Raw genomic sequence first — 227,032 nt, forward strand, 5'->3', positions numbered from 1 at the left:
ATCGCGCTGTACCGGCAGCGGCTGCAGGAATCGCCGGACGACAGTGAGGCGCAGCTGGGCCTGAGCCGTGCCTACAGCGCACGTCTGTGTCTCTACAGCGGCGACGCCGAGGATGCGGCGCAGGCGCTGGCGCTGGCCGAAGCGGTGATCGCGCGCGAACCGGATGTCTCGGCCGCGCATGCCGCGCTCGCATATGCGCACGACTGCCGTGGCGACATTGCCGCGGCGCTGGCCGGCTACACGCAGGCCGTGGCACTCGATCCCGCTGCCGACGGCAGTCGCGCATCGGCGGCGTATCTGCAGGCACGGCAAGGCCGCATCGCCGAAGCGCTGGCCGCGAATCTGGACGTGCGCGCGCCGGAGAAAGTGCGCTTCCTCGAACTGCAGATCGCCTCCAACCTCGATCTGCTCGGCTACACCGCCGCGGCCGAGGCGCGGTATCGGCGCAGCTTCCAGCTGTATCCGGACAACGTGTTCTCCAACCTCGCCTGGCCCACGTTCCTCTACGAACACGGCCGCATCGACGAGGCGCAGGCGGCGTTGACCCAGGCGATGTCGCGCGGCACCGAGCACGCCGGCCTGCCTCTGCTGGCCGCGGAACTCGCGGTTCTGCGCGGCGATGCTGATGCTGCCCGCGACGCCGTGCAGCAGGCGCGCGCGCTCAAGCCCCATGCCAGCCTGCCGCAGACGATGGCGTGGATCGTCGGCAGCGAGGCGTCGCCCGACGCCGCCGCGCTGCACGCCCGCGCCGATGCATTGCGCAGCGGCCTGACCGGCGGCGGCGATCCCTTCGAGGGTGTCGAAGCCGCCTTGCTGCAGGCTCTGGCCGGCGACCGGGCCGCTGCATTCGACGCACTCGATGCCGCGGTGGCCGCCGGCTTCCGCAATGCCGGCTATCTGCGCGTGTCGCCGCTGTTCGACGAGCTGCGCGCCGCGCCGGCGTTCGACGCCGCACTGCGCCGCATCGACACCGCGCTCGCCGCCGAACGCGCGGCGGTGCAGGCGTCCGGCCGGTTGCCGGACGATGCGGTCACGGCATCGCGCTGAGCACGTAGTCGGCGAACAGCTTCTGCGATTCGGCGTGCATGCCGCGCTGGTTGTAGCGGGTGCGGGTGATCACCACGACCAGCTGCGACTCCGGCACCGCGAACACATAGTTGCCGCCGTTGCCGGACATCGCCCAGGCGTGCACCTGCCGGTCGCCCGCTTTGAACGGGAAGCGCCACATCTGGTAGCCGTAGTCGGCATCGAACGGCGTCTGCGCGTGCACCTTGGCCATCGCCCGCACCCAGTCGGCCGACACGATCTGCCGGCCGTGCCAGCGGCCGCCATCCGTGATCAGCTGTCCGAGCTTCGCCAGATCACGGCTGCGGTATTCGGTGCCGCCACCGCCCATGCCGGTCCCGTCCGAGGACTGATGCCAGCGCGAATCCTCGATCCCCAACGGGCGCTCGAGCACGTCGGCGGCGAACCGGTCCAGCGACATCCCGCTGGCGCGCTCGACGATCGCGCCGAGCAGGAACGCATTCGCCGTGCAGTAGGCGAACGCGCGGCCGTGCGGGCTGTCGGCCGGGCGCGTGGTCCACGCGGGATAGCCACGCTGCGGCAGATCGAGCGCGAACTGGATCCAGTCCGCGCTGACGTACATCCGCTCCTCGTGGCCGGACGAGAACTCGTTGTTGTCGTCGCATTCCCACTGCGCGCTCATCGTCAGCAGGTCCTCGACGGTGGTCGCGGTCTTGAACGCACCGGGATGGGCCGGCGTGCGGTCGGGGAAGAAGCCGAGCACCGGGGCATCGACCCCGTCGATCAGCCCGCGGTCGATCGCGGCGCCGACCAGCAGCCCGGTCACGCTCTTGGTCAGCGAACGGGTGTTGTGCAGCGTCTGCCGGTCGGCGCCGTTGAAGTAGGTCTCGTGGACCAGCGCGCCGCGATGGACGATCAGCACGCTGGTGGTGTCGGGCGCTTCGCCGCCGGCGATGGCCGCGTCCAGTGCGGCCAGACGGTCGGTGTTCCAGCCGCGTGCGCCGGCATCGGCGAGCGGCCAGTCGGTGTCGGGCGAAGGTGAGGACGCCTGGACGTTCGCGGCGGACAGGACGAGCAGGGCAGGCAGTACGAAGCGGGTGAGCGGTTGCATGGACGGACTCCGGTCGAGGGAGCCGCACTGCACCCGGATCCCGGATGAAGTGCCTGACAGGCGAATGAAGAATTCTGAAGTGCAGGCGGATCAGGTACTTGCAGCCGTCGATCGCAGCGGCGCGTCGCCAATCGCAGCATGCCTCGCTATCGTGGGCGGCCCTGCAGCGTATGGAGTCGGCAATGCGGATCCTGGTCACCGGTGGCGGCGGCTTCCTCGGTCAGGCCCTGTGCCGCGGCCTCGTCGAACGCGGCTTTGATGTCACCAGCTTCAATCGCGGGCACTACCCGGAGCTCGATGCGATCGGCGTGCGCCAGGTCCGCGGCGATCTTGCCGACGGGGATGCGGTGCGGAACGCGGCCCAAGGCATGGACGCGATCTTCCACAACGCCGCCAAGGCCGGCGCCTGGGGCAGCTACGAGAGCTACCACCTGGCGAATGTCGTCGGCACGCAGAACGTGCTCGACGCCTGCCGCGCGCACGGCATCGGCCGGCTGGTGTACACCTCCACGCCCAGCGTGACCCACCGGGCGACGCACCCGGTCCAAGGCGGCACCGCCGACACCGTGCCCTATGGCGAGGACTTCAAGGCGCCGTACGCGACGACCAAGAAGATCGCCGAGCAGGCCGTGCTCGCCGCCAACGGCCCGGACCTCGCGACGGTCGCGCTGCGGCCGCGGCTGATCTGGGGACCCGGCGACCAGCAACTGCTGCCGCGGCTGGCCGAGCGCGCACGGGCCGGCCGGCTGCGCTTCGTCGGCGACGGCGAGAACCGCATCGACACCACGTATATCGACAACGCGGCGCAGGCGCACTTCGACGCCTTCGAGCATCTGGCGCCGGGCGCCGCCTGCGCGGGTCGCGCCTACTTCATCAGCAACGGCGAGCCGACGACCGTTCGCGAGATCGTCAACGCGCTGCTGGCCGCAGCCGGTGCACCGCAGGTCACGAAGACGATTCCGTTTGGCGCCGCCTACGTGATCGGTGCGATCTGCGAATCGGTCTGGCCTGTGCTGCGTCTCGACGGCGAGCCACCGATGACCCGGTTTCTCGCCGAGCAGTTGAGCACCACGCACTGGTACGACATGGCGCCGGCGACGCGCGATTTCGGCTATGTGCCGCGGGTTTCGCTTCACGACGGACTCACCCGCCTGAGAAATTCTTGGACAGGCACCTGACCGTCACCTGATCGCGACCTGAGCGGGCATAGGGTAGCCCCCGAACCGCTCACGGGAATCAGGAGACCACCCATGCTTCGTTATGCAGTCATTTTTCTTGTCGTCGCCATCATTGCCGGTGTTCTTGGCTTCAGTGGTGTCGCCGGCGCCGCCACCAACATCGCCTGGATCCTCTTTGTCGTGTTCCTGATCCTGGCCGTGATCTCGATGCTGCGTGGCCGCGGACCGTAACGTCCCAGTCCGATACGTGATTCGAAACGCCCGCCTTCCGGCGGGCGTTTTCTTTTGGGGAAACCAGTTCCCCTGTGGTCCGTGAGAGGACGGCTCGCAGTTCGCACGACGACGGCGGCGCTGCGGGATCGGCCGCTACAATGCGGCCATGGCCGGATTCCCTCCTTCTCCTTTCGCGGCACTCAAGCCGATCGCCGGACGCGCGCTGGAAACCGCGCTCAACCAGGCGCTCGCGCTCGATGCCGACACGCGCACTGCGCTCGCCGGACTCGACGGGCAGCGCATCGCGCTGACCCTCGCATCGCCTCCGATCGCGCTGGAACTTCGCGTCGACGGCGAGCGCCTGCGCGTCGGCCCGGTCGACGACGCCGTCGAGCCCGATCTCGCGGTGCGCACGACGATCGCCGGGGTGCTGTCGCAACTGCCGTTCCTGCGCCGCGACGATGCGCCGCCGATCGGCAAGGTGCGGGTGTCGGGTGATGCCGAACTCGCGCGGCGCCTGCAGAAGCTCGCGGGGCGTTTCGATCCCGACTGGCAGAAGCCGTTCGTCGGGGTCTTCGGCGAGATCATCGGCGTGCAGATCGCCAATGCGTTCGCCAGCGCGCTGCAGCAGGCGCAGGGGCTGGGGCGCACGCTGACCGAGAGCGCAGTGGAATACGTGACCGAGGAATCGCGCGACGTGCTCGGACGCGACGAACTCGAGGCCTTCAACGACGACGTCGACGTGTTGCGCGACGATGTCGAGCGCCTTTCTGCGCGCATCTCGCGCCTCGCGCGCGGGCCGGCTGCATGAAAGGTCTGCTGCGCGCCTCGCGTATCGGCCGCGTGCTGCTGCGCTATCGCCTCGACGATCTGTTCGACGGCACGCCGGCCGAGCGCTGGCTCAAGCTCGCGCGCCCGTTCGTGCCGCGCGCCTCGGCCGACATCGCCGCGCAGTCACGCGGTGCACGACTGCGGCTGGCGCTGCAGGAGCTCGGACCGATCTTCGTCAAATTCGGACAGATCCTCTCGACCCGCCGCGATCTCGTGCCGCCCGACATCGTCGACGATCTCGCCCTGCTGCAGGACCGCGTGCTGCCCTTCGATGGCGCGCAGGCACAGGCGATCATCGAGCGCGAACTCGGCATGCCGATCGCGCAGGCCTTTGAAGCCTTCGACACCACGCCGCTGGCATCGGCCTCGATCGCCCAGGTGCACGCCGCGACCTTGCCGGCCGACGAGCGCAACCCGCGCCGCGAGGTCGTGGTCAAGGTGCTGCGCCCCACCATCGAGAAGCAGATCGCCGCCGACGTCGCGCTGCTGAAGAATCTCGCCGCGCTGGTCGACCGCACCCATCCCAACGCCGACAAGATCCGCCCGCGCGAAGTCGTGGCCGAGATCGAGAACACGCTGGCCGCCGAACTCGACCTGCAACGCGAAGGTGCGAACGCCTCGGTGCTGCGTCGGTTCTGGACCGGCTCGCAGGATCTCTACGTGCCCGCGCCCGTCTGGGAGCGCACAACCCAGCGCGTACTCACCCTCGAGCGCGTGCACGGCATTCCCAGCGACGACATCGCCGCCCTCGACGCGGCCGGCATCGACCGCAAGGCGCTCGCGGCCAAGGGCGTGCGCGTGTTCTACACGCAGGTGTTCCGCGACAATTTCTTCCACGCCGACGCGCACGCCGGCAACATCTGGGTCGATCCGGACCGCAAGACCAATCCGCGTTTCATCGCGCTGGACTTCGGCATCATGGGCCAGCTCTCGCGCGAGGATCAGTACTACCTCGCCGAGAACTTCATGGCGATCTTCCGCCAGGATTACCGGCGCATCGCCGAGCTGCACATCCAGGCCGGCTGGATGCCGGGACACATCCGCATCGACGAACTCGAAGCCGCGGTGCGTTCGGTGTGCGAGCCGTATTTCACCCGGCCGCTGTCGGAGATCTCGCTCGGCGAAGTGCTCGGCAAACTGTTCCGCACCGCGCAGCGCTACCAGCTCACGCTGCAGCCGCAGTTGATCCTGCTGCAGAAAACGCTGCTGAGCATCGAAGGCATCGGTCGCCTGCTCGACCCGAAGCTCGACATCTGGGCGGTCGCGCGTCCCGTGCTCGAGCGCATCCTCGTCGAGCGCTACAGCCCGCAGCGGCTGGGCCGCGAATTCCGCGACCGCCTGCCGGAACTGATCACCCAGGCGCCGGACATGCCGCGCCTGCTGCACGGCTGGCTCAAGCAGCAGGTCGAAGGCCGCCACGAACTGCGCATGCGCTCCGACGACCTCGCCGCGCTGACCGCGACGATGCAGGGCATGCAGAAACGCATGGTCGCCGCGATCCTCGGTGTCGGCCTGCTGATCGTCGCCGCGGTGCTGTACGCGCTGGAAGCGGGCGGTCCGAGCTTCGTCGGGCTGCCGGTGGCGACCTGGGTCGCGGGCGTCGGCGGGCTGTGGGCGCTGCTGGCGGCCTGGCCGCGGCGCGCGCCGGTGTATCTGCGGGACTGAGCCGGCGCGTCACGGCGCTTCAGCCCCCCCGCACGCGGGGGCGTGCTCAAGCACTGCCCCGCGCCCGACACTCTGCAGCCCGCCCACCCAACCACTCCCGCTCCCGCGGGTTGCGCGCCAGCGAGGCCGCGCGTTCGAACGCAGCGGCTGCATCCGCATGCCGCCCGAGCTTCGCCAGCAGATCGCCGCGCACACCCGGCAACAGGTGGTAGTCGGCCAGCGTGTCGTCGCCGGCCAGCGCATCGACCAGCGGCAATGCGGCGGCCGGGCCGGCGGCCATGCCGATCGCGACCGCGCGGTTGAGCGCGACGACCGGCGAACCCGTCAGCATGAGCAACTGGCCGTACAGCGCGGCGATACGCGGCCAGTCGGTGTCGGCTGCGGTCGGCGCCAGCGCGTGGCAGGCGGCGATCGCAGCCTGCAATTCGTAGCCGCCGGGCGTCCCATGACCGCGCGCGGCCTGTGCCTGCGCAAGTGACGCGAGGCCGACCTCGATCAGTCCGCGATCCCAGCGCGCGCGGTCCTGGTCGGGCAGCAGCACGGGCTGTCCGTCCGCGCCGGTGCGCGCATCGAGCCGCGAGGCCTGCAGCGCCATCAGTGCGACGAGCGCATGCACGTCGGGCTCGTGCGGCATCAGCATCGCCAGCACGCGCGCCAGTCGCAACGCTTCGGCGCACAGGTCCGGTCGCGCCCAGTCGTCGCCGCTGCTGGCGGCATGGCCTTCGTTGAACACCAGATACAGCACGTGCAGTACCGCCGACAGCCGTCCCGGCAGGTCCGCGCGCTGTGGCATGTCGAACGGTGTGCCGGCTTTTGCGATGGTCTTCTTGGCCCGGACGATGCGCTGGGCGATCGTCGTTTCAGGCACCAGAAACGCACGCGCGATCTCGTCGGTGGTCAGGCCACCGATCAGGCGCAGCGTCAGCGCGACCTGCGATTCGACGGTCAGCGCTGGATGGCAGGCCACGAACATCAGCCGCAGCACGTCGTCACCGATCACGTCGTCGAGCGCGTCCTGCGCGCGCGCATCGGCGTCGCGCTGCGCCTCCTCGGTCTCGCGCGCCAGTTCCGCGTGGTGCACATCGAATCGCTGTCCGCGCCGCAGCCGGTCGATGCCGCGGTGACGCGCGGTGGTCATCAGCCACGCGCCCGGATTGTCCGGCAGGCCGTCGCGCGGCCAGCGTTCGAGCGCGGCGACCAGCGCGTCCTGCGCCAGTTCCTCGGCGAGATCGAGATCGCGCACCACGCGCATCAGCCCGCCGATGATTTTCGGCACCTCGTCGCGCCAGAGCGCTTCGATCGTGCGATGCAGGGTGGCCGTGTCCATGGGCGGCGATGACAGCACCCCGGACGCCGCCGGGCAAGCCGCGCTGCGGCGCGGGCGTGCAAGGTGTTGCGGCGACGCGCATCGCGCCGCGCTCACGTCGCGGAGAAGGCGGCCATGTCCATGTGCATCACTTCCCAGAGTTGCCCGTCGGGATCCTCGAACGCGTGCTGGTACATGAAGCCGTGATCGACCGGCGCGGTCGGCACCGTGCCGCCGGCGGCGCGCGCCTTCGCGACGATCGCATCGACCGACGCGCGGTCGGGCTGCGACAGCGCGATGATCGCGCCGACGTGTGCCGGCGCACCCAGCGGCTTGGCGGTGAAGGTCTGGAAGAACGGGCGGACCAGCAGCATGACGAAGCTGTCCTCGCCGATGATCATCGCAGTGGCGTTCTCGTTGGTGAACCGGGGATCGAAGGCGAAGCCGAGCGCGGTGAAGAATCGCACGCTGCGGTCGAGATCCTCGACCGGCAGGTTCACGTAGATCTGGGGACGGTGCATGGCGGTGTGCCTGTGTAGTGGATGGTGGAAACGACTCAGCAACCCTGTTTCGAACGCATCACCATCCAGCCTGTGCCGAAGCGGTCGACGACCATGCCGAAGCGGTGTGCGAAGAAGGTCTCGGCCATCGGCGCACGGACTTCACCGCCTTGCGACAGCGCGGCGAAGATGCGCTCGGCCTCCGCGTCGCTGTCGACGCCCAGATTGACGAACGCATGGGGCGCCGTCGGCAACGGCGTGCCCGGCGGCACGTCGGAGGCCATCAGGAACTGATCGCCGATCGCGAGATGGCCATACATGATCCGATCGGGCGCGGTGGCCTCGCGGTCGGGGCAGGGCGGCGCGTCGCCGTAGGGCATCAGCATCGGCTCACCGCCCAGAAGCGCGGCGTAGGTCTTGAAGGCTTCGGCGCAGGTGCCGTCGAAATACAGGTAGGGATCGATGCGCATCGGATGTCCTCGAAAGGCCGCCGGCCGGCGGTGTCATTGGAACGACGCACCAGTGCTCCGGAAATCGACATCGTCGTGATCCCGGAATGCAGACCTGCCCACACGACGCGTTCCGGACCCGCCCGTTAAGCTGCCCGTCCAGTTCCGCACCGAGGAGACGCCGATGCGCCGCCCCCTGATCTTGCTGTTGCCGCTCGCCCTGGCCGCCTGTGGCGGGTCCACGCCGTCCGAAGACGGCGCCGCACCGTCAGCGCAGGCCGCCACCGAGGCGATTCCAGACGCCGCGCCCGCCGATCATGCGCAGACGCTCGAGGCGTACCACTGGCGTCTGGTCGATGCGACCGGACACCGTGGCACGCGCATCGACGCGCTGCTCGATGGCGACGGCGCGCCGCTCCAGCTGGACTTCGCCGACAGCGGCTTGAGCGTGTCGAACGTCTGCAACCGCATGGGTGCGAACGTGTCGCTCGATGACGACCGCCTGACCGTCGACCAGGTGATCTCCACGATGATGGCCTGCACCGACGCACAGCTGACCGCGCGCGAGCGCGAGATCGGCCAGCGTCTGCCCGGCACGCATCGCATCGCGTTGACCGCCGGCGAGCCACCGCGACTCACGTTGCAGCTCGACGATGGCGGCGTGCTTGCATTCGAGGGTGTGCCCACGCCAGCCACGCGCTATGGCGGTGACGGCGAGACGGTGTTCCTGGAAATCGCGCCCGAGCGCGTGGCCTGCAACCACCCGTTGATCCCCGACCACCGCTGCCTGCAGATGCGCGAAGTGCAGTACGACGACGAGGGGGTACGTTCGCCGGGCGACGCCGCGTGGGCGCCGCTGTACCAGGACATCGAGGGCTTCACCTTCGAGGACGGCGTGCGCAATGTCGTGCGCGTGCAGCGCTTCGACGTGGCGGATCCGCCGGCCGATGCGCCGTCGCAGGCCTACGTGCTGGACATGGTGGTGGAGTCGGAGACTGTGGCGCGCTGAATCGGCGCGTTTGCGCACAGCGAGCGACGGGTCTCCTGCTCGATGCCGGGTTCAAGCGACCTGTTGCCCTCACCCCAACCCCTCTCCCGGTGGGAGAGGGGCTCTCGGGCTCAGGTGGGCGGCTGGCTGGGAGCGACCAGGCAACGCGCGCGGTTGATCAGACCGCCGCGGCCTTCGGATGCAGCGCGTAGCTGCCCCAGGTCGTGGCTTCGGCCAGCACATGGCCTTGCACCGCGCGCAGCACGTCGTTGGCGGTGAAGCGTTCGGGCACGTCGAGTTTGGCGACATCGAGGGCGAACAGGCGGAAGAAATACCGGTGCGTGCGCAGGTCGTTCGGCGGCGGGTAGGGGCCGTCGTAGCCGACCCAGTCGCCGGCCAGCTCCGCATCGCCGGCGAACCAGCCGGTGTAATCGTTGAGGCCCTGGCGCGCGCCGGCGGGGCCGGGCGGATTGCGCTTGCCGCCCTTGGTCACGCCGTCGCTGGCACTGCCTTCGGCAATCGTGCGCAGATCGGCCGGCAGGTCGACCACCGCCCAATGCACGAAGCTGCCGCGCGGGTGGTCGACCGGAATCTCGACGCCGGCCTTGCCCGCCAGTGACGGATCGGTCGGGGCGTCGGGATCGAGGCACAGCAGCGCGAACGATTGCGTGCCTGCGGGCACGTCGTCCCAGGCGAGATGCGGATTACGGTTGCCGCCGAAGCCGTCGGGCGCGCCGACGGCGAACGTCGCCGCGATCGGCTGGCCCTGTTCGAAACTGTCGCTCTGTAGTCGCATGATGTCTCCGCGGGTTGAGGATCAGTCCTGACGGTAGCCCAGACGCACCGCGACCGGCGTCAGCGTGGCGAACGGGCCGGCCAATGCCTCGCGATACGCGAGCCAGCGACCGGCCGGAATGCGGTCGGGGCCCAGCAGTTCGCGCGGCGGGGTCGGGAACGCGGGCACGCCGAGCGCCTCGGCGAACCGGGCGGCCAGGCGTTCGAGATCCTCGCCAGGCGCGTCGGTGCGCACCACGGTGTGCGGGAACAGGTCCTGCTCGATGATGTCGGCGATCTGCGACAGGTGCGCGGCCAGCCACTGCGCGGCCGAGTCGGCATCGCTGATACGCAACGCCATCGGCGCGCCGAATGCGAACCACTCCAGCAGCATGTCGCGCGGATCGCGCAGCGCGAACAGCAGGCGTGCGTGCGGCAGCTGCGGACGCAGCGCCAGCAGCCAGGCGTTGTCCCAGAACGGAATCCAGTCGATGACCGCGCCGTTGGCACCGATGCCGCGGGCGGGCAGTTGCGAGATCCAGCCGGTGGCGATCTGTTCGGCGGTGAACGCGCCTTGCGCCAGGCGTGCGGGCACGTTGGTGTCCTGGAACGGATCCTGGACCGCGGTCGAGAAGCGGTCGGCGCGGAACTCGGGCAGGGCGCGTTGCAGCACGTTGGCGATGCGGTCCACCTGGGCGCCCGGCGCGCCGTAGAGGAACACCGCCGGTGCACGTGCGCCTTCGACGACAGTGCCCATCTCCGGCCAGCGCGCCGGCGTCGCAATCGGCGCGGGCGGTGCACCGACCTGCGCCGTCTGTTCGACACTGGACGCGAGCCACGTGGCGATCGCGTCGTGCGGACGATCCGCCGCGTCCTGCGCCATACCGATCCAGCGGCGGAGAATCGGACGTGCCTGCGGCGTGGCGGCTGCCAGCAGGCCTTCGACGTAGCTGACGGCTGCAGCGGGATCGCGTGCCAGCAGTCGGTTGAACAGCAGCTCGTTGGCGATGCCGTGGCCGGGCTCGAGCGCCGTGATCCTGCGCGCGGTCGCTTCCGACGCCTCGTGTGCTCCGGTGCCCGCCTCCAGCGCGAGCTGTGCCTGCAGCGCCGGCAGATGATCGGGACGCGCCGTGTTCCAGCGCGCCACGATCGCATGCGCGGCCTCGCTGCCGAACGTTTCCATGGCCAGTCGCGCGACCCACAGATGATCCCACTCGGCACTCTGCTCGAGCGCAGCATCGAGCGTGGCCTGCGTCTCCTCGGTGTTGCCGGTCGCCTCCCACAACAGCAGCACGCCGTTGGTGGCGCGACGCGAATCGGGATGTGCCGCGAAGGCACCCTGCAGCAGCGGCTTCGCGCGATCGAAGCGCTTGGCCTGCAGTTCGAGCTCGCCTGCGAACGCCTGCAGCGCAGGCGTGGCGTGCGCGGGATCGGCCAGCAGCACGGCGAGTGCGTCGGCCGCTTCGGCCGGGCGCCCCTGCTGCAGCACGATCTGCGCAAGCAGGCCGTGCAACTGCACCTGGCCGGTCTTCTCGATCAGGCGGCGGAACGACTGCTCGGCGAACGCGAAGTGTCCTTTGGCGAGATACGCGAAGCCCAGCGCGCTGATCACCTGCAGATCGTCCGGCGCGCCCTTCGATGCCGCGGACAGCAGTTTCAGTGCACGGTCGTGGTCGCCGCGGCGCGAGGCCAGTACGCCTTCGAGCATCAGCGTCCACGGATGCTCCGGTGCGACGCGTGCGGCCAGCTTGCTCTGGCGCTCGGCGTCGTCGAAATCATTGCGGCCGATCGCCATCTGCGCCTGCACGACATAGGCGCCGAACTGGTTGGGATCGAGCGCGACCGTCTGCGCCAGCGCGGCCTGGGCGCCGGACAGGTCCTGCGTGTCGAGCAGCATGCCGGCGCGCAGGAAATGCAGCTCCGCATCGTCGGGCATCTGCGCGATCGCGGCGTCGATCGTGGACAGCGCGGTCTCGCGTTCGCCGATCGCGCGGAACGCGAGTGCGGCGGCGCTCAGCGTCCCGATGTCCTGGTGCCCCTCGCTCATGGCCTGGCGGGCGAGCGTGGCGGCTTCGGCGTTCGCGCCGCGGTGCAGGGCTTGGTAGATCTGTTGCGACATGCTGGATATCCGGGCGCGAAGCCGACCAAAGGCAAGGCCGGCCATTGTAGCGGGCGGGGTCGGGCGGGTTCGAAGCGTGGATCACGGCAGCCCGAAGTGACGCCGCGTGCGGGCGCCCGTTGATGCGCACGACACTCGCAAGCCGTCGCCCCAGCGGGTGTCGGGACCCACCGTGATCTCCGATCAGGGCCGGCGACGCTGCGGCCACCCGCAATCAGACTGGGTGACCCGTCATCCGGCGATCGAGCAGGGCTCGCAGCCTGCGCCGGGACGATGGCCGTGCCGCTGTACGCCTCACGAAGACGCGCCGAGTCGAAGCGTCAGAGGCCGAACGCCCGGCATGAAATCGTGTGGTCATGACCCCAGGCGCGTGGTCCGCCCACGCCGTGCGAGCGACGCCCTCAACCCCCCGACACGTGCGTGCCCGCATGGATCGCCGTGGCCAGTTTCGTGCGCTCCGACGCGGTCCGGGCCGCATCGGCGTGGGTGTCCAGTCGCGCGGCCACCCAGCGCTCGGCGAAGCCGTCGAGATGACGGTCGATCAGAAACCCGCAGTGCCCGCCCCAGCGGCTGATCTCGAGACGTGCATTCGCCGGCAGCGCCAGTGCGTGGAAGGCGTCGAGGGGAATCACCGGATCATCCGCCGACATCAGGATGTCGACCGGCACCTGCAGGGACGACAGCCGGTCGCCGGCCACCGAGTAGCCGTCGAAATAGTCGTCGAGCGTGCCGAAGTCGGTATGCGTGCGCACCAGCCAGTCGGTGAGGTCGCGCAGGCCGAGACTCAGCGTGGCGTCGTCGACATCGAGGTGATCCGGAAACAGGTCACGCTTGCGTCGCAGCGAGGCCCGCCAGGTGCGTTCGAAGTGGCGCAGGTACAGCTGGTAGTGACCACGCTCCATCTGCAGCATCGTGCGCGCCGGGTCGATCACCGGACAGACCGCGGCGATGCCGGCCAGCTGCAGGCCGGCCGCGGGTGCCCGCAGTGCGAGCCGCAGCGCGAAATTGCCGCCCAGCGAGTAGCCGGCTGCGAGCATCGGCCGGGGGTCGAAGCGCGCGGCGATGTCGACCGCCGCATGCACCACCTCATCGATGCGGTTGGAATGGAAGATCGCTTCGTTGAGGTGGTGGCTGTCGCCGTGGTCGCGGAAATTCAGCCGGAACACCGCATAGCCGAGTGCCAGCATCTGCGCGGCGGTCTGGCGCATGTAGCTCGATTCGCTGCTGCCTTCCCACCCATGCAGCAGCAGGACGAGTCCGCGGGGCTCGCGTCCCGGCACCCTGCTGTGCAGCCCGTGCAGCCGCACGCCTTCGCCGCCGTCGACAAGATGCTCGGTGGTCACCGCGCCGGTAGCAGCCAGTGCCTGCGCACCGCGGCGTCGCCGCCACTGGCTGCTGCCCAGCGCCGTTTGCAGGTGCGGATTGCGCAACCACAGCGGCGGCGCATAGTCGCTGCCATTCACGCGGATGCCGTCGACGGCGGGACCATCTCCATCCGGTTCCAGTGACGGGCGCACGGGATTCAATCGCGTGCGTCCAGGGCCGCGACGATGCGCGCGCGCGAGACCTCGGCCAGACGTCGGCGGCCTTCCCCACTGCCGGGCAGGATCGGCTCGAGGAACATCACCTCGGCATCGCGCGCGGGTTCGCCCAGCAGACGCACGAAATTGGCGACGAACGATTCGCGCGGACCGAAGGCAACGATGGTCTGCGCCGAACCGTGCCGTCCGTAACGCAGCGCGACCGGCTGGACCGGGACATCGGCGTCCACGGCCGCCAGAAAGATGCGCGCATGGAACGGACCGACGACCTCGCCGTCGCGCGCACGGCCTTCCGGGAACACCGCGGCCGGCCGCCCGTCGCGCAGTCGCGCCACCATTTCGCCAAGCACGCCGCCCAGCGATTCCGTGCTGCCGCGCTGGTGGAAGATCGTCTCGCCGCGCGCGGCCAGCCAGCCGACCACCGGCCAGTCCGCGATCTCGCGCTTGGCGACGAAGCCCACCATGCGCTGGCTGTGCAGCGCGACGATGTCGACCCAGCTCACGTGGTTGGCGACGAACAACACAGCGCCCGGCAGTGGCGTGCCCGTACGTGATAGCCGGAATCCGAAGATCCACATCAGCAGGCCCTGCCACCAGCGGATCATGCGGTGGTCGACACGCTCGCCGCTGCGCAGGCGACGTCGCCCGATTGGCGGCAGCATCGAGAGCAGCAGGATCGGCAGATGGATGCCCAGGTGCCACAGCAGCAGCGGCACACGCACGCAGTAACGCAACACGCGCGCCGGCGTGTCGCCGGCGACGGCGCGAATGGAAGAAGCACTCATCGGTGCACGATACCCAAACATGGAACGACGCGCTGTGCGCACGGGCTCACGGCTTCGGGACGACCGCGAGCGTCAGTCGTGAAATGCAGACCAGTTTGCCTTTCGCATCCTCGATGCGGATCTCCCACACCTGGGTGCTGCGGCCGACATGCAGCGGGCGCGCGGTGCCGGTCACGATGCCGGCGCGCACACCGCGAAGATGGTTGGCGTTGATCTCGATGCCGACGACGCCGCAGCCCTCGGGCGCGGACAGGCCGCCGGCGCTGCTGCCGAGCGTTTCGGCCAGCAACGCGGATGCGCCGCCATGCAGCAGACCGAACGGCTGGTGGGTGCGCCCATCGACGGGCATCGTGGCGCGCAGGAAGTCGGGGCCGATTTCGGTGAAGACGATGCCCAGCGCTGCAATCGCCGTATCGGCGGACATCGCGTTGAGCTGGTCGAGCGTGGTGTCGCTGCGGAACATGCGCAGAAGGCTCCGGGGGAAACCCGGCAGCTTAGGCCGTTGCGCGACACCGCGCAGCGCGACCGGCGGAATGGCGCGTCGCGATGGCGCGCGTACCGGTCGCGGGGTGCCGGGTGCGGTCGACGACGCGGATCAGACGATGTGGAAACGCGCCGGCATGACGCTGTCGCGGACTTCGAGCCGGAACGGGCTGTCGCCGTGGCGACGCGCGGTGCGGACCTGTGCATGGAAGCGTGCGGGCTGGGTGATGCAGGCCGGGACCGGGACGGCGTCGGCGGGAGAGTGCGCGTGGATGCGGAACATGGCGGAACTCCTGAGGATCGAAGAACGCTTCAGGCGCCGGGCGATCGGTCGATCGCAGGTCAGGCGATACGGAAGCGCGAGGGGCTGGGGTTGGCGACGTAGCTGCGCGGGGCGCCATAGCTGCTGCTGGTGCCGTAGCCGGTGCCGGGCTGGCGGGCGGGGCGGGAGGCGGCAGCGGGGACGAGATGTGCGGCGGCTTCGACGATGGCGTGCATACGGGTCATGGCGGATCTCCTGGGGGTGTGCGGGCGGGGTGGATCAGGCGACGCGGAAGCGGGCGGGGACCGACGCCGCGGCGTAGCTGCGGGGTGTGCCGTAGCCACTGCTGCGGCCATAACCGACACCGAACGGGCGGGGCTGGCGCTCGAGCGGCGGGGCGAGGTGGGCGGCGGCGTGGACGATGGCGTGCATGTGGGACATGGCGGCGTTCCTTGAGAGAGGGGTTGCGGGCTGGATTAGACGATGCGGAAGCGGGCGGGAGCGGGCGCGCTGCTGTAGCTGCGCGGGGCGCCGTAGCTGCTGCTGCGGCCGTAGCCGAGCCCGAACGGACGGACGAGTGCGGCGTTGGCGGTGCGGGCGGCGGGCGTGGTCTGGGTCTGCATGGTGGTGTCCTCGGGGTCGTTGTGCTTCGGTGTGTTGGTAGACTACAACACCACTGTTCGATAACACCACGTGCAAAAAGTCATGTCCCGCGAATTCATCGGATTCGTTAATCTCGGGTTCACCTTCAGCGCGACCGTCTTCGGTTGCAAGACGGGTGGGGACCGCAGAACGTGACCGTGCAGACGCGGTACGACGCAGGCGCGCGCTGGCCTCGACCGGCCGCGCGGTTGGTCATCAGGACCCGGAGACGGGACATCGAAGCCGCGTCGGATCGACACGCCTGGTCGCCAGCACGGGCAGCGCGCGGCGGATCCTCGCGTGGCTGGAGGATCTCCAGCCAGCACGCTCAGAGGATCGGGACGAGCCCCGCGCCGAACGCGGTGAAGATCCGCGTCAGCAGGCTGCGGAAGCCCAGGCTGACTTCCGGGAAGTCGCCGACCGCGACATAGCACTCGCGGAATCCAGGTGCGTCCGGGGGCAACGGCGCCGGGCAGTCGGGCCCGGGCTGGAACTCGAAACTGGTGGCGTAGCGCGTCGGCCAAAGATCGAAGATCGGAAGACGCTCCGACACCTTGGCCATCGAGTAGTCGACCCCCGAAAATACCGGCGGCGGATCACGCCGCGCGATCGTCCAGGCATTCTCCGGCGACATGTCGCGGCGGATGCTCTGCGCGAGACGTTGCGCGAAGCGTGCATCGTCGATGACCACGGCGCTTTCGGTATTGAGGTTGTCGCCGCGCGGATCGAAGTTGTGCGTGCCGACCACGCCGATGCGCGTGTCGATGACCAGCGACTTCGCATGCAGACCCATGCGCAGCCCGGTGCGGTCGAGCGGGACGCGCCGGTTCACGCCGATACCCGCATAGCGCAGCGCCGAGTATTCGCGCGTCAGCGGGGGCGTGTTCGCGGGACGCGTGGCGAGCACTTCCTCGCGTGTCGTCGCCGCGCCTTCAGTGCCGCTTTCGTCGAGGTTGACGCTGCCGTCGGCATTCCACGAAATGCCGACCGCGCCGGTGACCTCCAGATCGATCGGCGCGTCCTCCGGAAACGGCTTGAACTCATAGATGTGAAAGCCGAAGTCGCGCAGGTGACGGCGCTTGTACTTGTACGACAGCGCGTAGGTGATGAACGAATCGGTGGCGGCCAGACTGTTGGTCGAGACCACGACCTGCGGCGCGTCCGGCCGTGCGTGCAGATCGGAGAACATCTGTTCGGCCGGCTTCGACAGCACGAGATACGGTGTCTGCAGCAGCACCTCGTCCCGCGCCGATTCGATGAGTTCGCGCAGCCGCGGCGTCGCGGCGATTGCGGCCTGCGCCGCCTCACGGTTGCGGCGGTGCTTGGACGGGAGGTCGCCGATGAACTCCACCGGCCCGACCGGCAGCGCGGCCGCCACCAGGCGCTGGCGCACGAGCATGGCATCGCCGGCATCTTCCAGGATCGCCGCCACCCGCCGCGGACGTTCGTAATCCTGGAACGACACCGGCGGTACTCCACTGCGCAGCAGATGCCGACCGACGTCGGCCAGCTGCTCGACCGGCGTGCTCAGCGGCGCATGCCAGAAGGCGACGAAGTTCTCCTCCATCGCTTCGACCGCCGGCCCGGCGATCAGCACGTCGCGGTCGCGGAAGTTGAAACTGTCGCTCCAGTCGAAATAGTCGTCCTGGTAATTGCGCCCGCCGGTGATGCCGACCACGCCGTCGATCAGCAGCGCCTTGCTGTGCATGCGCTGGTTGAGCCGGCGCCAGCAGCAGGCCGCGGCCAGCGCGTACTGCGGATAACTGATGCGCGCGCGCCCCAGCACCGGGTTGTAGATGCGCATTTCGAAGTTGGTGTGCGCCCCGGCCAGTGCGGTCACCGTCTCGACCGTACGCATTGCCGCGAGCTGGTCGACCAGAAGACGGACCTGCACGCCGCGCCGCGCGGCCGACAGCAGTTCTTCGAGCACCAGATGGCCTGCGTCGTCCTCGTCGAAGATGTAGGTCTGCAGATCGATCGTGCGCTGCGCGCCGCGGATCAGGTCCAGCCGCGCGAGCAGTGCGTCCTGGCCGTATTCGAGCAGCAGCGCATAGTGCCGGGGCGCGGCCGGTGTGCTGCGCGCCATCGCCTGTGTGCCCAGATCACGCAGCGGCGACGGTGCCGCACAGGCGTCCGCACGTTCGCAGGCCACATCGGTCGAGCGGGCTTCCACCGCGATGTGCGCGGCGGCGTCGCGCTTGGCCGGCGACAGCGTGGTGCAGGCCGAGGTCGCCAGCGTCAACGCAAGCAGCAGGGCGCGGGTCACCGCGTGCATCAACGCGATTCCAGTGCGCGGATCCGCAGCGTGAAACGCACCTGGTCGGCGAGCGCGTAGCTCCAGCGATCCATCGCGTACTGGCTGCGTCGCACGTCGCCTTCGCCGATCACCTCGCAGTCCAGACCGGGCCGCGCGCAGTCGGCCGCCGTGACCCGGAAGGTTTCGCGGCGCTGCACGCCCCGGATGCTGAGGATGCCGGTCATTTCGCCGCCATCCCGGGCCAGCGTGGCGGGGTAGGGGTCGGACACGAAGCGGACTTCGGGATAGCGCGCGGCGTCGAACACGCCTGGCCCACGGGTGATGCGCGTGTAGGCGCGACTGTCGACGATCTCGACACTGTCCGCATCAAGGACCAGCCGCACCTGGTGCCGGCCATCCGCCAGCACGGCGATGTCACCGCGCCAGTCGTCGAAGCGGCCTTCGAGCTGCTGGCCCCAGCGGGTCCTGAGACTGAACCCGATTTCCGAGCGTCTGGTATCGAGCGCCAGGGTGTCGCCGGGCGCATCCGCGGTGGCGAACGCGGGCGTGACGCAGGCTGACGACAGGCACAGACCTGCCAGCGTACGCAGCAGCAAGCCGGCAGCGTGGGACATGGGCGGAGCGGCGTTGGACGGAGCAGGCGCCAGCGCGCCTACGGCCACCAGAACGCCGACAGCTCGGCGACGGCGGGTTCGACCGCGGCGCCGGTAGGCAAGGTCAGCACCGCGATGCCGGCCGGCGGCATGCCGCGGTACTCGCCGGTCTGGCCGCTGTGCAGCAACGCGGCGAGGCGTTCCAGTCCGGGGTTGTGCCCGACCAGGAGCAGGCGGCCGGTGTCGCGATGCTCGTCGAGCAGCGTCGCCAGCGTGCCGGGCGTGGCCTCGTAGATCGCCTGGTCCAGACGCTGGTCGACGTAGCCGATCGCGCCGAGCACGGCCTCGAGCGTTTCGCGGGTGCGCCGCGCGGGCGAACACAGCACGCAATCGGGCACCAGATTCTTGTCGTGCAGCCAGCGACCCGCTGCCTCCGCTTCGGCCAGACCTTCGGCCGACAGGGGACGGTCGATATCGGCCTGCCCGGGCAGGGCGGGGTCGGCGTGGGCGTGGCGGAGCAGGATCAGTTCGCGCATGTGCGGTCGGCAGCCTCGTTTGGTGACTTCATGACGGGCGACGCGTTCGGATGCGGTGAACGCGCCAGCGGGCCGGCTACTTCCGGACCCATTTGAGCAGGGCTGCCCAGTCGTCCTGGTGATCGCGCACCTGCGCCGAATGGTAATCGAACAGGCTCTTGCCCAGCCCGACCAGCATCACGTAGGCCTGGCTGTCGCGCAGCTGCGCGATGACCGGATACGGCCACTGCGCGAGCAGCGCGAGCGCCTGCTGCGACGCATTGGTGTGCGGGCGCAGACGGTTGGCGACCAGACCCACGCGGGTCTGGCCGCGACGCACGCGCGGATGTTTGGCCAGCGTGTTGAGAAAGCCCACGGTCGCATCGATGTCGAGGGCCGACGGCAACACCGGCACGACGATCGCGTCGGCGATTTCCAGATACGCATCGAGATCGTCGGCCATCGCGCCGGCGGGCGCGTCGACCACCAGCCGTGTCGCGCCATCGGGAATCGAGGCCAGCACTTTCTTGTGGCGCGCGCTGCCGTCGACCGGCAACACGGCGGCCTCGAGCCCGGCGCGGCGCTCGGCCCAGCGCGTGGACGACTGCTGCGGATCGGCATCGACCAGCACCGTCGACTCGCCTGCAAGCGCGGCGTGCGCGGCGAGGTGGGTGGCGATCGTGGTCTTGCCCACGCCACCCTTGGAGCTGGCCACCAGTACCGTCTTCATCGAAGTCTCCGGGTCGGATCGCGCATCGAGCGTACACCGCCCGTGCGAAGCCTGCGACCGCATGCGCCCGCCGGGCGTTTAACATCGGCGTCCCACACCGCGAGCGCATCGCGCCCATGAGTGAACTGCAGGACCTGGCCGCGCTGATCCGGGCCAACACGCCGTTGATCGTCGTCGAGACGCCAGACGAGCCGCGCGCGGTCGAACTGTTCCGGCAGTCGCTGGTGCAGGTCTGGCGCGCGCTGTACCGCTGGACGATCACCGAGGGCCTGCGCCGCGTCGATCTCGACGGCGAGTCGGAGACCGACACCGCCGCCGATGCCAGCAACACATTGGCCGCCATCCGCGACGCCGACCAGCGTGGCATCTACCTGCTGCTCGATTTCCATCCCTACCTCGGCTACGCCGGCACCCAGCGCCAGCTGCGCGATCTCGTGCAGCGCCGCCACTGCCTGCCGCACGTGATCGTGCTGGTGGGCCACAAGGTGGAACTGCCGGCGGATCTCGAAACGATGGCCGTGCGCTTCCGCCCGCGCCTGCCCGATGGCGACGCGCTGCTGAAACTGGTGCGCGAGGAAGCCACGGCCTACCAGCAGGAACACGGCGGCCGGCGCGTCGAGGCCGACGCCGATGCGGTGCGCCAGATCGTGCGCAACCTGCAGGGCCTGTCGCTCGGCGATGCGCGTCGGATCACCCGGCAGCTGATCCACGCGGACGGCGCGCTGGCGCACGACGACCTGCCGGCGCTGGCGAAACTCAAGTTCGAACTGCTCAACAAGAGCGGGCACCTGCATTACGAATACGACACGGCCGGCTTCGCCGACGTCGCCGGTGCGCGCCGGCTCAAGCGCTGGGTCGAACAGCGACGCCGCGTGTTCGTCGAGGGCGACGCGCCGCCGGGCCTCGATCCGCCCAAGGGCGTGCTGCTGCTCGGCGTGCAGGGTTGCGGCAAGTCGCTGTTGGCGAAAGCCATCGCCGGCGGCTTCGGCGTGCCGCTGGTGCGGCTGGATTTCGGCACGCTCTACGACAAGTACCACGGCGAGACCGAGCGCAACCTGCGCGAGGCGATCGCCTCGACCGAACAGCTCGCGCCCTGCGTGCTGTGGATCGACGAGATCGAGAAGGGCCTGGCCTCGAGTGGCGACAGCGATGGCGGCGTGTCGCGACGCGTGCTCGGGTTCCTGCTGACGTGGATGGCCGAGCGCAAGTCGAAGGTGTTCCTGGTCGCGACCGCCAACCAGGTCCACGACCTGCCGCCGGAACTGCTGCGCAAGGGCCGTTTCGACGAGACGTTCTTCGTCGATCTGCCCGGCGCCGACGTGCGCGCCGAGGTGTTCGCCGTGCATCTCGCGCGGCGGGGCTTCGACGTCGCGGCGTTCGATCTGCCGTTGCTGGCCATCGAGGCCGACGGCTTCTCCGGCGCCGAGATCGAACAGGCCATCGTCGCCGCGCTCTACGCCGCGCATGCCGCCGGCGCGCCGCTGTCGCAGCCGATGGTCGTCGAATCGCTGCGCGACACGCGCCCGCTGTCGGTGATGATGCGCGAACAGGTCGACGCGCTGCGCAGCTGGGCGCGCGAGCGGACGGTGCCGGCGGATTGAGTCGTGGCGAGAATGGGCGCAGGCCGTCGATTCACTATTGCGACTCGCGCCCTTCGACCGACCGTATGCGCGACGCCGCGCTCAATTCGTCTCGCTGATCTCCAGCCGGTACGTCCCCGACTGGCCGAGATGGCCGACGTAGACCTCGTACTCGCCGGGGCGGAACGTGTCGACGACCGCGGCATCGAGCGCGCCGGCACCGTCGTCGTCGCACAGCACCTTGCCTGGTCCAGCGACGACGAGGCTCGAATCGGTGGTGCTGCTGACGGCGAGGCGCAACGTCACCGTCGAGGTGATCGTCAGGCGATGGTCGGGTGTCGAATCGATCATGCCGGTGCAGTGCGCGCCGTAGCGGCTGGCCTCGACACCGCCGCCGGTCTCGCCGGTGCCGATCTGCGGATCGGGCGTGAAGCCGGCGCCGAGCGTGAAGTTCGCGTACTGCCCGTCTCCGGTCGAGGCGACGCCGCTGCCCTCGGTCAGGGTCAGCGTGTAGCGGCCGGGCTGCTCGATGTGGCCGACGTAAACGGCGTAGTCGCCCGGCGTGAGCCGCGCGTCGACCCGTGCATCCAGCTCGCCGGCGCTGTCGTCATCGCAGAACACACCGGCCGGACCGACGACGACCAGGGTGGAATCGGTGGTGCTCTCGACCGACAGGCGCAGATCGAGCGGCGAGGTCACGCGGATCGTGTGGTCGGGCGTGCTGTCGATGACGCCGCTGCACTGCGGCCCGAATCGCGAGGCCTGTGTCGCTCCGCCGGTCTCGCCGCTGCCGGTCTGCGGATCGGGCGTGAATCCCGCGCCGATGGTGAAGGTGTTGTAGGCCTGCGCCGCGACCGGGCCGCTGGCGCAGATGGTCAGCGCCGCGGCCAGCAGGCCGCAGGCAAGGTGCATGTTCCGCATCGAATCTCTCCGTCCCCTGGCGGCGGCGCGATGCCGACGCTGGCGGGAGTGTGCGCCTGAGCGCGGGGCGCGAACAGAGGTGACGACGCCGGTGCGTGGCCTGCTAATGTCGGCTCGACGCCGATCAGCGATACGACAGGGAGGTCGACATGCACCGCACCGTGTTCACCGTGGCGCTCGCCACGCTGATGGCGACAGCGCAGGCGCAGACGCGTGAAGCGCCGCTGCCGCATTGCATCGACAGTCGCGCCATTGCGGAGGCGCACCAGGTCGATGCGCGCACGCTGGCCCTGCGCGACGAAGACGGTGGACGCCGTCGGGTGACCTTGGCCGAGGCGTGTCCGGACCTGCTGGGCGATGTGGATGTGGTACTCATCGGACGGGGTGGCTGGCTCTGCGGGACTGAAGGCGATGCGATCCGGACGGCGGAGAGTGTCTGCCCGGTTGCCCGCGTCGAGAACGTCGATGCGCGTGCCTACGCCGAACTCGTACGCGAGTCGCGCCAGAACCTGATGTTGCTTGCCCCGGTCGTTGTCCGGGGGCAGCGCGCACGCGGTTTCCGCGGCACGCCGGACTACTGCGTGGCCAGCCGCTGGCTCCGGAGCTGGCACGAAGATTCGGATGGGTTGGTGGTCGAGGTCTCGCCAAGGCGTTCGGCGGGTAACCGCTATTACCGTGTCGAGATCGATGGCGGATGCAGCCAGAAAGTCAATTCGGACACGATCGCGCTCGTGTCGGGACTCGGCACCGGCATCGTCTGCGGGCACCCGGGTGACCACGTCGTGTTTTCGAAGTCCGTGTCCGCGCGCGGCACCGGCAGTGGTTCAGTCGGCCTGCCGGCCCTGGGCCAGACCGCGCTCGCGTCGGCGTCCCGCTGCCGGGTCTCCAGCGTGTATCCGCTGGAACGTTGAGGGCACCTGTCGAGATGTCGCCGTCGCGGCGTAGCTCGCGATGGTCGCGCGATGGTCGACGGTACACCCGCATCGTCAGAGCGCGCGGCGCAGCGGCCTGTCAGCGCGGCGGTTGCCAGCCTGCCGGAGGCTTCAGCGCAATGCCGGCCTCCTGCAACGCGCGCGCGATGAGGTCGGCTTCGCTGCGGATCGACGGGTCGGCGAGCAGGCGCACGAACTGCCCGGCGCCGTCACGGGGCAGGGCGTCGTTGGCACGGCCCCACTCGAGCATCTGCCAGTCGAACGCGCGGCGGCGCGCCTGCACCTCGGCACGCTCGGCCTGCGTGGTCGCGAGACGTTCGAGCAGGGCCAGGCCGAGCATCGTGCCGAGCTGGGTGTCCGAACCGTTCGCCATGATCCCGGCGACGTGGCGGCAGTCGCGCGCGCGGGTGGCATTGGCGCCCATCGTGTCCGCATTGCAGCCCTGCATCAGCGGGTCCAGACCCGGGAACGCGACGGCGGCCCACAGGCCCATTGCAATGATCGCGGCATGTTCGGTCGGCACGAACTCGCCGGCTTCGGCGAATGCGGCGCGTTCTGCGGGCGTCGGTGGCGTACGCAGCAACGCGGCCTGCATCCAGCGCACCTGTTCGAGCATGCCCAGTTCGAAGCGCGTGGCGACGCGCGCATCGGCGAGCAGCGCATCAATGCCACCGCCCCGCACCAGTAGTGGCGCGAGATTCTGCGGGTCGGCGCCGAGCCAGCGTTGTGCTGCGCGCAGTCGGGTCGCTTCATCCGCGCCATAGGCCAGCAGTGCATTGGCGAGCACATCGGTGCCCGCGCGCGCTGCGGCGTCACGACGCCACGCGGTGGCCTGCGCGTCAGGCGCGACCGGCTGCGAGGGGGCACCGGTATCGGGCTGCTCCGGATTCGCATCGGCCAGTCCGCGCAGCACCGCGGCGAATGCCAGTTCGCGTGGCTGCCCGGTGGCGGCGAGCGCCGCGGCGCTGCGTTGCGACCAGCTGCGCCAGGCGGCCTGATCGGAGCCGGACGCCGGCTGCGCAACCGGCGCATCGTCGAAACGCGAATACGGCGTCTGCGCGCTTGCGACAGGAAGCAGCAGGGCGAAGGCACATGCGGCCACGAGGGCGAGACGGATCATGCGAAGGCCTGGCAGAGACGAGAGGACCAGCATACCGACGCCCGACGTGTGTCCCCGTCGGTTCCAGGGAAATCCGGACGCGCCGGCGCAGCGATGGGGGCGATCCGCATCCGGAGCGGCTGCCCCGCCACGCGTGCCGCCGCGTCACGGCCGTCAGTGCATCGCGCGCAAGGATGGCGTGTCCATCAGGCGTACCGCAGTCCGGCGGCACTGGATCCGGCGCATGTGCAGGTTTGGACACCGGTGGGCGCGGTACGACCACGCCTATCTCGTCGGCATCAACGGCACGCTCGGAATCCATCCGCATCCGCCGCGCCCATCGACGCAGTGGATGTACAGATCACGCGTGCGCGCCTCAGTAGCCCGCGGCCTGCCCGTCCTTGCGCGATTCGCTGGCGCCGACCCAGCCGCCTTCCGGATTGACCATGATCGCCTGGTAGCCGCCGTAGGGGCCGTGGGCGAAGCGCACCGAGTGGCCCTTCTGCATCAGCGCGCGCACGGTCTCGTAGGGAAACCCGCTTTCCAGATCCAGTTCGCCGCCGTCGGACATCGCGATCACTTGGCCGGCCGGGTCGGTCGAGCCGTCGTGCTGGATGCGCGGGGCGTCACCGGCTTCCTGCAGGTTCATGCCGAAGTCGAGCATGTTGAGCAGGATCTGCACGTGGCCCTGCGGCTGCATCGCGCCGCCCATCACGCCGAACGCCAGCCAGGGCTTGCCGTCCTTCGTCGCGAACGCGGGAATGATGGTGTGGAACGGGCGCTTGCCGGGTTCGAACGTGTTGGGATGGCCGGGCTTGAGCACGAACTGCTCGCCGCGGTCCTGCAGGATGAAGCCGAGGCCGGGCGGTGCCATGCCGCTGCCCATGCCGCGGTAGTTGGACTGGATCAGCGAGACCATCATGCCGTCGGCGTCCGCGGTGGTCAGGTAGATCGTGTCGCCTTCGTCGAGCTGCGCCGGCGTGCCCGGCTGCACTTCGCGCAGCGCGGTGTCCATCGAGATCAGCGCGCCGCGCTCGCGGGCGTAGTCCTTGGAGATCAGCCGCTCGACCGGCGCCGGGTGGAATTCGGGATCGGCATACCAGCGCGCGCGGTCGGCGAACGCGAGCTTCTTGGCCTCGGTGAACAGATGCACGTGCTCGGGACTGCCGAAGCCGTAGGACGCGAGATCGTAGGGTTCGAGCAGGTTGAGGATCTGCAGCGCGGCGATGCCCTGTCCGCTCGGCGGCAGTTCCCACAGCTCGACGCCGCGGTAGCTGGTCGACACGGGATCGACCCAGTTGCCGGTATGCGCGGCCATGTCTTCATACGACAGGAAGCCGTCGTTGGCGGCGAAGTAGTCGCCGATCACCCGCGCGATGTCGCCCTTGTAGAACGCGTCGCGGCCGCCGTCGGCGAGCGCCTGCAGCGTGTTCGCGAGGTTGGGGTTGCGCCAGGTCTCGCCCTTGCGCGGCGCGCGGGTGCCGTCGACGGTGAACTGTTCGCTGAAGCCGGGCCACTTGGCCAGCCGTGGTACCGAGCGGTCCCAGTAGTACGCGATCACTTCGTGCACGGGGTGGCCCTCGCGTGCATAGCGGATCGTCGGCGCGAGGTTCTGCGCCATCGTGCGCTTGCCGAACCGGCCGTGCAGCGCGAACCAGCCGTCGACGGTGCCGGGCACGGTGACCGGCAGCGGTCCGTGCGGCGGAATGTCGGTCAGGCCGCGGCGTTCGAACTCGGCCAGGGTGAGCGAGCGCGGCGAGCGGCCGGAGCCGTCATAGCCGTGCAGCGTCTGCGTCTTCGGGTCCCAGACGATCGCGAACAGGTCGCCGCCGATGCCGTTGCCGGTCGGCTCCATCAGGCCCAGCGCGGCGTTCGCGGCGATCGCCGCATCGACCGCACTGCCGCCCGCCTTCATCGTGTCGAGCGCGATCTGGGTCGCCAGCGGGTGCGAGGTCGCGGCCATCGCATGCGGCGCGTAGACCTCGCTGCGGGTCGCGAACGGCTGGCCGGTGATGCGGTCGGCGGCGAGCGCGGGCAGCGCCGGCACGGCGACCAGCAGCAGGACGGACAGCAGGCGGAGGCGACCGACAGGAGCGGATCGAGGCATCGGGATTTCCGGGACGGGACAGGCGGACACGATACCGTCTGGCCGGCTGGGCGGGACGCGTTGTCGCCCGGGGAAGATGCGGTTGTACGGGAGATGGCGCGGGTCAGAGGGTCTGCGGGGGCGCGATCGACGTTGTCGAGGCGCGCGACCCCTCGCTCACGGGCGCGCGCCTCGCGCGCCTAAAGACATCCCGCGCAGCGACGCGTCAACGCGTCGCCGGTTTCTTCGCCGCGCGTCTGGCCGGCTTCGCGGCCGGCTCGAGCTGCCGGACCTTGCGGGTGACGGCGCCTTCCTCGCCATGCAGCGTCAGCAGCGATTCCATCAGCTGCTCGTCGGCGCTCGAACACACGCCGAGCAGCAGCACCTCGTCGCACCCTTCGGCGGCGATGTAGGCATGGCCCATGTTCGAGTCGATGTACACGCCCTCGCCGGTCTCGAGCACGATCGGATCGTAGAACTCGGTGTGCACTTCCATGCGGCCTTCGAGGACATGGATGTATTCCTCGCCGGAGTGGTGCACCAGCGCGCCGAACTCGGCGATGGTCTTGGCGCGCACGCGGGTCAGCACCGGAATCATGCGTTTGCGGCGCAGTTCCGGGCACAGGTAGTAGTAGTCGTAGTTCGGCGTGGTGATGCGGATCGCGTCGTCGACGCGGCCGATGCTGCGGCGCGCGGTGACCGGCGGCTCGGGCGCCTCGTCCTGCTCGGCGAACAGCTCCGACATGCGCAATTGCAGGCGCTGGCTGAGCTGCAGCAGCTTGTCGTAGGTCAGCGTCAGCCGGTCGTGCTCGACCTTCGACAGCGTCGACAGCGGGATGCCCGAATGTTCGCTCATCTGCTTGAGCGTCCAGCCTTTGCGCGCGCGCAGCGAGCGCAGCAGGCGGCCGATGGTGGGGTGTTGCGCTGTCATCCGGGTCGGGTCCGTTCGTGTGCTCTTCGGGATCATCATCGCCCCAGCGGGCGACGTGTGGAAAGGCGCGGCGGCATTCGCGGCCGGCCTCTCGTCCGCTTTATGGGGACTTCCGGCACGGTTGACAATTCTCCGATTGGGATCACTATCGCCAATCAGGACAAAACCGGGGCAGTGTGATGCGCGTGATTCCAACCTTCCTGTTCGCCGGGCTGCTTGCGGCTGGCATGGCGTTCGCGGCGACGCAGGACGCGGCGATCACGCCAGCCCCCGTGGCCGCGCCGCTGACACCTGCCGCCCCGGTCGACGCCACCGTGGCCGACGCGCAGCCACCTGTCGCCCCCGGCGGCGCACCCGTGCTGAGTGCCGCGGATGCCGAAGCGTGGATGGACGGCTTCCTGCCCTACGCGCTGGCCGCCGGCGACATCGCCGGCGCCGTCGTCGTGGTGGTCAAGGACGGCGAGGTGCTGCTGGAAAAGGGCTACGGCTACGCCGACGTCGCCGCACGCACGCCGGTCGACCCGGCCACCACGCTGTTCCGCCCGGGCTCGGTGTCCAAGCTCTTCACCTGGACGGCGGTGATGCAGCTGGTCGAGCAGGGCAGGCTCGACCTCGACGCCGACGTCAACCAGTACCTCGACTTCGAAATCCCGGCGCGCGACGGCACGCCGGTCACGCTGCGCCAGGCGATGACCCACACCACCGGCTTCGAAGAACAGGTCCGCGCGCTGATCACCGCCGACCCCGACGAGATCACGCCGCTGGGCGCCGCGCTGAAGCACTGGGTGCCCGAACGCATCCATGTGCCGGGCGCCACGCCGGCCTACTCGAATTACGCGACCGCGCTGGCCGGCTACATCGTCGAGCGCGTGTCGGGCGAATCGTTCGACGACTACATCGAACGCCACATCTTCCAGCCGCTCGGCATGACCCGTTCGAGCTTCCGCCAGCCGCTGCCCGCGCCGCTGCTGGCGGCCATGTCGATGGGCTATTCGAAGGCCTCCGACGGCGAAGCCAAGCCCTACGAATTCATCAGTCTCGCGCCTGCCGGCAGCCTGGCGGCCACCGGCGCCGACATGGGGCGCTTCATGATCGCGCACCTGCAGGACGGCGCATTCGGTGACGCGCGCATCCTCGGCGCGGACACCGCGCGCCAGATGCATTCCACCGGCCAGGCCTCGATCGGCCCGCTCAACCGCATGATGCTCGGCTTCTACGAAACCTCGGTCAACGGCCATCGCGCGATCTCGCACGGCGGCGACACGCAGTGGTTCCACAGCGATCTGCAGCTGTTCCTCGACGACGGCATCGGCCTGTTCGTATCGATGAACAGTTCGGGGCGCGACGGCGCGACCGGTCACATCCGCTACGCGCTGTCGCGCGGCTTCGCCGACCGCTACCTGCCGGGCACGCCCGCGCAGACGCCCGGCGTGCCAGAGGCCGACGCCAAGGCGCACGCCGAGCAGATCGCCGGCACCTACACCAGCAGCCGCCGGCCGGACCGCAATTTCCTGTCGCTGGCCAACGTGCTGGGACCGGTCAAGGTCGTCGCCAACGAGGACGGCACGATCACCGTGGCGATGGCGACGAGCGCCGCCGGCGCACCGAAGCAGTGGCGCGAAGTGGCGCCGTACGTCTGGCAGGACCGCGACAGCACGGACCGCCTCGCGGCCGATATCGTCGACGGCCGGGTCGTGCGGTTCACGATGGAGCCGTACGCGCCGATCATGGTGTTCGAGCGCATCTCCGCGTGGCGCGCGCTGGCGATGCCGCTGCTGGTCGCGAGCCTCGTCGTGCTGCTGCTGACCGTCGTGGCCTGGCCGGTGTCGGCGCTGGTGCGGCGCTACTACGGCACGCCCTACCGGCTGGCCGGCACCGATGCACGCGCGCATCGCCTGGTGCGGATCGCCGCGCTGCTGGTGCTGCTGGCGATGGGCGCAGCCCTCGCGCTCGTCGTCGGCATGCTGAGCAATCTCGCGATGACCAGCCCGGATACGGATGGCCTGATCATCGCCGTGCGCCTGTTCGCCACCGTGGTGCTGCCGCTCGGCGCGGCGGTCGCGGTCTGGAATGCGTGGCAGGTGCTGCGCGGCAGACGCCGGGTACTGGCCAAGCTGTGGGCCCTGCTGCTGGCGCTGGCCTGCCTGTTCCTGCTGTGGATCGGCATCGCCCAGCACGTCATCGGCTTCGGCGCGAACTACTGACGACCCGACGCGCCGGCGGCATCAGCCGCCGGTGCTTCCGCCCCTGTCCCGACGAGGAACGCGCGTGACTGCCCAGCCGGTCGAACTCGAGCTGCACAACGAACCCTTGCCCCTGTCGGCGCCGTTCCGGATTGCCGGACACGTGTTCTCGGCGATGCCGGCCACCGTGGTGACCCTGCGCGCCGGCGCGCATGTCGGACGCGGCGAAGGCGCCGGCGTCTACTACACGGGCGATCATCCCGACACCATGCTGGCCGCGCTGGAGGCGATGCGGCCCCGCATCGAGGCGGGGCTCGATCGCGAGACGCTGCGCACGCTGCTGCCCGCCGGCGGCGCACGCAACGCGCTCGACGCCGCGTTGTGGGAACTCGAATCGCAGCAGACCGGCACGCCGGTGTGGCGACTTGCTGGCCTCGACGGCGTGCGCCCGCTGCTGACCACCTTCACCGTCGGCGCCGACGATCCCGCGGTCATGGCGGATCACGCCGCGGCGTATACACAGGCGCGCGCGCTGAAGTTGAAACTGACCGGCGACGCGGACCTCGACGCGGCGCGCGTGCGCGCAGTGCGTGCGCGCTGTCCGGCGGCGTGGATCGGCGTCGATGCCAACCAGGGCTACGACGGCGCATCGCTGCCGGCGTTGCTGCCGGCGCTGCTGGAAGCGCGCGTGGCGCTGCTGGAACAGCCCTGCGTCCGCGACCGCGAGCATGAGCTCGACGGCATCGCGCGCGCACTGCCGTTCGCCGCCGACGAAAGCATTCTCGATCTCGCCGAACTCGAGGCGCGCCACCACCACTTCGACGTCATCAACATCAAGCTCGACAAGTGCGGCGGCCTGACCGAGGGGCTGCTGATGGCGCGCCGCGCGCGCGAACTCGGCAAGCAGGTCATGGTCGGCAACATGTGCGGCACCAGCCTGGCGGCCGCGCCGGCGTTCGTGCTGGGCCAGTTCTGCGACGTCGTGGATCTGGACGGGCCGATCTTCCTCAAACAGGATCGCGCGCCGTCCGTGCGCTACACCGACGGCCACATCTGGTGCGGCGACGAGGTCTGGGGGCCGTCGGCCGTATGACGCCCCTGGGCGCCACATCACTGGTTCCCGCCGACAACACCTTCGCGCTGCTCGCGGTGTTCTTCGGGATCACCGCGATCGGCGCGCTGCTCGAAAAGACCCGGCTCGGCCGTCGCGTGTCCGGGGTGATGCTGGTCATCGCGATCGCGATCGCGCTGGCCCATTTCCGGATCATCCCGGCCGCCGCGCCGGTCTACGGTGCCATCTGGACCTACCTGGTGCCGCTGGCGATCGCGCTGTTCCTGCTGCGGGCCGATCTGGTCAGCATCGTGGTCGAAGGCGGACGCACGCTGGTCGCGTTCCTGTTCGGGGCGGTCGGCGTGGCGGCCGGCGCCTGGCTGGGCGCGCAGCTGCTCGACCTGGGGCCATTCGAAGCGCAGTACGCGGCCGTGTTCAGCGCGACCTATGTCGGCGGCTCGCTGAACTTCGCCGCGGTCGCCGAAGCCATCGGCTTTCGCGACCCGAGTGCACTGGCCGCGGGCGTGGCCATCGACAACGTCGTCGGGCTCGGCTATCTGCTGATGGTGGGGGCGGCCGCGTCGTGGTCGGTCTTCAGCCGGCACTTCGCCTGGCGCGCGCATCGCCTGACCGACGTGGGCGACCAGGCCGATGCGGTGGAGCGCGTTCCCACCGTCATCGACCTGTCGCTGGCACTGGGCCTGGCCGCGCTGGCCTGCGCGGCGGGGACCGCGATTGCCAACGCGCTGGGACAAGCGGCCTACGCCATCCTCTACATCACCCTGCTGATGGTCGCGATCGCCACGCTGGGCCGGCGCTGGCTGGGCTCGATCGCAGGGCCGGAGCTGGCCGCGACCTTGTTCATGTACCTGTTCTTCGCGCTGCTCGGCGCCGGCGCCGACATCGGCGCGATGCTGGGCGCGGCGCCGGCCCTGTTCGCGTACGTGCTGATCATCTTCGCGGTCCACGTGGTCTTTATCCTTGTGGGCGCGCGGCTGTGCCGGCTCAACCATGCCGAGATCGTCATCGCGTCTTCGGCCTGCATCGGCGGTCCGCCGATCGCGATCGCATTCGCAGTGCTGTTCGGCTGGCGGCGGCTGGCGGTGCCGGCCGTGGCCACGGGCGTGCTGGGATATGTGCTCGGCAACTTCGTGGGCATCGGCCTGTTCGAAGCGCTGGTGCGATGAGCGGCCGTCGATGTGGCACGGTCCGCGGATGCGCGGGCGACAGGTTCGCGGACAGCCGGAAATGTCCGCATCGGATTCCTGGAGACCGACGATGTATCGACTGACCCCTCTCCTGCTGGCGTCCGCGTGTACGCTCGCCCTCGCCGGCTGCAGCACGACGCCGGCGTCCGAGACGCTGACAGACCATTACGACCTGCTGATCCGCAACGGCGTGGTCTACGACGGCACGGGCGGCGCGCCGCAGCGCGTCGACGTGGCCGTGCGTGGCGACCGCATCGCGGCGCTGCTGCCGCCGGGCAGCGCTGCGGCCGCCGACACGACGCTCGATGCGCAGGGCCGCGCGGTCTCCCCGGGCTTCATCAACACCCTGAGCTGGGCGACCGAATCGCTGATCGTCGACGGCCGCGGCATGAGCGATACCAGACAGGGCATCACGCTGGAGATCTTCGGCGAAGGCTGGTCGATGGGACCGGTCAATGCGCGCATGAAGGCCGACGCGCTCAAGCAGCAGGGCGACCTCCGCTACGACATGCCATGGACCTCGTTCGGCGGCTACCTCGAGTTCCTCGAGCAGCGCGGCGTCACGCCGAACGTGGCTTCGTTCGTCGGCGCGACCACGGTGCGCATCCACGAACTCGGCGAGGACGATGTCACGCCCTCGCCCGAGCAGCTCGCCGGCATGCAGGACGTGGTGCGCGAGGCGATGCGCGAAGGCGCGCTCGGCGTCGGCAGTTCCCTGATCTATCCGCCGGCGACGTTCGCCGACACCGCCGAGCTCGTCGCCCTGGCGCAGGCCGCCGCGGAATCCGGTGGTGGCTACGTCTCGCACATGCGCAGTGAGGCCGACCGCTTCCTCGAGGCGCTCGACGAGACCATCGCCATCGCGCGCGCCACCGGGCAACGCGCCGGGGTCTACCACCTCAAGGCCGCAGGCGAGAAGAACTGGCCGAAGATGGCGCAGGCCATCGCCCGCATCGAAGCCGCGCGCGCCGAAGGCCTGCAGGTCAGCGCCGACATGTATGCCTACACCGCCGGCGGCACCGGCCTGACCGCCAGCCTGCCGCCGTGGGTGCAGGCGGGCGGCCACGACGCGATGGTCGCGCGCCTGCGCGACCCCGCGATCCGCGCACGCGTGCTGGCCGACATGCGCAACCCGGACGTCGACTGGGAAAACCTGCGGCTGCTGGCCGGCTCCGACGACCGCCTGGTGTTGCTGGACTTCCACAATCCGGCGCTCAAGCCGTTGAGCGGCCGCAGCCTCGCCGACGTCGCGCGCGAGCGCGGCACCTCGCCGGAAGACACCGCGATCGACCTGATCATCGAGGACGATTCGCGGATCGGCACGGCGTACTTCCTGATGAGCGAGGAGAACGTCGAGCTCGGCCTGAAGCAGCCGTGGGTCAGCCTGGGATCGGACGCGGAATCGTCGGCGCCCGAAGGCGTGTTCCTCGAATCCAGCACCCATCCCCGCGCCTACGGCAACGTCGCACGCTTCCTGGGGCACTACGTGCGCGACCGCGGCCTGATGCCGCTGGAAGAAGGCATCCACCGCCTGACCGGACTGCCGGCGGCGAACTGGAAGCTGGAGCAGCGCGGCTGTCTGCAGCCCGGCTGCTATGCCGACATCGTGGTGTTCGACCCGGCGACGATAATCGACCACGCCACCTACGATGCACCGCAGCGCTACGCGACCGGCGTCGGCGAGGTGTTCGTCAATGGCGTGCAGGTGCTGCGCGATGGCGAACACACGGGCGCCACGCCAGGACGCGTCGTGCGGGGCCCGGGCTGGCGTGACCGGTCATCCGTCGGCCGGTGACCGGTCACCCCCGGTGATTCGCGGCCTTCTCCAACCGTATTGACAATTCTCTGATTGGGATCATGATCCCTGATCAGGATAATCGTCTGGGGAGACAACCGATGCACGCGTTCCGATCCGCACGTCCGTGGTTCCGCTCACCGTTGTCTCTCGCCATCGCCAGCACGCTGGCCTGCGCCGCCGCGCCCGTGCTGGCCCAGGAGCGCGCCACGACGGCCGCCGAAGAGGCGGTCACGCTCGACTCGGTGGTGGTCACCGCCAACAAGCGCGTCGAGAACGTCCGCGATGTCGGCGCCTCGATCAGCGTGATCGGCGAACGCCAGCTGGAGAACATGTCCGCGAGTTCGCTGACCGACTACGCAGCGCTGATTCCCGGCATGCAGGTGCAGAGCAGCGGTACGCCCGGCCTCACCTCGGTCTCGCTGCGCGGCATCTCGGCGCTGTCGTCGGGCGCGACCGTGGCGACCTACATCGACGAGGTGCCGGTCGGTTCGAGCGGCATCTACCAGAGCGCCGGTTCGCTGATGCTGGACCTGCTGCCCTACGACATCAGCCGCGTGGAAGTGCTGCGCGGGCCGCAGGGCACCCTCTACGGTGCCGGCGCGATCGGCGGCCTGCTCAAGTACGTGACCCGCGCGCCGGACCTGGTCAACGAGGAGTTCCGCGCCGGCGTGGGCCTGCGCTCGGTGGCCGACGGCGGGCAGGACTGGAACGGCCGCATCGGCGTCGGCGTGCCGCTGCAGGAGGATCGCCTCGGCCTGCGCATGAGCTTCGCGCGCAACGGTCTGCCGGGCTACACCGACAACGCCGTCGACGGCCGCCGCGACATCAACGACAGCGAGCAGCTGGGTGGTCGCGCGGCGCTGTCCTGGGACGGCGACGCGGTCGACGTCGACCTCGCCGTCCTGCACCAGCGCATCAAGGCCAGCGACCGCGCCGTGGTCGCCCTCGCGCCCGGCAGCTATGCGCCGCTCGGAGGGGAATTCGAAGGCAGGAACTGGCAGCGACAGCCGTTCACCAAGGAACTGACGCTGACCTCGCTCAGCGTGTCCTGGGACCTGGGCTGGGCCGATCTCGTCTCCGCGACCGGCTGGTCGAAGACCAAGACCCTCGACCAGATCGACACCACGGTGCAGTTCGGTGAAGTCGCCGACCTGCTGCTGGGATTCCCCGAGCCCGGCAGCTCGAACGTGCGCTACACCTTCGATCTCGACAAGATCACCCAGGAGTTCCGTTTCAGTTCCGAGACCGGCGGTCGCTTCGAGTGGATGGCGGGCGTGTTCTACACCAAGGAAGACGCGCTGCAGAGCCAGCTCGCGTGGCTGGGCCAGCGCGACGGATCGCCGCTGCCGGCGCCGTTCGATGCGATGTTCGGCACCCTGGCGCTGATCGACCTGCCCAGCACCTACGAGGAAGTCGCGCTGTTCGCCAACGCCTCGTGGCGCTTCGGCGACCGTTTCAAGATCGACGCCGGGCTGCGCCAGGCGCGCAACGACCAGTGGTTCAGCCAGAACGTCAGCGCGGGCATCCTGGCGCCGATCGGCGACGCGCCGGGTGCATCCCGCGAAGACGTGTTCACCTGGAGCCTGAGCCCGCAGTTCAAGCTCGCCGAAGACACCATGCTGTACGCACGCGTCGCCACCGGCTACCAGCCCGGCGGCCCGAACGTCGCCCTGCCGGGCATTCCGCCGGCCGTGGATTCCTCGATGCTCGCCAGCTACGAGCTGGGGCTGAAATCGCAGACCGCCGATCGCCGCGTGCAGCTCGACGTGTCCGCGTTCCGGATCGAGTGGGACGACATCCAGGTGGCGTCGTCGTTCAACGGCATCGGCGGCCTGGTCAACGGCGGCGAGGCGAGCAGCGAAGGCCTGGAGCTGGCCTCGCAGTTCCGCGCCACCGATGCGCTGTCGCTCGGCATCAATGCGGCCTACACCAAGGCGCGGGTGAAGAACGACTTCGAAGCCACGATCATTCCGCAGGGCGATTTCGACGTCGTCCTCAATACCGGCCTGGCCGGCGACCGCATGCCCTATGTGCCCACATTGTCGTGGGCGGCGACCGCCGAGTACGCGTTCATGACCGCGCAGGGTCTGTCCGGTCAGGTGGGCGGGGTGCTGCGCTTCACCGGCGAGCGTCTGAACGACACCACGGAACGCCAGCGCGTCACCGCGCCGGGCGATGCGTCCACCGTGTTGCAGGAGACCGTGACCGCGCCGCTGCGGCTCGACAGCTATCGCGCCCTCGACCTCTACGCCGGCGTCGGCCGGGAACGCTGGGAACTGCGCGCCTACGTCAGCAACGTCACCGGCGAGGGCGGCTTCTCGTCGATGACGCCGGCGGCCGGTGCGCTCAGCGGCACGGTCGCGTATCTGGCGGCGGTGCCGATCCAGCCGCGGACGTTCGGCGTCGAACTCGACGTCCGGTTCTGAGCTGACCGGACCCGGCCCCATGTCCACTGCCGCCGTCGTGCCGCACGCCCCCGAGGCGTTGCCGCAGCCGTATCTGCTGTTTCTCGGTGACATCGTGGAACCCGGCTATGCGAAGACCGCGTTCGGCCTGCGCGACTGGGCGCCCGAGCGTTGCATCGGCGAGTTCGCCTGTGCGGGCGCGACGGTCAGCACCGGTCTGCCGCGGCTGACGCCAGCGCAGGCCCGCGGTCTGGGGGCACGCGCGATGGTCATCGGCGTTGCCAATCCCGGCGGGCGGATTCCGCCGGCCTGGGTGCCGTCGTTGCTCGATGCATTGCAGGCCGGGCTGGACCTCATCGGCGGCATGCATGCCCGGCTGGCCGGCATCGACGTGCTGCGCAACGCCGCGGTCGCGCATGGACGGCGTCTGATCGACGTGCGCGAACCGCCTTCGGAACTGCCGGTCGCCAGCGGCCGCAAACGCACCGGCAAGCGCCTGCTCACCGTGGGCACCGACTGCGCGCTGGGCAAGAAGTACACCGCCCTGTCGCTGACGCGCGCCTTTCGCGAACGCGGCCTCGACGCCACGTTCCGCGCCAGCGGCCAGACCGGCATCCTGATCGCCGGCGCGGGTGTGCCGATGGACGCGGTGGTCGCGGATTTCGCGGCCGGCGCGGCGGAATTCCTGTCGCCGGATGCCGACCCGGCGCACTGGGATGTCGTCGAAGGCCAGGGCTCGCTGTCGCATCCGGCCTATGCGGGCGTGTCGCTGTCGCTGTTGCACGGCAGCCAGCCGGACGTCATCGTCGTCTGCCACGCAGTCGGACGCGAACGCATGCTCGGACATGCCCACTATCTGGTGCCGTCGATCGAGGAGACCATCGATCTCGCGCTGCGGCTGGGCGCCCGCACCAACGCCGCGATCCGCTGCGCGGGCGTGAGTCTCAACACCGCCGCCCTCGACGACGCGGCCGCGCACGAAGCGATCGCATCCACCGCCGCCCGCCTGGGCCTGCCGGTGGCCGATCCGGTCCGCGGCGGCGCGGCCTTCGATCGCCTGGTCGACGCCTGCCTCGCATGACGTCGAACGCCAGCTGGTTCCAGCGTTACCTGCTGCCGGGCTTCGTGTTCCAGGCGGCGGTGATCGCCGGCGGTTATGCCACCGGGCGCGAACTGGTCGAGTTCTTCCTGCCGGCCGGCCCCTGGGGTGGGCTGCTCGGCATGACGGTCAGCATGCTGGTGTGGAGCGCGGTGCTGATGGTCAGTTTCGAGCTGGCCCGCGTCGCCCGCGCCTGGGACTACCGCGCGTTCTTCAAGGTGCTGCTGGGCCGCGGCTGGTTCGCGTTCGAGATCGGCTACGTGCTGCTGATGCTGGTGATCCTGGCGGTCATGGGCGCCGCCGCCGGCGAGATCGCCTTCAGCCTGTTCGGCCTGCCGAAGCTGGCCGGCTCGCTGGCGATGATCGCCGCCACCGGCGCGCTGCTGTTCTGCGGCAGCGCTGCGATCGAGAAATTCCTGGTCGCCTCGGTCGGCTATCTGTATCTGGTCTACGTGGTGTTCGTGATCTGGGCGGTGGTGGCGTTCGGTGACCGCATCGAAACGAACTTCGCGTCGGTACCGGTCGACGCGGGCTGGTTCAAGGCCGGCGTGACCTACGCCGGCTACAACGTCGCCACCATTCCCGCGGTGCTGTTCTGCGTGCGCCACTTCGGCCGTCGCCGCGAAGCGCTCGCCGCCGGCGCGCTGGCCGGACCGCTGGGCATGCTGCCGGGCGTGGTGTTCTACATCGCGATGATGGGCTACTACCACGAGATCGGCGCCGAGGCGTTGCCGTCGGCGTTCCTGCTGGCGAAATTGCAGGCGCCGTGGTTCGAATGGGTGTTCCAGCTCGCGGTAATGCTGACCCTGGTGGACACCGGCGTCGCGCTGTTGCACGCGCTCAACGAGCGCGTCGCCAACACATGGGCGGAGCGGCAGCGGCCGATGCCGCGCGCGCTGCGTCCGGCGCTCGCAGTCGGGGTCATGCTGATCGCGGTGTATGCCGCCACGGCCATCGGCCTGGTCGACTTGATCGCCAAGGGCTACGGCACGTTGACCTGGTATTTCCTGGCGATTTACGTATTGCCGCTGATGACCTGGGGCGTGTGGCTGCTGTGGCGCCGCAGGTCCATCGACGCCGCGCCCCTGCCTTGAACGACACGTCCGCGAGGACGGGAGACGCTGTCATGCCGCACCATCTGCCGGTCATCACTGCGGCGCTTCTGTCGTTGCTCGCGATCACTGCCGTCGCGGCGCCACCTGCCGGTTTCGATGCGCGGGTCGAGGCCGCGATGCAATCCCGCGACGTGCCGGGCATGGCGATCGCGATCGTCGAGGACGGCGAAATCGTGCACGCCAAAGGCTATGGCGTGCGCCGGCTCGGCGCGCCCGAACGCGTGGACGCCGACACGATCTTCCCGACCGGTTCGACCGGCAAGGCGGTGACGGCCGCGGCGCTCGCGATTCTCGTCGACGACGGCACGCTCGGCTGGGACGACCGCGTCATCGACCATCTGCCCGATTTCCGCATGTACGACCCCTGGGTCACGCGCGAGATGACCGTGCGCGATCTGCTGCTGCATCGCAGTGGCCTGGGGCTCGGCGCGGGCGATCTGCTGTTCATTCCACGCACCTCGCGCAGCCGCGCCGACATCGTGCGGGCGCTGCGGCACATCCGGCCCGCCACGAGTTTCCGCAGCGGCTACGCCTACGACAATGTCCTCTACATCGTCGCCGGCGAAGTGGTGGCCGCGGTCAGCGGACAGGAGTGGGAAACCTTCGTGCGCGAGCGCATCTTCGCGCCGCTGCAGATGCGCACCGCGACCAGTCACGAGGACGATCGCTTCGCGAACGCGAACCGCGCGCAACCGCACGCGCGCCTGGATTCGCGCCTGCGCGGCCTCGGTCCACAGCAACTGCTGCCGGAACGCGAAGGGCTGGGCCAGGTCGGCGCCGCGGCAGGCGGATTGTCCTGGAGCGCGCAGGATTTCGCGCGTTGGCTGCAGGTGCAGCTCGCGCTCGGTGCGTTGCCGGATGATCGAGGCCGCCTCTACAGCGAGGCAGTGGCGCACGCGATGTGGGACCCACAGGTGCCGGTACCGATCCACCCGTACCCGGCGCCGATCACCGACATCACGCCGCAGTTCTCCGGCTACGCGCTGGGCTGGAACGTGCAGGACTACCGCGGCGTCAAGGTGGTGCAGCACGGCGGCGCGGTGTTCGGCGTGCTGGCCTTCACCGTGCTGGTGCCCGAACGCAATCTGGGCATCTCGCTGCAGATCAACGCTGAGGATGTCGAGGTCCTGCGGGGGCTGGGCTACGAACTGCTCGACCATTACCTCGGCTTCGAACCCCGCGACTGGGTCGCGGCGTTCGACACCTGGAACCAGGCGCGCCTCGCCGACGGCCTGGCCGCGCTGGAGGCGACCGGCGCGCAGGTCCGCAAGGCGTCGCGGCCCTCGTTGCCGCACGCGGGCTATGCCGGGACCTACGCTGACGCCTGGTACGGCCCGATCGCCATCACCGAAGCGGGCCGCACGCTGCGGATCGACTTCCGCCAGACCCCCGGCATGCAGGGCACGCTGACCCACTGGCAATACGACACCTTCCGGATCGACTGGGACGACGCGGCGATCGAACCGGCCTACGCCGCGTTCGCGCTGGACGCGGCAGGCAAGGTCGCACAGATCCGCATGCAGGCGGTCTCGCCGACCGCGGATTTCAGCTACGACTACCACGACCTGCTGTTCGAGCCGCAGGCGGTGAAGTAACGCTGCGCATTGGGTGCTGGCTTCTCCTACCCACGCACGCGGCCCGGGCCGACCGTCGCCTGGGGCGGCATCACGCTCGACGTACTCGCTGCGTCACCGGATGATGGCCCATGATCGAAGCCTGACGCACCACGTCGCGTTTGTGTGGGGGAACGGCAAGCGCACTGGCCGGAGACGAGAGGGCATCGCACGAACGCCCCTGTCGAGCCGTGACTTGCGAACCACTGTTTCCAGGAAGGAAATGCCCGATGTACATCCGCAACTTGTTCGTGATGTCCGCTCTGCTGGTTTCGTTGAATGCGTGCGCCGATCCGCACCCCGGCGGCACACGATCGCTTTCTGAAACCAGCGACGGGCAATCGCCTGAGCCAAGGGCGACCATGGGCATGGACCTTGAATGCGGCGGCGCGAGTTTTGTTCTTCTCGGCAGCGGCGAGAACGCTCGCGTCGAGACGTCGGGCGCGAGCTCCACGACGTTGCCGGCGCCGCGCGGGATGCAGGGATTCGTCCCGGTGGGCATTGGATGCGCGACATCCGCGAGCGGTCAGCATTATCTGGTCGTGCAGTACGGCGAGACGCCATTCGGATGCAAGGTGTGCGAATGGTTCTTCATCTACGACGCACAAGGCGTCCCGATGAACGACGCCGTGCCCCCGACGCGTGGATACGGCGAAACGCTTGAAGCCAACAACGACGGGTACGACCGTCTTCTATCTGACCTCGGTCTGCGCCACCCGCAGATCGAGTACCCCGAATCCAATCCCAGATGATTTCAGGCTATGCCGGGTCCGACCAGGAAGGTCGCCGGACCCGACCTTGCGCTGCGGGAACGGTCGGTGCACCGATTCGCCAAGGAAGGAGTTGCACGGATGACTGCCCCGATCTACGAAGATCTGATTCAGCCTAAAGGCGCCGCGTACCGGGTATCCCAGCTCAAGGGATGGAGTCACTACCTCGAACCGATCAACGATGATCCGGCACGACTGTCCGGCAATTCCCGGATATGGGGCGACGCAACCCCGGACGTGCAATCGCGGGTAATCGACTCACTTGTCGAAGCGGCGCGCGAGGCGGGGCTCGATGCACGGAACACCGCGCACGTGCTCGCCATTGCGCGAATCGAATCCGGCTTCAATCCCGACGCCGCCGCTGGCACCACATCTGCGTCCGGGCTGGGTCAGTTCGTCGACAAGACCGGCCTGTCCTACGGACTCAACGAAAGCAACCGCTTCGACGTCGATGCGCAGGCCAGCGCGTTGGTTGCGCATTTCATCGACAACCGGGCCCTGGCGGAACGTCGCGGACAAGACGAGGCCTACATCTACAAGTACCACCACGATGGGCCGACTCTGGATTACGGCGGTCTCGCGCTGTCCCGCGAGAAGGTGCTGCCCCTGCTCGAAAGCTATACCCGGTTCGTGGAGGAACGGTTCGGCTTTGAGCGTGCGAACGGATCCAGCCCGGGGTCGAAAGAGGGTGTTTCGCGCGTCGGACCGGAATCGCCAGCGTCCGCTGCGCTGCTGCGCGAGGGCCAGCGCGGCCCCGGCGTCGCCGACCTGCAGGTCACCTTGGCAGCACTCGGTTTCAGAGACGCGCGTGATGCGCCGCTGCAGGCAGATGGAAATTTCGGCCCGCGGACCGCGGAAGCCGTGCGGGCATTCCAGCAGTCGCACGGTCTGCAGGCGGATGGCATCGTAGGATCTCAGACGCGCGAAGCGCTCGATCGGGCGCAGCAGTCTCAGGATCAAGCGTTGCGCAGTCCCGGCGCCGTACCGACATCTCCAGTTGAGAGTTTGCTGTCGGCAGCGCGCAGCGGTGACACAGCGGCATTGCAAACGGCGCTCGACGGTTTCACCGCCACCCGCTTCGGACAGATGTTTCAGCAGGCGAGGGACCAGGCTTCGCAGGAACTGGAACGCAACGCGCAATTGGACGTCCAATCGCAGTGTGGTCCCGAGCGCTGACGTCCAAGCCGCGCACTGAATGCGAGGTCCATCCAGGCTGGGGTTCGCCCCAGCTGTTTGCCCGTGCTGGATGTGCCTACCGTCTATGCATCGGTGTTGCGGAGATGGGCCATGAGCCTCAACGTGCAGTCGGCAGGCATTTCGCAGTCGAATTTCCAGGCGTTTTCGCCGCCTGAAGCGTTGCGCGCGCAGCCGCAGGGCGCGCCGCCTATTCCGACCGGCAGCTATCAGCTCGAACCGGGCTATCACCCGCAACTCGGCGCGCTGTTCGCCGCGGGCGGCAATGCCGCGAATGCGGCCTCGTTCGACAGCCAGGTGCGCGGACAGGATGCCAAGGCGATCGATCTGGACCTGATGCAGATCTCGTCCGCGGTTTACGACCCGGCGGTACAGCAGGTCGGCGACTGGAGCCGGGTCAGCGATGCGGACCTGATGGCTGCGGGTATCGACCCGGCGTTGCTGGAGAATCCGGAAAGCGGATTCCGTGCCGGCATCTACACCGATGGCGACAGCAACCACGTGCTGGCCTTTGCCGGGTCGAACGATGTGAAGGACTGGACCGCGGCCAACTTCCGCCAGGGCCTGGGTTGGGAGTCCGAGCAGTACGACGAAGCGGCGCAGCTGGCGCAGCTGGCGTCGGCCGCGTACGGCGACGATCTGGCGATCACCGGGCATTCGCTCGGCGGTGGCCTGGCCGCGACCGCGGCGATGGCCGTCGACGGCGCTGCAGTGACGTTCAATGCCTCCGGTGTGCACGACCGCACCATCGAAGGTCTGGGCCTGGATCCCGCAACCGCCAAGGCCGACGCCGCCGACGGCCAGATCCGCCGCTACAACGTCGACGGCGAAGCCCTGACCACGGCCCAGCAGGACATCTGGGGGGTCAACACCATTCCCGATGCGCCCGGTCACGAGATCGTGCTCGACGATCCCTCACCGCTGACCGGTTTCGACCGCTTCAATCCGGTTTCGATCGTCTCCCACAGCATCGCCAAGCACATGCAGGACGTCGTGATCGAGGCGCTGTCGCAGCAGCAGCCGTGGACGAACTGACCTGATCCATGTCGAAGGGATCGCCGCGGCGGCTGTGTGAGAATGCAGGCATGCGCGCCGCAGTCCTGAGCCTGTTGCTGATGTTGTCCGGCGCCGCCTGCAGTGGAGACGCGATGGACGCTCGAGCCGCTTTCACCGATGCCCGCGCGGCTGCGTTGGCCGATGCCGTTGCGACCGACGATGCCGTTGCCGTGCGCACCCAGGTGCAGGCCGGCGCCGATCCCAACGCACGCGGCGACAAGGGTGTGAATCTGTTGCAGATCGCGATGCTGGCGCAGGCCAAGGACGCGCTGAAGGCGTTGCTCGATGCAGGCGCCGATCCCAATGCGCCCGGCCTCGGCGGCGCGACGGCCGTGCACGGTGCCGCGATTGCCGACGATCCGGAATACCTGAAGATCGTCCTCGATCGCCGTGGCGATCCCGATGCCCGACATGGCGAAACGAATGCGACGCCGTTGGCCGGCGCGACCGGCCCGCGGACTGATGCGCAGTTCCGCATGCTGCTGGCGGCCGGGGCGAATCCGGGCGCCGCCGACCGCACCGGCAACACGCCGCTGCACAAGGCCGCGATGATCAACGCCGGCGACCACGTGCTGGCCCTGCTCGATGCGGGCGCCGATCCGCTGGCGAAGAACAGCCAGGGCGCCACGTTCCAGCAGTTCTTCTTCAAGACCCCCGACGCCCGCCTCACCGACACCGCGCGCGAGAAGCGCGAAGAGGTAGTGGCTTGGCTGCAGGCGCATCAGGTGCGGCTCGAGGCGGGCAGCGACTGAGCGTGTCAGCGGTCCACGATCTGACCGCGGCTTCTGAGCGGCGTCTCCTGACTGCACTTACAGATGACCCCGCGGCGCTTGGGTCGGATCAATCGACAGTGCTGCCGTCTGCATGACCTTGCATCTCGGTTTGCCCTGACTGGCGTCGTGTCTCTGCCGGGGTCGAGTCTTCGTCGCGGCGTTGCGCCGGGGTGCCGGGATGACGTTGGAAATGCCCAGTCACTCCTGCGGATTTCGACAGACGCATGTCTGCTCAAGCAGACGTCCATGGGTGCGCGCGGACATTACGAAAGTCCTTGGATGACCGCCCCCCCGTCCGCTGAAAGCCCCGCCTACCAGACATGCGTTTGTCGAGAGCTGCGGGAATGACGACGCATGGTTTCAGTCGCCAGCTGAGGCACGACGCTCATCAGATCCCTTTGCGAGGGTGCCTGTTCCGTGCCCGATCCGGGGTCGCCGCGCATCGCGCATCGCGCGTCCGGTGCGGGAAGGCCGGCGTCGTCACGTCTGAACTGGATGGCCGGGCATCTGGTGCGCCCTATCCACGATGCCCATCTGCCTCCTACGCAGCGCATCACCAGATTGAGGACGCCGCCGAATGGAGACGGCGCAACCGCTTCGGGCGGCCTCGCAAGCCGACAGCACGCCACCCCGCGGCCTAGTGCCCGCCCTAGATGGCAGCCGCCCCCTCCCGCGCTAGCGTGGAGTCCTCGAAGAGCTTGGGTGGAACACGGTCATGTCCCTGACCATTGGCGATGGCATCGGCGGCGTACAGGACACCTGGCGTCCGCAACAGACGCCGTTCCAGTCATACAGCCCGCCGCTGCCCCCGCCGCAGAGCGGTGGCTACCGTCCGGACATCAGCTATCACCCGCAGCTCCAGGCACCGGGCACCGGGCCTGTGCAGAGCCAGGGGCAGGGCGGGACCAGTCCATATGCGATTCCCGCAGGGAGTACGCTCGACGCGGTCGCCAGCGGCACACAGGCGCAACCGTTCGACGTCACGCTGTCGCAGCTGGCGACTGCCGTCTATGGCACCCGCGGCACGCCACCTCCGGGCTGGGACGCGGTCAGCGGCCAGCAGCTGATGGACCAGGGCGTCGCCGATCCGCAGGCCTGGCGCCTGCAGTACCTCGGCGCCAACGACGCGGTGCCGGCCAACGATCAGGAATTCCGTGCCGAGATCTATACCGACGGCGCCGGCAACTACGTGCTGTCGTATCGCGGTACTGCCGAGGGTGGTCCGGACTGGGACAACAATTTCCGCCAGGGCCTCGGTTACGAGACCAACGACGGCGACAAGTTCAGCCTAACTGCCGTCAACACCGCGCGCGAGTTCGCGAACGTGTTCGGTGACAACGGCGCGAACTCCTCGAACCTCGCAATCACCGGCCATTCGCAGGGCGGTGGCTTGGCCAGCGTCGGCGCGCTGGCCAGTGGCATCCCGGCGGTCACGTTCGACGCGTCGGGCATCCATCCCAATACGCTCGACCGCATGGGCATCGATCCACAGGCCGCGCGCGACAGCGCCGAAGGTGGCCAGATCCGCGCCTATTCTTTGTCCAGTGATGCGCTGACCAACGTGCAGGACAGCTGGGTGACCGGCGTCGTCGCGCCGGATGCGCTGGGCACGCAGATCGTGGTCGACCCGGCGGCGGCTGATGCGAACAGCTTGTTCTCCAACTACGGACCGACTGAAGGCTTCTCGCAGTCGCAGAGTGATGCGATCAACGCCGGTGTGGAGATCGCCCGGCATCCGCTGACCGGCGCGGTGATGCCACTGGCGGGTCTGATCGGCAACGTCGCCTACGCCGGCATCAGCCACAGCCCCAATGCGCTGACCGCCGGCATGATCGAAGCGCAGCCGTGGCAGGCCGGCTATCAGAATCCGTCGTCGCTCGGCCGCGATCTGCAGAACCTGCTGCCCGATGCGACCAAGGACGACTACGCGCGCAACGTGCATGACTTCGCCACCGACATCGACGCCGTGGTCGCCAACGAATTCGCCAACGGCCAGTTCGTGCAGGGCGGCGTCAGCCTGGCCGGTGACTTCGCCGAAGGCGCGTTCAATTCCGCCGGCGATACCATCGACGGCTATGCCGACCAGCTGGCCGGGGTGGTCGATCGCAACATCGGTGGCTGGGGCGGCGATCTGCTTTCAGGCGCGATCGACGGCGCGGGCGATGTCGCCGAATTCACCAGCGACGTGGCGGGCCAGGTGACCGAGACGCTCGCCGACGGCGCGGGTTGGGTGGCCCAAGGCGCGACGAACTTCGTCGGTGGCCTCTTCGGTCGCTGAGGCTCACGGCCTGCGCATCTGCCGTGCGTATGATCGGGCGCTGACATGATCCGCCTCCGCGCCCTGTCTTCGACCGTCCTTCTCCTCTGCGCTGCAGGGTGTGCACAGCCGTCCATGAGCAACGACGCATTCGATATGCCGACAACGGCGCAACTGGCCGATGCCGTCCGCCGCGGCGATGTTGCCGAAATCCGCCGCCAGCTCGAGCACGTGGCCCCCGACACGCCGGGCAGTGATGGTGAAACGCTGTTGATGGAAGCGATCCGTCAGCGCCGCGCGCCCAGCGTGGAGGCGCTGCTCGAAGGCGGCGCCGATCCCGACCGCGTCAACGCGCGTGGCGATACGCCGGTGCATGCGGCCGCGTTCTCCGGTGATCCGGCGATCCTGCGCGCGGTGATCGCCAAGGGCGGCGATGTCGACGCGGCCAACCCGCATACCGGTGACACGCCGCTGATGCAGGCGCTGCTGTCGCCGACCGCCGGCCAGGCCGAGGTGCTGCTCGATGCCGGCGCCGATCCGAATCTCGCCGACCGCAATGGCGACACGCCGCTGCATGTCGCCGGCCGTACCAACGGCGGCGCGGCGATCCTCGCGCTGCTGCGCAAGGGCGCCCGGCCGCAGACGGAGAACTCGCGCGGCGTGACCTTCCAGCATGAATACTTCGGGTTCCCCGCGCACCTGCTCAACGACCGCGCTCGCGCCGAGCGGCGCGAAATCGTCGCCTGGCTCAAGGCCAACGGCGTACCGCTCGAAGCGAACGTCGCCGCGACGTACTGAGCCGCTGCTGCCCTGAACGGCCGCGGGCTACCTAGGGTCCGCACCAGCTGTCCGGCGCCGTCCGGGCCACCTATCGTCGGCGCTATCGTTTCCGTAGGTGCGCGCCATGAGCCTGTCCCCGGTATCCGGCAACAGCAATCCGGTCGATCCGTTCCGCGATTTCGCGCTCGACCCCGCGCTGCAGATCTCTGCCGCGCTGGCGCCGCGCGCACCCGCGAACGTCGATATCAGCGCCGGTTTCCCGCGGGGCGATGGCAGCTTCGCCGATTCGGTCCGCGGTACGACGCCGCAGCCCGAGCAGGATCTGCAGTTCGCCCTGATGGCGAACGACAGCTACACGCTCACCGGCCCCGACGGCGTGACCGGCACTGCGGCCGAGGCCGACCTGCAGGCCGCGGGCTGGAACCGACTCGAGCCCAGCGCCGACGGCACGCATCTGGTCGATGCGCAGGGCAACCAGATTCCGATCTCGCCGGACGCCTTGCATGACGCGCAGACCGGCTTCGACGCGGCGATCTACCAGAACGCCGATGGGCAGTACGTCGTCGCCTATCGCGGTACCGACAACTGGGGCTTGGGCGCGGGTGGCGATTCGCGCGCGAACGGCGGCCAGGGGCTCGGCATGCAGACCGCGCAGTACTCGCAGGCGATGGAGCTGGCGAACATCGCGGTCGATACCTTCGGCGAGGGCAATGTCGCGATCACCGGGCACTCGCTGGGCGGCGGGCTGGCCTCGGCTGCAATGCTGGCGACCGACGTGCCGGGTGTGACCTTCAATTCGTCCGGCCTGAGCAACAACACGCTGGCCGGCCTGGGCTTCAATCCGAATGCCGCGCGCGGGGAGATTGCCGACAGCGGCCAGATCCGCCGCTACGTGGTCGATGGCGATCCCCTCACCCTCGCGCAGCAGGATCTGCCGATCGCGGTCCTGCCGATTTCGCCGCCCAACGCGGTCGGCACCGAGCTGCGCGTTGCGCCGCCCGAGGGCATGGGCCGCTTCGACATGCTGGGGCTGCACGGCGGTGGCGGTGACAATCCGTCCTACGTCGAAGCCCTGCGCCAGAATGAAGCACAGGCGCCGGTTGACCGCTCGGGCACCAATCTGGGTCTGGCGCTGGGCACGATCGAGAACATCGGCGAGCACAATCTCAACCAGCTCGGTTCGCTGGCCAATGGCATCGGCGGGCTGTATTCCGATGGCCGCTCGACCGTGACTGAAGCCGTCAGCGGCATCACCGACGCGGTGCAGAACGACTACGGCAACGGCCGCTATGTCGGTGGCACCTTCAGCATCGCCGGTGACGTGGTCGACGGTGTGGTCGGCCTCGGTGGCGATGCGATCTCCAATACGCTGGGCACCGCGGGCGATGTGGTCGAAAACGTCGCCAACCTCGGCGGCAGCGTGCTGCGAGACCTCGGCGACCGCACCGGTTTCGATGCGCCGTTCGACGCGGTGGCGAGCGGCGTGGAGTGGACTGGTCGCGCGGTCGACACCGTGGCCGATACCGTCGGCGACGGTGCGCAGTGGGGTCTGGACAAGGTCGGTGACGGCGCCGAATGGGTCATCGATCGCGCGGGTGACGGTGCCCAGTGGGTGGGCGACCGCGTGGTCGACGGCGTGACCTGGACCGGTAACCGTATTGCCGATGGCGCACGCGCGGTCGGCGATGCCGCCAGCTGGACCGGTGATCGTCTGTCCGATGGCGCGCGCTGGGCCGGCGAAAACCTCAACCCGGTCAACTGGTTCCGTTGAGCGCCGCGATTCGGGGCTGCAGTTGCGCCCGGGATCCCCGCGCCCTGTCACGACGACCGATTGCCGGTCGGGCTAGGCTGATGGCTTGTACCGCTTCGGAGGCCTCGACATGATGGGTGTCGCTTCGATCGCGCCATTTCCGCAGTGGCGGATCATCGCCTGCATCGTGTTGGCACTCGCTGCCAGCGGCGCCTGCGCCAGACAAGGAACCAGCATGACCCAGGACCACGCCTCCGATCCCGCCGCCTCCGCACTGTCGCGCGCTGCGAGCGCGGGTGATGCCGCAGAGATCCGCCGCCTGATCGCCGATGGTGCCAATCCCAACGCCAAGGACGCCCAGGGCTCGCCGTTGCTGCAGGCCGCGATCCTGCGGGGCGACCGCCGCGCGTTCGAGGCCCTGCTTGATGCCGGCGCGGACACGACCACCGGCGCGGCCAACGGCAACACCGCCGTGCACGTGGCCGCGATGCAGGACGATGCCGGCTATCTGAAGACGCTGCTGGCCGGCGGCGCGTCCGCCGACACGCCCAACACGAAGAACGGCGAGACGCCGCTGTTCAACGCGCTCGAAGCGCGCAACGACGACACCATCCGCCTGCTGCTGGAAGCCGGCGCGCGTGCCGATGCGACCGACGCCTTCGGCGCGACGCTGCTGCACAAGGCCGCGCGCATCAACGCGACCGGCTGGGTTGTGCGCTTCCTCGAAGCCGGCGCCGATCCGACCGCCCGCGACCGCGTCGGCGTGACCTTCCAGCCCTCATTCTTCCGTGCCCGCGACGCGGTGCTGTCGGCCGATGCGAAGCGCGACCGCGAGACCGTGCGCGAATGGCTGGTCGCGCGGCAGATTCCGATCGAAGACAAGCACTGATCGAAGAACCGCACTGAGTAGACGGGCGCGTTCGGCGACCAGGTTCGTCTGAACAAGCCCGCGATCGCGACGTCTCGCGGACTTCAACCGTCATCCCGGCGCAGGCCGGGATCCAGTGTCTTTTGCGACCGCAGGGTGCAGCTGGACCTCAACTGCGGACCCCCATCAATAGCCGAGGTGAAACTCGAGAGGCGCTGGACGCGCAGCGTTTTCGCGCCGTCGAGACGCACTTGCAGCGCACGCCCGGATGACGATGGATCGCACGATCCGTGCCGTCAGGCGCCCACCGGATTCACCACGTTCGAGTCACGGCCAGGCAGGCGGCGACGCCTGCCACGCCGCAAATACTTCTGCCAGCGTCGAGCGCTCTGCGGCCGTCCAGTCGGGCAGCAGCGCCGGATAGCGCGCCGGATCCCCCCACAGCGCCGGTTCGGTGCGTACCGCGGCGGCGTACCAGCGCACCGCTTCATCGCGCCGGTCGTTCGACCATAGCCCGAGCGCCAGCGTCGGCGGCGCCCACGAGGGGCGCAACAGACGGCCGTCGAGCGCCTGACGCCACTGGTCGAGCGCTTCCCGATGATGACCGCCGCGGTACAGATCCCAGCCGTAATTCCAGTGGATCGTGCTGCGCTGGGGCGAACGTACCGACAGCGGGCCGAGCGCCTGTTCGTACAGGGCGCGTCCGGTCTCTTCGCGCCCGCTCCGCATCAGCGCATGTGCAAGCTGCGCACGTGCCTGGTCGGCGTTGCGGGCGTTGCGGTCGATCAGCTGCATCAAGCGGGCGTGTGTCTCGTCGTCGTTGCCGGCAATCGCGACGACCGGCGAAGCGGTCCGCGAGTCGTTGTCGAAATAGAACTCGGCCGGCGCCGGCAAGGTCTGTGCGCCGACGGTCGACGCGAACAGCAGGCCCAGGCCAGCGAGGCCGGAACGCAGGTATCCCATGACATCTCCCCCATCGTTTAACGCTGTGCCGGGCCCATACACCACGACATCCCCGCGCCAATTGTAGCCACCCTGCGTGCTGGATCGCCGGACCGGCTTCACGGATGGTGAGGTCTGCGTCGCATGCGGCTTGCGGGCTCGCGGATCAGGGTGCGCGAAGCAGTGCGTGGCGGGTCGGAATTCCGACGACACGACGCGGGCGCAGAGGGGCCGCGCACCGCCGATCGCGTCAGCGCCGCCAGACCAGACAGCGGTTGTGCGACGGCATCGCGATGTCGTCCTGCAGATGCAGGCCGATGCGCGATGCCAGTGCATCGACCGCTTCGAGATCGCGGATGCCCGAGCGTGGATCCCGGGCCTTGAGCCAGCCGTCGAACGCGTGATTGCTGTCGCTGGTGTACGCGCCGCCGACATTGAAGGGGCCGTAGACGATCAGCGTCGCGTCATCGGAGAGTGCGCGGTCCAGACCGGCGAAGCAGGCCTCGACCTCTGGCCAACCCATGATGTGCAGCGTGTTCGCGGTGAACGCGGCATCGAAACGGCCATCCGCAGTCGCGGCCACGGGCCATGCGCTTTGCGTGACATCCAGTGCCACGGGCGCAGGCGTGTTCGGCAGGGCCGCCTCGTCGAGCCACGCTGCGATCCCCGGCAGATGCGCCGGGCGTTCCGAGGTCTGCCAGCGCAGCCACGGCATCGCGGCGGCGAAATGGACGGCGTGCTGGCCGGTGCCGCTGCCGATTTCCAGCACGCTGCGACGGGTCTCGAGCGCGCCGAGCAGGACCTCGAGGATCGGCCCGCGGTTGCGGTCGCAGGAAGGCGCAGAGGGTTTGTCGCGTGGAGGCTGCGGGTGCGTCATGGGCGCCACGATACGGCAGCGTGGGATTCGTGCACGTCAGTCGGGACCCGCGCCGTTGTCCCAGCGAGGGCCACGGCGCAAGCGGATCGGACCGGAGAGGGGCGTCGCCGGGTCGAGGACCCTGTCTGCCTGTGTGATCCGGATCCGTTGCGCCGCCGCAAGCGCGCACGCCACGCGCCGCACGTCGGGCATCGCGGTGCGCCACGTGGTCTCGTCATACAGGCGGCGCGCAACCTCCGAGGGGCAGATCGACGCGTCGGGCGCGCGTGCATCCAGCAACGCGCGGATGTCCGCTGCGATCCGGTCATCCATCGCTGCCATCGGCTCAGGCGGGCTGGAGCAGCCGCAGACCGAACCGGTCGCTGTCGTCGTTCCAGCCATGCGTGACGCGCAGGCCCGCCTGTGCGACCAGCCCGGCGAACGACGTGTCGGTGTATTTCTGGCTGATCTCGACATGCATGGCTTCGCCGTCCTCGAATTCGAAGACGCGATCGCCGATCCGCACGGTCTGCGCCCGCTCGCTGACGAGCGCGGTTTCGATGCGCATGCGGTCGCGCGCGTAGAGCGCCCGATGACGGAACGCCTCGGTATCGAAGTCACTGCCGATCTCGCGGTTGAGCCGCGTCAGCAGATTCAGGGTGAATGCTGCAGTCACGCCGGCGCGGTCGTTATAGGCGGCTTCCAGAATCGCCGGATCCTTGTCCAGGTCGATGCCGATCAGTGCGCACCCGCCATCGCCCATCGTGCCGCGCATCGAGCGCAGCAGGCGGACGGCTTCGTCGTCGTAGAAGTTGCCGAGCGTCGATCCCGGGAAGAACACCAACGTCCGGTGCGCGCGGCGCTCGGCGTGCGGCAGCGGCACCGGGCGGGTGAAATCCGCGCACACGGGCAGCATCTGCACGTCGGGGAAGGATTGGCCGAGGCGGGTCACGCTGTCCATCAGCGCGGTGCGCGAAATTTCGATCGGCGTGTAGGCGACCGGCGCCGCGAGGCCTTCGAGCAGCAGTTCGGTCTTGCGACCACTGCCGCTGCCGAATTCGACCACGTGCACACCATCGCCGATCGCCTGTGCGATCGACGGCATCTGCGCTTCCAGCAATGCCAGCTCGACCTGTGTGAGGTAGTACTCGGGCTGGCGCGTGATCGCCTCGAACAGGCGCGAGCCTTCCGCATCGTAGAAATACTTCGACGGCAGCGTCTTCGGCGTACGCGACAGGCCGGCGACCGCATCCGCGGTGATGTCGTCCGGCTGCGGACGCAGGTCGGTCAGGGCGGCCTGCGCACGGGCTCGGGCGATGGCGGCATTCATGGAGAGTCCTTGGCCAGGCGCAGACCGGCGAACTGCCACCGCGCATCGGAGGGGAAGAAGTTGCGGTAGCTGGCACGCACATGGTCGGCGGAGGTCGCGCAGCTGCCGCCGCGAAGCACCCACTGCGCATCCATGAACTTGCCGTTGTATTCGCCCAGCGTGCCGGGCCATGGCCGATAGCCGGGATACGCGGTGTAGGCGCTGGACGTCCATTCCCAGACGTCGCCGAACATCTGCTGCAGACCCGTCGATGCAGGTGCAGGCGCGCCTGGATGCAGGCGGCCGCTGTCGACGAAGTTGCCTTCCACCGGCAGCGACGCCGCAGCCTGCTCCCACTCGAACTCGGTCGGCAGGCGCGCGCCGGCCCACCGCGCGAATGCATCGGCCTCGTAATAGCTCAGATGGCAGACCGGCGCATCGGGATCGAGCGTGCGCCAGCCGCCGAGCGTGAACTCGGCATCGCAGCCCGCGTTCCAGTACAGCGGTCGCGTCCAGACGCGCGCCCGCACGGCATCCCAGCCTGCGCTGAGCCAGACACCTGCCGTGCGATAGCCGCCGTCCTCGATGAAGGCCAGGAATTCGGCATTGCTGACCAGCCGGCTCGCCAGCGCATGGGCCGGCACCAGGACGCGATGCCGTGGCGATTCGTTGTCGTACGCGAAGCCGTCGTCTCCGGGCCACACGGCATGGCCGGCTTCGACGATCGACTCCTGCCGCGCGATCCAGTTCAGTGCCGCCGCGCCGCCGGCCGTCTGCGGCAGGTCTTCGCGGTAGGCAGGCGTGAGCGGATTGCTGAAGAACGCATGCTTGATGTCGGTCAGCAGCAGTTCCTGGTGCTGCTGCTCGTGATGCAGGCCGAGTTCGACGATGTCGAGCAGACGCGTCTCGAGCGCACCGCGCTGCAAACGGTCGCGCATGCGCGACTCGACCGCCTCACGATAGTGCGACACCTGCGCGAGCGTCGGTCTGGACAGCACGCCGCGCTGCGGCCGCGCATGCATGGGTCCCGCGCTCTGGTAATAGCTGTTGAACAGGAAATCCCAAGCGGGATCGAACGGTGTGTAGCCGCCACCATCCGCGAGCACGAACCGTTCGAAGAACCACGTGGTATGCGCGAGATGCCATTTCGTCGGACTCGCGTCCTCCATGCTCTGCACCATGGCGTCCTCGGCGCCGATCGGTGCAGCGAGTGCAGCGCTCCGACCGCGCACCGCATCGAAACGCTGCGCGAGCCTGCGGCATCGCGCGTCGACATCGCCGGCTCCGGAGGAGGGCGGAACAGGTTCATGGAGCGCCATCCGCGAAGTTTTGGGGGCGCGGCGTGACGGTGCCGTCATCACCCTGCGTCGGACATCGCAATCGGAATCACCTCGGCCGCAGGTTTTTGAACGGCAGCCGGCGACATGTGGGTCATAACGGAATTTCTACGGCACGGACCACACCAGCCATACGTCCACACGTCGACACTGCAGATCAACATCCACGAAGGAGTCATCCGATGCGACGTATCGCTCTCCCGCTGGCGGCAGCAATGGCGTTTGCGTTCACCGCCTGCAGCAACGAACCGCCGCCGCCGGATGTGCCGCCCACCGAGCCGGCGCCGATGACCGATCCGGCGACACCTCCGATGGATCCGGCACCGGATCCGATGAACCCGCCGCCCTCCGATCCGATGATGCCGCCACCCACGGACCCGAGCATGCCGCCGCCGACGGATCCGATGACACAGCCGCCGACCGATCCGATGACGACCCCGCCGGCGACACCGCCGGTCGAAGGTGAAGGTATGACCTCCAGCGACACCTGATCCACGATCCGATTCCAAGCACGTTCCATTGATGAAACCGGTCGACGTCGCCGACGTCCGCGCCTGACGGCGCACGCTCTCTCCAGCCGGTTCCACTTGCCGTCCGCCTCCCCGGGGCGGGCGGCTTTTTCTTGTCCACCAGATGCAGCGCCCACCGGGCGTGCACGCGCGGGTCTACGCCCTTGATGGCCAGGGCACACCGCGATAGGACGCGCGGTGTGCGAGTGCCAGTAATGCGTGATCCTCATGCGTATCGCCATGCGCATGGACCTCGCGATAGGCGGCGAGGTCGTAGTGCTGGCGCACGCGGTGCGCCTTCTCGCCTGCGACGCATTGCGGTCCGGCGTACCGCCCGGTCACGCGATCGCCGTCACATTCCAGTGACGAGCAGAGCAGCTCGACCCCCTGCGCTTCGCACCAGGGCGCGAGATAGACATCGAAACCGCCGGAGACCACCACCACCGTGTCGCCGCATCCGCGATGGGACTCGATGCGTGCCTGCATCTCCGGTCGTACCAGTGTGGGCAGCACCGTGACTGCGAAGCGGCGGCCTGCGTCCTCGATGGCGGCACGCGGCAGACCCCTAAACGCGTAGCGCACGAGCAGGGTGCGCAGCACGGACACAGGCAGCAGCTTGAGCTTGTACGCCAGCACCGGCAGCACGAACAGCAGCTTGCCCAGGTGCAGGCGATGCGGCGGGGTTGCGAAGCGCAGGAAATCCGGCAGCGTCTCGCGCGTGGTGATGGTGCCATCGAAATCGAACAGCGCCAGCACCGGACGTGTCTCCGATGCATCGTGCGCACTCATGCGATCGACATCGCCGCCTGTGCCAGCAGCGCGACGACGCAGCCGATGGCGCCGAACCACGCGAGGCTGCGCAGCCAGGCGAGATCCGCGACATAGGCGATGCCATGCAGCACGCGCAGAGCGACGAATGCGATCGCCAGCATCGCGATGCGGTCGGGGGTCACGCCGGCGAGCTGCGCGAGCACCACGCCTGCGGCGAACGGTGCGAACGCCTCCATCGCATTGAGATGCGCGTTGTAGGCCCGCTTCAGTCGCGGATGGTCCTGGCGCGCGATCCAGCCACGCGGATCGCGGTTGTCGTAGCGCGGCACCGATGCCTTCGCGAGTGCGACCCAGACATAGGGCAGCAGCGCGGCGATCAGGACGCACCAGTAGGCGGTGGACACGGTCATCGGGTCGTTCCTTGAATTCCGGTCGATGGCTTATCGCATGCAGACGCGGGTGGTGTCCTGCCTGAGCGCGCGAGGTGAGACGGATCGAGCCCTCCCCATGGATGGGGGAGGGCTTTCGATCTTTTGCAGCGTGGACGACGCTGCTCTCAAAAAAAGCGGCGACATCACTGTCGCCGCCTTCGTGTCACATGTGGACCGGCGACGCCTTACGGCGCGCCGCCCGCTTCGCTGCGCATCTGGTCGCGCGCGGCCTTGAACGGGTTGCCCTCGTACCAGTTCGGCCACTGGCCGTCGTCGGCGAGCGTGCGGCCCACGCCGTACAGCGCTTCGAGATCCTGCACCACGCCTTCGAGGTTCCAGTCGGCGTTGTACTCGTCGCTCGGCTGGTGATAGCGCGTGGCGTAGTCGTCGGTCGCGGCCTTGCCCGCGGCAGCGCCGCCTTCGACCAGATCGTTGCCGCCCTTCGCATACAGCGCCGGCACGCCGGCCTTGGCGAAGTTGAAATGATCGGAGCGGAAGTAGAAGCCGCCGGCGGTGTTGCCTTCTTCCACCAGGGTGCGGTTCTGCTGGTCGGCGTAGGTCTTGAGGATGTCCTCGAGTTCCGAGTTGCCCTTGCCGGTGACCACGAAGTCACGCGACGGACCGGCGACGCTCATGGCATCGAGATTGATCACGCCGACCGTCTGCGCCAGACCCATGCTCGGCTGCGCCACGTAGTACTTGCTGCCCAGCAGGCCCGACTCTTCGAGCGTGACGGCCAGGAACACCAGCGAACGCTTCGGCTTGGGCTCGGCGGTGGCGAACTTCTCGGCGATCTCGATGATGCCGGCCACGCCGGTCGCATTGTCGATGGCGCCGTTGTAGATCGTGTCGCCCTCACCTTCGTGCTTGCCCAGGTGATCCCAGTGCGCGAGATAGAGGATCGCCTCGTCCGGCGCCTCGGTGCCCGGCAGGATGCCGATCACGTTGCGCGAGCTCTTCTCGGCGATCGTGCTCTTGAGATCGAAACCGACCGTCGCGTTGAGCGGCACCGGCTTGAAGCCGCGGGTGTTGGCGGCCTTGATCTGTTCGTCGAGATCGAGACCCGCGTCGGCGAACAGCTGCTTCGCGACGTCGCCGGTGATCCAGCCCTGCGCCGGCAGGCGCGGTTCCGGATCGTCCTCGGCGCGCAGGTCGAACTGCGCGCCCGACCAGGAATTCTTCACCACGTCCCAGCCGTACGAGGCGCCCGGCGTGTCGTGGATGATCAGCGCGGCCACCGCGCCCTTGCGCGCGGCTTCCTCGAACTTGTACGTCCAGCGACCGTAGTAGGTCATCTTCTCGCCGTCGAACAACGTCGCGTCGTTGGCGTGGAAGCCCGGGTCGTTGACCAGCATGACGACGGTCTTGCCCTTGAGGTCGAGGCCGGCGTAGTCGTTCCAGTTCTGCTCCGGCGCATCGACACCGTAGCCGACGAACACCAGTTCGCTGTCGGCGACATTGATGTCGGTCTGGCCAGTGCGCGTACCGATCACCATCTCGTCGCCGAACTTCAGCTCACGCTCGCCCGCGGTGTTGCGCAGGCGCAGCACGGTCGACGGATCGGCGGTGGTCTCGACCATCGGCACCGTCTGGTACCAGTCGTTGTTGTCGCCGCCCGGCTGCAGGCCGATGCGCTCGAACTGGGCCTTGATGTACTCGACCGTCCTGTCTTCACCGGCGGTGCCGGGCGCGCGGCCCTCGAACTCGTCGGATGCCAGCACGCGCACCATCTCGCCGAAATCGCCAGCGGTGATGTCGGGCGAGAACGTGTGCTCGGCCTGGGCATCGGGCGGCGTGGCCGCATCCGGCGTGGCGGCCTTGTCGCCACACGCGGCGAGGACCAGCGCGGCCGGCAACGCCAGCAGCAGAAGAGGTTTGCGCATCCTGGAATCTCCGGAAAATCGTGGAGGCCGCACTATACGTGCGTTCATGGGGTGATGCTTTTGGGTGGCTACTGCGTGCTTGCTCCGGCGCGACGGCGATGCAGATCGGACGTCAATCTTCCAGAGGGCGAGGTGCTTGGCTTTCTGCGTTGCAGCGCATTTCAAACTGCCCGCTCTTGCTCTGCTTTCGAGCCTCTCTCCCTCTGGGAGAGGGGTTGGGGTGAGGGTGCTTTTCGGGCTCCACGTGTGTAGAACTCAACCCTCACCCGAAGCGCTGTGCGCTTCGACCTCTCCCGGAGGGAGAGGTGCTTGATGCCTGCGTGTGCCGCGACCTCAATCGAGATCGCGATGTGCAATCAGATACGCGGCCACAGATCGCTCGCGCCCTTACTCCTGCGGCGCCCGCGCACTGTCGTAGGGCACCGCGGTCGCGCCGCTGATCGCGCCGGTCCTGGCGCTGGTGTGCACGTACAGGGTGACTTCGCGCTTGAATTCCAGCGGGCCGTCGACGATCGCATCGGGACCGATGATCACACGCGGGTTGCGACGGCTGATCGTCACCGGGAACCAGCTCGACGACGGCTTGTCGATCACCAGCTTGCCGCGTACGCGCGAACCGGCGCCGATGGTGACGTCGCCGTTGACGGTCTTCACGTCGCCGGTGACCTCGGTGCCGACCATGCCGATCGCGCCATTGACCGTGGTGACGTTGCCGTCGACGCGGCCGCCGCGGTCGACGAACACACCGCCACTGACGCTTTCGATGTTGCCGCCGAGTTGCGCGTCGGTGCCGACGCGGATGCCGCCATTGACCGTGGTCAGCGATTTCGCCTGCGCGCGGGCACCGACCTGGATGCCGCCATTGACGGTTTCCATGTCCTCGACCTGGATGCCGTCGCCGGCGCGGATACCACCGTTGACGGTCTCCACGTTGCGCGTCCTGGCGCCGTCGCCGATGCGGATGCCGCCGTTGACCGTGCTCAGGTCGCGGTAGGTCTGGCCGGCTTCTGCCTCGACGCCGCCGTTGACCTTGGAAATGTCCTCTTGCGCGAATGCGGCGCCGGTGGCCAGCGCAAGGGCGGCGGCGAGCAGCAGGGGGGCGGTGCGCAAGCGCGCAGGGGCAGGGGACATGACCGTGACCTCGTGAATGGAAGGGCGGGCCGGAACCCGTCGACAGGTAGCTTGCCCCCGCTTCGCTACAATCGCATCTGTCTTTGGTCACTGGGTCGATCGTCGTGCCGCACGCCGCCAGCTCTCCCCGTCCGCGCCCCGTCGTCCTGCTGATCCTCGATGGCTGGGGGCACCGCGACGACCCGCGCGACAACGCCCTGGCGCTCGCGGATCTGCCCAACTGGCGCCGTCTGCTGGCCGAGCACCCGACCACGCTGATCCACACCGAGGGCCGCCACGTCGGCCTGCCGGACGGGCAGATGGGCAATTCCGAAGTCGGCCACATGAACATCGGCGCCGGCCGCATCGTCTACCAGGATCTGACTCGCATCGACGCGGCGATCGAGGACGGCAGCTTCTTCGACAATGCCGAACTCCTCGCCGCCTGCGACGCGGTGCGTGCCAACGGCGGCACGCTGCACGTCATGGGTCTGCTGTCGCCCGGCGGCGTGCACAGCCATGAGGCGCATCTGGCCGCGATGCTGGACCTCGCCGCGAAACGCGGCGTCGCCCGCGTGGCCGTGCATGCGTTCACCGACGGCCGCGACATGCCGCCGCGTTCGGCCGAACCCAGCCTGCGCGCACTGCAGGATCACTGCGCCGCGCTCGGCAACGCGCACGTGGCCAGCGTGTCCGGTCGCTACTACGCGATGGACCGCGACAATCGCTGGGAGCGCGTGCGCCTGGCCTGGGACGCGATCGTCGATGCGACATCGCCGCACCACGCGCCCGATGCGGTCGCCGCATTGCACGCCGCCTATGCGCGCGAGGAGAACGACGAGTTCGTACTGCCGACCGTCATCGACGGCGCCACGCCGATGGCCGATGGCGATGCCGTCGTCTTCATGAACTTCCGCGCCGATCGCGCGCGTCAGCTGACGGCCGCGTTTGTCGATCCCGCGTTTGCCGGCTTCGAGGCACGGCGTCCGCAGCTCGCGCGCTTCGTCTGCCTCACCGAATACGACGCGCGCCTGCCGGCGCCGCTCGCGTTCGCGCCTGACACGCTGCCGAACACGCTGGGCGAGGTGCTCGGTGCGAACGGGCTGACCCAGCTGCGCATCGCCGAGACCGAGAAGTACGCGCACGTGACGTTCTTCATGAGCGGCGGCCGCGAGGATCCCTATCCGGGCGAGGACCGCATCCTCGTGCCGAGCCCCAAGGTCGCGACCTACGATCTGCAGCCGGAAATGAGCGCGCCCGAAGTCTGCGCCAAACTCGTGCAGGCCGTGCGCGACCAGCGTTTCGACGTGGTGATCTGCAACTTCGCCAATCCGGACATGGTCGGCCACACCGGCGTGCTGGCCGCGGCGATCAAGGCCGTTGAAACGGTAGACAAGGCGGTCGGCGAGATCGTCGCGGTCGTGCGCGAACTGGGCGGCGAACTGCTGGTCACCGCCGACCACGGCAACGTCGAAATGATGCGCGACCCGGAAACCGGCGAGCCGCACACCTCGCACACGGTCGGTCCGGTGGATCTGGTCTACGTCGGCAGCCGCGACGTGCCGTTGCGTGGTGGCGGTGCCCTGCGCGATCTCGCGCCGACCATCCTCGATCTGATCGGCGTCGAAGCGCCGGCCGAGATGACCGGTCGCAGCCTGCTGCAGGCCGCCGGCTGAACATGGCCCGCGGCCGCGCGCTGCTGCTGGTCGCGCTGCTGGTTGCAGCGCTGCCCGTGCTCGACGCCGCGGCGCAGAACAGCCGCGAGACCGAGCGCCGGCTCGAGCGCGTGCGCAAGGAACTGCGTGATGTCGCCGCCGAGCGTCGCCGTCTCGAAGGCCAGCGCGGCGAAGCGGCACGCGAGCTGCGCGCGGCCGACGAACAGGTGTCGACCTCCGCGCGCGCGCTGCGCGACACGCGCATCAAACTCGCCGAAGAACAGATCGCGCTGGAGAAGCTGCAGGTGCGCCGGGTCGAACTCGAATCGACGGTGGAAGCGCGCCGCGCCGAACTCGCCGCGCTGGTGCGCGCCGCCTACACCGTCGGCGACGAGGCCGCGCTCAAACTGATGCTCGCGCAGGATCGCGTCGCCGACGCCGGCCGACTGCTGACCTATCACCGCTATCTGCAGCAGCAGCGCAGCACGCGCATTTCCGAACTGCGTGCGGAAGCGGCAGAACTCGACGGGATCGAAGCGGCCATCCACGACCGCCGCGCCGCGCTCGAAGCCGCGCAGGTCGAGCAACGTGCGCAGCTGGCCAAGGTCGAAAGCGATCGCAGCCAGCGCGCTGAAGCGGTCAAGGGCATCGAGTCGCGTTTCAGCGATCGCAGTGCACGCGAAAAAGCACTCGGCCGCGATGCCCGCTCGCTCGAACGCGTGCTCACCCAGTTGCGCGAGGCTGCGCGCCGTGCCGAAGCAGAGCGCCGCGCTGCAGCCGCCGCCGCGCGCGAACGCGAAGCGCGCGAGGCCCGGGAAGCGACCGCCGCGGGACGACCGCGTCCCCCGTCGCGTCCCCCGACCCAGGTCGCCCGCACGACTGCGCCGCAGGTCGGCGGCCTCGGCTGGCCGGTCAGCGGCAGCCTGCTCACCGCCTACGGCGGCAAACTGCCCGACGGCCGCAGCAGCACCGGCATCCTGATCGGCGCGCCGGCGGGCACCGCGGTCAAAGCCGTCGCTGATGGCACCGTGGTCTTCGCCGAATGGATGACCGGCTACGGCATGCTGCTGATCGTCGACCACGGCAACGGCTACATGAGCCTCTACGCGCACAACGACGGCCTGCTCAAGAGCGTCGGCAACACGGTGCGCCGCGGCGACACCGTCTCCAGCGTGGGGAGCTCCGGCGGCCAGGGCCGCAGCGGCCTGTACTTCGAGCTGCGCCAGAACGGCGCGCCGGTGAATCCGACGACGTGGTTGCAGCGGCGGTGATTCTGGGTTGAGTGCCGGAAGCTGAAAGTGGCCTGTGTCAGAAGCGCCCTCACCCCAACCCCTCTCCCAAGGGGAGAGGGGCTAACGGCCCGGCGCTCGCACTGAACGAGTCACTCTTCCTTTGGGGTGAGGCGGCAACGCTTGCGAGCCATCGGCTCGCGTGCCGACGAATGCCCTCGCGCCATTGCGAGGGCCGGGGCGCGGAGTGGGGGTTGGGGTGAGGGTAGACGCTCGCTGAGACCTGTTTCGGAGCCAGGCGACAGACCCCGCCGCGGCAATCCCCCACGGCTCGATCCCGCCTCCCCCGAGCGAACCCACACCCACGCACCTCGACACTGCAGCCGGACCCTTGGAGTCCTGCGCATGCAGTGCAACTCCGCCAAGCTTCAATTCGCGCGCCACCTCCGCCGCGAATCCACCGACGCCGAACGCCTGCTGTGGTTCCACCTGCGCGACCGGCGTCTCGGGGCGAAGTTCAGACGGCAGCAACCCGTCGGGCCTTTCATCGTCGACTTTCTCAGTGTCGAGGCCAGGCTGATCGTCGAACTCGATGGCGCGCAGCACGGCGACGATATCGATGCGGATCGCACACGATTTTTGGAACGCCGCGGCTATCGCGTGCTGCGCTTCTGGAATCACGATGCCCTGGTGCGCACGGAATACGTGCTTGAAGTCATCCTCGCGCTTGTCGCCCTCACCCCAACCACTCTCCCAAGGGGAGATGGGCTCAAGCTGCGTTGAGCGGCTTTCGATCGGATAACCAGATCGGACAGCACGCTTGTGCAGACGCAAGCCCCTCTCCCTCCGGGAGAGGGGTTGGGGTGAGGGCCGCCGACCGCAGTCCACTTCGACCGTGCGACTTCACGCCTACACCGACAAACGAGCGCGCGGCCAGAGACGCCCGCCACTCACCGCACCCACAGAACTGAACATCCCCGCCCGCCTTTAACGCATTCACGCACCCTGCCCGCATAATCGAGCGTCGCGCGACCGCGCGTGTCGCCCGCCTTTCCCCGGAGTCCTGCATGCGCGTGAGTTCACTGACGCTGGCCCTGTCCCTGCTGATGTCGCCAGTCGCGTTCGCGCAGAGCCCGCCGCCCGAGGACGCGTCGGAACCCGCGCCGCCCGCGACCGCGCCGACCGACGCGCCATCGGCTGCGGACGACGCCGAAATCCCGGTCGCCGCCAGCGACGATCCCGGCGCGATGGAGCAGGCGTCCAATCGTGTGCCGCTGCAGGAGATCCGCCGCTACGTCGGCGTCTTCAACGCCGTGCGCGAGGCCTACGTCGAGCCCGTCGAAGACAGCAAGCTGATGTCCTCGGCAATCCGCGGCCTGCTGCTCGATCTCGACCCGCACAGCGTGTACATGCAGAAAGAAACCGCCGCAGCCTTCGACGAAGGCACCGAGGGCGCCTACGACGGCATCGGCGTCGAAGTGATGTATCTGGGTGACGGCAGCATGCGCGTCATCGCGCCGATCGACGGCACGCCCGCCGAGAAGGCCGGCATCCGCGCGGGTGACGTGATCATCAGCGTCGATGGCCGCACGCTGACGCCATCCGACAACGACGGCGCCGGTCCCCTGCGCGGTGCGCCCGGGACCTCGGTGATGCTCGGCGTGCTGCGCGATGGCGAGAGCGCACCGCTGGAACTGCGCGTCGACCGCGAAACGATCCGCGTCGTCAGCGTCCGCGGCCGCATGCTCGAGCCCGGCTACGGCTACATCCGCCTGAGCCAGTTCCAGGTCGACACCGCGGCCGACTTCAGCCGCATCGTCGGCGAGCTCAAGCAGCAGTCCGGCGGCACGCTGCGTGGTCTGGTGATCGACCTGCGCAGCAACCCGGGTGGTCTGTTGACCTCCGCGGTGCAGATCGCCGACGACCTGCTCGACAGCGGCAAGATCGTCAGCACGCGTGGCCGCATTCCGATCAGCGATGCGGAATTCAGCGCCACGCCGGGCGACCTGCTCGACGGTGCGCCGGTCATCGTGCTCGTCGACGTCGGTTCGGCCAGCGCGTCGGAAGTACTGGCCGGCGCGCTGCGCGACAACAACCGCGCCCGCGTCATCGGCAGCCGCACCTTCGGCAAGGGCTCGGTGCAGACCGTGCTGCCGCTCGACAACGGCGACTCGGTCAAGCTCACCACCGCCCGCTACTACACCCCGAGCGGTCGCTCGATCCAGGCCCGCGGCATCGACCCCGACACCACCCTGCGCCCCGACGGCGCGGAAACCGCCGACCCCAATGCCCCGCGCGCCGCCACGGTCTACACCGAAGCCAACCTGCCGGGCCATCTGCAGGGCGACGAGGAAGACGGCTCCACCGGCGGCGAAGCCCTGCCCGGCGACGGCCCGATCAACGCCGCACTGGCCGAACTGAAGAAGCCGTGGTCGCCAACCGCCCAGGTATCTGGGGACGCCACCCCGCCTGTCGCGGCGCCCGCGCAGGCTACCGACGCTGCGCCTGCGACAACCCCGGCGCCCGTCCCCCAGCCTGCGCCAATGACGGAGCAGGCACCGGCCACGGAACCGACGACCGGACCCGCGCCGCAGGCAGCGCCTGCCACGCAGCCCGACATATCGACCGATCCTGAAATGCCTGCGATGGATCCCACCACGGCGCCTGAAGCAGCCGAGCCGTCGCCAACGTCCTGATCGCAGTTGGAAGCGCCGTCGCCCCGGCGCAGGCCGGGGCCCAGCGACTCTGCCCCGCATGTCGTCCACGCAGAAACAGGCAGCGGACGCGGGCACGCGTCCACCGTCGCCCAGCGCACGCTGGGGCGCATGTTGACATTGATCGAGCGCTTGCCCAGCAATCAGGAACTGACCGCACAGCCAGCCCATGAGCAACGCCATGGAGAGCCACACGTCGTAGCGCCCAGCCCAGCAGCGGCCACCGGCTACCGGAGTAAACGCGCTACCCGGCCGGCGCTCACCGACTGATGCATCGACCCCGCGCCGCGTCAATCAGCGCGCAGGCATCCATGGCGACATGCGACGTCAACCAGACAGAACACACAGGAAATCAGGCTGCGACACGTTCCGGACCGCGGGAAACCCACCGCGTCGAACATCGCAAAAATGGTGCGCCTGGAGGGATTCGAACCCCCGACCAATGGCTTCGGAAGCCACTACTCTATCCGGCTGAGCTACAGGCGCATCGTCCACACCGCGCCGGGACATCGGGCAGGGCGGTCGCGCATTGTATCGAAACCGCGCACCTGCAGACAGCCCACGAATTCGCGGGTGGGCCGGCATCGCGTCGACGTCCGATCGTGCCCCGGTGGAGTATCTGCGCATCCGACGCACACCGGGAATCGTCCTGTGCAGCCGCGCAGGGACAGGCCGCTAGGGGCGGCCCACCAGCGCCTTAGTCTCCACCGAACAGATCCCGGCTGTAGACCCTGTCCTCGACATCGCGGATCTCGTCCGTGATCCGGTTCGCGAGAATCAGATCGGCCTGCTGCTTGAACGCGGTGAGGTCGTTGACCACGCGAGAGCGAAAGAAATCCGGTGCGTCGAGGACGGGCTCGTACACGATCACCTCGATGCCCTTGGCCTTGATCCGTTTCATCACGCCCTGGATGGCGGAGGCGCGGAAGTTGTCGCTGCCTGCTTTCATCACGAGTCGATAGATACCGACGACCTTCGGATTGCGACGCACGATGTCGGCCGCGATGAAATCCTTGCGCGTGGTGTTCGCCGACACGATGGCCTGGATCAGGTTCTGCGGCACCGCGTCGTAGTTCGCGAGCAGCTGGCGTGTGTCCTTCGGCAGGCAATAACCGCCGTAGCCGAAAGACGGATTGTTGTAGTGGCCGCCGATGCGTGGATCGAGGCAGACGCCTTCGATGATCTGGCGTGTGTCGAGTCCATGCGTGCATGCGTAGCTGTCGAGTTCATTGAAATACGCGACGCGCATCGCGAGATAGGTGTTCGCGAACAGCTTGATGGCTTCAGCTTCCGTCGACTTCGTGAAGAGGATGGGCACATCTGATCTGAGTGCGCCTTCCCGCAGGAGTTCAGCGAAGACGGACGCGCGCTCCGACCGCTCGCCGACCACGATGCGGCTCGGATAGAGATTGTCGTGGAGTGCCCGGCCTTCGCGCAGGAATTCGGGCGAGAAGATGATGCGATCCGTGCCGAACATCGCGCGCACACGTTCGGTGTAGCCGACGGGGACGGTCGACTTGATGATCATCGTGGCGTCCGGCTCGATCGCCAGCACGTTGGCGATGACCGCTTCGACGGATCGGGTGTTGAAGGTATTGGTCGCCGAGTCGTAGTTGGTCGGTGTCGCGATGACCACATACGCTGCCCCGACAAACGCCTCTGCGGGGACCAGCGTCGCCTTGAAGTCGAGTTCGGGGCGCGCGAGGTACGTCCTGATCTCGTCGTCGTCGAGCGGTGACTCCCGCCGGTTCAGCGCCTCCACTCGACCCGCATCGATGTCCAGTGCGACCACGGTGTGATGCTGTGCCAGCAACAGGGCATTGGAGAGACCCACGTAGCCGGTACCGGCGATGGCGATGCGCATGCGCGTGTCCGGGGGGAGACTCGCGGCGATGCTAGGTGGGGAATGTGTCGGCTTCGCGACCACAGGGTCTTCGTCCCCGGCGTGGCTGGGTGCCTGCGACGCGCTGGTATCCTCCCATCGCCATGCACGACTACGAACGCTTCACCGAACCCGCCGTCCCACGCTGGCGCGAGCGCCTGCGGCAGTACTGGGCGCTGGTGCGCGGGGATCGGCCGATCGGATGGTTGCTGCTGCTGTGGCCGACGTGGTGGGCGTTGTGGATCGCGGCCGACGGCGTGCCGCCGTTATGGACGCTGTGCGTGTTCAGTGCCGGCGTCTGGCTGACGCGGTCGGCGGGCTGTGTGATCAACGATTACGCCGACCGTTGGCTGGATCCGCATGTCGAACGCACCAGGGACCGGCCGCTCGCCAGCGGCGCGGTGCGTGGGCGCGAGGCCCTGCTGCTGTTCGCGGCCCTGATGCTGGTCGCGTTCGCGCTGGTGCTGACGATGAACCGGCTCACCATTGCGATGAGCGTCGTCGGGATCTTCCTGGCCGCGAGCTATCCGTATCTCAAGCGCCACACCTATCTGCCGCAGGTGTATCTGGGCATCTCGTTCGGCTGGGCGATCCCGATGGCGTTCGCGGCCGTGCAGGGCACGGTGCCGCCGATCGGCTGGGTACTGTTCGTGGCGAACATCTTCTGGACCACGGCTTACGACACCTGGTACGCAATGGTCGATCGCGAGGACGACATCCGCGCGGGGTCGAAATCGACGGCGATCCTGTTCGGCGATCTGGATCTCGTCGCGCAGGGTGTGCTGTATACGCTCGCATTCGCGGCGCTCGCGCTGGTGGGGCGCGAGGCGGGGCTCGGGCCGAACTACTGGCTCGGTCTTGCACTCGCCGCACTGCTCGTCGTCTGGGAATTCTTCGTCGCGCGATATCGCGATCGTGACGCCTGCTTCCGGGTATTCCTGCACAACCATTGGGTCGGCATGATGATCTTCGCCGGCATCGCCGCGCATTACGCCTTGCCGCCTGCGACGGTTCTGATGCACTGATCCGCGTCGCGCGGCGCTGCGTCGATCACCCGGGCGCGGCGCTATCTGGTCAGCCGGCCCTGCAGCCCGCAGGCCCCGTGCCTGCCGCGCCTCGATCGCGTGCAGGCAAGTGCGCGAACGCCGTAGAGGCACGCTCGTGGGTCATCTGAAGCCGCGTCCGGGATAGCCGTCAGCGCACCCGTGCACAGACCCACGCATCGACGCGGCGCACACCTGCGCGCCGCAGCGCATGTGCAGCCGCATGCAGCGTGGCGCCGGTGGTCATGACGTCGTCGACCAGCACCACGTGTGCGGGCGCGTCGACCAGACTCTGGATCGCGAACGCGTGGCGCACATTCCGTCGACGTGCCTTCGCATCGAGCCGCGATTGCGGCGCGGTCGCGCGCACCCGGCGCAACAGATCGGTGCGCAGCGGCAGCGCATGGCGACGTGCGAGTACGCGTGCGAGTTCCAGTGCCTGGTCGTAGCCACGTTCGCGCAGGCGCACCCGGTGCAGCGGCACGGGCACCAGCGCCGCAGGGCGCACCGCGTCGGCTGTCGCAGCCGCGAGGCACTCGCCGAGCAGGGCGCCGGCCGCGAGATCACGGTGGAACTTGAAACGCGGCAGCAGCCGGTCCACGGGAAATCCGTAATCGAAGGCGGCAATCACCGCATCCAGTGGCGGCGGTGATCGCAGGCAGCCGCCGCAGACTGGATCGCCGCCCGGCAGCGGCTGCGCGCAGCGGGTGCAGGCATGCGGCATCCACGGCAGCGCGGCGGTGCAGGCCTGACAGAGGTCGCGGCCCGCTGCGCCCGGCTCGCGGCAGATCAGGCAGCGACCGGGCAGGGCGCCGTGTAGCAGGTTGCGGAGCCATCGCCGCCAGCCGCCGTCAACCGGGCCGGATGGATTCTGGTTGACAGCGTCGGGCATGCTTTCCAGACTGCCGGGCTTGTCCCGCCGTCACCGTCGGTAGATCGCCATGTCCGTTGTCAGCCACGCCCGCGAAGTCGCCGGCCAGCCCATTCCTGCCCACGCGCCGCTCCGTCACGACTGGTCGCGCAGCGAGATCGAAGCGCTGTTCGCGCTGCCGATGCCCGAGCTGCTGTTTCGCGCTGCCAGCGTGCACCGCCAGCATTTCGACCCGGCGGAGGTCCAGGTCAGCACGCTGTTGTCGGTCAAGACCGGCGGCTGCCCCGAGGACTGCAGCTACTGCCCCCAGGCGCAGCGCTATCACACCGGCGTGCAGGCGACGAAGCTGATGGAGACTGACGCGGTGCTGGAGAAGGCGCGCCAGGCCAAGGCCGCGGGGGCCACGCGCTTCTGCATGGGCGCGGCTTGGCGTTCGCCCAAGGATCGCGATGTGCCGAAGGTCGCCGCGATGATCCGCGAGGTGAAGGCGCTGGGTCTGGAGACCTGCGCCACGCTCGGCATGCTGACCGGCGACCAGGCGCGCGCGCTGAAAGACGCCGGCCTCGACTACTACAATCACAATCTCGACACCGATCCCGAGTTCTACGACTCGATCATCCAGACCCGCGAAATCCAGGACCGTCTGACCACGCTCGAGCACGTGCGCGATGCCGGCCTCAAGACCTGCTGCGGCGGCATCGTCGGCATGGGCGAGACCGGGCGCCAGCGCGCCGGACTGCTGCGCACGCTGGCGAACTTGCCCTCGCATCCGGACTCGGTGCCGATCAACCGTCTGGTGCAGGTCGAAGGCACGCCGCTGCACGGCACCGAGGAAATCGACCCGTTTGATTTCGTCCGCACGATCGCGGTCGCGCGCATCCTGATGCCGCGCTCGATGGTGCGGCTGTCGGCCGGTCGTCAGGACATGAGCGATGAGCTGCAGGCGATGTGCTTCCTCGCCGGCGCCAACTCGATCTTCTACGGCGAGCAGCTGCTGACCACCGGCAACCCGGATACCGAACGCGACATGGCACTGTTCGCGCGGCTGGGCCTGCGGCCGATGCAGGTGCACGTGGATGCCGAGCATCACGATCACCCCGGCACCGCACACGTCGACATCATCGAGCTGCCGCAGCACCCGCGGAGCTTCGCTGCATGACCCCGTGGTTCGCCTGGGCCTACCTGGCGCTGTTGGCGCTGGTGGGGCTGAGCGGATTCGCGCTGACCGTGCGTGATGGGCAGTCGAAGCTGCTGGCCATCGCGCGGTTGGCCGCTGTCGGCGTGCTGATGTGGGGCGTCGTGCTGTTCTTCCGTGACGGCGGCGCGCATCTGCTGTTCGCCGGCGCACTGTTCGTGGCGGTGCTGCTGCTCGCGCACAAGAGCGTGTCCGATGCGCAGGACGCTGCGCGCATGCAGCTCGACCGTTCGGCCCGCATCGGCGTGGCGATCAACGGTCTGGTCGTATTGCCCGCGATCGCGATGGGCGCGCTGGCGATCTGGGCCGGCCGTGGCGCCTGAGCGGCCCGATCTGCGCACGCGTGCGCGGGACGCGCGCGAGGCCCGCACGCTGGCGCAGGCGCGTCGCGTGCGGCGCACGGTCGCGCGTCGCGACGGCGTGCGTTGCGAAGTGCTTGACGGCTCGGGCGCAGGACGCTGGCTGCTGAACTTCTGCGGCAACGACTACCTCGGGCTCGCGTCGCACTTCCAGGTCTCCGGCGCGCTGCAGGACGCCGCCGCGCTGCATGGCGCCGGCAGCGGCGGCTCGCATCTGGTCAGCGGTCATCACGCCCTGCACGACGCACTGGAACGCGAGATCGCCGACTGGCTGCAGGTGCCGGCGGCGCTGCTGCTGGGCAGTGGCTTCGCTGCGAACCTCGCCGTGCTGCAGGGCCTGCTCGGCGACGGCGATGCCTGCGTGCAGGATCGCCTCAACCACGCCAGTCTGATCGATGCCGCGCGGCTGGCCGGCTGTCGCCTGCGCCGCTATCCGCATGCCGATGCGCAGGGCGCGTTGCGCCAGTTGCGCACCTTGCCCGATGGCGCGGCAGTGCTCGCGACCGACGGGGTCTTCAGCATGGACGGCGATGTCGCGCCGCTGCGCGAGCTGGCGATCGTCGCGCGCGTGCAGCAGGCGCTGCTGTACGTCGACGATGCGCACGGCGTGGGCGTGCTCGGACCCGACGGCCGCGGCAGTGTCGCTGACGCGCGACTCGGCATCGACGCGGTGCCGTTGCAGCTGGTCACGCTGGGCAAGGCGCTCGGCGGCTGCGGCGCGGTGCTGGCGGGCGATGCCGACCTCATTGGCCATCTCGCAGAGACCGCGCGTCCCTACATCTACACGACCGCGCTGCCACCCGCGGTTGCCGGCGCCGCGCTGGCCGCAGTGCGCATCGCGCGCCAGGAGCATTGGCGTCGCGAACGGCTGACCGCGCTGGTGCAGCGCTTCCGCATGCGCGCGCAGCGCCGCGGTCTTGATCTGATGCCGTCCGACACGCCGATCCAGCCGCTGCGCTGCGGTGACAACGCGACGGCGCTGGCAATGTCGCGCGCGCTGGATGCGGCCGGGTTCTGGGTCGCGGCGATCCGCCCACCCACCGTGCCCGAAGGCCAGGCGCGCCTGCGCGTGACGCTCAGCGCCGCGCACGCCGATGCCGATGTCGACGCCCTGGTCGATGCACTCGCCGCCGCGCGCGATGCGCTGCCGCGTGCATCTGCAGCCACACCCGCCGTCTCCACACCATGATCGATCCGCAACACGACGCCCGCCGCGCGTTGCTCGCGGTCGGGATCGCACTTGTTTCCGCGCTGTTCTTCACCCTGACCTACGTGCTCAATCGTGCGAGTGCGAGCGGCGGTGGCCACTGGGCATGGACCGCGTGTCTGCGCTACTTCATCACCCTGCCGCTGCTGCTGCCGTTGATGCCCTTTCAGGGCGGGGCGGGGCCGGTGCTGCGCGCGATCGCCGCGCATCCCTGGGCGTGGCTGCGCTGCAGCGCGATCGGCTTCCTGCTGTTCTATTGCATGCTCTCGTTCGCGGCATCCAGCGGACCTGCATGGCTGGTCGCCGGCAGTTTCCAGTTCACGGTGATCGCCGGCATGTTGTGCGCGCCGCTGCTGTATCGCGATGCGCGCCGGCGCATTCCGCCCGCGGCGCTCGGCATCGCCGCGGCGATTCTCGTCGGCGTGCTGCTGATGCAGTTCGGTCACGGCGGTCCCGGTCTCGATGCCGCCGGCTGGATCGCACTGGCCTGCGTGCTGACCGCAGCGGTGGCATACCCGCTCGGCAATCGCCTGTTGCTGCTGCATCTCGAACGCACCGGCAAAGACCTCAACGCGACCCAGCGCGTGTTCGGGCTCACGCTCGCCAGCCAGCCGCTGTGGCTTCTGGTCGCGGCGTTCGCCTGGCATGAAGCCGGTACGCCTTCGATGTCGCAGGTGTGGCTGGCGGCAGGCGTCGCGCTGAGCGCGGGCGTGATCGCGACCATCCTGTTCTTCCAGGCGACCGGCATGGTCCGCAACAACCCGGTGGCGCTGGGCGCGGCCGAGGCGATGCAGGCCGCCGAGCTGCTGTTCGCGGCGCTGCTCGGTGCGCTGTTCCTGCAGGAGGCGTGGCCGCAGGGGCGCGCATTGACCGGTGCGGTCGTGGTGACGCTGGGCATCGTGGCATTCGCGATCGTCGTCGCACGACCCGCGGCCGGCAGCGCGCGGCGCATCAAGGCGTTGCGTGGAGACAAGGGCGCATGAACACACTGGACAATCCGCATGGCCTGCACATCGAAGTGGCGGGCGAGGGCGCGCCGCTGGTGCTGCTGCATGGCTGGGCGATGCACGGCGGCGTCTTCGCGCCCTTGGTCGAGCGCCTGCGTGCGCAGCGCACGCTGTACCTGGTCGATCTGCCGGGCCATGGCCTGAGCCGCAACAGCACGTTGCCGCTGGCGATCGCGCCGGTCGTCGACGCACTGGTCGGCCTGCTGCCGCCCGCGCCCTGGCTCGGCTGGTCGCTCGGCGGCCTGTTCGCCTTGCACGCGGCAGCGCTGCATCCCGATCGCGTATCCGCGCTCGTCATGCTGTGCGCCAGCCCGCGCTTCGTGCGCGGCAGCGACTGGACGTACGGCATGTCGCCGGAGACCTTCCGTGACTTCGCCACCGGCCTGCGCAGTGATTACCGCGGCACGCTGGACCGCTTCATCGCGCTGGAAGCCTTCGGTTCCGACGATGCCCGCGGTGAACTGCGCGCGCTGCGCGCCGAAGTCTTCGCGCGCGGCGAACCGGCCGCGCACGTGCTTGCCGACGGCCTGGGTCTGCTCGAAACCGTGGACCTGCGTGCGCGGCTGCCGTCCCTCGCAGTGCCGAGCCTGTGGCTGTCCGGTCGACGCGATCGTCTGGTCGATCCGCGCGCGATGCAGGCCGCCGCCGCGCAGGCGCCCGACGCGGTCGCCCACACCATCGACCATGCCGGCCACGCGCCATTCCTGACCCACGCCGACGCGGTCGCCGCGCGGCTGCACGAGTTCCTCATCGCACCATGAAACCGATCTTCGACCCCCGCCAGGTCCGCCGCGCGTTCTCGCGCGCATCGACGAGCTACGCCGCCACCGCCGCACTGCAACGCGACGTGGAAGCGCAGTTGCTGGAATCGCTCGAGTATCTCGACGACCGCGTGCCGGGCGTCGTACTCGATGTCGGCAGCGGCCCGGCCCATGCGGCGCTCACCATGCGCCAGCGCTGGCCCAAATCGCGCGTCGTCGCGGTCGATCTCTCGCTGTCGATGCTGCAGCAGGCACCCGTACGCACGGGGTGGCGCGACCGTCTCGGCCTGCAGAAACCGGTCGACCGCGTCTGCGCCGACCTGCGCCTGCTGCCCTTCGCCGACAACAGCGTCGACGTGCTGTTCTCCAACCTGTGCCTGCAGTGGATCGAAGACCTGCCGTCGGCGTTCGCCGGCTTCCGCCGCGTGCTCAAGCCGGACGGCCTGCTGCTGGTGTCGACCTTCGGGCCGCAGACGCTGATCGAACTGCGCGAATCCTTCGGCGTTGCCGATGCGCAGCCGCATGTCAGCCCGTTCGCCTCAATCGCCGAATTCGGCGATGCGCTGATGCGCGCCGGCTTCCGCAACCCGGTCGTCGACCGCGACGTGGCCGTGCACTGGCATCCGGACATGACCGCGCTGATGCGCGAGCAACGCGCGATCGGCGCGACCAACGCACTCGCCGATCGCCGCCGCGCCCTCACCGGCCGCGCCCGCTTCGCCGCCGCCGCCGCGCACTACGAACAGTTCCGCACGCCCGAAGGCCTGCCCGCGAGCTGGGAGTGGATCACCGCGATGGCCTGGTCGCCGCCGCATGGCGCGCCGATCCGCGAAGGTGCGGAAGAACTGGCGCGCTTCGATGCGGGTTCGATTCCGGTGCGGCGACGCAGTCGCGACTGACGCGGGTGCGTGCGCTGCCAGGCGCACGTGTCGGCTGCAATCCGCGTCTCAGCGCGGCTGGAACCCCGCCATCGCCGGGATCGCACAAATGCGTCCCGGCGCCGAATCGACACGCCGCTGGACGGCTTTCACCAGCGCTTGGTCAAGGTGATGCGCGCGGTGCGTGGCGCCTGCGGATAGATCTGCGAGAAGCCGCCGGTGATGAAGTAGCGGCGGTCGGTCACGTTGTCGACATTGAGCAGCAGATCCAGGCCGTCGCCGAAGGCGTAACGCGCGTTGAGATCGAGACGCGTATAGCCGGGCAGCACGAAACTGTTCGCGGTCGTCGCGGCCTGGTCGCTTGCATGGAACACCCCGCCGCCCAGCGTCAGTCCCGACAGCGCGCCGTCGAATGCCCAAGAGGTCCATACGCTGGCCTGGTGTCGCGGTACGCCGGCAAGACGGTTGCCGACGAGAAATGCATCGGTGTCCTCGGTGATCGTGGCGTCGGAGTAGGCATACGAGGCCACCAGCGTCCATGGGTCGACCGGCCGCGCCGAGACTTCGGCTTCGGCCCCACGCACGCGCAGCTCGCCCGTCTGCACGACCAGATTCCAGTCGACCGGATCGGCCACCACCGCATCGCGTTTGCGCAGATCGAACACGGCGAACGTCGCCTCCATGCGTCCGTCGAGCAGCAGGGACTTCAGCCCCGCCTCGATCTGGTCGCCGCGCGTCGGCTTCGGCGTGATGCCGCTTTCCAGCAAGCCGGCATCGGCCTCGTTGCGGAACGAGCGTGCCCAGCTGGTGTAGAGCGACAGGTCGGGCGTGACCAGAAAGGTCAGGCCGGCGCGGGGCGAGAACGGCGAATCCTTGCGTGTGATCGCCTGGTCGATGCCGCCGGTATAGAACGACTCGGTTTCCGTGCGCTCCACGCGGCCGCCCACCAGCAGGCGCCAGCGTTGCCAGGCCAGTTCGTCCTGCAGGTACAGCGCGTGCGTGCGATAGGCGTAACGACTGTCGCCGGTCGGCTCGTAGGTGTCGGGTCTCCCGGTCTGCACCGGGTTGAGCAGATCGATCGGTTGCCCGTAGGCGATGCGGCCGTCCAGAAACTGCAGCCGGTCGTCTACGCGCTCGGCGCCGACCAGGACGTTGTGACGCACGCCGCCACTCGCGAAGGCGCCGTAGAGCTCGGCCTGCAGCGTCGCGTCCTTCTGCCGCTCGTGGTAGCTGACGAAGTTGCGATTGACCGTATTGCCGGCCAGCGCCGGGAAGCCGTAGTTGAAGAAGTCCTCGCGCGGTACGTCGACGTCCGAGACAAAGCCGCCAATGCGCAGGCGCCAGTCGCGACCGAGCTGCCGGTTCAGCTCGACGCCCGCGGTCCATTGCTGCTTCTCGATCCGCATGAACTCCTCACCGAAGTTGCGGCCCAGCGGTAGTTCAAGAAAGCGCGGGCTGTTGCCCAGGCCGCGGTCGAACGCAGCGTCGCGGTCGAGGTATTCCATGCGCAGCAGCACGCTGGTGTCCGCATCCGGGCGCCAGTCGACAACCGGTGCGACATACAGCTGCCGGTTGTCGACGCCGTCGCGGAAGCTGCCGGCATCTTCGTAACCGAGATTGAAACGCCCGAGCACGGTGCCGTCGGCGCGCAGGGGCGCGTTGAGGTCGAGACCGGCGCGCGCGTAGTCGTAGGCGCCGGCGGTGTAGGAGAACGCATGCGCAGCGCCCGGCTGCGGGCGTTTGGAGACGAAGTTGATGACGCCGCCGGGTTCGAAGCGACCGTACAGCGCCGACGCCGGCCCCTTGAGCACCTCGATGCTGTCCACACCCTGCAGGTCGATTTCCGGCTGCGACACGCTCTGGCGGAAGCCGTCGCGCAAGGTGCTGACCGCCTGGAAGCCGCGGATCCGGAAGCGCTGGTTGCCCGAGAAGCCGATCGTGCGCTGTACGCCGCTGACGGTTTCCGCCGCTTCGCCGATGTTGGAGACATTGCGCAGATCCAGCAGGTCGCGCGGCACGATGTTGACTGCGAACGGCGTCTCCAGCACCGGCGCGCCGCTCTTGGTCGCGGTCTCGCCGGGAATACGACCGATGCGCCGGCCATAGACCGTCACCGCGTCCAGTTCCACAGGGCTCGACGCTGCGGCGTCGGTCGCGAGCGCGGAAGGCGTGGGCGTTTGGGCGGCTCCGGGAGCGGCGGCGAAAAGAGCGGTGGCCGCGATCGCGGTACTGAGAAGACTGCGCACTGAGAAAGCCTCGTATGAATTGATATAACATAACATTCAATTCAGACGAGGCGAACGCATGTCTTGCCGCGCAGACGACGAAACCCGTAACAGGTCGCGCGCCGCCCGGCGCGCGATATGCCTTTTTCTAGCGGTGCTGCTGATCGCGGCCTGTTCACCGCGAACGCCGAAGGCGATGGACGACGACAGTCTGGACGCGCCCGGGACGCCCATCGCGCTACGGCATGCGCGCTATCTCACGCTCGTCCAGCACCCGGGGTTCGTGGTCGCGCGGGTCCGCGCGCCGGTGGCCGATCAGCGCGGCGCACGCGAAGAACAGTCCGATACGCTGGTGCTGGTGCCCGAGGGCGTCGAGCCGCCGCCGCTGGTCGGCGCACTGCAAGGCGCCACGCTCATCCGGACGCCGGTGGGGACGATTGCCGCGAACAACGGTGTCGACGAAGCCTTCCTCACCGCGCTGGGCGTCGCCGACCGGCTCGTCGCCGTGGGCGGGCTGACCTCCTTCGACGACACGACACGGCAGCGGGCGAAAGCGGGCGAGATCGCCCAGATCGGCTACAACTGGCATGCGCCGCCGAATCTGGACGTGCTGATCGCGCGGCAGCCCGATGTCTTCCTGATGCGCCTCTCGGACCTGGCCCAGACGCCGGTGCTGCAGCGTGCGCGTGCGCTCGGCCTGACCGTTGTGCCGACGTTTGCTGAAGAAGAGCCCACCTATCTCGGCCGCGCCGAATGGATCCGGCTGTTCGGGCTGCTGACCGGCACCGACGCCGCGGCGACGCGCCTGTTCGACGAGGTCGAGGCGAACGTGGCCGCGCTCAAAGCGCAGGTCGCGGACCGCCCGCGCCCCGGCGTGTTGTGGGCCTATCCCAATGGCGCCGATCGCTGGGTTGCCACGGTGCGCGGCGCGGAGGCCGCCTATATCACCGACGCCGGCGGCAACAACCTGATGGCGCGCGACGAGGACCCGGCTCGCTGGTCATCGGAAACGGTGTCGAGCGAAGCCTTGCTGCCGCTGGCCGCCGCCACAGACATCTGGCTGATCGGCGATCTGCATGCCGCGCCGCCACGCGGGCGCGCGGTCCTCGATGCATTTCCCGCCTGGCGTGCGGGCCATCTCTACGGCAATACCGGGCGCAGTCTGCCGGGCGAGAACGCACACGACTGGTACCAGACGGCCGTCGTCCGCCCGGACTGGGTGCTCGCTGATTTCGTGAAGATGCTGCATCCCGATTTGCGCGCCGAGCCGTTCCGCTTTCTCAAGCCGCTGCCGCAGGACGTGTATCAATGACCGCGCAGCCGATGCGTGCCGATGGCCACGACTTGCGCGCGCCACTGGCGCTGACCGCGGCGTTGCTCGTGCTGGCATGCGCCGCGTTCGCCAGTCTGGCGATCGGCCATGAGCTGCTGTCCTTCGGCCGTGTGCTGCATGGCCTGTTCGGGTTCGATCCGGACTCCGCCGAGCACCGCATCGTCACCGGCCTGCGCCTGCCGCGTGTGCTCGCCGCCATTGCGGGCGGCGGCGCGCTCGGCGTCGCTGGTCTGCTGATGCAGACCCTGTTCCGCAATCCGCTGGCCGATGCGTGGTCGATGGGGCTGATGGCGGGCGGACAGTTCGGCGCGGCCCTGGTGGTCGTCGCCAGCGCCGTGGTCGGACCGGCCGCGCTGCAGGCGCTCGGCGCGTTGGCGGGCCTGGGCATCGTGACCGGCTCGGCGCTCGGCACGCTGGGCGTCGCGCTGGCGATGGCGGCGATGGCGCGCCGTGTCGGCTCGGTCACCCTGCTGGTACTCGGCCTGATGCTGGGATTCCTCGCCCAGGGCCTGATCGGCGTGCTGCTGCACTTCACCAATCGCACCCAGTCGCGGATCTTCTCCTCGTGGAATGACGCGACCTTTGCCTCGGTCGCGTGGCCGGACTTCGTGACTTGGCTGCCGCCGTTGCTGCTCGGTCTTGCGATGGCGGTGTGGCTGGCGAAACCGCTGACTGCGTTGTTGCTCGGGGATACCTACGCCGAAAGCCTCGGCGTCGATGTCACCCGGTTGCGGCGGCGGGTACTCGCCGCGACGATTCTGCTCGCCGCGCCGGTCACTGCGTTCTGCGGGCCGGTCGCTTTCGTGGGATTGATCACGCCGCATCTGGCGCGCGGGCTGATCGGTTCGGCGCGCATCGGCGCCCTGTTGCCCGCGAGCTTTGCGCTGGGCGCGCTGCTGGCGCTGGTCGCCGACTTCGTCGTGCATCTGCCGTGGCGCCAGCACTTCCTGCATCTCAATTCGATCCTCGCGATCCTCGGCGCACCGGTCGTGATCGCCTTGCTGTTGACCGCGCGCAGCCTGCGCGTGGCGGAGCGCTGACGTGCTGGCCGTTCGCGATCTCCAAATCGGCTACGTGGGTCGGGTGTTGGCGCAACTGCCCGATCTGCAGGTGCGCGCAGGCGAGTTCGTCTGCCTGCTCGGACGCAACGGGCAGGGCAAGTCCACGCTGCTGCGCACGCTGGGCGGCTTCCTCGCGCCGCTCGCCGGGGCGGTGACCCTCGAGGGCACGCCGGTGCGAACGCTGTCGGGCAGCGAACGCGCCCGGCGCATCGCCGTGGTGCTGACCGAGCGCGTGCAGGCCGGTGCGCTGGGCGTGCGCGAACTCGTCGAACTGGGCCGGCAACCGCACACCGGCTGGAGCGGCGTACTCGACGATGCGGATCGGCGGATCGCGGCCGACGCACTCACGCGCGTGGACGGCGCGCATCTGGCGGGACGCAGCGTCGACAGCCTCAGCGACGGCGAACGTCAGCGCGTGATGATCGCGCGCGCGCTGGCCCAGCAGCCGCAGTTGTTGCTGCTCGACGAGATCACCGCATTTCTCGATCTGCCGAGCCGGGTGACGATCATCGACCTGCTGCGCCGTATCGCGCGCGAGCAGGGCGTGGCGGTCGTGCTGTCGAGCCACGACCTCGAACTCTCGCTCGAAACCGCGGACCGCCTGTGGCTGCTGCCCGGCGAGGGCCGCTTTCTCGATGGCGCGCCGGAAGACATCGCGCTGTCGGGCGCGATCGGCGCCGCGTTCGACCAGCACAATCTGCGTTTCTCACTGGAGTCCGGGCGATTCGAAACGCCGCCCAGCGGCGGCACGGCGGTGCACGTGGCCGTCGACGGCAGCGATGCGACCTGGTTACGGCGCGCGCTGCTGCGGCGAGGCTTCATGCCCGTCGCGCATGCCGACGCCGCCTCGCACCGCATCCGCCGCGCGGGCGAAGGGCAGGGTTGGCAGCTCGATGGCAATGCCGGGGTCGGCTCGATTGCCCAGGTCGTCGCCGACCTGGAGCGCGCCGCCGACCGTCCCGCCGAAGCAGGGAATCGTCGCTGACGTGCGCACCCGCGGAACGAGGCGCCGTCATCGGCGCCCGTCACGGCATCCGGTCGCAAGGAACGTGACCTGTCCGGCTCCACCCGCACCTCGGACTTCGGCGTCGCGACCATGCCGGGCGCTCGACGCGCGCTGCGAACGGACAAGGCTTCGACGCTGGATGCGGAAAGACGCGCGCCGAACCGCCGAGGCGGTATCGGCCATCGCCCTCGGGGAACGTCGGCGCGCTACATCCGCACGCTGAACGACACAAATGCGCTGCGCCCCGGCGCGGGCGAGAACATCGGCTGGGCCTCTTCCCAGAAGAAGCTGTCGTACCAGGCGTAGGCGTACTCGCGCCCGGTCACGTTCTTGATCTGGACGTCGACCCGCATGCGTGGATTGATCTGGTACTTAGCGCTCAGGTCGAGCACCGCGAACTTGCCGAACTTTTCGGTCACGTTGCGCTCTTCGAGGTAGTAATCCCCCTGCGCGCGCGCCTGCAGACCGAGCGCGAGCGCGTCGCTGGCCTGGTAGTCCACGCCGAGGTTGCTGATCGTGCGCGGTGTCGCGGCAACCTCGTTGCCTTCGATCGACAGGCCGGCCGCGCGGCCGTCGCGTTCGATCTTCGCTTCCTGGTAGGCGTGCGAGGCCCAAAGCGTCCAGTCCTCGCCAAGACGCGCGTCGAACTGCGCATCCAAGCCGCGGCGCCGTGTCTTGCCCAGCACCACGGTCGTGCCGGTGGCCGGCATGTTGGAGACTTCGTTCTCCGCATCCTGCTGCCACACCGCGATACGCGCCTGGCTGCCGGCGAATGGACTGAACTTGACGCCCGTTTCCATGCCGGTATTGGTCGAGGGACGCATCTCCATCTGGCCGGGCGTGAGGTAGGCGGGCGCGGTGGAGCCGGTGAGCACCTGGAACGTGCGGCCCCAGTTGGCGTAGACATTCGTGTCGGGCGACAGCGCATAGACCACGCTGAGCTTGGGCTGGCCGATGGTGCCGTAGTCCTGCAGCGGTGCACGCACGCCGTCCGGCAGCTGCGTGGCGCCGTCGAAGCGGTCCACCCGGTAGGCCGGCACGATCTTCAGCGCATCGATCGGCTGGTAGATCGCCTGCACATAGCCGCCGACGTTGTCGAAGGTGTGGAAGTCGTCGTTCTGCACGCGGGCCGGGGGCGCATTGAAATCGGTCGGCTCGACGTAGTTGAAGCGCTCGCGGACATAGCCGTTGTGCTGCTGCTCGTAGTTGGCGCCGCCCTCGAGGGTGAGTGTGTCGCTGGCCACCCAGGTCAGCGTGGCGAGCATGCCGGTCTGCTTCTCGTCCCAGCTGCGGCGCTGCCGCGGCGCGTTGCCGGTGGGCAGGTCGCTGAAGGTGACCCGGCGGTCGTCCTCGTAGCGGTTGTAGTAGAACTTGGTCCCGAACGCGACGTTGTCCGCGAGCTTGAGATCCATGTGCAGGCCGATCTGGCGCATGTCGCGGTCGTCGCCATCGTTCGCGTTGCGCCGCTCGGAGCGGCGCCGGTCGGCGGCCAGTTCCTCGGCGGTCATGAAGCCGGGCTCCTCGGCGTTCTGCTTGTAGGCGCGCGCGGTCAGGCCGATGCGCATGCCGTCGTCGAGGCTGCCGTAGAACCACTTGCCACCGAGCGAATACTTCTCGGACGCGTCGTGATCGCGATACCCGTCCGATGCCTGCACGCCAATGAAGTAGTTCTGCGCGAAGTCGCCGTGTTCGCGTCCCACCGCGATCTGCGCCTCGCGCGTGTCGAAGCTGCCGTAGGTCAGTCGCGCATCGGTGTAGTCGCCACCCTGGCGCGTGCCGAAGTTGATGTTGCCGCCGATGTTGTGCAGGCCGTAGCGCGGATCGTTGGTCCCGCGCACGACTTCGATGTAGTCGATCTCCAGCGGAAACAGCATGTCGATGAAGCGCTGGTTGCCGCTGTTGACGTTGCTGGGGATGCCATCGATCAGCGTCTTGATCGCGTTGAGGTAACCCTCCCCATTGAACGCGCGAAAGCTCACCTTGCCGGACTCCGCGCCTTGGCGGGTTTCGGTCAGCTGCATGCCGGGCATCTGCCCCAGCAGCTCCCAGCTTTGCGTCACCGTCTTGTCTTCGATCTGTTCGGCGCCGAGCACATCGACCGAAGTCAGGACTTCATGGGCGGTCAGCTGGCCGCGGGTCTGGTGCACGTGCACGGTGCCCATCGTGGTCGCGGCGTTCTGGGACTGTGCCTGGGCGAGCGGTGCGCTCAGGGTCGCGACGGTAGCGAGGATCGCGGCGGTGAGAGGGCAACGCTTCATGACGGACGGGGGCCTGCTGAACGGGGCCGGCACTCTATCATGTAATAACATTACATTTAGCGTGGATCGGGGGGTTCCGGGATCACCTGCGATCGCGATCTGGCAGCGCGATGGACGGCGACGCTGCATCACCGGCGGTTCGGCGCAGGTCGGTTATGCTGCAACGCAACATCCAACGCTCGCCCACGTGTCCGCCATCCACGCGAAACCGTCCCAACCCGATCCCCATGATGCGGCCGAAGCCGCCGCTGCCGTGGCCGTCGCTGCGCCGGAGGCCTCGCCGCAGCGGCATACGCTGATCGAGGACGTACAGGGCCTGGTCTTGGCCAGTCTGGTCGGCGCGCTGGGGATGTCGATCCTCGCGACGGGCGGCCTGCTGGTCGGCGGCATCGCAGGCGTGTCGCTGCTGGTGCACTACTCGACCGGTTGGAACTTCGGCCTGCTGTTCGTGCTGATCAACCTGCCGTTCTACTGGATCGCGGTGCGGCGCATGGGCTGGGAATTCACTCTCAAGACCTTCCTCGCGGTCGGCGTGACCGGCTTTGTCGCCGACGCGATTCCGCGCTGGGCGCCATTCGAATCGATGCATCCGGCGTTTTCGGCGATCTTCGGTGGTGCGCTCGTCGGCATGGGCATCCTGTCCTTCATCCGCCATCGCGCGAGCCTGGGCGGTGTGGGCATCGTCGTCGTCTGGCTGCAACGCAGCCGCGGCTGGAGTGCCGGCAAGCTGCAGATGGGGTTCGATACCGTGCTGATGCTGGTCGCCCTTGCGATCGTGCCGCCGGTGCAGGTTCTCTACTCGACCCTTGGCGTGCTGGTGCTCAATCTCGTGCTGCTGTTCAACCACCGGCCCGGGCGCTACATGGGCGCCTGAGACCGGTGGGTGCGGGCCTGAAGCGTGACGCGCCGGTATCCCCGGGCCATCGCGGGGCGCCGATGGATGTTCAGGCATCCGCACCTAGACTCGGCGGCATCGACCCTCCCGGTCCATGGAAGCCCTGCAATGCGCCGACCTGTCCTGACGTCCTTGCTGTGTCTCGCACTCGCCGCGCCGGGCCTGTCGTCCGCGCAGCAGTACGAGATCGATCTGTCGCGACTCGACCCGGCCGCGGTGCTGTCGACCGGTGGCGATGTGTTGCGACGCGCGTCGGTGCAGTCGGTCGACGACCTGTTCCAGGCGGTGCTGCATGCGTCCCGCGAGCCGAAGGAATCGCGCGCGCTGTGTGCACTGTTCGAGCCCGATGCGCGTCGCGATCTCGCCGCATTCCAGCGCACCGTCGACACGCTCGGTCCGGCCAGTCGCAACCGCTTCGCCAACGCCTTCACCAACGTCGCGATGAGTGGTCTGCAGGGACAGCCGCAGCCCTATGATCCCGCGGTCGCGCAGCAGGTACTGCGCTCGGCCGCCATCACCGCCACGCTGCTGCACGACGGCTTCATGCTCGGGCTGACCTCCACCGGCACCGACGAAGCGAGCCGCCAGGCACGTTGCCGCTCGTTCCGCCAGGTCGTCGACGTGCTCAAGGACCAGCCGCAGCCGCAGCGCGTGCTGGCGACGCGGTGGTTGCTCAACGAGGGGCTGACGCTGGTCGCGGACGGACAGCCGCCGTCGGGTTGATCCGTCGCGCCCATGGGACGCGTGCCGTGTCGGCTCAGCCGACCTGTGTCAGCCAGTCTTCGAGGTTGTAGTAGTTCGTGACGCGCGCGATGCGGCCGTCGCGGATGTCGAAGAACGCACCGCCCGGCAGCACGTATCGCTGCCCGGTCGCCGCCGGCAGGCCGGCATCGTCGGCCACATATTCGCCATGCACCACGTATTCGGCGGCCGCCCGCGTCCCGTCGGACGATGCCAGGACGACGATGTCTTCCAGCCGCTCGCGATAGCTAGTATCCATGCGCCGCATGAAGGCGGCGAAGGCCTCGCGTCCGGTCTCACGCGCGCCCTGGTTGAGATCGTGCGCAACGTCGCCGGTCAGCAGCGCGAGCATCGCGGCACGGTCGCCGGCGTTGAACGCGGCGTAGTAATCGCGCACCAGCTGCAGCGTGGTGGCCTGCGCGGTTGCGGTCATCGGGGCAGTCTCCTCTGGGCCGCGTCCCACAGGTCGCGATGGAAAAAGTACACCTCGCGCAGCAGGAATTCGCGTTGGGTGCGGAACGTGCGGAACCGGGTGGACGGCGTGGGCGATCCCAGTGCATCGATGCCGAGTGCCTTGCTGGCGCGCAACGCGCGGGCCATGTGCAGCGGATCGCTGACGATGATGACGCGGTGCAGACGGTGGTCCTGCAGCAGGCGCCGGGTTTCGACGAGGTTTTCCTGTGTCGTGCGCGAGCGCGATTCGATCAGGATCGCGGATTCGGGAATGCCGTTGCGCAGCGCGTAGCGACGTGCGACCTGGGATTCGGAGAACCGCGCCTTCGCGCCACCGTAGCCGCCGGTGAAGATCAGCGTCTTCGCATGGCCGGCGCGATAGAGGTCGAGGCCGTGATCGATACGGGCTTCGAACACCGGCGACGGCTGCGCGTCGTAGGCGGCCGCGCCCAGTACCACGATGGCGTCGGCCGGACCGGCCTCGTCGCGATTGCCGACGTGCACGATCCACGCCGCCACCCCCAGCAGCCAGATCGCCAGCAGCAGCACCAGCCAGACCAGAAGACGGAAAAAGCGTCGCACGGGGCCGCGTTTGCGTGTCATGGAAGCCATGGGGCCGTCACGACAGCCACGGCAGACGATCGGGATCCACATTGCCGCCGCTGAGCACCAGGCCCACGCGCAGCCCCACGAAGCGCGCGCGATTGGCGAGCACCGCGGCAAGCGTGATCGCCGACGACGGCTCGACCAGCTGCTTGGTGTGGACTGCGATCCGGCGCATGGCTGCCACCGTGTCGGCGTCGTCCACGGCGATCACCTCGACCGGCGTGCCGTCGCTGCTGCGGTGGGCGTGCAGGATGTCGAAGTTCGGCGCACCCAGCAGGCCACGCAGGCCATCGCAGATGGTGTCCGGCGCGAGTTGCTCGACACGCGCGCCGGCCTGCAGCGAGCGCAGCGTGTCGTCGGCGCCGCGCGGTTCGGCCAAGACCAAGCGGGTCGTGGGCGAGGCGACCTGCAGGGCCAGCGCCGTGCCCGATGCCAGCCCGCCGCCGCCCACCGGGACGACCAGCACGTCCAGCGGCCCCGCCGCGTGCAGCAGCTCGAGCGCCGCCGTGCCCTGGCCGGCGATGACATCGGCGTTGGCATAGGGATGGATCAGCGTCGCGCCGGTCTGCACACGCAGCCGCTCGCAGGCAGCCTCGCGCGCGGCCAGGGTCGGCGCGCAGTGGTGCAGCACCGCGCCGTAGCCCGCGATCGCCGCCAGCTTCGCCGCCACCGCGCCTTCCGGCACGACCACGTGGCAGACCAGGCTGCGCGCCGCGGCGGCCAGCGCGAGCGCGGCGCCATGGTTGCCCGAGGAGTGGGTGACCACCCCGCGGCCGGCGGCCTGGTCGCCCAGCGACCACACGGCATTGCTGGCGCCGCGAAACTTGAATGCGCCCGCGCGCTGCAGATGTTCGGCCTTGAAATGCAGCGTGCAGCCCGCCGCGTCGTCGAGCGTGCGGGCCCGCAGCACCGGCGTGACATGCGCCCGGCCGGCGATGCGCGCGGCCGCTGCAAGCACATCGTCCGGTGTCGGCAGGGAAATCGTCTCCGTCATGGTGCAAGCGTAACGGAGCGACCCCGGGGATTCACAGGCCGGACGCGGAATGAAGCGGCCCGCGCGCGCCGGGCACGCTTAAGGGCCGATTCAATGCCGTGGGCGGATGGTGGACCTCTGATCGACAGGGGACCGACATGATCCGCAAGGCTTTTCTGCTCGTTGCCTGCATGACGCTGGCCGGCTGCACCACCTACGGCTATCGCGGCGGCAGTGGCGATTACTACTACGGTTCGCCCGGCACCACATATCGCCACTATGGCGCGCCCTACGGCAGCCTCGGTTATGGCCGCGGCTATGGCTGGTATGGCGGGGCAGGCTACGGCGTGCCTTACGGCCGCTACGACGCCTGGAACCGCTATCCCTACGGCTACGGCGGCGGCTACTACCGTCCGCCACCGGTCATCGTGCGCCCCGTGTATCCGGGGCGACCCGGCGGACATCGCCCGGATCGCCCGCCCTATGGGCATGGCCGTCCGGACGGCCCCGGTCGTCCCGGCTGGGGGGATGGTCGCCCCGACAGGCCCGGCGTCGGTCGGCCTGACCGGCCGGATCGCCCGGGTTTCGGTCGTCCCGATCGCCCGGACCGTCCAGGCGTAGGCCGCCCGGACGGCCCCCGCCCCGGCTATGGCGGACGTCCGCCGAGCCGCGGCGATGCCGATCGTCCAGGTCGTCCCGGCAGTGGCTGGGGCGGTCGCCCGCCGCGTGGCGAGGGGCAAGCGCGTCCGGAGTCGCGTCCCGGAGGCCAGCGCCCCGGTCGTCCCCAGGGGCAGCCGCGATCCGATATCCAGCGCCCGCCGCCGCAGCGTGCGCCACAGGCGGTGCCGGTCAGTCGTCCGCAGCCGGCCCGTACCGAATCGCGTCCGAGCCCGCGCGGCGAAAGGCGGACTACGGTCACACACCGGGAAGTCGAGCCGTTTTAAGGCTTGCGCTGGGTGGGGCGGCGGAGGAAGCTTGCCCCTGAGTGACCGGATGCGTCGGTTTCCGACGAAAAGGTCACACTAGCTGTCGACTCCCGGCGGGGGGATACCGGATCCCCCCTGTTCCGCCTCCGTCGGGTGTCGGCTCTTGATCGGCGTATCTCTCCCCGAGATGCCGATCACGAGCCGCAAAAAGATGGGGCCGGATGTCCCCCGACATCCGGCCCCGTGCTTCCCCGCAGCGTACTTGGCCAGCCCTGTTCCAATTCCGGCCGCGCCCCCCTTCTCGACGCTTGCCGCTGCGGGTGCCACGTCACGCACGCAGAAACTGTGCCAACTCTGGCGCGGTGGCTGCCGCGGACGCCGAACTCGCGGATAATCGCTGCCATGCCCAACGATTTCCACAGCTACGACGTCATCGTCGTCGGCGGCGGCCATGCCGGCACCGAAGCCGCGCTCGCATCCGCGCGCGCCGGTGCGCGCACGCTGCTGCTCACCCACAACGTCGAGACCATCGGCGTGATGAGCTGCAATCCGGCAATCGGTGGCATCGGCAAGGGCCATCTGGTGCGCGAGATCGACGCCCTGGGCGGCGTGATGGCGCGCGCAGCGGACGCGGCCGGCATCCAGTGGCGCCGGCTCAACGCCTCCAAGGGCCCGGCCGTCCGCGCGACACGCTGCCAGGCTGATCGCAATCTCTACCGCGCGTTCGTGCGCCGCGCAGTCGAAGCGCAGCCAAACCTGACGATCTTCCAGTCCGCAGTGGACGACCTGGTCATCGAAGGCGACGCCGTGCGCGGCGCGATCACCCAGACCGGCCTGCGCTTCGAGGCGGCCGCCGTGGTGCTGACCGCCGGCACGTTCCTGGCCGGGCGCATCCACATCGGCGAAGCGCAATCGGCCGGTGGCCGCGCGGGCGATCCGCCTGCCGCGACGCTTGCCGCGCGCCTGCGCGAGCGCCCGTTCGTCGTCGATAGGTTGAAGACGGGCACGCCGCCGCGCATCGACGGCCGCACGCTCGACTACGCCGCGATGACCCTCCAGCCGGGCGATGATCCGCGTCCGGTGTTTTCCTTCATGGGCAGCCGCGACGACCATCCGCGCCAGGTGCCGTGCTGGATCACCCGCACCACCGAACGCACGCACGACATCATCCGCGGCGCGCTGCACCGCTCGCCGATGTACTCGGGCCAGATCGAAGGCATCGGCCCGCGTTACTGCCCGTCGATCGAAGACAAGGTGGTGCGCTTCGCCGACAAGGACAGCCACCAGATCTTCGTCGAGCCCGAAGGTCTCGATGTCGCCGAGATCTATCCCAACGGCATCTCGACCTCGCTGCCGTTCGACGTGCAGCTCGCACTCGTGCGCAGCATCGTCGGCTTCGAGAACGCGCACATCACCCGCGCCGGCTACGCGATCGAATACGACTTCTTCGATCCGCGCGGGCTCAAACACACGCTGGAGACGCGCGCCGTCGCGGGCCTGTATTTCGCCGGTCAGATCAACGGCACCACCGGCTACGAGGAAGCCGCCGCGCAGGGCCTGCTCGCCGGCGTCAATGCCGCGCGCCAGGTGCGTGGCCTCGATGCCTGGAGTCCGCGCCGCGACCAGGCCTACATCGGCGTGCTGGTCGACGACCTGATCACGCACGGCACCAAGGAGCCCTACCGCATGTTCACCAGCCGCGCCGAATACCGGCTGCAGCTGCGCGAGGACAATGCGGACCTGCGGTTGACCGAAGCCGGCCGCAGTCTCGGTCTCGTTGATGACGCGCGCTGGGCGCGCTTCGAGATCAAGCGCGAAGCCGTCGAGCGCGAAACTGCACGGCTGCGTGGCTTGTGGGCGTCGCCGCGGAACGCGATCGGCCACGACGTCGTCGCAACGCTGGGGATCGAGCTGCGCCGCGAGAGCAACGGCATCGACCTGCTGCGTCGCCCCGAACTCGGCTACGCCGACCTGATGCGCGTCGAAGCGATCGGCCCCGGCGTCGAAGCGCCCGATGTCGCCGAGCAGGTCGAGATCGAAGCCAAGTACTCGGGTTACCTCGACCGTCAGCGCGTCGAGATCGAACGCCAGCAGCGCCAGGAAACCACCGCGATCGCGCAGGATTTCGACTATGCGCAGGTGCGTGGCCTCTCCGCCGAGCTCGCGCAGAAGCTGATCCAGGTGCGACCGCTGACCGTCGGCCAGGCGCAACGCATTCCCGGCATGACGCCCGCCGCGATCTCGCTGCTTCTCGTGCATCTGGAACGCGCACGGCGCACGCGCGCGGCCTGAGCCCGGGAGGCTGCGTCGAGGACGCGGCGACCGATCTGGTGGGTGGCTGCAATCGCGTCGCCTCACGAGAGCACATCAGTCGATCATCCGATGTTCCGCACCGCTGTGGTCCCGTATGGACTTCGACCGAGCAGGACGACAGCAATGACGAACAGTTCCGTACGTGTGGGCGCGTGCATCGCGGTCATCGTCGGCATCGCGTACTGGTCCGCCGTATCCGGGATGACAGGGGGCGGCGAACCCTGGGACGTCGCCGCGTACTGGACGCTGGTGTATCCCGGCGCGTTGCTGGTCTCCGCAATCCTCGGATTCGCGATGCCAGTACGCGCGTGGCTCTGGGGATCCATCGTCGTGTTCGCGCAGGTGCTGGTCGTGATCGCGGTATCGGGGGTGGGCCCGCTGCTGATGGCCGGCGTGCTGTATGCCGCAGTGCTGTCGATTCCTGCGGCGCTGGTCGCTGCAGTTTCCGGGTGGATCCGGAGTCGCATGTCTCGGATGGATCGGCGCTGAGGCGACGTATCACGTGTCAATGATCTTCGGTGAAGCGCCGGCCGGCGCCAGCACGAGCAGCAGCGTTGCAGCGCTAACGCCACTATCGCAGTGCATTCGGGCACCTCAACGGGTTTCGACGTCCGGAATGCCGGGCACGCCGCGGCGGATCGCGCGGGAGAAGTCGGCGTCGCGATCCGCCGCGCGCGCTCGGTCCGTGATGCGACCGGCGGCTTCCAGCCGGGCGAATGTGCCCTGGCCGGCGAGTCCGCCATGCGCATGCGCGTACTGCCCGAACCAGCCCGACAGCAGCAGCCGGATGTCGAGCGGCAGGCCCGGCGCGATATGCCGGGCGACGTCGAAGACGATCGTCGTGCAGTTGCTGGTCACCGTGTTGTAGAAGCGGGGCGCCTGCTGCAGCGTGCCGGCTTCGTCCACATAGGCGAGGAACAGCGTGCGCAGCTGTTCGCGCGGAATCGCCAGCCGGTACAGATACACATCCTCGTCGCGCACATTGCTGCGCACCCGCACGATGTCGCGCTCGTCGGCGGCGATCAGTACCGCTTCGAACTGCTTGAAGAAGCCACCGATGGCCGAGAACGATTCGTGGCGCTCCTTGCGGATTTCCAGCGAGAACACCACGCGGCTGCCGTCGTCGAAGCCGAACGAGACCAGCGTGTGCGCGATCGCCGGGCCCATCCAGTACGACATCACCAGATCGGCGGAGGCCAGTGTGTCGAGATCGTAGGTGCGCGTCTCCCAGCGCGGCGCCGGATCATCATTGCGGGTCCAGTCGAAGTTGCGCACGTTGCGCAGGGTCACGCGGCTGCCGTCGACCTGCGCATCGAGCAGGCGCGCGACATCGTCGGCCCAGTCGCGGTCCTGCAGCGGCAGCACGGTCTGCCACCAGCCGAGCAGCGCCAGTGCGGCGATCAGGGCGGCGCCCAGCACGCGATCGCGTCGCGGCCCGGCCATGCGGCCCGCCAATGCCCGCAGCGTCGCGATGCCGAGCAGGCCCCACAGGATCAGCCACAGCCAGCGCAGCGGCGCCTGGTACGACAGCGCGCCGATGCCCCACAGCACGAACCCACCCACTGCCACGCACAGCAGCACGTGCAGCACCCGACGCAGCGCGACGCGCGCCGTGACCATCAGGACACGGCGCCGCGCGCGCATCGGGCGCAGTGGCGCATCGGCAGGCAGTGGCGACGTAAGGGCATGCAGCGATTGTGGTGCAGGACGGTGCGGGGCCGGTAGCGGCGTCCGTCACCCGCGGCGCTGTAGAACGTCGGCCACACAGTCCACGGAGTCACCCGAATGGCCAGGAAGAAGACCCTCAAGCTGGCGACGTTCAACGTCAACGGCATCGGGACGCGCCTGCCCAACCTGCTCGACTGGCTGGCGCACGAGGTGCCTAACATCGTCGCCCTGCAGGAGCTCAAGGCGTCCGACGAGGCCTTCCCCGCTGCCGAGCTCGAAGCGGCCGGCTACGGCGCCATCTGGCACGGGCAGCGCGCCTGGAACGGCGTTGCCCTGCTCGGGCGCGGCGTCGAACCGGTGGAGAGCCGGCGCGGCCTGCCGGGCGATCCGGACGATGCGCAGAGTCGCTACATCGAGGCCGCGGTACACGGCATCATCGTCGGCGCGCTGTACCTGCCCAACGGCAACCCGCAGCCGGGCCCGAAGTTCGATTACAAGCGCGCGTGGATGCAGCGCCTGCAGCGGCATGCGAAGACCCTCGTCGATCTGGAATATCCCGCCGCGCTGGTCGGCGACTTCAATGTCATTCCGACCGACAACGACGTCTACGACGCGAAGGCCTGGAAGAAGGATGCGCTGATCCAGCCGGAGGTGCGGCAGGCCTATTCCGAGCTGCTCGCGCAGGGCTGGACCGATGCGCTGGCCGAGGTGTTCGGCGACGAACAGGTCTTCACCTTCTGGGATCACTTCCGCCAGCACGCCGAGCGCGACCGCGGCCTGCGCATCGACCATCTACTGCTCAATCCCGTGCTGGCGGAACGCCTGGAATCGGTGGGCGTCGATCGCTGGGTGCGACTGGAGCCGCGCGCCAGCGATCACGCGCCCACATGGGTCGAACTGCGTTGCTGACCCACGGCACCCACGCGCGACGGGCTCTGCCGATCCGCAGGTGATCTCAGCCGGGCGTCACTGCGACGCCCCGGCGCAGCTCGCCGGTCAGCGGCCCCGGGCGCGTGCGAACGCGTCGGCCAGTGCATTGTTGCTGGGCGCGGCCGCGGTCTGCGGTGGTTTGCCGCCGGGACGTCCGCTACGCGGACCACCCGGACCTCGGCTGGCATTGCGATCCTCCCGCGATTCGCGCGCCGGCTTCTCGCCCGGCACATCGTCGAGCCGCCGCGTCAGCGCGATGCGCTTGCGCAGCACGTCGACCTCCAGCACCTTGACCTTGACGATGTCGCCGGCCTTGACCACGTCGCGCGGATCCTTGACGAAGGTGTCCGACAGCGCCGAGATGTGCACCAGGCCGTCCTGGTGCACGCCGATATCGACGAACGCACCGAACGCGGCGACGTTGCTGACCACGCCTTCGAGGATCATGCCGACCTGCAGGTCCTTGATGTCCTCGACGCCGTCGGCGAACTGCGCCGCCTTGAACTCCGGACGCGGATCGCGGCCCGGCTTCTCCAGTTCCTTCAGGATGTCGCGCACGGTCGGCACGCCGAACGTCGCGTCGGTGAACTGCTCGGGCTTGAGCGAGCGCACGAACGCGCCGTCGCCGATGATCTGCTTCACGTCGCGGCCGCTGCTGCCGGCGATGCGCTCGACCACCGGATAGGCTTCCGGGTGCACCGAGGACGCATCCAGCGGCTCGTCGCCGTCGGCAATGCGCAGAAAGCCCGCGCACTGCTCGAAGGTCTTCTCGCCGAGGCGCGGGACTTTCAGCAGATCCTTGCGGCGCTTGAACGGCCCGTTCGCATCGCGGTGCACGACGATGTTCTCGGCCACGCCGGCCGACAGGCCCGCCACGCGCGCAAGCAACGCTCCGGATGCGGTGTTGACGTGCACGCCGACCGCGTTGACGCAGTCCTCGACGCGCGCATCCAGCGCACGCGCCAGACGGTACTGGTCGACATCGTGCTGGTACTGGCCGACGCCGATCGCCTTGGGATCGATCTTGACCAGCTCGGCCAGCGGATCCTGCAGGCGCCGCGCGATCGACACCGCGCCGCGGATCGATACGTCGAGGTTCGGGAATTCTTTCGCAGCCGTTTCCGACGCCGAATACACCGATGCGCCGGCTTCGCTGACGACGATCTTCTGCAGCTTGAGTTCCGGTGCCAGCTTGATGACATCGGCGGCGAGGCGGTCGGTCTCGCGCGAGGCCGTGCCGTTGCCGATCGCGATCAGCTGCACGCCGTGCTGCGCGCACAGCGTGCGCAGCGTGTGCACCGACTGGTCCCACTGCTTGCGCGGCTCATGCGGATAGATCGTGTCGGTGGCGACGAGCTTGCCGGTCGCATCGACCACCGCGACCTTGCAGCCGGTGCGGATGCCCGGATCGAGACCGAGCACGGTCTTCGGGCCCGCAGGCGCCGCCAGCAGCAGGTCCTTGAGGTTGTCGCCGAAGACGTTGATCGCCTCGGCCTCGGCCTTCTCGCGCGCCTTGCCGAACAGATCGATCATCAGATGCAGATGGATTTTCGCGCGCCATGCGAGGCGACAGGCGTTGAGCAGCCAGGCGTCGGCATTGCGACCCTGCGCGGCGATGCCGGCATGGCGCGCGATGCGGCCTTCGGCATAGGCGTTGCCCTGTTCGGGATCGGCGCCGGGCTCGAGCTCCAGGGTCAGGAACTCTTCGCGGCGGCCGCGGAACAGCGCGAGCAGGCGATGCGAGGGAATCTTCGCCAGTGCTTCGGCATGGTCGAAGTAGTCGCGGAACTTCTCGCCCGCGGTTTCCTTGCCGCTCGCGACCTTGGCGCGGATCACGCCGTTGGCGTCCAGCCAGTCGCGCAGTTCGCCGAGCAGCGCCGCGTCCTCGCCCCAGCGTTCCATCAGGATCGCGCGCGCGCCTTCGAGCGCCGCCTTGGCATCGGCGAAGCCTTTCTCCGCGTCGACGAAGCCGGCGGCGAATTCCTCCGGCACCTGGGTGGGATCGGCCAGCAGGCCGTCGGCCAGCGGTTCCAGTCCGGCCTCGCGGGCGATCTGCGCGCGCGTGCGGCGCTTCTGCTTGTACGGCAGGTACAGATCTTCCAGCCGCGCCTTGCTGTCGGCGGCTTCGATATCGGTGCGCAGTTCGGCGGTGAGCTTGCCCTGCTCGTCGATGCTGGCGAGGATCGCCGCGCGGCGGTCTTCGAGCTCGCGCAGGTACGACAGGCGCGTTTCGAGATCGCGCAGCTGGGTGTCGTCGAGCCCGCCGGTGACTTCCTTGCGATAGCGCGCGATGAACGGCACGGTCGCACCTTCATCCAGCAGCGCAATCGCGGCGATCGCCTGCGCGGGCTGCGCGCCGATTTCGGCGGCGATGGTGTCGGCGATTCGACGGGCGAGGGCGGCATCAGGCTTGGACATGGGTTCCACACGGGCTCGCGGCAGCAGCGCCGCGCGGCGATTGTGGCAACCCGGTCCGGTCGGCGGTACCCGTTGACAGATGCACCGGTTGGCAGTCCGTAGGCGCGCACTTGCGCGCGATCAAGCTGTCGCGCTCAAGCCGTTCGCGCGCCCACAGGCAGACGGATGTACCGTTACGGCCGCCGGCGCCAGGGCAACGGAATCTGGAACAGCATCAGCGCGATCCACGCCAGGCGGCTGGAGCCGCTTTCGCGCGTGGCCGGCAGCGGCGCGTCCGCTTCGGGATCGTCTTCGGCGCCGAGCTGGAATTCGCCGGCATCGAGCCGCCGGATGATGTCCTGCGCCTGTGCCAGCTGGTCATTGCGCACGTGCAGCTTCACGCCGCCGATCGCCAGCCGCCATTCCCAGTTCGCCAGCGCCATGTTCGCATCGCCCAGGTGCACGTCGACGCCCTCGGCCTGCAGCAGACCGCAGGCGATCTGCGCTTCGATCGGGTCGGCGTAACGGGCGACGATGACGCTCATGGGCGGGTGTGTGGACGCGCGTACATGCGTGGAAGGGTACGCTTACGCACTGAATCCGACGCTCACGTGGAGCCTGGTGCATGTCTGCTTTCGATCGTCCCGCACGCCGCTCGCGCCTGCGCAACGTCCTCGCGGTGTCGACCGCTGCACTGCTGCTCGCCGCCTGCGGCAGCGACGCACCCGAGCAGGCGGCGGCGCGCACCGCGACCACCGATGTGACCGCGCCCAGCGAGATCGTCGACTGGGCATTGCCGGAAACCGGCGCAGGTTCGGCATCGCCCGATCTCGTCGCCGGGCCCGACGGTGTGCTGATGCTGAGCTGGGTGAATTCGCGCGAAGGCCGCCGTCACGTGTTCCAGTTCTCGCGCTTCGATCCCGCGCAGCAGCGCTGGCGCAATGCGCCGACGACGATCGCGATCGGCAACCGCATGTTCGTCAACTGGGCCGACACGCCGCACGTGCAGGCCACCGCCGACGGCGCGCTGTGGGCGCACTGGCTGCAGAAGAACGGCGATGCGCCGTACGCCTACGATGTCGCGCTGGTGCGCTCACGCGACGGCGGCGCGAACTGGGGCGCCTACACCGTGCCGCACGACGACGGCACCCAGACCGAACACGGCTTCGTTTCGATGTGGCCCCAGGGCGACGGTATCGGCATGGCGTGGCTTGATGGTCGCAACACCGTCGGCGCGAGTCACGAAGGCCACGATTCGCCGGCAGGCCATGCCTCGCCCGGCGAAGGCCGGCCGATGACGCTGCGCGCCGCGAATTTCGACGCGACGCTGCGCAAGACCGGGGAGCAGGAAGTCGATGCCAGTGTCTGCGATTGCTGCCAGACGGCGGCCGCGGTCACCGCGCAAGGGCCGGTGCTGGTCTATCGCGGACGCAGCGATGGCGAGGTGCGCGACATCATGGTCACGCGCCGCGAGGGCGACAGCTGGACGACGCCGACCGTGGTGCATGCCGACAACTGGGTGATGCCGGCCTGTCCGGTCAATGGCCCGGACGTGGCGGCACTGGACACCGGCGTCGTCGTCGCCTGGTACAGCGCGCAGAGCGGCACGCCGCAGGTGCAGATCGCCCGCAGCGACGATGCCGGCACCAGCTTCGCCGCGCCGGTCGTGCTCGACAGCGACGCGGCCGTGCAGGGCCGCGTCGCCGTGGCGCTCGACGGCCAGCAGGCCTGGGCCATGTGGCTGCGCGAGGACGCGAATGGTGCGCAGTCGTTGTGGCTGTCGCGCCGCAGCCTGGATCTGGCCACCGAGTACGAACGCCTCGAGGTCGCGCGCCCGCAGGGTCGCGGCCGCGGCACCGGTTTCCCGCAGCTGCAAGCGGTGGAGGGGCAGGCGTATGTCGTGTGGACCGATGTCGTCGACGGCGCACCGACACTGCGCGGCGTGCGCGTATTGCGCTGACGGAAGACGCTGTGCAACGGCGCCGCCGTCCGCGTCGTGGCAGGCATCGTCAGCGTGCGCTGACGCACATTCAGCGCAGTCGCTAATACGCTGCGCCGCAGGCGCGGCATGAACGCGGCTGGCTCGCGCTGCTGTCACCCGGCTGCGCGCACCGTAGGTACAAGACCTCTTCCGGATCTTCCGTGCCTCTTTCTTCTCCCACGCCGCAGTCCGCGGCGACGATCGCGTGTGCGCCAGCCCTGGACGTACTCGTCCGCGATGCGATGGCGCGCCATCCCGCACTGCCGCTGCCAGGCCATGGCGACACGCTGATCCGCTGGCGTCGCCTGGCAGAGATCGCGGCGCAGGACGTGTGCGGCATCAAGGTACTCGAGGCGCATTACGACGCGCTGGCGATCCTGACCGAGCTGGGTGCGCCGGAACGCGCGCTCGAGGGCGCGTTGCTGCACGCCGTCTGGGCCGCGGAGCCGCCGGATGCGCGGCTGGAGTTCACGCCGGGCGCGGACGGCATCGGCACGCTCAATGGCATCAAGGCCTGGTGCTCGGGTGCGGACCTCGTCGACGCGGCGCTGGTCACCGCGCATGACGGTGACGTGCGCGTGCTCGTGCAGATCATGCGCGATGCACCGGGCATCACGCCGATGCCCGGGCACTGGCAGGCGGTCGGCATGGCGCGGGTCGACAGCGGACGTCTGTCGTTCCAGAACGTCGCAGCGGTACAGATCGGCGCCGCTGGTGACTACCTCGCACGGCCCGGCTTCTGGCACGGCGGCGGTGGCATCGCCGCGTGCTGGTTCGGCGCCGCGACCGCGATTGCCGAGACGCTGCGCCGCGATGCGCGCGCGGCCAACAGTCCGCATGCGATGGCGCATCTGGGCGCGATCGATATGGCGCTGTCCGCGGCCGCGAGTCTGCTGCGCGAGACCGCGGCCGCGATCGATCTGGAACCCGATGCGCCACACGCCACGGCGATCACCCGTGTGCGCAGTGTGGTGGAGCGCGCGGCCACCGACGTCATCGACCGCGTCGGACGCGCACTCGGCCCGGGCCCGCTGTGCGAGGACGGTGCCCACGCGCAGCGCTGCGCGGACCTGACCACCTTCCTGCGGCAGAGCCACGCCGAGCGCGACTGGGCGGCACTGGGCGCGGCGGCGCAAGGCCGGGAGGCGACGTGGCAGCTGTGAGTCCGGCGTCGCAGCCGGACGCGCCGCGGATCGCGGGCGACGGGGTTCCGGAATCGGCATGGCAGCGCTCGGCATGGCTGGCCGCGCTGCCGGCCTCGTCTGCGCAGGACTGGCTGGCTGGCGTTTCGCGGTTGGTGGTCGTGTCGCCGCATCCCGACGACGAGGCGCTGGGATGCGGCGGACTGATCGCCACCGCGCGGGCGATCGGCCTGCCCGTGCATGTGGTCTCGGTGACCGATGGCGAGGCCTGTTATCCGGATTCACCGGCGTGGCCGGCGCAACATCTGCGCGCCGTACGCCGACGGGAGCTCGAATGTGCGCTGGCGATACTCGGCGTCGAGATCGATGCGATCGACACGCTCGACATCGGCGACGGCCGGGTCAGCGAACGCGAATCCGCCCTGGTGCATGCACTCGCGCCCGTGCTGCACACCGGCGACCGGGTGCTGACGACCTGGCGCGGCGACGGTCATCCCGATCACGAAGCCACCGCGCGCGCGGTCGAAGGTGCGGCGGTGGAGCGCGGTGCGAGCGTGGTGCAGTTTCCCGTCTGGGCCTGGCACTGGTTGTCGCCGGATGCGCCGGTCTCGCCACTACCGGGCGCACGACGCCTCGCGCTGACACCTGCGGCACGCCGCGCCAAGGCCGCCGCGCTCGGCTGCTTCGCCTCGCAGTTGCACGACGACAGAGCCGGCATGCCGGCGCCGATCCTGCCGCCGCACGTGCTCGAACGTTTCGATCGCGATTTCGAAGTGGTGCTGCCATGAGCGCCGCCACACCCGGCGAATACTTCGACGCGATCTACGCGCAGGACGATCCCTTCGGGTACCGCGAGCGCTGGTACGAGGCGCGCAAGCGCGCGTTGCTGCTCGCGAGCCTGCCGGCGCAGCGGTTCGGCCGCGTCTGGGAAATCGGCTGCTCGAACGGTGAGCTGACCGCCGAGCTCGCGACGCGCTGCAACCGGCTGATCGCGACCGACCTCAACGCCCGCGCCGTCGCACTCGCCACCGAGCGCACGCGGCTGCACGGTCATGTCGACGTGCAGCAGGCGCGCCATCCGGACATCTGGCCCGACGGGCTGTTCGATCTGATCGTCTTCAGCGAAGTGGGCTATTACCTCGACGCCGACACATTGATCCAGATGGCGCGCAAGCTGAAATCCAGCCTGCGCGACGATGGCGTGCTGGTGGCCTGCCACTGGCTCGCACCGTTTGCGCAGGCGCCGCAGTCTGGTCGCGACGTGCATCGGCTGCTGCGCCGTGAACTCGGCATGCAGCGTGTGTTCGGGTATGGCGATGCCGATGTACGACTCGACGGCTGGGCCGTGCGCGCCGAATCGGTTGCGCAACGGGCGGGATTGCGATGATCGGCGTCGTCATTCCCGCGCACAACGAGGACGCCTGCATCGCCGCGTGCCTGGCGTCGGTGCAGACGGCCGCGCGACATGCCGCGCTCGGCGGCGAGGCGGTGGAGATCGTCGTGGCGCTGGATCGCTGCAGCGACCGCACCGCCGATATCGTCGCCGACCATGGCGTACGCAGTGTCGTGCTGCACGACGGCAATGTCGGTCGCGCACGTGCCGCAGGTGCGGCCTGCGTCATCGGTCTGGGCGCGCGCTGGGTGGCCTGCACGGACGCCGATTCGCGCGTGCCGCAGGACTGGCTGGCCTGCCAGATCGCGTGTGCGGCCGATGCGTTCTGCGGCATCGTGAGCGTCGACGACTGGCTCGATTACGACGAGACCGTTCGCCGCGAGTTCGGCGTTCCCGAGGCCCAGCACGATGGTCACCCGCATGTGCACGGGGCGAACATGGGATTCAGTGCGCAGATGTATCTGCGTTGCGGCGGTTTCCCGCCGCTGGCGGCGCATGAAGACGTCGCGATGGTCGCCGCGCTGCATCGCGCCGGCGCCGACATCGCGCGCCGGGCCACGCCCGTGGTGCTCACCAGTGCGCGTCGTGTGGCGCGTGCCCAGGGCGGATTCGCCGATTACCTGCTCGCGCTCGAGGCACGGACGCGCCAGCTCGCGGCGCCGATGCTGAAAGCCGCCGAGCAGGACTTCGGCCTCGGTTCTGACATGCACTCTGCTTGAGGAATCGAGGTGTGCCGCTGGCGACACCCTGCGCGGTCCCGTCGCAGATGACTCCGCCGGATTCACGTACGGTGGATCCGGCGCCCCCGAGAATGAAGCTTCGAGATCGTGGAGACACGGATGACCACCTACACACTTCAATACGACATGGGTCTGCGCTTCTGGGTGCTCACCGACACGCAGGGCCAGACCGTGGCGACCTATCTGAGCCGTGCGACCGCACTGCGCGACGAGGTGGTACGTGGGGTGGTCGAGCGCGGCTGCATCCTGCGCATCCGCAACGCCGATGGCACGTACGAGCCCTCGGATACGCCTGTACCGCCAACGGCCGACGCGGCTGCAGTGGCCGTGTCAGCGGCGCCGCTACGCGCCACGGGTACCGCTGCCGCCTGAGTCCGGGCCCCGCTGCCATCCAAAAAAAGCGCGTGCGTACCATTCGGTCCGCACGCGCTTTTCGTTGTGCTCGCGGCAACGTCGCGAGATCGATGCAGGACCGGGCTGCAAAACGCCTGCGGCGACGGCTTCAAGACGCCAACGGGCGCGCGCCACACGGCGGCGCCCCGACCGCACGCGGGCTCAGGCCAGCATGCGTACCTTCTTTTCGCGAGCCCACTGACGCGTCTTGGCCTGAGTGATGAAGTCCTTGATGTCGGCAGCGTCGAGAACGCCGGCATCCTTGGCGATGCCACCCGCTTTGAGCACCGCCTGCGCGCCCGCATCGGCGGCGATGGCCTTCAGATGACCGAACGCATCACGCACCCAGTCGACGGCCGCCGCCTCTCGCGACAGCTGCTTGCCGGCATCCGCCGACAGCACGACCGCGACCGCATCGAACACCGTCGACGGCGTACCGGCGAGCTGCCCGTCGGCCGGCAGGCGCTTGCCGTCGGACAACTTGGCACCGCCGAGCTTGGGCGCGACGATCTTGACCATCGCGCCTGCGCCCTCTGCCGCCTTGCGCAGCGCCTTGATCGCGGCGGCATCGGAGCCGTCATGGACCAGGATGCCGACGCTGCGGCCCTGCAGGGTGTCGCGCATGCGGTCGATGATCCGCAGCGCCGGCGAGACCGGCATGTCCTGCGGCGCCACGCGTGCTTCCGGTGCAGGCGGTAGTGCATCCATGCCCAGGCCATCGGCGACTCGCTGCGCGAGTGACGGATCGACGTGGCGCAGATGGCCGACGACGGCCTCGCGGACATGTGCGGTCTCGACCTTCGACAGTTCGAACACCAGCGCGCTGGCCATGTGCGCCTGCTCGATCGCGCTCTGGCTGCGGAAGAACATGCGCGCCTGGCTGTAGTGGTCGGCGAAGCTCTCGGGCCGCACGCGGCCCTTGACGCCGTCGTCGACGGTCGCGTGGTGCCGGTACCCGGCCTCGCGCGACGCACGCGGGCTGTCGCCCTGCAACGAGCTGGGCTCGTAGTTCACCCGCCCCTTCGGCACCTGCATCTGCATGTGACCGTCGCGCTGGTGGTTGGCGAACGGACACTTCGGCGCATTGACCGGAATCTGGTGGAAGTTCGGGCCACCCAGGCGCGAGAGCTGCGTATCGAGATAGGAGAACAGGCGGCCCTGCAGCAGCGGATCGTTGCTGAAATCGATGCCGGGCACGATGTTCGCCGGGCAGTAGGCGACCTGTTCCGTCTCGGCGAAGAAGTTGTCCGGCCAGCGGTCCAGGGTCATGCGGCCGATGACCTGCAGCGGCACCAGTTCCTCGGGAATCAGCTTGGTCGCATCGAGATGGTCGAACGGGAACGCGTCGGCCTCTTCCTCGGTGAACAGCTGCACCGCGAGATCCCATGCGGGGAAGTCGCCTGCCTGGATCGCCTCGAACAGATCGCGGCGGTGGAAATCGTTGTCGGCGGCCTGCAGTTTCAGCGCCTCGTCCCACACCGTCGACTGGATGCCCAGCGTCGGGCGCCAGTGGAACTTCACGAAGGTGCTGTTGCCGTCGGCGTCGAGCAGACGGAAGGAGTGCACGCCGAAGCCTTCGATCGTGCGCAGCGAGCGCGGGATCGTGCGGTCGCTCATCGCCCACATGATCATGTGCATCGCTTCTGGCGTGAGCGAGATGAAATCCCAGAACGTGTCGTGCGCGCTGCCGGCCTGCGGATAGCCACGGTCGGGTTCCATCTTCACCGAGTGCACCACGTCCGGGAACTTCATCGCGTCCTGGATGAAGAACACCGGGATGTTGTTGCCCACCAGGTCCCAGTTGCCTTCCTGGGTATAGAACTTGACCGCGAAACCACGCACGTCACGCGGCGTATCCACCGAACCGGCGCCGCCGGCCACGGTCGAGAAGCGTGTGAACACCGGCGTCTTGGCGCCGACCTCGGTCAGCAGGCGCGCAGTGGTGTACTGCGACAGCGACTTGGTCAGCTCGAACGTGCCGTGCGCGGCGCTGCCGCGGGCATGGACGATGCGCTCGGGAATGCGCTCGTGGTCGAAGTGGGTGATCTTCTCGCGGAGGATGAAATCCTCCAGCAGCGCCGGGCCGCGCGGCCCGCCGGACTTCAGCGAGTTCTGGTTGTCGGCGATCGGGATGCCCTGATTCGTCGTCAGCCGGGGATGCGTGCCCCCGGCCTGTTGCTGCAGTTCGTCACCGTCGCCGCGCAGGTCGGTGGCCTCGCGCGCGGGCTTCTTGCCGGTGGACGGCGGATTGCGGGACGAGGCGGGGGCTGGCGTCTTGCTGGCCATGGGCAGGGCTCCGGGGGATGACCATGCAGGGTGGGCGCGCGTTCGTGAGCGCGCCGTGCAATGCGCGTATTCGGGTTCGACGACGGGCGCGCGACGGGCGGCGGGGATAATCGTCGCCATGACTGCAGACTCCCCAGAGCCGAACCCGCCGCGCGTCGTCGCCGACTGCGTGCGCGTACGTGGCGCGCGCGAACACAACCTCAAGAACGTCGATGTCGACATTCCACGCGATGCGCTGGTGGTGTTCACCGGCGTGTCCGGCTCGGGCAAGTCGTCACTGGCCTTCGGCACGCTGTTCGCCGAAGCGCAGCGGCGCTATCTCGATTCGATTTCGCCCTACGCACGCCGCCTGATCGATCAGGCCGGCAAGCCGCAGGTCGATTCGATCGAAGGCCTGCCGCCCGCGGTCGCGCTGCAGCAGGCACGCGGTACGCCGACCGCGCGCTCGTCGGTCGGCAGCCTGACGACGATCTCCAATTCCCTGCGCATGCTGTACTCGCGCGCCGGCGACTATCCGCGCGGCCAGGCCATCATCTATGCCGACGGCTTCTCGCCGAATACGCCCGCGGGTGCATGCCCGACCTGTCATGGCCTGGGCCGCATCTACGACGCGACCGAGGCCTCGATGGTGCCGGACCGCAGCCTGACAATCCGCGAGCGCGCCGTCGCCGCGTGGCCCGGCGCCTGGCACGGCCAGAACCAACGCGACATCCTGACCACGCGCGGCATCGACGTCGACGTGCCGTGGTCGAAGCTGCCTAAGAAGACCCGCGACTGGATCCTGTTCACCGACGAGCAGCCGGTCGAGCCGGTCTATCCCGGCTTCGATCTCGACGAGGTCAAGGACGCGCTCCGGCGCAAGACCGAGCCGGCCTACATGGGCACCTTCACCAGTGCGCGCCGGCACGTGCTGCACACCTTCGCCAACACCCAGAGCCCGCAGCAGAAGAAGCGCGCCGCGCAGTATCTGGTCAGTGCCGCGTGCCCGGAATGCGACGGCAAGCGGCTGCGACGTGAAGCGCTGTCGGTGACCTTCGCCGGCCTCGACATCGCCGCGTTCTCGCAGCGGCCGCTCGACGAACTCGCCGGGCTGCTGGCGCCGGCCGCGGCCGGCAGGACGCATGCAAAGGCGCACCCTGAACAGGCGCTGGCCGCGCAGCGCATCGCGCAGGATCTGCTGTCACGGCTCAAGGTGCTGCAGGATCTCGGCCTCGGCTACCTCACGCTTGCCCGCGCCACCCCGACGCTGTCGCCAGGCGAACTGCAGCGCCTGCGCCTCGGCACGCAGATCCGCTCGCAGCTCTTCGGCGTGGTCTACGTGATGGACGAACCCTCCGCCGGCCTGCATCCGGCCGACACCCAGGCGCTGCTGCGCGCGCTCGACCAGCTGCGCGCCGCAGGCAATTCATTGTTCGTCGTCGAGCACGAGATCGAAGTGATCCGCCATGCGGACTGGATCGTCGATGTCGGACCGGCCGCCGGCGAACAGGGCGGCCAGGTGCTCTACAGCGGACCGCTCGCCGGCCTGTCGAAGATCGAGGCCTCATCGACGCGTCGCTATCTCGACGACGATGCTGCATCGATCGCGCACACCACGCGCGCGCCCGAAGCTTGGCTGCAGCTGCGCGGCATCCGTCGCCACAACGTGCACGACCTCGATGTCGACATTCCGCTGGGCGTGTTCACCACCGTCACCGGCGTCAGCGGTTCGGGCAAGTCATCGCTGGTCAGCCAGGCGCTGGTCGAACTGCTGGGCGCGCATCTGGGCCAGGGTGGCGGCGACGAAGACACGCCGCTGGATCCGCTGGAACGCGGCGTCGAAGTGCCGCTGGACGGGCACATCGCAGGCGGCGCGGATGCGATCAAACGTCTGGTGCGCGTCGACCAGAAACCGATCGGCCGCACCCCGCGCTCCAATCTCGCGACGTATACCGGCCTGTTCGATCACGTGCGCAAGCGCTTCGCCGACACGCCGGCCGCGAAGCGCCGCCGCTACGACGCCGGGCGTTTCTCGTTCAACGTCGCCAAGGGCCGCTGCGCGACCTGTGATGGCGAAGGCTTCGTCAGCGTGGAACTGCTGTTCATGCCGAGCGTCTATGCGCCGTGCCCGACCTGCCACGGCAGCCGTTACGATGCCAAGACGCTCGAGATCACCCTGCGCGGCCAGCACATCGCCGACGTGCTCGCGATGACCGTGGCCGAGGCTGCGGAGTTCTTCGCAGAGGATGCAGCGATCGTGCGTCCGCTGCAGGCGCTGCTCGAAGTGGGTCTGGGTTATCTGCGGCTCGGTCAGCCCGCCACCGAACTGTCGGGCGGCGAAGCCCAGCGCATCAAGCTCGCCAGCGAACTGCAGCGCGCCCAGCGTCGCGGCACGGTCTACGTGCTCGACGAACCGACCACCGGTCTGCATCCGAAGGATGTCGACACACTGATGCGACAGCTCGGCGGGCTGGTGGACGCGGGCAGTACCGTCGTCGTCGTCGAGCACGACATGCGCGTCGCCGCCGCCAGCGACTGGCTGATCGACATGGGGCCGGGCGCGGGCGATGCGGGCGGACAGATCGTCGCCGCGGGTGTGCCGGTCGATGTGGCGAAGTCGAGGAAGAGTCGGACGGCGCCGTTCCTGCGGCAGGCCTTGGGCGGCACGTGATCCTCGCTGGCGCGTGCTCGCGCGCGAAGGCTGTCACGGTGAAGCCCGTCGCGCGCGAGCACGCTCTTCCGACGCGCCGCCTCGAGCCTTCCCGCGACAGACGCCGGACTCTGCGCTAGCGTGAGCGCGCCGCAACTGCGGCGGGAGGATGACGATGACGGGATGTGTACGCATGCGACGACATGGGTTTGCAGTGCTTTTGATGACCGCGTTCGCAACGACGCAGGCCGCAACGCCGGAGGACGTCCGTACATCGGCAGCGGCTTCGGTGCATGCGCCGGTGCTGGCGATCCACGGCGGAGCCGGCGTTGAGCGTGGTGATCTCGACGATGCCGGCCTTGCCGAAGCGCGCGCTGCATTGGAAACCGCACTGCGCGCAGGTCACGCGAAGCTGCAGGCGGGTGCGCCGGCGATGGACGCGGTCAAGGCCGCGATCACGGTGCTGGAAGATGCGCCGAGCTTCAACGCCGGCAAGGGCGCCGTGTTCACGCATGAGGGCCGCAACGAGCTCGACGCCGCGGTGATGGATGGCGCCACTGGTCAGGCCGGTGCGATCGCCGGCGTGACCCGCGTACGCAACCCGATCCTGCTCGCCGATGCGGTGATGACATCCTCGCCGCACGTGATGATGGTGGGCGAGGGCGCCGAGGCCTTCGCGACCGCGCAGGACATCGCACTGGTCGATCCGTCGTACTTCCGCACCGAACGTCGCTGGCAGCAGTTGCAGCGTGCACTGGATGCCGAACGCACGGCGCAGCCACAGGCCTCGGTGCTGACCGGCGACGCGCGGCCGTATTTCGGCACCGTCGGCGCGGTCGCCCTCGATGCCGACGGACGGCTGGCCGCGGGGACGTCCACCGGCGGCATGACCAACAAGCGCTACAACCGTGTCGGCGATGCACCGCTGATCGGCGCCGGCACCTGGGCCGATGCGCAGTGCGCGGTGTCGGGCACCGGTTGGGGCGAGTACTACATCCGCGCCGCCGCCGCGCACGAGATCTGCGCACGCGTGCGCCTGCGCGGCGACGACATCCGCGAGGCGGCGGATGCGGTCATCGATCGCGAAATTCCTGCTGCCGGTGGCAATGGCGGGGCGATCGCGCTCGATGCCGATGGCCGTGTCGCGTTCCCGTTCAACACGCCCGGCATGTACCGCGGGTGGATCGGCGCCGACGGCGTGCCGCACGTCGCGGTGTTCCGCGGGGACGAGATCGTTTTGCCGGAAGGGCGTTGATCAGTCGAGCCGGGTGATTTGCCCCTTCCCCCGCATAAGGAGGCGGGCGTACACCATCGGCGCGGATAGCCGGTCGCGCGTGGCGGTTGTCCTCCACGGCGCTATCGCGTTATCGGATGGGCCTTGAACCAGGTGCTCGTAGTTCGCTTCAGATGAGCCCTTCTCCCTTTGGGAGAACAGCCTGCCCCGTACGTGATACGGGGTGCCCGGAGGGCGGATGAGGGTGCCCTTCGTCATTCTGCGGATGCGTCCAACCCTCACCCGACGCGTGACACGCGTCGACCTCTCCCGGAGGGAGAGGTCTTGGTCCCAGAGGGACACACGCCACGGTGGCAACGAGGCGAGCGGACCGCACGCCTTGCGTCAGCAATCAGCGCTCGTGCCGCCAGTTCACCGAGCCGCGGTTCTCCAGCGTGCTCGACTCGATTTCCGCGTCGAAGCCCGCGCGCAGCAGGTACTTCAGCGTCAGCACCTGGCCGGTGCCCAGCAGCGACACGCCGAAGCCGACGTAGAGCCGCGGCGAGAGCTGCTTGCCGAAACCGAGCACGCTGCCGCCGAGCGCGCGCGACTGGCTGATGCCGGCATTGTCCAGGCCGATGCGGCTGCCGAGCTGACCGGCGACCAGATTGCCACCGGCGTTGAGCGCGGCTGCGGCGGCGTCGATCTGCTGGCCCTCGTCGCTGGTCAGGCTCGACGCCGACCGGCCCAGGGCGAGATACGACAGTGCCTGCGATGCGTCGCTCGACGGATTGGTCCACACATTGACCTGCGGCGCCGAGGCGCGCCCGCTGACATCGATGCCGGCGGTGATGTCCTCGGCGTCGATGCGGCGTTCGGCGCGTACGTCGAGCATCGGGTCGGAGACCGGGCCGTTGTTGAAGACCAGGTTGCCGCGCGTGACCCGCAGTTCCTGGCCATAGGCCTTGTAGCGCCCGTCGACCGCGAGACGGCCGTTGCCGGTCATTTCGCGACCGGGCACCGCGCGCACGCGCAGCTCACCCTTCATGCGCCCGTCGAAACCGAAGCCGCGCAGGCCGACGTTGTCGCCGACGGTCAGGGTGAGGTCGAGTTCCAGCGCGGATGCGGTGGTGTTCTCTTCCGGGTCGACCGGATCGAGCACGACGACATCGGGTGACACCGACACGCCCTCGCTCAGGCCTTCCAGGTCCAGCAGCGCGACATCGACGAAGACCTTGCCGGTGACGTTGAGCGGCTGCAGCGCGGCGTAGCGCACGGTGATGTCGGGCGACGCGATGATGTGCATGTCGCTGGTGTCCGATACCAGCACGTCGGTGCCGCGGATGGTGAGCACGACCGGCGTGCCTTCGCCCTGCCAGCCGATACCGCCGCCGATATTCAGCGTGCCGGTCCCCGAGCGCACGCTGCCGGCGATGCGCGCCGTGCCGTCGGGCAGCGCGTCGAGGTTGATGTTGCCGTCCTCGAGCGCGATCGCGAGCGACGGGATCTCGGTCGAGAAATCGGCCAGACGCGCCTGGCCGCCGATCGTCGGCTGCGATCGCGTGCCACCGAAGGTCACGTCGGCGGTCAGGCGTCCGCTCGGCTCGACGATGTCGGGCGAGAACAGCTCGACGAAGGTCAGGTCCTCGACATTGGCGACCAGCGAACCCGACAGCGGCGAATATGCATCCCAGCCGTTGGTCACCTGCGCCTGCACGCGACCGACTTCGTTGAGCGTGGTCGACAGCGTCGCGCTGAGCCGGTTCGCGTCGAACTCGGCATCGAGACGGAAATCGTCGTAGGTCACCACGTCGTTGCGCGCGCGCTCGGACGTGCGCACGCCGCCCGTGGCCGAGCGGATGCTCGCGCTGCCGACGAAGCCGTTGCCGACCGGCCGCGCGCTGCCTTCGAGCGCGATCTCGCCGCGCAGCACGAACGGACGTCCGCCGTCCTGCTCGGGCAGATACGGCGTGGCCAGTGCGAGCGGCAGGCCCGTGCCGTTGACCGAGACGCCCTGACGCGGCCAGTCGGCGCTCGCGCACAGCGAGCCGCCGCCGCTGGAGGCGAAGCAGCTCTCGCTCAGCGTGTAGCGAGTGCCGATCTGCTGGAACTGTGCCGGCGACTGCAGCGCCCAACTCGCCCCGGTGGCAGGCGCGAGGCGCAGGTTCGCCAGCGTGCCCTGCCAGTTGCCGTTGCGGCTTTCCGCGTTACCCGACAGATCGACAGTGCCGATCTCGCCGCGCGCGCTGGCCTCGAGCTGGAGTCTCTCGACCGCGCCACGCGCCGCAAGGCGCACTTCGTCGAGCGCGACGCCTGCATTGACCCCGGTCGCCACGACATCCAGCGCACCGGCATCGCCGCGCCACGGCAGGTTGCCCTGGATGCGCGCGCTGGCGGCGGCGTAGTCGCCGTAGCGCAGGGCGGTGCCGGTCAGATCGGCAGCGATGTCGGGCGCGGTGCGCGCGCCGGTCACGCGCACGGTGCCCCGCAGCACGCCGCCGGTGTCGGGCAGGAAGTCGGCCAGCTGCAGCGGCGCCAGCGTCGCGTCGATATCGAGGCGATCTGTGACGGTCGCGGTCGCGTCGACCCGGCTGTCGCCGAGTGTCAGCGCGACGTCGCCTTCGAAATCGGTACGGCCCGCTTCACCGGCATCGGAAGCCGGGCCGTGCATCGCGAACGTCGCGCGGCCGTCGAGCCGGCGGCCGCGCAGCGTGCCGCCCAGATCGCTGGCATCCACCGCGACCTCCAGTCCACCGTCGTCACGCGTGTTGCCGGTCGTCGCGAACGTGCCGTTGATCGCGCCCTTCCAGTCGCGGGCGAAGTAGCCGGGGTCGAAGCCGGCCAGCGTCGCATCGAGATCCCACTGCAGCGCCGGCGCCCACGCGACATCGCCGGTGGCGTCGAGCGTGCCGGTCGGCATCGTCACGCGCGCCGTCTGCAGGCGCATGCGCTCCGCATCGCCGCGGCCGTCGAAATCCACGTTCGCGCGCAGGCCGTCGCGGTCGACGCTGGCCTTGCCGATCGCGGCCCACGCGGCCGTGCTGCCGGCGATGCCGAGATCCGCGTCGGCAATGATGGGCGGTGCGGGTTCGGCGGCGTCGGGGTCGGCGCCGAACTGCAGGCCACGCGCATTGGTCGCGAAGCGGAAACGCACGTCGCCCGGCTCGGCCACGTCGGCGAAGCCACGCAGCGTGACCCGGCCACCGAAGATGTCGACGACCAGCGGATCGAGATCGAGGCGCTGGTCTTCCAGTGTCACCTTCGACGGCTGCAACACGACGCGGATCGGATCCGCATCGCGTTCGCCCCAGGTCACGTCGCCCTGGAGTTCGGCCGCGCCGCCCTGACCGTCGGCACGGATGTCGAACGCCAGCGGTGTGCCGGGCTCACCGCTGCCCATCAGCAGCGCAGGATCCAGGCGCGTGGTATCGGCGCGCAGCGCCCAGCCGGGGTTCTCGCGGCCACGCAGGGTCAGCACCGCCTTCAACGGCTCCGGCACGTGACCGACCACGGCGATATCCAGACGCGACAGGTCGCCGCGCGCCACCAGGCCGATGCGCGGGCGCGTGCGCGCCGGCGGCGCGGGCATCAATGCGCTGGCGGTGATGTCCATGCGGTAGTCATCATCGGGCGCATAGACGCCGTGCGCGGTGAACACGCCGCGGTCGCTGTCGACGACGAGGCGGGTGAGATTGAGTTCGCCCTGCTGCGCGTCGAGGCCACCGCGCACGCTGCGGATGTCGATCAGCGACTCGCCGGCCTGCTCGACGCGAAAGCCGTCGATGCGGATCGTGTCGGCCCGCAGCGACAGCGGCAGATCGATGCGCGGCAGCGAATCGGGCCAGCGCGGCAGCTCGAACGGGGTGTCGACCGACGGCGGCATCGACAGCACCGCATTGTCGATATCGAGCACGTCGAGCCGCAGGTTGCGACCGACCAGAGGCATCACCGCGGGGTCGATGGTGACGCGTTCGGCTTCGAACACCAGCACGCGCGGCTCGTCGCACTGGCCGTAGGGCACCGGCTGTTCTTCGACGTCGGGGCAGCTGCGCTGCACGTAACGCACGTCGTACATCGTCAACGGGCCGGAGGCCGGGCCTTCGGCCGCGCGCCATGTGAGTTCGGTGCCGGCGGGCAGACGCGAGGCGACCTGGCTGAGCAGGAAATCGCGGCCGCCGAACGTGGTCAGCAGCCACCACACGACGATGATCAACAGCACGATCAAAGCGGCGATGCCGATCGCACTGCGGATCGCGAGCTTGCGCGCCCGCGCACGACGACGCGCGCGCAATTCGGCAATGCGCGCCTCGCGCTCTTCGGGGGTCAGATCGTTGGGCAGGCGGCGACGACCAAACACCATGTCAGAACTCCGCGCCGATCGACAAGCCGATCGTGAATGACGAATCGGGGTTGTCGAGACCGCGCGCGATATCGAGTTTCAGCGGGCCCACCGGGGATTTGTAGCGGGCGCCGATGCCCACGCCCGTGCGCCACTCCGGCGAGCCGCCGTCGAAGGCGTCGCCGCTGTCGACGAACACGGCTGCGCCGATGGTCTCGGTGAAATAACGCTCGAATTCCACACTCGCGGTGACCAGGTTCTTCGCGCCGACCGAATAGCGGCCGAAATCGGTGTCGATGCGCGGGCTGACCTCGCGGAAGTTGTAGCCGCGGATGCTGCGGTCGCCACCGGCGTAGAACCGCAGGCTGGGGGGCATCGCCACCAGTGCATCGGTGAAGGTGTGGCCGATCTCGCCGCGCACGATCAGGCGATTGGATTCGCCGATGCCGCGGAACCAGCTCGCGCGGGCGTGGATCTGCCCGAACGAGGCATCCGACCCCACGCCTTCGAGGCCGCCACGCAGCATCAGCGAACCGCCGATGCCGCTGGTCGGGAACAGGCGATCGTCGACGTCGATGTACTCGGCGCGCAGCGAGGGATAGGCGAACGTCGCGTAGCGGTACTGCTGCGGCGCCAGCGCGCCGTCGCCATCGTCCGCCTCGCGGAACAGCCAGCGCTCGCGCAGCACGTGCACCGAGGCGATCAGGGCCAGGAATTCGTTGTACTGGCCACTGCGACTGCCGACGAGTTCGACGCGGCGGCTGTCGATGTAATCGGTCTGTTCGTCTGCGAACTGCAGACTGGTCGTGTACCAGCCGTCGAGCCAGGCAAACGCGGGAATGCGGTACTGCAGCGTGGCGGTCTTGCGTCGCTGCGCGTAGTCCACCTGGGCGAGTGCCTTGTGCCCGCGCATGTTCACGTAGCGACGCTCCACGCCGAGGCGCACGCCGGCGCCGCTGTCGGTGCCGTAGCTCACGCCCGAGGTGTAGATGCTGCGCTTGGCTGGCGTCAGGGTGACCTTGACCGGCACTTCGCGATTCTCGTTGGCCTGGTCGACCTGCGGCTGGATGTCGATGTCGGAAAAATAGTCCAGGCGCCCGAGCGAGGACCGCAGGCGATCGATACGACCCTGGTGGTAGTAGCTGCCTTCCTGCCAGTAGATCAGGCGCTCGAGGAGGTCGTCGTTGACGATCTGCTCGGGCGTCTGTTCGAACGTGGTCGGGCCCATGTTGTAGCGATCGCCACTGTTCCAGACCACGTCGATATCGGCGGCGAGATCCGCGCGCGTGACCTCGACCCGGCGGGATGCGAACTCGGCGTCGAAATAGCCGCGCTCGGTCAGCCGGCGGCTCAACTGGTTGCGGCTGGATTCGTAGTCGGGGTGACTGAACACCGCGCCTTCGCTCGGGACGAAGCGGGCGATGTCGCGCGCCAGATACCGGTCCTGGCCACCTTCGCCGATGATCGCGATGTCGCTGTTGCGCACGCGCACGGGCTGGCCGGGATCGACGACCACGCGGATCGCGAGTACGTCGCCTTCACGATCGCGCTGTACGTCGATCGTGGGCGAGTAGTAGCCGAAAGGTTCCAGCGCCTTGCGGGTCTCGCGCTCGGCCTCGCGCAACAGATAGGCCATGCGCCGCCCGGAGATGTCGCGGCCGATGGCGTCATACAGCGCCAGCGAGACGCGCACGTTGTCGGTCATCTCCTCGTCGAGACCGACGATGTCGACGCGCTCGACACGCGCAGCGTGCGACGCGGCCGACGCACACAGGAGGAGGACGGCGGCGAGATACACAGGGACGCGAGGCATCGCGCGAGGATACCGGAGTGGCGTCAAGGGTCGATTAACGGGGGGCGTCGCGAGAGGTCTCTTCGATCGCTCAGAACAATCTGCTCGTCATTCCCGCGCAGGCGGGAATCCAGCGCCTTTAACGACGATGCACTCGGTCGTCGGCAGTCGTTACAGAATTTTTCGCACTCGAAGTCACTGGATTCCCGCCTGCGCGGGAATGAAGGTCTATGAGCACATCGGTTCGCCGGCGCCGCGCACCCAGCCCGACTTGTTCAGCTCGACAGATGTTCGATCGCCGCGACGCTGCCCAGCCGTTCGGACAGGCGCTTGAGCAATGCGAGCCGGTTGGCGCGCAGCGCGGCATCGTCGGCATTGACCATCACGCTGTCGAAGAACGCATCGACCTGTGGCCGCAGACGTGCCAGATGTGTCAGCACCGACACGTAATCGCCATGTGCGAGTGCGTGACCCGTTTCGCCATGCACCGCTTCCACCGCTTCGGCCAGCGCGGCCTCGGCCGGCTCGCGCAGCAATGCCGGATCGACGTCGCCCGGAATCTCGATGTCCGCCTTGCGCAGGATGTTGCGGATGCGCTTGTCGGCGGCGGCCAGCGCCGCGGCTTCCGGCAATGCGGCGAAGGTGCCGATCGCATCGATGCGACGGTCGAGGTCGTAGAGCGACTTCGGACGCAGCGCGGCGACGGCATTGAACTGCTGCACCGTCACGCCCTTGTCGGCGTAGTAGCCCTTCAGGCGATCGAGGATGAAGTCGTAGAGATCGTCTCTCAGCGTCTCGGTGTTCCGATCCGCATGAGGCTGGACGGATGCCGGCAGCGCCGTAACCGCAATGTCGATCATGCCGAGCAGGTCCAGATCAAAGCCACTCTCGATCAACGTCCGCGCCAGGCCCAGCGCGTTACGCCGCAGCGCGAACGCATCCTTGTTGCCCGTCGGCTTCAGCCCCGCCGCGAACCCACCGGCCAGCGTGTCGAGACGCTCGGCGATCGCCAGCACCTTGCCCAGCGGTGACAGCGCGATATCGTCGCCGGCGAAACGCGGCTGCCAGGCTTCGTCGAGTGCATTCGCGAGCGCAGCGCGATCGTCGTCGGACAGGCCGGCGAGCGCCGCGTCCTGCCTGGCGTAGTAACGACCGGCGATGCCCTGCAGTTCCGGGAATTCGTTGACCATGCGCGACTGCAGATCGGCCTTCGACAGCAATGCGGCCTGCTTGGCGAGTGCGGCATCCACACCCACCTGCGGCGCGATGATTTCGGCCAGTGCGGCGACGCGCACGGTTTTGTCGGCGACGCTGCCCAGCTTGGCCTGGTAGGTCACGGTGCGGAGGCCATCGTTCATCGCCGACAGACCCTGCTTGAGGTCTTCGTCGAAGAAGAACTTGGCATCGGCGAAGCGCGGACGGATCACGCGCTCGTAGCCCTTGGCCACTTCGGCTTCGTCCTTCGACACGATGTTGGCGATGCCGATGAAATGTTCGGTCAGCCTGCCGTCGCGCAAAACCGGGAAGAACTTCTGGTTCGCTTCCATCGTCGCGATCAGCGCTTCCTGCGGCACGGCGAGGAACTCGGGCTCGAAGGTGCAGGGCACCGCCTTGGGCCATTCGACCAGGCACACGACCTGCTCGAGATTGTCGGCCTCGATGCGGGCATCGCCACCGACGGCGCGCGCGGCGTCCTCGACCTCGCGCACGATCTCCGCGCGACGCGCATCGGCATCGACGATGACCTTCGCATTGCGCAGCGCGTCGACGTAGTCGCCCGGCGTCGCGATCTCGACCGCGGCGTCGTGCATGAAGCGATGGCCGCGACTGCTGCGGCCACTGCGCACACCGAACAGTTCGGTGTCGACGACCGTCCCGCCGTGCAGCAGCACCAGCCAGTGCACCGGCCGCGCGAATGCGTAGCTGTGGGCACCCCAGCGCATCGGCTTGGGAATCGGCATCGCCGCGATCGCCTCGCGTAGCACGTCCGGCAGCAGCGCCGCCGTCGCCGCACCCGGCGTCACCGCGCGATGCACGAACCGCTCACCCTTGGCGTCGCTGGTCTTCTCGAGCGCGGTCCAGTCGATGCCGGCCTTCGCCGCGAACCCCTGCAACGCCTTCGTCGGATTGCCGTCGGCATCGAGCGCGATATTGAGATACGGGCCCAGTACTTCCGAGCGCTGCTCGGGCTGCTCGCTCGCGACACCCGGCAGCAGCACGGCGAGACGGCGCGGCGTGTACAGCGGCTTCGCGCCTGTGCGCTCGACTGCGACACCACGCTTGTCCAGCGCCGCGATCACGCCGTCGAAGAACGCCTGCGCCAGGCCGGGCAGGGCCTTGACCGGCAGTTCTTCGGTGCCGAGTTCGATGAGGAGGGGGTGCATGTCAGTCATGGCGATTCGATCCAGAAGAAATTCCCTTCTCCCGCTTGGGAGAAGGTGGCGCGCAGCGCCGGATGCGGGCGCTTTACAGGCGGATGCGCGAACAGCGCCCTCACCCCAACCCCTCTCCCGCAGGCGGGAGAGGGGCTCAAGCGGCTTCCGGAGCGCGCTTCAGCCCCGGAAACCCCAGTGCCTCGCGCTGCGCGTAATAGGCCTTGGCCACGCCCTGGGCCAGCGTGCGTACGCGCAGGATGTAGCGCTGGCGCTCGGTCACGCTGATCGCGCGGCGCGCATCGAGCATGTTGAAACTGTGGCTGGCTTTGGTGACCTGCTCGTAGGCCGGCAGCGGCAGGCCCAGCTCGACCAGCTTCAGTGCTTCGGCCTCGCATTCGTCGAAGCGGCGGAACAGCACGTCGACGTTCGCATGTTCGAAGTTGTAGGCGCTCTGCTCGACTTCGTTCTGGTGGTAGACGTCGCCATAGGTCACCGGCGTGCCGTCGGGACCGTGCGTCCACACCAGGTCGTAGACGTTGTCGCAGTTCTGCAGGTACATGCACAGGCGCTCGAGACCATAGGTGATCTCGCCGAGCACCGGCTTGCACTCGATGCCGCCGGCCTGCTGGAAGTAGGTGAATTGGGTGACTTCCATGCCGTTGAGCCAGACCTCCCAGCCCAGACCCCAGGCGCCGAGCGTCGGCGATTCCCAGTTGTCCTCGACCAGGCGCAGGTCGTGCACTTCGGGATCGATGCCGAGCGCCTTCAACGAGTCGAAATACAGCTCGACGATGTTGTCCGGGTTCGGCTTCATCGCCACCTGGTACTGGTAGTAGCGCTGCAGGCGATTGGGGTTGTCGCCGTAGCGGCCGTCGGTCGGGCGGCGGCTCGGCTGCACGTAGGCGGCGTTCCACGGCTCGGGGCCGAGCGCGCGCAGGAACGTGGCCGGATGGAAAGTCCCCGCGCCGACCTCGAGGTCCAGCGGCTGGATCAGCACGCAGCCCTGTCTGGCCCAGTAGGTGTTGAGCGTGAGGATCAGCTCCTGGAACGTCGGTCCGGTCATCGGAGAATCGCGTCTGCGGCGGCGCGCTAGTATAGCGGGCCGCATCGAGGCGCCCGCCGTACCGTGCGCCATGGAGGACCCGGCTTGAACGATCCGCGCATGCCGCAGTATCCGACCGGCCCACGTCCGCCTGCCGAATTCGGCGGACGTCTGCCGCCGGGCCGCCTGACCCTCGAACCCGTGATCGACGCGCTGCTGGCCGACGGCCTGCTGGCGCCGGTCGACGCCGACCGAGCACGTGTGGGCGGGCGCAACACGCGCGGTCTCGATGCGGTGCATCCGCTGGTGCTGCTCGCGAATCTCAAGCTGCCGTCGGCGCGCCGACCCGGCACCGAGCTCGGTCTCGAAGCGCTGACCGAATGGCTGGCGCAGGCCACGGGCCATGTCTATCTGCGCATCGATCCGACCAAGATCGCCGTCGGCGACGTCACCGACCTGTTCTCCCACGCCTACGCCAAGCGCCACCGCATCCTGCCGGTCGAGGTCACGCCCGACCGCGCGCGCATCGCGACCAGCGAACCGATGGCGCTCGACTGGCTGACCGACATCCAGCGGCTGCTGCGGCGCGAGATCGATCTGGTCATCGCCAATCCGCTCGACCTGCACCGCTACACGATGGAGTTCTTCGGCGTCACGCGTTCGATCCGCGGCGCCAAGGACGGTCGCGAAACCGGCAGCAATGCGCCGACGTTCGAGCAACTGGTCGAGCTGGGCCGCTCGGGTGACGTCAACGCCGACGACCACCACATCGTCCACATCGTCGACTGGCTGCTGCAGTACGCCTACGAGCAGCGCGCCTCCGACATCCATCTCGAACCGCGCCGTGACGTGGGCCGCGTGCGTTTCCGCATCGACGGCGTGCTGCACAAGGTGTTCGAGATGCCGCCGCCGGTGATGACCGCCGCCGTCAGCCGCATCAAGGTGCTCGGCCGCATGGATCTGGCCGAGCGCCGGCGCCCGCAGGACGGGCGCATCAAGACCCGCTCGCCGGGTGGACGCGAGGTGGAAATGCGTCTGTCGACGATGCCGACCGCCTTCGGCGAGAAGGTCGTGATGCGCATCTTCGATCCCGACACCGCGTTCAAGCCGATCGAACACCTCGGCTTCGATGCCGGCGAGGCGGCGGCGTGGAACGATCTCGTGCAGCGTCCACACGGCATCGTGCTGGTGACCGGCCCGACCGGTTCGGGCAAGACGACCACGCTGTACTCGACGCTGAAGAAGCTGGCGTCCGACGACGTCAACGTCTGCACGGTGGAAGATCCGATCGAAATGGTCTCGGTCGAACTCAACCAGATGCAGGTGCACAACGCGATCGACCTGACCTTCGCGCAAGGCGTGCGTACGCTGCTGCGTCAGGACCCGGACATCATCATGATCGGCGAGATCCGCGACCTCGACACCGCGCAGATGGCGGTGCAGGCCTCGCTGACCGGCCACCTGGTGCTCTCCACCCTGCACACCAACGATGCGCCGTCGGCGATCACCCGCCTGCTCGATCTCGGTCTGCCGCATTACCTGATCGCCTCCACGCTCAACGGCGTGCTGGCCCAGCGCCTCGTGCGCACGCTGTGCCGGCACTGCAAGCAACCGCAGCCGGTCGATCCCGAAGCCTGGCGCGCGCTGCTCGGCCCCGACAGCGACGTGCCGCCGCCGGAGACCGCGTGTGGCCCGGTCGGCTGTCTCGAGTGCCGCAACACCGGCTACTTCGGCCGCGTCGGCATCTACGAGCTGATGCCCGTGACGCCCGCGCTGCGCGCGAAGATCCAGCCGGACATGGCGCTGTCGGGTTTCAGCCGGACCGCGGTCGGCGAAGGCCTGCGCACGCTGCGCATGGCCGGCGCGGAAAAGGTCGCCCAGGGCGTGACCACGGTGGAAGAAGTGATGACGGTGCTGCCGCCGCGGGAGTAAGGGGTCTTTCGCTCTCTCGCGTGATTCGGCCCGAGCGCGATACGCGACTGTCTGGCCACCTCTCCCTCCGGGAAGAGGTCGACGCGCAAAGCGCGTCGGGTGAGGGCAGAGCAGTCGAAGCACGATCCCACACCAGCGCCCGCCCGTCCCGATCCGCTACGCTGCGCCGTCTTCCTCCACCGGCTGCCCTTGATGTCGTCCGACCGCCGCTTCCTGATCGTCGAAACCGGCCAGCCCGTGCCCTCGATGCGCCGCTACGGTGGCTTTCCGCACTGGATCCGCGTCGCTGCCGGTCTGTCGGAACACGATGTCACGGTGCGCGATGTCGAGCAGGGCGCCGAACTGCCATCCGCGGACGACCACCTCGGCGTCATCGTCACCGGCTCTGGCGCGATGGTCACCGACCGCGCCGAGTGGAGCGAGCGCACGGCCGCCTGGCTGCGCGACGCGGCGCACGCCGGCGTGCCGATCTTCGGTATCTGCTACGGCCACCAGTTACTCGCCCATGCACTGGGCGGGGAGGTCGGTGAGAACCCGCGTGGTCGCGAGATGGGCACGTACGACATCCACATCACCGACGCAGCATCCGACGACCCGCTGTTCGCCGCCGGCGGCACCCGCTTCGCGTCCCAGACCACGCATCTGCAGAGCGTCCTGCGCCTGCCCGAGGGTGCGATCCTGCTGGCCCATTCCGTGCTCGAACCGCACCACGCGTTCCGCTGGGGTGATCGGGCCTGGGGTGTCCAGTTCCACCCGGAGTTCAGCGCCACCCACATGCGCGGCTACATCCGCGCGCGCTCGGGGCCGCTGTACCAGGAAGGTCTCGATCCGGTCGCGCTGGTCGCGGCGGTGCGCGCTGCGCCGGAGGCGCGGGCGGTGTTGCAGCGATTCGTGAGGTTGGCGGGCGCGCTGCCACGCGACTGAGTTTGGGTTCCGTCATGCCCGCGCAGGCGGGGCTGTCAACGGACGTATGTCCGGTCATCCAGGGACGTTGCTCTGCTTTGGGTTGCTCTGCTTTGCCGTTGCCGTTGCCATGCTCCTGCTCCTGCTCCTGCTTTTGACTTGAATCGAGCCGTAAAGCGAGCCGAGCATCGCAGGGCGGCGGGGTCGTAGAGCAGCCCATGTCTGAGCGCAGCGAGTTTGGGCTGCGTGCCCCGTCGACCGAGAAGCACAGGGGACCGCCGCGGCTGTATCGCGGCGGATCGCGTCCGGCGAAGACGGTTTTGCTTACTTTTGCCAAGACAAAAGTAAGCCGCGCGACAGCGCGGAGGCCCTGTCCTTGATCTTCGCTTATACGGTTGATCTTCTTTCCGGCAGAACATCAAGTCGCAAAGCAACGAGCGAAGAAGCGCAAGCGAGTGCAGGGCTTTCGCCCGCTGCGCGTGCGAGTCCCTTTTGGATGGACCCGAAAGGAACCAAAAGGTCCCTTCGCCGGACGCGAGCCGACGCGATGAAGCCGCGTCGGTCCCCTCCGCTCCTCACCTGACGCGGCACGCAGCCCAAACTCGCTGCGCTCAGACATGGGCTGCTCTTCGGCCACGCCAGGCTCCGGTGCTCGGCTCGCTTTACGGCTCGATTCAAGTCAAAGGCTGGAAGCCACAGCCACAGCCACAGCCACAGCCACAGCGAAAGCGAAGGCGAAAGCCAAAGTCAAAGCCGCTGTATGACCGGACATACGTCCGTTGACAGCCCCCCCTGCGTGGGAATGACGGCAACAGCGTCTTGCCCAGAGGCAGGCTGCCGGCGGACAGCCAAGCAGCGCCTCGAGCACGAACAGGCCGAGCGGCAGCCCGGAACCCCACACCGCCATCGCGGCTGAACACACAGCGCATCCCGGCGGCGTCTCCAATGCATGCGATACGATGACGCCCTTCGTGGCGCGCCCACGCGACAGACACCTGGAATACGGCGGAAATGACGACTCGGACGGTAGGAGCCGGCCACGGCTGGAAGTGGATCGTGCAGGGCGTCAACGTCGGTCGCGCCAATCCGCGCGCGGTGTACGGGGCGACGGCGATCGTGGCGTTGCTCGCGCTGATCCCGAACGTGCTCCAGGCGATCGCGCAGATCGCGTTCGAGCTTGATGCCAATACCCAGGTCATGCTGATCGGCGCGACATCGCTGGTGTCGATCGTCGTCTATCCGCTGCTGATCGCCGGCGTGCTGCACGTCATCGATGCGGCCGAGCACGGGCGTCCGGCGCAGCCGACCGATGTGTTCGCAGTGTTCACCGCCGGCAATGCCGGGCGCCTGATCGGCTTCGGCGTGCTGATGGGGGCGCTCTACATCGCGACGTTCTACGCGCTGGTCAGCGCGTTCGGCGACGGCGTGGTCGACTGGTACATGCAGGTGCTGACGATCAGCCAGGAAATGAGCGCGCAGACGGGCCCGGCGACGCCGCCGGATCTGCCGCTGCCGCCGGCCGGCATCGCGCCGCTGATGGCGCTGGCGATCTTCTTCGGCGTCTACTACGCCACCGTCTATGCGATCGGCCTCGGCCAGGTCGCGCTGGGCGACCGGCCGGTGTTGCAGGCGTTCACTGACGGTCTCGGCGGGGCGCTGCGCAATGTGTTGCCGGTGATCGTGGCCGCGGCGATCGCGATGGCGGGCGGTTTCGCGCTGATGCTGGCGTTCGCGATGGTGGTGACCCTCATCAGCGTGGTCGCCAGCCTCGTGCATCCCGGCCTCGCGGCGTTGCTGGTGTTGCCGCTGTATCTGGTCCTGCTGCTGATCCTCTACATCGTCATGTTCGGTGCGATGTACGCGATGTGGCGCGATGTCTGCGGTCCGCAGGACGATGCGTCACCGGGTGGCTCGACACCGGGCGCCGACGGTCGTAGCGACAACAGCCGCATCGAACTCTGACGCCGCGCCTGCGCGCCCGGTTCCGCGCCCTCACTCCGGCGTGGACGAGCATCCGGTGTTTCGAACTCCACTGAGCCGGGCACGCGCAGCGCGTTGCATGCGGGACTGAGGGCGCGCGCCTAGAACCCGAGCGTTGCGTCGAGTGCGGCGGCGAGGCTCCGGTCGATCCGGTGCATCAGCAGCGCGAGCAGCAGAAAGAACGCCGGTGGCTGCAGCACCAGCCACAGGCGTGCCGGCATCGGCATGGGGGATCCGGTACGTCGCACCACATGGGTGCCGGCGATCCGGTCGTGCAGGGTCTGATAGCGCGGTCCGCGCGCGGCCAGCAGATGACCGATATTGAGGCTCACCCACGACAGCAGGCCGGCCGCCGTGCGCAGGCCGGCGCGCACATAGCCCGGCGGCAGACCGTCGTCGTCGACCACCTGCAGGCCGAGCAGGCGCTTGCCCGGGGTCGCCTGCCAGCGCGAGCCCTCGAACGCGGTGAACCAGACCAGCGCGAGCAGCGCGAAGACGGCCATCGTGGGCAGGGTCAACGACGTGATCGCGAGCGTCAGTGCGGCGATCGCGACCTGCAGTGCGGGATCGGCCATCCAGGCCTGGAGCAGGGCAGCCGGCGACGCGGCGAGGTCGAGCGTCTGCTGCATCAGCGCGGCCATCGCCTGCGTCTGTGCGTCGATCGCGCGCGCGCAGGCCCCGAGAGCTTCGTACAGGCGCCGGTGCATCAGCGCGACCACCAGAAGTCCGATCGCCGCCGCATCCAGCGACCAGGCCGTGTACCGGCGCAGCAGTGGCGTGGGCGCGGAGACCGGCCGGCTCATGCGTCGTCGCGTACGGCGCCGGGTTTGGGCGCGAGCAGGCGCGCGGCGATGATGCCGGCCTCGTACAGCAGGCACATCGGGATGGCGAGCATCAGCTGCGAGACCACATCGGGCGGCGTGATGATCGCGGCCAGCACGAACACGCCGACGACCGCGTAACCGCGCGCCTCGCGCAGCTGGTCGGTGGTCACCCAGCCCAGCAGCACCAGGATCACCAGCGCGATCGGCAGCTCGAAGCTGAGGCCGAACGCCAGAAAGATCACCAGCACGAAATTCAGATAGGCGTTGATGTCGGTCATCATCGCCACGCCGTCGGGCGTCACCATCGTCAGGAAGGTGAACACCGACGGCAGCACGAAAAAGAACGCGAACGCGCAGCCGATGTAGAACAGCGCGACGGCGGACGCCAGCAGGGGCATCGCCAGGCGTTTTTCGCGCTTGTACAGGCCCGGCGCGACGAAGGCCCACGCCTGGTAGAGCAGCCACGGCATCGTCACCACCACCGCGGTGAAGAACGCCAGCTTCAGCGGCGCGAAGAACGGCGACGCCACTTCGATCGCGATCAGGTGGGCCCCGTCGGGCAGCTTGTCGAGCAACGGTTGCGCGAGCAGGCCGTAGAGCTTGTTCGCGAACGGCAGCAGGCACAGCAGCACGATGCCGGTGACCGCGACGCCGCGCATCAGGCGCATGCGCAGTTCGATGAGATGGTCGATCAGGCTGCCTTCGCCGCCGTCTTCGTCAGCGTGCAACGCCACGATCGGTCTCCTCGTCGGCAGTGGCCGCCGGCACCGGCGGACGTGTGGGATCGCCGGCGATGGCTTCGGGCGGCAGTGGCGGCTCGATCTGCACCGCAGGCTCGGGTACGGCATCGAGACTGCGGTGCGTCGCGGGCGGTTCGCTGGACATGCGCCGCGCCTGCGCGACCAGGTCGCCGGCCTCCTTGCGCACATCGTCGAGGCTGCTGCGGGCGTGCTGCTCGGCGTCGCGCATCTGGGTGCCCACGTCCGCGATCGAACGCTGGGCGTCGCGCACGCTGCGCTTGAGGTCCTCGGCGGCGAGTTCACGCTCGAGCTCGGACTTCACCGAGTACCACTGCGCGCGCGCGCGGCGGATCCAGAGACCGGCGAAGCGGGCCGCCTTGGGCAGCTTCTCGGGACCGAGCACGACCAGCGCGATCAACGCGATGATCATCAACTCGGCCGTGCCGATCCCGAACATCGACCGCGTCCCGCGTCAGCGCGGGGTGGTGTCGTCGTGGCGCGTCCTGTCGGCCTCGCGGCTCACGGGATCCTGCGAACGGTCGTCGAGACGCTCGGGCGTCTCGTCGTCGTGCATGCCTTTCTTGAAGCCTTTGACCGCTTCGCCAAGATCACGGCCGGCGCCGCGCAGCTTCTTGGTGCCGAAGACCAGCAGGACCACAACGAGAACGATGGCCCAATGCCAGATGCTGAAACTGCCCATGGCGCGATTCCGGGAGCTGCGGGTGGTCTGGCAGGATAACGCACCGCACCCGCACGCAACGTGCGGGTGCGCGCTGCACTTCAGTATTCGGGAAGCGGTTCGACGGTAGCCGGCTGGTCTTCGACGTTCTGGAAGCCCTGGGTCGACGGCTGCCCCTGCTGCGGCTGCACCGGCGCGGTCGTGGCTTCCGGAACGTTCTGGATCGCCGGCGTGTAGGCCGGCTGCTGCGCCTGACGCGCGACCGGGACCGCGGTACCGCCACGCGAGACGCGCGCGGTGGCGCTGGCTTCCTCCAGGCGATCGCGGAAATCCACGACCGCGCTCGACGGCGCCTGGCCCGGACGATTTTCCAGAATCGCGCGCGGCGTGGTGTTGCGCCCGTAGACGGCGATGTTGGCGTCGTCGTCGATCTGCAGCACCGCGCCATCGAGCGCGACGCCGGCGAACAGACCGCGTGCGCGTGACCACGACCAGATCTCGGCCTTGAGCTGGCCGTCGGTCAGCGCGGCGGCGTTGCGGCCCACCGGACCGGCCGCCACGCCGGCGTCGGCGCCGAGGGTGAACTTGCCGTTGACGATCGATTCCAGGCTGCGCTCGTTGCGGAACACCAGCACCACGTCGGAGGACTGCACGCCGGCCTGGAAGCCGATGCTGCCGCCGGTGATCTTGACGAAGGACGGGCTCGACCACGTGCCTTCGGGCGTCTTGACCGACATCAGGCCGTGGCCGCGACGGCCGCCGATGATCAGGCCGGCCTTGATGGTGTCGGGGATCACGACGATCGCCCGCGCCTCGTCCAGCAACTTGTCCGGAATGCCCGATTCGGGGATCGCCTGGATCTCGTTGAGCACGCGTACCGCGTTCTGGGCCCGGGCGTCCTCGGTCGGGCCGGCGACGGCGGGGCCTGCGACGCACGCGGTGGCGAGCGCGGCAACCAGCATGGTGTGGCGGAACGGACGGGTCATGGTGGCTCCGGGGCAAGGGCGCGAATCGGGCGGGCGACATGTGGCGCACGCAGAACGGATTCAGGCTAGTGACGGGGCAATGAATCGCACATGAGTTCTTCCGGCGTGCCGGAACGCTGCCATTGCGCGGTCGTGCCTGCCATTCTATGGAGATGTCCGAATCCCCTGCCTCCTCCGCCGCGCGCGACGCCGTCGTGCTCGTCAATCTCGGCACGCCCGACGCGCCCACGCCCAAGGCGGTACGCCGCTACCTCGCAGAGTTCCTGCACGACTATCGGGTGGTGGCGCTGACCCGCTGGCTGTGGTGCCCGATCCTGCACTTCGTGATCCTGCCGTTCCGCTCGCCGCGCGTGGCCAAGCTCTATGCCGGCGTGTGGATGGACGATGGTTCGCCGCTCGCCGTGCACACGGCGCGGCTGGCGGCTGCGGTGCAGACGGAAATGCCCGATGCCCAGGTGATCCACGCGATGCGCTACGGCAATCCTTCGTTGCGCGGCGTGCTGACGCGCCTGCGCGACGCGGGTCATGCGCGGGTGCAGGTGCTGCCGCTGTACCCGCAGTACTCGACGACGACGACGGCCTCGGTCCGCGATGTCGTCGACGAGGTCTTCGGCGCCGATGGCGTTGCGCGGATGCGCGACGACTATCACCTGGATGCAGACTGGGTCGAGGCCGTGGCCGCATCCATCCGTGCGCACTGGGAGACGCAGGGCCGCGGCGAGCATCTGCTGTTCTCCTTCCACGGCATTCCGCAGCGCCTGGCCGATGCCGGCGATCCGTACCCGCTGCAGTGCCGCGCGAGCGTCGACGCGATCGTGCAGGCGCTGGGGCTGGCGCCGGATGACGCGATGCTGACCTTCCAGTCGCGCTTCGGCCGCGAGCCCTGGCTGCAGCCCTATACCGACGAGACGCTGAAAGCCCTGGGCGGCGCGGGCATCCGCGTGATCGATGTCGTGTGTCCCGGTTTCGCGGTCGACTGTCTGGAAACGCTGGAGGAAATCGCGCTGCAGAACGCCGAGATCTTCCACGCCCACGGCGGCAAGGATCTGCGCTACATCCCCTGTCTCAACGACGCACCCGCGCATGCGCGCGCGCTGGCGGCATTGACGCGCCGCGATCTGGACGCGCCCGTATGAGCAGCGCCGCACCGGCGCAGCCGTTCGAAGTGGACATCGGCATCGGTACCGTGCGCGGGCTGCGCTTCGGCACCCTCGGCGCGCGCCGCGTGCTCGCGCTGCACGGTTGGCTCGACAATGCCGCGAGCTTCGTGCCGCTGGCTGCGCATCTCGAAGGCCTGGATCTCGTCGCGCCCGATCTACCCGGCCACGGTCGCAGCGCACACATGCCGCCGGGCACCGATTACACCTTCGTCGGCGCCGTGCACCAGGTGCTCGACATCGCCGATGCGCTGGGCTGGGACCGGTTCGCATTGCTGGGGCATTCGATGGGCGCGGGCATCGCCAGCCTCGTGGCGGCCGCAGTGCCTGAACGCATCGAACGTCTGGTCGCGATCGAAGCACTCGGCGCGCTGCCGGAAACCGAGCCGGAAACCGTGCCGCGCCTGCGCGAAGCAGTGGCCTCGTCGCGTGGACTGGGCACACGTCCGCTGCGTGTGTTCCCGGATCTCGACGCGCCGATCCGCGCGCGCGTGCGCGTCAACGAGCTGAGCGAACCCGTCGCGCGCCTGCTGGTCGAGCGTGGCGTGCAGGCGGTCGAAGGCGGCCATGTCTGGTGCAGCGACCCGCGCCTGACGATTCCCACCGCCGTGCGCATGACACCCGGCCAGGTCGACGCCCTGATCGCCGGCATCGAATGCCCCACGCGCGTGATCTACGCCGATCCGCCGCAGCCCTATCTGCCCGAGCCCGACCGGTCACGCCGCGCGCGTCTGCTCCCCGACGGTGATCTCACCGTCATCGCCGGCGGTCATCACCTGCACATGGAACAGCCTGCGGACGTCGCGGCTGCAATCGGCGATTTCCTGCTGCGCTGAGCCGGCTGCCGCGGCGCGCCCGCAACCAGGCGTGTCGTCCAGAGCCCCTCTCCCGATGGGGTGAGAAGGCAGGCTTGCGATCCACCGGCTCGCGTGCCGGCGACCGCCGGATTTTTAGAGCCCTGCCTTCAAAGCCGCGTGGTCCCGTCCTGCAACTGCAGGCTGACGATCACGCCTGCATCCTCCGACGGTTGCGCCGGCTGGTTCCGGTCGAACGCGAACAGCGCACTACGCCCATCCTTCTCGAACGCGAGGACCGCACTGTCGCCGCCGTGATGCGTGACGAGCCGGCGCTGCCAGCCATCGTGCTCCATCGCGCGGCGGGTTTCCTGCGACAGCGCCACCACCTCGCCTTCGGCGAGCAGGCTGATGATCTGCGTGCCCGGCATGTCGGTCAGCGTGTCGATCGCATAGCGCGCAGGCAGGTGCACGTCGCGCGGAAAATCCGCCGGCAGGGCAAGTGAGGTCGCACGTGGCGACACCGGCGTCGCCGTGACCCGGTCGCCCCGCGCGTCGAAGCGGATCGTCGTGCCCAGGGCCTCGCCGGGCTGGCGGCAGCCGGGCAGCAGGGCGAGGAGCAACAGGGCCAGGCTCGGGCGGACCATCGCGTTCTCCGGCGGCAATGGCCGCTCATCCGGGTCAACGTGAGCGCGGCGACGAAGCGGCCACCGGTCCGCGCGTCGCGCCGGCTCAGGTCAGCAGCGCGTGCAGGTCGGCCTTGAGGCGGCGTCCGCTGTCGCGGAAATAATCACGCGCGTCGCGCCACGCCGGGCAGCGCGCTTCGACTTCGCTCCAGAAGCGCGGCGAGTGATCGGCGTGGATCAGATGACACAGCTCATGCACCAGCACGTACTCGAACGCCGAGGGCGCGCCGAGGACCAGCGACAGGTCCAGGTTGAGCGTGCCGTCCGGCGCCAGCGAGCCCCACTGCGAGGACATCACCTTGAGGCAGATGCGCCGCGGCGTGCGCGGCAGGCCGGGCAGGTAGGCCGGCAGCCAGCGGCCGATGTCGGCGCGTGCCTGCGCTTCGTAGAACTCGCGCAGCGCGCGCTGCAGCGCGGCCGGGCCGGCGTGCTCGGGCGACACGAACGTCAGCGCGCCGTCGTCGTCGAGGCGCACATGACTGAAGCGGCCGCCCTCCCAGCGCAACGGATGCGGCGCGCCGCGCAACGGCAGATGCGTGGTGAGCCCACGCTGCAGCGGCCGCGCTTCGCCATGCGCCGCGATCTGCGCGGCCAGCCACGCGCGATGCTGCTGCAGGAAGGCATCGCCGGTGGCGAGGCTCGCACGCAGCGGCAGGGTCAACCGTGCCCCGCGCTCGCTGATGCTGAGGCGGATGCGCCGGGCACGCGGATCACGCACCCGCAACACTTCGATCCGCCGACCATCCTCGAGCGTCAGCTGGAGCGAGTCGCGCTGGATCGAACTGGGCTTGACGGAACGCGACAACAGGCGCGACAGGGACGGCATGCTCGGATTGTAGTGCGCGCGCAACGCGCGGTGTTTTCCTGTGGGAGCGCGCTCGCGCGCGATGGGCCCGGGCGTTGACGCCCCATCGCCTCCGAGCGCGCTCCCACGAGCGGCAGGATCACTCCGCCTTCGACAGCTTCAACGCACCTTCGAGCACCTTGAACAGGCGCTTGAACTCGCCGCGCATCAGCGCGAAGCGGGCATCGAGTTCGGCGCGCATGTCGTCGTTGTCGGTGTGTTCGAGCGAGTCCAGTGCGCCGTCGAGCAGCTTGAACTTGCGCACGATCAGATCCTCGCCGAGCACGAACGAGACGTGGTCGTCGAGGTTGAGCGCGAGCTTGGTCACCTGCTTGCCGGCATCGAGGTGGCGGGTGATCTCCTCGCACTGCAGGTCCTGACGCTGGCAGCGCACGATCGCGCCCTGGTCGGAGGGATCCTTGAGTTCGCATTCTTCGCCGAGCGTCAGGCCGTCGGGCAGCGGCTCGCCGGCGATCCAGCCGGTCATCACGCCGCGCGGCGAGACTTCGGCGTTGAGCGGCAGCGCGGGAAAGCTGCCCAGCGCGGTGCGGATGTTCGACACCAGGTTCTCCGCGCTCTTGCGGCTGGAGGAATTCACCGCGACCACGCCGTGCTCGAGATCGATCAGCGCATCGCTGCGCACCGGCTTCACGAACGCACGCGGCATCAGTTCCTGCAGCAGATCGTCCTTCATCTGCTTGCGCATCTTGCCGCCGGGCTTGCGGCCCTGCTTCTCTTCGAATTCCTCGATGCGGCGCGACAGCAGTTCATTGACCACCGGGCCAGGCAGGATCTTTTCCTCGCCACCGACGGTGACCCAGATGGTGTCCTCGATGCGATGCGCCATCACCTCGGCCTCGCGGCCCAGCGGCGAGACGAAACCGTGCGATGACATCTCCAGCGGACCGACCGGCTTGAGCGGGAATTCCGCCAGGCGTGCGTCGAGTTCCGACAGGTCGAGATTGGTGGGGAAGCGGAACAGGGTCAGATTGCGAAAGAACATGGGGCTGATGATTCCGTTGGAAGGGATAAGGACGCCGCACGCGAGCGGTGGGCGTCAGGAACGAAGTGGGGCAGTCGCGACGCGGTCGGGCAGTTGCAGTTGGGCGCGTCTGGTCACGGCGTGGACAGTGGTGTTCATGCCTCCCGCGCCACGGTGTCGGTCAAGGCGTCCTGCGGGTCGGGCAGATCGCCATCGGCGATGGGCGCAGACGCCTCCGCACCGAGCGCGCGGAAGTCGAACAATGCCGGATCGCTGAGCTGCGACGGACAGACATTACCCAGTGAACGCGCGATCGTTTCGATGCGGCCGGGCGTCTCACGCTCCCAGGCGTCCAGCATCTTCCGGACCTGTTTGCGCTGCAGGTTTTCCTGCGAGCCGCACAAGGTGCAGGGAATGATGGGGAACGCCTTGGCCTGCGCGTATGCGGCGATGTCGTCTTCGGCCGCATAGACCAGCGGGCGGATCACGACATGCTGGCCGTCGTCGCTGCGCAGCTTCGGCGGCATGCCGCCGAGTTTCGCGTGGAAGAACATGTTGAGGAAAAACGTTGCGACCAGATCGTCGCGGTGATGGCCCAGTGCGATCTTGGTGAAGCCGTGCTGCGTCGCGTGGTTGTACAGCGCGCCGCGGCGCAGGCGCGAGCACAGCGAACACATCGTCTTGCCTGCCGGGATCACCCGGCTGACGACCGAATAGGTGTCCTGCTCGATGATGTGGAAGTCGACGCCGCGCGAGGTCAGATAGTCCGGCAGCACATGCGCGGGAAATCCGGGCTGCTTCTGGTCCAGGTTCACCGCGGTGATCGAGAACGCCACCGGCGCCTTCGATTGCAGCTGCAGCAGGATGTCGAGCAGGGTGTAGCTGTCCTTGCCGCCCGACAGGCACACCATCACCCGGTCGCCGTCCTCGATCATGCCGAAGTCGGCGATCGCGCGGCCCACCTGATGCCGCAGCCGCTTGCCCAGCGCGTGCACGGTCTGCGCGCCACGGCGTGGAGCGCGCACATGCGGCAGCGGTTCGTGCAGGGGCAGGACGATACTCATCGCGCCAGTTTACCGGGCGCGGGTTCGGGCGTTGCCGCAACATGCCTGCGACCGCGCGCCAACACGCGCTGTGCAAGGCTGCGACGCCATTCCAGTTGAACGGAGAGCGCCATGTCGCGCATCGTCATCATCGGCGGCCACGGCCGCGTCGCCCTGCAGCTGGCCAATCGCCTCACCGGGCGCGGGCATACCGTGACCGCATTGTTCCGCAATGCCGCCCATCGCGATGCCGTCGCTGCGACGGGCGCGACGCCGGTCGTGTTCGACATCGAACACGCGGAGACGGACGCCATCGCCGGACAGCTCGCCGGGCATGATGCCGTCGTCTGGTCCGCCGGTGCGGGCGGCGGCGATCCCGCGCGCACGTATGCGATCGACCGCGATGCGGCGATCCGGTCGATCGATGCGGCGGCCCTTGCTGGCGTACGGCGCTATGTGATGGTGTCCTACCTCGGCGCCGGTTTCGACCACGGCATCGCGCCCGACGACGGCTTCTTCGCCTACGCGCAGGCCAAGGCCGCTGCAGATGCGCATCTGCGCGCCAGCGCACTGGACTGGACCATCCTCGGGCCGGGCCTGCTGACCGACGCCGCCGGCACTGGACGCGTCACCGATGGCCGCACCGCCGATAGCGGCACGCCGGTCTCGCGCGGAAATGTGGCCGCGGTTGCGGCCATCGTGCTGGAGACACCTGGCACCGTGGGCCGCACGCTGGATTTCGTCGACGGCGATACGCCGATCGAAGCCTTCGTCGGCGCGCGCTGATCGCGGGCGCGTGGTGTTGGACGAAGTGGAGCGCGGGCGCAGGTGCCGCACACGCGACATCGTCGATCGATCCCGGCGTTAATGCGTCGGTGAGGCGCGCGGTCGTAGACTGCACACCGATTTCGCGACTGCCCGCTGCAGCACGCGCTGTCGCAAGGAATTCTCCGGGAGCGCAATGACGTGAAGTACTGAGCCGACATCGAGTCCGACGACCCACACGGGTCGCGTCCCCATGTCCGCGAGGTCTTCCATGTCCGTGCCCGTCTCTCCGACGCCGTCCGCGTCGCTGTCTGTCTCTTCCGTCGTCCCCGCGCTGCGCGCCCGTGGCCTGTCCGCCGCGCGCGACGACGGCAGCGTGCTCTATGACGCTCTCTCGCTGGTGCTGCACGACGGCCCCAGTGCCCTGGTCGGCGCCAATGGCGTGGGCAAGTCCACGCTGCTCCGGCAACTGGCGGAGGGCGCGCGCGCGGGCACGATCGAGGTGGCCGGCGGTCTGCATCTTCTGACGCAGCATCCGGGTCCACTGCCTGCCCGCGTGGTCGATCTGCTGGGTCTCGGCGCGCGTTTCGACGCGCTGCAACGACTGCTGGCCGGTGATGGCGACGCGGCCGATGCTGCCTGTGTCGACGACGACTGGACACTCGAAGCGCGCCTGCATGCCGCATTCGAAGCGTTGGGGTTCCAGGATCTCGCGCCGACATCCGATCCTTCGCGCCTCTCGGGCGGCCAGGTCCAGCAGCTGCGTCTGCTCGCGGCGTCGTGGCGCGATGCGCGTGTACTGCTGCTCGACGAACCCAGCACCTTCCTCGACAGCGATGTGTCCACGCACTGGTGCCGGCACTTCCTGCAGCGCGCCGGCGTCACCATGGTCGTCACGCACGACCCTGTCTGGCTGCGCGTGATGCCGCGACTGGTCGAGCTGCGTCCGGACGGACTGCACTGGATCGAGGGTGGACTCGATGCCTGGCGCGCGACGCGCGAGATGGCGCGTCGGCAGGCCGAAGGCGCGCTCGCACAGGCGCGGACCGACCGCGCACTTGCACAGCGCGCGGTCGGACGCGAACACCAGCGACTCGACCAGCGTCAGGCGCGCGGTCGGCGGATGCGCGAAGACAGCAACCAGTCGCCGCTGCTGCTTGACCAGGCCAAGGGCAATGCCGAGCGCCACGCCGGGCGTGCCCGCGGCGCCCTGGCACAGCGTCTCGCCGACGGCGAAACCGCGGTCCGGGACGCGTTCGCCGCGATCGATGCCACGCCAGCGCCCGCGTTCGTCGATGCCGGTGTCGTGTTGCCTGGCGCCCGCAGAGTGCTGCGATTCACTGGCGCGCATCCCCTGGCCGACGCGCCGGTCGAAGCCCTGACATGGGATGCGTTCGGCCCGGTGCGGATCGGGCTCGAAGGTCGCAACGGCAGCGGCAAGAGCACGTTGCTGCGCGCGCTGCGTGGCGAGGCGGGGCTCGCCAGCGGCACGGTCGACGCCTGCGTGCCGGTGCAGTCACTCGACCAGATGCTCGCGACCTTGCCCGAAGCAATGCCGGCGCTCGACTGGCTGGCCGCGCGCATGCAGGCGGATGCGCTGGACGTGCCCGCAACGCGACTCGCTCTGCTCGGCCTCGCCGGCGCAAGGGCCCGCCAGCCGCTGGGTCTGCTGTCGGGCGGCGAACGCATGCGCGTCGCCCTCGCGGCTGCGGCGTGGGCGCAGCCGGCCGCTCCATTGCTGCTGCTCGACGAACCGGCGAGCCATCTTGATCTCGACAGCGTCGACGCGCTGGTCGCCCTGTTGCGGAGCTGGCCCGGTGCCTTGCTCGTCGTCAGTCACGACCCCGCGCTGCTCGATGCGCTGGCGTTGACCCACCGCCTGCACCTCGACACTGAGCGCCTCCATCTGGAAGCCGTCGATCCCTGAGCTACAAGACGCGACCACAGGATGGGTAGAACGCTGCGAAACCCATCTTGCGGCCTGGCGCGCAGAACCTTCAGACGCCTCGCCCCCGGAATGAGAACAGGCGCCTTCCGGCGCCTGTCTTCTCACACCTGCATCAAGCCGAACGCAGCCGCCTCAAGGCACCCACACCAGATTGCGCGTATTGGGATCGGTGGTGATCTCACGCACCCGACCGCTGCCGTCGAACTGCACCTGGAACTCGGCGAAGCTGCTCATCCAGTAACGCCACAGCTCCGCGTCGAGATCCGGGTTCTCGCTGCTGATCGGATAGCCCAGTGACATCAGCACCTGCTCGCGGGTCATGCCGGGCGTGATCTTCGCGCGCTTGATCGCCTCCTGGATCTTGGCCGGATACGTGGCAATCTTCGCTGCCGGATCCTCGGTCACCACGTAGCGCTTCGCGAAGTCGGGCAGGGCGATGTCGCGGCTGTAGTCATTGCCGATCGACTGCTTCGCGCCGTCGATGCGCACGTTGACGCGGTGGCGGCCATAGCCGGTCACGCTGGTCGGCGTGCCGACCGGAATCACTCGCTTGCCGTTCTCGGCGTAGTTGCTGTCGCTGATCCAGCTGCCGTCGCTGCGCAGGTTGCAGCACAGATAGCCGTCGTACTTCTCCTGTGCGGAACTCTGTGCGGTGGCCGCGAGCGCGGCAAGGGCGAGCAGCGACGCGGCGATGCGCGCAGGTGCGCGGCGATTCGATCGTAGGGACATCCTGGTTCCTTGGCGAAGCGGCCGGGGCTGCCGCGGATGGACAGCACGCGGCCTCCGCCGTCGTCGCGCCGGTCCCCGTTCGGCGCAGCGCATTGTTGCAGCGGCCCCGCGCCGCGCCAAGCACCCGGGCGGTCGCAATGTTGCGATAAGCTGCACGGATGTCGAACGACACGCCCGACATCGAAGAGACCCGGAGCGCGCTGCTGATGCGGCTGCGCGCCGAGCATCGCGATCTCGACCGCACCATTTCCGAACTGCAGGCCACGCCAGCGCCCGAAGCGCTGGCGATGCAGCGCATGAAGAAGCGCAAGCTGCAGCTCAAGGACTGCATCGCCCGGCTGGAGTCGGACCTGATTCCTGACGAGCCGGCATAAGCCGACTGTGTGGCTGAGCGCCTGTGCGACCGTGGTGTCGAGGACGCCATCATCTGATCGCGCCGTTGACCCCGCTTCCGACCGGACGCCATGTCTCCCGATCGGGTCCGGTTGATTCGCACGGGATACGGTCCCAGCCACTACGCGCGCTCAGTCCTCCGGCAATGCCACCAGGTTCGTCAGCGGTACCCAGCCCGATTGGGAACCGTCCACAGCGCAGGCCCATAGCCATCCGTTGAGCGCCCGCGTACCTGTCAGCACGTCGCCGATGCGTACGTCCAGCTCGCGCGCGGTATAGGCCTCACGCGATCGGGCGCTCCCATCCGGGACCCGTTCGATGACCTGTGCCGGCACCCAACCGCCCTTCTGCCCGGGTGCTTCGCAGAACCACCAGTCTTCCCAGCCTTCAGGGCCCGCGTAGCGTTCGCCCACAGCCAGTGGCGCACCTGCGGGGAAGGTGATCGGCTCGGGATATTCACTCGTATGGCCGGCCACCACGCGCCAGCGTCGTGCTGCAGCGGTGGACGGATCACGCATCGCCGGTTGCTCGTGCAGCGCGACTGGCAGCAGCCCCGGACGCACGCTTGGAAGCATCGCAGTCCACACGGTCGAGGTCGGCTCGATTCATGCCTGCACCCGACGAGCCGCTTTCACTCGGCGATGGCGACCGCCGGCTCCGCGGGCTTCACCGCTTCCGGGCTCACCTTCTCGATCGAGTGCCGCAGTTCGCGGCCGAGAATGACCTTGGCGTCTTTGGCCCAGTTGGCGAGGCGGTCGTCGAAGACGAGTTTGCTGTTGCCGTCGAGTTTGACGAGGCCGAGTTCGCGGAGTTTCTGGATGAAGCCGCGGAACAGGGATTTGTCGAAGAACTCGGGGGCCGCCGGCGCGTACAGCAGCGACAGGCGCTGGGCGGCGAGCTGGCAGAGGCTTTCCAGTTCGCCGGCGCCAAGCGTGCCGGGGCCGTTCTTGGCCAGCACGGAAATCGCGATGTAGTAGCGCTCGAAGGCCTGCTGCAGCGGGTGGCTCAGTGCACGCAGGCGGAAGACCTCATCGGATTGGCCGGCGTTGCGGGCGTAGATGCCGTCGTCCTCGTCGCTGACGCGCTCGAGCAGCGCTTCGCGCTCGAAGGTTTCCAGCGTCAGCGCGATGCGCTCGGCGAAGGTGTCCTCGTCCCACGGCAGGTACAGCTCGGCCTGCAGGAAGGGATACATCGTGCGGCCCAGACGCAGCAGCGTCTGGCGGCTCATGCGGCGGTTGTGCAGGAAGCAGCACGCGATCCAGGCCGAGGCGGTGAACAGGTGCAGCACGTTGTTGCGGAAGTAGGTCAGCAGCACCGACTTCTCGTCGTCGACGCGGAACACGTCGCCGAGCGGATGCGCGACGCGCTCGAGCACGCCGATCTCCTCACCATGCGCGACGATTTCCTGCGGCGTATGCGGGGTGACCGTGACGCGATCCGAATACGGCACGTCGACCAGCAACTGCTTGGACAAGGTGATCTGCGCGAGCAGGTCGGCTTCGCCCATCGCGTGCTTCGGCGTCGACAGCAGGGCGAGCGCCAGCAGGTTGATCGGATTGACGTCGGCCGCGCGGTTGATGTTGACGTTGATCTTCTGCGCGATCACATCGACCGTACGCGACAGCCACTCGGGTCGCTCGCTGTCGGCGACCGCATTGCCGTCCCAGCCGGTCGCGTGCTCGGCGAGCACATCGGCCAGCGCGATCGGCTCGCCGAAGTTCACCACCACCTGGCCGTAGTTGGAACGCAGCACCTGCGGAATGCTCCACAGCAGCTGCCAGATCGATTCCTTCTTCTTGCTCTTGCCCGACAGCTCGTCGAGATAGCTGCCGCCCTCCATCAGCTTTTCATAGCCGACATAGATTGGCTGGAACAGCACCGGGCGGGTGGGTTGGCGCAGGAACGCGCGCAGCGTCATCGACACCATGCCGCCCTTGGGGGCGAGCAGGCGTCCGGTGCGCGAACGTCCGCCCTCGACGAAGTACTCGATCGAATAGCCGCCGGCGACGAGCTGGGCGACGTACTCGGCCAGCACCGTCGAATACAGCGCATTGCCGCGGATCGAGCGGCGGATGAAGAACGCCCCGCCTTTGCGCAGGATCGTGCCGATGACCGGCAGGTTGAGATTGATGCCGGCGACGATGTGCGGCGGCACGATGCCGCGGTTGTAGAGCAGATAGCTCAACAACAGGTAATCCATGTGGCTGCGGTGGCTGGGCACGTAGACGATTTCGTGCCCGGGCGCGGCGGCCTTCAGCGTGTCGATGTGGTGCACCAGCACGCCGCGGAAGATGCGGTTCCACACGGTGGTGAGCAGGTAGCTCGCCGAGCGCACGACCGGGTGCGAGTAGTCGGCCGCGATCTCGTAGGCGTAGGCGTGGGCCTTCTTCCACGCGTCTTCGGGCTTGCTGTTGTCGCGACGCGCCTGGTCGGCGATCGCATCCTTGACCGCGGGGGAGGCCAGCACCTTGTCGACCAGCAGGCGGCGGGTCGAGAGATCCGGGCCGATGATCGCTTCGCGCATGCGATTGAAGTGGGTACGCAGCACGCGCGAAAGCTTGCGTACCGTGCGCTCGGGATCGAGACCTTCGGCGAGCAGCGGGCGCACGTCGACCGGCTCGGCGAAGCGCACCAGGGTGTCGCGGCCGTTGAGCAGGATCGCCAGCAGGCGCCGGAAACGACCGACGATGGTCCAGTTCTCGGAGAACAGCACCGCGAACCAGCCGTTGTTCTTGTCCGGCGAGCGGCCGACGAAGATCGAGACCGGCACGACCTGCACGTCGAGTGCTTGATCGCGGCGATGTGCTTCGAGCAGGCGCGCCAGCGATTCGGAGTGCGTCGCTTTCGATTGTGGCTGGCCGGTGGCCATCGCCAGGGCGCCGCCGGCGTTGCGCCGCGACAGCGCGACATAGGCGCGCTTGCGGCCGAGTGGATCGCCAGGCAGCGGCTGCAGCGGCGAGGGCAGACCGGCCTCGCGACACGCGCGCTCGAGGATCAGCGCGTTCGACAGGCCGTAGTCCTCGAGCACGTAGCAGACCGGGCGGTGGTCGACCAGCGTTTCCGGGGTCTGCGGCTCCACCTTCAGCCCGATCCACGGACGCATCAGCCAACCCAGCAGACTCGCCCACCACGGGCGGCGCATCGCGCGCCGCGGCGCGGCCAGCGGCACCGGCAAGGCCACCGTTGCGAGCGAGGCAGCGGTCGGTGCGTCTTCCGCGGGTGTCGCATCGCGCGCGGACGTCGCGGCGTCCTCCGCGCGCGGGAGATCCGTCGCGGGCGAAGACGCGGCGTCGGCCGGGCGCTGGTCGGGGCGCCCGGTGGTGTCGCCGTCCGGGAACTCGAGGGTCGGTTGGTCAGGCATCGTCGGCATTATGCCCAAGCGGCCCGTCCGGACCGCACCCGCCGGTGGTCACTCAAGGGTCCGCCGGTGCGGCAGTGGCAGGCGCCGCCGCGGCCTGACGGGCGTGCGCCAGGAAATCGCTGACGTACCAGCGCCCGTCATGGCGTTCGACGGCGATCAGCGTATCGACCGGCTGGCCGGCCAGCGAATAGCGCATGCGCACCCGCGCGGTGTCGCCGGTCTGGCTGTCCAGCGTCGCTGCGACGCTATCGAAGGTCTGGTCCAGGTCCAGACCATAGGCGGCCAGCCGCAGCTTGCCGGCGTTGAACAGGGGCGACAGCCGGGTCAGCCCGCCCTGAATGCCGGCGGCGCCGAGGGCGGCGTCGCTGGCGAGTCCGCCTTCTTTCGCGGCGGCCACCAGCGCGGCGATCGTGTCCCGTGCGCGCGTGCGGTCGGCCAGCGGCGCGGCATTGGCCCATTCGCTGGCCGCGGCGATCAGCTGGGTGTAATGCGCACGCTCGTCCTCGCTGAAGTCGCCGCCCTGCTCCAGATACTGGATGGCGAACCCGCCCAGGCCGACCGCGGCAGAGCGCATCTCACGCTCGGCCCCGGCGAACTGCCGGTTGAAGGTCTGCAGCAGCACGCGCTCCGCCTGCGGGGCGCTCAGCGCCGCGAGCACCGATGGCAGTTGGGCGGACAACGGCAGTTCGTCGAGCGGCCAGCGGGTGCGGCCGGCGCGCCAGGCGGCGTCGAGTTCGGGCAGCAGCTCCGGCGTGGCCGCGTCCCGCGCGAATGCCGCCAGGTCACCGGCACGCAGATGCGCCGTGAGCAGGGTCACCGCTTCCACCGGTGTCGCCGCACCGACGGCCGGTGCCGCCTCGGCCGCCTCTTCGCGCTGGCAGGCGGCCAGCCACAGCATCAGCGGCAGCAGCAGCGTGACGGCGCGGGCGCGGCGTCGTCGACAGCGCGCGTCGGGCGAGCGGGCGGGGAGGGACATGCGATGGATTCCTGTGAAGCCGGACATCCCATCTTGCAAGCCGGTCGATGACCGGACAAGCGTTGTCACAGGTCGCGCAGCACCCAGCCGTGCGGCGTGTCGGTGGCGCGGGCATCGAGCGCGGCCTGGGCGATCTCGTCCGGGCTGCGGCCGGCCTTCCAGGCAGTCGCGATCGCCGCCAGCCGCTCGCGGGTCGCACGGGTGTAGGCGCCCTCGAGCTCGTTCTGCGCGTCGACGGCCAGCTTCTGCGGATACAGCGTGCGTGCGTCTTCGGACTGGTTCAGCAGCGCGATCATGCGCGACAGGCTGGTATGGAAGGTCTCGGCCGACAGCGCCGTGCGCTGGGTGCGCTGCAGGTGCCAGACGGTGAGGTATTCCACCGGTCCCAGCATCCGGCGCGGTGTGCCGCCGAAGAACTGGCCCGAAAAATCGCTGGCCGAGACCGGCGCAGCGCTGTCGGGCAGGCGGGTCGCGCCCCAGGAACTCAGCGCGCCGCCGGGCAGATCCATGCGCCGCAGCGCGGCGCCGATGGTATCGGCCAGCAGCCGCTGTGCCCGGGTGTCGTCGCTTTCCGCCACCACGCCCAGCAGGCGCAGGAACACCGGATAGCGGTCTTCTCCGAGCCGACGCACCAGCCGCTTGAGCACGGTCAGGCGGTACTCGGGATCGGCGTGCGCCGCCAGCGCCGACACCATGCGATCGGCGGCGGCGCGCAGCGATTGCGCGGAAGGCACGGCATTCATTGTGGGAGCGGCGTCGGGCACAGGAGTCGAGGCGCCCGGACTTTAACCCAGCCTGCTGGCCGGGCCTGCGCAAACAGATCAGCCCAGCGCGTCGAGGATCGCGTCGGTGGCCTGATCCGCCGCCTGCGACAGGTCGATCGCGGACAGGCGTGCTTCGAAGGCCAGATCACCGGGCAACTGGCGATTACCGGCTGCAACGCCATCCCAAGCGGCGACATTGAGTACATCCTCACCCGGATCAGCCTGCGGCCCGCGCGCGGTGTCCGCATAGCCCCCGTCCGGCAGCGCAAGCCCTGAATCCGGCTGCTGGCGCAGATCGTCGAACGCGACATGCCCACCCAACCGATCGAGGCTGGCGGCATTGAAACTGACGTCGGACGGAATGCTGCTCATCGGAACGGAGGCCTGAAAACCCTTGGGGGACTGGACCGCTTCTGCGGCGATGGCGGGACTGTAACGCCGGTGCCATGGAACGGCTATCTCGGGCTGTCCCTAGGGTGCCGACAAATCCGCGCGGGCCGGGCCCTGCGGCTGAATACCGGTTCGACAGGGACGCCCGCAGCCACGTCTTCCTCGTGCCTGTGTGCGTCGTGCGGTTCGAACAGACGCGTCACTGACGCGTGCTAGCCTCGGGCCAGACGCGCGACACCGCGCGCATGCGATCGATCGGAGTGCGGATGGCCGAAGAGAACGAGGGCGCCGACAAAACCGAAAAACCGACCAGCAAGAAGCTCAAGGACGCGCGCAAGGACGCCAACGTCGCCAAGAGCCGGGAGCTGACCAGCACCGTGCTCATCATGGGCTGGCTGGCCGGTGGCTGGATGCTGATGGGGTACATGTTCAGGCGGATCAGCGGCCTGTTCGATCAGAGCCTGCACGTCATGAACCAGCCGTTCGACATCGCGCTGCGGACGATCGGACCGCTGGCGGCGCAGACGCTGCTGGCGGTCACGCTGCCGCTGCTGCTGCTCGCGGTGTTGCTCGCGCTGATCGTCGAGTTCCTGCAGGTCGGCCCGGTCCTGTCGATGAAGAAGGTGACGCCGGACCTGTCGAAGATGAACCCGGTCAGCGGCATCAAGAAGATGTTCTCGATGGACAACCTCGTCGAGCTGATCAAGAGCATTCTCAAAAGCGTCGCGCTGCTGACCATCGGCGGATTCGTGTTGTGGGGCATGTTGCCCAGCCTGCTGCACCTGCCGTTCGCGCAGCCGCCCGCCATCGGCAGCGCCATCTGGCATGCGCTCAAATGGATCGGCATCTGGACGATCTTCGTGTTCTTCTTCGTGTCCGCGGTCGACGCTGCGTACCAGAAGTACTCCTACATGAAGAAGCTGCGCATGAGCCGCCGCGACATCAAGCAGGAGGTCAAGGAGAACGAAGGCGACCCCTATGTGAAGCAACGGCGCAAGCAGTTGCACCAGGAGTGGTCGCAACAGAACATGCTCAACGCCGTTCGAGGATCGAATGTCATCGTGACCAATCCCACCCACATTGCCGTCGCCCTGCAGTACGAACAGGGCGACGACTTGCCGCTCGTCGTCGCGAAGGGCGAAGGCCACGTCGCCGAAGAGATCAAGCGCGTCGCCGAGGAAGCCGGCGTGCCGATCCTGGAAAACGTCCCGCTCGCCCGCGGGCTCAATGCGCGCGTCGAGATCGACGACTACATCAGCGACGATTTCTTCGAAGCCGTGGCGCAGGTGCTGTACTGGGCCGAAGGCGTGCGCATGGGCGAACATCGCCCGGAGCCGCCGGAATTCGACCCGCCGCCGGACATGCGCGAGGAGATCGGCCTGGCTGATCCCGAAGCGTTGCCGCCGCCGCTGGTAGAAGATCCGTCGGTGACGGTGCGGTTCGAGGATCCGCGGGATCCAATGCGATAAAAATGTGTTGCGGCGCTGAGGCGCCGCTTTTCCTTTTCAGCTCTTTCCGGGCGCGCCCGGCACGCGTTGCTGCGGGATTTTCGCTTTTTGCGGCTGCTTCGGCCATTAGCCTTTGTCTTTGTCTTTGTCTTTGTCTTTGTCCTTGCCCTTGCCCTTGCCTTTGCCTTTGCCGTTGCCTTTGTTTTTGTCTTTGACTTCGCTTTTGCTCGTGCTTTTGATTTGAATCGAGCCGTAGAGCGAGCCGAGCACCGGAGCCTGGCGTGGCCGAAGAGCAGCCCATGTCTGAGCGCAGCGAGTTTGGGCTGCGTGCCGCGTCAGGCGAGGAGCGGAGGGTACCGATGCGGCTGTATCGCATCGGCTCGCGTCCGGCGAAGGGACCTTTTGGTTCCTTTTGGGTCCATCCAAAAGGGACTCGCACGCGCAGCGGGCGAAAGCCCTGCACTTGCTTGCGCTCGTCGCTTTGCGACTCTGATCTTCCGGACAAAAACTATGGATCGAACGCGGGAGCAAAGATCAAAGACAGGGCTTCCGCGCTGTCGCGCGGCTTACTTTTGTCTTGGCAAAAGTAAGCAAAACCGTCTTCGCCGGACGCGATCCGCCGCGATACAGCCGCGGCGGTCCCCTGCGCTTCTCGGGCGACGGGGCACATTGGGACCTTCACGGTTCCGCAGCCCAAACTCGCTGCGCTCAGACATGGGCTGCTCTTCGACCCCGCCGCCCTGCGATGCTCGGCTCGCTTTACGGCTCGGTTCAAGTCAAAAGCTGAAAGCCAAAGCCAAAGCCAAAGCCAAAGCCAAAGCCAAAGCCAAAGCCAAAGCCGAAGCCGAAGCCGAAGCCGAAGCCGAAGCAAAGTTCAGAGCCAGAGCTCACGTCAGAACCGAAGCTCAGCGCACGTGCGCACGCGCGCGCGTCGAAGCGTCGGCGCCTACGTCGCACTGAACGCGTGCTTGAGCGCCTCGATCAAACCACTGTTGTCGACCAGCCGCGTCATCACGATCTCCACGAACACCCCGATCATCAACAGCATGATCGCCGTCGCCAGCCACGCCTTGATCGGCATCGTCAGCGCGAACACGTTGAGCTGCGGGGCATAGCGGTTGACCAGGCCGAAGGACAGGTCGATCACGAGCAGGATCACCATGGCTGGCGCTGCGATCAGCAGCATCGCGGTCATCAGATAGCCGAACTGCCCCACGAACAACGCCATCCCGCTCATGCGTAGATCGGGGAAGAAACTCATCACGGGCCAGACCGTGTAACTCGTCATCAGCAGATCGAGGAACACGATGAAGGCGCCACTGGCCATGAACAGCCAGGTCGAGAACTGCGACAGGAACTCGCCGTGCAGGGAGGTCTGGTGGCCCTGGATCGGATCGAAGATCTGCGCCATCGACATGCCGACCTGGGTGTCGATGATCACGCCGGCCGAGCTGATCGCCCAGAACACGATGCCGTAGCAGAACCCGATCGAGATGCCGATGAAGGTTTCCTTGAGCACGATCAACGACCAGTGCGAGGTGCCCGCCGCTTCGATCAATGGCGCGCCCGCGAGCGCGATCGGGATCGCGACGATCGCCAGGCTCACCATGAAACTGTTGCGCACCATCGCCGGCACCGTTTCGGTGGTCAGCAGGGGCAGCATCAGGAAGGCGCCGGCGATGCGCGGCAGCGTCAGTGCCAGCGCCAGCATCGGGTTCGTGCCGAAGTCCATCAGCGTCGAACGAGGCCGGGGAAATCGATGAAGATGCGGTCGGCGAACACATACAACGTGCCGCCCATCAGCGAGGCGGTGACGAACAGCGTGATCACGACGGCCAGGAATTTCAGCGCGTAGGGGAACGTCTGCTCCTGCAACTGTGTGGCGGCCTGCAGGAACGCGACGACAAGACCAATCAGCGCCGCTGCCGCCACCGGCGGGCCCGACAGCAGCAGCACCAGCCACAGCGCTTCCTTGGTGAATTCCAGCACGTCGCTCATGTGGTCACTCCATAAGTGAGCACGAGGCCGTGCACGAGCTTCGCCCAACCGTCGATCAGCACGAACAACAGCAGCTTGAACGGCAGCGAGACCGTCGTCGGCGACAGCATCATCATGCCGAGCGCGAGCAGGATGTTGGCGACCACCAGATCGATGATCAGGAACGGCAGGAAGATCAGAAAGCCGATCTGGAACGCGGCGGTGAGCTCGCTGACGGTGAAGGCCGGCACGATGACGATGAAGTCGTCGGGCGTCAGGCCGTCGCGGCGCTCGGGCGGCAGCATGCGCTGCACGCTGCGCAGGAAGAACGCGCGTTCGGAATCACTGGAGTGCTGGATCAGGAAGGTGCGCAGCGGTTCCTTGCCGGCGTCGATCATCAGCAGCATGCGATTGGTGTCGAAGTTGCCGCCTGCCGCCGCCGGCGCGGCGCCGCCTGTGCCGGGACTGCCACCGGTGACTTCTTCGGCGAGGCCGCCTGGCTGCTCGGCTGGCGCGTCATCACGCGGATCGTTGCTCGAGCCCCCACGCACGCTGGAGAACATTGGATCGACGCTTTCCGGCGTGCCCTGGGCCTGCGCTTCCGCGGCGAGCGCATCGGCAGCGGCCGGGCTGGTCGGCGCCGACGGCGCATCGGTCTCTGCTGGCGTCGGCGTGGACGCGGGACGCACATCGATCGGTCGGCCTTCGCGGATCGCCTGTTGTTCCGCGCGCGCCTCGATCTGGCGTTGCACCGAAGCCGGCGGCGGACGACCTTCCAGGCGCGCATTGACCGCGTCCTGGACGTCGAGGATCACCGGATACATGACATAGATCGACAGCACGATCGCCAGGCCGTTGATGACCACGTTCGGCGGCACCTGCTGCAAGCCGAGCGCGTTGCGCAGCAGGCTCAGCACCACGACGATCTTGGTGAACGAGGTGACCATCACCGCCACGAACGGGGCCAGCGCGAGGCTGACCACCGTCACCAGGACGAGGGCGGGTGAGAACGTGCTGAAATCCATGCCTCAGCTCCACGACAGCAGGCGGACGCCCAGCGTATCGCCCACCGCGACCAGTTCGCCCTGTCCGGCGACGCGGCCGTTGGCGCGAATGGTGACGTTGGCGCCTTCGAGATGCGCCGGCAGCGCGAACACATAACCCGGTTGCAGGCCGGCGATGTCCGACAGGCGCAGTTCGACCTTGCCCACGTCGAATTCGACCTCGACCGGCAGACGAGCGGACGGATCCTCGACGGCGGGCGTGTCTTCGGTCTGCGGCGTTTCGGTGGCGTCGGTCTCGCTCATGCGGGGCGTCTCCTGGTGGCGGGGGCGTTGGGTGGGCGGACCGTCGATGCGCCAGCCGTCCGGTCCGGATCGGACCGGCCAGCGCAGGCCGACGGCATTGGCGTGCAGCGGGGGCATCTTGACGTGGCCGACGACGATCACGTCACCCGGCCGCAGGCTTTGGATGTCGGCGCGCGTCAGCGGGGGCGCCGGGATCGCGATCGTCACGACCGCCGGCAACTGGCGCCAGTGCCCCGGATCGATCGGCGGGCGCGGATCCGCATCCGTGCGTGCGAGCAGGGCCTGCAGCCAGGTCGCGGGCGCGCGCAGGGCGCCACTGACCACGCCACCGCCGTCGGCGGGCGTGAAATCGAGTTCCAGCCAGAGCGCGTCGCCAGAGGGCGCTTCGAGCGGCGCATCCGGAAGCGGCAACAGCGAGGTGCCGAGCGCTTCGCTGATCTGCACCAGCGTGGCTTCGTGCGCCAGGCTCCAGGCGAGCACGCGGCCCCGGCCACGGCGGTCCTGCCAGTGCAGGCCATCGTCGTCCATGCGCGGCGGGGACGCGAGGTGCAGCGCGAGCCGGGTGCCGTCCGCATCGAGCTCGAAGACGCCGCCGTCGATGGTCGCAACGTCCGGTGCACGGCCGCTGCGCAGCCGCAGCAAGCCGGTCGGCGTGTGCCATTGCCGGGCACGTGCGTGCAGGCCGCGGAGGGTGTCGGCCTGGGTGGGCGAGAGCCGTGGCAGGCGCTCGCGCAGCGGCGCCGGCGAGGACGCGTGCGCAAGCGTGACAGCGTTCGCGTCAGCCATGACCCAGCGCCACCTTCATCAGTTCGGGGAGGGATCGCACTCCGAGTTTGCTCATCATGTTGGCCCGATGCAGTTCGACGGTTTTGATACTGATGCCGAGGATGTCGGCGATGATCTTGTTCGGTTTGCTGGCGACGACGAGGTCCAGCACCTGCCGCTCGCGCGGGCTGAGCTTGGCAAGCGCGGCGCCTTGCGGCGAGCCTGCCTGCGTGCGTTCGCGGCTGAGTGCGTTGCGGATCGAATCGACGATGGCATCGTCGCTGAAAGGCTTTTCGAGGAAGTTCGACGCACCCTTGCGCATCGCCTCGACCGCCAGCGGCACGTCGCCGTGGGCGGTCACGAACACCAGCGGCAGCGTGGAGCCGCGGCGAAGCAGTTCGTCCTGCAATTGCAGACCGCTCATCTCCGGCATGCGGATATCGGACACCAGGCATTCGCCGTCACCGTGGCGGGTGCTGTCGAACACGGTGAGGAACGCCGCGCCGGATGCGAACGCGCGCACTTCGAACCCTGCGGTCTCGAGCAGCCAGGCAGTGGAGTCGCGAAAGCCGTCGTTGTCGTCGACGAGATAGACACAGATACCGGTCACGCGTCAGATCCTCCTGTCCGGGGTCGGGAGCGTGAATCCGAACACGCTACCGCCGCCATCCCTGGCCTCGAAGAACAGACGGCCTTCGTGGTATTCGATGATCGAACGGCAGATGGCCAGGCCGATGCCCAGGCCATCCGATTTGGTGGTGTAGAACGGCGAGAACAGCTGTTCGCTCTCCGCCTGGCTCAGGCCCGGGCCGCGGTCGCAGACGCGCACTTCGACGTCGCCATCGAGGCTGACCCGCGCTTCGATACGCAGGCCGCGCTCCGCGGCAGGCACTTCACGCATCGCTTCGATCGCGTTCTTGACCAGATTCAGCAGTACCTGCTCGACCATGACCCGGTCGGCGTAGACCTGCGGCAACTGCGGCGCCAGCGCCAGCTCGACGCGCAACTGCAGGCGTTCGGCCTCCAGCCGCAGCAGTTCGAGCACGGTGTCGACGATCAACGGCAGATCCTGTGCATCGCGCCGCGGTTCGCGCGCACGAACGAACTCGCGGACGCGTGCGATCACCGCGCTGGCGTGCTCGGCCTGGGTGCGGGCGGCCTGCAAGGCGCGCTCGACCTGTACCGGCCCGCCGGCCTGGTCGACCAGACGCAGGCTGCCGTTGAGATAGTTCACGATCGCGGCGAGCGGCTGGTTGAGCTCATGCGCGAGAGTCGCAGCCATCTCGCCGACCGACATCATCCGCGAGGTGAACAGCAGTTTTTCCTGCTGGGACTTGTGCGAGTCGAGCGTCTCGATGCGCTCGCTGATGTCGACCGCCGTCAACAGTGACAGGGCCCGTCCGCCGCAGTCGAGGTCGCGCCAGTGCAGCGCATACCAGCGCCCGCTGCCGGGCGCCCGCACCTCTTCGCCGCGCGCGTCGCCGGTGACGTCGCCGTAGAGCGTCGCCAGCAAGGCGTCGCGCTGCGCATGGCCCGGCAGTGTGCCCAGATCACCTTCGAATCGGCAGTTCGCGGCCACGCGCACGCCGGTGCCGCGGTCGAAGGCGGCGCATGCGAAGGGCACTGCTTCAAGCACTTCGGTCAGCGCTTTCGCACCATCGTCGGCGCCCGTGGGGGCGGCGCGCGCCGGGCCTGCGCGCCGGCTTCCGGTCGGCGGCGTCATGCGCTGCGGAACATCGTTTGACTGCTACCGTGGCCGCGCACCAGCAGGGTGCCCCTTCCGCGAGAACCCATGACCCTCGTCGCCTGCCTCCGCTCCGCCCTCACCGTCTCCGCCATGTTGTCCGCTGCGACCGCGCAAGCCGCCGCGGCGCCGGCGCGCACGCCAAGCGACTCGTTCGTCGGGGAGCTGCTCGCCATCGTGATTCCGCTGGTTCTGATCATCGCGGGCCTGGTGTTCCTGCTCCGGGTGGTACGGCGGCGGTACGGGTTGTCGGGCAGCGATGCCCCGTTGTCGGTGTTGCAGATCCTGCCGGTAGGTCCCCGGGAGCGCCTGGTGCTGGTCAAGTCTCGCGCTGGCCGGGTGTTCGCAATCGGAGTAGGCGCTCAATCTGTGACGTTCATTACAGATCTCGACAGTGACGATCTCAAATCGGACGAGACAACCGCCTCCGCGGCCATTTCCCATTCACGGTCCAATATCGACGGGGATCGTTAAGTCACTGTGACGCTTGGGTTTTTATCGGAAGACAGCTGTTTTCAGAACGCTTTCACACCCGAACGACACGTTGGCTGGAACCTGCTTGCAACATTGAATTGACCTGTACATAACATAGGCAGACTATCGTACAAGGGCACAATGTGACGCACGAGGGCAGGGGCTTATGCGCCGAATGGACACCAGAGTGTGTGGATCCGCCGTTTCCGGCGCACGCGTCGGTATGCGTGTCCGTGACGTCGTGAGCCTGTCCGGCGCGTCTGGGGCGGTGGTCCAGTGAAGGCCCTCTTCGCCACGCTGACCGGCGCGCCCGCCGGCGCTGCGCCCCGCGGCAAGCTGGGCTACAGCGACATCATTCTGGCCTTCGCCGCGGTCACGATCATCAGCGTGATGATCCTGCCGCTGCCGCTGGTGATCATCGACACCCTGGTGGCGGTCAACATCTCGATCGGTTTCGGGCTGCTGCTGCTGGGCATCTACATCCCGACGCCCGTCGCGTTCTCCAGTTTCCCGAGCGTGCTGCTGCTGACCACGCTGTTCCGGCTCGCGATCTCGATCGCGATCACCCGATCGATCCTGCTGCACGCCGAGGGCGGCCACATCGTCGAGACCTTCGGCACGCTGGTGGCCGGCGGCAATCTGGTCGTCGGCATGGTGGTGTTCCTGATCATCACCGTCGTCCAGTTCATCGTCATCGCCAAGGGCGCGGAGCGCGTGGCCGAGGTCGCCGCCCGCTTCACCTTGGACGCAATGCCCGGCAAGCAGCTGTCGATCGACTCCGACCTGCGCGCCGGGCTGATCGACAAGGACGAGGCGCGCAGGAAGCGCCGCCTGCTCGAGACAGAAAGCCAGCTGCACGGCTCGCTCGACGGCGCGATGAAGTTCGTCAAGGGCGACGCGATCGCCGGCATCGTCATCATCCTGATCAACCTGCTCGGCGGTCTGGCGATCGGCGTGCTACAGCGCGGCATGCCGCTGGCCGAAGCGACGCATGTCTACAGCATCCTGACGATCGGCGATGGCTTGGTGTCCCAGATCCCGGCGATCCTGGCGACGATCGCGGCCGGCCTCGTGGTCACGCGCACGACCGGCGAGATCGACGATCGCCATCTGGGTGACGCGATCACCCGTCAGGTGTCGAACCAGCCGCGCGTGATCCTGATCACCGGCATTCTTGCGCTGCTCATGACCTTGGTGCCCGGTTTTCCGTGGGCGGTGTTCCTGGTGCTCGGCCTCGGTCTGTTGACCTTCAGCGCCTATCACTACCGCTATCAGTTCGAACTGCTGCGTCGCCTGTTCCGGGTGACTGACGAAGAAGTGGTCGCCGACATGCACGCGTCCGTCGATCACGACGACCTGGCACCACCTGCGCCGCTGCAGCTGCAGGTGTCGCCGGTGCTGGCGCAGTCGATGGGCGCGCACAATCTGGAAGCGCGCGCGGTCGATATCGCGCAGCGCCTGCGCGAGGAATACGGCGTGCCGGTGCCCGTGCCGTCGTTGCGCATCGTGTCGACGTTCGCCGAGGACGAATATCGTCTGACCGCGTTCGGTGCCCGCATTGCGACCGGCCGTCTGCGCAGTGACGCTGTGCTGCAGCCGCAGCCCGCCACTGCGGCGAATGCGAACAAGCTGCCGGGGTTCTATCCCGCGGTGATCGCGGGCGAGTGGGTGCAGGGCGGTGAGGGCACGCAGCCGCCGCTCGAGGTGCTCGGTGCGCACATGACGGCGGCGATCCGCCGGCGCATGGGCGGTTTCCTCGGTATCCAGGAAACCTCGAACCTGTTCGCGAAGATGCAGCGCGACTATCCGGATCTGGTCAAGGAGATGCTGCGCGTCGTCGCACCCCAGCGCGTGGCCGATGTGCTCCGGCGCCTGTCGGAAGAAGGCGTGCCGGTGCGCAACCTGCGGGACGCGTTCGAGGCGATCACCGACGTCGGCGGCCGTGAAAAGGATGTCGTGTTGCTGACCGAATACGTGCGCGTCGCCCTCAAGCGCGAGATCGCCGACCGCTATTCGGACGACGAGCGCACGCTGCACGTGCTGCTGATCCATCCGGAACTCGAGGACAAGCTGCGGCAGTCGGTCCGCGTGGCGGGCGGCGCGAGCCAGCTGGCGATCTCGCCGGAGCTGGCGGGTCGTCTGGGCAACGAGGTGCGTGCCCATCTCGGGCGTCAGCCAGCGGGCGCCAAGCCGGTACTGCTGTGCTCGCTCGACGTGCGCCGGCATCTGCGCAAGCTGATGGAAGTCGATTTCTTCGACCTGCCGGTGCTGTCGTACCAGGAACTGGCACCGGACCTGCGCATCGTGCAGGCGGGGCAGATCAATGCATGACCGACGCGCATCATCACGGGGCACGCGTGCCGTCGCCGCCGTTCCGGCGGCCGGCGACGCGCAGGCGATGAGAGGACTGACATGACCGAACACACGCAAACCCAGTCGAACAACGTGCTGCGCATCGTCGACGGCCTGCACGCAGGCGCCAGTCGCGTGCTGGCCGACGAAGAGATGATCCTGGTCGGGAGCGGCGAGGACTGCGACATCGTGCTGGCCGACGACGCCGTCGCCGCGCACCACGCACTGATCAGCCTGGTGGGCGGACGTTTCCTCGTCCGTGCACTCGATGCGCCGGTGAAGGTCGGTGCCCAGGACATCCATCCCGGCGATCCGGTCGAGCTGTCGGCCGTGCAGCAGGTGCGGATCGGTGAAGCCGTGATCGCCTTCGGTCGCGAGAACGATCCGGCATGGGACGAATTCGTCACCGTGTTCGCCCCGAACGACGAGGCGCAGGCGCCGCGCAGCGGATTCGTGCGCAAGCTGCCCTGGATCGGTGGCATCGCCGCGCTGTCGCTCGCGTCACTGGCGATCTTCGCAGCAGTGCTGCCCGCGCCCGATCAGGGCCCGGACCAGCGCGAACGCCTGACGGCGCTGCTGACAGAGCATCGCGTCACCAACGTGCAGATCACCGACGGCGTGAAAGGCGGCGCGACCGTGACCGGCGCCGTCGACGACAGCGCCACGCTCGAGCGTCTGCGCACTCAGGTGCGTGCGGAGAACCTTGACGCCACGCTTCAGATCCGGACCGGCGAACACATCGCCAGCGACGTGGCGGAGATGTTCCGTGGCCAGTCGATCCCGGTGCAGGCCCGGTACGTGGGCAATGGCGACGTAGAAGTCGTCGGCGAGTTCAAGGACGGCGCCGAGATCGAGCGCCTTGCGCAGTCGCGTGCGATCGCCGACATCCCCGGCGTGCAGCGCATCCTGCCGCGGACGCCGACCGGCCTCCTGTCGCCGGGCGCGGCCGAGCAGCCGCAGGCGCCGCCGACGACGCACATCGTGCAGATCGTCCGCGGGGAGAACCCGCATCTGCTGTCGTCCGACGGCCGGCGCTTCGTCACCGGCGAAGCAATTCCCGGCAAGGGCACGCTGGTGGCGATCGGTGAGTTCGCGCATGTGCTGGCACCCGACGGCACCACCATCAAGATCGTCCCCGGCCCGGCGCCTGCTCCCGAAGACGCCGCAGATACCGCGACTGCGCAATCGGGCGCCGAGGGCGTGCAAGGCGGTGATCCCCGGTTCGCTGCGGTGGTCGCCAACGTCAAGTCCGGTACGCATGTCGCGCCGGCGGCCGTCTCGACGAACCACTGAGGTCGCGTTTCGCAGTTCGCTTCGCATCCAACGCTGTATCCACTTTCAGACCGTCGCAAGGAGTACTTCCATGACCACGATTTCCAATGATCAGATCGGCAGCTTCATCGGCCGCGCTTCCATGCAGGGTGACAACGGCGTGCGCAAGGCCGGTGGCGGCGCAAGCTCGTCGAGCTGGTACGAGGCGATGTCGCGCGCGTGGGGCCAGACCCTCGACCAGCAGGCGACCAAGATCACCAACCTCTCCGATGTCATCGGCCAGGGTGGCGATCAGCCGTCGAACGTGGTGCAGCTGACCGCCGAGAGCCTGCGCATGCAGTTCCTGTCCAACAACGCCTCGACCTCGCAGAACAGCGTCGGCCAGGCGCTCGAAACGCTGGGCCGCAAGCAGTAAGCGACGCCCGCAGACCACAGCAGCAAGGAGAAGATCATGGTCGACGCGATCCAGGCCGTTGGGCTCGAAGCCGCGGCACAAGGGGCATCGGGCGCCGGCGCCAACCAGCCGGTGGCCGCTGCGTACGAAGTCGGACAGTTCGCACAGGCGATGGACCGCGCGGGCACCAGCTCGGCAGCGGCTGCCAATGCGCCGCAGGGCGTCGCGAGCGTGGGAGCATCGGAGCCGTCCGAAGGCGTCCGCATGCTGATGTCCGCGATGGACAACCTCAACGGCGGTGCATCGAGCATCCAGGACCTCGCCAAGACGATGACCCAGAATTCCGGCGAACTCACGCCGGGTCAGGTCATCGAAATGACGATGAAATCGCACCACTTCCTGTTCCAGTGCGAAATGACCTCGAACGTCGCGAACCGGACGTCCGATGGCATCTCGCAGCTGTTCCGCCAGCAGTCCTGATCGAGAGGTGATCGGCATGCGCGATTCACAACCCTGCGTCACCAAACGATGGTCCGCGTGGATGGGCATGCTGCTCGCCTGCCTGCTGCTTGCCGGTTGCGGCGGTACTGCGCTCTACAGTTCCGTGGACGAGCGGCAGGCCAACGAGATGATGGGTGCGCTCATCGGCTCAGGCATTCAGGCGCAGAAGAAGCCGTCGGCAACCAAGGTCGGCTGGGATGTCTTTGTCTCGGAAGGCGACATTCCGCAGGCGATGGCCGTGCTCGGCTCGCGCGGTCTGCCGCGGCAGAACTACCAGAACCTTGGCGACATTTTCAAAAAGGAAGGGTTTGCGTCGTCGGCGACCGACGAGCGTGGCCGGTACCTGCATGCGCTGCAGCAGGAGATCACCCAGACGCTGACGATGCTGCCCGGCGTCGCGCAGGCGCGCGTGCATCTCGCACTGCCCGAGCGTGATCCGCTCGGCGGTTCGAACGGCAAGACATCGGCGGCGGTATGGATCTTCGAACAGCCGGGGGCCAACGTCCGTGACCGTGAGGCCGACATCAAGATCGTGGTCAAGGACGGCGTCGAAGGCCTGACGGACATCAACCAGGTATCGGTGAAATTCGTGTCCATGCCGGCGCCACCCGAAGCGGCTTCGTCGGGCGGCACCGCGATGGCGCTGTCGGCCGTGAGCCCCATGGCGATCGTGATCGCCGCGCTGGTCGTCGCGCTGCTGGCGGTTGCGTTCGCGTTTGCAGGGCGCCTGAAGGCGCGCAAGCCCGCGACGGCGGAAAAGGCGCCGCCGGCACGCTGGCAGGGCTGATCCATGTCGCTGGATGCGCTGCTCGCCGAGGTCGATCCGCGTTGGCACGGCGCCGGTGAGGACGGTCTGGACGAGGCGCTGCTGCAGCGCGCCCGGTCCAGTCGTCTTGGGCGCCGGCTCCTCGCGGGTGCCCTTGCCGACGGGCCGGCCGCGCATCTGCTGGCGCCGTCGCCGGAAGGATTTTCCATTCTGGTTGCGCGCTGGAATCGTGCGCGGCTGAGCGGGCTGCATCGAGATCTGGGCGTGCTGGCATACGCGCCGGCGATCCGCGCCGAGGTCGGACGCGACGCGGTCAAGCGCATCAAGGCGGTACTAGGCAGCAGCTATCTGTTGGCACTCGACCGCAGCGTCTGGGATGCGAAAGTCGATGCACCGCTGCAGAGTCGGCTGGCATCGATGCTCGCCGCGGCGTTGGCGACGGGTGACGCCTTCGGTGCGCGTCTGTTCGACGCGCTGGAACTGCAGGGTCGCGCCGAATTGCAGGCTTGGGCGCGCCAGCGCGAACCGGCGCTCGCCGATTGGGCGCAGCTGGTGTATCCGCCGGGCGAACTGCCGCGGGCGCATCTACCGGAGAAGCCGTTGCTCATCGTCCATACGCATCATCAGAATCGCGCCGTCGCGGCCTGATCCAATTTCTCTACCGGAAATCCGCATGACGATCCCCGACGCCGCATCCGCCTCTCCCGTTCGACGGACGCCCGGTGCTGCCGTCGTCTTCGAACGTCGCGAGTTCGGTCGCGGCGTTTCGGCGCCGATCGTGCGCGCGGCGGAGTGGCAGTCGCTGGCCGAGCTCGACACCCTGCTGGCGCGGGTCAATGCGCTCTATGACGACGCGCAGGCCGAGGTGCAGAGGGCGCGCGAGCAGGGCTACGCGGAGGGGTTCGCAGAAGGCCTGGAGCGCGTGAAGCAGCAGATGACCGAGCAGCTTGCTTCCCTCAACGAGCGTCGCGCGCGCGTGCTCGGCGATGCGGTCGGGCGCATCGGTGATCTCGCCTGCACGATCGTCGCGCGCATCGCGCCTGATTTCGACGCTGCGAAAGTGGTGCCGGCGCTGGTGATGCGCGCGGTGGAATCCGCGCAGGCCGAACAGTTCCTGATGATCCGTGTGCATCCCGATGCACGCGAGGGTGTCGAACGCGGGCTCGGCGCCGTGCGCCAGGCGCATCCGGGCGTCGGCGTGATCGAGCTGGTCGATGACGAGAGTCTGGATCCGCTGAGCTGCGTGGTGGTCTCCGAAGCCGGTGAAGTGCGCGCAGGCGTGAGCCAGCAGATCGAGGCGATCCGCGCGGCGCTGGCGCAGGCGAGCGCGGTGGCGAGCGCATGAATCCCGAACCGGCCCTGTCGCTGCTCGATGGCCTCGGCGCCAGCGCAGTCGCCAGTGATCCGTTGTTGCACGCGCTCGGACAGGTCCAGGCGATCGAGCGCGTGGGCCGCGTCAGCGAGGCCTACGGCACGCTGATCAAGGCGACCGGTCTACGCGCGGCGATCGGTGAGCTCTGCTATCTGCGCAATCCCGGCGACGCCCGTTTCGAACTGGCGGCCGAAGTGGTCGGTGTCGCGCGGCAGCACACGCTGTTGACGCCGCTCGGCCCACTCGACGGCATTGCGTCGACCACCGAGGTCTATGCGACCGGGAAGCAGGCATCCGTGCCCGTCGGCGAAGGGCTGCTCGGACGCGTGCTCGATGCGCATGGCGCGCCGATCGACGGCAAGGGTTCGTTGGGCGCGACTGTCGACGCGCCGATCTACGCACCGTCTCCCAATCCGCTGTCGCGCAAGCTGATCGACCGACCGTTCTCGACCGGCGTGCGCGCGATCGATGCGGTGATGACCGCGGGCGAAGGCCAGCGCATCGGCATCTTCGCCGTCGCCGGCGGCGGCAAGAGCACCTTGCTCGGGATGCTGGCCCGCGGCGGCGATGCCGACGTCAACGTCATCGTGCTGGTGGGTGAGCGCGGCCGCGAGGTCAACGAATTCATCAGTGACAACCTCGGCGCCGAAGGTCTGGCGAAGTCGGTCGTCGTCGTCGCCACGTCCGATCGTCCGGCGCTCGAACGCAGCCGTGCGGCGTGGGTGGGTACCGCGATCGCCGAGCATTTTCGTGACCAGGGCAGGCGCGTGCTCCTGCTGGTCGACTCGGTGACGCGCTTCGCGCGCGCGCTGCGGGACGTGGGTCTGGCGATCGGCGAGCCGCCGGCACGGCGTGGTTTCCCGCCGTCGGTGTTCAGCGAAATGCCGAAGCTGTTCGAGCGCGCGGGCAACAACGACAAGGGCTCGATCACCGCGTTCTATACCGTGCTGGCCGAAGACGAAGACGGCGGCGATCCTATCGTCGAGGAAGTGCGTTCGATCCTCGATGGCCACATCGTGCTGTCGCGCAAGCTCGCCGCGGCGTACCACTACCCGGCAATCGACGTCCTGACCAGCCTCAGCCGCACGATGCCACGCGTGGTCGACACGCCGCATCTGCGCGCGGCTGGACAGCTGCGCAAGTATCTGGCCAAGCACCAGGACATCGAGCTGTTGCTGCAGCTCGGCGAATACAAGCGCGGCACCGATCCCGATGCCGACATCGCGATCGAGAAGATCGGGCCGATCCGCAACCTGCTGCAGCAGTCCGAACACGAGCTCGTGCCGTTCGACACCTCGTCCGGTGCACTGCGGAAGCTGTTCGGATGAAACGCTATCCGCTCCAGACCCTGCTGCAACTGCGGGAACACCGCACAGAAGCGGCGCGTCTGGTCGTACTGGAGAAACAGCGCGCGCTGCAGCAGTGCATCGAAGCCTGCACGCGCGTGCAGGGTGAACTGAGCGGGCTGGAGCGGGATCGCAGCGGGCATCGCGCGCGTCTGCTCGATCCGCCACCGTCCGGCGTGCCGTGGCCGTCCGCGCTGACGCAACGCGAGGCGCATATCGATCTGCTCGGCGAGCAGATCACCGGCGCGCAGCAGCGGCTGTCGAAAGCCCAGGACGCCGTGCGACAGGCCGAGACCCTGCTGCAGGAGGCGCGCGATGCGTTCTTCCGCGCCAAGGGCCGGCAGGACGCACTGGAGAAGCGCCGCGATCTGTGGAAGCGCGAGCAGCGTGGCCTGTTCGAACGGCAGGAAGAGGCGACCAACGAAGATCTGATGCAGGCGCGCTACATGGCGGCGCGGCAGCAATAGTACGGACACGAGGAGACGAACGATGAGCGTACAGCGCAACGATTCCGCTTCCAGGCCGCCGGACCAGGCAGCGCGCAACCGGCAGGTCGACCGCGAAGCCAAGGCCGACACCAAGGACACGCCGCCGCGCGAGCGTGTCGATCAGTTCCGTTCGATGATGGAGCAGGCCCGCGGCCACATGCCGGGTCTGCAGGGTGAGGCGGAACTGGCCGGTGGCATGGCGCAGGACGGGGGCGAGTTGCAGGAAGGCGAAATGGCGGAGCTGGCCAGTCAGCAGGAGGCGTTCAAATCCCGGCAATCCTTGTCTGACGTGGTCGATGCGCGCACCTTCCGTCAGCAGCACGAGCACGGGTTCGGCTCACAACACGCGCAGGGCATGGAATCGGCCGCAATGCTGCAGGCGCAGATGGCGATGCGCGACGGTGCATCGCCGGCTGCACCGGCCGCTGCAGCCTCCAATGCCGGCCAGCTGTTCGACATGATGGAAAAGCACGTGCGGCAGATGGCGGTCCACGACGCGCGAGATCCCGGCGGCGACGGACAGGTATTGCTGCGCATGTCGGACGCCACGCTGCCCGGTACCGATCTGTTGCTGAGCAAGAGTGCGGACGGCTGGGTGCTGCGCGCCGACAGCCGCTCGCGCGAAAGCTTCGATGCGATCCGCGAAGCGGGCCCGCAGCTGGCAAAACGCTTCGCCGAGCAGAATCTCGGCACTCTGACGATCGATCCGCACTACCACGGCTGACAGGCGCTCCGGCACATGCGCCCCTCCATCCGGGGCGATGGTGCGTGTCCGCGACACGCTCGGGTCTTGTCATTCCTGGTGCGTGTCCGCTTTACACGGGCCGGCTCGACGCGGCCGCAGGCCGTGCCAGTCCTTGCGCGCCATACGGAAGCGGCGCGCGACATTGCCGAACTGTTGCCCCGCTTCGATTTCGTCGAATCCCAGACGCCGTAACAACGGCGGTACCGATCGGTTCTCCGGTGCGCACTGTGCGATCAGCGCGGGCAGTTGCAGCGTCTCGAATGCATGCATGCACAACGCCGCGCCGCCCTCGATCGCATAACCGCGGCCCCAGGCCGACGGCAGCAGGCGCACGCCGATGGCGATGTCACCCGCACCACCACTGGGCGTCAACGAAAAGAGTCCGATGAAGCGACCCGCGCGATCGCGCGTATGCCAGAGCCCGAGTCCCGGCCGCTCGCGATAGAGCTTGTTGGCCCACACCACCAGCCCCATCGCATCGTCGAGCGTGGCGATCGGATCGTCGAGCAGCATCCGGGTGACGCGTTCTTCGCGGCCGAGTTGCAACAGGTCGATGACATGCCGAAACGCGAACCCATGCAGCCGCAGCCGTCGCGATCGCAATTGCTCTTCTGTCGGATAGTCGCGGCCTTCCGGCGGCAGATCGTCGCGGGAAAACGCGGGCAGCGTGGCATCCGCTGCATCCGCGGACGGGGCTGGGTTCGTCGGCATGAGGCTTTTATAGCGCGGCCGACCTTGGTGGCGTAGAGAACGCGTGGACTAGGGCGCACCCTAGATGGGGTACGACCTAGCTGTCGTCGCAACGCGTTGGGAAGACACTGCGTCTGCAGTCGCGTCCGTCCGTTTCCGCTCCGGACGTCCACGCGCAGAAATCCAAACGTTGTCCATTTTCAATCCAAAGGAGTTTCACCATGTCCAGCGACGTCTTTTCCGGCATCGGCTCTCTGATCGGCACCGCGTTCGGCGGCCCCCTCGGCAGCATCATCGGCAACCTCCTCGGCGACCTCGTCGGTCAACTGTTCGATTCGGCCCTCAGCGGCCTGTTCGATGGTCTGGGTCTGCCGCAGTCCGCGCAGGACGCAGTCACCGAAGGCTTCAAGGGTGGCTTCAACATCAACTTCGGCGGCAAGTAATCCATGCAGTACGACCAGCAGGCCCAGCGACAGGCGTGGATCGATGGTCTTGCCCAGCTCCGGCAGCAGGGCGCGATCGATGCGGATGACGAGAACACCCTCATCCGGCATATGGACGAACGTCTGGAAGCGGTGCAACTCGAACTCAAGGCACTCGTGCCCGAGTACGAAGAGCGCAGCGAACGCGATGGCAGGGAGGCCGCGGATGCTTGGCTGGGCGAACGCTCCCGCGAAATGGGTGAGCGTGAGGGCGCGGACGCAAGGCGGATGGTGGACTCTCTGACCTCTGTCCAGGCCCCTACAACCTGAGCATTTCCCCGGTCGCCACATTACCGGGATGCGATATCGAAGAAGCCTGCAGCTCACACTGCAGGCTTCTTCTGTGATCGTCGTCCCGTGTCGCGTTCCTAGGGCCCGACCTAGGTGCGGCGGAAGCGCCGGCCCCGCATCATCGGCGCAGGTGCTCGCGGGCACCGTCTACAGAGGCTTCATCGTCGAGGCTGCAGCCTGACGCAACCGTATCCGCGATACGACCTGGCAGACGATGCCCGGTCGCATTGCTCTCAAAAAGGGAGTTCGAGCGCATGTCGTCATCCGCACCCAATCCGTCCACCGATTTCAAGGCATTGCGCGCGTCGCTGCTCGAGCGTTTTGAAACAGAGCTGCGCGAGCAGCGCGATATCGATGCTGCGAGCCGCGAGAGCATGATGGCGCAGATGGAGGAGTCGCTCGACAAGATGACCTCTCTGCAGGACCCATCCGATGCCGCGCAGATCCGCGCGAGTCTGGCGCAGACACTGGGCGTGCTCCACGCCAGCGGTCTGGTGGATCAGGCGGGCAGTGAGGAAGTCGAGCAGGCGTTCGCCGAAAGCTATCGCGTATTCGACAATCCTGGCGTCAAACGTGCGCTGGAATTCGCCCGCATTTCCCGTGAGCAGGGTGAGGACGCGGCGCGTGCATGGCTGGCTGCGCAGGAAGGCGGCAACGCACGCACTGCTGCATGAACTGAATAGAGGAATCGGCGAATGTCTAGGGTACGCCCTAGTTGCCGCTGCCCAGCACGACGCGCAGGATTGACCCATCAGCGGTACGTGGCCCGGATGTCCTGATTGCAGCAGAGGTGATGCGCAGCGGAATCGGCCCATCGAACGGATTCATGTGTTTTCCAAAACTTTGAAACCCAGGAGATAGTCCAATGAGCGTCAATTTCGAAGTGAATCTGCAGATCGCCCAGGCCGGCCTCGACAGCATCAGCGGCGAGGGCAAGGGTGGGAAGGGTGAAAGCTGGCTGGTGGCCATTGCCAAGGCCATGGGCAGCATCCTCGGCGAGAAGGCCCAGAAGCTCAACGATCTCAGCGAGAAGCTGAACGGCCTGACCGGCAAGGACGACGCGCAGGAATTCAGCGCCACGCAGACCGAGTTCCAGGCCGAGTCGCAGATGTTCAACATGCTGTCGAACACTATTTCTACTGCGATCAAGTCGATCGGTGAAGGTCTGGCAGCGAACGCCCGCAAGCAGTAATCGGGCGCTTGCGATACTGGAGGGCAGGTGCTTGGCACCTGCCCTTCTTCGTTTCGGTTGTTGTAGTGCGCGCCACTACATGGCGCTTACGTTTTTCGCGCGAGTATCGGGCGGTGCCCCTAGGAGAAACGCCGTGAAAATGTCCAGATCCGGAGTGCCTGCGCTGAAGTGCGACGCGCGCCCGCGTTGGCGCGGTCGTCTTGCCTTGGTGACGTTGTGCGTTTCTGCTCCGCTGTCGTTGGCGATGGCCCAGTACGATCCGGGCGCCACGCTCGATCTGGGCATGGGATACGGACAGAACGCCCTGTCGCAATCCGCAATGCGGAATGCTTCCGACAATCTGCGCGATTCCGAATCCCGCAAGAGCGACGACTACGCCGGCAGCGGCAAGTCGCGTGATGCACACCTGGCGGAACTGCGCGTCGAGTATGCGCGGCGCGTCGCGGCCGATGGCGTCGCCAGCGCGAATGCGTGGGCCTCCGAGATGGGGCGGCGCGATGCGCGCGCCGAGCGCGATTGAATGTGGTGGTCGATGCGTCTCAGCGGCCTCGCGCTGTTCCTGACGGGATTCGGATTCACGACGGGCTGCTCTGGCAGCTCCACGGAGTCCGCGGCGACGGCAGCGGAGATCGAAGCCACAGCTGCCGATCCGGAGCGACTCGACGCGGATTTCATGAAGGCCTATCGCGAGGGGTTCTCCGGCCGGGAGCCGACATCCCCGGCGCGCCGGGAGACTGCCAGCGCGCGCGATACCGACGCCTCGGGAGTCGACCGGGACTTCGTGGCCGGCTACTCCCAGCTCACCAGTCTGCCCGTACAGGATGTCGCGACGTTCGTCGAATCGGGTGATGCGGATGCATTGCTGCAGGCGCGTTACCAGGTCAGCGGGCTGACGCGGGGCGCGCTGGTCCCGGCCAATGTGCTGTTGTTCGTCGCGTCCTGGGAGGCCTACACCGGCACACGTGCATCGCCCGGGCAGGTGCAGGGGCTGCAACAGCAGATGCAGTCCCTGTGGACCAAGGGTGCCGACTTCGAACGTTCTTCTGAAGGTCAGCGACAGCGGCGGCTCTACGAACTGTTGGCAGCGGTTCTGATGCGCGAGAACGCGCGTATCCGGCAATCCGGCGACGCGGGCGAGATCGCCGCGTTCCGGGAAACAGTGCGCGAGGATTTCCTGCGCCAGTCCAATAACGATCTCGCGCGCTACGACCTGACCAACGACGGATTCGTCGAACGTTGAGCGGTCGTCGCAGCGGGTTCCACTCGAGATGCGGGACACCAGGTCCCACATGCAGAATCCAGATCACAGGAGTTCCGTCATGACCGAGATGCATCGCGCGACAGCCCGTCCCCGTTGGATCGTCTGGGCGTCGACGCTCCTGTGCGCGTGCGCCATGGCGACGTCGGTCAATGCGGCTGATGGCGACGCCGCCGTGCAACGCGCACTCCAGCAGGCCATCTCACGGCCCGCGCCTGCGCAGGTCGACGCGCAGGCGGTGGAGACGCTGTCGTTCCGCCGCGATGCGGCCGTCAGTGCCCGCGTGCAGCAGGAGACGATCCGCGCGTTCGGACGCAATCCGCAACAGGTGGCGGATATGGAGAAGGTGATCGGCTCGGGCGAGATGCTGCGCGAGTTCGACAAGATCCTGCGTCGCTACGGCTATGACCCGACCAACCTCGGCGATGTGCTGGCCGCGCACCTGCTGATCTCGTGGGAGGTCGTCAACGACCGCGATTCACGCCAGTCGCCGCAAGGGCAGCGCGCGGTGCGACGGCAGCTGATCGGCCCGCTCGCTGCCGTGCCGGAGATGGCCGCAATGTCCGATGCGGCCAAGCAGGCGCAGGCCGAGCGCACCGCCTATCTCACGATGGTCTCGGCGCTGACCTATCAGTCGATGAAGCAGCAGGGCAATCGGGAGGCCTTGACCGCGCTGTCGGCAAGCGTGCGCCAGGGCTTGCAGGGCAATGGCGTGGACCTGCAGCGGGTCACGCTGGGTGACGGTGGGCTGGTCATGCGTTGAGGATCGACAGCTCACGATAAAGGGCGCGCCGCATGCGGCGCCTTTTTTTATGACGCAGGCGCTAACGACGGATCGGATCGGGCGGCGGCCGCTGCGCGCGCATGAGCTGGCGCCCGAGCCACCAGGCGCCGAGGGCGGCCACCAGCCCCGCCCATGCGAACTCGCCCGTCCAGCGACGCAGTGTGGGCGCAGCGGGCAGTTCGCCAAGGCTCAGCAGGAAGCTGACGAGGACGAGCCCCAGGCATCCGTAGGCCACGATCGCCAGCACCCAGAACATCTGCTGGAAGACCTTGGCGACCTGGCGCGGCGTGTCGTCGTCGTACGGACGCATGAGGTGCAGGCGGCCCTGTGCGGCTGCGAGCATCCACTGGCCCAGCTCCTGCGCGCCGACCTTCAGGCGTCCGCGTCGACGCAGGCCGGGACCATCCAGGGTGTAGGTCCCTGCGCCGGTCAGCTCGGCGCGGACCGGGCCACCGGCGTCGAGCGAGGCCGTACCGGCAATCGGATTGCCGGACGCCTGCGCTTGCGGATTGCCGGCGAGCTGTTGCGCGACCGGTGCCTGCGCCACGGTCGTCGCCAGCGGCACAGCCGCGAGCAGGGCCGCGCCCTGAAGGGCGGCGGGCACGTTGGGCGGTAGGGGCGGCGGTGCCTGTTGCGGTACTGCTGCACGATCGGCGGCCGGGTTGCCGGCCGGCGCAAACGGCGCGTCCGTCCGTGCAGGCTGCACCTGCTGGGGGACCGGCGCCGGCGCGGTCTGCTGCGACAGCGTGTTCGCGCTCTGCGGCTGCGGCTGGGTGGCCGGTGGCTGCGGCGCCTGCGCCATGGCCTGCATCGAGGTTGCGGGCTGCTGCGCGGGCACGGCCTGGGTCTGGGCCAGCGTCTGGGACGGCGCGGCTTGCATCGGTCCTGTCGGTGGTTGGGTCGACGCCACCTGGAGCGTGGCAGGGGTCGCCGCCTGCGGCGCCGCGGTCGCCGCAGTCGGCCCGGCAGGCAACGCGTTGGCGACCGTCCGCACCACGTTGGCTGCAGTGTTGACGACAGTGCCCGGCAGGTTGCCCAGCCCCTGCGCGGGGCCCGTCGGGTTGCCCAGCCCCGGTGCCGTACCCGGCGCACCGCCGGGTGACGTGGGTGGCAAAGCGCCCGGTGTTGGGCCTGGCGGACTCAGGATGTTGCGAAGCGAGCTCGTGACGGTATTGAGGACGTTGCCGGCCGTGCCGATCAATCCACCCCCCTGTGCCAAAGGCCCTGGCGTCGCGTTGCCGGCGTTGCCGGCATTCCCGGAAAACGGCAGAGGCGGCGGCCCGATCGACAGGCCGCCCGGCAGATTGAGGGTGGGCAGTCCCGAAGACGTCTGCCCTGCTGGGGTGTGACCGCCGGTTGGCTGCCCTGCGCCCAAATTGGCGCCGGGGAAGATGTTCTGTGCCTGCTGCTGGGGCATTGCCTGCATCTGCTGGCCGAAGTTCGATCGCAGCGCCTGGAACAGACCGGGCACCAGGCCGGGCCCTCGTGCAGACGACGACGAAGACGAAAACAATCCGAGCGGATCGGGCAGGAGTGACACCGTTGCCTCCGGGGGCTGGATGGCAGGCGGAAAGAGACGCGCAGGGGACCGCTTCGATGACGGCTTTTCCCCGAGGGTAGGCGCCGCGAGGCGCCGCCACACCCTGGGGTGAACCCTAGCGTGCGCCGTTCTGGGACGGCGGTCGCAGCATAAAAAAAGGGAGACTCGCGTCTCCCTTCAAGCCGGCAAAGCCGGAGGACTATGGTGTGGCGGACGCAGGCTACCGCGTCCGGATACCTGATGCAACACTTGAGATAGTGCGACGCAAGTGTCTGATTCGACTAGTTCGCCAGTTCCAGCGCGTTGCGCTTCGATGCGCGACGGGCGCCCGCGGGCTGGTCCCAGGCGTTGTTGAACTGGGCCGGTTCCCAGCCGCCGTAGCTGGGATTGGCCAGCATCCACCAGCGTTCGCCGAACCAGTCGCCATAGGTGTCGAGCAGCTCGCCGCGGGCCTCGGTGGTGTTGGCGACGATGTCGACGAAGTCACCCAGCTGGTCGCCGAACTGCATCAGCACGCGATAGTCACGGCCGGCGAGGCGGCGGCGGCAGGTCTTTTCGGTGCCGTGCTGCTCGCAGTTCTCGACGGAGGTGCCGAGGCCGAGGAACACGCTCTCGTCCTTGACCGGCAGGCCCTCGGCGCGCAGGTTCGCCAGCGTTGCCTCCTGCAGATGCTGGGCGCGGTTGGACAGGTACAGGATGGTCACGCCCTTGGCCTCGGCCGCCTTCGCGAACTCGAGCACGCCCGGCACCGGCTTGGCCTTCTTCTCGGCGACCCATTGCGCCCAGGTGACCTCGTCGTACTCCAGACCGTTCTTGATCAGGCGCGCCTGGTAGGGCGAGTTGTCGAGCACGGTCTCGTCGATGTCCATGATCACCGCCGGCGGCAGCGCGGTCGCATCGCCGATCAGCTCGCGCTCTTCGGGCACCAGGGCATCCCAGTTCTTCTCGGCCAGCGCGTCGTCGAGGTGATCGGCCGCGGCGCGGAAGATCGACAGGCTGTTGGCGCGGTATTCCTCCGAGCGCTGGATCCACAGCACCGCGTTGAGGTTGTCGCTGGGATCGGTCGCAGCCGGCGTCTGCGGCGCGGAGGTGGTGGGCGCGGCTGGGTCAGCGGCGTCCGCAGGTGCGGCGACCGGCGTCGTCGGCTTGCAGGCGGCCAGCAGCAATGCGCCGGCGAGCAGGGTGAGGGCGGGTGCGGTCATGCGCATGGGCGGGTCCGTCGTCATCGTGTGAACACCCGAGTTTAACGGCCGCAGTCCTTGCGAACATGACAGGCCGGCATGCGGGGCGCATCCTGTCGCCCCCTTCGAGGCTGGAACTTCAATGGATGCACAGGCGCAGGACCAGGATCGCTGGCCCCGACTCACCCCGATCGAGGCGCGCGTGCTCGGCTGTCTGGTGGAGAAGCAGGCAACCACGCCCGACATCTATCCGCTGACCGTCAACGCCGCGCAGTCGGCGGCGAACCAGAAGACCGCGCGCGAGCCGGTGATGTCGGCCTCGTTCGGCGATGTGCAGCACGCGCTGCGGCAGCTGGAAGGCCACCGGTTCGCGCGGCAGTCGTTCTCCTCGCGCGCCGAGCGCCATGAACACGTGCTGGGCACCGCACTGGATGTCCCGCAGCCGCAGGTCGTACTGCTGGCGCTGCTGATGCTGCGCGGCGCGCAGACCCTCGCCGAGCTGGTGACGCGCAGCGAGCGCATGCATCCCTTCGCCGATGCCGACGACGCGCGCCATCATCTCGAGCGTCTGGCCGGCAAAGGCCTGGCCGTGCGCATTCCGCCGTCGGCCGGGCGCCGCGAGGACCGCTATGCGCATCTGCTGTGCGGTCCGGTCGATGTGGCTGCCATCGCCGCAGCCGGTCCCGCGCGCGAATCCGCAGGCGATGCGGGTCTGGCGGCCCGTGTCGAAGCGCTCGAAGCCGAGGTCGCCGCGTTGCGCGACGCCTTGGACGCGCTGACGGCACGCTTGCCGGTCTGACGGCCGGATTCCTGTAGGAGCGGCCTGGGCCGCGAAGGGCTTTCCCGGTGGAGCCGTCGCGGCCGAGGCCGCGCCTACAGCTCAGCTGTCGAGCAGCGCACGGATCGCCGCGAATCCGTGATCGGCACGCTCGCGCTTGCGGGCCGCATCGGCCACCGGATCGGCACCGTCGCGCTGGACCTCGGCGGCGGGCAGTTCCTCGAAGAACCGGCTCGGCGTGAGCCGCAGCTTCTGGCCCCAGCGCTGGGTTTCGCGCGGATGGCTCAGCCACAGCTGCTCCTTCGCACGGGTGATGCCCACGTAGAGCAGGCGCCGCTCCTCGTCGATGCGGCCTTCGTCGATGCTCGATTCGTGCGGCAGGGTCTTGTCGTCCATGCCGATGATGAAGACGTAGCGGAACTCCAGCCCTTTCGCCGCGTGCATGCTCATCAGCCGCACCTGGTTGCCGGGGTCGCCCTTGTCGGCATGGCTCAGCAGCGCGAGCTGCGAGGCCAGTTCGCCGGGGCCTGCGCCGCGTGCGCCTTCGAACCAGTCGGCCAGTTCGTTGAGGTTGCCGGAGCGGATCCGGAACAGGTCGTCGCTCTTGCACTGCGCCTTGAGCATCGCGATCAGCCCGGAGCGCTCGTTGAGTTCGCGCACCAGTTCGCCGGCCGGGAGTCGGCGCGCGTCCTCGCGCAGCCCGCGCAGGATGTCGCCGAACTCGCTGAGCGCATTCGCCGCCCGCGGTGGCAACTGCTTGAGCAGGCCCATCGATTCGATCGCACGCGACATCGGCATGTCGGCCGCGCGCGCCAGTTCCGACAGTCGCGCCAGCGAGGTCTGGCCGACGCCGCGCGCCGGCGACTGCACCGCGCGCAGGAAGGCCGAATCGTCGTCGGGATTGGCCAGCATGCGCAGCCAGGACATCGCGTCCTTGACCTCGCCGCGGTCCAGGAACGCCGTGCCGCCGCTCAGGTGGTACGGCACGCGCAGCAGCTGCAGCGCTTTCTCCAGTGGGCGCGACAGATGGTTGCTGCGGAACAGGATGCAGAACTCGCTCCATTCCACCTGGCGCGAGGACTGCAGGAACTGGATCTCGCCGGCCACTTTCTCCGCTTCGTGCGCGCTGTCGCGACACTCCCAGATGCGGATGCGCTCGCCATCGGCCTGCGCGCTCCACAGTGTCTTGGGGTGCTCGTGGGGATTGTTGGCGATCAACGCGTTCGCCGCGCGCAGCACGCGGTTGCTGCAGCGGTAGTTCTGTTCGAGCTTGACGATGCGCAGGGTCGGATAGTCCTCGCCCAGCGCGGTCAGGTTCTCCGGATTGGCGCCGCGCCAGGCGTAGATGCTCTGGTCGTCGTCGCCCACGCAGGTGAAGTTGCCCTTCGGCCCGGCGATCGCCTTGAGCAGGCGGTACTGCGCATCGTTGGTGTCCTGGCACTCGTCGACCAGCAGATAGCCGATCCGCTCGCGCCACGCGTCGCGCGCGTCGTCGTCGGACTCGAGCAGTTGCACCGGCAGACGGATCAGGTCGTCGAAATCCACCGCGTTGAACGCGGTCAACCGTTCCTGGTAGCGCGCATACAGCGCGGCCGCCTCGAACTCGCGCGCGCTGATCGCCACGTTGTGCGCCTGCTCCGGCGACAGACCCGCATTCTTCGCCTTCGACACCAGCCCCTGCAGCAGCTGGATCATGTCCGGCTTGACGCCCGGCAGCAGATCCTTGATCTGCGACGCGCTGTCGTCGGCGTCGAAAATCGAGAACCCGCGCCGCAGCCCGAGCTTGGCGTGATCGATCTGCAGCATCTTCAGACCGAGCGCATGGAAGGTGCAGATCGTGAGTCCGTCCGCCGCATCGCCACGGATGCGCTTGGCGATACGCTCGCGCATCTCCTTGGCGGACTTGTTGGTGAACGTGATGGCCGCGATGCGCTTGGCCGGATAGCGGCCCGACTGGATCAGATGCGCGATCTTCTCGACGATCACGCGCGTCTTGCCGCTGCCCGCACCGGCGAGCACCAGCAACGGACCCTCGACATGGCCGAGCGCCTGGGCTTGTTGGGGGTTGAGACCGTGCATCGGAACCACGCGAGTCAGCGACGCGCATTGTAGCGGTCGGGCCTCCGCCGGGCCTGAAGCGCGCCGGTAGAATGCCGGCATGGCCAAGCTGTACTTCTACTACTCGGCGATGAACGCCGGAAAGACCACGACGTTGCTGCAGAGCGCGCACAACTACCGCGAGCGCGGCATGCGGGTCGCCTTGCTGACGCCGCGGCTCGATCACCGCGCGGGCGTGGGCCGGGTGGCGTCGCGGATCGGGCTGTCGTCGGACGCGATCGCGTTCGACCGCAGCGACGATCTGCTCGGCTGTATCCGCGCGCTGGTCGATGGCGATGGCAGCCTGCACTGCGTGCTGGTCGACGAAGCGCAGTTCCTGTCGCGGGCGCAGGTCTGGCAGCTGTCGGAAGTCGTCGACGCGCTGCGGATTCCGGTGCTGTGCTACGGCCTGCGCACGGATTTCCGCGGCGAACTGTTCGAAGGCAGCCGGCATCTGCTCGCCTGGGCCGACGAACTGACGGAGATCAAGACCATCTGCCACACCGGCAAGAAGGCCACGATGACCGTGCGCGTCGACGAGCAGGGCTACGCGGTGCAGGACGGGCCGCAGGTCGAGATCGGCGGCAACGAGCGCTATGTTTCGGTGAGCCGCGCGGAGTTCAAGCGCATCGTGCGCGGCGAGGGCCGGATCGAGCCGGAGCAACCGCAATTGCCGCTGGTCTGAGGGAGGTGCGTGTCAGCGGCGTGCGATCAATGCGCCGCAGCGGCGGCGGGCATCGTCGATCTCCCGGCTGATCGCACCGCCTTCGGGTTGCGCGGCATGGACCTGGCTGATGAGCACCGCGAGATCGTGGCGTGCATTCATGGCCCCCGGCGCGGCGCAACGCAGCGCGGCGGCGTGGGCGCGGGCGACCCAGGCGATCTTGCGCAGTTCGCTGTCGTCGGCCGGCGTGCGCGCGAGCCGGTCGAGGCCGGCGATCGCGTCGGCATCGCCCGACGCGGCCGCGATGCGGTCGCGCGACAGTGCCGCGCGCAGCGCGTTGGGATGTTGCGGACCGTAGGCTGCCGCGGTGATGGCCGCCGCCTCTTCGAGGTGGTGCGTGCCCGCACCGGCTTCGAGCGCCGCTTCCACCTCGCCGAGCATGCGCAGGGTGTCGCCGACCAGACCGTGCCGGGCGCCGAAGCGCGCCTGCCGAAGCGCGAGGGATTCGATCAGCAGGGGTTTCGCCTCGGCATCACGCCCGTCGGCGTGCAGCACCATCGCGTGGTTGAACAGGCCGTCGGCGAGCATCGCGTTGGGGCTGGTCTGGCGCCAGATGTCGACCGTGCGCGCGAGCGATTCCAGCGCGCCACCGGTGTCGCCGCGTTCCCAGGCCACGATGCCGAGACTGTTGTGGATACGGGCGACGTCGGCGTGGCGCGCACCCAGCCGGGCCACCGTCCAGACCAGCGCATCGCGGAACTCGGCGTCGGCTTCTGCAAAGCGGCCCTGGTCGACATGCAGGGCTGCCAGCTGGCGACGCGCATCCAGCGTCGCCGGGTGACGCGCGCCGTGGAGTTCGAGCGCGAGGGCGAGCGCTTCGCGGCAGCTGTCTTCGGCGGGGCGTGTGCGGCCGTTCGCGCGCAGCAGCGCGCAACGGGTGCGCAGCAGTTCGATTGCGAGCGGGTGACGCGGATCGAGGCGCTGGCGCAGGCGTGCGAGCGCCGCATCGGTACCGGCCAGCGCCTCGTTGATCTCGCCGGCGGCGCTGTGCAGCGAGGCGAGATCGGCGAGGCTTTCGATGGTGCCGGCTTCGTCCGGTACCGGGCTGTCGCGGCGCAGGGCCAGGGCGCGGCGGAACAGCAGGCGCGCGCTGTCGGGTTCACCGATGTCGCGCCGGCTGCGTCCCAGCTGCGTGTAGAACTCGGCAGCCTGCCGCGGCAGCACCTGCTCGCGCTGCAGGGCCAGCGATTGCAGCGGCTGCATCCACGCGATCGCGTCACGCGGCCGACCCAGCAGGCGCAGGGTGCGCCCGTGGTCGCTGGCCGACTGCAGGCGCAGGCTCGGTGGCGCGTCGGCCATGCCGCCCACCAGGGTCGACTGGCGTTCGAGCAGCGCCAGTGCCCGGTCGTAATCACCGAGTCCGAGGCGCAGCCGCGCGATCACGCCGTAGAGCTCCGCGCGTGCGACGGGCTGGTGGGCCAGCTCCGCGTCGCCGCGCTGCACGCCGACCTCGAGCAGCTGGCGGATGTCGAGGGGTGCGCCGCCAGCCGATGCGCCCGCCTGCTCGAACAGGCCGACGACGAAATCCTGCATCGCCTGGGCGCGTGCGGACTCCTCGATCGCCTGGTTCGCCTGCCACGTCACCGCGACCATCGAGGCGACGAGCGTCAGCGCCACCAGTGACGCGCTCGAGATCGCCCAGCGATGCCGGCGCAGATACTTGCCCACGCGATACGAAAGCCGCTGCGGCCGCGCGAGGATCGGTCGGCCTTCGCTCCAGCGCCGCAGGTCGAGCGCGAAGGCCTCGACCGATGCGTAGCGATCGGCGGGCGCTTTGTCGAGCGCGCGCAGCACGATGGTGTCGAGATCGCCGGCGATCGTGCGCGCCATGCGCTTGCGCTGCACCGGTTCCACGCCATCGTCCACGCCGCGCAGCAGCGTCTGCGAGGGCTTCGGCGGATCGGCATCGAGAATCGCCTGTTCCCACTGTGCATCGCTGGCGCGTGCGGGCTGATACGGCTTGCGCCCCGACAGCAGTTCGTAGAGCACCACGCCGAGCGAATAGACGTCGGTCATCGTGGTGACCGGCTCGCCGCGGATCTGCTCAGGCGCGGCGTAGTGCAGGGTGAACGCGCGCATGCCGGTGCGCGTGTGTTCCGGCGCCTGGCCGGCGCTATCGAGCAGTTTGGCGATGCCGAAATCCAGCAGCCGCACATCGTCGAGCGCGGTGACGAGAATGTTCGAGGGCTTGAGGTCGCGATGCACGATCAGGTTGGTGTGCGCATGGCTGACCGCATCGCAGACCTGCAGGAACAGGCGGATGCGGTCCGCGACACCCGGCTGGTGACGCCTGCACCAGTCGGTGACCGGCTCGCCGTCGATGTAATCCAGTGCGAGATAGGGCTGCTGGTCGGCACTGATGCCGGCATCGAGCAGGCGCGCGATGTGTGGATGTTCCAGCCGCGCCAGGATCTGCCGCTCGCGGGTGAAGCGCAGGCGCAGGTCGGGATCGGCCAGCCCGGGGCGCAGCAGTTTCAGCGCGACGCGGCGCTCGTACAGGCCATCGGCGCGGCGCGCGAGCCACACCTGCCCCATGCCGCCTTCGCCGAGCAGGCGTTCGAGTTCGTAGGGGCCGACGTGACGGCCGGGCAGCATGCCCGCCAGCGCGGCGACGATCGGTTCGGCCAGGAAGTCCTCGCGATCGGCTTCCAGCGCGAGCAGGGCCTCGAGCTCGGCGGCGAAGTCGGGATCTTCGTCGCGGTACGCAGCCAACGCCGCCGCGCGCGCATCGGCATCGCATTCGAGCAACGCATCGAGGGCCGGGGACAGCCGCTGCCAGCGCGCGCCGTCCATACCCGCGCCTCAGTCTTCCCGCAACGACGCCAGCAGATACATGCGCGCCTTCTGCCAGTCGCGCCGGATGCTGCGCTCCGATCGCTCGAGCAGCACGGCGATCTCCAGTTCCGAGAGACCGGCGAAATAGCGCAGCTCCACCACCTGGGCGAGGCGCTTGTCGACCGCGGCCAATCGGGTCAGCGCGATGTCGAGCGCCAGCGTGTCTTCGTCCAGCCGCAGGCCGCTTTCGATGTTCTCCGGCAGCTCGGTGACCCGGTGCAGGTCGCCGCCGCGCTTCTGCGCCAGCCGCTGTCGCGCATAGTCGACGACGACGCTGCGCATCGCCGAGGCGGCATAGGCGAAGAAGTGCGCGCGGTCGTCGAAGCGCGCTTCGTGGCGGCCGATCAGTTTGAGGTAGGCCTCGTGCACCAGCGCGGTGGCATCGAGCGTGTGCCCATGCTGGCCGGCGAGCTGGCGCCGGGCCATCTGGTGGAGTTCCTGGTAGAGCGTGGCGAGCACGCGATCGAGCGCGTCGCGATCGCCGCCGCGCGCGGCATCCAGCCACTGGGTGATTTCGGCAGTCTGACTCTCGCTCATGACCCGCCCTCGTCCCGCGCCGCGACTATAGCGCTTATCCGGCGCCGTCGCGGCCGGTCCTCAGCGCTGGCAGCGGGGGCACCAGACGGTGGCGCGCTGGCCCACCAGTGCCTGCCGGAGCGGCGTGCCGCAGGCCGGGCACGGCAGGCCGCCACGTCCGTAGGCGGAGAGCTCCTGCTCGAAATAGCCGGGCGCGCCGTCGGGACTGATGAAATCGCGCAGGGTGGTACCGCCGCGGTTGATCGCGTAGGTCAGAATCCGCTTCACCTCGGCCGCGAGGCGCGCATAGCGTTCGCGTGAAATGCGCCCGGCGTCGCGCACTGGCGAGATGCCGGCGGCGAACAGCGCCTCGGCCGCGTAGATGTTGCCCACGCCGACGACGATGCGCTGGTCCATCAGGAAGGTCTTCACCGGCGCCCGGCGGCCGCGACTGGCGAAGAACAGATGGTCGCCATCGAAGACATCGTCGAGCGGTTCCGGGCCGAGATCGCGCAGCAGGGCATGGGTCTCGCCGGCCGGTTGCCACAGCAGGCAGCCGAACCGGCGCGGATCGTTGAAACGCAGGACCTGGCCGGAATCGAGCGTCATGTCGACATGGTCGTGCGCACGCACCGGCACGTCCGGGTCGAGCACGCGCAGACTGCCGGACATGCCCAGATGCAGCAGTGCGCTGCCCGCACCGGTGTCGAGCAGCAGGTACTTCGCGCGTCGACGGATCGCCTCGACACGCTGACCGGGCAACACGCTCGACACTTCGCCGGCGATCGGCCAGCGCAGGTCCGGGCGACGCAGCACGACGCTGCGAATCGTGCGGCCGAGCACATGCGGCGCCAGGCCGGCGCGGGTGGTTTCGACTTCGGGCAGTTCGGGCATCGGGACCGGCGGCGTGCGGGGACTGGTCTGTATCGGGCGCGCGCGGCCGGTTTCAATGTGCCGGGCTGAACGCCGCGCCGAACAGGCGTCAGCCGGTCCAGTCCGGCAGGCGCCTGGGCACGGCAGGCGCATCCACCGTCACGTACTTCGGCAGCCCGTCGCGGCCATACGGCGGCGGCGCCTCGCCGCGGATCAGCGGCTCGAGGTAGCGCCGCGCCGCCGCGGTGATGCCGAAGCCGTCGCGGCGGATGAAGCCGGCCGGCATGATCTTCTCGTGGTTGGCCACCTTCTCCAGCGGCGCCGCCTCGATGGTCCAGCGGTAGGGCGACTCCGACGTGCGCTTGATCGACGGCATCGTCGCGTTGCGGCCGGCGAGCGCGAACTGCACCGCGGCGCGACCGACCGCCATCGCCTGGTCGACATCGGTCTTCGACGCGACATGGCGGGCCGAGCGCTGCAGGTAATCGGGCAGCGTCCAGTGCACCTTGTAGCCCAGCGTGTCCTTGACCCGGCCGGCCAGATGCGAGGCCACGCCACCGAGCTGGGTATGGCCGAACGCGTCCTGGCCGCCGCCTGCATCGGCGACGAAGCGGCCGTCCTTGTCGCGGATGCCTTCGCTTGCGACGACCACGCACCAGCCCACGCGCTCGACGACGCGTTGCACCTGGGCGAGGAACGCGGCCTCGTCGTAGTCGCGTTCGGGGAACAGGATGATCTGCGGTGCGTCATCGGGACCCTGCCCGGCCAAGCCCGCCGCCGCGGCCAGCCAGCCGGCATGCCGGCCCATGGCCTCGTAGACGAACACCTTGGTCGAGGTATCGGCCATCGCGGCGACGTCGAGCGCAGCTTCGCGCACCGAGACCGCGGTGTACTTCGCCGCCGAACCGAAGCCCGGGCAGCAGTCGGTCACCGCGAGATCGTTGTCGATGGTTTTGGGCACGCCGATGCAGGTCAGCGGATAATCGAACTGCGCGGCGAGTTGCGAGACCTTGAGCGCGGTGTCGGCCGAATCATTGCCACCGTTGTAGAGGAACCAGCGCACGTCGTGCGCGCGCAGCACCTCGATCAGGCGTTCGTACTTGGCACGATCCGCTTCGATCGACTTGAGCTTGTAACGGCACGAGCCGAACGCGCCACCCGGCGTATGCGCGAGCGCGCGCACCGTGGCCAGCGGAATCTTCGAGGCATCGACCAGATCCTCGCGCAGCGCGCCGAGGATGCCGTTGCGCGCCGCGAGCACTTTGACGCGCCGGCTGCGCGCCTCCTGCAGCACTGCCGACGCGGTGGCGTTGATGACGGCGGTGACACCGCCTGACTGGGCGTAGAGCAGGGTTCCGGACGTCATTGCACGTGTCCTTTCGATGGGCCGTGGCGGGATACGGTAAGCTGGCGCGGCCGTCCGCCGCCGTGTCATTCGAGTGTACGTCGGAGCGGTGGCGCGGTCCCCCACAGTTGCAGGAGCGTTCGATGCGTTTGGTTCTTCTCGGTGCACCCGGTTCGGGCAAGGGCACGCAGGCGGCGCGGTTGAAGGACCATCTGCGGGTGCCGCACATCTCGACCGGTGATCTGCTGCGCGCCGAAGTGGCGGCTGGCACGCCGCTCGGCCTCGAGGCCAAGGCGATCATGGCGCGCGGCGATCTGGTGTCCGACGAGATCCTGCTCGGCATGCTGGAAGACCGCTTCTCACGCGACGACACGGCTTCGGGTTTCATCCTCGACGGCTACCCGCGCAATCTCGCCCAGGCCGCCGCGCTCGACGCGCTGCTGGTGAAGCTGGGTACGCCGTTCGACGCCGCCGTGCAGCTGGAAGTCGACAACGAGCAGATCATCGCCCGCCTCGCCGGCCGCGCCCAGGCCGAGGGCCGCGCCGACGACAGCCCCGAATCCGTGCGTCACCGCCTCAATGTCTACGACCAGCAGACCGCGCCGGTGATCGCGTTCTATCGCGATCATGACCAGCTGACCGTCGTCGACGGCGTCGGCTCGCTCGACGACGTGTTCGACCGCATCGTCAAGGCGATCGGTCGGGAGCAGGCGGCCGCCTGAGCGTCGCGCAGCGGCGGCAGGGTCCGGGCGGGTCCTGCGAGCATGCCGACCGCGTCCCTCACCCCATTCCTCTCCCGGAGGTAGAGGGGGAGAAGGTGCCGGGCATGCATGACTTCGTCGCTTGTCTTCTGATCGTCCAGGAATCGGCTTCGTGAAACTTCATATCTTGGGTATCGCCGGCACCTTCATGGGCGGCGTCGCCGCGCTCGCGCGCGAACTCGGCCACGCGGTCGAAGGCAGCGACCAGGCGGTCTATCCGCCGATGTCGACCCAGCTCGAAACGCTGGGTATCGCCCTGCACCAGGGCTACGACCCGGCGCACATCGGTGACGACGTCGACCAGGTCGTCGTCGGCAACGCGCTCTCGCGCGGCAATCCCGCGGTGGAAGCGGTGCTCGATGCCGGACGCGCCTACACCTCCGGCGCCGAGTGGCTGCGCGACAACGTATTGCCCGGTCGCGAAGTGCTCGCCGTCGCCGGCACCCATGGCAAGACCACGACCACGACCATCCTGTCCTATCTGCTCCACGCCGCCGGCCGCGCGCCGGGCTTCCTGATCGGGGGCGTCGCCGAGGATTTCGGCGTGTCGGCGCGTATCGGCAGTGGACGCGAGTTCGTCGTGGAAGCGGACGAATACGACACCGCCTTCTTCGACAAGCGCAGCAAGTTCGTCCACTACCGGCCGACGGTCGCGATCCTCAACAACCTCGAGTTCGACCACGCCGACATCTTCCCCGACGTCGCCGCGATCCAGCGCCAGTTCCACCATCTGGTGCGCACGGTGCCGGCGCGCGGGCGGTTGATCGTCAATGGTCACGACGCGCGTCTGGACGAAGTGCTGGCGATGGGCTGCTGGACGCCGGTCGAGCGGTTCGGTTTCGACCCGGCGTTCGACTGGTGCGCGGTCAAGCGCAATGACGATGGCAGCGTGTTCGAGGTCCTGCGCGGCGGCGCGTCGATCGGCACGGTCGAATGGCCGCTGCTCGGCGACCACAACGTGCTCAACGCACTCGCCGCGCTCGCCGCCTGCGCGGCGGTCGGCGTCGACATCAAGTCGCTGCTGCCTGCGCTCGCGGCATTCCGCAGCGTCAAACGGCGGATGGAAGTGCTGGGCACCGCCGGCGACATCACCGTCTACGACGACTTCGCCCATCACCCGACTGCGATCGCGACCACGCTCGCCGGTCTGCGGGCGAAGGTCGGCGATGCGCGCATCGTCGTGGCGATGGAGCCGCGCAGCAATTCGATGCGTCTGGGCGCGCATGCGGAGGCGTTGGCGCCGTCGCTCGATCTCGCCGATACGGTGGTGTTCCTGCATCGTCCGGAACTGGCGTGGGATGCCGGCGCGGTGGTAAGCGCCGTACGCGGTGAAGCGCGCGCGGTCGCCGATGTCGACGCGCTGCTGGCCGAACTTGGCGCGTGCGTGCAGCCCGGCGACCATGTGGTCTTCATGTCCAACGGCGGTTTCGACGGCGCGCCGCGTCGCTTCGCGCAGTGTCTGCGCGACTGAGCTTTCGCATCGGCCTGCGTACACTGGGCGCATGCACGACGACACCTCATTGCCGCTGTTTCCGCTGCGCACCGTGCTGGTGCCCGGCGCCGCGCTGGGCCTGCGCGTGTTCGAGCCGCGCTATCTCGATCTCGTCCGCGAATGCGGTCGCCGCGGCAGTGGTTTCGGCATCTGCCTGATCCTCGACGGCGATGAGTCCGGTGCGCCGGCGACGCCCGCCGGGGTCGGCACCGAAGCGCGGATCGAGGATTTCGACACCGGCCCCGATGGCCTGCTGACGCTGCGCGTGCGCGGCGCGCGCCGCTTCCACGTGCGCCGTACGCGGGTGCGCGACAGTGGCCTGATCATCGCCGATGTCGACTGGTGCGCCGCCGATCCGGTGATCGATCTGCAACCCGAACACGCGCTGCTGGGCGTGGTGCTGCGCAAGATCCTCGAACACATCGACGGCGCGGACCAGGCGTTCCCGGAGCCGCACTTCGACGATGCGGCCTGGGTGGGCTGGCGGCTCGCCGAACTGTTGCCGCTCGAGCAGCCGCATCGCCAGCAGCTGCTGCAGCTGGACGATCCGGACGAGCGGCTGGAAACCCTGCTACGGCTGGTCGACGTCGTCGACGACGAGGACTGAATCGCCTGTCGTGCGCACCCGCAGCGTCGGCACGCCGGACTGCGGATGCACCTCCTCGCGCGACGGGAATGCTTCGAGCACATCACGCAGGCCGCGGTGCACGCCGTGCATGTCGGGCTGCGGTTGCCACAGCCCGAACGCACTGAAGGGCCGCGTATAGAGCATCGACTGGCTGGTGCCGAGCCACAGCTCGGTGCCGTCCTCGAGCACCGCGGGCGCCCGCCATAGACGCAGCACTTCCACCCGGTCCGCGTCGCTGTCGCGGCGCATCAGCAGGGTTTCCGCCAGCGTATCCAGCGTCGCCGGCAGCACCGGCTGCTCGACCTGCGGCACGCTGTCGTCGAGCAGATTGAGTACGTGCATCCAGTCAGCCTGGGGCTGCACGCGCCAACCCTCGGCTTCGAGCTGCGTCTGCAGCGGTGCCAGCGGGCCGGCGATCTGCAGGTCCAACGGCCAGCGATGGGCGGGATCGCGCTCGCGCAGTTGGCCCGGCAGCCGGGTCCAGTCGGATGCCCACCAGCCCTGCGCCGACAGCGTGACCGTCGAGGGCTTGGGCGCGAATTTCGCGAGCAGCGGATCCACCGCGCGCGGCGCGTGCCACAGCGCGGCCACGGCGAAGGTGATGTAGAAGATCAGCGCGACCGGCCGCATCCAGAACGAACGTTCGACGTGGCGGCGGTAGGCGATGCCCAGGACCAGCAGCCAGACGATGCCGAGCAGCATCCCGCCGACGATGTCGCTGAGCCAGTGCGCGCCGAGATACAGCCGCGCGAAGCCGAGCACCGCCACGACCACGGCCGACACCAGGTACGGCCATACGCGCGTGCGCCCCGGCAGTTCGCGGGCGATCAGGACGGCGAAGAAGCCGAACACGATCGTGCACAGGGTGATCTCGACCGCCGGGAAGCCGAAGCCCCCGTGCACGGTGGGCGGTTTGGGCATGTCGATCACCGCGCCCAGCAATGCAGTCAGCGCCATGCCGAAGGCCAGCGCGGCCAGCCAGTGCGCAGCGCCCAGCCAGCGCCGCCGCCAGATCAGCCATGCCAGCGTCAGGGCGACCGCAGGGCCGAGCACGTGCACGTCGCCGATCGACGCCAGTCCGGCCATCAGCCGGTCGGCCAGCGGATTGCGCAGTTCGTACATGAACTGGAAGACGGTCTGGTCGATCAGCAGCGGCTCGCCGCGCATGATCACCGTCGCCAGCAGGGCGAAGCAGGCCCAGCCGATCGCCAGCAGGCAGACCGCGAGGATCGCCAGCGAGGCCGATTCCGGCCGCTTGGGATCGACCAGCGCGATGGCGTAGCGGCCGAACCAGGGATGCGCGCGCGACCACGCCAGCAGGCGCGCGAGCAACGAATTGGCGTGCGCGTCGAACCAGCGGTAGCTGTAGATGACGATCGCCCACGCCAGCGCCAGCACCGCGAGCAGCGCGCCGAGCACCAGCGCCAGGCGATCGGCGACCGCGGCCACCGCATCGTAGGACGCGCCGAACAGCCAGCCCGGCGCGAGAAACAGAGCGGCCCATGAAATGCACGCCGCAATGCTGATCGGCAGGTACTGGCGCAGCGGCATGTGCGCGATGCCGGCGATGGCCGGTACGAACGGCCGGATCGGACCGACGTAGCGCGCGATCAGGATGCTCTTGATCGCATTGCGCCGGAACACCAGTTCGCTGCGGTCGAGCAGCTGCGGATACTTGCTGAAAGGCCAGACGCTACGCAGGCCATACCCCCACCGGCGCCCGACCCAGTAACTCACGCCATCGCCGGCCATCGCACCGAGCGCGGCGCAGGCCACGGCGTAGGGGCCGGAAATTTCGCCCAGACCGATCAACACGCCGATCGCGAACAGGATCGGCAGGGCCGGAACGATCGCGCCGAGAACGATCACCGAATCGCAGAAGGCGATCAGGAAGATCACGAAGCCGGCCGCGACCGGGTGGTTGCCCACCCACGTCACCAGGCTGTTGAAGAAGTCAGTGAGCATCGATCGATTATGACAGTCGTCGATGACCGTCCCCGGACCGGACGTGGCGATGATGCGCGGAGGTGCTGCGCCGCATGACGGGCACGACGCGCGTCGGCGCACGCCGGTGCAATCGACTTCCGCTGCAACCGGTATCGCTCCGTACAATGGCGCGATGTCCGCATCCGATGCCAATGCCTCCGGGCCCACCGAAGCGAAAGCGCTGAAGTCCGACAGTTTCGGCCGCATCTCGCTGATGCGCGGCGCCGATGGCGGCCTGTTCGTGCGCCGCGACCTGCGCCACGTGCCGCTGTGGCTGCGCCTGCCGGCGTGGTGGCTGGCGCGGCGGGAAGCGCGCGGGCTGGCCGCGGTGGCCGGCATGCAGGATGTGCCGCAGCTGATCCAGTGGAACGGGCGTCAGCTCGATCGCAGTTACATGCCCGGCGATGCGATGTACCAGCGCCCGCCGCATGGGGATCTCATCTATTTCCGCCGCGCGCGCCGCTTGTTGCAGGGCCTGCATCGCCGTGGCCTCGCCCATAACGATCTGGCGAAGGAAGCCAACTGGCTGGTGCTCGACGACGGACGGCCGGCGATCATCGATTTCCAGCTCGCGGTGCGCGGCGAGCCGCGTTCGCGCTGGATGCGCCTGCTGGCGCGCGAGGACCTGCGCCATCTGCTCAAGCACAAGCGCATGTATTGCCGCGCGTCGTTGACGCCGGTCGAGAAGCGTGTGCTCAAGCGCACGTCATGGTTGCGCGATGTCTGGTTCCGGACCGGCAAGCCGGTCTACCGCGTGGTGACGCGGAAAATCCTGAAATGGGAAGACAACGAGGGGCAGGGGCCGAAACCCTGAGCCTCAGTCGGCCTCGCGCAGCGCGATCACGCTGCGGCCTTCGTAGCGGCGGTCCGCGCTGAAGTCGTAGCCCAGTTCCAGCGTGCCGACGTCGGCGCAGGCATGGCAGGTGCGCATCGGCACGTCGAAGCGCAGACGCACGCCGCCCCCGGGCAATGGTTCGCTGCCGACCGCCTGCGCCGGCGCGAACGGCACCGCATCGGGATGCGCATCCAGAAACGGCTTGAGTTCGCCGCGCAGTCGCACCGCGCCGGCGGGCAGTACGTTTTCGTCGACGTCCACCGCGCGTCCGTCCGTATCGACCAGCCACAGGCCCTGGTTGGTGTTGGCCCGGAACGGGTAGGTGATCTCGGCGTGGCCCACGCCCTCACTCTCGCGCCAGGCGCTGACGTGGCCGGGATTGCCGAGCGCGATCAGCCGCGAGCTTGCGGCCAGTGCATCGGGCGAAGCGCCGCCTTGGCGCATCGTCGACAGCAGGCAATCGTCCACGGCCGGGGTGCCCGTCCGGCAGGCCGCAAGATCGCCCTGCCACACCGACTGCGCATTGATCACCACGTCGCCGTCGGCCGCGGCCCCGAGATCGTCGGAGACCGCTTGCGTCGGCGCATCGACGGGCGCAGGCGCCTGCGTGTCCGCGGCGGGCATCGGCGCGACAGGCGCAGCGGCCGTCGGCGCGGCATCGCACGCAGCCAGGGTCAGGGCGAACAGCGCGAGGGCGGCAACGTGGCGCATCGGTGGATCCTGCGGCGGGAAGGGCGTCAGTATCGCGCCGTTGGCTGAACGTGTTGGAGACCCCGCGCGCATAATGGCGACGACTCCATCGCAGCACAGGCCCGCCCCATGTCGACCCTCGCCGGCAAGACCCTTTTCATTACCGGCGCCTCGCGCGGCATCGGCCTGGCGATCGCCGAACGCGCTGCGCGCGATGGCGCGAACGTGGCGATCGCCGCGAAGTCGGAAGCCGCCAATCCCAGGCTGCCCGGCACGATCCACAGCGCCGCGCGCAGCGTCGAAGCGGCCGGCGGACGCGCGCTGGCGCTCAAGTGCGACATCCGCGAAGAAGACCAGGTGCGCGCCGCTGTGGCGGCGACGGTCGATGCGTTCGGCGGCATCGACATCCTGGTCAACAACGCCAGCGCGATCTGGTTGCGCGGCACGCTCGATACGCCGATGAAGCGCTTCGACCTGATGCAGCAGGTCAACTCGCGCGGCAGCTTCCTGTGCGCGCAGATCTGTCTGCCGCATCTGTTGCAGGCGTCGAACCCGCATATCCTCACCCTGTGCCCGCCGCCGTCGCTCGATCCCAAATGGTGGGCACCGCACACCGGGTACACGCTGGCGAAGATGGGCATGAGCTTCGTCACTCTGGGGCTCGCGGCCGAGTTCGGACCGCAGGGCATCGCCGTCAACGCGCTGTGGCCGCGCACCCTGATCGGCACCGACGCGCTCAACATGATTCCCGGCGTCGAGCGCGGCAACGGCCGCAACCCGACGATCATGGGCGACGCCGCGCACGCGGTGCTGGTGCGCGAGGCCGCGGGTTTCCACGGCCGGTTCCTGATCGACGACGAAGTCCTGGCCGAGGCCGGGATCACCGACCTCGACCGCTATGCGATCGATCCGGCGCAGCCGCTGCTGCCGGATCTGTTCCTCGACTGAGCGCCCGGCGTCCTGCCGGATCGCATCAGGCGTCGTCGAGCGCCTGCGCCAGGTCGTCGAGCAGGTCCTGCGCATGCTCCAGGCCCACCGACAGCCGCAGCAGCCCGCGCGGCGTGGTCGAGGTCGGGCCTTCGATCGATGCCCGGTGCTCGACCAGCGATTCGGTGGAGCCCAGCGAGGTCGCATTGGTGAACAACCGCAGTCGACCGGCCACCGCCAGCGCCGCCGCTTCGCCGCCCTCGACCTCGAACGACAGCATGCCGCCGAAGTCGCGCATCTGGGCGGCGGCCACGGCGTGCTGCGGATGGTCCGGCAGGCCCGGGTAATGCACGCGCGCGACGCGCGGATGCGCGTGCAACGCCGAGGCGAGCTGCTTCGCATTCGCGCAGTGCCAGGTCATGCGCGCCGGCAGGGTGCGCACGCCGCGCAGGATCATCCAGGCCGCGAACGGCGAGGCGGTGGCGCCGGCCAGCAGGCGCAGGCCGTGACAGTCGGCCGCATGCGCGTCGTCCTCGCGGAACGCCAGCACGCCGCCCATCACGTCGCCATGGCCGCCGAGGTATTTGGTCGCCGAGTGCAGGACGATGTCCGCGCCCAGCGCCAGCGGCTGCTGCAGCACCGGCGGGGCGAAGGTGCCGTCGACCAGCAGCTGCGCACCGGCGGCATGGGCGATGCCGGCGAGCGCGGCGATGTCGCAGACCTTGAGCAGCGGGTTGGACGGCGTCTCGGCCCACAGCAGGCGGGTTTCCGGACGCAGCGCGGCGCGCACCGCATCCGCATCGCTGAAATCGGCCAGGCTCCAGGTCAGCCCCCAGCGCGGGAACTGCTGCGCGGCCAGCGCCCGGAACGAGAAATAGCTGTCGTCGCACAGCACGACATGGCTGCCCGCCGGCAAGGCCTGCAGCGCAGTCGCGCCGGCGGCCATGCCGGTCGGAAACAGCAACGCGCGCGCGGCGCCGTCGAGCGCGGCCAGCGCCACCTCGGTCTCGTGTTGGGTGGGATTGTCGTAGCGCTGGTACAGCCAGCCCTGCGGCAGCTGGCCGTCGGGTGTGTGCTCGAAGGTCGTGGCCAGCTGCAGCGGCACCGACAGCGCGCCGCTGGTGGGGTCGGGCCGGCTGCCGGCGCGGGCGGCGAGGGTCTCGATGCGGGGCATGCAGCGCTCCGGGCGTGAGGCGGGGGGAGCGCCGATTCTAGGGGCGCGGGATCGGCGTGCGGGTGTTGCCGTTGGCGGTGCAGCACGGGCGGCCCGATAATGGCCGCGCCGGCGACCGCCTGCGATTCCGATGGAACCCCCTGCGCCTATGACCGCTTCTTCGCCGCCGCCCGGCACCGCCGCCGATCTCATCGCCCTCGCCCAGCGCCACGTGCTGCCGGTCTATCGCCCGCGCGAACTGGTGCTCGAGCGCGGTGACGGCGCGCGCGTCTGGGACAGCGAGGGTCGCGAGTACGTCGATCTGTCGGCGGGCATCGCCGTCTGCGGGCTCGGCCACAACGATCCCGATCTCGTGGCCGCGCTGGTCGAGCAGGCCGGCAAGCTGTGGCACACCAGCAACGTGTTCTTCAGCGAACCGCCGCTGCGCCTGGCCGCCGAACTGGTCGAAGCCAGCGGTTTCGCCACGCGCACGTTCCTGTGCAACTCGGGTGCGGAAGCCAACGAGGCCGCGATCAAGCTGGTGCGCAAATGGGCGACCGCGCAGGGCCGCAGCCCGGATCGCCGCGTCATCGTGACCGCGCGCGGCAGCTTCCACGGCCGCACGCTGGCCGCGGTCACCGCGACCGCGCAGCCGAAGTACCAGGCCGGTTACGAGCCGCTGCCCGGCGGTTTCCGCTACGTCGATTTCAACGACATCGCCCAGCTCGAGGCCGCGATGGCCGGTGGCGATGTCGCCGCCGTCATGCTCGAACCCGTGCAGGGCGAGGGCGGCGTCATGCCGGCCGCCGACGGCTATCTGGCCGCGGTGCGCGGGCTGTGCGACCGCCACGGGGCGCTGCTGGTGCTCGACGAGATCCAGTGCGGCATGGGTCGCACCGGTACGCTGTTCGCGCATCCCCAGGACGGCGTCGTCCCCGACATCGTCACCCTGGCCAAGGCGCTCGGCGGTGGCTTCCCGATCGGCGCGTTGCTGGCTGGCCCGAAGGTGGCCGAGGCGATGCAGTTCGGCGACCACGGCACCACCTTCGGTGGCAATCCGCTGGCCGCAGCCGTCGCGCGCGTTGCATTGCGCAAGCTGGCGTCGCCGGAGATCGCCGCGAACGTGACGCGCCAGTCGCGCGCACTGCGCGAAGGACTGGCCGCGCTCGATGCCGAATTCGGTCTGTTCTCGGAAGTCCGCGGCCGCGGCCTGATGCTCGGCGCGGTGCTGCGCCCCGAACACGCCGGCAAGGCTGCGACGATCCTCGACCACGCCGCGCGACACGGCCTGCTGATGCTGCAGGCCGGCCCCGACGTGCTGCGCTTCGTGCCGGCGCTGAACATCACCGATGCCGACATCGCCGACGGCCTGGCGCGCCTGCGCGCGGCGATCGCCGATGCCGTCGCCGCCGGCTGAGTCCATCGCGGACGGCTGCGCGTTCTGCGCGATTCTGGCCGGCACGCTGCCGGCGAGCCTCGTCCATGAGGATGACCAGGTGGTCGCTTTCATGGACCTGCGCCAGGCGGTGCCCGGGCACGTGCTCGTGGTGCCGCGCCGGCACGTCGAGACCCTGTTCGACCTCGATGAAGACACCGCCGCGCAGCTGATGCGCGTGGCGGTCCGAATCGCACGCGCGGCCGATGCGGTCTTCGCACCCGACGGCCTCAACCTGTGGCAATCCAACCGCGAGGCCGGCGGGCAGGAAGTGCCGCATGTGCATCTGCATGTGCAGCCGCGGATGGCGGGTGATGGACTGCTTCGGATCTATCCCGATGGGCTGCCGATGCCGGAGACCCGCGCCGTACTCGACGGGCTCGCGACGACGCTGCGCGCTGGGCTCGATGCCGGTCAGGTCAGTCCATAGCGCCGCAGCACTTTGCCCATCGACCTCGCATCGACCACCGTGTCCGCATGCAGGCCCGCGGCGCGCGCACCCTGCACATTGACGAACAGGTCGTCGACGAACAGCGTCTCCTGCGCAAGCACGTCGAAATGCGTGAGGGCGTGCTCGAAGATCGCACGGTCCGGCTTGCGCACGCCGACCACACCGCTGCACAGCACGCGGCCGTCGAGCAGCGGAAACAGCGGCGCGACGATGCGCGGGATCGCGTCGTGCATCAACGGGCCGTTGTTGGTCAGCACGCCGATCCGCACCCGCGTGGCGACCGCGGCGACGAGTGCCAGCACCGCAGGATCGGCCGTCGTCGCGGCGACGCGTGCGTCGATCCAGGTGGCCGCGTCGATCGTGCAGCGCAGGCCCTCGCCCAGGCGTTGCAGGCAGGTCGCGGTATCGATCGCGCCGCTGTCGTAGGCGCGCTCCAGGCCGGAATCGAACAGCACCTCGGCCACACGTGCCGGCGTGGCGCCGGCGACGCGCGCCAGGTGGGCGAGGCGCGTGGCGTGCGAATAGCGCGCGAGCACGCCATCGAAGTCGAACAGCACCAGCCGCAACGCTGGTGGCGTCCTCACAGCGTCGGTTCTTCCGGCGGCAAGCCGGTCCCGCAGCGGCGGCAATGCCAGGCTTCCTGCTCGTGGTCCTGCAGACCGCATTCGCGGCAGCGCACGTGGCGTCGCTTCGGGCGCAGCGTGCTGGCGAGTTCCGCGGTGTAGATGCCGGTCGGCACGGCGATGATGCTGTAGCCGATCAGGATCAGGATCGAGGTCACGAAGCGCCCGAATGGCGTGCCCGGCGAGATGTCGCCGAAGCCGACGGTGCCCATCGTCACCACCGCCCAGTACATGCCGGTCGGGATACTGGTGAAGCCGTGCTCGGGGCCTTCGACCACATACATCAGCGCGCCGAAGATCACCACGATGGTGATCAGCGCGCACACGAACACCGAGATCTTGCGCCGGCTGCGTGCCATGGCGGTGATCAGTACGCTGGCTTCGCTGGAGTACTGCACCAGCTTGAGCACACGGAACACGCGCAGCAGGCGCAGCACGCGGATCACCAGCAGGTACTGGCTGCCGGCGAACAGCAGCGACAGATAGCTGGGCAGGATCGCCAGCAGGTCGATGACGCCGAAGAAGCTCGTCGCATAGCGCAGCGGGCGGCGCACGGCCCACAGGCGCAGTCCGTATTCGATGGTGAACACGATGGTGAACGCCCACTCCGCGGCGAGCAGCACGGAATGCCAGCGGTCCTTCACCGCCGGTTCGCTGTCGAGCAGCACCACGATCACACTGACCAGAATGGTGACGATCAGCGCGATGTCGAAATTGCGCTCGGCCGGTGTCTCGTGGTGGAACAGCAACCGGTATATCCGGTTGCGCAGTCCATCGGGGCTTGCAGGCAGCAGGTCGCGCTCGAACGGATTGGCGCGTTCGTCGCGTTCCGTCTCGGGCGCGGGCGCGCTCATGCGGCCGCCAGTTCGGCGAAGGCCCCGCGTGCGGCCTCGAGCGTCGCCTCGATCACGGCGGCGTCGTGGGCCGACGACATGAAGCCGGCCTCGAATGCGGATGGTGCGAGATACACGCCGCGTTCGAGCATCGCGTGGAAGAACCGGTTGAACGCGGCCGTATCGCAGGCGACGGCCTGTGCGTACGTGTCCACATACGCCTGGTCGGTGAAGAACAGGCCGAACATGCCGCCGACGCGCGTTGTGGTGAATGGCACACCGGCCTCGCGCGCGGCGGCTTCGAGACCGTCGCACAGCGCGTTCGAAGCGGCTTCCAGCGCATCGTGGAAACCCGGCTCGGACACGAGGTCCAGCATCGCCAGGCCCGCCGCCATCGCCACCGGATTGCCGCTCAGCGTACCGGCCTGGTAGATCGGCCCCGCAGGCGCGATCTGTTCCATCAGGTCGCGACGTCCGCCGTAGGCACCGACCGGCATGCCGCCGCCGATGATCTTGCCGAAGGTGCTGAGATCCGGCGTCACCCCATAGCGTGCTTGCGCGCCGCCGAGCGCGACGCGGAAGCCGGTCATCACCTCGTCGAAGATCAGCAGCGCGCCGTGCTGCGTGCACAGCTCGCGCAGGTGCTGGAGATAGCCGTCGCGCGGCGGCAGGCAATTGGCGTTGCCGACCACCGGCTCGATGATCAGACCGGCGATGTCCGCGCCCACTTCGTTGAACAGCGCGGTCGCCGCGTCGAAATCGTTATAGGGCAGGGTCAGCGTCAGATCGGCCAGCGCCTTCGGCACACCCGGCGAGGTCGGCACGCCCAGAGTCAGCGCGCCGCTGCCGGCCTTGACCAGGAAGGAATCGCCGTGGCCGTGGTAGCAGCCTTCGAACTTGACGATGCAGGTGCGCCCGGTCGCGCCGCGCGCGAGGCGGATCGCCGACAGCGTGGCCTCGGTGCCGGAGTTCACCATGCGCACCATCTCCATCGACGGCACCAGCGCGGTCAGGCGTTCGGCCATTGTCACTTCGGCCTCGCAAGGCGTGCCGAACGACAGGCCGTCACCGATCGCGCGCTTGACCGCCTGGCGCACGCTCGCGTGGTTGTGGCCCGCGATCATCGGCCCCCAGGACCCCACGTAATCGATGTAGCGGTTGCCGTCGACGTCGAACAGGTAGGGGCCGTCCGCGCGCTGCACGAAGAAGGGTTCGCCGCCCACCGACTTGAACGCGCGCACCGGCGAATTGACGCCGCCAGGCAACAAGGTGCGGGCGCGTTCGAACAGGGCATGCGAGCGGGACGTATCCATGGAGACTCCGGAAGGAAGAAGGTTCACAGGCCGAAGGCGGCCCGGTAGGCGTGCGCGGCGGCGGCCGGATGGCGTGCGGCGAAGACACCGCTGATGACCGCGACGAGATCGGCGCCCGCGGTCGCGAGTTGGCGCGCATTCTCCGGTGTGATGCCGCCGATCGCCACCCGCGGCACGCCGAGCGTCTGCGCATCGCGCAGCAAGGATTTGCGCGCGACCCGTGCATCGGGCTTGGTCGGCGACGGAAAGAACGCCCCGAAGGCGACATAGCTCGCACCGGCATCGACTGCGCGCTGGGCCAAGGTGAGGTCGTCATAGCAGGAGGCGCCGAGGATCGCGTCGGCGCCCAGCGCCGCGCGCGCATCGATGAGCGCGCCATCGTCCTCGCCCAGATGTGCACCGTCTGCACCGAGATCCGCCGCGAGCCGCCAGTCGTCGTTGACGATCAACGGCACGCCGGTCGCGCGGCACAGTGGCAGCAGGGCCTGGATCTGCGCGCGGCGCAGGGCGGCATCGGCGCGCTTGTTGCGGTACTGCAGCCAGGTGGCATGCGGCAGCACCGGGGCGACCTGGGCCAGCAGTTGCGCGGTCTCGGCGACGTCGGGCGTGAGCAGATACAGGCCGCGTGGCACGGACGGGGAGGCGTTCATCGACGTGGGTTCCGGTGGGGGGAGCGCGATGGGACAATGCGGCTCCGTTTCCAATGCCGCATGTGGTCATTATCCGATGAACGATCCGACGACGCAGGGCGCCTACCAGACATGGATGTGCGTGGTTTGCGGTTTCATCTACGACGAGGCCGTCGGCATTCCGGACGAGGGTATCGCCCCGGGCACGCGCTGGGCCGACGTGCCCGAGACCTGGACCTGTCCCGACTGCGGCGTCACCAAGGACGATTTCGAGATGATGGTGCTCTGAACTGGACCACTGAGCGCGTCGTCGATCCCGGCGCTTGCCGCGCCGGGGCCCGCTGACACGACATCTAATGCGCGCGGTCGCGCGCGCGTCCGATCTGGACCAGTTGCTCCCGCACCGAATCCACATCGGCCGCGTCCGGATACCGCACCACGTAATGCCCCAGATCCTCTCTCGCGCCGGTCACGTGGCCCAGCGCCAGATACCCCAGTCCGCGGTCGCGCAATGCATCGGGCGCATCCGGCGACAGAGACAGCAGCCGATCGGCGCAGCGCACGGCGCGCGCCCAGTCTTCCGCTTCGGCGTAGGTGCCATGCAGATTGCGCAGCATGCGCATCAGCATCATCCGGGGCGTTGCCGGGCGCAGCAGGCCGGCCAGCGTGTCGTCGTCCGGCGGCCCACCGTCGACGTGCGGCGAGGCGCGGGACCGCAGTTCCTCGATACCCATCGGACGACCGCCGTTGAACGGGTCCATCACCAGCATCCCGTCGCCAACCGGCAGGCTGACCAGAAAGTGGCCCGGGAAGGAAATGCCTTCCAGGGCTACGCCGAGCCGGCGCGCGACGTCCATCTGCACCACCGCGAGCGTGATCGGATTGCCGAGCCGGCGCTCGATCACCTCGTTGAGATAACTGTTGCGCGGATCGTAGTAGGCATCGTGGTTGCCGGCATAACCGGCTTCCTCGAACAGATACCGGTTGATCGCCTGCATCTTCAGCGGCGTCGGACCGATCGCATCGACTTCGATCTGCAGGTGGCGCGCATGCGCGTGCAGTACCGCGTCGCACCGCGCGACATCGAGTGCTGGGTATTCGTCGCGCGCAATCAGCAAGGCACAGGCAAACAGCGGTATCGCCGTCTCAGGGGTGCCCGATAACGACGCCCACTCGGGCAGCTGCAATTCCGCATTCATGATGTCGACGTCCACATGGCGATCCGGCCGCTCGAAACGCGTGGATCAGGGCGCAGGGATCGACGGCGACAGCACGAGCGTCTCGCCGTCCTTCAAGCCGATCCGTTGCGCTTCCCCGGCATTGAGCTCGAGGACATAACGCGCAGGGCCTTCGCTCGGATACGACGGGCAACGATTGCCGCCGGAGCACGGCGGGACGTCGCGCTGCTGCGACACCAGCCTGCGGGCGTCGTCGAAGTAGAGGATGTCGAGCGCGATGCGCGTGTTCTTCATCCAGTAGGCCTGCGGCGCCTCGTTGTCATGGATGAAGAGCATGCCGTGCCCGTCCTCGAGCGCGTCCCGGAACATCAACCCGCGTGCGCGCGCCTCGTCGGTCGCGGCGATTTCGACGGTGTAGCGGTTGCCCGCAAGTTCGACCCAGTCCCCGCCGCTGGCACATGCAGGCAGCAGGAAGGACGCGAGCACAGAGAGTAGAAGAAGACGAAGAGCGCGCATGGCAACACCACCAGAAGGGACGGCCCCCACCTTCGGCAAGCGCTCTGCGAGCGTCAAGAAAAAAATCTTGTGCGAAGGGTTCCCAAATCCAATGCAGCTATGCATAATTCGCGCCCCGCTTGACGGGCTGCACTTCGGAGCAGCGGTTGAGCGAGGCGAGGACGACAACAGCCTTCACGCGGTGTTGACAGCCTCGAAAGTCGCGGTAAGATGTGCGGCTCGCTTCAACGAAACGCTTTCGGGCCGGACGCTGAAGTCGGCGGAAACCAACCCTCACCGAGGTGTTGACGAAAGCCAAAACCGCGCTATGATGGGCGGCTCGCTTCGGAGGAAACTTCGAAGCACTGGGAGGCAGGCGCTGAGGCCGCTTCCGAAGATCTTTGACAGTGTGCGCAGGATACTTATGCGGACGTCTGGCTGGTGGTGTTAGTCCATTAGCAGACGTTCTAGAAAGAGCAAGAAAGATTCAAAAGCATGCAAATGCTGGTGAGTAGTTCGAGTTCTGGAAAAGACATCTGCACTCGAAGCATTAGATGTCACTTCGGTGATGTCGAAACATTTAAGTGAAGAGTTTGATCCTGGCTCAGAGTGAACGCTGGCGGCAGGCCTAACACATGCAAGTCGAACGGCAGCACAGAGGAGCTTGCTCCTTGGGTGGCGAGTGGCGGACGGGTGAGGAATACATCGGAATCTGCCTATTTGTGGGGGATAACGTAGGGAAACTTACGCTAATACCGCATACGACCTACGGGTGAAAGCGGAGGACCTTCGGGCTTCGCGCAGATAGATGAGCCGATGTCGGATTAGCTAGTTGGCGGGGTAAAGGCCCACCAAGGCGACGATCCGTAGCTGGTCTGAGAGGATGATCAGCCACACTGGAACTGAGACACGGTCCAGACTCCTACGGGAGGCAGCAGTGGGGAATATTGGACAATGGGCGCAAGCCTGATCCAGCCATGCCGCGTGGGTGAAGAAGGCCTTCGGGTTGTAAAGCCCTTTTGTTGGGAAAGAAAAGCAGTCGGTTAATACCCGATTGTTCTGACGGTACCCAAAGAATAAGCACCGGCTAACTTCGTGCCAGCAGCCGCGGTAATACGAAGGGTGCAAGCGTTACTCGGAATTACTGGGCGTAAAGCGTGCGTAGGTGGTTTGTTAAGTCTGATGTGAAAGCCCTGGGCTCAACCTGGGAATTGCATTGGATACTGGCAGGCTAGAGTGCGGTAGAGGGTAGTGGAATTCCCGGTGTAGCAGTGAAATGCGTAGAGATCGGGAGGAACATCCGTGGCGAAGGCGACTACCTGGACCAGCACTGACACTGAGGCACGAAAGCGTGGGGAGCAAACAGGATTAGATACCCTGGTAGTCCACGCCCTAAACGATGCGAACTGGATGTTGGGTTCAATTAGGAACTCAGTATCGAAGCTAACGCGTTAAGTTCGCCGCCTGGGGAGTACGGTCGCAAGACTGAAACTCAAAGGAATTGACGGGGGCCCGCACAAGCGGTGGAGTATGTGGTTTAATTCGATGCAACGCGAAGAACCTTACCTGGCCTTGACATGCACGGAACTTTCCAGAGATGGATTGGTGCCTTCGGGAACCGTGACACAGGTGCTGCATGGCTGTCGTCAGCTCGTGTCGTGAGATGTTGGGTTAAGTCCCGCAACGAGCGCAACCCTTGTCCTTAGTTGCCAGCACGTAATGGTGGGAACTCTAAGGAGACCGCCGGTGACAAACCGGAGGAAGGTGGGGATGACGTCAAGTCATCATGGCCCTTACGGCCAGGGCTACACACGTACTACAATGGGAAGGACAGAGGGCTGCAAACCCGCGAGGGCAAGCCAATCCCAGAAACCTTCTCTCAGTCCGGATCGGAGTCTGCAACTCGACTCCGTGAAGTCGGAATCGCTAGTAATCGCAGATCAGCATTGCTGCGGTGAATACGTTCCCGGGCCTTGTACACACCGCCCGTCACACCATGGGAGTTTGTTGCACCAGAAGCAGGTAGCTTAACCTTCGGGAGGGCGCTTGCCACGGTGTGGCCGATGACTGGGGTGAAGTCGTAACAAGGTAGCCGTATCGGAAGGTGCGGCTGGATCACCTCCTTTAGAGACAAGGCTGCATCGCTTGTCCAGGCGTCCTCATAAGTAACCTGCACGATTGGTAATCAAGCAAGACTGGGTCTGTAGCTCAGGTGGTTAGAGCGCACCCCTGATAAGGGTGAGGCCGGTGGTTCGAGTCCTCCCAGACCCACCACATGGGGCCTTAGCTCAGCTGGGAGAGCACCTGCTTTGCAAGCAGGGGGTCGTCGGTTCGATCCCGACAGGCTCCACCATTCTTGATTGATGATTCACCGATCGCTGCGCACACATCAGATTTGAATGTCGCCGGGCACTGTGGCCTGACGACTGTTCTTTGAAAAATAGGGAAGTAGCGAGCGTCTGAGACAAGAACTCATACGTGTCGTGTGGCTAAGGCGGGGACCTCGAGTCCCTAGTAAATTGAGTCGTTATATTTGCGTCGATGCTTTGTACCCATCGACAGAAGTATGGCTCCGAGGCAACTTGGGGTTATATGGTCAAGCGAATAAGCGCACACGGTGGATGCCTTGGCGGTCAGAGGCGATGAAGGACGTGGTAGCCTGCGAAAAGTATCGGGGAGCTGGCAACAAGCTTTGATCCGGTAATGTCCGAATGGGGAAACCCACCTCTTAGGAGGTACTGCATGGTGAATACATAGCCATGCAGGGCGAACGCGGTGAACTGAAATATCTAAGTAACCGTAGGAAAAGAAATCAACCGAGATTCCCTGAGTAGTGACGAGCGAACGGGGAACAGCCCAAAAGTCGATATGGTTTTAGCAAAACGGTCCTGGAAAGACCGGCCATAGAAGGTGATAGCCCTGTATGCGAAAGGGCCATATCGATGAAAAATGAGTAGGGCGGGGCACGAGAAACCCTGTCTGAATATGGGGGGACCATCCTCCAAGGCTAAATACTCCTGACCGACCGATAGTGAACCAGTACCGTGAGGGAAAGGCGAAAAGAACCCCGGAGAGGGGAGTGAAATAGACCCTGAAACCGTGTGCGTACAAGCAGTAGGAGCCTCGCAAGGGGTGACTGCGTACCTTTTGTATAATGGGTCAGCGACTTATTGTTCGTGGCAAGCTTAACCGTATAGGGGAGGCGAAGGGAAACCGAGTCTGATAAGGGCGCATAGTCGCGGGCAATAGACCCGAAACCGGGTGATCTAGTCATGCCCAGGATGAAGGTTGAGTAACATCAACTGGAGGTCCGAACCCACTCCCGTTGCAAAGGTAGGGGATGAGGTGTGATTAGGAGTGAAAAGCTAATCGAACCCGGAGATAGCTGGTTCTCCTCGAAAGCTATTTAGGTAGCGCCTCATGTGAATCTTCTTGGGGGTAGAGCACTGTTATGGCTAGGGGGTCATTGCGACTTACCAAACCATTGCAAACTCCGAATACCAAGACAGACTGCATGGGAGACACACGGCGGGTGCTAACGTCCGTCGTGAAAAGGGAAACAACCCAGACCCACAGCTAAGGTCCCAAATTATCACTAAGTGGGAAACGATGTGGAAAGGCACAGACAGCCAGGAGGTTGGCTTAGAAGCAGCCACCCTTTAAAGAAAGCGTAATAGCTCACTGGTCGAGTCGGTCTGCGCGGAAGATTTAACGGGGCTAAGTGATAAACCGAAGCTTGGGGTGCACATATTTATATGTGCGCGGTAGAGGAGCGTTCCGTAAGCCGTCGAAGGCAGATTGAGAAGTCTGCTGGAGGTATCGGAAGTGCGAATGCTGACATGAGTAACGATAATGGGGGTGAAAAGCCTCCACGCCGAAAGCCCAAGGTTTCCTTGCGCAACGTTAATCGACGCAGGGTGAGTCGGCCCCTAAGGCGAGGCAGAAATGCGTAGTCGATGGGAAGCTGGTTAATATTCCAGCACCTCGCATAAGTGCGATGGGGGGACGGAGAAGGTTAGGTCTACCAGGCGTTGGTTGTCCTGGGGAAAGGCGGTAGGAGTGGGTCTTAGGCAAATCCGGGACCCTTTAACTCCGAGCACCGAGACGAGCTCATTAGAGCGAAGTGACTGATACCACGCTTCCAGGAAAAGCCCCTAAGCTTCAGCTTATGCAGACCGTACCGTAAACCGACACAGGTGGGTAGGAAGAGAATTCTAAGGCGCTTGAGAGAACTCGGGTGAAGGAACTAGGCAACATAGCACCGTAACTTCGGGAGAAGGTGCGCCCTTGATCGTGGCCCATGCGGGCTACAGCGATCGGGGGCCGCAGTGACCAGGCCGCTGCGACTGTTTATCAAAAACACAGGACTCTGCAAACACGAAAGTGGACGTATAGGGTCTGACGCCTGCCCGGTGCCGGAAGGTTAATTGATGGGGTCAGCCGCAAGGCGAAGCTCTTGATCGAAGCCCCGGTAAACGGCGGCCGTAACTATAACGGTCCTAAGGTAGCGAAATTCCTTGTCGGGTAAGTTCCGACCTGCACGAATGGCGTAACGATGGCGGCGCTGTCTCCACCCGAGACTCAGTGAAATTGAAATCGCTGTGAAGATGCAGCGTTCCCGTGGCAAGACGGAAAGACCCCGTGAACCTTTACTATAGCTTTACATTGAACGTTGAGTTCGTCTGTGTAGGATAGGTGGGAGGCTTTGAAACCATGGCGCTAGCTGTGGTGGAGCCAACCTTGAAATACCACCCTGTCGTGCTTGACGTTCTAACCTAGGTCCGTTATCCGGATCGGGGACCATGTATGGTGGGTAGTTTGACTGGGGCGGTCTCCTCCCAAAGAGTAACGGAGGAGCTCGAAGGTACGCTCAGCGCGGTCGGACATCGCGCACTGTGTGCAAAGGCATAAGCGTGCTTGACTGCGAGATCGACGGATCAAGCAGGTAGGAAACTAGGACTTAGTGATCCGGTGGTTCTGTATGGAAGGGCCATCGCTCAACGGATAAAAGGTACTCCGGGGATAACAGGCTGATACCGCCCAAGAGTTCATATCGACGGCGGTGTTTGGCACCTCGATGTCGGCTCATCACATCCTGGGGCTGTAGTCGGTCCCAAGGGTATGGCTGTTCGCCATTTAAAGTGGTACGCGAGCTGGGTTCAGAACGTCGTGAGACAGTTCGGTCCCTATCTGCCATGGGCGTTGGAGATTTGAGAGGGGCTGCTCCTAGTACGAGAGGACCGGAGTGGACGAACCTCTGGTGTTCCGGTTGTCACGCCAGTGGCACTGCCGGGTAGCTATGTTCGGAAGCGATAACCGCTGAAAGCATCTAAGCGGGAAGCGCGCCTCAAGATGAGATCTCCCGGGAGCTTGACTCCCCTGAAGGAACCATCAAGACCAGGTGGTTGATAGGCTGGGTGTGTAAGCACAGCAATGTGTTGAGCTAACCAGTACTAATGATCCGTGTGGCTTGACCATATAACCTCAAGTTGCTTCTAACCGAAGCATCCTTGGCCAACGACACGAATGAGTCGTCAAAAATGTTCGCTACTTCCCAACCTCTGAGAGCGTGAGCGCTGTCAGTCCCACTTTCGAACGCATACCTGCGTCGAGAATCGGGCCGACCTGCGACCCTCCACCCTCTCCCTGGTGACTATAGCTGTATGGAACCACCCGATCCCATTCCGAACTCGGAAGTGAAACGTACATGCGCCGATGGTAGTGTGCATCTAGCATGCGAGAGTAGGTCATCGCCAGGGTTTTTACCCAAAACCCCCGCCGGTATCCCGGCGGGGGTTTTTCTTTGCGGCGGTGTTAGACAGAGGCAGGCGAAGCGGAGAAACTCCGGCGCGGATTCGATGGCGAGGGATTTACTCCGCAAGCAGCGAAGAGAATCTATCCGAAAACCGGGCAGCGGCTCGGTGTGGGCGATCCCGGTATCTGCGCCGCACGTGTAGGGCCGGCCCGGCTCCGCGTAAGGCGCCCACGGCACCAACCCCGAATACGAAGAGCAGGCAGTGATCCAGACAGCTCGCGGACACACGCACGGTGACGGGATTTGCTTGGCTCGATCCGGCTCAGGAATGGAGAAGCCCCGGGCAATGACATCTTTCTGGTCGCGACAGCTCAATGCCTAGAAGGATTGCAACAGGCAGAGCCGTATAACGGGCGTCGTGTATCGTCTGCCCTCGTCCGGAAAGGCCGCGCACGCCGCGATGAGTACCTACGCACTGCAGTCTGTCTTCCATCCCGCGTCGGTTGCGGTCGTCGGTGCGAGTCCGCGCGCGCGGTCCTTGGGGCGACTGGTGCTGCAGCAGCTGCATGCGGGTGGCTTCGCGGGGCCGATCGGTCTGGTCAATCCGCGCTATGCATCGATCGATGGCCTGGAAGCGTCGCCCTCGCTCGCTGCATTGCCGTTCGTACCGGAACTGGTGGTGATTGCCGTGCCGCCGGCGGATGTCGCAGGTATTGCCGAGGCGGCGGCCAGTGCGGGTGCCAAGGCTGCGATCGTGCTGACGCGCGACATGGGCGCAGGCGTGGGTTCGCACAACGCAGCGCTGGCCGAGGTCGCGCGTGCCCGCGGGCTGCGTATCGTCGGGCCGAACTGTCTCGGCGTGATCGCGCCACATGCGAAGTTGTTCGCGAGCTTCGCAGCGCACGCGCCGATCCCCGGCGATCTTGCATTGATCTCGCAGTCCGGCGCAGTCGCTGCGGGCATGATCGAGTGGAGCCGGCCGCGTGGGATCGGTTTCTCCGCCGTGGCCTCGCTGGGCGATGCGCTCGATGTCGATTTTGCCGATCTGCTCGACTACTTCGCGACCGACCGGCATACCCGCGCCATCCTGCTGTATGTCGAACGCGTGCGCGATGCGCGCAAGTTCCTATCTGCGGCCCGCGCGGCCGCACGCGCCAAGCCGGTCGTCGTCGTCAAGCCGGGTCGCCATGCGCGACGAGACACGGCGGCGATCACCCACGCTGCAGCACTGGCAGCGCCGGATGCTGTCTACGACGCCGCGTTCCGGCGCGCGGGGCTGCTGCGCGTGTACGCGCTCGACGAGCTGTTCGCCGCCGCAGAGACGCTGTCGCATCTCGGCAGCCTGGCGGGCAACCGCCTCGCGGTGATGACCAACGGCATCGGGGTGGGCATGCTCGCGCTCGATCGCCTGGTCGATCTGGGCGGTACCCGCGCCTCGCTGTCCGAGGCGACGGTCGACACGCTCGACGGCGCATTCCCACGTGGCTGGTCGCGTCGCAACGCAGTGGACATGCTCGGCGATGCGGACGGCAGCCGATATACGGCCGCGCTGGATGCGCTGCTCGAGGACCGCGAAAACGATGCGGTGCTGGTGATGCAGGTTCCCACCGTACTGTCGAATCCCGACGAGGTGGCGGAGGCGGTCGTGCGCACCGTGCGGGCCCGTCCGCGCACCGGCACGCGCAAGCCGGTGCTGGCGGTCTGGCATGGCAATCAGCCCGCTGCCCGCAAGAAGCTCGGGGATGCCGGAATTCCGGTCTACGACAGCGAAGCCGACGCCGTGCGCGGCTTTATGTATCTCGCGCGTCATCACGAAGCGCAACGTGCATTGATGGAAACGCCGCCGAGCCTGCCGGATGACTTCATCGTCGACCTGCCGGCGGCGCGCGCGGTCGTCGAGGCGGCCTTGGCATCGGGCAGAGGTCTGCTCGACCCGGTCGCCACTGCACGCCTGCTCGGGGCCTACGGCATTCCGTTGGCCGAGGTTTCGCGTGCTGCCGACGCAGACGCAGCGGGTACCGCCGCGGAGCTGCTCTTCGCGCGCGGCGAAGCGGTCGCAGTGAAGATCGATGCGGCCGACATTGCCCACAAATCCGATGTCGACGGCGTGCGCTTGAACCTGACGACGCCGCAGGCCGTGCGGCAGGCCGCCGAGGACATCCTGCAGCGCGCACGCACGCTGCAGCCGGGCGCTCGGATCGACGGTGTCACCGTGCACGCGATGGCCGTGCGGCCCAAAGCGCGTGAGCTTATCGCCGGTATCGCCGACGATCCGACGTTCGGCCCGGTGATCGTCTTCGGCCGCGGCGGTACGGCCGTCGACGTGATCGACGACAAGGCATTGATGCTGCCGCCCCTCGACCTGCGCCTCGCACACGAACTGATCGGGCGCACGCGCGCGTCGCGCATTCTCAAGGCGTACCGCGATGTGCCGGCTGCCGACGAACGTGCGGTCGCGCTGGTGCTGGTGAAGCTCGCGCAGATGGCAGCCGACATTCCCGAACTTTTGGAACTCGACATCAACCCGCTGCTCGCCGACCGCGACGGGGTGATCGCAGTCGATGCGCGCATCGCGCTCGCGCCGGTCAAGCGCCTGCACAAGGGCCGTGGCCATCCGCGCTTCGCGATCTTCCCGTATCCGGTCGAATGGGAACGCACGATCACGCTGTCGAACGGCAACACGGCCTTCGTACGACCGGTGCGCCCGGAAGACGAGGCGATGTTCCGCCGCTTCTTCGAACAGGTCAGCACCGAGGATCTACGGCTGCGGTTCTTCAGCGCGGTACGGCATTTCAGTCACGAATTCATCGCACGGCTGACCCAGCTCGACTACGCGCGCTCGATTGCCCTGGCGGCGATCGATCCCGCCACCGGCGAGATGCTGGGCGCGGTGCGCCTGCTCGCCGATGCGAATTACGACACCGGCGAATACGGGATCATGGTGCGTTCCGATCTCAAGGGCGCCGGCCTCGGCTGGCGGCTGATGGGCATCATGATCGAGTACGCCCGCTGGCAGGGCCTGCGCGTCGTGGAAGGGCAAGTGCTGCGCGAGAACACCACGATGCTGGCGATGTGCCGCCAGTTGGGGTTCTCGGTGACCGCCGATCCCGACGACGCCACGGTCGCGATCGTGCGCCTGCCTGTCGAGAACCACGACGCCTGAATCGCGTCAGCTGCCCTTGCGGCCGGAACCGGACTGCTTGCCGCCGCCATCCTGCTTGTTGACCGTGGCCCAGGCGATCCGCTCGGCGTCTTCCTTCGACCGGCCCTTGTCGCGTTCCGATTCTTCCACGTGTTCAGCCTGTCGCTTCTGCTTGTTCGTGTAGGACGACTTGTCACCGCGGCTCATGACGCTGCTCCTGTCGATGGGAGCAGAAAGCCTGCGCCTGCGATCGTGAGCGACGAGTCGAATCCGCGTGCAGACAGCGTGGATCGGGCGCAGTCACTGCGACGGAAGCGACGATAATGCAGCGGTGCGCAAGATCCTCCACATCGACATGGACGCGTTCTACGCTTCGGTCGAGCAGCGCGACGATCCCGCGCTGCGCGGACGACCGGTGGTCGTCGCCTGGCGCGGCGCGCGTTCGGTGGTCTGCGCGGCGTCCTACGAGGCCCGTCCGTTCGGCGTGCGCTCGGCGATGCCGGCGGTCACCGCCGAACGGCTGTGTCCGGATGCGGTGTTCGTGCCGCCGGATTTCGCCCGCTACAAGGCCGTGTCGCGGCAGGTGCGCGAGATCTTCCACGCGCACACCGATCTGGTGCAGCCGTTGTCGCTGGACGAGGCCTATCTCGACGTCACCGACCCGAAGATTCCCTCGCCCAGTGCGACGGCGACCGCGCAGGCGATCCGCGCGCAGATCTACGAGGCGACGCAGCTGACGGCCTCGGCCGGCGTGGCGCCAAACAAGTTCATCGCCAAGATCGCCTCGGACTGGAACAAGCCCGATGGCCTGTACGTGGTGAAGCCCACGCAGATCGATGCGTTCCTGCTGCCGCTCAAGGTCGGCCTGATTCCCGGCGTCGGCAAGGTCATGGAGAAGAAACTGGCCGAGCTCGGCGTCGCGACGGTGGGCGATCTGCGCGGGCTGTCGCGTGAGACGCTCGAGCGGCGTTTCGGCACGTTCGGCGTGCGTCTGCACCAGCGCGCACTCGGCATCGACGATCGACCGGTGGAGCCGGACCAGCCTGTGCAGTCGATCTCGTCGGAGGACACGTTCGAGACCGACCTGCCGCTCGAAGCGCTCGCGCCGATGATCGAGCGTCTCGCGGAAAAGACGTGGGCGGCGACGCGCAAGACGGCGCGTGTGGGTCGCACCGTGGTGCTGAAGCTCAAGACCTCGCAGTTCCGCATCCTCACGCGCAGCTTCACGCCGGATGCGCCGCCTGCATCGCAGGCGGAGCTGACGCGGATCGCACTGGCGCTGCGTGAGCGCGTGGACCTGCCGGCATCGACGCGGTATCGGCTGGTCGGTGTGGGGATCGGCGGGTTTCGCGAGCCAGACGAGTTGCCGGTGCAGGCGGGGTTGTTCGAGGGGTGAGTGGGGGATTCGGACTAACACCAACCCTCACCCGACGCGCGATGCACGTCGACCTCTCCCGGAGGGAGAGGTGCAGATCAAAAACGCATCGCCTCGCTCAGCCGATCACACGCTTGAACGGTGGCAGCGCATCGAGGATGCGTTTGCCGTAGCGGCGGTTGAGCAGGCGCGAGTCGAGAATCACGACACGGCCGGTATCGGTCGAGGTGCGGATCAGGCGGCCGGCGAACTGGGTCAGGGTGCGCAGCGCGTGCGGGATCGCGATCAGGTTGAACGGGTTCTGCCCGCGCGCTTCCAGCCATTCGCCGAGCGTCGCGGTCTGCGGATCGGTCGGCACCGCGAACGGGACCTGGGTGATCACGACCGTCGTGCAGGCCTCGCCCGGCAGATCGAGACCTTCGCCGAACGAGTTGAGGCCGAACAGCACCGAGCCCTTGCCGGCGGCGACGCGTTCGAGATGCGCGGCGACGACCTGCGATTTGTTGCCGCTGCTCTGCACCTGGATCGCCTCGCGGCGCGAAGCCGGCATCAGTTCGGCAACCTTCTCCATCTTCCAGCGCGACGTGAAGAGCACCATGCTGCCCTTCTTCCAGTCGAGCTCGCGCGCCAGCCACTCGGCGACCGCCTTCGGATGCCCTTCGCGGTCATCGGGCGCCACCGGGAACTGCGGCACCACCAGCTGCGCCTGGTTCGGCAGATCGAACGGCGACGGCAGCGAGGCGGTTTCGGCGTGATCGGGCAGGCCGGTGTCGATCGCGAACGACTGGAAATCGCCGCCACCGGTCAGCGTCGCCGAGGTCATCACGACCGAATCGATCTCCTTCCACAGCAGCGAGCGCAGCACATTCGCGGCCGAGACCGGCGAGCAGTGCAGGGCGAGATCGCCATCGCGCGTCGCGGTCACCCAGCGCGCCATCGGCGGCGCGCCCTCGCGGTCCTCGCGGCGCCAGCCGGCCCACAGCTCATGCTGCTGCTCGACCATCTCCAGCGCCATGCCAAGGCTGCGCTGCAGCTTCTCGCGCGCCGGATCCTCCTGCTTGGTGCGTGCCACCGCCTGCTGCGCGGCGTGCACCCAGTTGAACAGGGCACGCGTGTCTTCGCCCAGGGCTTCGATCGCAGGCGCCCAGTCGTCGGGCAGGCGGCCGAGCGGTGCGCGCCACATCGGGTCGCGATCGCCGGGCTCGGGTTGCCAGGTGCGATCGACATCCAGCTGGAAGGCCTTGAGTCCCTTCGACACGCGCGCGGCGAGTTCGATCGCTTCGTTCGGCAGCAAGGTGCCGATACGTTCCTTGTCGACCAGCCGGTAGCTGCCGGCGATCAGGATCTGCATGCGGCTGGTGCGCTTGGCCATGTCGGCCAGCGGCAGGCGCGCGGCGCCCTGGTCGATCGCGACATTCGCCACGTGGTGGCCTTCGTCGAGCACCAGCAGCATCTCGCCGGGCGGCGCCAGCAACGGCTGGCCGTTCTCGATGTCGCCCATCGCCAGCGACGACAGCAGCAGCGCGTGATTGGTCACCACGATCTGCGCCTCGCGCACGGTCGTGCGCACCTTGAGCACCGGACACTGCTGGGCGAAGCTGCAACGGCGCCCGGCGCAGCTCGAGGCGGGCGTCGTGATGCGCGTGCGCAGCGCCGGCGAAACGGGCTCGGGCGCGGTGTCGAGATCACCGTCCCATTGCCGGTCCGCATGCGCTTCGAGCAGACGCCGCGCGGCGTCGACCTCGTGTGGCGCGAGCGGGCGGTCGTAGAGCTGGCGCTCGTAGTCGCCACCCTCGTCCGGCCCTGCACCGTCGAGCAGCATCGTGCCCTGGCTGTGCTCGGCGTGGAGCTCGGCGGCGTTGCGCGTGCACAGATACCGCGTGCGGCCCTTGGCCAGCGCGACCCGGGCTTCGAGTCCGGTCGCGGCAAGAAATGCGGGGATGTCGCGTTCGAACAGCTGTGACTGCAGCGCCACGGTGCCGGTGCTGATCACCAGCTTCTTCTTCGTCGCCAGCGCGATCGGCACGCCGGCGGTCAGATACGCGAGCGACTTGCCGACGCCGGTCGGCGCTTCGGCGATGCCGATGCCACCCGAAGTCGCGAGCGCGCGCGAGACCAGCCCGATCATCGCGCTCTGCGAGCGGCGCGTGCTGAAGCCGGGCGTGTTCGCCTGCAGCTTCGCGTACGCAGCGCGGATGTCGGCCTTGAGCGCATCGTTCAGCACGCGCGGCGGCGCGTCGGCTGCGGTCGCGGCCGGCGTGGTGGTATCGGAATCGCCCATGCACCCATTGTCCCACGCCGCGTCGCGCAGACAGAGATCGGGATGCTGAACGCCGCGGGCGTGTCGGTCGGCGACGTGCGTGCGCAGACGTGTCGCGCCTGCGCGATCAGGGCGTTGACGACGTCCTGGAGACCGCTGCATCGCCGTCGTTGCGCGGCGCATCTTCCAGCATCACCAGGCGCTGGCCGTCGAGGCGGTACTCGAGCGCCGCCTGGATCGACTGCAGTTCTCGCACGTGCGTGCACAGGGCATCGGCCTGCGCTTCGAGCGCGGCGCTGCGGGTTTCGATCTTCTGGTCGAGATCGGCTTCCATGCGTTCCGCGCGCGCGTCCATGCGCCCGGCGCGGCCGGTGAACACCTGCCACATCACGCTGCGGCCGAGGCTGCCGGTCATGCGTTCGGCCGCGTCCTCGATGCGCGATTCGAAGCCTTCGCCGAACACCTCCTGGTCCCAGCGCCCGGTGCCGAGCGTGGTGTCGATGTAGCCGAGCGTGTCGGTGCGGAAACGCTCGACCTGGCGCACCTTGCGCGCGCTGCCGGTCATCACTTCGACCACGCCGGCCAGCGCATCGAACGCGATGCCGGTGCTTTCGCGCGCGACCGAGGTGACCTGGGGCATCAGCGTACGCGCCCCCGATTCCAGCCTGCGCAGCCGCGCGGCGTCGGCGGCGCTGACGGTCTGCACCGCGCGGTCCACGCTCAGCGTCCCGTCGTGGAAGAAGATCTCCTTCGGCACGCCGCTGTCGCGGTAGAGCCACACGCCACCGGTGTCGACGAGCACGTTGTACGGCGTCGAGATCTCGCACTGGTCCGAGGACAAACGCGGCGCAGTGTCGTCGTCTGCAGCCTGCGCCGACATCGACACGACGAGAACGCAGGCGGCAAGCGCGGCGTGAGAAAAGCGCATGGGCAGTGGTCCGGAGGGCATACGCGGGAGCATCGGGCCGACCGCAGAAGGAATCGCGTGCTTGAAGTCACGATGGCACGCCCGTGCCCGCCAACGTTGCCGACGGGTCATTCGATGCCGCGAACGTCGTGGATCGGATGCGTCTCCATGCGACCGTAGCGGTCGATCACGGCCTGCACGTCCGGGCGGGCCAGGAAGCGCGCCCGATGCTGGCGCGCGACCACCTCGCCTGGCGATGGTGGCAGGGGCCGGTAGGTCTGCGCCCAGTCGAGCACTGCCTGCCGGTTGGCGGGCGCCTCGAGCAGCCCCGGCAGCGCGGCGGCGGCCGTGTCGAGCTCACCACGCAGGAGCAATGCATCGAGATACACCTGCGGCGCATCCGTTTGACCCAGCGCCAACTGCGCCAGGGCGATATCTGCCCTGTCGGCGTCGCCCTGCTGGATGGCGGCACGGAACCGGATGCTCTCCTCCACCATCCGACCGTAGCCGGTGATGTCGGCACCCACGCGTTCGATGGTTTCCAACGCTTTGCCGGGCTGACCCAGAATTGTGTGCAGCGTTCCCAAGTTGAGGACCTGGCTGACGTTGAGGCCACCTCCTTCGCGCAGCTCAGACGCGACGGTCAGGGCGGCCACGGCTTCTGCGTCCCGGCCCAGTCGCCGAAGCGCGATCGCGCGGTTGTTGTGGACCCAGACCGCGTCTTCGGAATCGCTGAACGTGTCGAGATCCGCCAGCACGGCATCGGCGGTGGCCAGGGCGTCGTCCGCGCGCCCGGTCATCAGCAGGGCGGTGATGAGCATGGTCTGCAGCTCGAGACGGTCCGGTTGCTCGAGCGTGCTGTGTCGAGCGGCGTCCACATAGGCCTCGGCGGCGGACACGACATCGAATCGTGGATCGTCGCGGTCCACGATGGCATCGAACCGGCGGTCGGTCCGCAGCCGGATGATGTCCATCGGCTGACGGACGCGCGCAATGGCAGCGCGCGCGCCGGGCGCGTCCTGACGTTCCAGCCGCAGCAGCGCAAGCTCGGTCCACGCGGCGTCCGCGCCGATGCCCCCGGATGTCCAGTTCGCGTGGAACAGCGCATCGAGCAGGGCCAGACGTGCCGCGTCGCTCGCACGCGTAATGAAGATCGGATGGACGATCAGGCTCTGCGGCAGGTCGTCGGCCCTGTCGGGCCATGCCGTGACGAGATGTCGCAGCGCCTCGGCGGACGCATCGGCATTGCCGAGATTGCGCTGGAGCGACGCGAGTCGATACCAGTCGTCGATCTCGTCCTGGCGCAGGCGCAGGGCCGCCTGCGTCTGACGCAACGCGGTCTGCAGCTGGCCCGACTCGAATGCGACACCCGCGGCCTGATGCAGGATGGCGTGCCGCACCTCCGGCGCCAGCGCCTCGAACTCGGGTCGTTCGATGGCGCGCGTGAACGCCTGACTCGCGGCGAGGGCGTCGCCGGCGTCCTGGTCTTCCAGGCCCTTTGCCAACAGCGATTCGAAACTGCGGGCATGCAGTTCTGCCTCGGCCTGTATCGCGGATCCCGCAGGTTCGACGCGCGCGCGCGTGGGCACCGATGCCAGCACCGAGGTTGCGAGTGCGGCGAGCAGCAGACATGCAGCAGAGCGCTTGATCATTGGACGTTCCCTGTCGTGTGCGCCGAGCATCGTGCAGCGGGCCACGGCTCGCAAGTCAACGTACGCCGCGTCGCCGTCCGGCGGGCGCGGCGTCGGGTGCTGGTGGTCAATGCGGGACAGCCGCGCAACCGGTGCGCGGCTGCCGTGCACAACGTGTTCGGGCATGACGACACACCGCCGGCAACGCTGCTGGCGAAGGGCCGCGCGGAGCTGCGGCGCTATCCGACTGCGACGGTCATCGCGGGCGAGACAATCGACGCGGGCGCGGATGCGGACGGGTTCTCGCTCGCACTCGCGGACGGGCAGACGCTCCAGACCCGCATGCTGATCCTGGCGGGTGGCGTGCGCGATGTGCTGCCACCGCTCGAGGGTCTGCAGGCGCGTTGGGGACGCAGCGCGCTGCATTGCCCCTACTGCCACGGGTTCGAGGTGGCCGGGCGTGCGCTCGGCGTGTTCGCGGGCAATGCGATGGCGCTGCATCGCGCCTTGATGCTGCCCGACTGGGGGCCGACGACCTGTTTTCTCGAGGATGGATTCGAGCCCGATGCCGACGATGCGCGCAAGCTCGCGAACCGCGGCGTGACCCTGGAACGCGCACCGGTCGTCGAACTGCTCGGGACCGCGCCCGCGCTCGACGGCGTGCGTCTGGCCGACGGCCGCCGTATCGCGATCGAGGCGCTGTTCGTCGGCGGGCGTGTCGAACCGGTCGACGGTCTGGCCGACAGGCTCGGCTGCGCACAAGACATCGGCCCGCTTGGGCCGCATCTGCGCGTGGATGCGTTCAAGCAGACGAGCGTGCCGGGTGTATTCGCGGCCGGTGATCTGAGCCAGCCGATGCACAACGTGCCGCTCGCGGCAGCATCGGGACTGCTCGCCGGCGTGGGCGCACACCAGGCCCTGATCGCGGCCGACGCGGCCTGAGCGCGGATTTCATCGTGGGTTGCAGCGTCGTGTCGATACTCGAACGATGCATCGCATCCTCTGCCTGTTATTCGCTTCGCTGCTTGCCTGCGCCGCTTCCGTCGCGCCGGCGTCCGCGCAAACGACGAACCCCGCACGCGACAACGCGCTGGAAGCCGTCCTCGAAGACGCCGCCTCGATGGCGCCGCTGCGCACGGTCCTGGTCGCGCACGACGGGGTGCTGATCGCCGAGCGCGGCTATCGCGGCGCATCGACCACGCGGCCGGCGAACATCAAGTCGGCCTCGAAGACGGTGATGTCGGCGCTCGTCGGTATCGCGATCGAGCGCGGCCTGCTCGACGGCGTGGACCAGCCGATCGCACCGTTGCTGGCCGATCGGCTGCCGCGCGATCCCGATCCACGGCTGGCCCAGGTCACCATCGGCCATCTGCTGTCGATGCAGGCCGGCCTGCAGTCCACGTCGGGCCGCGGCTACGGGCGCTGGGTCGCGCAACGCGACTGGGTACGCGCCGCACTCGCGCAGCCGTTCGTCGATGCGCCGGGCGGCGGCATGATCTATTCGACCGGCTCGACGCATCTGCTGTCGGCGGTGCTCGCCAAGGTCGGCGGCAAGCCGGTGCGCACGCTCGCGCGCGAGTGGCTGGGGCCGCAGGCGGGCTTCTCGATCGCGTCCTGGGATACCGATCCGCAGGGGCTGCATTTCGGTGGCAACCAGATGGCGATGACGCCGCGTTCGCTGCTCGCGTTCGGCGAGCTCTATCGCAATCACGGGCGTGCGGCATCGGGCGCGCAGTTGATCCCGGCCAGCTGGATCGCGCAGTCGTGGGTGACGCGCACGCGTTCGGTCTACACCGGCGACGGCTACGGTTACGGCTGGTTCGCGCGGTGGATCGGCGGGCACGATGTGCGCTTCGCCTGGGGCCACGGCGGACAGATGCTCTACATCGTGCCGTCGTTGAACCTCACGGTGGCGATGACCTCCGATGAAACCACCGTCGCCGGCTCCGGTCACCTCGCGCAGCTGCATGCGCTGATGGGCCGGATCATCGAAAGCCAGGCGGGCTAACGCCTGCGGGTCGTCGAAACAGACGCATGGCGACGGCTTGTCACCCATGCGGTGCGGTCCACATGGCGCGTGGCATAGCGTTGACGCAGATGCCGGCTGATGCAGCTCGACAGGTCGCGACCCGCGCGCGCTGCGGCGCAGGCGGCAGCGAACAGGCGCGGGCCGATGTCCTGCCGGCGATAGTCGTAGACCGCGCCGTCCACGAACTCGACCGACAGCGTGTCGCCGGTGATCGCCCATGCGTGTACGCCGCTGCCGCCGTGGCGGTTGCGGTAAGGCTGCAGGCGGCGCACGGGATCGGCCATCGTGACGGCGTACCGGCGACAGTCGCCGCGGCGATCAGGCCGCGGTCTGGACTGCCGCGTTCGCCGATTCCACGCTCGCTGCAAGTTCGTGCTGGCGGAACGGCTTGCTGAGAATCGTCAGGCCCGGATCGAAGTCGGCCATGCTGGTGTAACCGGACACGATCACGATTGCCGTCTCCGGCAGCCGCGCACGCACGGTACGCGCAAGCTCGGCGCCGGTCATGCCGGGCATCAGATGGTCGGTGACCAGCACCGCGGGCATCAGGCCGTCGTCGAGCGCACGCAGCGCTTCTTCGGCGGAACTGGCCTCGACGATGCGGTAGCCCATGTCTTCGAGCGCATCGGAGGTGCACATGCGCACCGAGTCCTCGTCGTCGACCACGAGCGCCGTGCCGCGGTTGTCCCCTGTGGTGTCCACTGTCGTGTCCTCGTCTTCGGATATGGCGCCGGGGCGCGAACCCACCGGCAGCCAGAGATGGATGGTGGTACCCGTACCCGGCGTGCTGTCGATGGTCAGGCGGCCGCCGAGCTGCGACGCCAGGCCATGCGCCATCGACAACCCCAGACCGGTGCCCTTGCCGATGCCCTTGGTGGAGAAGAACGGCTCGACCGCGCGCTGGCGCGTCTGCTCGTCCATGCCGCAGCCGGTGTCGGCGACCGAGACCACAATGTAACGGCCGGGCGCGATGCGGTCGTCGTTGGACACGTGGGCGTTGCGCGCGCCGAGCGTCAGCGTGCCGCCTTCCGGCATTGCGTCGCAGGCGTTGACACTGAGGTTGAGGATCGCCATTTCCAGCTGGTTCGGATCGGCGACGGCGGGCAGCAGATCGTCCGCGATGTCGAGCACCAGCCGCACCCGCGGGCTGCTGGAACTGTCGACCAGCTCGGCCATGCCCGATACCAGCGCGGCGACATCGACATCCAGCGTCTGCAGCGGTTGGCGGCGCGCGAACGACAGCAGGCGCTGCACGAGGGTCGCGGCACGATCGGCCGACCGGCGGGCGACGCCGATCATGCGCGTGCGGCGTTCGGCGCGCGCATCTGGATCGGCCGCCAGGTCGAGCGCGGTCACGATGGGCGTCAGCAGGTTGTTGAAATCGTGGGCGACGCCGCCGGTGAGCTGGCCGATCGCTTCGAGCTTCTGCGACTGGCGCAGCGCTTCCTCGGCATTGCGGCGTTCGGTGGTGTCGATCGCCTCGGGCACCACCGCGATCAGGCGACTGTCCTCGTAGATCGGACGCAGCGACAGATCGTGGCACCGCGGGCCGGCCGGCAGATCCAGTTGGATCTCGTCGCGGACCGTTTCGCCGGCAGCGCTACGTTCGAACATCGCGCGGATCCGCCCGGGCATCCCGGGCGTCGTGCTGAACCACGGTGTGTCCCACAGCGACAGTCCGATCACGTCGTCGAAGCGTGCGCCGATGGCTTCGAGCACCGGGCGGTTCGCGTCGGTGACGATGCCGTCGGGCGTGCACATGCCCTGCAGCTGGTAGCTGGTCTCGAACAGCGTGCGTAGTTGCGCTTGCGAGCGCGCGAGCGCATCGGCGGCGGCGTTGATGTCGGTGACGTCGCGCGCGCTGCAATAGAAGCGCCCACCTTCCGGAGTCGCCACCCAGGACAGTGTGCGCAGGCCACCGGCGCGCGTGCGCCAGCGGTTTTCGAAGCGCAGCACGGGCTTGCCGGCGCGCAGAGTCTCGATCACCGATTGCGTCACCGCGTGATCGTCGGCGCTGACGTGGTCCATCCAGGCACGGCCCACGAGCGAATCGACCGGCCAGCCCAGCAGGTGCTCCCAGGCCGGATTGACCGTCTCGATGATGCCGTCGGGGTCCACGACGGCGAGCAGGTCGGGGGTGACCTGCCAGGTCAGCGAACGCTCGCGGGCCCGTTCGATCACCTGGCGCTCGAGATCGCTGTTGAGGCTGCGCAGTTCTGCCTCGCGCGCTTGGAGCGCAAGGTCCGACAGGTGGCGCGCGGTCACGTCCACGCCCTGGACGAAGATGCCCACCACGTCTTGGCCTTCGCTGATCGGCTGGAACACGAAATCGACGTAACGTTCGGCGGAGGCGCCGCCGGGCGTGGTCTGCACGATGTATTGCGCGCCGTCGGCGGAAAACGCCTTGCCGCTGCGATAGACCTCGTCGAGCAACGTGAGATACCCCTGCCGCACGGCATCGGGCAGCGCGTCGGCGACGCGCTTGCCGAGCACATCCCCGCGATCACCGATCAGCGTCTGGTAGGCCGGGTTGAGATAGGCGAACACGTGCTCGGGACCGGTCAGCATCGCCATGAACGTCGGCGCCTGCTCGAACATGCGGCCGAGCTGAGCCACATCGGCGCGCAGCCGGCGCTCGTTCTGCACCTTGCGGGTGACGTCGGTGGTGATGTTGAGCAGGCCGATGATCCGGTCGTGCTCGTCTCGCACCGGCGAATACGAGAACGTCCAGAACGTCTCTTCGGGAAAGCCGTTGCGCTGCATCGTCAGCGGCATGTCTTCGTGCAGCGTGGACTCGCCGGCGAACACGCTGTCGACGAGGGGGCGGACGTCGTTCCACACATCCGACCAGATGACCTGCAAAGGCTGGCCGAGCGCGCGCCCTTCCTTCGCGCCGAGATGCGGCGCGTAGGCATCGTTGTAGAACAGTGTCAGGTCCGGGCCCCAGCACAGGCACATCGCGAAACGGGACTCGAGCATCAGACCCATCGCGGTGCGCAGCGACTGCGGCCAGTCATCGATCGGACCCACGGGCGTCGTCGACCAGTCGTAGGCCGCGATGCGTTGCGCCATGACGCTCGGTCCGGGCAGAAATGCATGCTGGGCGGGCGGCACGTGGGATGTCACGAAGGGCGGGGGCGAGTCGAGGACCGCGCATCCTGCCACAGGGTGTCGTCGCGACGTGATGAGGACATCAGCGAAGTCGTGCCTGCAGCGCAGCCGCGTTGGGAATCGCGTATCCGGCGGCGGTATTGTCGAACACCACCCAGGCATCGGCCGGGCCGGCGCGGACTGCGGCCGCGATCGCGTCGAGCGCCTCGGTGTCGTAGTCGCTGTAGTAGATCTTCGGGCGCCCATGCCAGCGCCAGTAGGCGAACTGCGCACTGCCGCCCGGCTTCGCGTCGTCGACATGCCGGGCAGGATCGGCGGCGACGCGGGCGACATGATGGCGCGCGAGCAGGGCATCGGCCTGCGCGCACAACCAGCTGGCATGACGGGCCTCGCACGCGGTGCGGCCCGGCCAGCGCCGTGCCAGCATCGCGAAGAACGTGGCGGCCGTCCGTGCGTCGAAGGCCAGGCTCGGGGGCAGTTGCACCAGCACGCAGTCGAGCCCGGCGCCGAGCGCGCCCGCTGCCTCGAAGAAGCGGTCGAGCGCAGGGCCGCAGCCGACCAGACGCGCCTCGTGGGTGATGGCCTTCGGCAGCTTGACCGAGAAGCGGAAGCCTGCCGGCACGCTGGCCGCCCAGCGTGCATAGGTGGTCTCGCGGTGCGGCTTGTAGAACGACGAGTTGATCTCGACCGCATCGAAGCGCGTCGCATACCGCGCCAGCATGTTGTCGCCAGCGCCGAACAGCGCCGCATCGCGCGACGCGATCGACCAGCCCGCGCAGCCGAGATGGATCATCCGTCGCCGCGCCTGGGCTTCGGGTATGGCTGGGCCTGCAGCACGCGCGCCAGATGCACCGCATTCGACGCGATCGTGGCGATGGTCTCAGCCACCTTGTCCGGCGTCTGCTTCAGATCCTTGTAGTCGACCGAGCCCATCGCCTCGCCCACCCAGTACGGCGGGCTGCCGCCGGGAATCGTGAAGCCGACATCGGTCAGGCCCTGGTAGAGCTGGGCGCAGGTGTGGTGCGCGCCGTCCTCGTTGCCGACCACTGCGGCCACCGCGACCTTGCCGAAAGTCGGATAGACACCGTCGTCGTCGATCTCGCCGAGTACCGCATCCAGGCGCTCGAGCACGCGCTGGGCGATGCTCGAGGGGTGGCCCATCCAGATCGGTGTCGCCACGACCAGGATCTCCGCCTCCATGATCCGCTTGCGCAGTGCCGGCCACTGGTCGCCATCGCCTTCGTCCGCGCCCACCCCCGACTTGACGTCGTAATCGGCGACGCGCGCACTGCCGGTTTTCGCGCCGTGCCCGGCGATCGCGTCGAGCAACTGGTCGAGCAGCATCTGCGTCGAAGAGGGCGCGTCGCCGGATTTGAGGGTGCAGTTCAGGCCGAAGGCGGTGAGGGACATGCGCGTGCTCGTATCCAGACGGGAAGCGGACTGTCGGGCGCGCGACGTCCAGCTGCTGTCGACGCGTCGCGTTCAGGCCGTCGTCGCTGAACCGTCGGTGCCCCTGCAACGCTGTGGTCGATGCGTGCCGGTGACGCCAATGTTGCGATGCACAATAATTGCGGATTCCGTCCAGAGACCGCCATGGCCACCGCACCGGCGCTTCCCGATCGCCGCACCCGCACGCTGATCCTGTTCGCGCTGGCGATGGGTGGGTTCGCGATCGGCACCAGCGAATTCGCGATGATGGGCCTGATGCCGAATCTCACGCGCGGTTTCGGCGTCGACGAGCCCGCGGTCGGCCATCTGATCAGCAGCTACGCGATCGGTGTCGTCGTCGGCGCGCCCCTGCTCGCGATCCTCGGCGCGCGTCTCCCGCGTCGGCGTCTGCTGCTCGCACTGATGGGGTTCTACGCGCTCGGCAATCTGGCCACTGCGCTGGCGCCGAACTACGCGACGATGCTGGTCGCCCGCTTCGTCGCCGGCCTGCCGCACGGCGCGTACTTCGGCGTGGCGATGCTTGTGGCCGCGTCGATCAGTCCGCCCGCACAACGCGGCGCGGCGGTCAGTCGCGTGCTGCTGGGCCTGTCGATCGCGATCCTCGTCGGCAATCCGATGGCGACCTGGCTCGGCCAGCAGTTGAGCTGGCGCTGGACGTTCGCGCTGGTGTCGGTGCTCTCGCTGCTGACCGTGGTGCTGGTCGCGCGCTTCCTCGCGCCGGATCCCGCCGAGCCGGCGCAGACGCCGATGCGCGAACTGCGCGCGTTCAATACCTCCCAGGTCTGGTACGCGTTGCTGATCGGCGCGGTCGGTTTCGCCGGCATGTTCTGCGTCTTCAGTTATCTGGCCCCGACATTGATCAACGTCACCCGTGTGGCCGAGTCGTGGATCCCGGTGGCGCTGGCGGCGTTCGGTGTCGGCGCGATCCTCGGCAACATCGCCGGTGGCTGGCTGGTCGATCGCCTGCAGTTCCGGGCGGTGCCGGTGATTCTCGGCTGGTCGCTGCTGGTGCTGCTGCTGTTCCCGCTAGCGACCGCGGCGCCGTGGTCGATCCTGCCGGCGATCGTCGCGGTCGGCACGATGGGCGCACTCGCGCCGGTGCTGCAGACGCGGTTGATGGATGTCGCCGGCGATGCGCAGACCCTCGCCGCCGCGTCCAACCACGCGGCGTTCAACACCGCCAACGCACTCGGCCCATGGCTCGGCGGCATCGCGATCAGCGCCGGACTGGGCTGGACCTCGACGGGCTACGTCGGCGCCGCCACCGCGGCGGCGGGTCTGGTGATCTACGCCTGGGCACGCCGCGCCGAACGTCGCCGCCAGCTCGACACGCCTTCGGCCTGCTGAAACGGGCGCACCGCCTTCACGTCCATCGCCCGCCGCGCTGCCGACACTGCGCGCTGAATCCTGACGGGAGTGCGGCATGGCAACGCGAAGCAGCAAGGGCGCAAAAGACGCGCAGACGATCGCCAAACTGATCGAGGACATCGACATCACGATGTTCACCACCGTGGGCCCGGGCGGCTATCTGGTCAGCCGGCCGCTGTCGACGCAGAATGCGCAGTTCGACGGTGAGCGCGTGTGGTTTTTCGTCGCATCCGACAGCCCGAAGGTCGCCGAGATCGCGCGCAATTCCAAGGTCAACCTCGCATACGCCTCCAAGGGGCGGAACACCTACGTCTCGATCACCGGCGACGCCTACGTCAACGAGGATCCGGCGAAGATCGAAGCGCTCTGGAGCGACGCGCTCAAGGCCTACTTCCCGCGCGGCGTCAACGATCCGAAGTTGACCCTGATCGAAGTGCAGGCGCATACCGCGGAATACTGGGACGGCCCGGGGTCGCTGATCGGCAAGGCCATCGCGTTCGCGGTCGCACGCGTGACCAAGCGCGAGGAAGTGATGGGCGAGAACCGCATCGTCAAGCTGCGCGGCCCGAACAAGACCTCGAAGCTGCCGCCGTCGCACGCCGATGCACGTGGCGGTGCGAAGAAGGCCGCGAAGAAAGCGGTCAGCAAGACGGCGACACCGAAGCCGGCTGCCAGCAAGGTGACGGCCGCGAAGAAGGCCGCGACCCAGCGCACCGCAAAGACCGGCAAGCGCGCAGTGAAGAAGACCGCCGCGCGAAGCTGAGTCGCAGACCCGCTCCGATCGCGATCCTGTGTGCCGCGGCCGTGTCGCCGCGGCACACTACGCCGCCCGATCCCCGAGTCCTGTCATGGCCGCGCACGAACACGAGTTCGATCCCGACGACAACTTCTCCTTCGGCGCGCCCGAGCGGGACGACGGCGAAGACGAAGCGCACGACGGCGATCTGGAAGCGATCGCGTGGCAGTGGCTGCTGCGCATCAATCCCGGCGACGAGGATGCCGCGACCCAGCAGTTCCAGGTCTTCCGCGAAACGCTGGGCGACGACGACGCCCAGGATGCCGTGCAGGCCGCGCTCGAGTCGGCGACCGACTGGCGCGCGAGTTTCCGCGTGCCCGAGGACGAGCGGGCGACCCTGATCGATGTGATCGACACGCTGGCCGAGCGCTTCCGCGTCGAACTCGACTGGGGCGTGGAAGACCCGACCGACGAGGTCGCACTGGCCGGCGCGTCCACCCACGCCCTGCTCGAAGCCGCCTACGACCAGCTGCGCGTGGCGGGCTACACGTTATGGACGTGGGACACGGGCGACGACACCGTCGCGGGTGTCATGGCCCCGCGCGACGACGACGAGGGCATGCGGGTCATCGGTCATGCGCTCGGACTGGATGTGCGCCCCGGCGCGGGCTGAACGCGCGGCTTGAACACGCCGTTCGCGGATTCCCTGCTAGGGTGAGGCTGTCCGTCACCGCATGGGAGGGTGCGATGGACAACCGGAATGTCTATGCCGCATGCGGCTGCGCCTTGTCACTGGCCGCCGCATGCATGGTGCCGGCCTGGGCGACGGGGCCGGATGCGAGTGCCGAGCCGCCGAGTGCGGTGCTCGATGGGGATCAACGGGCCGCGTGGCTGGAACCGATCCGCACCGACCGGCCGATCCGGCGCATGTCGGCGCTGAAGACCGAATACCGACGCATCCGCGAGCTGCGTCGCGAACAGATGCAGCCCGAGTACGAGCGTCGTCTGGCGATGTCGGGTGAAGAAGCGGCGGAGGCGTGGCGCGAAGAGACCCTGAAGAACGTCGCCCGGCGCGATCTGCGCGATCTACGGGCGCGCCTGGAGCGCTGAAGCGTCAAGCGTTTCGAGCGCGCCGGACACCGATGACCCTCGCATCACCAGGCGGTCAGCGCTGGATGTCGGGCGATGCGTCCGTGGCACCGGATTGCGCGACCGCCGCATTCGCGTCCGCGTGATCGGACGCGTCCGCATCGAGGCCGGCGTCGGCGTCGTTCTCGCCGGGTGACAGCGCCAGTTCGACCAGGATCGGAAAGTGGTCCGAGCCGATATCCGGCAGCCGCTGCATGCCGACCAGGGTGAAGTGCCGGCTGTGGAAGAGGTGATCCAGCGGCCAGCGCAGGCCGGGCAGCTTGGCGTGGAAGGTGTTGTACATGCCGCGGCCGATGCGCGGATCGAGCAGGCCGCTGAGCTTGCGGAACAGGCGCGTGGTGCGTGACCACGCGACATCGTTGAGATCGCCGGCGACGATCACCGGCAGCGTGGCGTCGTGAACGGCGCGGCCCACGATCACCAGTTCCGCGTCGCGATCCACCGAGCTGTCGGATTCGGTCGGGCTCGGCGGGCGTGGATGCAGCGCGTGCAGGGTGATGCGGCGACCGCCATCGAGCTCCAGCGTGGCGTGGATCGACGGAATGTCGTCCTCGACCAGATAACGGATCTCCGCATCGTCCAGCGGCAGCCGCGAATACACGTGCATGCCGTAGAGATTGTCGAGCGGGCAGCGCATCACGTGCGGCAGTGCGTCGGTGAGCACATCCAGCCGCGCCTCCCACCAGGCGTCGGTTTCCACCGCGATCAGCACGTCCGGCCGTTGCGCACGCACCACGGCAATCAGCGGATCCGCATTGCGGTTGGTGGTCAGCACGTTGCTGGCCATCAGCCGGATGCGCACCTGCGCGTCCGCCGGCGCATCCTCGACTTCCACGTGCGCCATGCGCGTATACGGAATGACCCACCACGCCTGCCACAGCATGCAGGCCGCATTGACGATGACGATGACGATCGTCCACGGATCGTCGATCGGATGGAAGACGAGCTGCAGCACCAGGATCAGTGCTGAAAGGAGCAGCAGCTGCAGGCGCGGGAAATCGAAGCCGCGGATCCACCATGCGCCACTGCGGATGGTCGGTACCAGGGTCGCGACAACCAGCAGTGCGGTGATTGCGGCGAACGTGAGGGTCAGCATCATGGATGGGGCGTCGGCGGGAGCCGCACTATGAACACGCGCGCGCCGCAAGGGTGTGAACCCGGGACGTGGCGTGGCGTTGTGGGCGCTGGCTGCGTCCGCAGGTGGCTGCGACCATAGGCCACCGCCATCTGCAGCCGTCGGCACCCACCGGCGGCAATCTCCGCATGTCCCTGCGCTCGCGAATCGATCCTTTCACACTGTTGCTGCTGGCCACCGTCGCGCTGGCGTCGCTGTTGCAGGTGCAGGGCAGCGCCGCGGCGGTCATGGACGTGGTGACGAATGTCGCGATCGCCGCACTGTTCTTCCTGCACGGCGCACGCCTGTCGCGCGCGGCGATCGTCGCCGGCGCGCTGCACTGGCGCCTGCACCTGACGATTCTGGCGTGCACGTTCGCGCTGTTTCCGCTGATCGGACTGCTGGGCAAGCCGCTGTCGGGCTGGCTGCTGACGCCGGAGCTCTACGTCGGCGTCCTGTTCCTGTGCGCGCTGCCGTCGACGGTGCAGTCGTCGATCGCGTTCACTTCGATGGCCGGTGGCAATGTGCCCGCCGCGGTCTGCAGCGCATCGCTGTCGAGCCTGCTCGGCGTGGCGCTGACGCCGTTGCTGATGGCGTTGCTGGTCGGTAGCTCGGACGGGGTGATGGCACATCCGCTCACCGCGGTCGGCAAGATCATGCTGCTCCTGCTGCTGCCGTTCGTGGCCGGACACCTGCTGCGGCCGCTCGTCGGCGGCTGGGTGGAGCGCCGGCGCGCGGTGCTGCGCTGGACCGACCAGGGCACGATTCTGCTCGTGGTCTACACCGCCTTCAGTGCGTCGGTGATCGAAGGTCTGTGGCGCGAGACGCCGGTGTGGACGCTGCTCGCGGTCGCCGCGGTGTGCGCCGTGCTGCTCGGGATCGCGATGCCGCTGATCGCATGGATCGCGCGACGCCTCGGATTCGATCGGGCCGACGAGATCGCGATCGTCTTCTGCGGCTCGAAGAAGAGTCTCGCCACCGGCCTGCCGATGGCGAAGCTCATGTTCGCCAGTGGCGGGCTCGGCGCGATCGTGCTGCCGATCATGATCTACCACCAGATCCAATTGATCGTCTGCGCGGTGGTTGCCCGTCGCTACGCCGAGGGCAAGGCGAACGACGCCGTCGCGCACTGAGTCGTTTCGTGTCGAAGCCGGATGCGTCCGTTGGTGCGCATCCGGCTCGACACCCGCATCAGCGGTTCAGCGCCCCCATGCCCGCCGACGGATAGCGCGTCCCGGACGCCGCATCCGGCGGGAAGATCGCATCGATGCGCGCCAGATCGTCTTCGGTCAGATGGATGTCGAGCGCAGCGATGTTCTCGTCGAGGAAGCCGATGCGCTTGGTGCCCGGAATCGGCACCAGATCGTCACCCCGCGACAGCACCCAGGCGAGGGCGAGCTGGCCCGGCGTGACGCCGTAGTCCTGCGCGATCGCCTGCACCGACTCGACCAGCGCCAGATTGCGGTCGAAGTTCTCGCCCTGGAAGCGCGGCGAATGGCGGCGGTAATCGTCCTCGTCGAAGTCTTCGATGTTGCGGATCGTGCCGGTCAGGAATCCACGGCCGAGCGGCGAATACGGCACGAAGCCGACGCCGAGTTCGCGACAGGCGGTGAGCGTGCCGTTGGTTTCAGGATCGCGCGACCACAGCGAGTATTCGCTCTGCAGGGCGGCGATCGCGTGCACCTTTGCCGCGCGGCGCAACGTGTCGGCCGAGGCTTCGGACAGACCGAGATGCCGCACCTTGCCCTGTTCCACCAGCCGCGCCATCGCCCCGACGGTGTCCTCGATCGGCACGTCCGGATCCACACGGTGCTGGTAGTACAGATCGATGGTCTCGATATTGAGCCGCTTCAGGCTGGCATCGCAGGCCTGCTGGACGTACTCGGGCCTGCCGTTGATGCCGCGTGCGTGCGGATCCGAGGGATCGAGCTGGAGGCCGAACTTGGTCGCGATGAACACATCGTCGCGGCGGCCGTCGATCGCACGGCCGACCAGCGTCTCGTTGGTGTGCGGGCCGTACATGTCGGCGGTGTCGAGCAGGGTGATGCCCTGGTCGAGCGCGTGCTTGATGACGGCAATCGCGTCGGCATCGCTGCCGCGGCCGCCGTAGAACGCGCTCATGCCCATGCAGCCGAGTCCGATCGCCGAGACGGTGGGGCCGCCAAGGCCGAGGGTGCGGGTCTTCATCGCGGGTCTCCGTCGTGAATGCGAGGGCTCACTGTGCATGCCCCGATGGCAAGCCGGTGTCGAGGTCTGCTTCGACAGCCGTCTCCGAGTCTGATTCGGCGCCGGGCGACTGCGTGCTCGCGTGGACCACCGGCGCGACCGCGTGCGCGGCGGCGCGACGCGCGTCGCCGTCGGTGACCTCGTTGCGCACGCGAGGCAGTGCCTGCGGATGATGCGCGTCGAGGAAGGCCAGCATGCCTTCGCGCACCGCGCAGCGCAGGTCGAACAGTTCGCCTGAATTGCGCGCGCTGACCAGCAGGCGCACTTCGATCGTGTGCTTGTCGGTCTCGGTGATCTGGGTCACGCAGACGCGGCGGTCCCAACGTGGATCTGCCTCGCAGATGCGCTGCAGTTCTTCGCGGATCGCCGGAATCGGCGCGCGGTGGTCGAGCCACAGGAACACCGTGCCCAGCAGCTGCGCGCTGGTGCGGGTCCAGTTCTGGAAGGGGTTCGAGATGAACCACTGCAGCGGCACCACCAGGCGCCGTTCGTCCCAGATGCGGACGACGACATAGGTCGAGGTGATCTCCTCGATGCGGCCCCATTCGCCTTCGACGATCACCACATCGTCGAGCCGGATCGGCTGCGCCAGCGCGATCTGCAGGCCGGCGATCAGATTGCCGAATACCGGCTGCGCGGCGACGCCGGCGATCAGGCCGATGATGCCGGCCGAGGCCAGCAGGCCCGCACCGATCTGGCGCACCTGCGGGAAGGTCATCAGTGCCAGTGCCACGCCCACGAGGACCACGCCGGCCTGGATCACGCGGCTGATCACCCGTGCCTGGGTCTGGATGCGGCGCGCGGCCAGGTTGTCCTCCACATCGACCGGATGCTCGCGCAGGATGCGTGCCTCGACCGCGCCCACCGCACGTGCGGCCAGCCAGGTCAGACACAACATGCCGCCGATCGCGATCCAGTGGCGCAGCTGGCCGAGCAGGTCCGGATCGATCGGCGTGGCGTTGAGCGCGAGCGACAGGAACAGCAGCGGCAGCGCGACCGCGGCAGGCACGGCGACCACTTGCGCGATCTGCGCGCGCATCTGCTCACGTGCGCGGCGGCTGGCGGCGCGGGCAAGTGCACGCAGGCTCCAGTGGACGGTGATGCCGAGGATCAGCGCGACCAGCAACGGCCACGCGATGGCAGCGAGATGGGTCCATTCGGAGCGCATGGCGGTCTCGTCGACGGCAGGTCAGTGTGCGACCGGACCGGTCCACACACTGTTAATCCGCGCGGCGTAGCGTGTATATAGGCGGCTTTTACAAGACGCTCAGCGCAGCCAGGCTGCCGCGAGTGCGATGCAGACCAAGGCGATCGCGGCAATCACGCCGGCGCGGCGCAGGTGGCGGTGCATCATCGGGTCGAGTCTCCGCGTGCGCTCATACGAGATTGAACCGCTCCGAGTACAGGCGGTCCGACGGTACGCCGCGTGCGACGAGTTCGGGTTCGACCGCGTTGGCCAGCGCGTCCGGGCCGCAGACATAGATCGGCAGCGCGGCGAGGTCGGCCGGCAACCGCCGGTCGATGAGGTCGCCATCGACATGTCCGGTCTCCCCGTCCCAGCCATCGGGCGCATCTTCGAGCACGTGGATCACGGTCAGCGGCAGTTCGTCTGCAAGCGCGGTCAGCTCGTCGCGATACAGCACCTCGTCCCAGTCCGGATTGCCGTAGACCAGCCACAGCGGCGCGGTCGCGCCCCGGTCGCGCGCGGTACGCAGCATGCTCATGATCGGGGTGATGCCGACACCGCCGGCAATGAAGATCGCGCCGTCCGGACACAGCGCCGGCTGGTAAACGAACTCGCCGTACGGTCCTTCGACGAAGGCCCGCGTGCCTGGCGACAACGTACCCACGCGCCGGGTGAAATCACCGAGCGGCTTGATCGTGAATTCCAGCGTCGCATCGTCGGCGCTGGAACTGATCGAGAACGGATGCTGCTGCAGCCGCCATGGCGTGTCGCCGATCGTGATCCACGCGTACTGGCCGGGGCGGAAGTCCAGACCGTCGTGACCGGCCGGCAGCAGACGCAGCATGTGGCTGCCGTCGCGCGCGGTCCCGACCGACTGCACGGTCCACGGACGGCGGGCGAGGCGCCGCGGACGCAGCACGCGCTGCTCGAGCACCGCGTAGATCGAGGCGCCGACGGCCAGCACCAGCGCGGCCTTCTTCCACAGCGGCGCGGTGTAGTGGTCGACCATCAGCGCATGGCCGAGGCCGATCGCGACCACCATCAACGCGAGCGCGCCGTGCAGTGCCCGCCAGTGTTCGTACTGCAGGCCGAACGACAGCCGCCACAACGAGGTCATTGCCAGCCACGTCACCGCGACCAGCGCGCCCCACAGCGGTGTTGCGCGCACCCAGTCCTCGCGTGGATCTAGATAGTCGAGGAACCGCGCATCGCCGAGGAACATCGTCAGTGGATGCGCCAGTACCAGCGCCCAGCCGAGCAGGCCGGTCTGGCGATGGAACTGCAGCACGTCGTCCTGGCCGAGGCCCTTGGCGAACCAGCGCTGGCGGCCCGAAGTCAGCGCCTGCGCCGACAGCACGCCGAGTCCCAGCAGGCCGAGCATCGCGCCGGTTTCGACAATACGGTCGCGCACTTCCGGTGGATTGCCCGACAGCGCGATCGCCATCGGCAGCAAGGCCATCGCCATCCACGCGAGCAGCCACAGCAGCAGGCGGCGCCAGCGGGTGTTCATGCCGCCGGTCCATCGGTCGCGCCGTGCTGCACGTTGCGCAGGAGTGCGACGACGAGGCACATGCCGACGACCAGGTACGGCAGTCCACTCGGCACCCACATCAGCAGACCCGCGAGCTGCTGGTCGCGCAGCGCATCGAGGCCGGCCAGCAGCGCGCGGTCGGTGTAGGCCGGATACAGCAGCCGCGGCGAGAACGTCAGCATCGCGCCGAGAAACCCCATCAGCATCATCGCCGTGACCAGCGCGACGAACCCGCCGGCCGCGCCGCCGTCGCGCGTGCGCAGTCGATGCAGCACCGCACTCCAGAACCACAGGCCGGCCAGCAGCGCGCTCGCGAGCATCGCCCGGTGCAGTGATTCGCTGGCCAGCGTCGCCGCGGTCGCGGCCGGCAGATGCCACAGCCACATCGTCGTGACATGCACGAGCGTCGCCGCGCCGAGCTGGCGGTGTGCAAGCCTGACGGCGGGCGCGACGACGCGGCCGAGCGTTGAAGCGACCGCCGAAGGCAGCGCGTGGGACGCCACCGCCCAGGGCCGCGCGATCAGCAGCAGCGGCGGTGCCCAGGCGAGCAGGGTCATGTGCTGGGCGACATGCGCCGACAGCGCATAGGCCGCGTACGTGTCCAGCGGCCAGACCAGGGCAAGGCTCAGCGCACTCATGCCGGCGGCGAAGGCGAGCGGTCCGCGCAGGCCATGCGCGGGGCCGGAGGATGCTTCGCGCAGGCGGACCAGGCCGGCGAGGTACAGCATCACTGCAGCTGACATGGGCAGCAGGGACCACACCGACAACGTCCATGCGTAGCCGAGTGGTGGCGGGGGCCCCTCCGGCATTGCCGCAGTGGCCGTCGATGCGGCCAGCAGGGACGCCAGGCCGGCGGTGATCTGGACCAGGGAAGCGACGCGCGACATGCAGCCGACCCTAGCAGCCGGGGGCTGGATATCGCGTCGAGGTGGCCAGGGCCGCACACGGATTTGATGCGTGCCGGCGTACGCTGCGCGATTCGACAATTCGTGGAGCGCCGGTGTACTTCTGGCTCAAGGTCCTGCACATCCTGGCGATGACGGTCTGGTTCGCCGGCCTCTTTTTCCTGCCACGCCTGTTCGTCGCCCGGCACCGACGCGAGATCGATTCCGATCCCGAGTACTGGAACCCGGTCACCAACACCCTGTTCTTCCGGATCATGACGCCGGCCGCGCTGGTGACGATCACCCTGGGCGGCATCCTGATCGCCTGGAATCCGAGCGGCGCGTGGCTGGTACTCAAGCTCGTCGTCGTCGCGTTTGCCGTGCTGCTGCATCTCTACATGGGCCTGCTGCTCTACGAACTGGGCCACGACCGCTGCCGGCACGGGCCGACGTTCTTCCGCGTGATCGGATGGATCCCGCTGGTGCTGCTGCTGTTGATCGCCGGGCTGACGGGAGCGAAGCCACAGACGCTGGGCGATCTGCCGGCGCCGCCGTCGCGCAATGTGGATGTGGAGGATGTGGTGCCGGGGCTCGAGGATGGCGCCGCGAGGCCGTAGTGCTTTGCTCTGCCTTTGCTCTGCCTTCGCTCTGCCTTTGCTCCGCCTTGGCTCTGCTTTGCTTGTGATTCGCTCTGGTACTTCCTGAAACGGAAGGCGCTACGCAGCTGCCTAACCGGAGGGCGCTGCCCATGGATGGGCGGCGTTTTCCGACCGAGGCAGGATGCCGAGTCGGAAAATCCCGGTGCGCTAAGAGCCGCGGGCTTCGGACTTGTCGGGGAGACGTTTTTCTTTGGTTCCGTTTCTTTTGGCGTCCACCAAAAGAAATGAACTCGGCCGCGTCAGCGGACGAAAGCGTGTGATCTTGGTCTTACGCCTGCGGCGAGCGGCAACGTCAAACGCTTCCACTCACCTTGCGGCGAGCGGGTTCATTTCTTTTGTTGGCTCCACGCACGCAGTGCGAACGGCGCAGCCGACCCGAAGGGCGAGCATCGAAGATGCGAGTCAAAGAAACGGAACCAAAGAAAAGGGCCAGCCCCGACGAAGCTAATCCGGCGATTCACTCGTTCCGGGATTTTTCGACTCGCCATCCTGGCTCGGTCGAAAAACGCCGCACATCCATGTGCGGCGCCCGATGGGTATGCGCAGATGTGCGATTTCGTTACGCACGTCAAATGCGGAAAGCGAACGGCAGACGCAGACTCAAGCCCTATTCCGCCGGCGGCTTCTCCACCGCATCCCGCCCAGTGGCCGCCTCTGTTTCGCCGTCTCCGTACACACCCACGCCATGGCGGAAGCTCAGCGTGCCGCCGAGCCAGCCGGCCACGCCCACCAGTACCGCCATCGTCGCCGACGACAGCAGGCCCCATGGCCACACGGCTTCGGCATGGCCGGGCAGGCGCAGCCAGACGCCGAGCGCGGCCATCGCCAGCACCATCACTGCGACGATGAAGTGGTTCCACGCCGACACGTGCCGGCGCACCACGCGGATCGACATCATGTCGATCGTGCCGACGACGCCGGCGAGCACGCCGAAGCCGAGCCCGCCGACGTTGAGCCAGAACGAGAGTTCGGCCCAGAACTCCGCCCCGAGCCACAGGAAGAGCACGTCGGTGATCACGACCATCGACAGGAAGGCGATGGGGAAGGTCACCAGCATCGGGTGGATGGGGTGCTTGGCGATCGCCAGCACGCTCTCCACGGTGTGGCTCTGGGTGTCGGGGACCGGCTGTTTGAGATCGTCGCGCATGGGTGTCTGGCGCCTCAGGCGCAGGTCGGGAGCATCGCCAGCGGCGAGGCGGTGAACACGACGCCGAGCGCGGACACGGCCGCGCCCAGCAGGGTCAGTGTCACCAGGAAATGGCGTCGTTCGTGGTCGGCGCGGCCGGTCTCGTCGCTCGCCCGCAGGGCGCGACGGATCTGCCAGGCACGACGGGCTTCGAACGCGATCGCGGCGAGCACCAGCGCGGTCAGCGCCCACAGCACCCAGGTCATGAGCTCCAGCCCGCCGACGCGGTCGCGCCACAGCTGTTGCGCGCAGGCCAGGCCCTGCAGGCTGTAGAGGGCCACGAAATGCAACGCCCACAGCGCGTAGGGCACGCTCATGCGGGTCAGGGTGATGCGCGGCGGCCGGTTCACAGCCACCTCGGGAACAGGTGCAGCACCGCCCAGGTGATCACGCCGATGGCGACCGTGTAGCGCCAGAAGCCGGCGGCGATCCGCGACTCGAGACGACGCACCACGTCGACATAGCCGCGATGGATGCGCAGTGCGGTGAAGCCGCCGATCAGCAGCGCCACGCACACGTGCACGGCATGGAAGCCGGCCAGCGTCCACACCACCGACGCATAGGCATGCACCTGCGGCGCGCCGACCGCCGCCCACAGCGCCGGCAGGTGCAGCGCGAGGAACGCGAGGCCACCGACGATCGCCACGCCCTGCCACACGATCGCCGCGCGCTCCCGGCCGGCGGCCAGCGCCACCGGTCCGCGCCACGCCGCGAGCAGCGGCAACGCCAGCATGGCCAACGCGGTCAGCGCCGGCGTCCACGCCACCACCGATGCGCCGCCCGCCGGCCACGCCGGTGCGTTGAGCCACAGGTAGAAATAGGCGAACACCAGGGAGGCGAACAGCGAGCCGTCGATCAGCAGGGTGCCGACCAGCGCCCACCAGCCCGGCGCGTTCTGCGCCGCTGCCTGCGTGGGCAGGCGCAGCCCCGGCGCGATTTCGATTTCGGCCGGTGCATGGCGATCGCCGGTGGTCCAGGCCCAGTGCAGGAACAGGCCGATCAGCGGCGCCAGCATCAGGATCGACAGCCAGTACTGGGAACTGATGAAGCCGCCCAGCAGCACGGCGATCACCAGCGCCGCACACAGCGGCAGCCAGGTGGAGTCCGAAATGCGGATCACCTGCTCCGGACGACCGGACTGGATGCCGGTGCCGAGCAGTTCTCGGCGGTCGTCGTGCGCCTCGCCCAGCAGGCCGTCCGTGCGCCGCGTGGCCTCGACCACCTCCGGGGTGTCCCACAGCGGATAGCGGCTCTCGATCTGCGGCACCGAGGCGAAGTTGTAGGTCGGCACCGGCGTCGGCATCGCCCATTCCAGCGTGCCGGCCTGCCACGGGTTCTCGACACCGCGGCGTCCCAGTACGAAGCACAGGACCACGTCGATCAGGATCGCGATCACGCCGACCGCCATCACGAAGCCCGCCGCAGTCGACAGCAGGTTGAGCCAGTGCACCCCGAGCTCCATCGCATAGGTGTCCACCCGGCGCGGCATGCCGACCATGCCGGTCACGTGCATCGGCAGGAACGCGAGGTTGAAGCCGATGAACACCAGCCAGAACCCGCTGCGGCTCAAGGATTCCGACGGCATGCGTCCGCTGACCAGCGGCAGCCAGTAGTACAGGCCGGCGAACAGCGGGAACATCAGTCCACCGATCAGCACGTAGTGCAGATGGGCGACGACGAAGTGGGTGTCGTGGACCTGCCAGTTGAACGGCACGAAGGCCAGCATCACGCCGGTCAGCCCGCCGCAGACGAAGACCACGAAGAAGCCGATGATGTAGAGCATCGGCACGCGCAGCCACGGCTTGCCGGCCCACAGCGTGGCCAGCCACGCGAAGATCTGGATGCCGGTCGGGATCGCCACCATCATGCTGGCCGCGCTGAAGAACGCCAGCGCGAGCAGCGGAATGCCGACCGCGAACATGTGATGCACCCACAGCCCGAAACTCAGGAACCCCGTCGCCACCAGCGCAAGCACGATCCAGGTGTAGCCGACCATCGGACGCCGCGCGAAGGTCTGCACGACCATCGACACCACGCCGGCGGCGGGCAGGAAGATGATGTAGACCTCGGGATGGCCGAACAGCCAGAACAGGTGCTGCCACAGCAGCGGGTCGCCGCCACGCGCGACCTCGAAGAACGCGAAATCGAATGCGCGCTGGATCTCGAGCAGGATGCTGGCGAGGATCAGCGGCGGAAACCCGAACGCGATCATGAAGGCGGTGACCAGCATCGCCCAGACGAACAGCGGCATCCGCCGCAGGTCCATGCCCGGCGCGCGGGTGATCAGCACCGCGGTGATCATCTCCACCGCCGAGACCACGGCCGCGATTTCGGCGAAGGTCACGCCGATCAGCCAGAAGTCCGCACCCTTGCCCGGGGAATAGGTCGAATCGCTCAGCGGCGTGTACATGAACCAGCCGGTGTCGGGCACGCTGCCGAAGATGAAACTCGAGTACAGGAACAGGCCGCCGAACAGGTAGCACCAGTAGCCGAACGCCGACAGCCGCGGGAACGGCAGGTCGCGCGCGCCGATCATCTTCGGCACCAGATACATGCCGAAGCCGCCCATGATCGGCACCGCGAACAGGAACATCATCGTCGTGCCATGCATGGTCACGAACTGCGCGTAGCGCTGCGGGTCGAGTACTTCGAGACCCGGCCACGCGAGCTGCAGACGCATGAACATCGACAGCAGACCGCCGACCAGCAGGAACGCAAAACCGGTGACGATGAAGCGCATCGAGATCGTGGAGTGGTTGACCGCGGTCAGCTGGCCGACGATGCCCGGACCGTTGGCCCACACGCGCGTCAGTCGTGCGAGGCGGTCGGCATGGCGCAGGTGGTCGCCGGGCGTGGGAATGGTGTGGTCGGGCGTCGCGGGGCTCACAGCACGTCCTCCGAAGCGCCATGACGCGGCGGCGCGCGGCCGGCGGGCGCATGCGCCGACGGCGGTTCGTCGGCAGGCCGGGCGTCACGCTCGGCGAGCCAGCCCGGCAGCGCTGCTGGCGTGATCACGCGGACCGGAAACAGCATGCGTGCGTGCTCCAGCCCGCAGAATTCGGCGCACTGTCCACGCATCGGCGTGTCGCGGTCGGCGCGCAGCCGCAGCGTATTGATGCGACCGGGAATCGCATCGACCTTGCCGCCCAGCCGCGGAATCCAGAAGCTGTGGATCACGTCTTCGCTGGTGATGCGGAACTCGATCATCTGGCCCAGCGGCATCGCCAGTTCGTCGATGCTCTCGCCGATCACCCGGTCGTCGGCATCGCGGTAGCGGAAATGCCATTGCCATTGACGCGCGGTCACTTCGATCACCGCGTCGGGTTCGCTGCCCACGCCGGTCACGCGCGCGCTGGTGAGCGTGCCGTAGACCAGCAGGGATGCGACGACGACCAGCGGCAAACCCACGCCGCCCCACAGGATCAGGCGTTCGGGACGACGCGGCCCGGCGCCCGCATCGCGCCGGCGCAGGGTGTGCCACAGCAGGAGGAGCACGCCCACCCAGACCACGGTGAACAGTCCGGTCATCAGCCAGCTGCCGCGCGCGATCTCGGCAGCCGCGGGACCCGCGGGATCGAGCATGGACTGCGGACCCGCGCAGGCGCTGGCCAGCATCGCGAACGAGGCGGCAGGCAGGGCGCCGGAGCGTCGGCGATCTCGGATCGGCATGTCGATGGTGCGGCCCCAGTGTCCACGTACATGGGCGGCCGGTCGGCGAACCCTCGAAGTAAGCTACCCATCGACGCGGCCACATTCTGTGAATGCGCTTGCACGACGCGGGCCTCGCGCTGCACGCACGGCGTGGACTGGCGGCTCGGGCAGTCTCACGGACTGAGACGATTGACGGGCACAGTAGGCGCGTGAACCTGACCGAAAAACTCGCGATCCTCGCCGATGCCGCCAAGTACGACGCCTCCTGTGCGTCGAGCGGCGCGAACACACGCGATTCGTCGAAGACCGGCGGCATCGGCAGCACCGAAGGCATGGGCATCTGCCACTCCTACACGCCGGACGGCCGCTGCGTGTCGCTGCTGAAGATCCTGCTGACGAACTTCTGCATCTTCGACTGCGCGTATTGCGTGAACCGGGTGTCGAGCAACGTGCGCCGCGCGCGCTTCACGCCCGAAGAAGTCGTGACGCTGACGCTGGATTTCTACAAGCGCAATTACATCGAGGGCCTGTTCCTCTCCAGCGGCATCATCCGCAGCGGCGACTACACGATGGAGCAGATGGTCGAAGTCGCGCGCAGCCTGCGCGAGGACCACCGCTTCGCCGGCTACATCCATCTCAAGACGATTCCCGACGCGGCGCCCGAGCTGCTCGCAGCCGCGGGGCGCTACGCCGATCGCCTGAGCATCAACATCGAACTGCCGACCGAAGCCGGCATGTCGGCGCTGGCGCCGGAGAAGACCCATGCCGGCATCCACGGCGCGATGGGCGAACTCAAGTGGCGCATCGACGAGGACAAGGATGCGCGCCGGGTGAAACGGCAGGGCGTCACCGTGCGCCGTGCGAAGGCGCCGCGCTTCGCGCCGGCGGGGCAGAGCACGCAGATGATCGTGGGCGCCGATGACGCCAACGACCGCAGCATCCTGGAAACCAGCAACCGCATGTACGGCACCTACCGGATGCGGCGGGTGTACTACTCGGCCTTCAGCCCGATTCCGGATGCGTCTAAAAACCTGCCGCTGCAATCGCCGCCGCTGCTGCGCGAACATCGTCTCTACCAGGCCGACTGGCTGTTGCGCTTCTACGGCTTCGACGTCGACGAGATCACGCCCGATGCAGCGAACGCGGAGGACGTGGACGCCGAAACGCCCGGCATGCTCGATCTCGACGTCGATCCCAAGCTGGCCTGGGCGCTGCGCAATCCGACACGCTTCCCCGTCGACATCAATCGCGCGCCGCGCGAGATGCTGCTGCGCGTCCCGGGCCTGGGCACACGCAACGTCGAACGCATCATTGCCGCGCGCCCGCACGGCGCGCTGCGCCTCGACGATCTCGCCCGTCTGCGCGTGCCGCTGAAGAAGATCATGCCGTTCGTGATCACGCCCGGCCATCACCCGCGCCAGCGCCTCGACGATCCCGCGCGGCTGCGCAACGAACTCGCACCGCAGCCGCGGCAGGCGAGCCTGTTCTGATCCGCGTCGCGGTCATGACGGATGGCGCCGGACTGATGAGTGCTGCCCGCTCTGAAGTCCTCCCCCGCAAGTGGGGGAGGAGAGCGATCCGTTTGCGCGGCATGCCCGCGCGGATCGATCGCATGCCCGGCGTGCTTCGCCGGGCTGGACGGGTTGGGCGGGGGCGAACCCCCCGATCGCCGTGCACTGCGTGCTTGCCTCCATCCAAGCCTTCCACCTTCGAAGGGCGCAACGCCCGGCGGTGCGAGGGACGGAGACCAGCACGGCGCCGCACCTGTTCGAGTGCGGTGCTTCGGTGAGCGCCGCACCCGCCCACGCGCGTGTCACGGCAAAGATCGACCCACCCTGGGACGCCCACGCCTGGCGCGCGGCTGCACGCGCCGCCCTGTGCGCCGGCCTGCCACCCGAGCAGCTCGACTGGAGCGGCGGCGCGCAGGGTTCACTGCTGGGTGGACTCGAACTGTCGATGCTGTCCCCGCAACGCCCCGCCCCGCGCGTGCCCTCCGAATTCCTCGCGCTCGCTGGTGCCGTGCTCTGCCACCGCGCCGAGGACCGCCACGGCCTGCTCTACCGCATGCTCTGGCGCATTGCCGAAGGCGAACGCGCATTGCTGCAGCGCGCGTCCGATCCCGACGTGCATCGCGCCACCACGATGGCGCAGGCGGTGCGTCGCGACAGCCACAAGATGAAGGCCTTCGTGCGCTTCCGCGAAGTGCCCGGCGACAAGGAGCACTACATCGCCTGGTTCGAGCCCGATCACCACATCGTCGACCGCGTGGCGCCGTTCTTCGCGCGCCGCTTCGCCGGCATGCGCTGGGCGATCGTGACCCCGTACCGCACCGCGACCTGGGACGGCGAGGCGCTCGCCTTCGCCGATGGCGGCACGCGCGCCGATGCGCCGACCGAAGATGCGCGCGAGGATCTCTGGCGCACCTACTACGCCAACATCTTCAATCCGGCACGACTCAACACCACGATGATGCGCGCCGAGATGCCGCAGAAATACTGGAAGCATCTGCCGGAGGCCGCGCTGTTGCCCGATCTCGTCCGCGACGCCGGCCTGCGCGTGCGCGAGATGGCCGAGCGCGAACATCAGGCGCCGCGTCGCCGCATTCCCGCAGCGCCGGCGCCGGCGCCTGTCGTGGCCGGCACGCTCGAAGCGCTGCGCGAATCCGCACGCGATTGCCGACGCTGTCCGCTGTGGCAGCCGGCGACCCAGACCGTGTTCGGCGAAGGCCCGGGCGATGCGCGCACGATGATCGTCGGCGAGCAGCCGGGCGACGAAGAGGATCTGTCCGGACGCCCCTTCGTCGGCCCCGCGGGGCGTCTGTTCTCGCGCGCGCTGGACGAGCTCGGCATCGACCGCAACACGCTCTACCTGACCAATGCGGTCAAGCATTTCCGCTTCGAGCCGCGCGGCAAGCGTCGCCTGCACAAGCGGCCGGACGTGGCGCATATCGACGCGTGCAACGGCTGGCTGCGCGCGGAGATCGCGCAGGTGAAACCCGAGCGCATCGTCTGTCTCGGTGCGAGCGCAGCGCGTGCGGTCTTCGGTCCGGGCGTGCGCCTGACCGAGGAGCGCGGCATCTGGCGAACGCGCGAGGACGGCGTGCGCGCGTTCGCCACCGTGCATCCCTCGTGGGTGCTGCGACAGGGCGAACCCGCGGCCCAGGACGCGGCGTACGCGGGATTCGTCGACGATCTGCGCCGGTTGATCGAGGCCTGATGCGCCATCTGCGCAGCTGAACGGCGCGCGCCGGTGTTCACTTCTGCTTCGCGGCACGCGCCCAAGACTCGCCGCACACCAATGTGAGGAGTTTCCCGATGAAGCAGTCGACTGCTGTCCGTGGCCTGG

The 227,032-nt window shown here is 68.2% G+C and carries 201 protein-coding genes, 3 tRNA genes, 3 rRNA genes and 4 pseudogenes (2 of these 211 only partly in view); 107 read left to right on the plus strand and 104 right to left on the minus strand.

What is annotated here, in order from left to right; translation table 11 throughout:
• Positions 1-1,047: the 3' portion of a winged helix-turn-helix domain-containing protein gene (locus AC3IRM_RS00265; RefSeq protein ID WP_489204344.1), read on the plus strand. The gene continues 537 nt to the left of window position 1, outside the view; the window shows 1,047 of its 1,584 coding nt (coding positions 538-1,584); the start codon falls outside the window, past its left edge; its stop codon occupies positions 1,045-1,047.
• Here the strand turns inward: AC3IRM_RS00265 and AC3IRM_RS00270 are convergent.
• Positions 1,031-2,137, minus strand: coding sequence for a serine hydrolase domain-containing protein (locus AC3IRM_RS00270; protein ID WP_489204345.1), 1,107 nt, complete (start codon positions 2,135-2,137; stop codon positions 1,031-1,033). The genes AC3IRM_RS00265 and AC3IRM_RS00270 overlap by 17 nt on opposite strands.
• A gap of 182 nt (positions 2,138-2,319) precedes the next feature.
• On the opposite strand from AC3IRM_RS00270, the gene oleD reads away from it, so the two are divergent.
• From oleD to ubiB, 4 genes are all read left to right on the plus strand, one after another.
• Complete coding sequence (gene oleD / locus AC3IRM_RS00275) at positions 2,320-3,315, plus strand: 2-alkyl-3-oxoalkanoate reductase (protein WP_489204346.1); 996 nt, start codon at positions 2,320-2,322, stop codon at positions 3,313-3,315.
• A gap of 72 nt (positions 3,316-3,387) precedes the next feature.
• Positions 3,388-3,546, plus strand: coding sequence for a DUF1328 domain-containing protein (locus tag AC3IRM_RS00280; RefSeq protein WP_082387634.1), 159 nt, complete (start codon positions 3,388-3,390; stop codon positions 3,544-3,546).
• A 148-nt stretch (positions 3,547-3,694) separates the two neighbouring features.
• On the plus strand, positions 3,695-4,339 hold the full coding sequence (locus tag AC3IRM_RS00285; protein WP_489204347.1) for a ubiquinone biosynthesis accessory factor UbiJ: 645 nt from the start codon (positions 3,695-3,697) through the stop codon (positions 4,337-4,339).
• On the plus strand, positions 4,336-6,024 hold the full coding sequence (gene ubiB / locus AC3IRM_RS00290; protein WP_489204348.1) for a ubiquinone biosynthesis regulatory protein kinase UbiB: 1,689 nt from the start codon (positions 4,336-4,338) through the stop codon (positions 6,022-6,024). The genes AC3IRM_RS00285 and ubiB overlap by 4 nt, the downstream gene beginning before the upstream one ends.
• A 46-nt stretch (positions 6,025-6,070) precedes the next feature.
• Here ubiB and AC3IRM_RS00295 read toward each other — a convergent pair whose 3' ends face one another.
• The 3 genes from AC3IRM_RS00295 to AC3IRM_RS00305 all read right to left on the minus strand — a co-directional run bounded on the left by AC3IRM_RS00295 (position 6,071) and on the right by AC3IRM_RS00305 (position 8,300).
• On the minus strand, positions 6,071-7,351 hold the full coding sequence (locus tag AC3IRM_RS00295) for an RNA polymerase sigma factor (protein ID WP_489204349.1): 1,281 nt from the start codon (positions 7,349-7,351) through the stop codon (positions 6,071-6,073).
• Positions 7,352-7,443: 92 nt separating this feature from the next.
• Positions 7,444-7,851 (minus strand): VOC family protein, encoded by a 408-nt coding sequence (locus AC3IRM_RS00300; RefSeq protein ID WP_489204350.1) that lies wholly within the window; start codon positions 7,849-7,851, stop codon positions 7,444-7,446.
• 35 nt (positions 7,852-7,886) lie between these two features.
• Complete coding sequence (locus AC3IRM_RS00305; protein ID WP_489204351.1) at positions 7,887-8,300, minus strand: VOC family protein; 414 nt, start codon at positions 8,298-8,300, stop codon at positions 7,887-7,889.
• Positions 8,301-8,463: 163 nt separating this feature from the next.
• Here AC3IRM_RS00305 and AC3IRM_RS00310 point away from each other — a divergent pair, with 163 nt between their 5' ends.
• Positions 8,464-9,288 (plus strand): DUF4377 domain-containing protein, encoded by an 825-nt coding sequence (locus AC3IRM_RS00310; RefSeq protein WP_489204352.1) that lies wholly within the window; start codon positions 8,464-8,466, stop codon positions 9,286-9,288.
• A 157-nt stretch (positions 9,289-9,445) separates the two neighbouring features.
• On the opposite strand, the gene AC3IRM_RS00315 is transcribed toward AC3IRM_RS00310, so the two are convergent.
• The 13 genes from AC3IRM_RS00315 to AC3IRM_RS00375 form a co-directional block, all read right to left on the minus strand.
• Complete coding sequence (locus AC3IRM_RS00315; RefSeq protein WP_489204353.1) at positions 9,446-10,063, minus strand: YbhB/YbcL family Raf kinase inhibitor-like protein; 618 nt, start codon at positions 10,061-10,063, stop codon at positions 9,446-9,448.
• A 21-nt stretch (positions 10,064-10,084) separates the two neighbouring features.
• Positions 10,085-12,160 (minus strand): tetratricopeptide repeat protein, encoded by a 2,076-nt coding sequence (locus AC3IRM_RS00320; RefSeq protein ID WP_489204354.1) that lies wholly within the window; start codon positions 12,158-12,160, stop codon positions 10,085-10,087.
• A gap of 401 nt (positions 12,161-12,561) precedes the next feature.
• The gene (locus AC3IRM_RS00325) at positions 12,562-13,623 is read right to left on the minus strand and encodes a YheT family hydrolase (RefSeq protein WP_489205959.1); all 1,062 of its coding nucleotides are present in this window, start codon (positions 13,621-13,623) and stop codon (positions 12,562-12,564) included.
• Positions 13,624-13,682: 59 nt separating this feature from the next.
• Positions 13,683-14,486, minus strand: coding sequence for a lysophospholipid acyltransferase family protein (locus AC3IRM_RS00330; protein WP_489204355.1), 804 nt, complete (start codon positions 14,484-14,486; stop codon positions 13,683-13,685).
• Between the two features lie 46 nt (positions 14,487-14,532).
• On the minus strand, positions 14,533-14,949 hold the full coding sequence (locus AC3IRM_RS00335; protein WP_489204356.1) for a hotdog fold thioesterase: 417 nt from the start codon (positions 14,947-14,949) through the stop codon (positions 14,533-14,535).
• Between the two features lie 132 nt (positions 14,950-15,081).
• Positions 15,082-15,252, minus strand: coding sequence for a hypothetical protein (locus AC3IRM_RS00340; RefSeq protein ID WP_489204357.1), 171 nt, complete (start codon positions 15,250-15,252; stop codon positions 15,082-15,084).
• A 59-nt stretch (positions 15,253-15,311) separates the two neighbouring features.
• Positions 15,312-15,476, minus strand: a complete 165-nt coding sequence (locus AC3IRM_RS00345) for a hypothetical protein (protein WP_489204358.1) — start codon at positions 15,474-15,476, stop codon at positions 15,312-15,314.
• A gap of 34 nt (positions 15,477-15,510) precedes the next feature.
• Entirely contained in the window at positions 15,511-15,672 is a 162-nt protein-coding gene (locus tag AC3IRM_RS00350) for a hypothetical protein (protein ID WP_489204359.1), read from the minus strand.
• 35 nt (positions 15,673-15,707) lie between these two features.
• On the minus strand, positions 15,708-15,854 hold the full coding sequence (locus AC3IRM_RS00355) for a hypothetical protein (protein WP_489204360.1): 147 nt from the start codon (positions 15,852-15,854) through the stop codon (positions 15,708-15,710).
• A 347-nt stretch (positions 15,855-16,201) separates the two neighbouring features.
• Complete coding sequence (locus AC3IRM_RS00360; protein ID WP_489204361.1) at positions 16,202-18,148, minus strand: phospholipase D family protein; 1,947 nt, start codon at positions 18,146-18,148, stop codon at positions 16,202-16,204.
• Positions 18,148-18,744 (minus strand): YceI family protein, encoded by a 597-nt coding sequence (locus AC3IRM_RS00365; protein ID WP_489204362.1) that lies wholly within the window; start codon positions 18,742-18,744, stop codon positions 18,148-18,150. Before AC3IRM_RS00365 ends, AC3IRM_RS00360 begins: the two co-directional genes overlap by 1 nt.
• A gap of 38 nt (positions 18,745-18,782) precedes the next feature.
• Entirely contained in the window at positions 18,783-19,259 is a 477-nt protein-coding gene (locus AC3IRM_RS00370) for a SixA phosphatase family protein (RefSeq protein WP_489204363.1), read from the minus strand.
• A gap of 76 nt (positions 19,260-19,335) precedes the next feature.
• Positions 19,336-19,968, minus strand: coding sequence for a nucleotide-binding protein (locus AC3IRM_RS00375; protein ID WP_489204364.1), 633 nt, complete (start codon positions 19,966-19,968; stop codon positions 19,336-19,338).
• 116 nt (positions 19,969-20,084) lie between these two features.
• On the opposite strand from AC3IRM_RS00375, the gene AC3IRM_RS00380 reads away from it, so the two are divergent.
• A complete protein-coding gene (locus AC3IRM_RS00380) occupies positions 20,085-21,569 on the plus strand; it encodes an AAA family ATPase (protein ID WP_489204365.1) in 1,485 nt (494 codons plus the stop codon).
• Between the two features lie 81 nt (positions 21,570-21,650).
• Here the strand turns inward: AC3IRM_RS00380 and AC3IRM_RS00385 are convergent, their stop codons facing one another.
• A complete protein-coding gene (locus AC3IRM_RS00385) occupies positions 21,651-22,469 on the minus strand; it encodes a hypothetical protein (RefSeq protein WP_489204366.1) in 819 nt (272 codons plus the stop codon).
• A 149-nt stretch (positions 22,470-22,618) separates the two neighbouring features.
• Here AC3IRM_RS00385 and AC3IRM_RS00390 point away from each other — a divergent pair, with 149 nt between their 5' ends.
• Positions 22,619-23,380 carry a hypothetical protein gene (locus tag AC3IRM_RS00390; protein WP_489204367.1) on the plus strand — a complete coding sequence of 254 codons (762 nt, stop codon included), beginning with the start codon at positions 22,619-22,621 and terminating at the stop codon, positions 23,378-23,380.
• A gap of 100 nt (positions 23,381-23,480) precedes the next feature.
• Here the strand turns inward: AC3IRM_RS00390 and AC3IRM_RS00395 are convergent, their stop codons facing one another.
• The 3 genes from AC3IRM_RS00395 to AC3IRM_RS00405 form a co-directional block, all read right to left on the minus strand.
• A complete protein-coding gene (locus AC3IRM_RS00395) occupies positions 23,481-24,521 on the minus strand; it encodes a hypothetical protein (RefSeq protein WP_489204368.1) in 1,041 nt (346 codons plus the stop codon).
• Positions 24,522-24,876: 355 nt separating this feature from the next.
• Positions 24,877-26,607, minus strand: a complete 1,731-nt coding sequence (ggt, locus tag AC3IRM_RS00400; protein WP_489204369.1) for a gamma-glutamyltransferase — start codon at positions 26,605-26,607, stop codon at positions 24,877-24,879.
• A 205-nt stretch (positions 26,608-26,812) separates the two neighbouring features.
• Positions 26,813-27,517 (minus strand): helix-turn-helix domain-containing protein, encoded by a 705-nt coding sequence (locus AC3IRM_RS00405; RefSeq protein WP_489204370.1) that lies wholly within the window; start codon positions 27,515-27,517, stop codon positions 26,813-26,815.
• Positions 27,518-27,696: 179 nt separating this feature from the next.
• Here AC3IRM_RS00405 and AC3IRM_RS00410 point away from each other — a divergent pair, with 179 nt between their 5' ends.
• The 16 genes from AC3IRM_RS00410 (at position 27,697) to AC3IRM_RS00485 (ending at position 49,458) form a co-directional block, all read left to right on the plus strand.
• Positions 27,697-29,721 (plus strand): serine hydrolase domain-containing protein, encoded by a 2,025-nt coding sequence (locus tag AC3IRM_RS00410; RefSeq protein ID WP_489204371.1) that lies wholly within the window; start codon positions 27,697-27,699, stop codon positions 29,719-29,721.
• A gap of 64 nt (positions 29,722-29,785) precedes the next feature.
• A complete protein-coding gene (locus AC3IRM_RS00415) occupies positions 29,786-30,793 on the plus strand; it encodes a dipeptide epimerase (RefSeq protein WP_489204372.1) in 1,008 nt (335 codons plus the stop codon).
• Positions 30,790-31,938, plus strand: coding sequence for a DUF819 family protein (locus AC3IRM_RS00420; RefSeq protein WP_489204374.1), 1,149 nt, complete (start codon positions 30,790-30,792; stop codon positions 31,936-31,938). Before AC3IRM_RS00415 ends, AC3IRM_RS00420 begins: the two co-directional genes overlap by 4 nt.
• Before the next feature lie 91 nt (positions 31,939-32,029).
• The gene (locus AC3IRM_RS00425; protein WP_489204376.1) at positions 32,030-33,754 is read left to right on the plus strand and encodes an N-acyl-D-amino-acid deacylase family protein; all 1,725 of its coding nucleotides are present in this window, start codon (positions 32,030-32,032) and stop codon (positions 33,752-33,754) included.
• 101 nt (positions 33,755-33,855) lie between these two features.
• On the plus strand, positions 33,856-36,183 hold the full coding sequence (locus AC3IRM_RS00430) for a TonB-dependent receptor (protein WP_489204377.1): 2,328 nt from the start codon (positions 33,856-33,858) through the stop codon (positions 36,181-36,183).
• A gap of 19 nt (positions 36,184-36,202) precedes the next feature.
• Positions 36,203-37,243, plus strand: coding sequence for an N-acetyltransferase DgcN family protein (locus AC3IRM_RS00435; RefSeq protein ID WP_489204378.1), 1,041 nt, complete (start codon positions 36,203-36,205; stop codon positions 37,241-37,243).
• Entirely contained in the window at positions 37,240-38,355 is a 1,116-nt protein-coding gene (locus AC3IRM_RS00440) for a YkvI family membrane protein (protein WP_489204379.1), read from the plus strand. The genes AC3IRM_RS00435 and AC3IRM_RS00440 overlap by 4 nt, the downstream gene beginning before the upstream one ends.
• A gap of 32 nt (positions 38,356-38,387) precedes the next feature.
• Entirely contained in the window at positions 38,388-39,971 is a 1,584-nt protein-coding gene (locus AC3IRM_RS00445; protein WP_489204380.1) for a serine hydrolase, read from the plus strand.
• Positions 39,972-40,219: 248 nt separating this feature from the next.
• Entirely contained in the window at positions 40,220-40,741 is a 522-nt protein-coding gene (locus tag AC3IRM_RS00450) for a hypothetical protein (RefSeq protein ID WP_489204381.1), read from the plus strand.
• Positions 40,742-40,840: 99 nt separating this feature from the next.
• A complete protein-coding gene (locus tag AC3IRM_RS00455; RefSeq protein WP_489204382.1) occupies positions 40,841-41,935 on the plus strand; it encodes a peptidoglycan-binding protein in 1,095 nt (364 codons plus the stop codon).
• A 111-nt stretch (positions 41,936-42,046) separates the two neighbouring features.
• Entirely contained in the window at positions 42,047-42,988 is a 942-nt protein-coding gene (locus AC3IRM_RS00460; protein WP_489204383.1) for a Tle-like phospholipase domain-containing protein, read from the plus strand.
• 50 nt (positions 42,989-43,038) lie between these two features.
• Positions 43,039-43,761 (plus strand): ankyrin repeat domain-containing protein, encoded by a 723-nt coding sequence (locus AC3IRM_RS00465; RefSeq protein ID WP_489204384.1) that lies wholly within the window; start codon positions 43,039-43,041, stop codon positions 43,759-43,761.
• A 736-nt stretch (positions 43,762-44,497) separates the two neighbouring features.
• Positions 44,498-46,060, plus strand: coding sequence for a Tle-like phospholipase domain-containing protein (locus AC3IRM_RS00470; protein WP_489204385.1), 1,563 nt, complete (start codon positions 44,498-44,500; stop codon positions 46,058-46,060).
• 114 nt (positions 46,061-46,174) lie between these two features.
• On the plus strand, positions 46,175-46,837 hold the full coding sequence (locus tag AC3IRM_RS00475) for an ankyrin repeat domain-containing protein (RefSeq protein ID WP_489204386.1): 663 nt from the start codon (positions 46,175-46,177) through the stop codon (positions 46,835-46,837).
• Positions 46,838-46,943: 106 nt separating this feature from the next.
• Complete coding sequence (locus AC3IRM_RS00480; RefSeq protein WP_489204387.1) at positions 46,944-48,590, plus strand: Tle-like phospholipase domain-containing protein; 1,647 nt, start codon at positions 46,944-46,946, stop codon at positions 48,588-48,590.
• Positions 48,591-48,804: 214 nt separating this feature from the next.
• Positions 48,805-49,458, plus strand: coding sequence for an ankyrin repeat domain-containing protein (locus tag AC3IRM_RS00485; protein ID WP_489204388.1), 654 nt, complete (start codon positions 48,805-48,807; stop codon positions 49,456-49,458).
• 306 nt (positions 49,459-49,764) lie between these two features.
• Here the strand turns inward: AC3IRM_RS00485 and AC3IRM_RS00490 are convergent, their stop codons facing one another.
• The 10 genes from AC3IRM_RS00490 to AC3IRM_RS00535 form a co-directional block, all read right to left on the minus strand.
• Positions 49,765-50,400 (minus strand): tetratricopeptide repeat protein, encoded by a 636-nt coding sequence (locus AC3IRM_RS00490; protein WP_489204389.1) that lies wholly within the window; start codon positions 50,398-50,400, stop codon positions 49,765-49,767.
• 229 nt (positions 50,401-50,629) lie between these two features.
• Entirely contained in the window at positions 50,630-51,256 is a 627-nt protein-coding gene (locus AC3IRM_RS00495; protein WP_489204390.1) for a DUF938 domain-containing protein, read from the minus strand.
• A gap of 36 nt (positions 51,257-51,292) precedes the next feature.
• A complete protein-coding gene (locus AC3IRM_RS00500; protein ID WP_489204391.1) occupies positions 51,293-51,568 on the minus strand; it encodes a DUF3253 domain-containing protein in 276 nt (91 codons plus the stop codon).
• Between the two features lie 13 nt (positions 51,569-51,581).
• Complete coding sequence (gene egtD, locus AC3IRM_RS00505; protein WP_489204392.1) at positions 51,582-52,565, minus strand: L-histidine N(alpha)-methyltransferase; 984 nt, start codon at positions 52,563-52,565, stop codon at positions 51,582-51,584.
• Positions 52,562-53,863, minus strand: coding sequence for an ergothioneine biosynthesis protein EgtB (gene egtB, locus AC3IRM_RS00510; protein ID WP_489204393.1), 1,302 nt, complete (start codon positions 53,861-53,863; stop codon positions 52,562-52,564). Before egtB ends, egtD begins: the two co-directional genes overlap by 4 nt.
• A gap of 193 nt (positions 53,864-54,056) precedes the next feature.
• Positions 54,057-54,377 (minus strand): hypothetical protein, encoded by a 321-nt coding sequence (locus AC3IRM_RS00515; RefSeq protein ID WP_489204394.1) that lies wholly within the window; start codon positions 54,375-54,377, stop codon positions 54,057-54,059.
• 169 nt (positions 54,378-54,546) lie between these two features.
• Positions 54,547-55,179, minus strand: a complete 633-nt coding sequence (locus tag AC3IRM_RS00520; protein ID WP_489204395.1) for an HAD-IB family hydrolase — start codon at positions 55,177-55,179, stop codon at positions 54,547-54,549.
• Positions 55,176-55,571 carry an MAPEG family protein gene (locus AC3IRM_RS00525; RefSeq protein WP_489204397.1) on the minus strand — a complete coding sequence of 132 codons (396 nt, stop codon included), beginning with the start codon at positions 55,569-55,571 and terminating at the stop codon, positions 55,176-55,178. The genes AC3IRM_RS00520 and AC3IRM_RS00525 overlap by 4 nt, the downstream gene beginning before the upstream one ends.
• Positions 55,572-55,777: 206 nt before the next feature.
• Entirely contained in the window at positions 55,778-57,475 is a 1,698-nt protein-coding gene (locus AC3IRM_RS00530; protein ID WP_489204398.1) for a M28 family metallopeptidase, read from the minus strand.
• Positions 57,476-57,862: 387 nt separating this feature from the next.
• The gene (locus AC3IRM_RS00535; RefSeq protein WP_489204399.1) at positions 57,863-58,606 is read right to left on the minus strand and encodes a DUF4097 family beta strand repeat-containing protein; all 744 of its coding nucleotides are present in this window, start codon (positions 58,604-58,606) and stop codon (positions 57,863-57,865) included.
• Between the two features lie 83 nt (positions 58,607-58,689).
• Here AC3IRM_RS00535 and gpmI point away from each other — a divergent pair, with 83 nt between their 5' ends.
• The 4 genes from gpmI to AC3IRM_RS00555 all read left to right on the plus strand — a co-directional run bounded on the left by gpmI (position 58,690) and on the right by AC3IRM_RS00555 (position 64,165).
• Positions 58,690-60,261, plus strand: a complete 1,572-nt coding sequence (gpmI, locus tag AC3IRM_RS00540) for a 2,3-bisphosphoglycerate-independent phosphoglycerate mutase (RefSeq protein WP_489204400.1) — start codon at positions 58,690-58,692, stop codon at positions 60,259-60,261.
• 2 nt (positions 60,262-60,263) lie between these two features.
• Positions 60,264-61,511 (plus strand): murein hydrolase activator EnvC family protein, encoded by a 1,248-nt coding sequence (locus tag AC3IRM_RS00545; protein WP_489204401.1) that lies wholly within the window; start codon positions 60,264-60,266, stop codon positions 61,509-61,511.
• A 363-nt stretch (positions 61,512-61,874) separates the two neighbouring features.
• The gene (locus AC3IRM_RS00550; protein WP_489204402.1) at positions 61,875-62,252 is read left to right on the plus strand and encodes an endonuclease domain-containing protein; all 378 of its coding nucleotides are present in this window, start codon (positions 61,875-61,877) and stop codon (positions 62,250-62,252) included.
• A 284-nt stretch (positions 62,253-62,536) separates the two neighbouring features.
• A complete protein-coding gene (locus AC3IRM_RS00555) occupies positions 62,537-64,165 on the plus strand; it encodes a S41 family peptidase (RefSeq protein WP_489204403.1) in 1,629 nt (542 codons plus the stop codon).
• 427 nt (positions 64,166-64,592) lie between these two features.
• Here AC3IRM_RS00555 and AC3IRM_RS00560 read toward each other — a convergent pair.
• Together AC3IRM_RS00560 and AC3IRM_RS00565 are read right to left on the minus strand one after the other, a co-directional pair.
• A tRNA-Arg gene (locus tag AC3IRM_RS00560) sits at positions 64,593-64,669 on the minus strand.
• A 211-nt stretch (positions 64,670-64,880) separates the two neighbouring features.
• Positions 64,881-66,047 (minus strand): nucleotide sugar dehydrogenase, encoded by a 1,167-nt coding sequence (locus tag AC3IRM_RS00565; protein ID WP_489204404.1) that lies wholly within the window; start codon positions 66,045-66,047, stop codon positions 64,881-64,883.
• Between the two features lie 122 nt (positions 66,048-66,169).
• Between AC3IRM_RS00565 and ubiA the strand changes: the two genes are divergently transcribed.
• Positions 66,170-67,090, plus strand: a complete 921-nt coding sequence (ubiA, locus tag AC3IRM_RS00570; protein WP_489204405.1) for a 4-hydroxybenzoate octaprenyltransferase — start codon at positions 66,170-66,172, stop codon at positions 67,088-67,090.
• 169 nt (positions 67,091-67,259) lie between these two features.
• Here ubiA and AC3IRM_RS00575 read toward each other — a convergent pair whose 3' ends face one another.
• Positions 67,260-68,000: a ComF family protein gene (locus tag AC3IRM_RS00575; protein WP_489204406.1), complete on the minus strand. Its 741-nt coding sequence runs from the start codon at positions 67,998-68,000 to the stop codon at positions 67,260-67,262.
• A 49-nt stretch (positions 68,001-68,049) separates the two neighbouring features.
• On the opposite strand from AC3IRM_RS00575, the gene bioB reads away from it, so the two are divergent.
• The 6 genes from bioB to bioC are packed head-to-tail and all read left to right on the plus strand — an operon-like array spanning position 68,050 to position 73,407.
• A complete protein-coding gene (gene bioB / locus AC3IRM_RS00580; RefSeq protein ID WP_489204407.1) occupies positions 68,050-69,138 on the plus strand; it encodes a biotin synthase BioB in 1,089 nt (362 codons plus the stop codon).
• Positions 69,135-69,497 (plus strand): hypothetical protein, encoded by a 363-nt coding sequence (locus tag AC3IRM_RS00585; protein ID WP_489204408.1) that lies wholly within the window; start codon positions 69,135-69,137, stop codon positions 69,495-69,497. Before bioB ends, AC3IRM_RS00585 begins: the two co-directional genes overlap by 4 nt.
• On the plus strand, positions 69,487-70,722 hold the full coding sequence (gene bioF / locus AC3IRM_RS00590) for an 8-amino-7-oxononanoate synthase (RefSeq protein WP_489204409.1): 1,236 nt from the start codon (positions 69,487-69,489) through the stop codon (positions 70,720-70,722). Before AC3IRM_RS00585 ends, bioF begins: the two co-directional genes overlap by 11 nt.
• The gene (locus AC3IRM_RS00595; protein WP_489204410.1) at positions 70,719-71,723 is read left to right on the plus strand and encodes a multidrug resistance efflux transporter family protein; all 1,005 of its coding nucleotides are present in this window, start codon (positions 70,719-70,721) and stop codon (positions 71,721-71,723) included. Before bioF ends, AC3IRM_RS00595 begins: the two co-directional genes overlap by 4 nt.
• A 23-nt stretch (positions 71,724-71,746) precedes the next feature.
• Positions 71,747-72,508, plus strand: coding sequence for a pimeloyl-ACP methyl ester esterase BioH (bioH, locus tag AC3IRM_RS00600; RefSeq protein WP_489205960.1), 762 nt, complete (start codon positions 71,747-71,749; stop codon positions 72,506-72,508).
• A complete protein-coding gene (bioC, locus tag AC3IRM_RS00605; RefSeq protein WP_489204411.1) occupies positions 72,505-73,407 on the plus strand; it encodes a malonyl-ACP O-methyltransferase BioC in 903 nt (300 codons plus the stop codon). Before bioH ends, bioC begins: the two co-directional genes overlap by 4 nt.
• A gap of 128 nt (positions 73,408-73,535) precedes the next feature.
• Here the strand turns inward: bioC and AC3IRM_RS00610 are convergent, their stop codons facing one another.
• Entirely contained in the window at positions 73,536-75,515 is a 1,980-nt protein-coding gene (locus tag AC3IRM_RS00610) for a TonB-dependent siderophore receptor (RefSeq protein ID WP_489204412.1), read from the minus strand.
• 250 nt (positions 75,516-75,765) lie between these two features.
• On the opposite strand from AC3IRM_RS00610, the gene AC3IRM_RS00615 reads away from it, so the two are divergent.
• Genes AC3IRM_RS00615 through AC3IRM_RS00625 form a run of 3 tightly spaced genes read left to right on the plus strand, consistent with a single transcriptional unit; the run spans position 75,766 to position 78,990 of the window.
• On the plus strand, positions 75,766-76,923 hold the full coding sequence (locus tag AC3IRM_RS00615; RefSeq protein ID WP_489204413.1) for an ABC transporter substrate-binding protein: 1,158 nt from the start codon (positions 75,766-75,768) through the stop codon (positions 76,921-76,923).
• Entirely contained in the window at positions 76,920-77,984 is a 1,065-nt protein-coding gene (locus tag AC3IRM_RS00620; RefSeq protein ID WP_489204414.1) for a FecCD family ABC transporter permease, read from the plus strand. Before AC3IRM_RS00615 ends, AC3IRM_RS00620 begins: the two co-directional genes overlap by 4 nt.
• A 1-nt stretch (position 77,985) precedes the next feature.
• Positions 77,986-78,990, plus strand: coding sequence for an ABC transporter ATP-binding protein (locus tag AC3IRM_RS00625; RefSeq protein WP_489204415.1), 1,005 nt, complete (start codon positions 77,986-77,988; stop codon positions 78,988-78,990).
• A 227-nt stretch (positions 78,991-79,217) separates the two neighbouring features.
• Here AC3IRM_RS00625 and AC3IRM_RS00630 read toward each other — a convergent pair whose 3' ends face one another.
• On the minus strand, positions 79,218-81,269 hold the full coding sequence (locus tag AC3IRM_RS00630; protein WP_489204416.1) for a TonB-dependent receptor: 2,052 nt from the start codon (positions 81,267-81,269) through the stop codon (positions 79,218-79,220).
• A 253-nt stretch (positions 81,270-81,522) separates the two neighbouring features.
• On the opposite strand from AC3IRM_RS00630, the gene AC3IRM_RS00635 reads away from it, so the two are divergent.
• Both AC3IRM_RS00635 and AC3IRM_RS00640 read left to right on the plus strand, forming a co-directional pair.
• Positions 81,523-82,143 carry a YitT family protein gene (locus AC3IRM_RS00635; protein WP_489205961.1) on the plus strand — a complete coding sequence of 207 codons (621 nt, stop codon included), beginning with the start codon at positions 81,523-81,525 and terminating at the stop codon, positions 82,141-82,143.
• A gap of 129 nt (positions 82,144-82,272) precedes the next feature.
• Positions 82,273-82,887 carry a hypothetical protein gene (locus AC3IRM_RS00640; protein WP_489204417.1) on the plus strand — a complete coding sequence of 205 codons (615 nt, stop codon included), beginning with the start codon at positions 82,273-82,275 and terminating at the stop codon, positions 82,885-82,887.
• 34 nt (positions 82,888-82,921) lie between these two features.
• Here AC3IRM_RS00640 and AC3IRM_RS00645 read toward each other — a convergent pair whose 3' ends face one another.
• Genes AC3IRM_RS00645 through AC3IRM_RS00655 form a run of 3 tightly spaced genes read right to left on the minus strand, consistent with a single transcriptional unit; the run spans position 82,922 to position 84,958 of the window.
• Entirely contained in the window at positions 82,922-83,338 is a 417-nt protein-coding gene (locus AC3IRM_RS00645; RefSeq protein WP_489204418.1) for a ketosteroid isomerase-related protein, read from the minus strand.
• The gene (locus tag AC3IRM_RS00650) at positions 83,335-83,961 is read right to left on the minus strand and encodes a YdcF family protein (RefSeq protein ID WP_489204419.1); all 627 of its coding nucleotides are present in this window, start codon (positions 83,959-83,961) and stop codon (positions 83,335-83,337) included. The genes AC3IRM_RS00645 and AC3IRM_RS00650 overlap by 4 nt, the downstream gene beginning before the upstream one ends.
• Positions 83,962-83,977: 16 nt before the next feature.
• Entirely contained in the window at positions 83,978-84,958 is a 981-nt protein-coding gene (locus AC3IRM_RS00655; RefSeq protein ID WP_489204420.1) for a pyridoxal-phosphate dependent enzyme, read from the minus strand.
• Positions 84,959-85,095: 137 nt separating this feature from the next.
• Between AC3IRM_RS00655 and AC3IRM_RS00660 the strand changes: the two genes are divergently transcribed.
• The 3 genes from AC3IRM_RS00660 to AC3IRM_RS00670 all read left to right on the plus strand — a co-directional run bounded on the left by AC3IRM_RS00660 (position 85,096) and on the right by AC3IRM_RS00670 (position 88,665).
• Positions 85,096-85,881 carry a hypothetical protein gene (locus AC3IRM_RS00660; RefSeq protein WP_489204422.1) on the plus strand — a complete coding sequence of 262 codons (786 nt, stop codon included), beginning with the start codon at positions 85,096-85,098 and terminating at the stop codon, positions 85,879-85,881.
• A gap of 384 nt (positions 85,882-86,265) precedes the next feature.
• The gene (mnmG, locus tag AC3IRM_RS00665; RefSeq protein WP_489204423.1) at positions 86,266-88,155 is read left to right on the plus strand and encodes a tRNA uridine-5-carboxymethylaminomethyl(34) synthesis enzyme MnmG; all 1,890 of its coding nucleotides are present in this window, start codon (positions 86,266-86,268) and stop codon (positions 88,153-88,155) included.
• 144 nt (positions 88,156-88,299) lie between these two features.
• Positions 88,300-88,665, plus strand: a complete 366-nt coding sequence (locus AC3IRM_RS00670; RefSeq protein WP_489204424.1) for a hypothetical protein — start codon at positions 88,300-88,302, stop codon at positions 88,663-88,665.
• A 105-nt stretch (positions 88,666-88,770) separates the two neighbouring features.
• On the opposite strand, the gene AC3IRM_RS00675 is transcribed toward AC3IRM_RS00670, so the two are convergent.
• Complete coding sequence (locus AC3IRM_RS00675; protein ID WP_489204425.1) at positions 88,771-89,820, minus strand: Lnb N-terminal periplasmic domain-containing protein; 1,050 nt, start codon at positions 89,818-89,820, stop codon at positions 88,771-88,773.
• Between the two features lie 141 nt (positions 89,821-89,961).
• Here AC3IRM_RS00675 and xth point away from each other — a divergent pair, with 141 nt between their 5' ends.
• Positions 89,962-90,753 (plus strand): exodeoxyribonuclease III, encoded by a 792-nt coding sequence (gene xth, locus AC3IRM_RS00680; RefSeq protein WP_489204426.1) that lies wholly within the window; start codon positions 89,962-89,964, stop codon positions 90,751-90,753.
• Positions 90,754-90,840: 87 nt separating this feature from the next.
• Here xth and AC3IRM_RS00685 read toward each other — a convergent pair whose 3' ends face one another.
• The gene (locus tag AC3IRM_RS00685; protein WP_489204427.1) at positions 90,841-93,192 is read right to left on the minus strand and encodes a Tex family protein; all 2,352 of its coding nucleotides are present in this window, start codon (positions 93,190-93,192) and stop codon (positions 90,841-90,843) included.
• 173 nt (positions 93,193-93,365) lie between these two features.
• Complete coding sequence (locus AC3IRM_RS00690; protein WP_489204428.1) at positions 93,366-93,716, minus strand: putative signal transducing protein; 351 nt, start codon at positions 93,714-93,716, stop codon at positions 93,366-93,368.
• Positions 93,717-93,796: 80 nt separating this feature from the next.
• Between AC3IRM_RS00690 and AC3IRM_RS00695 the strand changes: the two genes are divergently transcribed.
• From AC3IRM_RS00695 to AC3IRM_RS00720, 6 genes are all read left to right on the plus strand, one after another.
• On the plus strand, positions 93,797-95,131 hold the full coding sequence (locus AC3IRM_RS00695; protein ID WP_489204430.1) for a sialidase family protein: 1,335 nt from the start codon (positions 93,797-93,799) through the stop codon (positions 95,129-95,131).
• A gap of 182 nt (positions 95,132-95,313) precedes the next feature.
• Positions 95,314-96,315, plus strand: a complete 1,002-nt coding sequence (locus AC3IRM_RS00700) for an acyl-CoA dehydrogenase family protein (RefSeq protein WP_489204431.1) — start codon at positions 95,314-95,316, stop codon at positions 96,313-96,315.
• A complete protein-coding gene (locus AC3IRM_RS00705) occupies positions 96,303-97,082 on the plus strand; it encodes a PIG-L deacetylase family protein (protein WP_489204433.1) in 780 nt (259 codons plus the stop codon). The genes AC3IRM_RS00700 and AC3IRM_RS00705 overlap by 13 nt, the downstream gene beginning before the upstream one ends.
• Positions 97,079-97,681: a class I SAM-dependent methyltransferase gene (locus AC3IRM_RS00710; protein ID WP_489204435.1), complete on the plus strand. Its 603-nt coding sequence runs from the start codon at positions 97,079-97,081 to the stop codon at positions 97,679-97,681. Before AC3IRM_RS00705 ends, AC3IRM_RS00710 begins: the two co-directional genes overlap by 4 nt.
• Positions 97,678-98,406, plus strand: coding sequence for a glycosyltransferase family 2 protein (locus AC3IRM_RS00715; RefSeq protein ID WP_489204437.1), 729 nt, complete (start codon positions 97,678-97,680; stop codon positions 98,404-98,406). The genes AC3IRM_RS00710 and AC3IRM_RS00715 overlap by 4 nt, the downstream gene beginning before the upstream one ends.
• A gap of 120 nt (positions 98,407-98,526) precedes the next feature.
• Positions 98,527-98,799, plus strand: a complete 273-nt coding sequence (locus AC3IRM_RS00720) for a hypothetical protein (protein ID WP_489204439.1) — start codon at positions 98,527-98,529, stop codon at positions 98,797-98,799.
• A gap of 183 nt (positions 98,800-98,982) precedes the next feature.
• Here the strand turns inward: AC3IRM_RS00720 and AC3IRM_RS00725 are convergent, their stop codons facing one another.
• Positions 98,983-101,106 (minus strand): catalase, encoded by a 2,124-nt coding sequence (locus AC3IRM_RS00725; protein WP_489204440.1) that lies wholly within the window; start codon positions 101,104-101,106, stop codon positions 98,983-98,985.
• 118 nt (positions 101,107-101,224) lie between these two features.
• Between AC3IRM_RS00725 and AC3IRM_RS00730 the strand changes: the two genes are divergently transcribed.
• A complete protein-coding gene (locus AC3IRM_RS00730; protein WP_489204441.1) occupies positions 101,225-103,756 on the plus strand; it encodes an excinuclease ABC subunit UvrA in 2,532 nt (843 codons plus the stop codon).
• Between the two features lie 202 nt (positions 103,757-103,958).
• A complete protein-coding gene (locus AC3IRM_RS00735; RefSeq protein WP_489204442.1) occupies positions 103,959-104,990 on the plus strand; it encodes an isoaspartyl peptidase/L-asparaginase family protein in 1,032 nt (343 codons plus the stop codon).
• A gap of 370 nt (positions 104,991-105,360) precedes the next feature.
• Here the strand turns inward: AC3IRM_RS00735 and AC3IRM_RS00740 are convergent, their stop codons facing one another.
• The 4 genes from AC3IRM_RS00740 to glyQ all read right to left on the minus strand — a co-directional run bounded on the left by AC3IRM_RS00740 (position 105,361) and on the right by glyQ (position 114,517).
• Positions 105,361-109,308: a translocation/assembly module TamB domain-containing protein gene (locus tag AC3IRM_RS00740; RefSeq protein WP_489204443.1), complete on the minus strand. Its 3,948-nt coding sequence runs from the start codon at positions 109,306-109,308 to the stop codon at positions 105,361-105,363.
• A gap of 1 nt (position 109,309) precedes the next feature.
• A complete protein-coding gene (locus tag AC3IRM_RS00745) occupies positions 109,310-111,100 on the minus strand; it encodes an autotransporter assembly complex protein TamA (RefSeq protein WP_310236540.1) in 1,791 nt (596 codons plus the stop codon).
• Between the two features lie 254 nt (positions 111,101-111,354).
• A complete protein-coding gene (gene glyS / locus AC3IRM_RS00750) occupies positions 111,355-113,472 on the minus strand; it encodes a glycine--tRNA ligase subunit beta (protein ID WP_489204444.1) in 2,118 nt (705 codons plus the stop codon).
• A gap of 136 nt (positions 113,473-113,608) precedes the next feature.
• Positions 113,609-114,517 (minus strand): glycine--tRNA ligase subunit alpha, encoded by a 909-nt coding sequence (gene glyQ, locus AC3IRM_RS00755; RefSeq protein ID WP_489204445.1) that lies wholly within the window; start codon positions 114,515-114,517, stop codon positions 113,609-113,611.
• Between the two features lie 99 nt (positions 114,518-114,616).
• Here glyQ and AC3IRM_RS00760 point away from each other — a divergent pair, with 99 nt between their 5' ends.
• From AC3IRM_RS00760 to AC3IRM_RS00770, 3 genes are all read left to right on the plus strand, one after another.
• Positions 114,617-116,428: a GspE/PulE family protein gene (locus tag AC3IRM_RS00760; protein ID WP_489204446.1), complete on the plus strand. Its 1,812-nt coding sequence runs from the start codon at positions 114,617-114,619 to the stop codon at positions 116,426-116,428.
• Positions 116,429-116,620: 192 nt separating this feature from the next.
• Positions 116,621-117,352, plus strand: coding sequence for a glutamine amidotransferase (locus AC3IRM_RS00765; RefSeq protein ID WP_489204447.1), 732 nt, complete (start codon positions 116,621-116,623; stop codon positions 117,350-117,352).
• Between the two features lie 990 nt (positions 117,353-118,342).
• Entirely contained in the window at positions 118,343-119,293 is a 951-nt protein-coding gene (locus AC3IRM_RS00770; protein ID WP_489204448.1) for a hypothetical protein, read from the plus strand.
• A gap of 119 nt (positions 119,294-119,412) precedes the next feature.
• Here AC3IRM_RS00770 and AC3IRM_RS00775 read toward each other — a convergent pair whose 3' ends face one another.
• The 5 genes from AC3IRM_RS00775 to AC3IRM_RS00795 all read right to left on the minus strand — a co-directional run bounded on the left by AC3IRM_RS00775 (position 119,413) and on the right by AC3IRM_RS00795 (position 122,540).
• Positions 119,413-120,114 carry an RDD family protein gene (locus tag AC3IRM_RS00775; protein ID WP_489204449.1) on the minus strand — a complete coding sequence of 234 codons (702 nt, stop codon included), beginning with the start codon at positions 120,112-120,114 and terminating at the stop codon, positions 119,413-119,415.
• Positions 120,111-120,803, minus strand: coding sequence for a twin-arginine translocase subunit TatC (gene tatC, locus AC3IRM_RS00780; protein WP_489205962.1), 693 nt, complete (start codon positions 120,801-120,803; stop codon positions 120,111-120,113). The genes AC3IRM_RS00775 and tatC overlap by 4 nt, the downstream gene beginning before the upstream one ends.
• A 49-nt stretch (positions 120,804-120,852) precedes the next feature.
• A complete protein-coding gene (gene tatB, locus AC3IRM_RS00785; protein ID WP_489204450.1) occupies positions 120,853-121,332 on the minus strand; it encodes a Sec-independent protein translocase protein TatB in 480 nt (159 codons plus the stop codon).
• A gap of 15 nt (positions 121,333-121,347) precedes the next feature.
• A complete protein-coding gene (tatA, locus tag AC3IRM_RS00790) occupies positions 121,348-121,575 on the minus strand; it encodes a Sec-independent protein translocase subunit TatA (RefSeq protein ID WP_310147187.1) in 228 nt (75 codons plus the stop codon).
• Between the two features lie 80 nt (positions 121,576-121,655).
• Positions 121,656-122,540, minus strand: coding sequence for a lipid-binding SYLF domain-containing protein (locus AC3IRM_RS00795; protein ID WP_489204451.1), 885 nt, complete (start codon positions 122,538-122,540; stop codon positions 121,656-121,658).
• A gap of 152 nt (positions 122,541-122,692) precedes the next feature.
• Between AC3IRM_RS00795 and hemH the strand changes: the two genes are divergently transcribed.
• Together hemH and AC3IRM_RS00805 are read left to right on the plus strand one after the other, a co-directional pair.
• A complete protein-coding gene (gene hemH, locus AC3IRM_RS00800) occupies positions 122,693-123,676 on the plus strand; it encodes a ferrochelatase (protein WP_489204452.1) in 984 nt (327 codons plus the stop codon).
• On the plus strand, positions 123,673-124,533 hold the full coding sequence (locus tag AC3IRM_RS00805) for an alpha/beta fold hydrolase (protein WP_489204453.1): 861 nt from the start codon (positions 123,673-123,675) through the stop codon (positions 124,531-124,533). Before hemH ends, AC3IRM_RS00805 begins: the two co-directional genes overlap by 4 nt.
• Before the next feature lie 128 nt (positions 124,534-124,661).
• Here AC3IRM_RS00805 and AC3IRM_RS00810 read toward each other — a convergent pair whose 3' ends face one another.
• The 4 genes from AC3IRM_RS00810 to ttcA all read right to left on the minus strand — a co-directional run bounded on the left by AC3IRM_RS00810 (position 124,662) and on the right by ttcA (position 128,067).
• A complete protein-coding gene (locus tag AC3IRM_RS00810; protein WP_489204454.1) occupies positions 124,662-125,138 on the minus strand; it encodes a hypothetical protein in 477 nt (158 codons plus the stop codon).
• Positions 125,139-125,223: 85 nt separating this feature from the next.
• The gene (locus AC3IRM_RS00815) at positions 125,224-125,994 is read right to left on the minus strand and encodes a M48 family metallopeptidase (RefSeq protein ID WP_489205963.1); all 771 of its coding nucleotides are present in this window, start codon (positions 125,992-125,994) and stop codon (positions 125,224-125,226) included.
• Between the two features lie 127 nt (positions 125,995-126,121).
• Positions 126,122-127,024: a recombination-associated protein RdgC gene (locus AC3IRM_RS00820; protein WP_310155883.1), complete on the minus strand. Its 903-nt coding sequence runs from the start codon at positions 127,022-127,024 to the stop codon at positions 126,122-126,124.
• A 134-nt stretch (positions 127,025-127,158) separates the two neighbouring features.
• A complete protein-coding gene (gene ttcA / locus AC3IRM_RS00825) occupies positions 127,159-128,067 on the minus strand; it encodes a tRNA 2-thiocytidine(32) synthetase TtcA (RefSeq protein WP_489204455.1) in 909 nt (302 codons plus the stop codon).
• A 111-nt stretch (positions 128,068-128,178) separates the two neighbouring features.
• On the opposite strand from ttcA, the gene AC3IRM_RS00830 reads away from it, so the two are divergent.
• The gene (locus AC3IRM_RS00830) at positions 128,179-128,832 is read left to right on the plus strand and encodes an SDR family oxidoreductase (protein ID WP_489204456.1); all 654 of its coding nucleotides are present in this window, start codon (positions 128,179-128,181) and stop codon (positions 128,830-128,832) included.
• A 250-nt stretch (positions 128,833-129,082) separates the two neighbouring features.
• Positions 129,083-130,738 carry an ATP-binding cassette domain-containing protein gene (locus AC3IRM_RS00835; protein ID WP_489204457.1) on the plus strand — a complete coding sequence of 552 codons (1,656 nt, stop codon included), beginning with the start codon at positions 129,083-129,085 and terminating at the stop codon, positions 130,736-130,738.
• 153 nt (positions 130,739-130,891) lie between these two features.
• Here AC3IRM_RS00835 and bamE read toward each other — a convergent pair whose 3' ends face one another.
• Positions 130,892-131,488 carry an outer membrane protein assembly factor BamE domain-containing protein gene (gene bamE, locus AC3IRM_RS00840; RefSeq protein ID WP_489204458.1) on the minus strand — a complete coding sequence of 199 codons (597 nt, stop codon included), beginning with the start codon at positions 131,486-131,488 and terminating at the stop codon, positions 130,892-130,894.
• Positions 131,489-131,646: 158 nt separating this feature from the next.
• On the opposite strand from bamE, the gene AC3IRM_RS00845 reads away from it, so the two are divergent.
• The gene (locus tag AC3IRM_RS00845; protein ID WP_489204459.1) at positions 131,647-131,862 is read left to right on the plus strand and encodes a YdcH family protein; all 216 of its coding nucleotides are present in this window, start codon (positions 131,647-131,649) and stop codon (positions 131,860-131,862) included.
• 150 nt (positions 131,863-132,012) lie between these two features.
• On the opposite strand, the gene AC3IRM_RS00850 is transcribed toward AC3IRM_RS00845, so the two are convergent.
• From AC3IRM_RS00850 to AC3IRM_RS00870, 5 genes are all read right to left on the minus strand, one after another.
• Complete coding sequence (locus AC3IRM_RS00850) at positions 132,013-132,399, minus strand: SH3 domain-containing protein (RefSeq protein WP_489204460.1); 387 nt, start codon at positions 132,397-132,399, stop codon at positions 132,013-132,015.
• Positions 132,400-132,512: 113 nt separating this feature from the next.
• Positions 132,513-135,251 (minus strand): glycerol-3-phosphate 1-O-acyltransferase PlsB, encoded by a 2,739-nt coding sequence (gene plsB, locus AC3IRM_RS00855; RefSeq protein ID WP_489204461.1) that lies wholly within the window; start codon positions 135,249-135,251, stop codon positions 132,513-132,515.
• Positions 135,252-135,294: 43 nt separating this feature from the next.
• Positions 135,295-136,218, minus strand: coding sequence for a hypothetical protein (locus tag AC3IRM_RS00860; protein WP_489204462.1), 924 nt, complete (start codon positions 136,216-136,218; stop codon positions 135,295-135,297).
• A gap of 65 nt (positions 136,219-136,283) precedes the next feature.
• Positions 136,284-136,952 carry a hypothetical protein gene (locus AC3IRM_RS00865; protein ID WP_489204463.1) on the minus strand — a complete coding sequence of 223 codons (669 nt, stop codon included), beginning with the start codon at positions 136,950-136,952 and terminating at the stop codon, positions 136,284-136,286.
• 87 nt (positions 136,953-137,039) lie between these two features.
• Positions 137,040-137,354: a hypothetical protein gene (locus tag AC3IRM_RS00870; protein WP_489204464.1), complete on the minus strand. Its 315-nt coding sequence runs from the start codon at positions 137,352-137,354 to the stop codon at positions 137,040-137,042.
• A gap of 263 nt (positions 137,355-137,617) precedes the next feature.
• On the opposite strand from AC3IRM_RS00870, the gene sctU reads away from it, so the two are divergent.
• Positions 137,618-138,841 (plus strand): type III secretion system export apparatus subunit SctU, encoded by a 1,224-nt coding sequence (gene sctU / locus AC3IRM_RS00875; RefSeq protein ID WP_489204465.1) that lies wholly within the window; start codon positions 137,618-137,620, stop codon positions 138,839-138,841.
• A gap of 105 nt (positions 138,842-138,946) precedes the next feature.
• Here the strand turns inward: sctU and AC3IRM_RS00880 are convergent, their stop codons facing one another.
• The 8 genes and pseudogenes from AC3IRM_RS00880 to AC3IRM_RS00915 all read right to left on the minus strand — a co-directional run bounded on the left by AC3IRM_RS00880 (position 138,947) and on the right by AC3IRM_RS00915 (position 144,592).
• Positions 138,947-139,090 (minus strand): hypothetical protein, encoded by a 144-nt coding sequence (locus tag AC3IRM_RS00880; RefSeq protein WP_489204466.1) that lies wholly within the window; start codon positions 139,088-139,090, stop codon positions 138,947-138,949.
• A gap of 676 nt (positions 139,091-139,766) precedes the next feature.
• Positions 139,767-140,552 (minus strand): type III secretion system export apparatus subunit SctT, encoded by a 786-nt coding sequence (gene sctT, locus AC3IRM_RS00885; protein WP_489204467.1) that lies wholly within the window; start codon positions 140,550-140,552, stop codon positions 139,767-139,769.
• Positions 140,552-140,818, minus strand: a complete 267-nt coding sequence (sctS, locus tag AC3IRM_RS00890; RefSeq protein WP_232117257.1) for a type III secretion system export apparatus subunit SctS — start codon at positions 140,816-140,818, stop codon at positions 140,552-140,554. Before sctS ends, sctT begins: the two co-directional genes overlap by 1 nt.
• Positions 140,815-141,621, minus strand: a complete 807-nt coding sequence (locus tag AC3IRM_RS00895) for an EscR/YscR/HrcR family type III secretion system export apparatus protein (protein ID WP_489205964.1) — start codon at positions 141,619-141,621, stop codon at positions 140,815-140,817. The genes sctS and AC3IRM_RS00895 overlap by 4 nt, the downstream gene beginning before the upstream one ends.
• Positions 141,610-141,822, minus strand: a pseudogene (locus tag AC3IRM_RS00900) (flagellar biosynthetic protein FliP); the annotation flags it as partial. The gene AC3IRM_RS00895 and the pseudogene AC3IRM_RS00900, both read right to left, overlap by 12 nt.
• Before the next feature lie 3 nt (positions 141,823-141,825).
• Positions 141,826-142,890 carry a type III secretion system cytoplasmic ring protein SctQ gene (gene sctQ / locus AC3IRM_RS00905; RefSeq protein WP_489204468.1) on the minus strand — a complete coding sequence of 355 codons (1,065 nt, stop codon included), beginning with the start codon at positions 142,888-142,890 and terminating at the stop codon, positions 141,826-141,828.
• A complete protein-coding gene (locus AC3IRM_RS00910; protein ID WP_489204469.1) occupies positions 142,883-143,479 on the minus strand; it encodes a response regulator transcription factor in 597 nt (198 codons plus the stop codon). Before AC3IRM_RS00910 ends, sctQ begins: the two co-directional genes overlap by 8 nt.
• Positions 143,480-143,482: 3 nt before the next feature.
• Positions 143,483-144,592: a sensor histidine kinase gene (locus tag AC3IRM_RS00915; RefSeq protein WP_489204470.1), complete on the minus strand. Its 1,110-nt coding sequence runs from the start codon at positions 144,590-144,592 to the stop codon at positions 143,483-143,485.
• Positions 144,593-144,661: 69 nt separating this feature from the next.
• Here AC3IRM_RS00915 and AC3IRM_RS00920 point away from each other — a divergent pair, with 69 nt between their 5' ends.
• The 11 genes from AC3IRM_RS00920 to AC3IRM_RS00970 all read left to right on the plus strand — a co-directional run bounded on the left by AC3IRM_RS00920 (position 144,662) and on the right by AC3IRM_RS00970 (position 154,302).
• Positions 144,662-145,087, plus strand: a complete 426-nt coding sequence (locus AC3IRM_RS00920) for a FliO/MopB family protein (protein ID WP_489204471.1) — start codon at positions 144,662-144,664, stop codon at positions 145,085-145,087.
• A gap of 276 nt (positions 145,088-145,363) precedes the next feature.
• Complete coding sequence (gene sctV, locus AC3IRM_RS00925) at positions 145,364-147,418, plus strand: type III secretion system export apparatus subunit SctV (protein WP_489204472.1); 2,055 nt, start codon at positions 145,364-145,366, stop codon at positions 147,416-147,418.
• Between the two features lie 81 nt (positions 147,419-147,499).
• On the plus strand, positions 147,500-148,732 hold the full coding sequence (locus AC3IRM_RS00930; protein WP_489204473.1) for an FHA domain-containing protein: 1,233 nt from the start codon (positions 147,500-147,502) through the stop codon (positions 148,730-148,732).
• A 70-nt stretch (positions 148,733-148,802) separates the two neighbouring features.
• On the plus strand, positions 148,803-149,126 hold the full coding sequence (locus AC3IRM_RS00935) for a hypothetical protein (RefSeq protein WP_310238352.1): 324 nt from the start codon (positions 148,803-148,805) through the stop codon (positions 149,124-149,126).
• A gap of 36 nt (positions 149,127-149,162) precedes the next feature.
• Complete coding sequence (locus tag AC3IRM_RS00940; RefSeq protein WP_489204474.1) at positions 149,163-149,585, plus strand: hypothetical protein; 423 nt, start codon at positions 149,163-149,165, stop codon at positions 149,583-149,585.
• A 16-nt stretch (positions 149,586-149,601) separates the two neighbouring features.
• A complete protein-coding gene (locus AC3IRM_RS00945; protein ID WP_489204475.1) occupies positions 149,602-150,393 on the plus strand; it encodes a hypothetical protein in 792 nt (263 codons plus the stop codon).
• Between the two features lie 3 nt (positions 150,394-150,396).
• A complete protein-coding gene (locus AC3IRM_RS00950; protein ID WP_489204476.1) occupies positions 150,397-151,020 on the plus strand; it encodes a hypothetical protein in 624 nt (207 codons plus the stop codon).
• 25 nt (positions 151,021-151,045) lie between these two features.
• Complete coding sequence (locus AC3IRM_RS00955; RefSeq protein WP_489204477.1) at positions 151,046-151,717, plus strand: FliH/SctL family protein; 672 nt, start codon at positions 151,046-151,048, stop codon at positions 151,715-151,717.
• The gene (locus tag AC3IRM_RS00960) at positions 151,714-153,072 is read left to right on the plus strand and encodes a FliI/YscN family ATPase (RefSeq protein ID WP_489204478.1); all 1,359 of its coding nucleotides are present in this window, start codon (positions 151,714-151,716) and stop codon (positions 153,070-153,072) included. Before AC3IRM_RS00955 ends, AC3IRM_RS00960 begins: the two co-directional genes overlap by 4 nt.
• The gene (locus AC3IRM_RS00965) at positions 153,069-153,557 is read left to right on the plus strand and encodes a hypothetical protein (protein WP_489204479.1); all 489 of its coding nucleotides are present in this window, start codon (positions 153,069-153,071) and stop codon (positions 153,555-153,557) included. The genes AC3IRM_RS00960 and AC3IRM_RS00965 overlap by 4 nt, the downstream gene beginning before the upstream one ends.
• A gap of 22 nt (positions 153,558-153,579) precedes the next feature.
• The gene (locus AC3IRM_RS00970) at positions 153,580-154,302 is read left to right on the plus strand and encodes a hypothetical protein (RefSeq protein ID WP_489204480.1); all 723 of its coding nucleotides are present in this window, start codon (positions 153,580-153,582) and stop codon (positions 154,300-154,302) included.
• Between the two features lie 69 nt (positions 154,303-154,371).
• Here the strand turns inward: AC3IRM_RS00970 and AC3IRM_RS00975 are convergent, their stop codons facing one another.
• Positions 154,372-155,034, minus strand: a complete 663-nt coding sequence (locus AC3IRM_RS00975) for a GNAT family N-acetyltransferase (protein ID WP_489204481.1) — start codon at positions 155,032-155,034, stop codon at positions 154,372-154,374.
• A 200-nt stretch (positions 155,035-155,234) separates the two neighbouring features.
• Here AC3IRM_RS00975 and AC3IRM_RS00980 point away from each other — a divergent pair, with 200 nt between their 5' ends.
• The 7 genes from AC3IRM_RS00980 to AC3IRM_RS01010 all read left to right on the plus strand — a co-directional run bounded on the left by AC3IRM_RS00980 (position 155,235) and on the right by AC3IRM_RS01010 (position 158,999).
• Positions 155,235-155,456: a hypothetical protein gene (locus AC3IRM_RS00980; RefSeq protein WP_232138363.1), complete on the plus strand. Its 222-nt coding sequence runs from the start codon at positions 155,235-155,237 to the stop codon at positions 155,454-155,456.
• A gap of 3 nt (positions 155,457-155,459) precedes the next feature.
• Positions 155,460-155,765, plus strand: coding sequence for a hypothetical protein (locus tag AC3IRM_RS00985; RefSeq protein ID WP_489204482.1), 306 nt, complete (start codon positions 155,460-155,462; stop codon positions 155,763-155,765).
• Positions 155,766-156,040: 275 nt separating this feature from the next.
• Entirely contained in the window at positions 156,041-156,460 is a 420-nt protein-coding gene (locus tag AC3IRM_RS00990; RefSeq protein WP_489204483.1) for a hypothetical protein, read from the plus strand.
• 191 nt (positions 156,461-156,651) lie between these two features.
• Positions 156,652-156,978, plus strand: a complete 327-nt coding sequence (locus tag AC3IRM_RS00995) for a hypothetical protein (protein WP_133394710.1) — start codon at positions 156,652-156,654, stop codon at positions 156,976-156,978.
• Between the two features lie 31 nt (positions 156,979-157,009).
• Positions 157,010-157,498 carry a hypothetical protein gene (locus AC3IRM_RS01000; protein ID WP_489204484.1) on the plus strand — a complete coding sequence of 163 codons (489 nt, stop codon included), beginning with the start codon at positions 157,010-157,012 and terminating at the stop codon, positions 157,496-157,498.
• A gap of 12 nt (positions 157,499-157,510) precedes the next feature.
• Positions 157,511-158,218, plus strand: a complete 708-nt coding sequence (locus AC3IRM_RS01005) for a hypothetical protein (protein ID WP_489204485.1) — start codon at positions 157,511-157,513, stop codon at positions 158,216-158,218.
• Between the two features lie 79 nt (positions 158,219-158,297).
• Positions 158,298-158,999, plus strand: a complete 702-nt coding sequence (locus tag AC3IRM_RS01010; RefSeq protein WP_489204486.1) for a DUF6683 family protein — start codon at positions 158,298-158,300, stop codon at positions 158,997-158,999.
• A 61-nt stretch (positions 159,000-159,060) separates the two neighbouring features.
• Here the strand turns inward: AC3IRM_RS01010 and AC3IRM_RS01015 are convergent, their stop codons facing one another.
• Both AC3IRM_RS01015 and AC3IRM_RS01020 read right to left on the minus strand, forming a co-directional pair.
• Entirely contained in the window at positions 159,061-160,560 is a 1,500-nt protein-coding gene (locus AC3IRM_RS01015) for a hypothetical protein (protein ID WP_489204487.1), read from the minus strand.
• 281 nt (positions 160,561-160,841) lie between these two features.
• Positions 160,842-161,762 carry a 5'-nucleotidase, lipoprotein e(P4) family gene (locus AC3IRM_RS01020; RefSeq protein WP_489204488.1) on the minus strand — a complete coding sequence of 307 codons (921 nt, stop codon included), beginning with the start codon at positions 161,760-161,762 and terminating at the stop codon, positions 160,842-160,844.
• 121 nt (positions 161,763-161,883) lie between these two features.
• Between AC3IRM_RS01020 and AC3IRM_RS01025 the strand changes: the two genes are divergently transcribed.
• The gene (locus AC3IRM_RS01025; protein ID WP_489204489.1) at positions 161,884-162,540 is read left to right on the plus strand and encodes a YceH family protein; all 657 of its coding nucleotides are present in this window, start codon (positions 161,884-161,886) and stop codon (positions 162,538-162,540) included.
• Positions 162,541-162,621: 81 nt separating this feature from the next.
• Here the strand turns inward: AC3IRM_RS01025 and AC3IRM_RS01030 are convergent, their stop codons facing one another.
• On the minus strand, positions 162,622-164,598 hold the full coding sequence (locus AC3IRM_RS01030; RefSeq protein ID WP_489204490.1) for a UvrD-helicase domain-containing protein: 1,977 nt from the start codon (positions 164,596-164,598) through the stop codon (positions 162,622-162,624).
• 79 nt (positions 164,599-164,677) lie between these two features.
• On the opposite strand from AC3IRM_RS01030, the gene AC3IRM_RS01035 reads away from it, so the two are divergent.
• Positions 164,678-165,301 (plus strand): thymidine kinase, encoded by a 624-nt coding sequence (locus AC3IRM_RS01035; RefSeq protein WP_489204491.1) that lies wholly within the window; start codon positions 164,678-164,680, stop codon positions 165,299-165,301.
• Between the two features lie 12 nt (positions 165,302-165,313).
• Here the strand turns inward: AC3IRM_RS01035 and AC3IRM_RS01040 are convergent, their stop codons facing one another.
• The 4 genes from AC3IRM_RS01040 to AC3IRM_RS01055 all read right to left on the minus strand — a co-directional run bounded on the left by AC3IRM_RS01040 (position 165,314) and on the right by AC3IRM_RS01055 (position 170,930).
• A complete protein-coding gene (locus AC3IRM_RS01040) occupies positions 165,314-168,133 on the minus strand; it encodes a serine/threonine-protein kinase (protein ID WP_489204492.1) in 2,820 nt (939 codons plus the stop codon).
• Between the two features lie 9 nt (positions 168,134-168,142).
• The gene (locus tag AC3IRM_RS01045) at positions 168,143-168,712 is read right to left on the minus strand and encodes an ECF-type sigma factor (protein WP_489204493.1); all 570 of its coding nucleotides are present in this window, start codon (positions 168,710-168,712) and stop codon (positions 168,143-168,145) included.
• A 60-nt stretch (positions 168,713-168,772) separates the two neighbouring features.
• Positions 168,773-169,585 (minus strand): bifunctional DNA-formamidopyrimidine glycosylase/DNA-(apurinic or apyrimidinic site) lyase, encoded by an 813-nt coding sequence (mutM, locus tag AC3IRM_RS01050; protein ID WP_489204494.1) that lies wholly within the window; start codon positions 169,583-169,585, stop codon positions 168,773-168,775.
• Positions 169,586-169,673: 88 nt separating this feature from the next.
• Entirely contained in the window at positions 169,674-170,930 is a 1,257-nt protein-coding gene (locus AC3IRM_RS01055; RefSeq protein ID WP_310238305.1) for a 6-phosphofructokinase, read from the minus strand.
• Positions 170,931-171,052: 122 nt separating this feature from the next.
• Between AC3IRM_RS01055 and AC3IRM_RS01060 the strand changes: the two genes are divergently transcribed.
• The 3 genes from AC3IRM_RS01060 to AC3IRM_RS01070 all read left to right on the plus strand — a co-directional run bounded on the left by AC3IRM_RS01060 (position 171,053) and on the right by AC3IRM_RS01070 (position 173,769).
• The gene (locus AC3IRM_RS01060) at positions 171,053-171,631 is read left to right on the plus strand and encodes an adenylate kinase (protein ID WP_310155763.1); all 579 of its coding nucleotides are present in this window, start codon (positions 171,053-171,055) and stop codon (positions 171,629-171,631) included.
• Positions 171,632-171,818: 187 nt separating this feature from the next.
• Complete coding sequence (mpl, locus tag AC3IRM_RS01065) at positions 171,819-173,141, plus strand: UDP-N-acetylmuramate:L-alanyl-gamma-D-glutamyl-meso-diaminopimelate ligase (RefSeq protein WP_489205965.1); 1,323 nt, start codon at positions 171,819-171,821, stop codon at positions 173,139-173,141.
• 31 nt (positions 173,142-173,172) lie between these two features.
• Positions 173,173-173,769, plus strand: coding sequence for an LON peptidase substrate-binding domain-containing protein (locus AC3IRM_RS01070; RefSeq protein WP_489204495.1), 597 nt, complete (start codon positions 173,173-173,175; stop codon positions 173,767-173,769).
• Here the strand turns inward: AC3IRM_RS01070 and AC3IRM_RS01075 are convergent.
• Positions 173,734-175,755: a bifunctional DedA family/phosphatase PAP2 family protein gene (locus AC3IRM_RS01075; RefSeq protein WP_489204496.1), complete on the minus strand. Its 2,022-nt coding sequence runs from the start codon at positions 175,753-175,755 to the stop codon at positions 173,734-173,736. The genes AC3IRM_RS01070 and AC3IRM_RS01075 overlap by 36 nt on opposite strands.
• A 235-nt stretch (positions 175,756-175,990) precedes the next feature.
• Between AC3IRM_RS01075 and AC3IRM_RS01080 the strand changes: the two genes are divergently transcribed.
• Positions 175,991-176,590, plus strand: a complete 600-nt coding sequence (locus AC3IRM_RS01080) for a protein kinase family protein (RefSeq protein ID WP_489205966.1) — start codon at positions 175,991-175,993, stop codon at positions 176,588-176,590.
• A 3-nt stretch (positions 176,591-176,593) separates the two neighbouring features.
• On the opposite strand, the gene AC3IRM_RS01085 is transcribed toward AC3IRM_RS01080, so the two are convergent.
• Positions 176,594-177,322: a hypothetical protein gene (locus AC3IRM_RS01085; RefSeq protein ID WP_489204497.1), complete on the minus strand. Its 729-nt coding sequence runs from the start codon at positions 177,320-177,322 to the stop codon at positions 176,594-176,596.
• A 108-nt stretch (positions 177,323-177,430) separates the two neighbouring features.
• Between AC3IRM_RS01085 and AC3IRM_RS01090 the strand changes: the two genes are divergently transcribed.
• Positions 177,431-178,249: an SDR family oxidoreductase gene (locus tag AC3IRM_RS01090; RefSeq protein ID WP_489204498.1), complete on the plus strand. Its 819-nt coding sequence runs from the start codon at positions 177,431-177,433 to the stop codon at positions 178,247-178,249.
• A 25-nt stretch (positions 178,250-178,274) separates the two neighbouring features.
• Here the strand turns inward: AC3IRM_RS01090 and AC3IRM_RS01095 are convergent, their stop codons facing one another.
• Entirely contained in the window at positions 178,275-179,402 is a 1,128-nt protein-coding gene (locus tag AC3IRM_RS01095) for a trans-sulfuration enzyme family protein (protein ID WP_489204499.1), read from the minus strand.
• A gap of 148 nt (positions 179,403-179,550) precedes the next feature.
• Between AC3IRM_RS01095 and AC3IRM_RS01100 the strand changes: the two genes are divergently transcribed.
• Both AC3IRM_RS01100 and AC3IRM_RS01105 read left to right on the plus strand, forming a co-directional pair.
• Positions 179,551-180,798 (plus strand): acetylornithine transaminase, encoded by a 1,248-nt coding sequence (locus AC3IRM_RS01100; RefSeq protein WP_489204500.1) that lies wholly within the window; start codon positions 179,551-179,553, stop codon positions 180,796-180,798.
• A complete protein-coding gene (locus tag AC3IRM_RS01105; protein WP_489204501.1) occupies positions 180,779-181,246 on the plus strand; it encodes an HIT family protein in 468 nt (155 codons plus the stop codon). The genes AC3IRM_RS01100 and AC3IRM_RS01105 overlap by 20 nt, the downstream gene beginning before the upstream one ends.
• Here the strand turns inward: AC3IRM_RS01105 and AC3IRM_RS01110 are convergent.
• Genes AC3IRM_RS01110 through thiE form a run of 4 tightly spaced genes read right to left on the minus strand, consistent with a single transcriptional unit; the run spans position 181,231 to position 184,686 of the window.
• On the minus strand, positions 181,231-181,932 hold the full coding sequence (locus AC3IRM_RS01110) for an HAD-IA family hydrolase (RefSeq protein ID WP_489204502.1): 702 nt from the start codon (positions 181,930-181,932) through the stop codon (positions 181,231-181,233). The genes AC3IRM_RS01105 and AC3IRM_RS01110 overlap by 16 nt on opposite strands.
• Positions 181,848-182,744, minus strand: coding sequence for an ion transporter (locus tag AC3IRM_RS01115; protein ID WP_489204503.1), 897 nt, complete (start codon positions 182,742-182,744; stop codon positions 181,848-181,850). Before AC3IRM_RS01115 ends, AC3IRM_RS01110 begins: the two co-directional genes overlap by 85 nt.
• Positions 182,741-184,036 carry a glutamate-1-semialdehyde 2,1-aminomutase gene (gene hemL / locus AC3IRM_RS01120; RefSeq protein ID WP_489204504.1) on the minus strand — a complete coding sequence of 432 codons (1,296 nt, stop codon included), beginning with the start codon at positions 184,034-184,036 and terminating at the stop codon, positions 182,741-182,743. The genes AC3IRM_RS01115 and hemL overlap by 4 nt, the downstream gene beginning before the upstream one ends.
• 23 nt (positions 184,037-184,059) lie before the next feature.
• Positions 184,060-184,686 (minus strand): thiamine phosphate synthase, encoded by a 627-nt coding sequence (gene thiE / locus AC3IRM_RS01125; protein WP_489204505.1) that lies wholly within the window; start codon positions 184,684-184,686, stop codon positions 184,060-184,062.
• A 53-nt stretch (positions 184,687-184,739) separates the two neighbouring features.
• On the opposite strand from thiE, the pseudogene AC3IRM_RS01130 reads away from it, so the two are divergent.
• A pseudogene (locus AC3IRM_RS01130) lies at positions 184,740-184,954 on the plus strand (rubredoxin).
• Positions 184,955-185,018: 64 nt separating this feature from the next.
• Here AC3IRM_RS01130 and AC3IRM_RS01135 read toward each other — a convergent pair.
• Positions 185,019-185,864 carry a SirB1 family protein gene (locus AC3IRM_RS01135; RefSeq protein WP_489205967.1) on the minus strand — a complete coding sequence of 282 codons (846 nt, stop codon included), beginning with the start codon at positions 185,862-185,864 and terminating at the stop codon, positions 185,019-185,021.
• Between the two features lie 45 nt (positions 185,865-185,909).
• Positions 185,910-186,359: a DUF192 domain-containing protein gene (locus AC3IRM_RS01140; RefSeq protein WP_489205968.1), complete on the minus strand. Its 450-nt coding sequence runs from the start codon at positions 186,357-186,359 to the stop codon at positions 185,910-185,912.
• Between the two features lie 560 nt (positions 186,360-186,919).
• Between AC3IRM_RS01140 and AC3IRM_RS01145 the strand changes: the two genes are divergently transcribed.
• The 6 genes from AC3IRM_RS01145 (at position 186,920) to AC3IRM_RS01170 (ending at position 195,256) form a co-directional block, all read left to right on the plus strand.
• Positions 186,920-188,464, plus strand: a 16S ribosomal RNA gene (locus AC3IRM_RS01145).
• 71 nt (positions 188,465-188,535) lie between these two features.
• Positions 188,536-188,612 (plus strand) — tRNA-Ile (locus tag AC3IRM_RS01150).
• Positions 188,613-188,615: 3 nt separating this feature from the next.
• A tRNA-Ala gene (locus AC3IRM_RS01155) sits at positions 188,616-188,691 on the plus strand.
• 241 nt (positions 188,692-188,932) lie between these two features.
• Positions 188,933-191,816 (plus strand): 23S ribosomal RNA (locus AC3IRM_RS01160).
• 167 nt (positions 191,817-191,983) lie between these two features.
• A 5S ribosomal RNA gene (rrf, locus tag AC3IRM_RS01165) occupies positions 191,984-192,097 on the plus strand.
• The 16S, 23S and 5S rRNA genes sit together here with 2 tRNA genes alongside, the layout of an rRNA operon.
• Positions 192,098-192,553: 456 nt before the next feature.
• Positions 192,554-195,256 carry a bifunctional acetate--CoA ligase family protein/GNAT family N-acetyltransferase gene (locus AC3IRM_RS01170; protein ID WP_489204506.1) on the plus strand — a complete coding sequence of 901 codons (2,703 nt, stop codon included), beginning with the start codon at positions 192,554-192,556 and terminating at the stop codon, positions 195,254-195,256.
• A gap of 9 nt (positions 195,257-195,265) precedes the next feature.
• Here the strand turns inward: AC3IRM_RS01170 and AC3IRM_RS01175 are convergent.
• Positions 195,266-195,442: pseudogene (locus AC3IRM_RS01175) on the minus strand (HupB); the annotation flags it as partial.
• A gap of 124 nt (positions 195,443-195,566) precedes the next feature.
• Here AC3IRM_RS01175 and dinB point away from each other — a divergent pair.
• On the plus strand, positions 195,567-196,631 hold the full coding sequence (gene dinB / locus AC3IRM_RS01180; RefSeq protein ID WP_489204507.1) for a DNA polymerase IV: 1,065 nt from the start codon (positions 195,567-195,569) through the stop codon (positions 196,629-196,631).
• Between the two features lie 97 nt (positions 196,632-196,728).
• Here the strand turns inward: dinB and dinG are convergent, their stop codons facing one another.
• From dinG to AC3IRM_RS01195, 3 genes are all read right to left on the minus strand, one after another.
• Positions 196,729-198,891 (minus strand): ATP-dependent DNA helicase DinG, encoded by a 2,163-nt coding sequence (gene dinG, locus AC3IRM_RS01185; protein ID WP_489204508.1) that lies wholly within the window; start codon positions 198,889-198,891, stop codon positions 196,729-196,731.
• A gap of 106 nt (positions 198,892-198,997) precedes the next feature.
• On the minus strand, positions 198,998-199,798 hold the full coding sequence (locus tag AC3IRM_RS01190) for a DUF2884 family protein (protein WP_489204509.1): 801 nt from the start codon (positions 199,796-199,798) through the stop codon (positions 198,998-199,000).
• Positions 199,799-199,905: 107 nt separating this feature from the next.
• Positions 199,906-201,429 (minus strand): tetratricopeptide repeat protein, encoded by a 1,524-nt coding sequence (locus tag AC3IRM_RS01195; RefSeq protein ID WP_489204510.1) that lies wholly within the window; start codon positions 201,427-201,429, stop codon positions 199,906-199,908.
• Between the two features lie 144 nt (positions 201,430-201,573).
• Here AC3IRM_RS01195 and AC3IRM_RS01200 point away from each other — a divergent pair, with 144 nt between their 5' ends.
• Both AC3IRM_RS01200 and AC3IRM_RS01205 read left to right on the plus strand, forming a co-directional pair.
• Complete coding sequence (locus AC3IRM_RS01200) at positions 201,574-202,350, plus strand: NAD(P)/FAD-dependent oxidoreductase (protein ID WP_489204511.1); 777 nt, start codon at positions 201,574-201,576, stop codon at positions 202,348-202,350.
• 46 nt (positions 202,351-202,396) lie between these two features.
• Positions 202,397-203,416 carry a serine hydrolase domain-containing protein gene (locus tag AC3IRM_RS01205; protein WP_489204512.1) on the plus strand — a complete coding sequence of 340 codons (1,020 nt, stop codon included), beginning with the start codon at positions 202,397-202,399 and terminating at the stop codon, positions 203,414-203,416.
• Here the strand turns inward: AC3IRM_RS01205 and AC3IRM_RS01210 are convergent.
• The 4 genes from AC3IRM_RS01210 to AC3IRM_RS01225 are packed head-to-tail and all read right to left on the minus strand — an operon-like array spanning position 203,413 to position 207,958.
• Positions 203,413-203,721, minus strand: coding sequence for a hypothetical protein (locus AC3IRM_RS01210; RefSeq protein ID WP_489204513.1), 309 nt, complete (start codon positions 203,719-203,721; stop codon positions 203,413-203,415). The two genes, AC3IRM_RS01205 and AC3IRM_RS01210, sit on opposite strands and share 4 nt — an antisense overlap.
• A 34-nt stretch (positions 203,722-203,755) precedes the next feature.
• The gene (locus AC3IRM_RS01215; RefSeq protein ID WP_489204514.1) at positions 203,756-206,710 is read right to left on the minus strand and encodes a PAS domain-containing protein; all 2,955 of its coding nucleotides are present in this window, start codon (positions 206,708-206,710) and stop codon (positions 203,756-203,758) included.
• Positions 206,631-207,341: a DUF72 domain-containing protein gene (locus AC3IRM_RS01220; RefSeq protein WP_489204515.1), complete on the minus strand. Its 711-nt coding sequence runs from the start codon at positions 207,339-207,341 to the stop codon at positions 206,631-206,633. The genes AC3IRM_RS01215 and AC3IRM_RS01220 overlap by 80 nt, the downstream gene beginning before the upstream one ends.
• The gene (locus tag AC3IRM_RS01225; protein ID WP_489204516.1) at positions 207,338-207,958 is read right to left on the minus strand and encodes a flavodoxin family protein; all 621 of its coding nucleotides are present in this window, start codon (positions 207,956-207,958) and stop codon (positions 207,338-207,340) included. Before AC3IRM_RS01225 ends, AC3IRM_RS01220 begins: the two co-directional genes overlap by 4 nt.
• 183 nt (positions 207,959-208,141) lie before the next feature.
• On the opposite strand from AC3IRM_RS01225, the gene AC3IRM_RS01230 reads away from it, so the two are divergent.
• From AC3IRM_RS01230 to AC3IRM_RS01245, 4 genes and pseudogenes are all read left to right on the plus strand, one after another.
• Positions 208,142-209,344: an MFS transporter gene (locus AC3IRM_RS01230; protein ID WP_489204517.1), complete on the plus strand. Its 1,203-nt coding sequence runs from the start codon at positions 208,142-208,144 to the stop codon at positions 209,342-209,344.
• 76 nt (positions 209,345-209,420) lie between these two features.
• Positions 209,421-209,927: pseudogene (locus AC3IRM_RS01235) on the plus strand (pyridoxamine 5'-phosphate oxidase family protein); the annotation flags it as partial.
• Positions 209,928-210,213: 286 nt separating this feature from the next.
• Positions 210,214-210,774 (plus strand): DUF6630 family protein, encoded by a 561-nt coding sequence (locus AC3IRM_RS01240; RefSeq protein ID WP_489204518.1) that lies wholly within the window; start codon positions 210,214-210,216, stop codon positions 210,772-210,774.
• Between the two features lie 74 nt (positions 210,775-210,848).
• Positions 210,849-211,211 carry a hypothetical protein gene (locus AC3IRM_RS01245; protein WP_489204519.1) on the plus strand — a complete coding sequence of 121 codons (363 nt, stop codon included), beginning with the start codon at positions 210,849-210,851 and terminating at the stop codon, positions 211,209-211,211.
• A 55-nt stretch (positions 211,212-211,266) separates the two neighbouring features.
• Here the strand turns inward: AC3IRM_RS01245 and AC3IRM_RS01250 are convergent, their stop codons facing one another.
• A complete protein-coding gene (locus tag AC3IRM_RS01250) occupies positions 211,267-212,349 on the minus strand; it encodes an endonuclease/exonuclease/phosphatase family protein (protein WP_489204520.1) in 1,083 nt (360 codons plus the stop codon).
• A gap of 164 nt (positions 212,350-212,513) precedes the next feature.
• On the opposite strand from AC3IRM_RS01250, the gene AC3IRM_RS01255 reads away from it, so the two are divergent.
• On the plus strand, positions 212,514-213,497 hold the full coding sequence (locus tag AC3IRM_RS01255) for a bile acid:sodium symporter family protein (RefSeq protein WP_489204521.1): 984 nt from the start codon (positions 212,514-212,516) through the stop codon (positions 213,495-213,497).
• Positions 213,498-213,555: 58 nt separating this feature from the next.
• On the opposite strand, the gene AC3IRM_RS01260 is transcribed toward AC3IRM_RS01255, so the two are convergent.
• From AC3IRM_RS01260 to AC3IRM_RS01275, 4 genes are all read right to left on the minus strand, one after another.
• Positions 213,556-214,551: an aldo/keto reductase gene (locus AC3IRM_RS01260; RefSeq protein WP_489204522.1), complete on the minus strand. Its 996-nt coding sequence runs from the start codon at positions 214,549-214,551 to the stop codon at positions 213,556-213,558.
• Positions 214,552-214,579: 28 nt separating this feature from the next.
• On the minus strand, positions 214,580-215,758 hold the full coding sequence (locus AC3IRM_RS01265) for a mechanosensitive ion channel family protein (RefSeq protein WP_489204523.1): 1,179 nt from the start codon (positions 215,756-215,758) through the stop codon (positions 214,580-214,582).
• Between the two features lie 208 nt (positions 215,759-215,966).
• Positions 215,967-217,286 carry a ferredoxin reductase family protein gene (locus tag AC3IRM_RS01270; protein WP_489204524.1) on the minus strand — a complete coding sequence of 440 codons (1,320 nt, stop codon included), beginning with the start codon at positions 217,284-217,286 and terminating at the stop codon, positions 215,967-215,969.
• Positions 217,283-218,194, minus strand: a complete 912-nt coding sequence (locus AC3IRM_RS01275; RefSeq protein WP_489204525.1) for a cytochrome c oxidase assembly protein — start codon at positions 218,192-218,194, stop codon at positions 217,283-217,285. The genes AC3IRM_RS01270 and AC3IRM_RS01275 overlap by 4 nt, the downstream gene beginning before the upstream one ends.
• Before the next feature lie 113 nt (positions 218,195-218,307).
• On the opposite strand from AC3IRM_RS01275, the gene AC3IRM_RS01280 reads away from it, so the two are divergent.
• Complete coding sequence (locus AC3IRM_RS01280; RefSeq protein ID WP_489204526.1) at positions 218,308-218,808, plus strand: CopD family protein; 501 nt, start codon at positions 218,308-218,310, stop codon at positions 218,806-218,808.
• 649 nt (positions 218,809-219,457) lie between these two features.
• Here AC3IRM_RS01280 and AC3IRM_RS01285 read toward each other — a convergent pair.
• The 4 genes from AC3IRM_RS01285 to AC3IRM_RS01300 are packed head-to-tail and all read right to left on the minus strand — an operon-like array spanning position 219,458 to position 223,705.
• On the minus strand, positions 219,458-219,997 hold the full coding sequence (locus AC3IRM_RS01285; protein ID WP_489204527.1) for a DUF2231 domain-containing protein: 540 nt from the start codon (positions 219,995-219,997) through the stop codon (positions 219,458-219,460).
• A gap of 14 nt (positions 219,998-220,011) precedes the next feature.
• Positions 220,012-220,386, minus strand: coding sequence for a hypothetical protein (locus AC3IRM_RS01290; RefSeq protein ID WP_489204528.1), 375 nt, complete (start codon positions 220,384-220,386; stop codon positions 220,012-220,014).
• A complete protein-coding gene (gene ctaD, locus AC3IRM_RS01295) occupies positions 220,383-222,923 on the minus strand; it encodes a cytochrome c oxidase subunit I (protein ID WP_489204529.1) in 2,541 nt (846 codons plus the stop codon). Before ctaD ends, AC3IRM_RS01290 begins: the two co-directional genes overlap by 4 nt.
• Positions 222,920-223,705: a cytochrome c oxidase subunit II gene (locus AC3IRM_RS01300; protein WP_489204530.1), complete on the minus strand. Its 786-nt coding sequence runs from the start codon at positions 223,703-223,705 to the stop codon at positions 222,920-222,922. The genes ctaD and AC3IRM_RS01300 overlap by 4 nt, the downstream gene beginning before the upstream one ends.
• A 191-nt stretch (positions 223,706-223,896) precedes the next feature.
• Here AC3IRM_RS01300 and AC3IRM_RS01305 point away from each other — a divergent pair, with 191 nt between their 5' ends.
• The 3 genes from AC3IRM_RS01305 to AC3IRM_RS01315 all read left to right on the plus strand — a co-directional run.
• Positions 223,897-225,177 carry a putative DNA modification/repair radical SAM protein gene (locus tag AC3IRM_RS01305; RefSeq protein WP_489204531.1) on the plus strand — a complete coding sequence of 427 codons (1,281 nt, stop codon included), beginning with the start codon at positions 223,897-223,899 and terminating at the stop codon, positions 225,175-225,177.
• A gap of 295 nt (positions 225,178-225,472) precedes the next feature.
• Positions 225,473-226,903 (plus strand): UdgX family uracil-DNA binding protein, encoded by a 1,431-nt coding sequence (locus AC3IRM_RS01310; RefSeq protein ID WP_489204532.1) that lies wholly within the window; start codon positions 225,473-225,475, stop codon positions 226,901-226,903.
• Positions 226,904-227,001: 98 nt separating this feature from the next.
• Positions 227,002-227,032, plus strand: partial view of a PepSY domain-containing protein gene (locus AC3IRM_RS01315; protein ID WP_489204533.1) — the start only. 401 nt of this gene lie beyond the right edge of the window; 31 of the gene's 432 nt are visible here — the first part of the coding sequence; the start codon lies at positions 227,002-227,004; the stop codon falls past the right edge of the window.

The sequence above is a fragment of the Luteimonas sp. KH_071 genome (assembly GCF_057838005.1).

Coding starts and splice junctions, on each gene's coding strand:
- sctU (WP_489204465.1), top strand. CDS start 137,618: ATGCGATCGATCGGAGTGCGGATGGCCGAAGAGAACGAGGGCGCCGAC.
- AC3IRM_RS01195 (WP_489204510.1), bottom strand. CDS start 201,429: ATGATCAAGCGCTCTGCTGCATGTCTGCTGCTCGCCGCACTCGCAACC.
- AC3IRM_RS00915 (WP_489204470.1), bottom strand. CDS start 144,592: ATGACGCCGCCGACCGGAAGCCGGCGCGCAGGCCCGGCGCGCGCCGCC.
- mutM (WP_489204494.1), bottom strand. CDS start 169,585: ATGCCCGAACTGCCCGAAGTCGAAACCACCCGCGCCGGCCTGGCGCCG.
- AC3IRM_RS00660 (WP_489204422.1), top strand. CDS start 85,096: ATGATCCGCAAGGCTTTTCTGCTCGTTGCCTGCATGACGCTGGCCGGC.
- AC3IRM_RS00640 (WP_489204417.1), top strand. CDS start 82,273: ATGCGCCGACCTGTCCTGACGTCCTTGCTGTGTCTCGCACTCGCCGCG.
- AC3IRM_RS00710 (WP_489204435.1), top strand. CDS start 97,079: ATGAGCGCCGCCACACCCGGCGAATACTTCGACGCGATCTACGCGCAG.
- AC3IRM_RS00765 (WP_489204447.1), top strand. CDS start 116,621: ATGTCGTCCGACCGCCGCTTCCTGATCGTCGAAACCGGCCAGCCCGTG.
- AC3IRM_RS00450 (WP_489204381.1), top strand. CDS start 40,220: ATGTACATCCGCAACTTGTTCGTGATGTCCGCTCTGCTGGTTTCGTTG.
- AC3IRM_RS00960 (WP_489204478.1), top strand. CDS start 151,714: ATGAATCCCGAACCGGCCCTGTCGCTGCTCGATGGCCTCGGCGCCAGC.
- AC3IRM_RS01115 (WP_489204503.1), bottom strand. CDS start 182,744: ATGAGCGCGCCCGCGCCCGAGACGGAACGCGACGAACGCGCCAATCCG.
- AC3IRM_RS00955 (WP_489204477.1), top strand. CDS start 151,046: ATGACGATCCCCGACGCCGCATCCGCCTCTCCCGTTCGACGGACGCCC.
- AC3IRM_RS01215 (WP_489204514.1), bottom strand. CDS start 206,710: ATGCCTGGGTGGTGTTCGACAATACCGCCGCCGGATACGCGATTCCCA.
- AC3IRM_RS00650 (WP_489204419.1), bottom strand. CDS start 83,961: ATGACACGCAAACGCGGCCCCGTGCGACGCTTTTTCCGTCTTCTGGTC.
- AC3IRM_RS00525 (WP_489204397.1), bottom strand. CDS start 55,571: ATGACCGTGTCCACCGCCTACTGGTGCGTCCTGATCGCCGCGCTGCTG.
- AC3IRM_RS00410 (WP_489204371.1), top strand. CDS start 27,697: ATGCGCGTGATTCCAACCTTCCTGTTCGCCGGGCTGCTTGCGGCTGGC.
- mnmG (WP_489204423.1), top strand. CDS start 86,266: ATGCCCAACGATTTCCACAGCTACGACGTCATCGTCGTCGGCGGCGGC.
- ubiA (WP_489204405.1), top strand. CDS start 66,170: ATGCACGACTACGAACGCTTCACCGAACCCGCCGTCCCACGCTGGCGC.
- dinG (WP_489204508.1), bottom strand. CDS start 198,891: ATGGGCGATTCCGATACCACCACGCCGGCCGCGACCGCAGCCGACGCG.
- AC3IRM_RS00775 (WP_489204449.1), bottom strand. CDS start 120,114: ATGAGCCGGCCGGTCTCCGCGCCCACGCCACTGCTGCGCCGGTACACG.
- AC3IRM_RS01135 (WP_489205967.1), bottom strand. CDS start 185,864: ATGAATGCGGAATTGCAGCTGCCCGAGTGGGCGTCGTTATCGGGCACC.
- AC3IRM_RS00575 (WP_489204406.1), bottom strand. CDS start 68,000: ATGCCCGACGCTGTCAACCAGAATCCATCCGGCCCGGTTGACGGCGGC.
- AC3IRM_RS01040 (WP_489204492.1), bottom strand. CDS start 168,133: ATGGACGGCGCGCGCTGGCAGCGGCTGTCCCCGGCCCTCGATGCGTTG.
- AC3IRM_RS00390 (WP_489204367.1), top strand. CDS start 22,619: ATGCACCGCACCGTGTTCACCGTGGCGCTCGCCACGCTGATGGCGACA.
- AC3IRM_RS00685 (WP_489204427.1), bottom strand. CDS start 93,192: ATGTCCAAGCCTGATGCCGCCCTCGCCCGTCGAATCGCCGACACCATC.
- AC3IRM_RS01090 (WP_489204498.1), top strand. CDS start 177,431: ATGTCGACCCTCGCCGGCAAGACCCTTTTCATTACCGGCGCCTCGCGC.
- AC3IRM_RS01030 (WP_489204490.1), bottom strand. CDS start 164,598: ATGCACGGTCTCAACCCCCAACAAGCCCAGGCGCTCGGCCATGTCGAG.
- AC3IRM_RS00500 (WP_489204391.1), bottom strand. CDS start 51,568: ATGGATGACCGGATCGCAGCGGACATCCGCGCGTTGCTGGATGCACGC.
- sctQ (WP_489204468.1), bottom strand. CDS start 142,890: ATGGCTGACGCGAACGCTGTCACGCTTGCGCACGCGTCCTCGCCGGCG.
- AC3IRM_RS00310 (WP_489204352.1), top strand. CDS start 8,464: ATGCGCCGCCCCCTGATCTTGCTGTTGCCGCTCGCCCTGGCCGCCTGT.
- AC3IRM_RS00975 (WP_489204481.1), bottom strand. CDS start 155,034: ATGCCGACGAACCCAGCCCCGTCCGCGGATGCAGCGGATGCCACGCTG.
- mpl (WP_489205965.1), top strand. CDS start 171,819: ATGGGCGGCGTCGCCGCGCTCGCGCGCGAACTCGGCCACGCGGTCGAA.
- AC3IRM_RS01140 (WP_489205968.1), bottom strand. CDS start 186,359: ATGCGCGCTCTTCGTCTTCTTCTACTCTCTGTGCTCGCGTCCTTCCTG.
- AC3IRM_RS01075 (WP_489204496.1), bottom strand. CDS start 175,755: ATGCTCACTGACTTCTTCAACAGCCTGGTGACGTGGGTGGGCAACCAC.
- AC3IRM_RS00355 (WP_489204360.1), bottom strand. CDS start 15,854: ATGCAGACCCAGACCACGCCCGCCGCCCGCACCGCCAACGCCGCACTC.
- AC3IRM_RS00860 (WP_489204462.1), bottom strand. CDS start 136,218: ATGTCCCTCCCCGCCCGCTCGCCCGACGCGCGCTGTCGACGACGCCGC.
- AC3IRM_RS00435 (WP_489204378.1), top strand. CDS start 36,203: ATGTCCACTGCCGCCGTCGTGCCGCACGCCCCCGAGGCGTTGCCGCAG.
- AC3IRM_RS00460 (WP_489204383.1), top strand. CDS start 42,047: ATGAGCCTCAACGTGCAGTCGGCAGGCATTTCGCAGTCGAATTTCCAG.
- AC3IRM_RS00565 (WP_489204404.1), bottom strand. CDS start 66,047: ATGCGCATCGCCATCGCCGGTACCGGCTACGTGGGTCTCTCCAATGCC.
- AC3IRM_RS00695 (WP_489204430.1), top strand. CDS start 93,797: ATGTCTGCTTTCGATCGTCCCGCACGCCGCTCGCGCCTGCGCAACGTC.
- AC3IRM_RS00965 (WP_489204479.1), top strand. CDS start 153,069: ATGAAACGCTATCCGCTCCAGACCCTGCTGCAACTGCGGGAACACCGC.
- AC3IRM_RS00380 (WP_489204365.1), top strand. CDS start 20,085: ATGAGTGAACTGCAGGACCTGGCCGCGCTGATCCGGGCCAACACGCCG.
- AC3IRM_RS00370 (WP_489204363.1), bottom strand. CDS start 19,259: ATGCGCGAACTGATCCTGCTCCGCCACGCCCACGCCGACCCCGCCCTG.
- AC3IRM_RS00330 (WP_489204355.1), bottom strand. CDS start 14,486: ATGAGTGCTTCTTCCATTCGCGCCGTCGCCGGCGACACGCCGGCGCGC.
- ttcA (WP_489204455.1), bottom strand. CDS start 128,067: ATGAGTATCGTCCTGCCCCTGCACGAACCGCTGCCGCATGTGCGCGCT.
- AC3IRM_RS00345 (WP_489204358.1), bottom strand. CDS start 15,476: ATGACCCGTATGCACGCCATCGTCGAAGCCGCCGCACATCTCGTCCCC.
- AC3IRM_RS00690 (WP_489204428.1), bottom strand. CDS start 93,716: ATGAGCGTCATCGTCGCCCGTTACGCCGACCCGATCGAAGCGCAGATC.
- AC3IRM_RS01220 (WP_489204515.1), bottom strand. CDS start 207,341: ATGATCCATCTCGGCTGCGCGGGCTGGTCGATCGCGTCGCGCGATGCG.
- AC3IRM_RS00300 (WP_489204350.1), bottom strand. CDS start 7,851: ATGCACCGTCCCCAGATCTACGTGAACCTGCCGGTCGAGGATCTCGAC.
- ggt (WP_489204369.1), bottom strand. CDS start 26,607: ATGCCTCGATCCGCTCCTGTCGGTCGCCTCCGCCTGCTGTCCGTCCTG.
- AC3IRM_RS00595 (WP_489204410.1), top strand. CDS start 70,719: ATGATCGATCCGCAACACGACGCCCGCCGCGCGTTGCTCGCGGTCGGG.
- AC3IRM_RS00530 (WP_489204398.1), bottom strand. CDS start 57,475: ATGCGCAAACCTCTTCTGCTGCTGGCGTTGCCGGCCGCGCTGGTCCTC.
- AC3IRM_RS00430 (WP_489204377.1), top strand. CDS start 33,856: ATGCACGCGTTCCGATCCGCACGTCCGTGGTTCCGCTCACCGTTGTCT.
- hemH (WP_489204452.1), top strand. CDS start 122,693: ATGTCCGAATCCCCTGCCTCCTCCGCCGCGCGCGACGCCGTCGTGCTC.
- tatA (WP_310147187.1), bottom strand. CDS start 121,575: ATGGGCAGTTTCAGCATCTGGCATTGGGCCATCGTTCTCGTTGTGGTC.
- AC3IRM_RS00455 (WP_489204382.1), top strand. CDS start 40,841: ATGACTGCCCCGATCTACGAAGATCTGATTCAGCCTAAAGGCGCCGCG.
- AC3IRM_RS00870 (WP_489204464.1), bottom strand. CDS start 137,354: ATGAGCAGCATTCCGTCCGACGTCAGTTTCAATGCCGCCAGCCTCGAT.
- AC3IRM_RS01020 (WP_489204488.1), bottom strand. CDS start 161,762: ATGACCGCACCCGCCCTCACCCTGCTCGCCGGCGCATTGCTGCTGGCC.
- AC3IRM_RS01245 (WP_489204519.1), top strand. CDS start 210,849: ATGGACAACCGGAATGTCTATGCCGCATGCGGCTGCGCCTTGTCACTG.
- glyS (WP_489204444.1), bottom strand. CDS start 113,472: ATGACTGACATGCACCCCCTCCTCATCGAACTCGGCACCGAAGAACTG.
- AC3IRM_RS00985 (WP_489204482.1), top strand. CDS start 155,460: ATGCAGTACGACCAGCAGGCCCAGCGACAGGCGTGGATCGATGGTCTT.
- AC3IRM_RS00930 (WP_489204473.1), top strand. CDS start 147,500: ATGACCGAACACACGCAAACCCAGTCGAACAACGTGCTGCGCATCGTC.
- AC3IRM_RS00940 (WP_489204474.1), top strand. CDS start 149,163: ATGGTCGACGCGATCCAGGCCGTTGGGCTCGAAGCCGCGGCACAAGGG.
- AC3IRM_RS01240 (WP_489204518.1), top strand. CDS start 210,214: ATGGCCGCGCACGAACACGAGTTCGATCCCGACGACAACTTCTCCTTC.
- ubiB (WP_489204348.1), top strand. CDS start 4,336: ATGAAAGGTCTGCTGCGCGCCTCGCGTATCGGCCGCGTGCTGCTGCGC.
- bioB (WP_489204407.1), top strand. CDS start 68,050: ATGTCCGTTGTCAGCCACGCCCGCGAAGTCGCCGGCCAGCCCATTCCT.
- AC3IRM_RS00740 (WP_489204443.1), bottom strand. CDS start 109,308: ATGGTGTTTGGTCGTCGCCGCCTGCCCAACGATCTGACCCCCGAAGAG.
- AC3IRM_RS01285 (WP_489204527.1), bottom strand. CDS start 219,997: ATGCGCGACGATCTCAAACAGCCGGTCCCCGACACCCAGAGCCACACC.
- AC3IRM_RS01170 (WP_489204506.1), top strand. CDS start 192,554: ATGAGTACCTACGCACTGCAGTCTGTCTTCCATCCCGCGTCGGTTGCG.
- AC3IRM_RS00770 (WP_489204448.1), top strand. CDS start 118,343: ATGACGACTCGGACGGTAGGAGCCGGCCACGGCTGGAAGTGGATCGTG.
- AC3IRM_RS00805 (WP_489204453.1), top strand. CDS start 123,673: ATGAGCAGCGCCGCACCGGCGCAGCCGTTCGAAGTGGACATCGGCATC.
- AC3IRM_RS01250 (WP_489204520.1), bottom strand. CDS start 212,349: ATGATGCTGACCCTCACGTTCGCCGCAATCACCGCACTGCTGGTTGTC.
- AC3IRM_RS00315 (WP_489204353.1), bottom strand. CDS start 10,063: ATGCGACTACAGAGCGACAGTTTCGAACAGGGCCAGCCGATCGCGGCG.
- AC3IRM_RS00760 (WP_489204446.1), top strand. CDS start 114,617: ATGCCGCAGTATCCGACCGGCCCACGTCCGCCTGCCGAATTCGGCGGA.
- AC3IRM_RS01005 (WP_489204485.1), top strand. CDS start 157,511: ATGCGTCTCAGCGGCCTCGCGCTGTTCCTGACGGGATTCGGATTCACG.
- AC3IRM_RS00995 (WP_133394710.1), top strand. CDS start 156,652: ATGAGCGTCAATTTCGAAGTGAATCTGCAGATCGCCCAGGCCGGCCTC.
- AC3IRM_RS01190 (WP_489204509.1), bottom strand. CDS start 199,798: ATGCGCTTTTCTCACGCCGCGCTTGCCGCCTGCGTTCTCGTCGTGTCG.
- AC3IRM_RS00920 (WP_489204471.1), top strand. CDS start 144,662: ATGACCCTCGTCGCCTGCCTCCGCTCCGCCCTCACCGTCTCCGCCATG.
- AC3IRM_RS00360 (WP_489204361.1), bottom strand. CDS start 18,148: ATGCACGCGGTGACCCGCGCCCTGCTGCTTGCGTTGACGCTGGCGACC.
- AC3IRM_RS00470 (WP_489204385.1), top strand. CDS start 44,498: ATGTCCCTGACCATTGGCGATGGCATCGGCGGCGTACAGGACACCTGG.
- AC3IRM_RS00535 (WP_489204399.1), bottom strand. CDS start 58,606: ATGTCCCCTGCCCCTGCGCGCTTGCGCACCGCCCCCCTGCTGCTCGCC.
- AC3IRM_RS00305 (WP_489204351.1), bottom strand. CDS start 8,300: ATGCGCATCGATCCCTACCTGTATTTCGACGGCACCTGCGCCGAAGCC.
- AC3IRM_RS00270 (WP_489204345.1), bottom strand. CDS start 2,137: ATGCAACCGCTCACCCGCTTCGTACTGCCTGCCCTGCTCGTCCTGTCC.
- AC3IRM_RS00425 (WP_489204376.1), top strand. CDS start 32,030: ATGTATCGACTGACCCCTCTCCTGCTGGCGTCCGCGTGTACGCTCGCC.
- AC3IRM_RS00725 (WP_489204440.1), bottom strand. CDS start 101,106: ATGGCCAGCAAGACGCCAGCCCCCGCCTCGTCCCGCAATCCGCCGTCC.
- AC3IRM_RS00285 (WP_489204347.1), top strand. CDS start 3,695: ATGGCCGGATTCCCTCCTTCTCCTTTCGCGGCACTCAAGCCGATCGCC.
- AC3IRM_RS01055 (WP_310238305.1), bottom strand. CDS start 170,930: ATGACGTCCGGAACCCTGCTCTACGCCCAGTCAGGCGGTGTCACCGCC.
- AC3IRM_RS01025 (WP_489204489.1), top strand. CDS start 161,884: ATGGATGCACAGGCGCAGGACCAGGATCGCTGGCCCCGACTCACCCCG.
- AC3IRM_RS00820 (WP_310155883.1), bottom strand. CDS start 127,024: ATGTTCTTTCGCAATCTGACCCTGTTCCGCTTCCCCACCAATCTCGAC.
- AC3IRM_RS00550 (WP_489204402.1), top strand. CDS start 61,875: ATGCAGTGCAACTCCGCCAAGCTTCAATTCGCGCGCCACCTCCGCCGC.
- tatB (WP_489204450.1), bottom strand. CDS start 121,332: ATGTTCGGGATCGGCACGGCCGAGTTGATGATCATCGCGTTGATCGCG.
- AC3IRM_RS00745 (WP_310236540.1), bottom strand. CDS start 111,100: ATGCCTCGCGTCCCTGTGTATCTCGCCGCCGTCCTCCTCCTGTGTGCG.
- AC3IRM_RS00630 (WP_489204416.1), bottom strand. CDS start 81,269: ATGAAGCGTTGCCCTCTCACCGCCGCGATCCTCGCTACCGTCGCGACC.
- AC3IRM_RS00735 (WP_489204442.1), top strand. CDS start 103,959: ATGACCGCGTTCGCAACGACGCAGGCCGCAACGCCGGAGGACGTCCGT.
- AC3IRM_RS00440 (WP_489204379.1), top strand. CDS start 37,240: ATGACGTCGAACGCCAGCTGGTTCCAGCGTTACCTGCTGCCGGGCTTC.
- xth (WP_489204426.1), top strand. CDS start 89,962: ATGGCCAGGAAGAAGACCCTCAAGCTGGCGACGTTCAACGTCAACGGC.
- AC3IRM_RS01060 (WP_310155763.1), top strand. CDS start 171,053: ATGCGTTTGGTTCTTCTCGGTGCACCCGGTTCGGGCAAGGGCACGCAG.
- tatC (WP_489205962.1), bottom strand. CDS start 120,803: ATGCGCCTGATGCGCGGCGTCGCGGTCACCGGCATCGTGCTGCTGTGC.
- AC3IRM_RS00280 (WP_082387634.1), top strand. CDS start 3,388: ATGCTTCGTTATGCAGTCATTTTTCTTGTCGTCGCCATCATTGCCGGT.
- AC3IRM_RS01275 (WP_489204525.1), bottom strand. CDS start 218,194: ATGTCGCGCGTCGCTTCCCTGGTCCAGATCACCGCCGGCCTGGCGTCC.
- egtD (WP_489204392.1), bottom strand. CDS start 52,565: ATGAATGCCGCCATCGCCCGAGCCCGTGCGCAGGCCGCCCTGACCGAC.
- AC3IRM_RS01095 (WP_489204499.1), bottom strand. CDS start 179,402: ATGCCCCGCATCGAGACCCTCGCCGCCCGCGCCGGCAGCCGGCCCGAC.
- AC3IRM_RS00365 (WP_489204362.1), bottom strand. CDS start 18,744: ATGTCCCACGCTGCCGGCTTGCTGCTGCGTACGCTGGCAGGTCTGTGC.
- AC3IRM_RS01100 (WP_489204500.1), top strand. CDS start 179,551: ATGACCGCTTCTTCGCCGCCGCCCGGCACCGCCGCCGATCTCATCGCC.
- AC3IRM_RS00715 (WP_489204437.1), top strand. CDS start 97,678: ATGATCGGCGTCGTCATTCCCGCGCACAACGAGGACGCCTGCATCGCC.
- AC3IRM_RS00545 (WP_489204401.1), top strand. CDS start 60,264: ATGGCCCGCGGCCGCGCGCTGCTGCTGGTCGCGCTGCTGGTTGCAGCG.
- AC3IRM_RS00485 (WP_489204388.1), top strand. CDS start 48,805: ATGACCCAGGACCACGCCTCCGATCCCGCCGCCTCCGCACTGTCGCGC.
- AC3IRM_RS00895 (WP_489205964.1), bottom strand. CDS start 141,621: ATGTATCCGGTGATCCTCGACGTCCAGGACGCGGTCAATGCGCGCCTG.
- AC3IRM_RS00520 (WP_489204395.1), bottom strand. CDS start 55,179: ATGAGTGCGCACGATGCATCGGAGACACGTCCGGTGCTGGCGCTGTTC.
- AC3IRM_RS00350 (WP_489204359.1), bottom strand. CDS start 15,672: ATGTCCCACATGCACGCCATCGTCCACGCCGCCGCCCACCTCGCCCCG.
- AC3IRM_RS01210 (WP_489204513.1), bottom strand. CDS start 203,721: ATGGCCGATCCCGTGCGCCGCCTGCAGCCTTACCGCAACCGCCACGGC.
- AC3IRM_RS00730 (WP_489204441.1), top strand. CDS start 101,225: ATGACTGCAGACTCCCCAGAGCCGAACCCGCCGCGCGTCGTCGCCGAC.
- AC3IRM_RS00935 (WP_310238352.1), top strand. CDS start 148,803: ATGACCACGATTTCCAATGATCAGATCGGCAGCTTCATCGGCCGCGCT.
- AC3IRM_RS01255 (WP_489204521.1), top strand. CDS start 212,514: ATGTCCCTGCGCTCGCGAATCGATCCTTTCACACTGTTGCTGCTGGCC.
- AC3IRM_RS01045 (WP_489204493.1), bottom strand. CDS start 168,712: ATGAGCGAGAGTCAGACTGCCGAAATCACCCAGTGGCTGGATGCCGCG.
- AC3IRM_RS00850 (WP_489204460.1), bottom strand. CDS start 132,399: ATGCGTGATCCGTCCACCGCTGCAGCACGACGCTGGCGCGTGGTGGCC.
- AC3IRM_RS01080 (WP_489205966.1), top strand. CDS start 175,991: ATGCGCGGCGCCGATGGCGGCCTGTTCGTGCGCCGCGACCTGCGCCAC.
- AC3IRM_RS00990 (WP_489204483.1), top strand. CDS start 156,041: ATGTCGTCATCCGCACCCAATCCGTCCACCGATTTCAAGGCATTGCGC.
- AC3IRM_RS00670 (WP_489204424.1), top strand. CDS start 88,300: ATGACGAACAGTTCCGTACGTGTGGGCGCGTGCATCGCGGTCATCGTC.
- sctS (WP_232117257.1), bottom strand. CDS start 140,818: ATGAGCGACGTGCTGGAATTCACCAAGGAAGCGCTGTGGCTGGTGCTG.
- AC3IRM_RS01105 (WP_489204501.1), top strand. CDS start 180,779: ATGCCGTCGCCGCCGGCTGAGTCCATCGCGGACGGCTGCGCGTTCTGC.
- AC3IRM_RS00405 (WP_489204370.1), bottom strand. CDS start 27,517: ATGACAGCGCAACACCCCACCATCGGCCGCCTGCTGCGCTCGCTGCGC.
- bamE (WP_489204458.1), bottom strand. CDS start 131,488: ATGTCCCTACGATCGAATCGCCGCGCACCTGCGCGCATCGCCGCGTCG.
- AC3IRM_RS00295 (WP_489204349.1), bottom strand. CDS start 7,351: ATGGACACGGCCACCCTGCATCGCACGATCGAAGCGCTCTGGCGCGAC.
- AC3IRM_RS01035 (WP_489204491.1), top strand. CDS start 164,678: ATGGCCAAGCTGTACTTCTACTACTCGGCGATGAACGCCGGAAAGACC.
- AC3IRM_RS01070 (WP_489204495.1), top strand. CDS start 173,173: ATGCACGACGACACCTCATTGCCGCTGTTTCCGCTGCGCACCGTGCTG.
- AC3IRM_RS00490 (WP_489204389.1), bottom strand. CDS start 50,400: ATGGGATACCTGCGTTCCGGCCTCGCTGGCCTGGGCCTGCTGTTCGCG.
- AC3IRM_RS00385 (WP_489204366.1), bottom strand. CDS start 22,469: ATGCGGAACATGCACCTTGCCTGCGGCCTGCTGGCCGCGGCGCTGACC.
- AC3IRM_RS00480 (WP_489204387.1), top strand. CDS start 46,944: ATGAGCCTGTCCCCGGTATCCGGCAACAGCAATCCGGTCGATCCGTTC.
- AC3IRM_RS01225 (WP_489204516.1), bottom strand. CDS start 207,958: ATGTCCCTCACCGCCTTCGGCCTGAACTGCACCCTCAAATCCGGCGAC.
- AC3IRM_RS00585 (WP_489204408.1), top strand. CDS start 69,135: ATGACCCCGTGGTTCGCCTGGGCCTACCTGGCGCTGTTGGCGCTGGTG.
- AC3IRM_RS00395 (WP_489204368.1), bottom strand. CDS start 24,521: ATGATCCGTCTCGCCCTCGTGGCCGCATGTGCCTTCGCCCTGCTGCTT.
- AC3IRM_RS00320 (WP_489204354.1), bottom strand. CDS start 12,160: ATGTCGCAACAGATCTACCAAGCCCTGCACCGCGGCGCGAACGCCGAA.
- AC3IRM_RS00795 (WP_489204451.1), bottom strand. CDS start 122,540: ATGACCCGTCCGTTCCGCCACACCATGCTGGTTGCCGCGCTCGCCACC.
- AC3IRM_RS01270 (WP_489204524.1), bottom strand. CDS start 217,286: ATGAACACCCGCTGGCGCCGCCTGCTGCTGTGGCTGCTCGCGTGGATG.
- AC3IRM_RS00945 (WP_489204475.1), top strand. CDS start 149,602: ATGCGCGATTCACAACCCTGCGTCACCAAACGATGGTCCGCGTGGATG.
- AC3IRM_RS01265 (WP_489204523.1), bottom strand. CDS start 215,758: ATGCGCTCCGAATGGACCCATCTCGCTGCCATCGCGTGGCCGTTGCTG.
- AC3IRM_RS00655 (WP_489204420.1), bottom strand. CDS start 84,958: ATGACGGAGACGATTTCCCTGCCGACACCGGACGATGTGCTTGCAGCG.
- thiE (WP_489204505.1), bottom strand. CDS start 184,686: ATGAACGCCTCCCCGTCCGTGCCACGCGGCCTGTATCTGCTCACGCCC.
- AC3IRM_RS00845 (WP_489204459.1), top strand. CDS start 131,647: ATGTCGAACGACACGCCCGACATCGAAGAGACCCGGAGCGCGCTGCTG.
- AC3IRM_RS01205 (WP_489204512.1), top strand. CDS start 202,397: ATGCATCGCATCCTCTGCCTGTTATTCGCTTCGCTGCTTGCCTGCGCC.
- hemL (WP_489204504.1), bottom strand. CDS start 184,036: ATGGATACGTCCCGCTCGCATGCCCTGTTCGAACGCGCCCGCACCTTG.
- AC3IRM_RS01300 (WP_489204530.1), bottom strand. CDS start 223,705: ATGCCGATCCGAGATCGCCGACGCTCCGGCGCCCTGCCTGCCGCCTCG.
- AC3IRM_RS01110 (WP_489204502.1), bottom strand. CDS start 181,932: ATGCGGTCTGCAGGACCACGAGCAGGAAGCCTGGCATTGCCGCCGCTG.
- AC3IRM_RS01010 (WP_489204486.1), top strand. CDS start 158,298: ATGACCGAGATGCATCGCGCGACAGCCCGTCCCCGTTGGATCGTCTGG.
- plsB (WP_489204461.1), bottom strand. CDS start 135,251: ATGCCGACGATGCCTGACCAACCGACCCTCGAGTTCCCGGACGGCGAC.
- AC3IRM_RS00445 (WP_489204380.1), top strand. CDS start 38,388: ATGCCGCACCATCTGCCGGTCATCACTGCGGCGCTTCTGTCGTTGCTC.
- AC3IRM_RS01260 (WP_489204522.1), bottom strand. CDS start 214,551: ATGAAGACCCGCACCCTCGGCCTTGGCGGCCCCACCGTCTCGGCGATC.
- oleD (WP_489204346.1), top strand. CDS start 2,320: ATGCGGATCCTGGTCACCGGTGGCGGCGGCTTCCTCGGTCAGGCCCTG.
- AC3IRM_RS00620 (WP_489204414.1), top strand. CDS start 76,920: ATGACCGCGCAGCCGATGCGTGCCGATGGCCACGACTTGCGCGCGCCA.
- AC3IRM_RS00835 (WP_489204457.1), top strand. CDS start 129,083: ATGTCCGTGCCCGTCTCTCCGACGCCGTCCGCGTCGCTGTCTGTCTCT.
- AC3IRM_RS00980 (WP_232138363.1), top strand. CDS start 155,235: ATGTCCAGCGACGTCTTTTCCGGCATCGGCTCTCTGATCGGCACCGCG.
- AC3IRM_RS00335 (WP_489204356.1), bottom strand. CDS start 14,949: ATGTTCCGCAGCGACACCACGCTCGACCAGCTCAACGCGATGTCCGCC.
- AC3IRM_RS00810 (WP_489204454.1), bottom strand. CDS start 125,138: ATGGTCCGCCCGAGCCTGGCCCTGTTGCTCCTCGCCCTGCTGCCCGGC.
- AC3IRM_RS00830 (WP_489204456.1), top strand. CDS start 128,179: ATGTCGCGCATCGTCATCATCGGCGGCCACGGCCGCGTCGCCCTGCAG.
- AC3IRM_RS00645 (WP_489204418.1), bottom strand. CDS start 83,338: ATGACCGCAACCGCGCAGGCCACCACGCTGCAGCTGGTGCGCGATTAC.
- egtB (WP_489204393.1), bottom strand. CDS start 53,863: ATGGCGCTCCATGAACCTGTTCCGCCCTCCTCCGGAGCCGGCGATGTC.
- AC3IRM_RS00555 (WP_489204403.1), top strand. CDS start 62,537: ATGCGCGTGAGTTCACTGACGCTGGCCCTGTCCCTGCTGATGTCGCCA.
- sctT (WP_489204467.1), bottom strand. CDS start 140,552: ATGGACTTCGGCACGAACCCGATGCTGGCGCTGGCACTGACGCTGCCG.
- AC3IRM_RS00340 (WP_489204357.1), bottom strand. CDS start 15,252: ATGTTCCGCATCCACGCGCACTCTCCCGCCGACGCCGTCCCGGTCCCG.
- AC3IRM_RS00475 (WP_489204386.1), top strand. CDS start 46,175: ATGAGCAACGACGCATTCGATATGCCGACAACGGCGCAACTGGCCGAT.
- AC3IRM_RS00950 (WP_489204476.1), top strand. CDS start 150,397: ATGTCGCTGGATGCGCTGCTCGCCGAGGTCGATCCGCGTTGGCACGGC.
- AC3IRM_RS00675 (WP_489204425.1), bottom strand. CDS start 89,820: ATGCGCGCGCGGCGCCGTGTCCTGATGGTCACGGCGCGCGTCGCGCTG.
- AC3IRM_RS00495 (WP_489204390.1), bottom strand. CDS start 51,256: ATGACGCACCCGCAGCCTCCACGCGACAAACCCTCTGCGCCTTCCTGC.
- AC3IRM_RS01230 (WP_489204517.1), top strand. CDS start 208,142: ATGGCCACCGCACCGGCGCTTCCCGATCGCCGCACCCGCACGCTGATC.
- bioC (WP_489204411.1), top strand. CDS start 72,505: ATGAAACCGATCTTCGACCCCCGCCAGGTCCGCCGCGCGTTCTCGCGC.
- AC3IRM_RS00375 (WP_489204364.1), bottom strand. CDS start 19,968: ATGAAGACGGTACTGGTGGCCAGCTCCAAGGGTGGCGTGGGCAAGACC.
- AC3IRM_RS00420 (WP_489204374.1), top strand. CDS start 30,790: ATGACGCCCCTGGGCGCCACATCACTGGTTCCCGCCGACAACACCTTC.
- AC3IRM_RS00720 (WP_489204439.1), top strand. CDS start 98,527: ATGACCACCTACACACTTCAATACGACATGGGTCTGCGCTTCTGGGTG.
- AC3IRM_RS01085 (WP_489204497.1), bottom strand. CDS start 177,322: ATGCGCCACGTTGCCGCCCTCGCGCTGTTCGCCCTGACCCTGGCTGCG.
- glyQ (WP_489204445.1), bottom strand. CDS start 114,517: ATGACCGGACCGACGTTCCAGGAGCTGATCCTCACGCTCAACACCTAC.
- AC3IRM_RS00970 (WP_489204480.1), top strand. CDS start 153,580: ATGAGCGTACAGCGCAACGATTCCGCTTCCAGGCCGCCGGACCAGGCA.
- AC3IRM_RS00465 (WP_489204384.1), top strand. CDS start 43,039: ATGCGCGCCGCAGTCCTGAGCCTGTTGCTGATGTTGTCCGGCGCCGCC.